General features: G+C 70.8%; 200 protein-coding genes, 7 pseudogenes and 2 riboswitches (1 of these 209 running past the window's edge). Of the genes and pseudogenes, 118 read left to right on the forward strand and 89 right to left on the reverse strand.

Annotated elements, in window-relative coordinates; all coding sequences use genetic code 11:
• Both ACIBAG_RS25640 and ACIBAG_RS25645 read right to left on the reverse strand, forming a co-directional pair.
• On the reverse strand, positions 1-196 hold the beginning of the coding sequence (locus ACIBAG_RS25640) for a hypothetical protein (protein ID WP_399107876.1). 260 nt of this gene lie to the left of the window's left edge; only the first 196 of its 456 coding nucleotides appear in the window; its start codon is at positions 194-196; its stop codon lies off the left edge, out of view.
• 726 nt (positions 197-922) lie between these two features.
• On the reverse strand, positions 923-2,782 hold the full coding sequence (locus tag ACIBAG_RS25645; protein ID WP_399107878.1) for a PA domain-containing protein: 1,860 nt from the start codon (positions 2,780-2,782) through the stop codon (positions 923-925).
• 254 nt (positions 2,783-3,036) lie between these two features.
• On the opposite strand from ACIBAG_RS25645, the gene ACIBAG_RS25650 reads away from it, so the two are divergent.
• On the forward strand, positions 3,037-3,354 hold the full coding sequence (locus ACIBAG_RS25650) for a metal-sensitive transcriptional regulator (protein WP_399107880.1): 318 nt from the start codon (positions 3,037-3,039) through the stop codon (positions 3,352-3,354).
• Positions 3,355-4,106: 752 nt separating this feature from the next.
• On the opposite strand, the gene ACIBAG_RS25655 is transcribed toward ACIBAG_RS25650, so the two are convergent.
• From ACIBAG_RS25655 to ACIBAG_RS25670, 4 genes are all read right to left on the reverse strand, one after another.
• Positions 4,107-6,389 carry a heavy metal translocating P-type ATPase gene (locus ACIBAG_RS25655; protein ID WP_399107881.1) on the reverse strand — a complete coding sequence of 761 codons (2,283 nt, stop codon included), beginning with the start codon at positions 6,387-6,389 and terminating at the stop codon, positions 4,107-4,109.
• 111 nt (positions 6,390-6,500) lie between these two features.
• Positions 6,501-6,791 carry a heavy-metal-associated domain-containing protein gene (locus ACIBAG_RS25660; protein ID WP_399107882.1) on the reverse strand — a complete coding sequence of 97 codons (291 nt, stop codon included), beginning with the start codon at positions 6,789-6,791 and terminating at the stop codon, positions 6,501-6,503.
• A gap of 151 nt (positions 6,792-6,942) precedes the next feature.
• A riboswitch (cobalamin riboswitch) is annotated at positions 6,943-7,097 on the forward strand.
• A 413-nt stretch (positions 7,098-7,510) separates the two neighbouring features.
• On the reverse strand, positions 7,511-7,924 hold the full coding sequence (locus ACIBAG_RS25665) for a cupredoxin domain-containing protein (protein ID WP_399107883.1): 414 nt from the start codon (positions 7,922-7,924) through the stop codon (positions 7,511-7,513).
• Positions 7,925-8,157: 233 nt separating this feature from the next.
• A complete protein-coding gene (locus ACIBAG_RS25670; RefSeq protein ID WP_399107884.1) occupies positions 8,158-9,093 on the reverse strand; it encodes a DUF5134 domain-containing protein in 936 nt (311 codons plus the stop codon).
• A gap of 138 nt (positions 9,094-9,231) precedes the next feature.
• Here ACIBAG_RS25670 and ACIBAG_RS25675 point away from each other — a divergent pair.
• Together ACIBAG_RS25675 and ACIBAG_RS25680 are read left to right on the forward strand one after the other, a co-directional pair.
• Positions 9,232-9,418, forward strand: a pseudogene (locus ACIBAG_RS25675) (GNAT family N-acetyltransferase); the annotation flags it as partial.
• A gap of 470 nt (positions 9,419-9,888) precedes the next feature.
• Positions 9,889-10,068 (forward strand): annotated as a pseudogene (locus tag ACIBAG_RS25680) (DUF6233 domain-containing protein); the annotation flags it as partial.
• 281 nt (positions 10,069-10,349) lie between these two features.
• Here ACIBAG_RS25680 and ACIBAG_RS25685 read toward each other — a convergent pair.
• Positions 10,350-11,366, reverse strand: coding sequence for an ATP-dependent DNA ligase (locus ACIBAG_RS25685; RefSeq protein WP_399107886.1), 1,017 nt, complete (start codon positions 11,364-11,366; stop codon positions 10,350-10,352).
• 867 nt (positions 11,367-12,233) lie between these two features.
• On the opposite strand from ACIBAG_RS25685, the gene ACIBAG_RS25690 reads away from it, so the two are divergent.
• Positions 12,234-12,716 (forward strand): hypothetical protein, encoded by a 483-nt coding sequence (locus ACIBAG_RS25690; RefSeq protein ID WP_399107888.1) that lies wholly within the window; start codon positions 12,234-12,236, stop codon positions 12,714-12,716.
• A 76-nt stretch (positions 12,717-12,792) separates the two neighbouring features.
• Positions 12,793-14,418 (forward strand): multicopper oxidase family protein, encoded by a 1,626-nt coding sequence (locus tag ACIBAG_RS25695; RefSeq protein ID WP_399107889.1) that lies wholly within the window; start codon positions 12,793-12,795, stop codon positions 14,416-14,418.
• Positions 14,419-14,772: 354 nt separating this feature from the next.
• Here the strand turns inward: ACIBAG_RS25695 and ACIBAG_RS25700 are convergent, their stop codons facing one another.
• The 3 genes from ACIBAG_RS25700 to ACIBAG_RS25710 all read right to left on the reverse strand — a co-directional run bounded on the left by ACIBAG_RS25700 (position 14,773) and on the right by ACIBAG_RS25710 (position 16,509).
• Complete coding sequence (locus ACIBAG_RS25700) at positions 14,773-15,030, reverse strand: hypothetical protein (RefSeq protein WP_399107891.1); 258 nt, start codon at positions 15,028-15,030, stop codon at positions 14,773-14,775.
• 99 nt (positions 15,031-15,129) lie between these two features.
• On the reverse strand, positions 15,130-15,828 hold the full coding sequence (locus tag ACIBAG_RS25705; protein ID WP_399107893.1) for a hypothetical protein: 699 nt from the start codon (positions 15,826-15,828) through the stop codon (positions 15,130-15,132).
• 270 nt (positions 15,829-16,098) lie between these two features.
• Positions 16,099-16,509, reverse strand: coding sequence for a hypothetical protein (locus ACIBAG_RS25710; RefSeq protein ID WP_399107895.1), 411 nt, complete (start codon positions 16,507-16,509; stop codon positions 16,099-16,101).
• Between the two features lie 164 nt (positions 16,510-16,673).
• Here ACIBAG_RS25710 and ACIBAG_RS25715 point away from each other — a divergent pair, with 164 nt between their 5' ends.
• The 4 genes from ACIBAG_RS25715 (at position 16,674) to ACIBAG_RS25730 (ending at position 18,858) form a co-directional block, all read left to right on the forward strand.
• Positions 16,674-17,300, forward strand: a complete 627-nt coding sequence (locus ACIBAG_RS25715; protein WP_399107897.1) for a methyltransferase domain-containing protein — start codon at positions 16,674-16,676, stop codon at positions 17,298-17,300.
• Positions 17,301-17,327: 27 nt separating this feature from the next.
• Positions 17,328-17,597, forward strand: a complete 270-nt coding sequence (locus ACIBAG_RS25720) for a DUF2218 domain-containing protein (protein ID WP_399107899.1) — start codon at positions 17,328-17,330, stop codon at positions 17,595-17,597.
• Between the two features lie 3 nt (positions 17,598-17,600).
• Complete coding sequence (locus ACIBAG_RS25725) at positions 17,601-17,975, forward strand: hypothetical protein (protein WP_399107900.1); 375 nt, start codon at positions 17,601-17,603, stop codon at positions 17,973-17,975.
• A 244-nt stretch (positions 17,976-18,219) separates the two neighbouring features.
• On the forward strand, positions 18,220-18,858 hold the full coding sequence (locus tag ACIBAG_RS25730; protein ID WP_399107901.1) for a VOC family protein: 639 nt from the start codon (positions 18,220-18,222) through the stop codon (positions 18,856-18,858).
• A gap of 360 nt (positions 18,859-19,218) precedes the next feature.
• On the opposite strand, the gene ACIBAG_RS25735 is transcribed toward ACIBAG_RS25730, so the two are convergent.
• The 8 genes from ACIBAG_RS25735 to ACIBAG_RS25770 form a co-directional block, all read right to left on the reverse strand.
• The gene (locus ACIBAG_RS25735) at positions 19,219-19,983 is read right to left on the reverse strand and encodes a class I SAM-dependent methyltransferase (RefSeq protein ID WP_399107902.1); all 765 of its coding nucleotides are present in this window, start codon (positions 19,981-19,983) and stop codon (positions 19,219-19,221) included.
• A gap of 303 nt (positions 19,984-20,286) precedes the next feature.
• Positions 20,287-21,171 (reverse strand): anchored repeat-type ABC transporter permease subunit, encoded by an 885-nt coding sequence (locus ACIBAG_RS25740; RefSeq protein WP_399107904.1) that lies wholly within the window; start codon positions 21,169-21,171, stop codon positions 20,287-20,289.
• Positions 21,168-21,911: an anchored repeat-type ABC transporter ATP-binding subunit gene (locus ACIBAG_RS25745; protein ID WP_399107905.1), complete on the reverse strand. Its 744-nt coding sequence runs from the start codon at positions 21,909-21,911 to the stop codon at positions 21,168-21,170. The genes ACIBAG_RS25740 and ACIBAG_RS25745 overlap by 4 nt, the downstream gene beginning before the upstream one ends.
• Positions 21,904-23,433 carry a TIGR03773 family transporter-associated surface protein gene (locus tag ACIBAG_RS25750; protein WP_399107907.1) on the reverse strand — a complete coding sequence of 510 codons (1,530 nt, stop codon included), beginning with the start codon at positions 23,431-23,433 and terminating at the stop codon, positions 21,904-21,906. Before ACIBAG_RS25750 ends, ACIBAG_RS25745 begins: the two co-directional genes overlap by 8 nt.
• Before the next feature lie 8 nt (positions 23,434-23,441).
• A complete protein-coding gene (locus ACIBAG_RS25755; RefSeq protein ID WP_399107909.1) occupies positions 23,442-24,974 on the reverse strand; it encodes an anchored repeat ABC transporter, substrate-binding protein in 1,533 nt (510 codons plus the stop codon).
• Positions 24,975-25,060: 86 nt separating this feature from the next.
• Positions 25,061-26,731, reverse strand: a complete 1,671-nt coding sequence (locus ACIBAG_RS25760) for a choice-of-anchor M domain-containing protein (RefSeq protein ID WP_399108310.1) — start codon at positions 26,729-26,731, stop codon at positions 25,061-25,063.
• A complete protein-coding gene (locus ACIBAG_RS25765; protein WP_399107911.1) occupies positions 26,731-27,399 on the reverse strand; it encodes a choice-of-anchor M domain-containing protein in 669 nt (222 codons plus the stop codon). The genes ACIBAG_RS25760 and ACIBAG_RS25765 overlap by 1 nt, the downstream gene beginning before the upstream one ends.
• Before the next feature lie 281 nt (positions 27,400-27,680).
• A complete protein-coding gene (locus ACIBAG_RS25770; RefSeq protein ID WP_399107913.1) occupies positions 27,681-28,436 on the reverse strand; it encodes a metal ABC transporter permease in 756 nt (251 codons plus the stop codon).
• A gap of 316 nt (positions 28,437-28,752) precedes the next feature.
• Between ACIBAG_RS25770 and ACIBAG_RS25775 the strand changes: the two genes are divergently transcribed.
• The 6 genes and pseudogenes from ACIBAG_RS25775 to ACIBAG_RS25800 all read left to right on the forward strand — a co-directional run.
• Positions 28,753-29,163 carry a Fur family transcriptional regulator gene (locus ACIBAG_RS25775; protein WP_399107915.1) on the forward strand — a complete coding sequence of 137 codons (411 nt, stop codon included), beginning with the start codon at positions 28,753-28,755 and terminating at the stop codon, positions 29,161-29,163.
• Positions 29,164-29,177: 14 nt separating this feature from the next.
• Positions 29,178-29,468 (forward strand): hypothetical protein, encoded by a 291-nt coding sequence (locus tag ACIBAG_RS25780; RefSeq protein WP_399107917.1) that lies wholly within the window; start codon positions 29,178-29,180, stop codon positions 29,466-29,468.
• Positions 29,465-30,481 carry a CobW family GTP-binding protein gene (locus ACIBAG_RS25785; RefSeq protein ID WP_399107918.1) on the forward strand — a complete coding sequence of 339 codons (1,017 nt, stop codon included), beginning with the start codon at positions 29,465-29,467 and terminating at the stop codon, positions 30,479-30,481. The genes ACIBAG_RS25780 and ACIBAG_RS25785 overlap by 4 nt, the downstream gene beginning before the upstream one ends.
• Positions 30,478-31,512 carry a WD40 repeat domain-containing protein gene (locus ACIBAG_RS25790; protein ID WP_399107920.1) on the forward strand — a complete coding sequence of 345 codons (1,035 nt, stop codon included), beginning with the start codon at positions 30,478-30,480 and terminating at the stop codon, positions 31,510-31,512. Before ACIBAG_RS25785 ends, ACIBAG_RS25790 begins: the two co-directional genes overlap by 4 nt.
• A gap of 8 nt (positions 31,513-31,520) precedes the next feature.
• A complete protein-coding gene (locus ACIBAG_RS25795) occupies positions 31,521-31,925 on the forward strand; it encodes a (2Fe-2S) ferredoxin domain-containing protein (protein ID WP_399107922.1) in 405 nt (134 codons plus the stop codon).
• Positions 31,926-31,989: 64 nt separating this feature from the next.
• A pseudogene (locus ACIBAG_RS25800) lies at positions 31,990-32,241 on the forward strand (ArsR/SmtB family transcription factor); the annotation flags it as partial.
• Positions 32,242-32,540: 299 nt separating this feature from the next.
• Here the strand turns inward: ACIBAG_RS25800 and ACIBAG_RS25805 are convergent.
• A complete protein-coding gene (locus ACIBAG_RS25805; RefSeq protein WP_399107924.1) occupies positions 32,541-33,998 on the reverse strand; it encodes an MFS transporter in 1,458 nt (485 codons plus the stop codon).
• A 164-nt stretch (positions 33,999-34,162) separates the two neighbouring features.
• On the opposite strand from ACIBAG_RS25805, the gene ACIBAG_RS25810 reads away from it, so the two are divergent.
• Complete coding sequence (locus tag ACIBAG_RS25810) at positions 34,163-34,966, forward strand: AraC family transcriptional regulator (RefSeq protein WP_399107925.1); 804 nt, start codon at positions 34,163-34,165, stop codon at positions 34,964-34,966.
• Positions 34,967-35,016: 50 nt separating this feature from the next.
• Here ACIBAG_RS25810 and ACIBAG_RS25815 read toward each other — a convergent pair whose 3' ends face one another.
• The 4 genes from ACIBAG_RS25815 to ACIBAG_RS25830 form a co-directional block, all read right to left on the reverse strand.
• Positions 35,017-35,886, reverse strand: a complete 870-nt coding sequence (locus ACIBAG_RS25815) for a F510_1955 family glycosylhydrolase (protein ID WP_399107927.1) — start codon at positions 35,884-35,886, stop codon at positions 35,017-35,019.
• 37 nt (positions 35,887-35,923) lie between these two features.
• On the reverse strand, positions 35,924-36,949 hold the full coding sequence (locus ACIBAG_RS25820) for an NlpC/P60 family protein (protein ID WP_399107928.1): 1,026 nt from the start codon (positions 36,947-36,949) through the stop codon (positions 35,924-35,926).
• Positions 36,950-37,162: 213 nt separating this feature from the next.
• Positions 37,163-38,074: a M56 family metallopeptidase gene (locus ACIBAG_RS25825; RefSeq protein WP_399107930.1), complete on the reverse strand. Its 912-nt coding sequence runs from the start codon at positions 38,072-38,074 to the stop codon at positions 37,163-37,165.
• Positions 38,071-38,445 carry a BlaI/MecI/CopY family transcriptional regulator gene (locus tag ACIBAG_RS25830; protein WP_399107932.1) on the reverse strand — a complete coding sequence of 125 codons (375 nt, stop codon included), beginning with the start codon at positions 38,443-38,445 and terminating at the stop codon, positions 38,071-38,073. The genes ACIBAG_RS25825 and ACIBAG_RS25830 overlap by 4 nt, the downstream gene beginning before the upstream one ends.
• A 354-nt stretch (positions 38,446-38,799) precedes the next feature.
• Here ACIBAG_RS25830 and ACIBAG_RS25835 point away from each other — a divergent pair, with 354 nt between their 5' ends.
• A complete protein-coding gene (locus tag ACIBAG_RS25835) occupies positions 38,800-39,216 on the forward strand; it encodes a DUF6153 family protein (protein ID WP_399107934.1) in 417 nt (138 codons plus the stop codon).
• 82 nt (positions 39,217-39,298) lie between these two features.
• Positions 39,299-39,937, forward strand: coding sequence for a DUF305 domain-containing protein (locus ACIBAG_RS25840; RefSeq protein ID WP_399107936.1), 639 nt, complete (start codon positions 39,299-39,301; stop codon positions 39,935-39,937).
• 113 nt (positions 39,938-40,050) lie between these two features.
• Here the strand turns inward: ACIBAG_RS25840 and ACIBAG_RS25845 are convergent, their stop codons facing one another.
• The 3 genes from ACIBAG_RS25845 to ACIBAG_RS25855 form a co-directional block, all read right to left on the reverse strand.
• Positions 40,051-40,515 (reverse strand): DUF3105 domain-containing protein, encoded by a 465-nt coding sequence (locus ACIBAG_RS25845; protein WP_399107937.1) that lies wholly within the window; start codon positions 40,513-40,515, stop codon positions 40,051-40,053.
• 588 nt (positions 40,516-41,103) lie between these two features.
• Complete coding sequence (locus ACIBAG_RS25850) at positions 41,104-43,038, reverse strand: copper resistance CopC/CopD family protein (protein ID WP_399107939.1); 1,935 nt, start codon at positions 43,036-43,038, stop codon at positions 41,104-41,106.
• Positions 43,039-43,105: 67 nt separating this feature from the next.
• Complete coding sequence (locus tag ACIBAG_RS25855; protein ID WP_399107941.1) at positions 43,106-43,315, reverse strand: hypothetical protein; 210 nt, start codon at positions 43,313-43,315, stop codon at positions 43,106-43,108.
• A gap of 639 nt (positions 43,316-43,954) precedes the next feature.
• On the opposite strand from ACIBAG_RS25855, the gene ACIBAG_RS25860 reads away from it, so the two are divergent.
• The 8 genes from ACIBAG_RS25860 (at position 43,955) to ACIBAG_RS25895 (ending at position 55,073) form a co-directional block, all read left to right on the forward strand.
• A complete protein-coding gene (locus ACIBAG_RS25860; protein ID WP_399108312.1) occupies positions 43,955-45,631 on the forward strand; it encodes a VanW family protein in 1,677 nt (558 codons plus the stop codon).
• 1,475 nt (positions 45,632-47,106) lie between these two features.
• Positions 47,107-48,312, forward strand: a complete 1,206-nt coding sequence (locus ACIBAG_RS25865; RefSeq protein WP_399107943.1) for a PLP-dependent cysteine synthase family protein — start codon at positions 47,107-47,109, stop codon at positions 48,310-48,312.
• Positions 48,309-49,610, forward strand: a complete 1,302-nt coding sequence (locus tag ACIBAG_RS25870) for an MDR family MFS transporter (protein WP_399107944.1) — start codon at positions 48,309-48,311, stop codon at positions 49,608-49,610. Before ACIBAG_RS25865 ends, ACIBAG_RS25870 begins: the two co-directional genes overlap by 4 nt.
• Positions 49,611-49,757: 147 nt before the next feature.
• A complete protein-coding gene (gene serA / locus ACIBAG_RS25875; RefSeq protein ID WP_399107945.1) occupies positions 49,758-51,347 on the forward strand; it encodes a phosphoglycerate dehydrogenase in 1,590 nt (529 codons plus the stop codon).
• Between the two features lie 352 nt (positions 51,348-51,699).
• On the forward strand, positions 51,700-52,089 hold the full coding sequence (locus ACIBAG_RS25880) for a hypothetical protein (RefSeq protein ID WP_399107947.1): 390 nt from the start codon (positions 51,700-51,702) through the stop codon (positions 52,087-52,089).
• A gap of 86 nt (positions 52,090-52,175) precedes the next feature.
• Positions 52,176-52,901: a hypothetical protein gene (locus tag ACIBAG_RS25885; protein ID WP_399107948.1), complete on the forward strand. Its 726-nt coding sequence runs from the start codon at positions 52,176-52,178 to the stop codon at positions 52,899-52,901.
• Between the two features lie 344 nt (positions 52,902-53,245).
• Positions 53,246-54,022, forward strand: coding sequence for a GNAT family N-acetyltransferase (locus tag ACIBAG_RS25890; protein ID WP_399107950.1), 777 nt, complete (start codon positions 53,246-53,248; stop codon positions 54,020-54,022).
• Positions 54,023-54,467: 445 nt separating this feature from the next.
• On the forward strand, positions 54,468-55,073 hold the full coding sequence (locus ACIBAG_RS25895; RefSeq protein WP_399107952.1) for a M15 family metallopeptidase: 606 nt from the start codon (positions 54,468-54,470) through the stop codon (positions 55,071-55,073).
• A 183-nt stretch (positions 55,074-55,256) separates the two neighbouring features.
• On the opposite strand, the gene ACIBAG_RS25900 is transcribed toward ACIBAG_RS25895, so the two are convergent.
• The 3 genes from ACIBAG_RS25900 to ACIBAG_RS25910 all read right to left on the reverse strand — a co-directional run bounded on the left by ACIBAG_RS25900 (position 55,257) and on the right by ACIBAG_RS25910 (position 56,821).
• Positions 55,257-55,601, reverse strand: a complete 345-nt coding sequence (locus ACIBAG_RS25900; protein WP_399107954.1) for a hypothetical protein — start codon at positions 55,599-55,601, stop codon at positions 55,257-55,259.
• Positions 55,602-55,819: 218 nt separating this feature from the next.
• Positions 55,820-56,587 carry a CbtA family protein gene (locus ACIBAG_RS25905; RefSeq protein ID WP_399107956.1) on the reverse strand — a complete coding sequence of 256 codons (768 nt, stop codon included), beginning with the start codon at positions 56,585-56,587 and terminating at the stop codon, positions 55,820-55,822.
• Between the two features lie 15 nt (positions 56,588-56,602).
• Positions 56,603-56,821 (reverse strand): CbtB-domain containing protein, encoded by a 219-nt coding sequence (locus tag ACIBAG_RS25910; protein ID WP_033309275.1) that lies wholly within the window; start codon positions 56,819-56,821, stop codon positions 56,603-56,605.
• 61 nt (positions 56,822-56,882) lie between these two features.
• A riboswitch (cobalamin riboswitch) is annotated at positions 56,883-56,974 on the reverse strand.
• A gap of 148 nt (positions 56,975-57,122) precedes the next feature.
• Between ACIBAG_RS25910 and ACIBAG_RS25915 the strand changes: the two genes are divergently transcribed.
• Positions 57,123-57,725: a histidine phosphatase family protein gene (locus tag ACIBAG_RS25915; RefSeq protein ID WP_399107958.1), complete on the forward strand. Its 603-nt coding sequence runs from the start codon at positions 57,123-57,125 to the stop codon at positions 57,723-57,725.
• Positions 57,726-57,949: 224 nt separating this feature from the next.
• Here the strand turns inward: ACIBAG_RS25915 and ACIBAG_RS25920 are convergent, their stop codons facing one another.
• From ACIBAG_RS25920 to ACIBAG_RS25930, 3 genes are all read right to left on the reverse strand, one after another.
• Positions 57,950-58,840, reverse strand: coding sequence for a hypothetical protein (locus ACIBAG_RS25920; protein WP_399107960.1), 891 nt, complete (start codon positions 58,838-58,840; stop codon positions 57,950-57,952).
• A 13-nt stretch (positions 58,841-58,853) separates the two neighbouring features.
• Positions 58,854-59,279 (reverse strand): hypothetical protein, encoded by a 426-nt coding sequence (locus tag ACIBAG_RS25925; protein WP_399107962.1) that lies wholly within the window; start codon positions 59,277-59,279, stop codon positions 58,854-58,856.
• Positions 59,280-59,451: 172 nt separating this feature from the next.
• Positions 59,452-60,612 carry a magnesium and cobalt transport protein CorA gene (locus tag ACIBAG_RS25930; protein WP_399107963.1) on the reverse strand — a complete coding sequence of 387 codons (1,161 nt, stop codon included), beginning with the start codon at positions 60,610-60,612 and terminating at the stop codon, positions 59,452-59,454.
• Positions 60,613-60,758: 146 nt separating this feature from the next.
• On the opposite strand from ACIBAG_RS25930, the gene ACIBAG_RS25935 reads away from it, so the two are divergent.
• Positions 60,759-61,880, forward strand: a complete 1,122-nt coding sequence (locus ACIBAG_RS25935; RefSeq protein ID WP_399107964.1) for a winged helix DNA-binding domain-containing protein — start codon at positions 60,759-60,761, stop codon at positions 61,878-61,880.
• A 16-nt stretch (positions 61,881-61,896) separates the two neighbouring features.
• Here the strand turns inward: ACIBAG_RS25935 and ACIBAG_RS25940 are convergent, their stop codons facing one another.
• From ACIBAG_RS25940 to ACIBAG_RS25955, 4 genes are all read right to left on the reverse strand, one after another.
• The gene (locus ACIBAG_RS25940) at positions 61,897-62,544 is read right to left on the reverse strand and encodes a LysE family translocator (RefSeq protein ID WP_399107966.1); all 648 of its coding nucleotides are present in this window, start codon (positions 62,542-62,544) and stop codon (positions 61,897-61,899) included.
• Positions 62,545-62,896: 352 nt separating this feature from the next.
• The gene (locus ACIBAG_RS25945) at positions 62,897-63,685 is read right to left on the reverse strand and encodes a S1 family peptidase (protein WP_399107968.1); all 789 of its coding nucleotides are present in this window, start codon (positions 63,683-63,685) and stop codon (positions 62,897-62,899) included.
• Positions 63,686-63,998: 313 nt separating this feature from the next.
• Entirely contained in the window at positions 63,999-66,929 is a 2,931-nt protein-coding gene (locus ACIBAG_RS25950; RefSeq protein WP_399107969.1) for an AAA family ATPase, read from the reverse strand.
• Positions 66,930-67,310: 381 nt separating this feature from the next.
• A complete protein-coding gene (locus ACIBAG_RS25955; RefSeq protein ID WP_399107971.1) occupies positions 67,311-68,141 on the reverse strand; it encodes a response regulator transcription factor in 831 nt (276 codons plus the stop codon).
• A gap of 125 nt (positions 68,142-68,266) precedes the next feature.
• Between ACIBAG_RS25955 and ACIBAG_RS25960 the strand changes: the two genes are divergently transcribed.
• Together ACIBAG_RS25960 and ACIBAG_RS25965 are read left to right on the forward strand one after the other, a co-directional pair.
• On the forward strand, positions 68,267-69,937 hold the full coding sequence (locus ACIBAG_RS25960) for an AMP-binding protein (RefSeq protein WP_399107973.1): 1,671 nt from the start codon (positions 68,267-68,269) through the stop codon (positions 69,935-69,937).
• Positions 69,934-71,520, forward strand: coding sequence for an AMP-binding protein (locus tag ACIBAG_RS25965; RefSeq protein WP_399107975.1), 1,587 nt, complete (start codon positions 69,934-69,936; stop codon positions 71,518-71,520). The genes ACIBAG_RS25960 and ACIBAG_RS25965 overlap by 4 nt, the downstream gene beginning before the upstream one ends.
• On the opposite strand, the gene ACIBAG_RS25970 is transcribed toward ACIBAG_RS25965, so the two are convergent.
• Positions 71,517-72,032, reverse strand: coding sequence for a GNAT family N-acetyltransferase (locus ACIBAG_RS25970; RefSeq protein WP_399108313.1), 516 nt, complete (start codon positions 72,030-72,032; stop codon positions 71,517-71,519). The genes ACIBAG_RS25965 and ACIBAG_RS25970 overlap by 4 nt on opposite strands.
• Positions 72,033-72,079: 47 nt before the next feature.
• Positions 72,080-72,760, reverse strand: coding sequence for a hypothetical protein (locus ACIBAG_RS25975; RefSeq protein ID WP_399107977.1), 681 nt, complete (start codon positions 72,758-72,760; stop codon positions 72,080-72,082).
• Positions 72,761-72,991: 231 nt separating this feature from the next.
• Here ACIBAG_RS25975 and gcl point away from each other — a divergent pair, with 231 nt between their 5' ends.
• Entirely contained in the window at positions 72,992-74,776 is a 1,785-nt protein-coding gene (gcl, locus tag ACIBAG_RS25980) for a glyoxylate carboligase (RefSeq protein WP_399107978.1), read from the forward strand.
• 676 nt (positions 74,777-75,452) lie between these two features.
• Here the strand turns inward: gcl and ACIBAG_RS25985 are convergent.
• The 3 genes from ACIBAG_RS25985 to ACIBAG_RS25995 all read right to left on the reverse strand — a co-directional run bounded on the left by ACIBAG_RS25985 (position 75,453) and on the right by ACIBAG_RS25995 (position 78,869).
• The gene (locus ACIBAG_RS25985; protein WP_399107980.1) at positions 75,453-76,910 is read right to left on the reverse strand and encodes a catalase; all 1,458 of its coding nucleotides are present in this window, start codon (positions 76,908-76,910) and stop codon (positions 75,453-75,455) included.
• A gap of 193 nt (positions 76,911-77,103) precedes the next feature.
• Positions 77,104-78,021: a 2-hydroxy-3-oxopropionate reductase gene (locus ACIBAG_RS25990; RefSeq protein ID WP_399107981.1), complete on the reverse strand. Its 918-nt coding sequence runs from the start codon at positions 78,019-78,021 to the stop codon at positions 77,104-77,106.
• A gap of 26 nt (positions 78,022-78,047) precedes the next feature.
• Complete coding sequence (locus ACIBAG_RS25995; RefSeq protein ID WP_399107982.1) at positions 78,048-78,869, reverse strand: TIM barrel protein; 822 nt, start codon at positions 78,867-78,869, stop codon at positions 78,048-78,050.
• Between the two features lie 353 nt (positions 78,870-79,222).
• Between ACIBAG_RS25995 and ACIBAG_RS26000 the strand changes: the two genes are divergently transcribed.
• The 7 genes from ACIBAG_RS26000 to ACIBAG_RS26030 all read left to right on the forward strand — a co-directional run bounded on the left by ACIBAG_RS26000 (position 79,223) and on the right by ACIBAG_RS26030 (position 84,988).
• Entirely contained in the window at positions 79,223-79,474 is a 252-nt protein-coding gene (locus ACIBAG_RS26000) for a hypothetical protein (protein ID WP_031475442.1), read from the forward strand.
• Complete coding sequence (locus tag ACIBAG_RS26005; protein ID WP_031475444.1) at positions 79,471-79,839, forward strand: helix-turn-helix domain-containing protein; 369 nt, start codon at positions 79,471-79,473, stop codon at positions 79,837-79,839. Before ACIBAG_RS26000 ends, ACIBAG_RS26005 begins: the two co-directional genes overlap by 4 nt.
• Before the next feature lie 149 nt (positions 79,840-79,988).
• Positions 79,989-80,501, forward strand: a complete 513-nt coding sequence (uraD, locus tag ACIBAG_RS26010) for a 2-oxo-4-hydroxy-4-carboxy-5-ureidoimidazoline decarboxylase (protein WP_399107983.1) — start codon at positions 79,989-79,991, stop codon at positions 80,499-80,501.
• Between the two features lie 4 nt (positions 80,502-80,505).
• Positions 80,506-80,898 (forward strand): hydroxyisourate hydrolase, encoded by a 393-nt coding sequence (gene uraH / locus ACIBAG_RS26015; protein ID WP_399107984.1) that lies wholly within the window; start codon positions 80,506-80,508, stop codon positions 80,896-80,898.
• Positions 80,899-80,905: 7 nt separating this feature from the next.
• Positions 80,906-81,829, forward strand: a complete 924-nt coding sequence (pucL, locus tag ACIBAG_RS26020) for a factor-independent urate hydroxylase (RefSeq protein WP_399107986.1) — start codon at positions 80,906-80,908, stop codon at positions 81,827-81,829.
• A gap of 115 nt (positions 81,830-81,944) precedes the next feature.
• The gene (locus tag ACIBAG_RS26025) at positions 81,945-83,324 is read left to right on the forward strand and encodes an 8-oxoguanine deaminase (RefSeq protein WP_399107987.1); all 1,380 of its coding nucleotides are present in this window, start codon (positions 81,945-81,947) and stop codon (positions 83,322-83,324) included.
• Positions 83,325-83,614: 290 nt separating this feature from the next.
• On the forward strand, positions 83,615-84,988 hold the full coding sequence (locus ACIBAG_RS26030) for a nucleobase:cation symporter-2 family protein (RefSeq protein ID WP_399107988.1): 1,374 nt from the start codon (positions 83,615-83,617) through the stop codon (positions 84,986-84,988).
• A gap of 111 nt (positions 84,989-85,099) precedes the next feature.
• Here the strand turns inward: ACIBAG_RS26030 and ACIBAG_RS26035 are convergent, their stop codons facing one another.
• The 4 genes from ACIBAG_RS26035 to ACIBAG_RS26050 all read right to left on the reverse strand — a co-directional run bounded on the left by ACIBAG_RS26035 (position 85,100) and on the right by ACIBAG_RS26050 (position 87,424).
• Complete coding sequence (locus tag ACIBAG_RS26035) at positions 85,100-85,549, reverse strand: spore-associated protein (RefSeq protein WP_399107989.1); 450 nt, start codon at positions 85,547-85,549, stop codon at positions 85,100-85,102.
• Positions 85,550-85,643: 94 nt separating this feature from the next.
• On the reverse strand, positions 85,644-86,066 hold the full coding sequence (locus ACIBAG_RS26040) for an acyl-CoA thioesterase (RefSeq protein WP_399107991.1): 423 nt from the start codon (positions 86,064-86,066) through the stop codon (positions 85,644-85,646).
• Between the two features lie 51 nt (positions 86,067-86,117).
• Positions 86,118-86,750: a hypothetical protein gene (locus ACIBAG_RS26045; RefSeq protein ID WP_399107992.1), complete on the reverse strand. Its 633-nt coding sequence runs from the start codon at positions 86,748-86,750 to the stop codon at positions 86,118-86,120.
• Between the two features lie 74 nt (positions 86,751-86,824).
• Positions 86,825-87,424, reverse strand: a complete 600-nt coding sequence (locus ACIBAG_RS26050; protein WP_399107994.1) for a histidine phosphatase family protein — start codon at positions 87,422-87,424, stop codon at positions 86,825-86,827.
• 223 nt (positions 87,425-87,647) lie between these two features.
• Between ACIBAG_RS26050 and ACIBAG_RS26055 the strand changes: the two genes are divergently transcribed.
• Positions 87,648-92,276: a type I polyketide synthase gene (locus tag ACIBAG_RS26055; protein ID WP_399107996.1), complete on the forward strand. Its 4,629-nt coding sequence runs from the start codon at positions 87,648-87,650 to the stop codon at positions 92,274-92,276.
• 68 nt (positions 92,277-92,344) lie between these two features.
• Here the strand turns inward: ACIBAG_RS26055 and ACIBAG_RS26060 are convergent, their stop codons facing one another.
• Positions 92,345-93,553 (reverse strand): pyridoxal phosphate-dependent aminotransferase, encoded by a 1,209-nt coding sequence (locus ACIBAG_RS26060; RefSeq protein WP_399107997.1) that lies wholly within the window; start codon positions 93,551-93,553, stop codon positions 92,345-92,347.
• An 87-nt stretch (positions 93,554-93,640) separates the two neighbouring features.
• On the opposite strand from ACIBAG_RS26060, the gene ACIBAG_RS26065 reads away from it, so the two are divergent.
• Positions 93,641-94,267 (forward strand): winged helix-turn-helix transcriptional regulator, encoded by a 627-nt coding sequence (locus ACIBAG_RS26065; RefSeq protein ID WP_399107999.1) that lies wholly within the window; start codon positions 93,641-93,643, stop codon positions 94,265-94,267.
• Between the two features lie 52 nt (positions 94,268-94,319).
• Here ACIBAG_RS26065 and ACIBAG_RS26070 read toward each other — a convergent pair whose 3' ends face one another.
• From ACIBAG_RS26070 to ACIBAG_RS26080, 3 genes are read right to left on the reverse strand one after another with little or no spacing between them, the layout of a single operon-like run.
• Complete coding sequence (locus tag ACIBAG_RS26070) at positions 94,320-95,123, reverse strand: hypothetical protein (protein ID WP_399108000.1); 804 nt, start codon at positions 95,121-95,123, stop codon at positions 94,320-94,322.
• Complete coding sequence (locus ACIBAG_RS26075; RefSeq protein WP_399108001.1) at positions 95,123-96,391, reverse strand: VWA domain-containing protein; 1,269 nt, start codon at positions 96,389-96,391, stop codon at positions 95,123-95,125. The genes ACIBAG_RS26070 and ACIBAG_RS26075 overlap by 1 nt, the downstream gene beginning before the upstream one ends.
• A 43-nt stretch (positions 96,392-96,434) precedes the next feature.
• On the reverse strand, positions 96,435-97,940 hold the full coding sequence (locus ACIBAG_RS26080) for an IucA/IucC family protein (protein ID WP_399108003.1): 1,506 nt from the start codon (positions 97,938-97,940) through the stop codon (positions 96,435-96,437).
• Between the two features lie 103 nt (positions 97,941-98,043).
• Here ACIBAG_RS26080 and ACIBAG_RS26085 point away from each other — a divergent pair, with 103 nt between their 5' ends.
• On the forward strand, positions 98,044-99,567 hold the full coding sequence (locus ACIBAG_RS26085; protein WP_399108004.1) for an IucA/IucC family protein: 1,524 nt from the start codon (positions 98,044-98,046) through the stop codon (positions 99,565-99,567).
• 122 nt (positions 99,568-99,689) lie between these two features.
• Positions 99,690-99,962 carry a hypothetical protein gene (locus tag ACIBAG_RS26090; RefSeq protein WP_399108005.1) on the forward strand — a complete coding sequence of 91 codons (273 nt, stop codon included), beginning with the start codon at positions 99,690-99,692 and terminating at the stop codon, positions 99,960-99,962.
• 51 nt (positions 99,963-100,013) lie between these two features.
• Here the strand turns inward: ACIBAG_RS26090 and ACIBAG_RS26095 are convergent, their stop codons facing one another.
• On the reverse strand, positions 100,014-100,322 hold the full coding sequence (locus ACIBAG_RS26095; RefSeq protein ID WP_399108006.1) for a DUF2180 family protein: 309 nt from the start codon (positions 100,320-100,322) through the stop codon (positions 100,014-100,016).
• Between the two features lie 93 nt (positions 100,323-100,415).
• Between ACIBAG_RS26095 and ACIBAG_RS26100 the strand changes: the two genes are divergently transcribed.
• Together ACIBAG_RS26100 and ACIBAG_RS26105 are read left to right on the forward strand one after the other, a co-directional pair.
• Positions 100,416-101,330 carry a HipA family kinase gene (locus ACIBAG_RS26100; protein WP_399108008.1) on the forward strand — a complete coding sequence of 305 codons (915 nt, stop codon included), beginning with the start codon at positions 100,416-100,418 and terminating at the stop codon, positions 101,328-101,330.
• Entirely contained in the window at positions 101,327-101,608 is a 282-nt protein-coding gene (locus tag ACIBAG_RS26105; protein ID WP_399108009.1) for a SelT/SelW/SelH family protein, read from the forward strand. Before ACIBAG_RS26100 ends, ACIBAG_RS26105 begins: the two co-directional genes overlap by 4 nt.
• 1 nt (position 101,609) lies before the next feature.
• On the opposite strand, the gene aceB is transcribed toward ACIBAG_RS26105, so the two are convergent.
• Complete coding sequence (gene aceB, locus ACIBAG_RS26110) at positions 101,610-103,232, reverse strand: malate synthase A (protein WP_399108010.1); 1,623 nt, start codon at positions 103,230-103,232, stop codon at positions 101,610-101,612.
• Between the two features lie 209 nt (positions 103,233-103,441).
• Positions 103,442-104,044 (reverse strand): NTP transferase domain-containing protein, encoded by a 603-nt coding sequence (locus ACIBAG_RS26115; protein WP_399108012.1) that lies wholly within the window; start codon positions 104,042-104,044, stop codon positions 103,442-103,444.
• A 213-nt stretch (positions 104,045-104,257) separates the two neighbouring features.
• On the opposite strand from ACIBAG_RS26115, the gene ACIBAG_RS26120 reads away from it, so the two are divergent.
• On the forward strand, positions 104,258-104,545 hold the full coding sequence (locus ACIBAG_RS26120; protein WP_399108014.1) for a DUF5955 family protein: 288 nt from the start codon (positions 104,258-104,260) through the stop codon (positions 104,543-104,545).
• A 31-nt stretch (positions 104,546-104,576) separates the two neighbouring features.
• Here ACIBAG_RS26120 and ACIBAG_RS26125 read toward each other — a convergent pair whose 3' ends face one another.
• On the reverse strand, positions 104,577-105,374 hold the full coding sequence (locus ACIBAG_RS26125; RefSeq protein ID WP_399108015.1) for an IclR family transcriptional regulator: 798 nt from the start codon (positions 105,372-105,374) through the stop codon (positions 104,577-104,579).
• Positions 105,375-105,624: 250 nt separating this feature from the next.
• Here ACIBAG_RS26125 and allB point away from each other — a divergent pair, with 250 nt between their 5' ends.
• Positions 105,625-106,965, forward strand: a complete 1,341-nt coding sequence (gene allB, locus ACIBAG_RS26130) for an allantoinase AllB (RefSeq protein WP_399108017.1) — start codon at positions 105,625-105,627, stop codon at positions 106,963-106,965.
• Positions 106,966-107,002: 37 nt separating this feature from the next.
• Entirely contained in the window at positions 107,003-108,133 is a 1,131-nt protein-coding gene (gene alc, locus ACIBAG_RS26135; protein ID WP_399108018.1) for an allantoicase, read from the forward strand.
• Between the two features lie 155 nt (positions 108,134-108,288).
• On the opposite strand, the pseudogene ACIBAG_RS26140 reads toward alc, so the two are convergent.
• Positions 108,289-108,834: pseudogene (locus ACIBAG_RS26140) on the reverse strand (SDR family NAD(P)-dependent oxidoreductase); the annotation flags it as partial.
• Positions 108,835-109,161: 327 nt separating this feature from the next.
• On the opposite strand from ACIBAG_RS26140, the pseudogene ACIBAG_RS26145 reads away from it, so the two are divergent.
• From ACIBAG_RS26145 to ACIBAG_RS26155, 3 genes and pseudogenes are all read left to right on the forward strand, one after another.
• Positions 109,162-109,234: pseudogene (locus ACIBAG_RS26145) on the forward strand (exodeoxyribonuclease VII small subunit); the annotation flags it as partial.
• Positions 109,235-109,405: 171 nt separating this feature from the next.
• Positions 109,406-110,032 carry a dihydrofolate reductase family protein gene (locus ACIBAG_RS26150; protein ID WP_399108020.1) on the forward strand — a complete coding sequence of 209 codons (627 nt, stop codon included), beginning with the start codon at positions 109,406-109,408 and terminating at the stop codon, positions 110,030-110,032.
• A 154-nt stretch (positions 110,033-110,186) separates the two neighbouring features.
• On the forward strand, positions 110,187-110,573 hold the full coding sequence (locus ACIBAG_RS26155; RefSeq protein WP_399108022.1) for a ribonuclease domain-containing protein: 387 nt from the start codon (positions 110,187-110,189) through the stop codon (positions 110,571-110,573).
• Positions 110,574-110,633: 60 nt separating this feature from the next.
• On the opposite strand, the gene ACIBAG_RS26160 is transcribed toward ACIBAG_RS26155, so the two are convergent.
• On the reverse strand, positions 110,634-110,834 hold the full coding sequence (locus ACIBAG_RS26160; RefSeq protein WP_399108023.1) for a hypothetical protein: 201 nt from the start codon (positions 110,832-110,834) through the stop codon (positions 110,634-110,636).
• Positions 110,835-111,012: 178 nt separating this feature from the next.
• Here ACIBAG_RS26160 and ACIBAG_RS26165 point away from each other — a divergent pair, with 178 nt between their 5' ends.
• From ACIBAG_RS26165 to ACIBAG_RS26175, 3 genes are all read left to right on the forward strand, one after another.
• Entirely contained in the window at positions 111,013-112,254 is a 1,242-nt protein-coding gene (locus tag ACIBAG_RS26165; RefSeq protein ID WP_399108025.1) for a sensor histidine kinase, read from the forward strand.
• A 335-nt stretch (positions 112,255-112,589) separates the two neighbouring features.
• Positions 112,590-113,270: a response regulator gene (locus ACIBAG_RS26170; protein WP_399108027.1), complete on the forward strand. Its 681-nt coding sequence runs from the start codon at positions 112,590-112,592 to the stop codon at positions 113,268-113,270.
• Positions 113,271-113,314: 44 nt separating this feature from the next.
• Entirely contained in the window at positions 113,315-114,496 is a 1,182-nt protein-coding gene (locus ACIBAG_RS26175) for a cytochrome P450 (RefSeq protein ID WP_399108029.1), read from the forward strand.
• A gap of 34 nt (positions 114,497-114,530) precedes the next feature.
• Here ACIBAG_RS26175 and ACIBAG_RS26180 read toward each other — a convergent pair whose 3' ends face one another.
• Positions 114,531-115,553, reverse strand: coding sequence for a Gfo/Idh/MocA family oxidoreductase (locus ACIBAG_RS26180; protein ID WP_399108031.1), 1,023 nt, complete (start codon positions 115,551-115,553; stop codon positions 114,531-114,533).
• A gap of 129 nt (positions 115,554-115,682) precedes the next feature.
• On the opposite strand from ACIBAG_RS26180, the gene ACIBAG_RS26185 reads away from it, so the two are divergent.
• From ACIBAG_RS26185 to ACIBAG_RS26205, 5 genes are all read left to right on the forward strand, one after another.
• Positions 115,683-116,420, forward strand: coding sequence for a GntR family transcriptional regulator (locus tag ACIBAG_RS26185; RefSeq protein WP_399108315.1), 738 nt, complete (start codon positions 115,683-115,685; stop codon positions 116,418-116,420).
• 214 nt (positions 116,421-116,634) lie between these two features.
• Positions 116,635-117,801 (forward strand): ROK family glucokinase, encoded by a 1,167-nt coding sequence (locus ACIBAG_RS26190; RefSeq protein ID WP_399108032.1) that lies wholly within the window; start codon positions 116,635-116,637, stop codon positions 117,799-117,801.
• A complete protein-coding gene (locus ACIBAG_RS26195) occupies positions 117,798-118,379 on the forward strand; it encodes a sugar kinase (RefSeq protein WP_399108317.1) in 582 nt (193 codons plus the stop codon). Before ACIBAG_RS26190 ends, ACIBAG_RS26195 begins: the two co-directional genes overlap by 4 nt.
• Before the next feature lie 198 nt (positions 118,380-118,577).
• Positions 118,578-121,418 carry an SNF2-related protein gene (locus tag ACIBAG_RS26200; RefSeq protein WP_399108034.1) on the forward strand — a complete coding sequence of 947 codons (2,841 nt, stop codon included), beginning with the start codon at positions 118,578-118,580 and terminating at the stop codon, positions 121,416-121,418.
• 1,960 nt (positions 121,419-123,378) lie between these two features.
• Positions 123,379-124,647, forward strand: a complete 1,269-nt coding sequence (locus tag ACIBAG_RS26205; protein WP_399108036.1) for an SWIM zinc finger family protein — start codon at positions 123,379-123,381, stop codon at positions 124,645-124,647.
• A 351-nt stretch (positions 124,648-124,998) separates the two neighbouring features.
• On the opposite strand, the gene ACIBAG_RS26210 is transcribed toward ACIBAG_RS26205, so the two are convergent.
• Complete coding sequence (locus ACIBAG_RS26210; RefSeq protein WP_399108038.1) at positions 124,999-125,751, reverse strand: alpha/beta fold hydrolase; 753 nt, start codon at positions 125,749-125,751, stop codon at positions 124,999-125,001.
• A 164-nt stretch (positions 125,752-125,915) separates the two neighbouring features.
• On the opposite strand from ACIBAG_RS26210, the gene ACIBAG_RS26215 reads away from it, so the two are divergent.
• From ACIBAG_RS26215 to ACIBAG_RS26225, 3 genes are all read left to right on the forward strand, one after another.
• Positions 125,916-126,383, forward strand: coding sequence for a hypothetical protein (locus tag ACIBAG_RS26215; RefSeq protein WP_399108039.1), 468 nt, complete (start codon positions 125,916-125,918; stop codon positions 126,381-126,383).
• A gap of 90 nt (positions 126,384-126,473) precedes the next feature.
• Positions 126,474-127,223 carry an N-acyl homoserine lactonase family protein gene (locus tag ACIBAG_RS26220; protein ID WP_399108041.1) on the forward strand — a complete coding sequence of 250 codons (750 nt, stop codon included), beginning with the start codon at positions 126,474-126,476 and terminating at the stop codon, positions 127,221-127,223.
• Positions 127,224-127,414: 191 nt separating this feature from the next.
• Entirely contained in the window at positions 127,415-127,582 is a 168-nt protein-coding gene (locus ACIBAG_RS26225; protein WP_399108043.1) for a hypothetical protein, read from the forward strand.
• A 426-nt stretch (positions 127,583-128,008) separates the two neighbouring features.
• On the opposite strand, the gene ACIBAG_RS26230 is transcribed toward ACIBAG_RS26225, so the two are convergent.
• Both ACIBAG_RS26230 and ACIBAG_RS26235 read right to left on the reverse strand, forming a co-directional pair.
• Positions 128,009-129,517 (reverse strand): DUF4246 domain-containing protein, encoded by a 1,509-nt coding sequence (locus ACIBAG_RS26230; protein WP_399108045.1) that lies wholly within the window; start codon positions 129,515-129,517, stop codon positions 128,009-128,011.
• A 448-nt stretch (positions 129,518-129,965) separates the two neighbouring features.
• Complete coding sequence (locus ACIBAG_RS26235) at positions 129,966-130,241, reverse strand: hypothetical protein (RefSeq protein WP_399108046.1); 276 nt, start codon at positions 130,239-130,241, stop codon at positions 129,966-129,968.
• Positions 130,242-130,352: 111 nt separating this feature from the next.
• Between ACIBAG_RS26235 and ACIBAG_RS26240 the strand changes: the two are divergent.
• A pseudogene (locus ACIBAG_RS26240) lies at positions 130,353-130,547 on the forward strand (DUF5131 family protein); the annotation flags it as partial.
• A gap of 119 nt (positions 130,548-130,666) precedes the next feature.
• Positions 130,667-131,023 (forward strand): DUF3500 domain-containing protein, encoded by a 357-nt coding sequence (locus ACIBAG_RS26245; protein WP_399108047.1) that lies wholly within the window; start codon positions 130,667-130,669, stop codon positions 131,021-131,023.
• 35 nt (positions 131,024-131,058) lie between these two features.
• Here ACIBAG_RS26245 and ACIBAG_RS26250 read toward each other — a convergent pair whose 3' ends face one another.
• Positions 131,059-131,370: an ArsR/SmtB family transcription factor gene (locus tag ACIBAG_RS26250; RefSeq protein WP_399108318.1), complete on the reverse strand. Its 312-nt coding sequence runs from the start codon at positions 131,368-131,370 to the stop codon at positions 131,059-131,061.
• Between the two features lie 101 nt (positions 131,371-131,471).
• On the opposite strand from ACIBAG_RS26250, the gene ACIBAG_RS26255 reads away from it, so the two are divergent.
• A complete protein-coding gene (locus ACIBAG_RS26255) occupies positions 131,472-131,849 on the forward strand; it encodes a hypothetical protein (RefSeq protein ID WP_399108048.1) in 378 nt (125 codons plus the stop codon).
• 33 nt (positions 131,850-131,882) lie between these two features.
• Here the strand turns inward: ACIBAG_RS26255 and ACIBAG_RS26260 are convergent, their stop codons facing one another.
• Positions 131,883-134,075, reverse strand: a complete 2,193-nt coding sequence (locus ACIBAG_RS26260) for a heavy metal translocating P-type ATPase (RefSeq protein WP_399108050.1) — start codon at positions 134,073-134,075, stop codon at positions 131,883-131,885.
• A gap of 13 nt (positions 134,076-134,088) precedes the next feature.
• On the reverse strand, positions 134,089-134,403 hold the full coding sequence (locus ACIBAG_RS26265; protein ID WP_399108051.1) for a DUF1490 family protein: 315 nt from the start codon (positions 134,401-134,403) through the stop codon (positions 134,089-134,091).
• 259 nt (positions 134,404-134,662) lie between these two features.
• Between ACIBAG_RS26265 and ACIBAG_RS26270 the strand changes: the two genes are divergently transcribed.
• From ACIBAG_RS26270 to ACIBAG_RS26280, 3 genes are read left to right on the forward strand one after another with little or no spacing between them, the layout of a single operon-like run.
• Positions 134,663-135,604, forward strand: coding sequence for a metal ABC transporter solute-binding protein, Zn/Mn family (locus ACIBAG_RS26270; protein WP_399108052.1), 942 nt, complete (start codon positions 134,663-134,665; stop codon positions 135,602-135,604).
• Positions 135,605-135,624: 20 nt separating this feature from the next.
• Positions 135,625-136,488 carry a metal ABC transporter ATP-binding protein gene (locus tag ACIBAG_RS26275; protein WP_399108053.1) on the forward strand — a complete coding sequence of 288 codons (864 nt, stop codon included), beginning with the start codon at positions 135,625-135,627 and terminating at the stop codon, positions 136,486-136,488.
• Positions 136,485-137,369: a metal ABC transporter permease gene (locus tag ACIBAG_RS26280; RefSeq protein ID WP_399108055.1), complete on the forward strand. Its 885-nt coding sequence runs from the start codon at positions 136,485-136,487 to the stop codon at positions 137,367-137,369. The genes ACIBAG_RS26275 and ACIBAG_RS26280 overlap by 4 nt, the downstream gene beginning before the upstream one ends.
• Before the next feature lie 152 nt (positions 137,370-137,521).
• Here ACIBAG_RS26280 and ACIBAG_RS26285 read toward each other — a convergent pair whose 3' ends face one another.
• The 3 genes from ACIBAG_RS26285 to ACIBAG_RS26295 form a co-directional block, all read right to left on the reverse strand.
• Entirely contained in the window at positions 137,522-137,791 is a 270-nt protein-coding gene (locus ACIBAG_RS26285) for a transcriptional repressor (RefSeq protein WP_399108057.1), read from the reverse strand.
• A 201-nt stretch (positions 137,792-137,992) separates the two neighbouring features.
• Complete coding sequence (locus ACIBAG_RS26290; protein ID WP_399108058.1) at positions 137,993-138,844, reverse strand: class I SAM-dependent methyltransferase; 852 nt, start codon at positions 138,842-138,844, stop codon at positions 137,993-137,995.
• A 163-nt stretch (positions 138,845-139,007) separates the two neighbouring features.
• Positions 139,008-140,210 (reverse strand): hypothetical protein, encoded by a 1,203-nt coding sequence (locus ACIBAG_RS26295; protein ID WP_399108060.1) that lies wholly within the window; start codon positions 140,208-140,210, stop codon positions 139,008-139,010.
• 89 nt (positions 140,211-140,299) lie between these two features.
• On the opposite strand from ACIBAG_RS26295, the gene ACIBAG_RS26300 reads away from it, so the two are divergent.
• The 11 genes and pseudogenes from ACIBAG_RS26300 to ACIBAG_RS26350 all read left to right on the forward strand — a co-directional run bounded on the left by ACIBAG_RS26300 (position 140,300) and on the right by ACIBAG_RS26350 (position 152,965).
• Complete coding sequence (locus ACIBAG_RS26300) at positions 140,300-141,274, forward strand: ABC transporter substrate-binding protein (RefSeq protein WP_399108061.1); 975 nt, start codon at positions 140,300-140,302, stop codon at positions 141,272-141,274.
• Between the two features lie 104 nt (positions 141,275-141,378).
• Positions 141,379-142,467 (forward strand): FecCD family ABC transporter permease, encoded by a 1,089-nt coding sequence (locus ACIBAG_RS26305; RefSeq protein ID WP_399108320.1) that lies wholly within the window; start codon positions 141,379-141,381, stop codon positions 142,465-142,467.
• Positions 142,464-143,474, forward strand: coding sequence for a FecCD family ABC transporter permease (locus ACIBAG_RS26310; RefSeq protein ID WP_399108063.1), 1,011 nt, complete (start codon positions 142,464-142,466; stop codon positions 143,472-143,474). Before ACIBAG_RS26305 ends, ACIBAG_RS26310 begins: the two co-directional genes overlap by 4 nt.
• A gap of 20 nt (positions 143,475-143,494) precedes the next feature.
• Positions 143,495-144,314 (forward strand): annotated as a pseudogene (locus ACIBAG_RS26315) (ABC transporter ATP-binding protein).
• Positions 144,315-144,372: 58 nt separating this feature from the next.
• Complete coding sequence (amiA, locus tag ACIBAG_RS26320; RefSeq protein WP_268256018.1) at positions 144,373-144,486, forward strand: streptamidine family RiPP; 114 nt, start codon at positions 144,373-144,375, stop codon at positions 144,484-144,486.
• 96 nt (positions 144,487-144,582) lie between these two features.
• Positions 144,583-145,425, forward strand: coding sequence for a hypothetical protein (locus tag ACIBAG_RS26325; RefSeq protein ID WP_399108065.1), 843 nt, complete (start codon positions 144,583-144,585; stop codon positions 145,423-145,425).
• Positions 145,422-146,903, forward strand: coding sequence for a CocE/NonD family hydrolase (locus tag ACIBAG_RS26330; RefSeq protein WP_399108067.1), 1,482 nt, complete (start codon positions 145,422-145,424; stop codon positions 146,901-146,903). Before ACIBAG_RS26325 ends, ACIBAG_RS26330 begins: the two co-directional genes overlap by 4 nt.
• Positions 146,900-148,279, forward strand: a complete 1,380-nt coding sequence (locus ACIBAG_RS26335; RefSeq protein ID WP_399108068.1) for a YcaO-like family protein — start codon at positions 146,900-146,902, stop codon at positions 148,277-148,279. The genes ACIBAG_RS26330 and ACIBAG_RS26335 overlap by 4 nt, the downstream gene beginning before the upstream one ends.
• Before the next feature lie 26 nt (positions 148,280-148,305).
• On the forward strand, positions 148,306-149,481 hold the full coding sequence (locus tag ACIBAG_RS26340) for a SagB/ThcOx family dehydrogenase (protein WP_399108070.1): 1,176 nt from the start codon (positions 148,306-148,308) through the stop codon (positions 149,479-149,481).
• Entirely contained in the window at positions 149,478-151,217 is a 1,740-nt protein-coding gene (locus ACIBAG_RS26345; RefSeq protein WP_399108072.1) for an ABC transporter ATP-binding protein/permease, read from the forward strand. Before ACIBAG_RS26340 ends, ACIBAG_RS26345 begins: the two co-directional genes overlap by 4 nt.
• Complete coding sequence (locus ACIBAG_RS26350; RefSeq protein ID WP_399108074.1) at positions 151,214-152,965, forward strand: ABC transporter ATP-binding protein; 1,752 nt, start codon at positions 151,214-151,216, stop codon at positions 152,963-152,965. Before ACIBAG_RS26345 ends, ACIBAG_RS26350 begins: the two co-directional genes overlap by 4 nt.
• A gap of 208 nt (positions 152,966-153,173) precedes the next feature.
• Here the strand turns inward: ACIBAG_RS26350 and ACIBAG_RS26355 are convergent, their stop codons facing one another.
• Positions 153,174-153,476 (reverse strand): hypothetical protein, encoded by a 303-nt coding sequence (locus tag ACIBAG_RS26355; RefSeq protein WP_399108076.1) that lies wholly within the window; start codon positions 153,474-153,476, stop codon positions 153,174-153,176.
• Positions 153,477-154,117: 641 nt separating this feature from the next.
• Here ACIBAG_RS26355 and pcaC point away from each other — a divergent pair.
• The 3 genes from pcaC (at position 154,118) to ACIBAG_RS26370 (ending at position 156,984) form a co-directional block, all read left to right on the forward strand.
• Positions 154,118-155,416, forward strand: coding sequence for a 4-carboxymuconolactone decarboxylase (pcaC, locus tag ACIBAG_RS26360; RefSeq protein ID WP_399108078.1), 1,299 nt, complete (start codon positions 154,118-154,120; stop codon positions 155,414-155,416).
• A gap of 96 nt (positions 155,417-155,512) precedes the next feature.
• Positions 155,513-156,148, forward strand: a complete 636-nt coding sequence (locus ACIBAG_RS26365) for an MBL fold metallo-hydrolase (RefSeq protein ID WP_399108080.1) — start codon at positions 155,513-155,515, stop codon at positions 156,146-156,148.
• Between the two features lie 56 nt (positions 156,149-156,204).
• The gene (locus tag ACIBAG_RS26370; protein WP_399108082.1) at positions 156,205-156,984 is read left to right on the forward strand and encodes an exodeoxyribonuclease III; all 780 of its coding nucleotides are present in this window, start codon (positions 156,205-156,207) and stop codon (positions 156,982-156,984) included.
• Positions 156,985-157,093: 109 nt separating this feature from the next.
• Here ACIBAG_RS26370 and ACIBAG_RS26375 read toward each other — a convergent pair whose 3' ends face one another.
• Complete coding sequence (locus ACIBAG_RS26375; RefSeq protein WP_399108084.1) at positions 157,094-158,890, reverse strand: SGNH/GDSL hydrolase family protein; 1,797 nt, start codon at positions 158,888-158,890, stop codon at positions 157,094-157,096.
• 187 nt (positions 158,891-159,077) lie between these two features.
• On the opposite strand from ACIBAG_RS26375, the gene ACIBAG_RS26380 reads away from it, so the two are divergent.
• Positions 159,078-159,485, forward strand: coding sequence for a DUF6278 family protein (locus tag ACIBAG_RS26380; RefSeq protein WP_399108086.1), 408 nt, complete (start codon positions 159,078-159,080; stop codon positions 159,483-159,485).
• Between the two features lie 394 nt (positions 159,486-159,879).
• Here ACIBAG_RS26380 and ACIBAG_RS26385 read toward each other — a convergent pair whose 3' ends face one another.
• Both ACIBAG_RS26385 and ACIBAG_RS26390 read right to left on the reverse strand, forming a co-directional pair.
• The gene (locus ACIBAG_RS26385) at positions 159,880-161,448 is read right to left on the reverse strand and encodes a CocE/NonD family hydrolase (RefSeq protein WP_399108088.1); all 1,569 of its coding nucleotides are present in this window, start codon (positions 161,446-161,448) and stop codon (positions 159,880-159,882) included.
• Positions 161,449-161,564: 116 nt separating this feature from the next.
• The gene (locus tag ACIBAG_RS26390; protein WP_399108089.1) at positions 161,565-162,323 is read right to left on the reverse strand and encodes a hypothetical protein; all 759 of its coding nucleotides are present in this window, start codon (positions 162,321-162,323) and stop codon (positions 161,565-161,567) included.
• 133 nt (positions 162,324-162,456) lie between these two features.
• Between ACIBAG_RS26390 and ggt the strand changes: the two genes are divergently transcribed.
• Positions 162,457-164,256, forward strand: a complete 1,800-nt coding sequence (gene ggt, locus ACIBAG_RS26395; protein WP_399108091.1) for a gamma-glutamyltransferase — start codon at positions 162,457-162,459, stop codon at positions 164,254-164,256.
• A gap of 73 nt (positions 164,257-164,329) precedes the next feature.
• Here ggt and ACIBAG_RS26400 read toward each other — a convergent pair whose 3' ends face one another.
• Positions 164,330-166,891 carry an ATP-dependent Clp protease ATP-binding subunit gene (locus ACIBAG_RS26400; RefSeq protein ID WP_399108093.1) on the reverse strand — a complete coding sequence of 854 codons (2,562 nt, stop codon included), beginning with the start codon at positions 166,889-166,891 and terminating at the stop codon, positions 164,330-164,332.
• 354 nt (positions 166,892-167,245) lie between these two features.
• A complete protein-coding gene (gene map, locus ACIBAG_RS26405) occupies positions 167,246-168,013 on the reverse strand; it encodes a type I methionyl aminopeptidase (protein WP_399108095.1) in 768 nt (255 codons plus the stop codon).
• Between the two features lie 64 nt (positions 168,014-168,077).
• Between map and ACIBAG_RS26410 the strand changes: the two genes are divergently transcribed.
• The 9 genes from ACIBAG_RS26410 (at position 168,078) to ACIBAG_RS26450 (ending at position 179,395) form a co-directional block, all read left to right on the forward strand.
• Positions 168,078-168,338 carry a helix-turn-helix domain-containing protein gene (locus ACIBAG_RS26410; protein WP_399108097.1) on the forward strand — a complete coding sequence of 87 codons (261 nt, stop codon included), beginning with the start codon at positions 168,078-168,080 and terminating at the stop codon, positions 168,336-168,338.
• 132 nt (positions 168,339-168,470) lie between these two features.
• Positions 168,471-170,228, forward strand: coding sequence for a hypothetical protein (locus ACIBAG_RS26415; protein WP_399108098.1), 1,758 nt, complete (start codon positions 168,471-168,473; stop codon positions 170,226-170,228).
• Positions 170,229-170,475: 247 nt separating this feature from the next.
• Positions 170,476-171,318 (forward strand): nitrilase-related carbon-nitrogen hydrolase, encoded by an 843-nt coding sequence (locus tag ACIBAG_RS26420; protein WP_399108099.1) that lies wholly within the window; start codon positions 170,476-170,478, stop codon positions 171,316-171,318.
• Positions 171,315-172,598, forward strand: a complete 1,284-nt coding sequence (locus ACIBAG_RS26425; RefSeq protein ID WP_399108100.1) for an aspartate aminotransferase family protein — start codon at positions 171,315-171,317, stop codon at positions 172,596-172,598. The genes ACIBAG_RS26420 and ACIBAG_RS26425 overlap by 4 nt, the downstream gene beginning before the upstream one ends.
• A gap of 31 nt (positions 172,599-172,629) precedes the next feature.
• Positions 172,630-174,222: a PucR family transcriptional regulator gene (locus tag ACIBAG_RS26430; RefSeq protein ID WP_399108102.1), complete on the forward strand. Its 1,593-nt coding sequence runs from the start codon at positions 172,630-172,632 to the stop codon at positions 174,220-174,222.
• A gap of 155 nt (positions 174,223-174,377) precedes the next feature.
• Complete coding sequence (locus tag ACIBAG_RS26435) at positions 174,378-175,220, forward strand: nitrilase-related carbon-nitrogen hydrolase (RefSeq protein ID WP_031475622.1); 843 nt, start codon at positions 174,378-174,380, stop codon at positions 175,218-175,220.
• 49 nt (positions 175,221-175,269) lie between these two features.
• Complete coding sequence (gene hydA / locus ACIBAG_RS26440) at positions 175,270-176,673, forward strand: dihydropyrimidinase (protein ID WP_399108104.1); 1,404 nt, start codon at positions 175,270-175,272, stop codon at positions 176,671-176,673.
• A gap of 11 nt (positions 176,674-176,684) precedes the next feature.
• Positions 176,685-177,707, forward strand: a complete 1,023-nt coding sequence (locus ACIBAG_RS26445; protein WP_399108105.1) for a TIGR03842 family LLM class F420-dependent oxidoreductase — start codon at positions 176,685-176,687, stop codon at positions 177,705-177,707.
• A gap of 140 nt (positions 177,708-177,847) precedes the next feature.
• Positions 177,848-179,395: an NCS1 family nucleobase:cation symporter-1 gene (locus ACIBAG_RS26450; protein WP_399108107.1), complete on the forward strand. Its 1,548-nt coding sequence runs from the start codon at positions 177,848-177,850 to the stop codon at positions 179,393-179,395.
• A gap of 44 nt (positions 179,396-179,439) precedes the next feature.
• Here the strand turns inward: ACIBAG_RS26450 and ACIBAG_RS26455 are convergent, their stop codons facing one another.
• Both ACIBAG_RS26455 and ACIBAG_RS26460 read right to left on the reverse strand, forming a co-directional pair.
• Positions 179,440-180,108 carry a hypothetical protein gene (locus ACIBAG_RS26455; RefSeq protein WP_399108109.1) on the reverse strand — a complete coding sequence of 223 codons (669 nt, stop codon included), beginning with the start codon at positions 180,106-180,108 and terminating at the stop codon, positions 179,440-179,442.
• Between the two features lie 149 nt (positions 180,109-180,257).
• Positions 180,258-181,265 (reverse strand): carboxymuconolactone decarboxylase family protein, encoded by a 1,008-nt coding sequence (locus ACIBAG_RS26460; RefSeq protein ID WP_399108110.1) that lies wholly within the window; start codon positions 181,263-181,265, stop codon positions 180,258-180,260.
• A 167-nt stretch (positions 181,266-181,432) separates the two neighbouring features.
• On the opposite strand from ACIBAG_RS26460, the gene ACIBAG_RS26465 reads away from it, so the two are divergent.
• A complete protein-coding gene (locus ACIBAG_RS26465; protein WP_399108112.1) occupies positions 181,433-182,566 on the forward strand; it encodes a sensor histidine kinase in 1,134 nt (377 codons plus the stop codon).
• A gap of 28 nt (positions 182,567-182,594) precedes the next feature.
• Positions 182,595-183,266 (forward strand): response regulator, encoded by a 672-nt coding sequence (locus ACIBAG_RS26470; RefSeq protein WP_399108113.1) that lies wholly within the window; start codon positions 182,595-182,597, stop codon positions 183,264-183,266.
• Between the two features lie 162 nt (positions 183,267-183,428).
• On the opposite strand, the gene ACIBAG_RS26475 is transcribed toward ACIBAG_RS26470, so the two are convergent.
• Complete coding sequence (locus ACIBAG_RS26475; RefSeq protein ID WP_399108115.1) at positions 183,429-183,863, reverse strand: VOC family protein; 435 nt, start codon at positions 183,861-183,863, stop codon at positions 183,429-183,431.
• A 184-nt stretch (positions 183,864-184,047) separates the two neighbouring features.
• Here ACIBAG_RS26475 and ACIBAG_RS26480 point away from each other — a divergent pair, with 184 nt between their 5' ends.
• From ACIBAG_RS26480 to ACIBAG_RS26550, 15 genes are all read left to right on the forward strand, one after another.
• Entirely contained in the window at positions 184,048-185,877 is a 1,830-nt protein-coding gene (locus ACIBAG_RS26480; RefSeq protein ID WP_399108117.1) for a gamma-glutamyltransferase family protein, read from the forward strand.
• A 107-nt stretch (positions 185,878-185,984) separates the two neighbouring features.
• The gene (locus tag ACIBAG_RS26485) at positions 185,985-186,845 is read left to right on the forward strand and encodes an inositol monophosphatase family protein (RefSeq protein ID WP_399108118.1); all 861 of its coding nucleotides are present in this window, start codon (positions 185,985-185,987) and stop codon (positions 186,843-186,845) included.
• Between the two features lie 227 nt (positions 186,846-187,072).
• Positions 187,073-188,485, forward strand: coding sequence for a phytoene desaturase family protein (locus ACIBAG_RS26490; RefSeq protein WP_399108120.1), 1,413 nt, complete (start codon positions 187,073-187,075; stop codon positions 188,483-188,485).
• Positions 188,486-188,617: 132 nt separating this feature from the next.
• Positions 188,618-189,682 (forward strand): SCO3242 family prenyltransferase, encoded by a 1,065-nt coding sequence (locus tag ACIBAG_RS26495; protein WP_399108121.1) that lies wholly within the window; start codon positions 188,618-188,620, stop codon positions 189,680-189,682.
• 32 nt (positions 189,683-189,714) lie between these two features.
• Complete coding sequence (locus tag ACIBAG_RS26500; RefSeq protein WP_399108122.1) at positions 189,715-190,578, forward strand: sugar phosphate isomerase/epimerase family protein; 864 nt, start codon at positions 189,715-189,717, stop codon at positions 190,576-190,578.
• A gap of 89 nt (positions 190,579-190,667) precedes the next feature.
• Positions 190,668-191,354, forward strand: coding sequence for an EboA domain-containing protein (locus ACIBAG_RS26505; RefSeq protein ID WP_399108124.1), 687 nt, complete (start codon positions 190,668-190,670; stop codon positions 191,352-191,354).
• A gap of 2 nt (positions 191,355-191,356) precedes the next feature.
• A complete protein-coding gene (locus tag ACIBAG_RS26510) occupies positions 191,357-192,211 on the forward strand; it encodes a TatD family hydrolase (protein WP_399108125.1) in 855 nt (284 codons plus the stop codon).
• Between the two features lie 7 nt (positions 192,212-192,218).
• Positions 192,219-193,376 (forward strand): metabolite traffic protein EboE, encoded by a 1,158-nt coding sequence (eboE, locus tag ACIBAG_RS26515; RefSeq protein WP_399108126.1) that lies wholly within the window; start codon positions 192,219-192,221, stop codon positions 193,374-193,376.
• A complete protein-coding gene (locus tag ACIBAG_RS26520) occupies positions 193,373-194,761 on the forward strand; it encodes an alkaline phosphatase family protein (protein WP_399108127.1) in 1,389 nt (462 codons plus the stop codon). The genes eboE and ACIBAG_RS26520 overlap by 4 nt, the downstream gene beginning before the upstream one ends.
• Positions 194,758-195,942 carry a cytochrome P450 gene (locus ACIBAG_RS26525; protein ID WP_399108128.1) on the forward strand — a complete coding sequence of 395 codons (1,185 nt, stop codon included), beginning with the start codon at positions 194,758-194,760 and terminating at the stop codon, positions 195,940-195,942. Before ACIBAG_RS26520 ends, ACIBAG_RS26525 begins: the two co-directional genes overlap by 4 nt.
• A 40-nt stretch (positions 195,943-195,982) precedes the next feature.
• A complete protein-coding gene (locus ACIBAG_RS26530) occupies positions 195,983-196,492 on the forward strand; it encodes an O-acetyl-ADP-ribose deacetylase (protein ID WP_399108129.1) in 510 nt (169 codons plus the stop codon).
• 207 nt (positions 196,493-196,699) lie between these two features.
• Positions 196,700-198,700, forward strand: coding sequence for a caspase family protein (locus tag ACIBAG_RS26535; RefSeq protein ID WP_399108130.1), 2,001 nt, complete (start codon positions 196,700-196,702; stop codon positions 198,698-198,700).
• A gap of 303 nt (positions 198,701-199,003) precedes the next feature.
• Complete coding sequence (locus tag ACIBAG_RS26540; protein WP_399108131.1) at positions 199,004-202,798, forward strand: CHAT domain-containing protein; 3,795 nt, start codon at positions 199,004-199,006, stop codon at positions 202,796-202,798.
• 252 nt (positions 202,799-203,050) lie between these two features.
• Entirely contained in the window at positions 203,051-204,661 is a 1,611-nt protein-coding gene (locus tag ACIBAG_RS26545; protein WP_399108133.1) for a flavin monoamine oxidase family protein, read from the forward strand.
• Positions 204,658-205,299 (forward strand): Rid family hydrolase, encoded by a 642-nt coding sequence (locus tag ACIBAG_RS26550; protein ID WP_399108135.1) that lies wholly within the window; start codon positions 204,658-204,660, stop codon positions 205,297-205,299. Before ACIBAG_RS26545 ends, ACIBAG_RS26550 begins: the two co-directional genes overlap by 4 nt.
• A gap of 83 nt (positions 205,300-205,382) precedes the next feature.
• Here the strand turns inward: ACIBAG_RS26550 and ACIBAG_RS26555 are convergent, their stop codons facing one another.
• Both ACIBAG_RS26555 and ACIBAG_RS26560 read right to left on the reverse strand, forming a co-directional pair.
• The gene (locus ACIBAG_RS26555) at positions 205,383-205,766 is read right to left on the reverse strand and encodes a VOC family protein (RefSeq protein WP_399108136.1); all 384 of its coding nucleotides are present in this window, start codon (positions 205,764-205,766) and stop codon (positions 205,383-205,385) included.
• 42 nt (positions 205,767-205,808) lie between these two features.
• Positions 205,809-206,039 carry a twin-arginine translocase TatA/TatE family subunit gene (locus ACIBAG_RS26560; protein WP_399108322.1) on the reverse strand — a complete coding sequence of 77 codons (231 nt, stop codon included), beginning with the start codon at positions 206,037-206,039 and terminating at the stop codon, positions 205,809-205,811.
• Positions 206,040-206,164: 125 nt separating this feature from the next.
• Between ACIBAG_RS26560 and ACIBAG_RS26565 the strand changes: the two genes are divergently transcribed.
• The 4 genes from ACIBAG_RS26565 to ACIBAG_RS26580 all read left to right on the forward strand — a co-directional run bounded on the left by ACIBAG_RS26565 (position 206,165) and on the right by ACIBAG_RS26580 (position 209,772).
• On the forward strand, positions 206,165-207,343 hold the full coding sequence (locus tag ACIBAG_RS26565) for an acyltransferase family protein (RefSeq protein ID WP_399108137.1): 1,179 nt from the start codon (positions 206,165-206,167) through the stop codon (positions 207,341-207,343).
• A 45-nt stretch (positions 207,344-207,388) separates the two neighbouring features.
• A complete protein-coding gene (locus ACIBAG_RS26570; protein WP_399108138.1) occupies positions 207,389-208,951 on the forward strand; it encodes an FAD-dependent monooxygenase in 1,563 nt (520 codons plus the stop codon).
• Positions 208,952-208,966: 15 nt separating this feature from the next.
• Entirely contained in the window at positions 208,967-209,410 is a 444-nt protein-coding gene (locus ACIBAG_RS26575) for a hypothetical protein (protein WP_399108140.1), read from the forward strand.
• 128 nt (positions 209,411-209,538) lie between these two features.
• Positions 209,539-209,772 carry a hypothetical protein gene (locus ACIBAG_RS26580; RefSeq protein WP_399108141.1) on the forward strand — a complete coding sequence of 78 codons (234 nt, stop codon included), beginning with the start codon at positions 209,539-209,541 and terminating at the stop codon, positions 209,770-209,772.
• Positions 209,773-209,835: 63 nt separating this feature from the next.
• Here the strand turns inward: ACIBAG_RS26580 and ACIBAG_RS26585 are convergent, their stop codons facing one another.
• Positions 209,836-210,198, reverse strand: coding sequence for a metalloregulator ArsR/SmtB family transcription factor (locus tag ACIBAG_RS26585; RefSeq protein WP_217212654.1), 363 nt, complete (start codon positions 210,196-210,198; stop codon positions 209,836-209,838).
• A 180-nt stretch (positions 210,199-210,378) separates the two neighbouring features.
• On the opposite strand from ACIBAG_RS26585, the gene ACIBAG_RS26590 reads away from it, so the two are divergent.
• The 3 genes from ACIBAG_RS26590 (at position 210,379) to ACIBAG_RS26600 (ending at position 212,836) form a co-directional block, all read left to right on the forward strand.
• Positions 210,379-211,848, forward strand: a complete 1,470-nt coding sequence (locus tag ACIBAG_RS26590) for an AlkA N-terminal domain-containing protein (protein ID WP_399108324.1) — start codon at positions 210,379-210,381, stop codon at positions 211,846-211,848.
• Positions 211,849-211,857: 9 nt separating this feature from the next.
• Positions 211,858-212,340 carry a methylated-DNA--[protein]-cysteine S-methyltransferase gene (locus tag ACIBAG_RS26595; RefSeq protein WP_399108143.1) on the forward strand — a complete coding sequence of 161 codons (483 nt, stop codon included), beginning with the start codon at positions 211,858-211,860 and terminating at the stop codon, positions 212,338-212,340.
• A gap of 208 nt (positions 212,341-212,548) precedes the next feature.
• Positions 212,549-212,836, forward strand: coding sequence for a hypothetical protein (locus ACIBAG_RS26600; protein ID WP_399108145.1), 288 nt, complete (start codon positions 212,549-212,551; stop codon positions 212,834-212,836).
• A gap of 110 nt (positions 212,837-212,946) precedes the next feature.
• Here the strand turns inward: ACIBAG_RS26600 and ACIBAG_RS26605 are convergent, their stop codons facing one another.
• Positions 212,947-213,672, reverse strand: coding sequence for an SIR2 family NAD-dependent protein deacylase (locus ACIBAG_RS26605; protein WP_399108147.1), 726 nt, complete (start codon positions 213,670-213,672; stop codon positions 212,947-212,949).
• 24 nt (positions 213,673-213,696) lie between these two features.
• On the opposite strand from ACIBAG_RS26605, the gene ACIBAG_RS26610 reads away from it, so the two are divergent.
• Positions 213,697-213,858 (forward strand): DUF2191 domain-containing protein, encoded by a 162-nt coding sequence (locus tag ACIBAG_RS26610; protein WP_399108149.1) that lies wholly within the window; start codon positions 213,697-213,699, stop codon positions 213,856-213,858.
• 12 nt (positions 213,859-213,870) lie between these two features.
• Here the strand turns inward: ACIBAG_RS26610 and ACIBAG_RS26615 are convergent, their stop codons facing one another.
• A complete protein-coding gene (locus tag ACIBAG_RS26615) occupies positions 213,871-214,365 on the reverse strand; it encodes an NUDIX domain-containing protein (RefSeq protein WP_399108151.1) in 495 nt (164 codons plus the stop codon).
• Positions 214,366-214,743: 378 nt separating this feature from the next.
• Entirely contained in the window at positions 214,744-215,817 is a 1,074-nt protein-coding gene (locus ACIBAG_RS26620) for an ADP-ribosylglycohydrolase family protein (RefSeq protein WP_399108153.1), read from the reverse strand.
• Between the two features lie 226 nt (positions 215,818-216,043).
• Between ACIBAG_RS26620 and ACIBAG_RS26625 the strand changes: the two genes are divergently transcribed.
• Positions 216,044-217,180 carry a glycerate kinase gene (locus tag ACIBAG_RS26625; RefSeq protein ID WP_399108154.1) on the forward strand — a complete coding sequence of 379 codons (1,137 nt, stop codon included), beginning with the start codon at positions 216,044-216,046 and terminating at the stop codon, positions 217,178-217,180.
• A 94-nt stretch (positions 217,181-217,274) separates the two neighbouring features.
• Here ACIBAG_RS26625 and pssA read toward each other — a convergent pair whose 3' ends face one another.
• From pssA to ACIBAG_RS26670, 9 genes are all read right to left on the reverse strand, one after another.
• Positions 217,275-218,093 carry a CDP-diacylglycerol--serine O-phosphatidyltransferase gene (gene pssA / locus ACIBAG_RS26630; protein WP_399108326.1) on the reverse strand — a complete coding sequence of 273 codons (819 nt, stop codon included), beginning with the start codon at positions 218,091-218,093 and terminating at the stop codon, positions 217,275-217,277.
• A gap of 22 nt (positions 218,094-218,115) precedes the next feature.
• Complete coding sequence (locus ACIBAG_RS26635; RefSeq protein WP_003996602.1) at positions 218,116-218,775, reverse strand: phosphatidylserine decarboxylase; 660 nt, start codon at positions 218,773-218,775, stop codon at positions 218,116-218,118.
• Between the two features lie 170 nt (positions 218,776-218,945).
• On the reverse strand, positions 218,946-220,151 hold the full coding sequence (locus ACIBAG_RS26640) for an acyl-CoA dehydrogenase family protein (protein WP_031475707.1): 1,206 nt from the start codon (positions 220,149-220,151) through the stop codon (positions 218,946-218,948).
• Between the two features lie 2 nt (positions 220,152-220,153).
• Positions 220,154-220,666 (reverse strand): MaoC family dehydratase, encoded by a 513-nt coding sequence (locus ACIBAG_RS26645; protein WP_019757884.1) that lies wholly within the window; start codon positions 220,664-220,666, stop codon positions 220,154-220,156.
• Between the two features lie 5 nt (positions 220,667-220,671).
• Positions 220,672-221,646 carry an HpcH/HpaI aldolase/citrate lyase family protein gene (locus ACIBAG_RS26650; RefSeq protein WP_399108157.1) on the reverse strand — a complete coding sequence of 325 codons (975 nt, stop codon included), beginning with the start codon at positions 221,644-221,646 and terminating at the stop codon, positions 220,672-220,674.
• Positions 221,643-223,691: a protein meaA gene (locus ACIBAG_RS26655; protein WP_399108158.1), complete on the reverse strand. Its 2,049-nt coding sequence runs from the start codon at positions 223,689-223,691 to the stop codon at positions 221,643-221,645. The genes ACIBAG_RS26650 and ACIBAG_RS26655 overlap by 4 nt, the downstream gene beginning before the upstream one ends.
• Positions 223,692-223,709: 18 nt before the next feature.
• Complete coding sequence (gene ccrA / locus ACIBAG_RS26660; protein WP_399108159.1) at positions 223,710-225,053, reverse strand: crotonyl-CoA carboxylase/reductase; 1,344 nt, start codon at positions 225,051-225,053, stop codon at positions 223,710-223,712.
• Positions 225,054-225,507: 454 nt separating this feature from the next.
• Positions 225,508-225,726 carry a hypothetical protein gene (locus ACIBAG_RS26665; protein WP_399108161.1) on the reverse strand — a complete coding sequence of 73 codons (219 nt, stop codon included), beginning with the start codon at positions 225,724-225,726 and terminating at the stop codon, positions 225,508-225,510.
• Positions 225,727-225,865: 139 nt separating this feature from the next.
• Positions 225,866-226,678 carry a TetR family transcriptional regulator gene (locus ACIBAG_RS26670; RefSeq protein WP_399108162.1) on the reverse strand — a complete coding sequence of 271 codons (813 nt, stop codon included), beginning with the start codon at positions 226,676-226,678 and terminating at the stop codon, positions 225,866-225,868.
• Between the last annotated feature and the right edge of the window lie 128 nt (positions 226,679-226,806).

Here is a 226,806-nt window from a genome sequence, read left to right on the forward strand (position 1 = left end):
TACCCACGTACGTGGCCACCAGGAGCCCCTCGAGCACGGAGCTGACCAACCATACCGGGTAGTTCCACCAGAGCACCGGAGTCATTCGCGTGTAGAAGGGGGTCGGTAGGACGCCCGTCGGGACGCCGATGACGAGCGCGGCGATGACAGTGACCGCGGCTGCCGCGACCCATCTGCGGGCGGGCCAGGTGCGCATGAGGTTGCTCCTCGGAATCAGGCCGCCGACCGGAGAGCCCGGCGAACGGGGGGCGCCTACGGGCGGTCTCCGGTCGGCGCCTGGCGGCCATGCTAAATCACTAATCGACTTAGTAGCAATGAGCGGATTGGTGAAGGGATCAATGGCGGGGCCGAGATTCGACGACGCGCTGGCCGTGGGCAGGGCGATCGTGTGTCGCTGGTGGAGTGGGTGTTGATCCGTTCATGCGGCAGCAGGCCGGCGCACCACCGCTCCTCATCCTCGAGCGCCGCCCGTCTGTCCCTGGCCTGGAAGCAGGGGTCTCTGCTCTGCCCGCGCGACGACTGGCGCACCCGGCAGTGCTGCTTGTGCATGCGCCGCAGTGGATCGCCGAGTGGCTTGATCTCGACATGGAGGGCCAGGAAGGTTGCGGCGGTCGACCATCCAATGTCTTCCATATACCCCCAGGGGGTATCATTTACTTCATGCGTATAGGAGAGCTTTCGCTGACTCCAGCGAGCCGCGTCTGTCGATCGGCGTGTGGGATGGGGTCTGCCGAATTCATCCTGATGAAGAAGATGTTGGGTCTGTGGTTGAGGCTGCGCATCGTCGTCTCCGGGGACTGTCCCGCATCGGTGCGGTAGGCGTCCGGGGCAAAGTCGTACGGAAGTCCCGGTGCGGGGCGGGGTCCGCGCGCCGCCTGGTGTACGGACCCCGCCGCGCTCAGATCACCTCAGCCAGGTCATCTCAGTGCCCCGTGTACTGGAAGATGTAGAGCCCGAAGTCACGGTCGGACGCCGCGACGTACTCCTTCCCGAAGGAGTTGAAGGTCTCGACGCCCCAGAAGTTGTTGCCGCCTTCGTCTATGAAGCGGCCGACCTCCACGAGCTTGTCGTTCTTGATCTTCGTGACCCGGAATCCGCCCGCGTAGTAGGAGAAGTAAGCCAGGTCGGGCCGGATGCCCGAGGTCGCCACCTCGTGGACGCTCAGGTCACCGAAGCCGGACGCGTACGCGGGGTCCTGGCCCTCCGGGATGGCGTAGGTGTCCAGCTCGGTCATCTTCCCGCCCTTGTTGCGGTAGAGATGGACATAGCCCCAGCCGTCGAAGTACGACGAGAAGGTGAGCCGGTCGCCCTTCGTGCCGATGTCCACCGGCAGGGTGGCGGGGCCGGTGCCGGCGAGGCAGTCGGCGTCGCTGTACGCCTGGTCGAAGACGGCGAAGCCCTGCCCGCGCGGTGCGACGCCGAAGGTCGGGAGGGTGCCCTCGACGGTCATGCCGCTCTGCGTGTCGCAGGCATCCGAGCCGGTGCGGTTGAAGACGAGGATGGCGTCGTAGCCGCCCGCCGCCTCGACGCCTGCGACTTTTTCGGTGAAGGTGCACACGCCTCGCTCCACAACGGCGATGTCCACAGCAGCCGGGTCGCCCGCGGGGACGGCTGGGCTGCTGTTGCAGCCCAGGCCGACGTACACCGTGTCGCCGGTGATGCTCTTGCCCGTCTCCAGCGGGATGCCCTGGCCGGCCGTGACGGCTGTGCCGTCGTCCAGGTTGCGTGCCGACAGCGCGTACGGGCCGAAGTCCTCGTCGGCGCCGATCACATACCGGTTGCCGAGAGTGAACTCCGCCTGGTGGCCGTTGCCTTCCGGTGCCACGTCGCGCCCCGCCGCGGTGCCTTCCGGGTCGGGGTTGGTGAAGTCCGTGTCGCCGATGTACTTGAGGTTCTTGGGGTCGGTCGCGTCGAGCGCCACGTAACCCGCGTCCCAGTAGGAGGCCAGCAGGACCTGGCGGCCGCGGATGTTCTTGACGACCATGTCGTGCAGGAAGACCTCGGTGAGGTTCTCCGGAGCCGCCTGCAGGATCTGCGGGAAGGTTTCGTCGAGGTCGTACTCGGCTATGAGCTGCGGCTTGGTCGGGTCGGTGATGTCCATGATGTCGACATCGGTGCCCTCTTCGTTGTCGACGATCACGGCGTACGCCTTGCTGCCCGCGTCCCAAGCGAACACGCTGTGGATCTGGCGGGCGGTCTCCGTCGTCTCGCCCTCGAGGGTGAAGTCGCCGACGCCCTCGGCGAGCGTCTTCGGCTTGGTGGGGTCGGTGACGTCGTAGATGTTCATGCCGCCGGAGCCGGTCTCGCCGCAGATCTCGTTGTTGCTGACGAGTACGTCGCCGTTGAAGGACGGCGTGGACAGGTGCACCGTCTGGATGCCCTCGCCGGGAGCGCTCCCGGCCGGGGCGGGGATGAAGCCGACCTCCTTGGGCTTGCTGGGCTTGCGGATGTCGACCACGTACACGCCGGTGTTGTCGCAGCCGACGCCGCCCCAGGAGGCGAGGTAGGCGTAGCCCTTGTAGACGCCGACATCGGCGATCTTTCCCTCGACGACGTTGCTCAGCTTGAGTTTGCTGACCAGGCGGACGTTCTTCTGGGTGGCCGGCAGGTGTCCTTCGCTGCCGCCGTGCTGGTCGTGGTCATGTGTGGCCGCAGCGTTGTCGATGGCGCCGTCGGTCGCTGAAACGCCGTCATGTGCCTGTGAGGAACCGGCGAGAGCTGTCGTGGCGAAGAGTGCCGCCGCGAGCACGCCCACGCCGGTCCGTCTGTGGGCCTTGCGCATGCTTGACCTCCCACTCGTGCGGCCGGGATTACCGGCCCATAACGAGGTGATGCCGGTCACCAACTGACCGGCATCCGGAAGGTACTTAGTACATGGCTCAACCGAAAGGTCTTTAACCAGATCGTATTTTGCATGGCTCGGCGGAAGCATCCGTGGTCACGGCGTGGCTGCCGATGGGTAGTCGGGGCCTGGACCCCCGGTGCGGGCGAGCGTCCCCTTCCCTCCAGTGCTCGGAGATAATACCTTTGGGGGGTATGGAACGGCTGGAGCAAGCCGAGGTCGAGCAGGCGCCGCCGGGTTACCACGACGACAAGGATGCCGTCCTCAAGCGACTCCGGCGTATCGAGGGGCAGGTTCGTGGCCTGCAGCGCCTGGTGCAGGAGGGTCAGTACTGCATCGACGTGCTTACGCAGGTCGCGGCGACCACGAAGAGTCTCCAGTCCGTGGCCATGCAACTGCTGGAGAAGCATCTGGACCACTGCGTGCGGGAAGCCATGGCGGCCGGGGGAGAAGTGGCCCAGGAGAAGGTCACCGAGGCGTCGCAGGCCATCGAGCGGCTGCTGCGTACGTGAGCTTGGCCGGCGCAAAGGCTGGTGCGGATCGTTGAGCGCGCCGACTTCATTTGGGCTGATGGGGAATCCTGCGTCGCCTGTTCTGTTCCTCATCAGTCGGATGCGAAGGGGCCGGACCGGGGCAGTCGACAGCCGTTGCTGGAACGACGGGATGCAGGGCATCCATTAAGAAGGTTAGTATCACGGCGCGGTGAAATGGGCGGGACAACCCGCCCCCATCGAGCCGCGCTGCTGCGTTCGTCGCTCCGTGCTGGTCTCGGCGATCCGCAGCAGCGCGGCCTGCCCCGGAGAGCGGGTGCCCGGAGTGGGACGTCGACCGGCCAGGTCAGGCAGCCGGAGTTCCGATCTTGAGTAACCCCATGAGCCGCGCGTACGGGCAGGGGAGGTGTGGACACGTCCTCCGAGGCGCCTGCCCGTACGCGCACCCTTCGGCGCGTTGGCAAGAGAGACGCCCAGTGTCCCCCGGCACCCGCATACCGTTGGCCCCGGTCCTCGTGGGTAGAGCGGACCGTGATCCGATCTCACCCGTCGCTCGGGTGGGTGGCTTCGCGCGTGCCATCGCCGCGTTGGAGACCGTCGTCCTCGAACCACCGGCTACACGCCGATACTGGAACGCCCGGACGCCTTGAACGCTGCGGTGGGGGGCTTCCTCGACACACTCGGCGATCGAGTGGACGGGGCTCAGAGCGAACCAACAGCGCGGCGCCCGGCTGGAGGAGCCGGGCGCCGCGGCCAACGGTGTGCGTGTGCGGTTACTTGAAGGACCGAAGCCGCAGGCTGTTGGTCACCACGAAGACCGACGAGAACGCCATCGCGGCGCCCGCGATCATCGGGTTGAGCATGCCGAGGGCGGCAAGGGGGAGGGCGGCGACGTTGTAGCCGAAGGCCCAGAAGAGGTTGCCCTTGATGGTGGCCAGCGTCTTGCGGGACAGGCGTATCGCGTCGGCCGCAACCCGCAGGTCGCCGCGTACGAGGGTCAGGTCGCCCGCCTCGATCGCCGCGTCCGTGCCGGTGCCCATGGCCAGGCCCAGGTCGGCGGTGGCGAGGGCAGCTGCGTCGTTGACGCCGTCGCCGACCATGGCGACCGTACGGCCCTCGCTCTGCAGTCGCTTGACGACGTCCACCTTGTCCTCGGGCAGGACTTCGGCGATCACCTCGTCGATGCCGACGGAGCGGGCGACGGACTCGGCGACCAGCTGGTTGTCGCCGGTCAGCAGTACGGGCTTCAGGCCCAGTCGGCGTAGCTCGGCCACCGCTTCCGCACTGGTCTCCTTGATGGCGTCGGCGACGGTGAGGACGCCGCGGGCCTCGCCGTCCCAGGCCACGGCGACCGCCGTTTGTCCCTCGGCCTCCGCTGCTGCCTTGGCCCCGGCCAGCTCCCTGGGGAGCTCGATGACCCACTCCTTCAGGAGCGTCTCGCGGCCCACAACCACCGCGTGCCCGTCCACGACGCCCTGGACTCCCAGACCGGCGACGTTCTCGAAGTTCTCCGGCACCGGCAGGCTGCCGACCCGCTCGGTGGCCCCGGCCGCGACTGCCTGGGCGATCGGGTGCTCGGAAGCGTGCTCCAACGCGCCCGCCAGTCGCAGCAGTTCGTCCTTGTCCACGCCATGGGCGGGGAGGACGTCCTGCAGCTGCATCCGTCCCGTGGTGACCGTGCCGGTCTTGTCCAGGACGATCGTGTCGACGCGGCGGGTGGACTCCAGGACCTCGGGGCCCTTGATGAGAATGCCGAGCTGGGCACCGCGACCCGTGCCGACCATCAGCGCAGTCGGCGTGGCCAGACCCAGTGCGCACGGGCAGGCGATGATCAGTACGGCGATGGCAGCCGTGAACGCGGCCACGGTGTCGACCGTGGCTCCGAGCCACACTCCGAAGGTGGCGACCGCAATGAAGATGACCACCGGCACGAAGATCCCTGAGATCCGGTCGGCGAGCCGCTGCACCTCGGCCTTGCCGTTCTGCGCGTCCTCGACGAGCTTCGCCATCCGTGCGAGCTGGGTGTCCGCACCGATCCGGGTGGCCTCGACAACCAGCCGGCCCCCGGCGTTCACGGTCGCGCCGGTCACGGCGTCGCCGACCGTCACGTCCACCGGCACGGACTCGCCGGTCAGCATGGAGGCGTCCACGGCCGACGAGCCCTCGACGACAGTGCCGTCGGTGGCGACCTTCTCTCCGGGGCGTACGACGAACCGGTCACCGACAGCCAACTGCGCGACGGGAATGCGTACTTCCTTGCCGCCCCGCAGCACCGACACATCCTTCGCGCCCAGTTCCATGAGCGCCCGCAGTGCCGCCCCCGCCCTGCGCTTGGACTTCGCCTCCAGATAGCGCCCGGCGAGGATGAATGCGGTCACACCGGCCGCGGCCTCCAGATAGATGGATGACGAGCCGTCCCCGCGGGAGATGGTGAACTCGAAGCCGTGCCGCATGCCCGGCATGCCCGCGTGGCCGAAGAACAACGCCCACACCGACCAGCCGAGTGCGGCGAGCGTGCCGATGGACACCAGGGTGTCCATCGTGGCGGCGCCGTGGCGGGCGTTCGTCCAGGCGGCCTTGTGGAAGGGGAACGCGCCCCAGACGACGACCGGTGCGGCCAGGGTCAGCGACAGCCACTGCCAGTTGTCGAACTGCAGGGCCGGCACCATCGCCATCAGGACGACGGGCACGGTGAGCACCAGTGACACGTACAGCCGCTGCCGCAGTGACAGCAGCTCACCGTCCGCTGCCGGAGCGGCCTCGCCTTCGCTTTCGTCGGCGCCGGCGGACGCGGGCGGGGGCGGCTCCTCGGCGGTGTACCCGGTTTTCTCGACGGTGGCGATCAGGTCGGCGACCTCGATGCCGTCCGTGTACGAGACCTTCGCCTTCTCAGTGGCGAAGTTGACGGTCGCCGTGACGCCGTCCATGCGGTTGAGCTTCTTCTCGATGCGGGCCGCGCACGAGGCGCAGGTCATCCCGCCGATGGAGAGCTCGACCTCGGAGGTGGGCACGGGCGTTGTGCCAGGGATTGCCTTCTCGGGAGCCGTGCTGGTCATGTGCGTATCTCCAGGGGGAGGCCGGGACGCACAGCGTCCGTATCAGCGGAGCGATGCGTCCCGGCGCGGGAGGAATTCGCTTGTCCGAGGCCATGGGCCCCGACTGAGCTGTCAGGCGCGGCCGACGAGCTCGTAGCCCGCCTCGTCGACGGCGGCGCGGACGGCCTCCTCGTCGAGCGGGGCGGCGGAGGTGACGGTCACCTCGCCGGTCTTGGCGACGGCCTGGATCGCGGTGACACCGTCCAACGCGGAGATCTCCTTCGAGACCGCGCCCTCGCAGTGGCCGCAGGTCATGCCGGTCACCTTGTAGACGGTGGTGACGCCGACGCTCTGGACGTCGACGGTCGCGTCCGTGCTGCAGGAGCCGCAGCAAGAGCCGGAGTTCGTCGTCTCGGTGGTCATGGCTTCTTCCTCGGAGGTTCGGGTGCGTGGGTCATTTCCGGGAGGGGCGCCGCTTCCCTGCCTCTCCCGACTGATGGGAACACTATACCCCCTAGGGGTATTCCGCCTGCCTGTGATCCTGCCCACGCGATCTGTTTGAAGCAAACCCGAATCGCTAACTCGCTTAGTAGGCCGTCGCGACCTGCGACAACTACTTCACATCGAGGCGACGGTGAGCAGGAACCCGGTGAGAGTCCAGGGCGGTCTCGCCACTGGGACCGGGTGCGTCCTGGGAGTCAGACACTGACCCGTCGTCCTCTTGAACGGCGGGGCGTGTGCACCCCGCGAGTTGGTTCCATGAGTGCTTTGGCGGCTCCCTGGGCACGACCGGCTGTCGGCCTGGTCGTCCACCCGCTGCCGGACGGGCTGATCGCTGTTGCGGCGGTGATCGTCGCCCTGGTCGCGCTGGGCGTCGGTCTTCCTGGACCAGGGCGCGCTGCTGTCACCCGGTCCTGGGCAAGATCGCGGCATCCGTCAACTACGTCCACGAGTTCGCCCACGACGGCCGGCACCTCTTTGCCGGCCGCTGCCACTGAGAGGGGCACTCGTGACGTCACTTCTGTCCCTGCTCGGGCGCGCGGCGCCCTCCCAGGCGGAGCCGCGGTCTGGCCGGCGCCCGCCAGTGTCAGCCGACCGCCGCCCTTCATCGGGCAGGGGCGCCGAGCGAGGGCCTGTGCGGCTCAGCGGACGACCAGGGTGCCCGTCATGTTCGGGTGGAAGGTGCAGACGAAGGCGTACTCGCCGGCCTCGGACGGGGCCGTGAACGTTCCGGACTTCCCGCCGTCGATGCTCCCGGTGTCGAAGGCATCGCCTTCCGTGGCCGTGACGGTGTGTGCTTCGGAGTCCTTGTTCACCACCGTGATCTTCTCGCCCGGCCGCACCTGCGGATTCGCCGGGCTGAACTCGAAGCCCTCCATCGTGATGACGGCGGCGCCTGTTGCGGTGGGCGATGGACTCGTGGGGGAGGCGGTGGGACGGGGCGAAGTCGGGGCGGGTTCGTCGTCCCCGTCGGCACACGCGGTCGCGAGCAGCAGGGCGACGGCTGCTCCGAGCGCCCATGGAAAGGCACCTCTGCGGGGGAATGCAGGCGACATCGGACCGGACCCTTCGGACGGGCGCCCGCGGGCGGCCTGCCCGGAGCGGGGAGTCCGAGCCCGCCGGTGCACGTGGATCGCTTGCGTCCATTCTCACCGCCGTAGGCACTGAATGCGAGCAGGGTACGCAGGTCCGGCGATATACCGAACCCAGTCCGTCGTGATGCGGAAACCGGTCGTGACGTGCTGCGATCCGGGACCCCGTGTGCCGGTCACCGATGCCCCTGCGTTACTCACGCCGCCATCATCAGCAGCATCGCGGACATAGTCCCGCCCATGCCGATGTGGGCCGCCAGCGCCGCGTCCGGGGCGGCTCCGAGTTTGCGGCGCCGTCCGTGCCCCGGCCGCTGCGTGCTCCTGGCCTTGTCCCACACGGAGATCGTCAGCGACGCCAGGAAGACGAAGATCGTGTCCGGCATGGCCAGCAGCCAGCGACCCGGACTGATCCGCGAGTCGGCACCCCTTCCGCGCCTGCCGGTGCCGCGGACCCTCGCCCACACGGACGCGCCGATGGAAAGCAGGAAGTACACAGCGAGCGCGGCGATCACGAACCGCCACACAGAGCCAGACCCTGCTGAGGAGCCAGTCTCGGCAGCGGCGTTGGCCATATCCGCCATGTCCATCCCGTGCGCCCCGTGCGTAGTCCCTGCCCCGTGCGTAGTCCCCGCGCCGTGCGTAGTCCCCGCCCCGTGCATGGAGTCCATCCCGTGCATCGACTCCATGTCGCCTGTCTGATGCGTGTGCGTCGAACTCGCTGTGTTCTCCATGCCCGGCATGTGCGCCATGGAGTGCCCACCACCCAGGGCGAGTACCGGTCCGGACGAGGTACTCGTCATGGCGAGCGTCATGATCACCATGCCCGCGCTGCCGATGATGAGGTGCACCCAGTGACGTCCCTGCTTCCACCCGCCCTGGCGCGCCTGCTTCACCGCCATCGCCACAGCCCCGAGTCCGAGTACGCCGAATGCCGCCGCCCACCACATGCCGTAGCCCGAGTACCAGCCGACCGTCGCCGGCAGTGCCATGGCGGCCATGCACACGCCCATCAGCAGGTCGCCGCCCGCTGCGAACCGTGCTTCACCGCTGGTGGTCACCAACCGGACCACGCTGACGGCGGCCACGAGGATCGAGACCAGCGCGATGGCCCAACTGAGCACCAGAATTCCCATCTTGACCTTCCCGATCGTCCGAGCTCGGCGGGCCTGCGTCGGCCATGCCGTCTCGCCGTACGGAGCGCCCCAGGGCGCCGGTAGGCGTCAACTGCTATTGCCCTTAGTACGTTTCGGGAGCGGAGGTTGTTCAGGTGGCTCATGAGCTCAACGGAGAGCGCCGAAATCTGGACCTCCCGTCCGGCATCTTCCCTGGGAGCACCGCGAGCCTCGCCCTTCACCAACGGGCCGGAATCCGCGTGATCGCCTCCTGCAAACGCATTGGCCGCCACCACGGCCGCTGCGCGACGTCGTCCTCGTCGAACGTCTGTCACAGCCCGCTTGACTACCCCAGGGGATGAAATCGAACACATGATTGAATCTAGTCATGCGACCGCTTCCCGACGACCTCGCCCAAGCCGTTGAGGCGTGGCACACCACCTACAGCCAGCTTGCCGAGCAACCACGCACCGCGCTGCGGCAGCGACTTATCCGGCTATCGGCCACGGTGATGTCCCCTCCGCACTGGCAGGACGGCGGACAGAGGGCGTCCTGGTCGGCCTTGCATGCCGCTGGGCGTCGGGGAAGGAGTTCACGATGAGCGGCGTCGCCGCGTAGGGGATGGTGCGCCCCATGCCCTTGCTGCCGCCTGACTCGCCCCGCCTCCGGGCGATCCTGGCCCACCTCGACCGACAGATCGAGGACAGCGAGACGGTCACCCTCTACCTGCGTCTTCAGCGAGATGCCGTTCGAGATGCCCTGGGCAACTACCCAGTTTCACGCCTCCGTCCATGAAGAAGGGGCTACGTCGTCCAGCAGAAACGGACACCAACCGGGCCGGAACCCGCTCTGATCCACGTGGCCGACTGCACCATGATCGAGGGCACGCCGCATTCGATCCGGGCCGATGAAGCGCGTGCTGCCCTCACCGACCCGAACATCACGGCCTGCCAGTTCTGTCGGCCGGACACCGAGCTCGGCATCGACTTTGCATAGGGAGCCAGCCGCGTACGACCTGCTCATAGGGGGCGCCGGACGTACATTCGGACACATGGACGGGATGCCGCAACGCATCGATCCGAGCACAGACCGAGCAGTCGCTGCGCTCCTCCTGGGGTGCACCCCGACGGAGGTCGGCTACTGCCCGCGATGCCAGGGGCTCACCCGCCGCTACGGGCCGCAGGCACAGGTGCTCTGCCCCGCCTGCAGGGCGGCCGACGTCTCCCCTGCCAAGGGTTCTTCTCCCGCCTTATACCGACGGCGCACCTACCGACGGCTCACCCGGAGGCCGGCAAGGCCCCTTCGCCGAAGGCCGCGACGTCGCTGGGCGCCATGTCCTCGCGTAGTCGGACGAACCGTACGGGGTGCCGCCACGCTCCCCTGTCCTGCGCGGTGTCCACGTCGATCTCGGCTACCAGTTGGGGCTCGACGAGGACGACGTCGAGCGGCATACGCGACCCCCAGGATGTCGTGAACCGCACGTCCTCCCAGGGATGTCCCGGAACCGCTGCTGTCAGCTGCGCCGCCAGTTGCCGCGCCAGGTCGGGATGCAGCCGGGCGCTGCGGGCGACCAGCCGCAGCGTCCCATCCTGGTCGTAGCGGCCGAGCAGGAGCGTGTGTGGCCGGCGCAGTGTGCCGGTGATGCCGCCGATGATCCCCTCGGTTGTGTCACGGCGACGGATCTTGTACCAGCCGCGCACGCCCGGAAGATACATTTGTCCCCTTCCTTTGATCACCAGCCCTTCCACGCCCGGCACGCCGGTCCACGAGGTCAGCCATTCCTGTGCTGCCGGCACGTCGCTCGTCTCCGGGCACAGGGTCCATGGCGCGCCCAGATCCTGGTGGGCGAACAGCTCTTCCAGCTGTGTGCGCCGGTCGGCGTAGGGCTTACGGAGCAGCTCCTGGCCCTCCGCCTGGAGCACGTCGAAGACGATGAAGTGCGCGGGCAGCTCCTCGGCCAGCTGGACAGCGGTGCGCCCGCTGGAGGCAGTCCGCCGTTGGAGCGCCTCGAACGACAACTGCTCGCCGGTCCACACGACCAGCTCACCATCGAGTACCAGGCCGTCAGGCAGGTGCTCGGCAGCACGGACAAGCTCAGGGAAGCGGGACTCGATCAGGCTCCCGCGCCGCGACTGCACGACCACGACTCCCGGTGCGGGACACGGCGTGTACAGCAAGGCGCGATATCCGTCGAACTTCGGCTGAAAGACCAGGCCGCCGGGCAGGGCTCCGGGCGCGGGCAGCCGGTCGCGTGCCTGCGCCAACATCGGTTCCACCGGCGGTCGCAGCACCATACGTCCGGTCTATGGCCCTGTCGCTGAACCCGCGACTTGAGCGAACGGTCAAGGCTATCCACAGGTCTGCGCACAGTACTGATGAGAGCCCGGCGCAGGGTGCCCGAGTCCGACTGGTACCGGAATCACCGCCAGGCGCGCGGCCGTGACGACCAGGGCTGCCGCTCGCGTGATGGCCCACGGATGCGGGTCGAACCGCCGGATCAGCACGAGCGCCTTCCCGGCGCCCTGGGGTGACAAAAGGGCGACAGGGGCGGTCGCAGAACGGATTAGGCCGCGTGCCAAACTCCTTCCGCGGCTACTAATATAGTTCGTAGCCTCGCTGTCCCTCCGGCGCCGGCGATAACTGTGCGACCAATCGCCGCCGTCGGGCCGCCCGGGGGTCCGAGGACGGTCGGCTGATTGCTGGCTAATGCGCTCGGCGAACGCCGTTCATCTGCTCGCCTTTGCTGCCGCCTGCGTGGAGTGGCGTCCGGCGGTACCACAGACTCTGGTCGCGCCCTGACGCGGCCGGAAAAGGAGCGCGGCCGTGGACGCTGCAACAGGAAGCAGCACGCAAGTGCTGGCATCGCCCCGCGGCCGCGCCTCCGGAAGACCCCTCACGGCCTGGGTGGCGGTCCCGGAGCTGCCGACGGCGGCGCACGGCCGCCTCGTCGCGGGTGCGGTGCGGGCGGAGTGCGCCCGGAGCCGCGACTGGGTCTGGGCCCCATGCTCGGCCTGGTGGCGTTCGTCTCTTCGCCTTCAACTGCAACCGAGTCGGCGTCCTCATCCGCGCCCGGCACTCTTACGGAGGGTTGCCGTCCAACCGAAGATCTCATTGGACTACCAACGCGGAAAGGTACCCCCAGGGGGTAGGATGCGACCTCGGTGACCCGCAAGCGCGACCAGGTGGAGATCATGGCGATACGGGCAGCTCACAGCGGCGGCAAGGCCGTCCGCTGGACGTACGGGGTGTTCCTCGCCCTGTGCGTCGCGCTGGCCGTGCTCGTCCACCACCAGACGGTCGCGACGGGCGCCTCTCGCTTGATGAGCGCTTCGTCCATGCCCGCAATGGATGATGGCACGCCGATGCACGGCGCCGCTCATGCCGGCCACGTCATGCCGGATGAGGCGACGCCAACCGCCTGGGAACCGTCCTCCTCGCACAGCATTGACACCGGTGGTTGCGCTGCCCCCGGCATGCAGCACTGCACCACAGCGAGCATCAGCTCCGTCCAACTCGCCGCTCCTGGCGAAAACGAGTTCTCACTGCTCACGGACCTTCCCGAGGTCGTATCGGCGCCCGTACCCGCCGGTACGGTCGGTCGCGCCCCGCCCGACCTCTCTGTCCTCTCCCAACTGCGCATATAGGCCGCGCCGGACGGCGCGCGATGTGCCGTCCCTCCGCGACCACATCGGCAGTTACGAGAACAGAGGACACAACCCCATGAACAGCATCAACCGCCGCTCCGTCCTGCTCGCCGGGCTGGGAGTCGCCGGCGCGGGCGCGCTCGCCGCCTGCAGCAGCGGAAGCGGCTCCGGTGGCGGCAACGCCCTGGTCAACCCGTCCGGCTCGGTGGTCGCCGCCACGGAGAAGAAGCGCAAGGGCACCGGACGGCAGCAGAAGCTCACCCTGACCGCGGCACCCGCCGTGATCGATCTCGGTGGCGGCATCATGCCCAAGACCTGGGCATTCGACGGCCGTACCCCGGGCAAGGAGATCCGGCTCTCGGTCGGCGACACCCTGGTCGCAGAGCTGTCCAACCAGCTCCCGAACAAGACCACCACGTCGATCCACTGGCACGGCCTCGCGCTGCGCAACGACATGGACGGCGTGCCGCCCACCACACAGACCGCTGTCCGAGCCGGTTCCAGCTTCACCTACCAGTTCATCGCCGACGCCCCGGGCACGTACTTCTTCCACCCGCACGTCGGCGTCCAGCTCGACCGCGGCCTGTACGCCCCGTTGATCGTCGACGACCCCAAGGAGACCCTCGCCTACGACGACGAGTGGGTCGTCCTCCTCGACGACTGGGTCGACGGCGTCACCGGTACCCCTGACGAGGTCTTCGCCGAACTCAGGCAGGGCATGGGCGGCATGGAGGGCCACGACATGGGGGAGAGCAGCAGCCCCAGCTCCAGTGGCATGGAAGGCCACGACATGGGGGACATGGGCGGGATGGACATGGGGGACTCCCCGTCCGCCTCGGCCTCCTCGTCCGCCGGCATGTCGATGAAATTCATGCTCATGGGCGCCGAAAGCCCACTGCTCGGCGGGGACGCCGGCGACGTGAAGTACCCGCACCATCTGATCAACGGCCGGGTGGCCACCGACCCGGACATCTACACCGGCAAGCCCGGCAAGAAAGTCCGGCTGCGCATCATCAACGCGGGAGGGGACACCGCCTACCGGGTCGCTCTCGGCGGCCACAAGCTGACCATCACCCACACCGACGGCTTCCCGGTCCAGCACCAGGAAGTCGACGCCCTGCTGGTGGGCATGGGCGAGCGCTACGACGTTCTCGTCACCCTCGGCGACGGCGTCTTCCCTCTCGTCACTCTGGCCGAGGGCAAGAACGCCAACGGACTGGCGCTCGTGCGCACGGGCTCCGGGAGCGCGCCGAAGCCGACCGTCCGTCCGAAGGAACTCGACGGCATGATCATGTCGGCCTCCCAGCTCCGCGCCGCCGACGATGTGCGGCTCAAGTCCGCCAAGACCGACGTGACGCACCAGATCAAGCTGACCGGCGGCATGGACAAGTACAACTGGGCCATCAACGGCAGGCCGTTCGACATGAAGGGCCCCGAGGCGAACCCGATCCTCATCGAGGAGGGCCAGCGCGTACGGCTCGACTTCTTCAACGACACCGACATGTGGCACCCGATGCACCTGCACGGCCACACATACCAGATCGGTGACTCCGGGCCACGCAAGGACACTGCGATCGTGCTGCCCAAGAAGAAGCTGTCCGTGTTCTTTGACGCCGACAACCCGGGTCAGTGGATGCTGCACTGCCACAACGCGTACCACGGCGAGGCCGGGATGATGGCGAACGTGGCCTACAAGGCCTGATGTTCAATGCGCCGTTCGGGCGGGCTCATTGGAGGGTCGATGGGCTCGTCCGGAGCGGCGCGTGGCCGGCGCCTCACTTCTCCGGCTTGCGTGCGACGCCGATGACGCAGGTGAGCTGGGTGTCGTACGACGTTTGACGATGAAGCCGAAGTCCCGTGCACGCTCGATGCCCGGCCCTCACGTACCTCGATGGCTGTGGACGGCTCGGTCGCCGCATAGGTCTACCGCGCGGCGCCGCTGAGCAGACTCTCGGCGGAGCCGATCGACCAGAGTTGTCTGTGCGGGTTGCACTGCGGAGACAGGCGACTCCACTGAGGTGATCAGTAAATCAAGCACAGCTGATGTCAGCTCTGGTCACGATGAGATTTCACCATCATGGAGGTGCTGTTCGGGAGTCGGATCCGCCTCTGTGTCTCGCCTGCGCTGCCGCCTCTCCCGCCATGCCAGCTCAATCGTCAGGAACACGACCAGGGCAATGACCAGCACCGCCGCAATCAGGCCGGCGGCGGAGGCCCATGAAGTGAACTGGCTCTGATCTTCCTTGATGTCCGACGCGACACGGATGGCGTCGGCGAAGGAGCTCGGGGCGTAGGCGTCGCTGTGTCCGGTCATTTCCCCCTCCGATGCACCCTGCGCATGGGTGCGACGCCTACGTTACCCGATCAAATCTAAGCGACTTAGTAGATGACTGGCTCCGGACGTCAAGCCTGTCTAGTGGCTGTGGCCGTCGTCCGAGTGGCCGGACTCCGCACCGGTGGCTGGGGCCGTTTCCGGCGCCGTTGATTCGGGTGCGGACGCGGGGGACTCCTTCTCGGCTCCGTGTTCGTCCGGTTCCTCTTCCATGCCCGTGCCATGGCTGTGCCCGCTCTCGCCGGAGGCTTCACCCAGTCCGTCCGCGATCGTGCGCAGGCCGAAGAAGCTGACGCTCGCGGTGAGGAGGACGGCCAGCCCCAGCGGGCTGAAGAGGCGGCGCCAGGAGGATTCCGCGTCCTTGAGTACGAATGCGATGAACGAGACCGTTATCCCCACGGGGACGAGCGCGGCGCCCCGTGCGGGGAAGTCCTCGAAGTGCTGCAGGCCACCGCTGAGCATGCCGATGCCGAACGAGAGCAGCAACGACGCGACGATGACGAGGACGGCGCGCGGCAGCCCGGGCCGCTCGGCGGCGAGCAGGAACTCGTTGACCAGCGTGGCGACCATGAAGACCAGGACGCCGATGATGGCGATCTTCGTGTACCGGGCCGGATCCAGCGGGTGGTGCACCACGGCGCCGCTGATGAGTCCCGCTCCTACGAAGTACAGCACGTATCCGATGTAGCGCCCCGCGAGCGGAACAGGCTTGCGGGCGCGGCGGCGTCCGCGCCCGCGGCGGGCGGCGGCTCGGCCGCCGCCAGGGGGCGGCTGGGGCATGGAGCGTGTGGGGTGTGCGGGGCGCTCGGTGACGAGGGGCAAGGCAGGGCCTTTCGGCGACTCGGGGTTTCGGGAAGGGGAAGAAGGCAGTGAAAGTGGAGCCATCGGTGCGGTGCGGGCGCTCAGCTGCCGTTGAAGGTGTGAGGCATCACTGCCTGGCGGTGCGGGTCGTCGTGCGAATCCCGTCAGGGAATTGACCGTGGAGGCAGGGGTGCGCGCAGGCGCAGGTGGGCAGGCAGCGCCTGCCCGACGGGGATGGCTCCCGTCCGCCTAGATGCGCAACACGGATGTCGTGCCGGGAGGCCTGAGGGGCGGAGCGGTGGCGATGGTCTGCTGGCCGGAGTGCGGCGACGCGTGACAGTGGTCGACCGCCGGCGATGTTCCGGGAAGCGGGACGGCGAGCGCGTCGTCCGGCTGGCCGGGTGCACAGTTGTTGTGGCCGACGGCCTCGGACTCGCCGTCCTCGCGCTGGTGTTGATCGTGATCGGCGGAGGGTTCCGCCCCATGTACGGGAAGCGATGCGGTGACGCCAGCTTCCAGGTGTCCGGCGGAACTCTCGCCGTTCAGTCCGTGCGCCAACAGGAGACCGAACAGCAGCGTCGCGAGCCACACAAGACGGGTCAGCTGCGGAGCCCGCGTACGGGCTCGCGGCAGGGCTGTGGCCGTCCGGTCCGTGAGCACGGCGTGATCATAGCGAGTCCGAACGAGGCTGCACCGTCGACTCCAATGATCCTTTTTAGCGACAGGCTGAATCGACAGAGACGTAGTGTCTCGATAAAGCTGGTCAATGGCATGAGGTCCGGAAGGCGATCGGGAACCTCCGACGCATCGGGAAGGACACCGGTATGGCCGGATCCCGTTACCCCCACCACGTCCACCCCGGCTCCGGGGCGCCGCCGGAGCCCGACGACCTCTACGCCGAGCCGCCGCCCTGGGGCATCGGCCGACCGCAGCCGGCATTCCTCGCTCTCGCCGAGGCGGGTGTCATCCGGGCCAGGTGCTGGACGTCGGCTGCGGGACCGGCGAGCACGTACTCATGTGTGCCGGGCTCGGCTTGGACGCCACGGGCGTCGACCTCGCCTCCCGGGCCCTGCGCTGCCGAGGAGAAAGCCCGCGAGCGGGGTCGCACGGCGCGGTTCCTGCACGGGGACGCCCGGAAGCTGTCCGAGCTGCGGGAAACCTTCGGCACCGTGCTCGACTGCGGCCTCTTCCACATCGTCGACGCCGACGACCGCGCCGCCTATGTCGACAACCTGAGGGCCGCGATCCGCCCGGGTGGCCGGTACTTCATGCTGGGCTTAAGCGACCGGCAGCCCGGCGATTGGGGGTGCGTGCACAAGCTCACGCGTGCGGAGATCGAGGCATCGCTCACCAACGGATGGCGCATCGACTCCATCGACCCCAGCACGATCGACATCACCACGGACCCGGACGGCATCCGGGCATGGCTCGTCGCCCTGACCAGGATCTGAAGCTGTAACGGGCCGGAAAGGAACGCAATGCTGACCGCGGAAGCCCGCGTCGAGACCGAACGCGCCGGCCGCTACCTCGACCAACTCTGCCGACACGCCCAGCAGATGGGACGTCACCCTCGCTGTCGGCAGGACCCTCATGACGGCGCGGACGCGCACAGGCCCCCAGCGGTACATGACGTCGAATGGTCCGACACCGATGCGACCGTCCGCCTGAGCCTGGGCCGGTGGACCTTGTGGGCCACGCAGGACGCGCTGGTGATGCGTATCGAGGCCGACACCGAGGAGGATCTGTGACGGATGCAGGATCTCATCGCCGCACGCGTCGAGAAGATCGGCAGGCGCGACCGCCTGACGGTGGACTGGCAGCAGCTCGAAGACCCCAGCGCTCTCACTGCCACAGTCGACCCGATGCGTCTCCCGGCGGCTGCGGATGCCCCGCAGCCGAAAGGACACGGTCACGCGGGTGGAGCGTCCCGCCGATGGACGGTGAGAGCGGCCATCGGAGTCGTGGCAGTGCCGGCCGTCGCGCACCTGGTGCTGGGCGGCTCTGTGCTGGCTGCCTCGCAGTGGCTGGGTTGGGGCGTCGGTGCCGTCGTCGTGGCGGTCGTCCTCGTGAAACTCATCGGGATGGGCGGCTTCATCGTCCACCACCGGCGCAGGTGTACCCCGTGACGCGGACCCGTGCCGTCACCTGTTCGCACGCGATGGAAGAGATGCGCCCATGAGAGTCGTGGCGTTCCCGGGCGAGGAAGGTCGCGAGTCTGGCCGCATCGGTGCGGCTCTACTAGGAGACTCGTGGCAGCGGCCTCCTCATGCTCAACCTCCTGTCGGCGACCTTTATTGAAAACGAATTTCACCACGGTTAATGTGAGGGTCGGTCACGGTGCGGATGGATTCCTATGGAGGGTGAGATCCGATGGAGATCGACCACGTCGTGCTGGCTGCCCGCTCCAGAGCGGACGCCGAGGAGGTACTCAGCCGCGCCGGTCTGGGTGTCGCCCGCGGCCGGCCCATTCCAGGGCTGGGGCTGTCCAACCTCGTCGTGCCGCTGCGACATGGTCAGGTGCTGGAGATCCACTATCCGAACGGTGAGACTCCCGCGACCGGCGCCCCGCCGCTGCTGGAGTTCGACAACGAGGCACTCGCCGCGCATCCCTCGGCGCCGCTGATCCCGATGGCGTGGCTGGTGGTGGTCGAGGACGAGCAAAGGCTGCGCGAGCTCGCCGCCGCGAACGAGATGTCCGTCATCGAGGCTCCCGCGGAGGGCCCGGGCTATCCGCCCTACACGCTGGCCGGCTTCGGCCAGAACTTCGAACGGCGCTTCCTGCCCTGCCTCATCCACTGGCCGCAAGGCCCCGGTGTCCTCAGCGCCGCGCATCGCCGCCAGCCCGTTGGCGTCACGGGCATCGATGTGGCCGGCCCGGCCGACGTCATCGAAGGCTGGTGCGGTGGAAAGCCCAGCGGCCTAAAGACCGTGCCCGGCAACGCGGGTCCCCTACGGGTCGAAGTCGGCTTCGTAGACGGGGCGTCCCTCACATTGGGCCTCTCCGAGTAGGCCGGAGTTCACGTCGACGGACGGACAGGCGGAACGGCGGGTGAGCCGGGCAGCGTCCAGGGACTCCCACGGTCGCTGGCCGGTGGAATTGGCTGCCTCCCACTACTTTGCTGCTGGCTGCGCCAGTGATGACGGCAACACCGGTCGGCAACCTTCGGCGTCGGGCTGAGGAGAGAACCGCGTCAGCCGGACCGGCGCTACGACGCGAGCTGGTCTGACCTGAGCCGCCCCACGAGTGACGCCCGAAGAAGCGGACTGCCGTATGATCGGCAGCCGCCCCTCTTCGAAAGCCCAAGGCAGGACGGGCGATGAGTTCCGCCGAGTTCATGCGCTGCCGGTCCCCGGGGCGGGGAGAGAGGCTCAGCGAGTCTGCGCGCGCCGCCACGCCTGGATGCCTTCGGGCGCGGCCGGGTGACGTTCGAGCCCCACCGCCGTCAGCTCGGCGGCCAGCACCTCGTCGGAGACGACATGGCAGTCAAACTCGGCTGCCTCTTCACGAATGAGGTCGTCGCCGCGCCAGGTCCGGTAGGTCATCACCCATCGGATCAGGTCCTCACCCACGACGTCCGCCCGCGCGACGGTGTCGTAGCGGTGCCGTCCCAGCCTGCCTCCCGGCACCACCGATGGCGGGATGGCGGTTGCCGTCTGAGGGTGCTGGGACTCCATGACCAGGAGGCCGCCTGGACTGAGCGCATCGGCCCACTTGCGCCAGAGCCGAGCCCGCTGCTCGGGTGAGAAGTGCATGATCACGTTGAACAGCACAACAGCGTCCAGGGGGACGTCCACCTCGGCTTCCAGCGCGTCCTCGGGCAACACGGTCACCGTGTCCGCGGCTGCCGGCATGCGGGACAGCCGTGTCACCAGAGCGGCGCGCATGATGCGCGTCGGCTCGACCGCGAAGATCTCGCCCTCCCGCCCTACCAACGCCAGCAGCGTCTCGGTGAACACCCCTGTGCCAGGTCCGATGTCGGCAACTGTGCGGGCACCGGGCACCAGCAGCCTCAGGGCGTCCGAGAGCGAGGCCCGTACCGGCTCGGGGAAAATGACGTCGTAATAGGGCCCGTTGACGGCATAGCCGAGTCCTTGATCGGCGAGGTCGGCCTCACCCGTGGCGGTCTTTGTCATCTCTGGCCTCTCCTTAGCGAGTGGTTCATCTCGGTGCCGTCCCCGGCAGGCATCGTGGCGCGGGCGCGCAAGTACATCGCTGCCCTCCGGAACCGGCGCGCAGGAGCGAGCCAACTGTGGTCTGCCACGCGGTGCAGGTGGACGGGTTGACCGGCGCTACTGGCGACGGACTCCACGGCTTCTGCCGCCCCGTGCGTCCGTCGCAGGGGGAGGGGCAGTAGCGGAGCCACGCGGCACCCGCTGCCCCTGGAGGAAGGCGACGAGCAGCCCTGCCCGCACGGACGAGGGCTGCTCGTCGAGCTGTCACCGTCCGGCAGGCGCGGGCGCAATTGCGGGAACGCTGGGCTCATGGCGCCGGATGCGCTTCGCCAGGAGCCCGTGGCGGGGGGCCAGGCACCAAGTGAGGGCAAACAGGCCGGTGAGGACGACGACCACGGAGCCGCCGGCAGCCAGGTCGTAGGTGTAGGAGACGTACAGACCGGCCACGCTGCCCGTGCAGCCGATGAGCGAGGCCAGCAGGGTCATCGCCCACAGCCGTTCGGTGAGCATCCGGGCGGTGGCTGCGGGGGTGATGAGCAGGGCGAGGACGAGGATGTTGCCGACCGCTTCCAGGGACATCACGATCGTCGTGGTGACGACGACGTAGAGCGCCAGGTCGAGGCGGAACACCGGCAGGCCCGCGGCGCGTGCCGTTTCGCGATCGAGGCTGACGGCGACCAGTTCCTTGCCGATTGCCAGCACGGCGAGGACGAGTACGGCGCCGATGGCGGCGACGGTCCATACGTCCGACGCGCTGACCGCGAGGACCTGGCCGAAGAGGAAGGAGGACAGGTCTGTCGTCCAGCTGTCCCTGGTGGAGACCAGGACGATGCCGAGGCCGAAGGCGAAGGCGAAGAAGACACCGATGACGGTGTCCTCCTTCAGCCGCCGGTTCTGGGAGACGAAGGCGATGAGGACGGCCGTGGTGATGCCGGCCGCGGCGCCGCCGAGAAGGAGGTTGCCCTCGAAGGCGTAGGCGAGTGCGACGCCGGGGAAGGCGGAGTGGGCGACGGCGTCACCGATGAACGCCATGCCGCGCAGTACGACGTACACGCCGACGACGCCGCATACCAGGCCGATGATCGCAGCGACGGTGAAGGCCCTTTGCATGAAGGGGAGTTGCCATGGGTCGGTGAGGAACTCGATCACGCTGCGGCTCCGATCGCGCGGTCGAGGCCGAAGGCGCGCAGCATCTGGTCGGGGTCGGCGAGGATGTCGGGGCCGCCCTCGGCGACGACCGTGCGGTTGATCAGTGCCACCCGGTGGCAGGTGCGGGCGGCGGCCGCCAGGTCGTGGGTGGTCATCAGCAGCGCCTTACCTTCCGTGGCCAGTCGGCCGAACAGCTCGTTCAGCAGGTCCTGGGTGGGGACGTCGACTCCGGTGAACGGTTCGTCGAGGAGCAGGATGCGGGGGCCTGCGGCGAGGGCGCGGGCCACCAGGACCCGCTGCCGCTGGCCGCCGGAGAGCTCGCCGATCGGGCGCCGCCGCAGGTCGGCGAGTCCGGTCAGCTCCAGTGCCTCGTCCACCGCGGCCCGGTCGGCTCGGCCCGGGCGGCGCAGCCAGCCCATCTGGCGGGTGCGGCCGGTGAGGACCGCGCCGGCGATGTCGATGGGGAAGTCCCAGGCGAACTCGTGCCGTTGCGGCACGTAGCCGATGCTCCGCCCGGCGCGCCGTTCGGTCCGGCCCTCGACGGCCACATCTCCACCAGCCAACGGGACGAGCCCGAGGGCGGCGCGCAGAAGGGTCGTCTTGCCGGCGCCGTTCGGGCCGATGAGGCCCACCAGCTCGCCCGCGTCGACTGAGAGGTCGGCCTTCTCCAGGGCGATTCGCCCGCCGAGGACGACGGTCGCGCCGGTGACCCGCAGCAGCGGTTCCGCTCGGTCAGCCATGTGCGGTCCTCCTGCGCCGGGCGGCCAGGAAGGCCACGGCGCCCACGGCGGTGAGCGCGGCGGCGGCCGAGCTCAGGAGTACAGCCTGGCCGGCACCGGTGGAGGCCATCGAACCGTCGGTGTCGTCCCTCGAAGAGCCGCCCGTGGAGCCGGAGTCGGACGCGGAGCCTGCCGTGTCCGAGGAAGAGGAACCGGACGTCCCGGCCTCACCCTTGCCGGAGCCGTCGCCCGGCGTCACCGTCCCGGGGTCGGTGTCGCCGACCACGAACGTCACCGTCTCCGTGTCGGAGACCTTCGTGCCGCTGGCCAGCGTGCCGCTCATCTTGAATGTGAGCCGGTACGTCCCCTGCTTGGTGAACGCCCATCCGCCGTGCGCGTGGGTGTTGGCGGGCACGTCGAAGGAGTCAGGCACCCCGTCCTTGCTGTTGAACAGGACGTTCGCGCCCGACATGGCGTCGTACGTGTAGAGCGCGTAGGTTCCCGGACCGTCGACCTTGGTGAGGGAGAACTCCACGCCCCCCTTGGCCGCGCCCGCCTTGATGTTGTCCGTCGACCAGCCGGGCCACAGCAGCCCCTCCTGCTGCACCTGGTCGAGCAGCCACACCGGGTCGCCGCCCTTGCCGAGGAACGCGAACTCGTCGCCCGCCGGGAGGGTGTTCTTGGCGGCGGGCTTGACGTGCAGGACCACGGAGGAGGGTTCGCGCCAGGTGGGCTTCCCGGAGACCGTGCCGTCCTTGATGTGGATCTGCAGCTTGTTGTCGACGACGCGGGCGGCGAAGTCGACATGGCCCTCGTCGAGGACCTTTCTGTCGGACACGACATCGGTGGCAGCGGTCGTGGCGGCCAGGGCGGTGCGCCGCTCGATCTCGGCCGCCTCCGTCACGGCCTTCCCGGCTGCCGTCGGGATCTGCGCCTTCTCAGCTGCTTCCTCGGTGGGGGTCTCCTCAGCAGCCGGCTCGTTGCCGGGCGCGTCCTCCCCGCCCGCACTGTCCCCGACCACGACCGTGTACACGGTCCCGACGGACAGTTCCCGCCCGTCCGCGGCCGTGGCCTCGGCGGTGAAGATGACCCGGTACGTGCCCTCCTCACTGAACTGCCAGCGTGTGCCGCCCTGCTGACCTACCGGCAGGTCATACGCGTCGGGCCGATCGTCCGCACTGTCGAACAGCAGCGCGTCCTCAGCTCCATCGGCCCTCTCGTCCTCGTCCGAGTACACCTTGAGGTCACCGGGGCCGTCGAGCCCGGTGAGTGCCCACCGCACGGTGTCCCCTGACAGCGCGCCCTCGGGTACGCCGGTGGTGTCCCACCCGGGAGCCGAGGCGTCTGCCACGTCCGCGCTGCCGACCTCGATCACATGGGCGCCGTCGGCCGGATCGAGGGTCAGAACCCAGTCCGTGTAGGCGATCCGGCCGAGTCCGGACCCTGCCGCACGCACCGTGCCGTCGTCCGCGACGGCGACGCCGCCCCCGGCCAGGGTTGCCGCGAGCACCACCGCCACGGCGACTCGCTGAACTCTGTGCATGCCCCTCATCAGGCGCCCCTCCCCAGGCACTTGGCGAGCTCGGTCGCGTTGTGCCGCATCATCGATACGTAGTCGTGGACGTTGTCGTCGAACGAGTCGCCGTAGATCGTGCAGATGCCGACGCCCTCGTCCTCGGCGACCCGGCGCAGGACGTCGGCGCGCGCAGCCAGGTTCGGCTCGAGGAACACGGACGGGACCTTCTTCTCCCTGATGGTGTCGCCGAGCTCCTCGACCTCAGCCGCGCTCGGCTCCTGGTTGGGCACCGGCACGACGAAGCCCGCGATCTCCATGCCGTACGCCTTCGCGAGGTAGCCGAAGGCGTCGTGGGTGGTGATCAGCTTGCGGTTCTGCTCCGGCACGGTGGCGAGCTTCTCGGCGACCTCCTCGTCGAGGGCGCCGAGCGTCTTCAGATAGGCGGCGGCGTTCTTCTCGTACGTCGCCTTCCCGTCCGGGTCCGCCTTGATCAGCTCGGCTTCGATCCGCCGGACGTAGGCCGCCGCGTTGGCGACGTCCGCCCAGGCGTGCGGGTCCATGTCGCCGTGCACGTGCTTGCCGATCACGGCCTGCGGCAGTACCCACAGCTCGTCGCCGGGCTTGCCGAGGAAGCCGTACGGCTCCTCCTTCGGCACCGCCTCCTTCGCCCGGTCGGGAACGTTCAGCACCACCTCGTCCGCCGGGAGACGCTCAGGCTCACCGCTCTTGTCGTCATCGGCGCGGACGTACACCTTCCCGGTCTCGGCGTTGAGCGCGACGTCGGCGTGCCCGCCGTCGAGGACTCTGGCTCGCTCCGGCGTCTCGGTGTCGTCGCCGACGGTGAAGGTGAAGGTGCCGCTGCTGATCTCTTCGGTCTTGCCGTCGAGGGTCTCGGTCTGTCCCTGGACGGTCAGCCGGTACGTTCCGGGCTTGCTGAAGGCCCAGTTGACGTGGGTGTGTGCCTCAGGGGGCAGGGTGAAGGAGTCTGCGTCGTCGAGGCCGTCGGCGGAGTCGATGTAGGCCTTGGGCTTGCCGAGCGTGTCGGTGAGATACACGCGCAGCTCGCCGGGCCCCTCCAACTTCGTCGCAGTCGTACGGACCTGGGAGCCGTCTCCAGCGACCTCGCCCTCGACGGCCCAGCCGAGCCACAGCACGTCGAGCCCGAGGTCCTCCTCCAGCTTGATGACCGTGCCGCCGTACTGCTCCAGCTTCTCGGCGATCTCGATCTTCGGGGCGGACTTACGGGCGTTGGTGTGGATCATCTTCGTGATCCCGGGCTCTTCGAGCAGCAGCCCGTTGCTGAACACGACGTCGGCCTTGGCGACCTTGGCGGCGTCGCCGGGGCTGGGCTCGTAGGAGTGCGGGTCGCCGTGGTGCGGCACGATCGAGGTGACGTCGACGCGGTCGCCGCCGACCTGCTCGACCAGGTCGGCGATGATCCCGGTGGTCGTCGACACCCTCAACTCGGCATCCGATGACCCGGCTTGAAGCCCGCTGCACCCGGACAGTAACGCGCTCGCCGCGATCAGCACGGCGACGGTAGTGGTGGGTTTGGGGTGGCCCCACATGGGGCTCCTCCTTCTCTTCAACACGACAATGCCGCGTACGACGGACCGGGTGGCTGCCATGCGCCGGTCCGTCGTACGCGGAGCTTTCACTGAGCGGTACGGCGACGTCGTACGACGAACACCGCGACGCCGCCCAGCAGCAGGGCGGTCACGGCGATGCCCGCGATCACACCGACCTGCGCGCCGGTGGAGGCCAGGCCGCCGGCCGTCGAGGTTCCACTGCTGCCGCTGGCTCCGGTCGAGGAACTTCCGCCGGTTGTCCCAGAGGAGCTGGAGCCAGGAGCGGTTGCCGAAGCCGAGGCGCTGGGCGAGTCGGCCGGGCTGGCGGTAGCGGTCGGCGTCTGCGAGGCCGACGCCGACGGGGTCGCCGTCGGCGTCGCCGTTGGCTCGTTGCCCTCACCCGGCGTCACGGTCGACGGATCGGTGTCGTCCCCGACCACCCAGGCGATGGTCTCCGTGTCGCTGACCTTCGTTCCGTCGGCGAGGGTCGCGCTGACGGTGAAAGTGGTGCGGTAGACGCCCTCGGCGCCGAAGACCCAGTCGAAGTGGCTGTGCGTGCCCGCACCGAGGGTGTGGGCGTCGGGCAGACCGTCACCGCTGTTGAGCGAGACGACCGGGTCGCCCATCGCGCCGTTGTGGAACATCGCGATGTTTCCGGGGCCCTGTACGGAGTCCAGCCGGAAGGAGACGCGGCCGTCGAGGTCGGCCTTGGCGAACTCCGTGGTGTTCCAGCCCGGCCACACGATGCCGGCGTTCTGCTGCAGAGGCAGCCACCACACCGCGTCGCCCGGGGTGCCGAGGAAGCCGTATCCCTGCGGGATCTTCCGCTTGGCGGCGGGCCGTACGTGCATGACGACCTGGCCCGGCTCGTACCACTTGTGGTTGAGCTCGGTACCCTCCTTGATCTGGAACTCCAGGTCACCGTCTGCCGGACGGGCCGCCAGGTCGACGTGACCTTCGGCGATGACATGCGCCGCCGGGGTAGTGGGCGACGGGCTCGCGGTCGCCGAGCCGGTGGGCGAATCGGTCGGGGAAGCCGTCGGAGTGGAGCCGTCACCGGGCAGGACGTCGGCCGGGTCGACGTCGTCGCCGACGACCACGGCGAGGGTCTCGGTGTCCGAGGAGCCGCCGCTCGATACGGTGAAGGTGAGCCGGTAGACGCCCTCCGCAGTGAACTGCCAGATGGGCAGCAGCCGTTCCTCGTCGCGCGGCAGCGTGAAGGTGCGCTGGACGGAGGCGACACTGCCGAGGTACGGGATCGCCGGAGCGTCCGCGTTGTCCATCTCTCGGGTGTAGGCGGCCATGCCGAAGTCCCCGGGACCTTCGTACCCGGACAGCGTGACCTCGGTGTCGTCTCCCGCCGCGGAGCCGTTCCAGCCCGGCTCCGGCGCGAAGATGTTCTCCGCCTCCCAGCCGTTGAGCTGCCAGGAGTCCATGTTGGTCGTGCCGAGCGCCGTGGCCACCGGGTCGGCGGTGTACTGCAGGGAGGACGCCGGGGCGTGCAGCACGACCTGGGACGGCTCACGCACGACCGCCGCGTCGCCACTGCGGTCGTCGATCTGCAACTCGAGCTTTCCGTCGGCCAGTCGGGGCGTGAGATCGAGCTCGCCCTCGTCGAGGACGACGGCACCACCGGCGGCGCGGGCAGGCCCGCTGCCGCCGGCGGTGGCCAGCCCTGCCGCGCCCAGGAGCACCGCGGTCGCCGCGAGGAGCGCCGCACTTGTGAAGGCGCGTCTGCCGCGCGTCAGGGCCCGCATCACGAGCTGACGACGACGGTGTAGGTCTCGGTGGCGGACTCCTTGAGAGCACCGTTGACCGTGCCGGAGACCTTGAACTTCAGTACGTAGGTTCCGGCCTCTTCGAAGGCCCAGTTGGCGTGGTTGTGGGTGGCGACGCCGAAGCTCCTGGACTTGAAGCTGGTGGTGGCGGTGTTGCTGTCGAACCAGCGGCTTCCACTGCCCGCGTAGATGCTGAAGTCCTCGGTGACCGCGCCGTTGCGAGTGGCGCTGACCAGGGTGTACGTGACGGTGTTGTTGGCGAAGACGCCGGTGGTGAGGTGCTCGGTGGAGATGCCGGGGAAGAGCACCCCGGCGGCGTCGGCCTCGGCCTCGGTGTCGGGCAGCAGCCAGATCTGGCTGCCGGAGCCGAGGAAGCCGTAGCCCGGGTTGGCGACCTTCGCGGCCGCCGGCACCGACAGGGTCACGTCGGCGGGCTCGTACTCGGTGGCGGTCTCCTCGTCGTGGACGTGGAGGTGCAGGGCGGCGCCGTCCCACTCGGCGTCGAGGACGTCGACGTGGCCGCTGCTCAGGGTGGTGGCGGCGAAGGCGGAGGTGTTGAGACCGGCCGTGGCGAGCGCGGCGGCGGCGATGCCGGTGACGGTCAGCAGGCGTCTGCGGGTACGCAAAAGGAACCCCCCATGGGTCATGTTCATGCCCCCTCGGGCACGAGTAAGACGATAATCGTTTTCATAAAGGGTGTGCAATGAGATTGCTGAGATGCTCGGGACATGAACGGCCGAGCGTGACTAGGGGAGCCGGAGCGAAGCCCGACCGGACGCGGGACTGAGGAAGCACACGCGCTGAACGAGGCGTTCACCGGCGGACGAGTGTCAACGCCTCTTACAGTGCGGGCAGCCGTGCTCGTTCAGCGACAATTTCGCTCTTGAGGCGGGACAGCGGACGGCAGGAGCGAAGGTGCGAGCGTTGGTCAGCCGGGCTCGGGAGCGGTTCGTCCGGTTCCCCACTGCCGGGTCCGGTAGGTGCCCACCAGTCGGCAGACGATGTAGATCGTGAAGGAGATGGTGGTGACGTAGGGGCTGATCGGGATGCTGCTGCCCAGGGCCAGCAGGATCCCGCCCTCGATGGAGAGCACCGCGAACACCACGCTCAGCACGGGCAGCAGCACAGGTGAGGCCGTGACCCGGGCAGCGGCGGCCGCCGGGGTGACGAGGAGGGTGAGGACCAGCAGCGCCCCGACGATCTGCACGGACAGCGCGACCGCGAGGCCCAGCACGATCATGAAGGCGAACGAGAGTCCGCGGACCGGCACACCTCGTGCCTCGGCCACGTCCGGGTCGGCGCTGGCGAAGGTGAGCGGTCGCCACATGGCCGCCAGCGCCACGAGTACCACGGCCGACGTGCCGAGCAGCCAGGACATCTGGGGGGTGTCGACGGCGACGATCTGCCCGGTGAGGAGGCCGAACTTGTTCGCCGCCCGGCCCTTGTACAGGGCGAGGAACAGCACGCCGAGACCGAGGCCGAACGGCATGAGTGTGCCGATCACCGAGTTGCGGTCCCGGGCGCGCGCCCCGAGCAGCCCGATCGCCCCGGCTGCGATCAGTGAGCCGACGATCGAGCCGCCCACGATGTTCACGCCGATCAGCAGCGCGGCCGAGGCGCCGGCGAAGGGCAGTTCGCTGATCCCGTGTACCGCGAAGGGCAGGTCCCACCTGCCGAGCGACACCGCCGCACGCCTGCGCGCCGCACCGCTGGAGGAACGGCGCGTGCGCTGACCCGCACGCTGTCGGTCTGGCGAGTCGGATCTGCAGGCCGGGCTGCACCGGCTGGCGTCGAAGCATTCGACCGGGCCTGGCCCTCCATGTCGCGGATGGCCGATGTCTCTCGCTCGACGGTCTGACTTTCTTCCCCTGGAAACTCATCTGTCTCCTTCCGCCAGGTCGGGCCCCTCGCGCACTCAGCTACACATGAGCTATCGTTCATATGGAGATGGATTTCATTTTCATCTCTTCCCTGATTCGTCACTGGGGGTGAACGTTGGTGTGAGCGACCCGATGACCCAACAGCGGCCCACCCGGCAGCGATCGGCCCTTGTGAAAGCACTCGCGAACTGTCGCGACTTCGTCTCCGAGCAGGACCTGTATGCGCGCATGACCGCCGACGGCACACGGATCGGTCTGACCACCGTTTACCGAGGCTTGCGTGACCTGGAGGCCGCGGACGCGGTCGATGTCATCCAAGCCAGCGCCGGTGAACGGCTTTACCGGTGGCGGCCCACCGATGAACACCGCCACTACCTGATCTGCCGCGCCTGCGGCAGCAGTCGGCCGGTGGATTCCGAGGTCGTCGAGGAGTGGGCCGGACGGATCGCCTCCGACTCCGGCTTCGCCGCGGTGGAGCACACCGTCGAACTCACCGGCGTCTGCGCCGGCTGCCAACCCGCCACCGAGTGAGGAGAACTGCCGCCATGCCCCTGGGATTCGGCCCGGGAAACCCCGCCGCACCGAGCCCGCATCTGCGCGAGCTGAAGGAGACCGTACGCACCCTGCTGGACCTCGACGACGACACCACCGTCATGATCCGCCAGCTCGCCTGCACCGAACCGGGCTGCCCGCCCCTGGAGACGGTCGTCGCCGTCCTGCCGATGAACGGCAAGGCCCGCCGCTGGACCCTGCACCAACCCACCGACGAGATCACCGAGGACGACCTCAAGGCCGCCCTGCTCACCACCGCACCCGAAGGAGCCCACTCCGCATGACCGATTCCGCCGCGCCTGTCGACGGCCGCGTCCCCGTCACCGTCCTGACCGGCTTTCTCGGCTCGGGCAAGACAACCCTCCTCAACCGCATCCTCACCGAGCACCACGGACTCCGTATCGCCGTCATCGAGAACGAGTTCGGCGAGATCGGCATCGACGACGCCCTCGTCCTCGACGCCGAGGAAGAGATCTTCGAGATGAACAACGGCTGCATCTGCTGCACCGTCCGAGGAGATCTCATCCGCATCCTCGGTGCCCTGATGCGCCGCCGGGAGAAGTTCGACCACATCCTCATCGAGACCACCGGCCTGGCCGACCCGGCCCCCGTCGCGCAGACCTTCTTCATGGACGACGAGATCGCCGCCCAACTGCGCCTGGACGCCATCATCACCCTCGTCGACGCCGCCCATGTCCTCCAGCACCTCGACGAGGTCAAGCCGGAAGGCGTGGAGAACGAGGCGGTCGAGCAGATCGCCTTCGCCGACCGCATCGTGCTCAATAAGACCGACCTGGTGGACGAGACCACCATCGCCGAGGTCGAGGCCCGGGTGAAGGCCATCAATGCACCCGTGCAGATCCTGCGCGCCCGCAACGCCGAGGTCGACCTGAAGCAGATCCTCGACGTCGGCGCCTTCGACCTCGACCGGGTCCTGAAGGACGACCCGTCCTTCCTCACCGAGACCGAGCACCAGCACGACACCACCGTCACCTCCGTCGGCATCGAACTCGACGGCGAGGTCGACGACGCCCGCCTCAACGCCTGGCTCGGCAACCTGCTGCGTACCAAGGGCGCCGACATCTTCCGCTCCAAGGGCATCCTCGCCATTGCCGGTTCGGGCAGGCAGTACGTCTTCCAGGGCGTGCACATGCTGCTCATGGGCGAAGAGGGCGCCCAGTGGCGAACCGACGAGCCGCGCCGCAACCGGCTGGTCTTCATCGGCCGCAACCTCGACCGCGACGAGTTGGAGCGCGGCTTCGCCGACTGCCTGGCCACGGCGGGAGCGGCCGCGTGAGCATCACCGCACCCGACCAGGCCCTGACCGTCGCCTGGGAGATCACCATCGACGACGCACCCGTCGCGCTCAGCGCCCGCGGCGACCTCGTGGCCGTCGCAGGAGCCGAGGGCACGGTACGAGTCCTCGATGCCGCGATGGGCGCCGAGATGGGCGCACTCGACCTGCCCGGCGGCGCCCTGAAGGCCCAACTCTCCCCCAATGCCCGGCACTTGGCGGTCACCGGCCCCATGGGGTACGCGCTGTGGCGCCGCTCGGACGGCCGCACGGTCGTGCGCGAATCCGGCGCCTGGTCCTCCTCTGCCGCCTGGGCCAACGACGAACGGGCGGCCATCGCCTCCGGGCGCACAGCGGTCGTACTCGACGCGGACGGCGAGGAGTTGTGGCATACGGAGCCCGCTGCGTCCACCGTCACCGACCTCGCCTGGCTGCGCCGGGGGCGGCGGCTGGCCGTTGCGGCATACGGGGCGGTGCGAGGCCACGAGAGGCACACCGCGCAGCCCGTCGTCACCTATCCCTACATCGGCTCGCACCTCGCGCTCGCCGTGGCCCCGACCGAGAAGTGGATCTGCAGCGGCAACCAGGACGCCTCCATCCATATCTGGCGCACCCGGGACGGAAGCGAACTGACCATGTCCGGCTATCCGGAGAAGGTTTCCCGCCTCGCCTTCGACGACACCGGCTTCTGGCTCGCCGCCGACGGCGCCCCCGACTTGACCGTCTGGGACTTCTCCGGCAAGGGCCCCGCCGGCACCGCACCCCGCCAGCTCCGCTGTCACGAGACGATCACCGCGCTCGCCTGGCGGCCCGGCCCTGCCGGACACCTCGCCAGTGGCGGCCACGACGGCACGGTCGCGCTGTGGTACGCCACCGCCGGACAGCCAGCCAACCGGCTACGCCCCGTGCGCACACTGGACGACGTCGACTCCGCGGTCGCCGACCTGGCCTGGGCCGGACCGCACCTGCTGATCACCGCCCACCGCGACGGACGCGTCCGGGCCTACGGCCTGCCCTCGCGGACAGCACTGTGAGCCGGCCGGTGCAGCGGTCGGTTGTTCGTGCTGCCAACCGGCCGTGCACGCTGGTCGTCTGCCGCGGCTGCTGCTGCGGCAACCCTCGCAAGTACCCTGGCACCGACCATGCCTGGCAGCTGGAGCGGCTGCGCGCCGGTGCCACCGCATCGGGCGGCGGCTTCGCGGTGCGTACGTCGGACTGCCTTGGTCCGTGCGACCAGGCCAACGTCATCGTCGTCCAGCCCTCCACCGCCGGACGGCGGGCCGGCGGCCAGGCGACCTGGATCGGCTTCGCCATGGACGACGACTGCACCGATGACCTGCTCGCCTGGGCCACAGCGGGCGGACCCGGGATCGCCGAGCCCCCGCCCACCCTGGCGTTGCAGTTCGTCCAGCCACCGCGCGAGGCGAGGGCTCGTGCACGCCGCTGAACGCGACGGCCGAGACGGCGGCCGTGATGTCATCCCGGCTGCCGTCTCCCCTGGCCCCACGGACATGGTTCGCTCACCATGCGCTCCGCTCGACGAGGTCACCGCCGCCTCCGTGGCCAGCACGCTCCAGGCCCTGGCCACACCGTCCCGGCTGCTGATCCTCACCACGCTGCGCCAGTCCGCTTACTCGGTCACCGAACTCGCCGCTGCCATCGGTATGGAGCAGTCCGCCGTTTCCCACCAACTCCGGCTGTTGCGCACCCTGGGACTGGTCACCGGACAGCGCGAGGGCCGCCGTATCGTCTACCGCCTCTATCTGCTGGTGCACATGCAGGTGGCCGGTCACGTCGCAGATGCCGCAGCCGGGACGAACCTGTCCGGTGGCGACCTCATCGGGATGAGGGTCCAGTTGCTGGCCGACGCCGCCGCTGCGCTGCTGGTACTGCTCGTGGCGGTCGCGCTGTCGGTGTACAAGCCGAAGGGTCTGACCCGTTACGGGTGGCGCAAGCAGCAGGAACCGCGAGTCCAGCAGCGGCCCGCAGCGCGAGGCGACCAAGCAGCAGGTCTGACAGTCTCCTGATACGGGGACAGGTGAAACGTGCCTTGCGCGAGCCACTACCCCTGCTCTGCTGGAGATCGGCGAGCGTCGACCACCTGGTCCGTGTGCTGATTCTTCCGGATCAGGGTGGCGACGATGCCGGAGCCCAGCGCCAAGAGGACGGCTGCGACGGTGAGCGCGAGCGAGAAGCCTTCCGTCGCGGCGCGTTCCGGAGTGGCCGAGGCGGCCAGGTCGTCGCTGCGGTGTGCCGCCAGGGTGACCAGCGCCGCCAACCCCACGGCGCCACCGACTTGTTGTACTGAACTCACGACCGCCGAGCCCAGGCCGGCGTTCTCCTCGGTGGTACCCGTCAGTGCGGCGACCGCGAGGGCGGGCAGGCTCAGTCCGCATCCAAGGCTCGTCACCAGCATGCCGGGCAGCACTCCGGACGCGTAGCCGTCGCCGGCTGCCACGCCGGACAGCAGGAGCAGTCCGGCCGCGCTGATCAGAAACCCCGTGATGAGGGTCGGGCGCAGCCCGACCCTGAGCACCGCGCGGGGGGAGAGCCACATGCCGGCGAGGATGCCGCCGCCGTAGGGAAGGTATGCGATGCCGGCGGTGAGCGGGCCGTAGTCCAGAACGGTCTGCAGATGCAGCATCAACAGGAACGCCATCGCATAGAAGGCGGCTGAGAACAGCAAGGTCGCACCGTTGGCGACGGCTCGGATCCGTGCGGACAGGAACGCCAACGGAACGAGGGGCTCGGCGGTACGTGCCTCGACCGCGAGGAAGGAGACCGCCAGGACGACGGCGAGGAGCAGTGGCACAACGGAGGCCGCATGACCCCAGCCCGACTCCCCGGTCTGGAGCAGACCGTAGACCAGCGAGACGAGAGCCCCTGTGCCCAGCACGGCACCGGGTACGTCCATGCGTGCCTGGCGTCGGGCCCGGCTCTCGGCGGCCAGGCGCGGCAGCAGCGCGAGGGCCACAACGGCCACCGGCAGGTTGATGAGGAAGATCCAGCGCCACGACGCGAGGCCGGTCAGCGCACCGGAGATCACCAATCCCAGCGTGCCGCCCAGACCCGCGATGCCGCCCCAGACGCCGAGCGCCTTGGCGCGCTCCTCGGTGCCCGGGAACAGGAGCGTGATCAGGGCCAGCGCGGCGGGGCTCGCCATGGCGGCGCCCGCACCCTGGACGAACCGTCCGGCCACGAGCTGCCAGGGTTCCTGTGCGAGGCCGCAGACCAGGCTCGCCGCACCGAACACCGCGACGCCGGCCAGGAACACCCGTCGACGGCCCAGCAGATCGGCCGCACGGCCGAACAGCAGCAGCAGTCCGCCGAAGGCGAGGAAGTAGGCGTTGACGACCCAGGCCAGACCCGCGGTGCTGAAGCCGAGATCGCCCTGGATGCTGGGGAGCGCGACGCTCACGACGGTGTCGTCCAGGACGAGCATGAACTGCACGAAGCACAGCACGATCAGGGTGGGGAGACGGCGATTGGTGTCTGAGGCGGAGGCGGGAGCGGAGGTCATACCGGGTATCCGGTGGTGGGCCTGTCCGGCAGGTGTGTACGGCGATGGCGGCGCCCCGGGCGCGGATGTGTGATCGGCATGAAGCGAGGCTATGCACCGGCCTCGTTGGCCGCGATGCGCTACGGGGCCATGGCGTATCGCGTTGAGGACATACGCTGGGTCGCATGGATGAGGCTGTCGCGTGCGCGGCCCCAACTGGCGTGGGGGCGATCGTCGTTGGGAGCTTTCCGCTGTCGTCGGGGGAGTGGTTCGATCCGCACAGCCATCCACAGCACCAGCTGGCCTGGACTCGGCGTGGGGTGCTCGGCGTCGCCGTCGACGACATGTACTGGGTACTGCCGCCCACACGGGCGCTGTGGTTGCCCGCGGGGGTCGTCCACCGGACCGGTGCGACCCGCGATGCGGTGATGTGCAGCCTCTATCTCGAACCGGACCGCTGCGGCCTGGACTGGGCCGAGCCAACGCCGGTCGGCGTCGACGGCCTGCTGGCCCACCTGATTACCTACCTCGCCCGTCACGACCTCGCCGACGACGCGCGTCTGCGGGCCGAGGCGGTCGTGCTGGACCTGCTGCGCCCGCTGCCCGCCATGCCCATCGACGTGCCCTATCCCGCTGACGAGCGGCTGCGCACCGTGGCCGACACGCTGCTCGCCGACCCCGCGGACCCGCGCAGCCTCGAGTCCCACGCACGGGCCGTCGGAGTGAGCCGACGCACCCTGACACGGCTGTTCGTCCACGACACCGGCATGAACTTCGATCGGTGGCGCACTCATGTGCGGCTGCGTGCAGCCCTGTCTCTCCTCGCCGACGGTCAGCCCGTGTCCCGCGTCGCACACTCCGTGGGGTACGCGACAGCGAGCGCCTTCCTGGCGGCGTTCCGGCGAACGGTCGGTACCTCCCCGAGGCGCTACCTCAACGGCGACGCCATGTTCGGGGCGTCCGAGCAGAGCCCCGACTCTGACGCATGACCGTCAAAGGACGATCAGCAAAAGGGAGATCAGCGACCTGCCACTGATGGTCAGGAAACAAGCGGCGCCAGCTCCGAGAAGGTCTTGCCGCCGTCGCGTGACTCGTACACGCCGGACATCGTCGCCGCCAGGATGTGGTCGGCGTTGACAGCGGTCAGCGCCTGGGGCTGGCCCCCGGGCACGGTGGTGAGTTCCTTCCAAGTCTTGCCGCCGTCCGCGCTGCTGCTCAGTTTCCCGGACATGTCGATGCCGAAGAGGGACTTCTCCGCGGGCCAGGACACAAACGCCTGGACGTTCCCGGATCCCTTGCCGAATGTACGGCCGCCGTCGGTGCTGGTGACGACCCCCTCCGCCGTGGTGGCCAGCAGCTTGTCCCCGGTCGGGCTCACCGCGACATCGAGGGCCTCCAGCGTCGCGCGGTCGTCCCAGCTCTTCAGGTCGCTGCTGATCCGGATCCGGCCGGCTTCGTACCCGTAGACGGTGCCCTTCGCCGAGTCCAGGGAGTGGAAGTCGGCCTCCCCGGACAGCGATCGGGTGGTCCAGGTGCGGCCGGCGTCCTTGGTCTCGATCAGGCCGACGTTGCCCGGACGGTCGCTTCCGGGAGCGCCGTGTCCGCTGGCGATGAAGGTGTTCTCGCCGGTCACGGTGAAGCCCATGAAGTCGTCCCTGCTGTCGCCGACGAGCTTCGGCTTCTGTCCCTCGGCGACCGTATAGAGGCCCTGGTGAGTCGCGACGTATACACGGCCGTCGGCCGGGTCGACACCCAGACCGTGGACGTGGGAGAGGGCCTCCGATGATGCCGACGCGGCGGACGACTCGCCCGTGTCCGACGACCCGCCCCCGCAGGCGGCGAGGAGCAGGGAGGCGATCGATGCCCCCGCGACGGCGAGCAGAGTACGGGCGGCCGGGCGTGCGGTCACTGAAGATCCTCGGATGGGGTGGTGCGGGTCTTGGTGTTCAGGGCCTGCTGGCGGCGAAGAACGGCATGGAGTCCAGCGGGACGATCTCGATGTTCTTGCCCGTGCGCGGCGCGTGGATGGCCTTGCCGTTCCCGACGTACATGCCGTTGTGCTGGTTGTCGTTGTACCAGTAGATGATGTCGCCCGGCTGCAGATCGGACCTGGCCACCTTGCGGCCGGCGTCGTACTGCTGCTTGACGGTACGCGGCAGCGAGACACCCGCCGCGCGCCATGAGGCGCCGGTCAGGCCCGAGCAGTCGTAGGAATCGGGTCCGGTGGAGCCCCACTCGTAGGGCTTGCCGAGCTGCGCGTACGCGAAGTCCAGCGCGACCTTGGCGCGCCCGCTCGCCGGGCCGTTGTAGGTGGCGGCGGAGTCGCTGACACCCGCGGCGGCGTCCTCGCGCTCCTGGTCGGCCTCCATCTTGGCGCGCTGGGCGGCGGTCAGGCTGTTGAGGAGCTTGCGGGCCTCGGCGAGCTTGCCCTGGACCTCGTCCTTCTTCTCCTTGGCCTTCGCTCGCGTCTCCTCCAGGTCCTGCAACTGCTCCTGGACGATCGCGCGTTCCTGCGCGAGTTCACGCTGCATGCTCTGCATCGCCCGCAGGGCGTCGGCCTGTCGGCTGCTCGTGCGGTCGAGCATCTCGGCCTGGTGGAGATAGTCGTCCGGGTCGCCGGAGAGGAAGAGCTCCACGCTCGGATCGATGCCACCGCTGCGGTACTGCGCCGCCGCCAACGGGCCTATCTTCTCGCGCAGTTCGTTGATCTCCTGCTGCTTACGGGCCAGGCGCTCCCGCGCGCGTTCGGCTTCGCGCTGCAGCTCCTTCTGCTTCTCCCGGATGCCGTTGTACTCCTCGGTGGGAGCCTCGGCTTCCTCGTAGAGCAGCTCGACTTGCTTGCGCACCTCGTCCATCGTGGGCTTGGGCGCCGCCTGGCTCTGCGTCGGCAGGAGACTGACCGCGCCGGCCGCCACGCCGAGGGTGGCTATTCGGGCGCGGCTGGGCGGCTTCGGCCTACGGTGCGTTCCCATCGTGGGCTGACTCCTCTGCGTCTGTGGTCCGAGCGACGGGTCCTGGCCGTCGGGCCGACGCCAGTCAGCTTCGGTGCTGTCCCCGGGGGACCCGACGCTGGGCGCAGGCCTTGCCCGCGCCCAGCGTCGCATTCATCGAGCCCGTTAGAACTTAGTAGCTTCGTATTACGCGCCGCAAGTGAGGCTGGGTCACACCAGTCTCACCAGTAGCGATCAGCCGAGTCCGGGAGGGCAGGCGACCAGCAGTGGCAGCAGCGGCACAGCCATGGCGGCCGTAGCCACGGAGCCCCAGAGGGCGGGATGCGCAGTCTTGCGCGGGCCGAGGACGCGCTTCAGGCGGATCAGTGCTGACTGGCCGCCCGCAGCAAGTGCGCCCTTGGGGGTGCGGGCGGTTGCCATCTCGTACATCGCGGTGGCCAGCGCCTCGTGGGAGTGGCTGCGCAGCGCGCGGTCGTCCGCGATCATCTCCAGCAGCAGTGCCGTCTGCTCCCGGGCGTGGCGGGCCAGCGGCAGCCATCGGAACACCGAGTAGAAGGCCTCCACGGCCGCCAGGACCAGGTGGTGGCGGCCCGTGATGTGGGCCTGCTCGTGCTCCAGCACGGCGCCGAGCTGCTCGGGCGTCAGCCGGCGCACCGCCGCGTCGCTGATGACGATGCGGGGGTCACGGCCCGGCAGGCAGTAGGCGCCGGGGGTGTCGTACGGCAGGACCGTGGCGCACAGGCGGGCGGAGTGTCGGCCCACCAGGTCGACGGCTTCCCGGTGTTGAGTCCGCGCGCGGCGGGCTCGTACGACGTGGAAGGCGAAACTCGCGACGAGGGCGAACCCGATGGCGCCGGGAACGCCGACGGCCAGACGGGCCGCGATGGCGGGATCGGGCCTACCCACGCCTACGTCCAGTCCGCAGGTATGCAGCAGGCCGACCAGGCCCGCGTGCAGGTGCTCGGCCGGCATGGCCAGGCTGGCCGCGGAGAGGGCGGCTCCGAACGAGAACGAGACCGCCAGGGCGTGCCACACCGCCGCGGCGAGGGCGGGGGCCCGGTGCGGCCAAGAGGCGCGCAGGAGCAGGTACGGGGCTGCGAAGCCCACCGCTGCCGTGTAGCCGACAAGGGCGGGCGCGGCGTTCACGGGGTCGCCTTCGGCTGTCGGCTCACGTTCCGCAGCGCCTTGCGCAGGGCGGCCTGCTCCTCCTCCGACATGTTCTCGACGAAGGCGACCAGCGCGGCCGGACGGTCCTTGCTCTCTCCCAAGCCGTCTTCCATGAGTGCGGCGGCGTACTCTTCACGGCTGCGCACCGGCGAGTAGAGCCAGGCCCGGCCCTGCTTGCCGCGCAGCAGCCAGCCCTTGGTGTACAGGATGTTGGTGACGGTCATCACGGTGGTGTACGCGATCGGGCGGGTCTTGTTGATGTCGTCGACTATCTCGCGCACCGTCGCCGGACGCTTCCACGTCCAGAGACGATCCATGATTTCCGCTTCAAGATCCCCGAGCCGCCGCATGGCCCTGACTTCCCTTCGCCACCGAATACGCAAGGCCATAGTAGAGGGCTGTTCGGGCCGGCTTACGGGGCCAAGTGCGGGAAGGGACGTCACAATCGCCCGGTGAGTTCGCAGCCTGCTTCGCCGGGTGGTGGATGTCACGGTGGCATGGACCGTGGGGACGTCGACTTGCACGTCAACGACGGTTTCGAGCCCCGAGACCTGCTGTTTCACGACGCTCTCGCGGTCGTCAGCGGGTCGTCCACAGATCCTATCCTCAGAGCTTGCCATACCCTGGGCGGGTATCCGTGTCCGTGCCTACTCCGGTGACCTCCGCCATGCAAGCAGCTGATGATCCATGCGTACGATGACGCCGTGACCCGCCTCGGACAGCTCACGCGACCGCACTTGATGGTGCGGTCTTTCGGGCTGCTCGTGTGCACTCTGCTGCTGGGCCTGATCGGCATGCACGGTCTCGGACCAGTGCCCGAGGCCTCCGCTGCTTCGTCCGGGCACGACCGGATGGCGGTGGCCGCGCACACGGACGCCGCGGCGACGATGCCGAGCGAATGCGATCACGGTGAAGGCGGCTGTACGGGCCACGCGGACCATGCGGACCCGACGTGCGCCTCGGCCTCAGTTGCCGGGGCTCCCGCAGTGGTCCCGGCCCTGGTGCCCGATGTGGTGACCTGCGTCGACTCGGCGCAGGCGCGTCTGTCTCCGGCCGGCGGCGGTCCCGTCGGTGGCAGGGCGCCGCCCTCGCTCGCCGAACTTCAGCTCCTGCGGATCTAGAGCGGCCCGCGCGTCGCCGCTTGCCCATGCGGCGCCGTGTGTCGGTATGCCCTACCCAAGATCCGAATCCAGGAGCACTGCCTTGACTGCACACCGCAAGCTCATCCGCCGTACCGCACTCGCCGTCACCGCCGGTGCGGCCGCTCTCGTGCTGGCCGCCTGTGGGGGCGGTGGGCATGACATGGGGTCGATGAACTCCGACTCCAGCGCCTCCGCGACCGCCTCGGCCAAGGCCGGCGACCACAACGACCAGGACGTCTCCTTCGCCAAGGAGATGATCCAGCACCACCGTCAGGCCATCGAGATGGCCGACCTGGCCGCCGACCGCGCCTCCGCGCAGGAGGTCAAGGACCTCGCCACGAAGATCAAGGGCGCTCAGGACCCGGAGATCAAGACGATGTCCGGCTGGCTCACCTCGTGGGGCGAGGAGGTCCCCGCGGACATGTCGGGCATGGAGGGCCACGACATGGGCGACATGTCATCCGACATGCCCGGCATGATGAGCAGCGAGGACATGGACAAGCTGGAGAAGGCCTCCGGCGCCGAGTTCGACAAGATGTTCCTCGAGATGATGGTCAAGCACCACGAGGGCGCCGTCGAGATGGCCAACACGCAGAAGGCCGAGGGTAAGTACGGTGCCGCCGTGAAGCTCGCGGACGCCGTGATCACGGCCCAGACCGCCGAGATCGAGCAGATGAACAAGATGCTCGACAAGAGCTGACACAGTGAGAGAAACGGTGTGGCCGACGGTGCAGTGATGCCGTCTGCCGCACCGTTTTTCGTGTCTTCTGGGCTGCGGCGCAGGGATCCTCGCAGCCGTCCCTCGCTAGGCGGTCAGGCCCCCCGAGCAGGTGGCCCCCAGCTCCGGAGTCTGGGCGCCCTGCAGTACGTAACCCAGACCGCGCCGTGCTCCAGTGAGTGCACGGCGTTCTCATTGGCTATGGGCTTGTTGTAGACGGTGCCGTCGCAGGTCATCCACGCCTTGTTGTGGTCGCCGCCGACGGGCGGATTCATTGGGTATTCGACGGCCGTCTGGACGTGGTTGCGGCCGAGCTTCTTCGCGTCCCAGGTCTTCTCGCCCCGTACTGGCTTCTTCGCTGCGGCGGCCTGCTGCTCCTCCTTCTCGTTGGCGCTGTTGATGGCGTACCCGCCCCAGCCCAGCAGTCCGCCGACAATGAGCGCGCTGAGCGTCATGGTGATGATGCGGTTGCGGCGGTCGCGGGCGCGTTGGGCCTTGCGCATCTCCTCGATCTTGGCCCTCCGCGCCTCGGCGGCCGCCTTCTTGCTGGTCTTGCTCATGACTGTGTGTTCCTCGTCCCCGCCTTGTGGCGGTGGTGCAGGGGTGGATGGACGAACGTTGCTCGCCGTACGCGTGAGCACACGGCGCAGACGTCCGGCTACGTCCGTTGCACCTGGAGGACGCGGAGATCGGGAGCGCGGTCGGTCGGCGCTGTGAGGACGGGGAATGAGAAGGCATGCGGTTGCCGGGGGAGATCCGGCGTGCGGGGCAGGGCCGGTGGCACTGGCTGGGCTTGGGTGGCGAGCACCGCTCGTACGCCGTCGACGGTCGGCCCGCAGCACACGTCACCGGAAGGGCAGTCGGCCGGGTGGGCGACTGCCGACTCGTGGTGATCAGCCGCGCTGTCCGCGGGCATCGCCGCGGCGGACACGGTCGTCATAGAGGCAGTGCCGGCATCGCTGTTGCCGGGCGCCAGGCAAGCCAGGCACACCACCAGCGCGGCGAGCAGAACAGTCAGTCAGGGCAGAGCAGAACCTCGCAGCCCGCGTCGCCAGCCACGCCGCGCGAGTCGTCTGCTGTCTCGGCCTCTCCATTACTGGTGATATTCGGCGGTCGCTGTGGGACAGCTGCTGGCACTGCCCGGGCACTCAGTGGTCATGGCTGTCGTCCTCCGCCCCGGGATAGACGAAGGTGCGGGTGACGAGGTGATTGGGGGCGGTGAGCGTCTCGTGGAGGATCCGGCCGTCCGCGTCGAGGGTGAGGTCGAGCTGGGTGTGCTCGGCCGGGTAGGCCAGGGCCAGCCGACGGTGACCGTTCTCGTCGGGGAGGCGGGTGATCACTGGCGCTGTGCCGCTGCCGTACGGCTCCGAGGCGAGGAACTCCTTCCCCGTGATCGGAAGCTTCCTGAGGTCGCCGAGGCCCCGAGCGGTGTTGCTGGTGACCAGCTCGTGCAGGGTGAAGCCGGGGACCTTCTCCATGGCGGCGACCGTCTCGCGCAGAAGGCCCGCGTCCGCTCGGGGCGGCCAGGTGACGGAAAGCCCCGCGCGGCCGCCGGCCCATTCCTCGCCCGCCGAGGCGGTGAGGGTGAGGCGGCTGGTGCCCTTCTGCCAGGTCATCGGGGTGTAGAAGCAGCCGGTGCCGCAGCCGCGGAGCTTCAGGGCCCGCCGGCTGCCGCCCGGGTCGGCGAGCGTTGCCTTCAGTCCGTACGACTGCTGCTCGCTCCCGCTGATCTGCGGCGAGGTCAGGTCGATGACGAGCCGACCGGCCGCGGCCCGGGCACTGATGCCGATCTCCCCGGCGCGCGTTCCCGTGGGTACGACCGGGCCGTCCAGTGGTGGTGCGAAGGGGAGAGGCCGGTTGGCGTCGGCGGGGACGGACAGCACGGTGAGCGTGGCGGAGAACGCGAGGACGACGGCGAGCGCGCCGGTCTCGACGCGGGCCGGGCGGTGCGGTGATCCAGTCCTCGTGCGGCGTAGGCGGCGGCGGGCGGTGAGGGCGAGGCCCGCGACGGCGACGACCAGGGCGATCTTGGCGAGCAGGACCCGTCCGTACGTCGTGGTGGTGAGGTCGTCGAGCGGGACCAGGAGCAGTGCAGAGACCAGCCCAGTCATGACTACGGCGGCGAACAGCCAAGCAGCGAGGCGGGCGTAGGAAAGCAGGAGGGAACGTCCGGGGGTGCCTTCGCCGCGCCACGCGGCTGCGGTGCGCAGGACGTGCAGCAGTGTCCCGGTCCACAGGACGGCCGCCGCAAGGTGGACGAAGGTCAGCAGCGGGCCCGCGACCGACTGCTCGGCCTGCGGGTGAGCGCGCAGCGCCTCGGTGACCAGGACGGCGGTGAGGGGGAGGGCCGCCCAGTTCCGGCGCCGGAGCAGCACGGCCACCGTGGCGAGGCCGAAGCCCGCGACCTCGATCAGGGACAGGACGCCGGGCTGTGTGCCGGCGAGGGAGGCGAGGGAGTCGTCCCCGAGTTGCAGGGCGGCCAGGGCGAGCGCTGCGGCGGTGCCTGCGAGCGCGCCGGGCAGGGCCCAGGAGCGTGGTCGCCGGGCAGGGGCGTTGGGGATGCGGTCCCTGAGGCGTCGGCCCGCCACCTCGCCGAGCATGATCGCGAGGGCCGCGAAGAGCAGCCAGCGCAAGGCGGTCGTGGGAGCGGCGTCCTTCGCGGCCGTTGTCTGGCCGGAACCGAGGGCGATCGTGCGGGGACCGACGGCGAAGCGGTAGCTGCCGGTCATCACGTCGCCGTCGCGAGCGGTGACCTGCCAGTCGACGGTGTGCACGCCCTCGCCCAGAGCCGTGCGGACAGGGACGGTGACCGATTGGTTGCCGCGGCTGAGCGCGGGTGTGCCGAGGGCGGCCGAGGGCTCGAGGCGTACGGAGCTTCCGCTCAGGCTGACCGGCTGGTCGAAGACCAGGACCAGTGACCTCGGCGAGTCGGCCACCGTGGCGTCCGCGGCCGGGCTGGTGAACAGCAGGGTGGCGTGCGCGGATGCGGGGGCGGCGGTGCCCACCAGGAGCGCCAGGACGAGCGAGAGCAATGAGCCGACCGCGAGCAGGGAGCGATGGGCCCTTGGTTCGGAGGAGGTCACGTGTCGAGGATCCCGGATCCCTAGCTGAGTGCCGGCGGCAGGGTGGCTTGCCAGGTCACAGTGCTCGTCATGCCGGGCTGTCGTGCGGTGTGGTGTCTCGCGACGCCTGCTCGCCGGGGTGCAGAGCCTCGATTTCCTTGCGGAGTCGGATCAGCTCCTGGCGGTCCGCAGCAGGGGCGGTCTGTGCGCCGTGCCTGGGGCGCATCATGAACCACATCATGGCGCCCATGACCAGTGGGCAAGCCAACAGTGGGAGGGCATAGAGCAGTTCATTCATCGCGGTCCCCTTCTGACGTCGATGAGAACGGGCTGACGGGACGTTGGCCGAGTGGGGCACCGGTCGGCTGCCGCTTCTTCACGGAAACAAAATCCGCAGACAATCTTACCGAGGTATAACTAAGCCACTTAGTTCAATAGGAGTGAAGGTCTGTGTCGATCAGTCGAGGAGCCGGACCGGCCGCGAGTCTGGAGGTAAACGCCGTACCGGGTACTAGCCGAAGAAGGGGCAGGACCTGCCGTGCCCATGACTCGGGTCGTCGGCAGGACCGCCTGACTCTCGCCGTTGGCGCTTGCGACCGTGACTGCAGGCCCGCTGTACGCGGTTCTGTGCGGCGCCTCCCACTCCGCGGGCGGCGAGGCCGAAACGGTCGTAGCCGGTGAGTCGCATCGCGTACCGCTGTGGCTGCTCAGGTCGCCTAAGCGGCCCACCGGTGACGGAGCCCACGGAATCACCGCAGAAGTCTTCTTATCGCCACCCGGCATGCGGCCCGCTGCGCGAGCCCTGCCTGCGCCACGCGCCAGTCACTCACAAGGAGAACCAGTGCTGAGTTCATCGCGCCTCGGTCCGCCCGCCGAGACTGCCCCACCCGCCGACACCAGCCCAACTGGTCGCCGCCGAATAGGACGTGTCGCGCTCATGGCGGGGGCGGCCGTCGGTATCGGTTTCGGCGGGCTCTACCTGGTGGGCCTGCTGGCATCCAGTGAGGATGTCCCCGACGGGACCCGGGTGAGCGGCGTGGACATCGGAGGGCTGAGCCACTCGCAGGCGCGCGAGAAGCTGGACGCCGGCCTGGGCAGGGCCTGGTCCGAGCCGATCAAGGTACGCCTCGGCGACAGTACCGAGACCATCCACGTGTCCGGCATCTCGCTGGACAGCGAAGAGACCGTGGCTCGCGCTGCGCAGGCAGGGTCCGACCCGTTCACCGTGATCGGCCGCCTCTTCACGAGCGGTGACCGCGAGGTCGAACCGGTGATCCGCGTGGATGAGGAGAAAGCGCGCGCGTCACTGGCCGAGAAGGCGAAGACGTACGACCGTAAGGCGCGGGAGGGGGAGATCACGTTCCATGCGGGCAAGGCGGTGCCGGTACGGCCGGTCACCGGGCGGGCTCTGGACGTGGACGACGCGGTAAAGGCGTTGGCGTCGGCGGTACCAGGTCAGGGGGATGAGCCGGTACGGCTGCCAGCCCGTACGTCCGAGCCCAAGGTCGGCGCCGAGGAGGTGAACCGCGCGATGAAGGAGTTCGCCACCCCCGCCATGTCGGCACCGGTCACGCTGACCCTGAGCGGTCGGAAGATCGAGATCAGCCCGGCGACCCTCGGCGAGCACCTCACCATGAAGCCGGACAGAGACAATCGGCTGACACCCGTACTCGACGGCAAGGGCCTCCTGGCTGATCCGACGGTGTCCAGCCCGCTCGCACTGGCCACCGACAAGGCCGTGAACGCCAAGCTGCGCCTCGACGGCGGACGAGTGGTGGTGACCTCGGACGGCAAGGCCGGGCAGGAGGTCACGGCCAGGGCGCTCCAGAAAGCCGTACTGCCGCTGCTGACCGAGACCGGGACAGCCCGCACCGGGGCCGTGACCACCGAGGAGGTACAACCCAAGCTGACCCGGGACAACGTCGCCCGCCTGGGTATCAAGGAGGAGATGTCGACCTTCACGGGCAACTTCGAGCCCGAGCCCTACCGCGTCACGAACATCGGCCGCGCCGCGGAACTGATCAACGGGTCGGTCGTGCTGCCGGACGAGACCTGGAGCTTCAACCGCACCGTGGGCGAGCGGACCGAGGCCAACGGCTTCGTCGAGGGCATCATCATCAACAACGACCAGTTCGAGAAGGCCGCCGGAGGCGGCGTCTCGGCGGTCGCCACCACCACCTTCAACGCCATCTTCTTCGCCGGAGTCAAGCCGGTTGAGTACGGCGCGCACTCCTTCTACATCGAGCGCTACCCGGAGGGCCGGGAGGCGACGGTGGCCTGGGGCAGCCTCGACCTGAAGTTCAAGAACGACTCGGGCAACGCCATCTACATCGACGCGCGTGCCACCGACACCTCCATCACGGTCACCTTCCTCGGCACCAAGAAGTACGACGAGATCGAATCGGTCAAGGGTCCGCGCGCGAACGTAAGGAAGCCGGCAACCCGCGAGGGAGCATCCGGAGAGAAGTGCGTGCCGCAGACCCCGCTCGAAGGCTTCGACGTCAAGGTCGACCGGGTCTTCAAGAACGACGGCAAGGAGGTCGAGCGGGAGACCTTCAAGACGCGGTACGTGCCCCGAGACAAGGTCATCTGCGGCGGAGAGACCGCCGGGTGACAAGCGCCAGACCGTGGGGGCGGACCTCCGGGCCGTCCCCACGCGCCTGTCTGGCGTCACGTCCCACAGCCCGGGACCCACCCTCGCAGGCTGAGTCGGGGGAGGCTGGACGGCCCAACTAGGGGGCTGTTTCTGTTTCGTTCATGATTCACGTTCCCCATAATCTGCACACATCTTGTTAACTCGTGATTCCAAAGTGACGTCATTGTTGGGTCTTGAGGCGCGCTAGGATCACGGCGTGGTTACGAACTGGTCTCCCCGCAGAGCGCGGCAGGCACGCCCATGGGCCGGCCTGCTGCATCTCTTTGGGCTGGCCGCGCTGCTGTTCGGCCTTGTATACGCCCACAGTGTGAGCACCGAGGGTGTCGCAGGCCATATCAACGCCACTGCAGCAAGCACCTCGGAGGGCGTCGTCGGCCTTCAGGCCACGACCGCGGCCGCCGATGCTGAGCAGGCACTCGAAATCGTGCCGCTCGACTCGCACGACCACGACCAAGCTCCCTCGCACCCTGCGCAGGAGTGCACACCGGGGCAGCCACAGCAGGGAGTCGCCTTCGGCGCCCCCTGTCCCTCTCCGTTGAGTGAGGAACACCTGCACTCCGGGACGGACGTCCGCAGCACTTCCCTGGAAAGGGTGGGCGCGACTGTCTCGTCACCGACGGAGTCCAGATCATCAACCGTCCTGCAGGTCTAGATTCGGCACGCCTCCCACCGGCCAATTCCGCGTAGCGAAACGAGCGGACCGCTACTGTCCGTTGCTTGCGACTTTGGCTGGATTGTGGCGCCCGACTTCCCGTACGGCCCCTTAGAGGCTGAACGGTCCGGACGACGGCGCTTGCCCACCGCTCGCCGACCTCTTGCTGTTCTCCCTTGTCCCACAGTGCCGGGAGACGGCTGCCGCACGGAGGACCTGTGCCGAACGACCGCTCCCTCGCGCATCCGGCCCACCCTGCTCGGCCATCGCCGCGCCGGTTTCTGGCCTGGGTGCTGGGTGCCTTACTGCTGACGGGGCTCTTTCACTGCCCTGCCCTTCCGCATGACGGAGACCATGGTCATCTTCCGTCGCTGGTGCTGGCCAGTGACAGAGCGCCGGAAGCCGAAGCTGCACTTCAGAACGAGTCCGGGCATTCGCACGGCGGTGCCGCCTGCACTTCCCCCGGCCTGATCTCCCAGGTTCAGGGTGGGCCGGATTCGCCGACCCGCGCGGGAGCGCTGCTCCCTGCCACCGCAGTACCGGCAGTTGCGGCCGTAGGGCTCTTCGCGCTTGAGCCCCGGCGCCGTAGACATCAAATAGCCACGCCCGGCCGCTCCACGCTCACGATCGTCTGTCGGTGGCGGATTTAGACCTCTCGGTCGCAGCCGTACACAACGGCTGCCGCATGCTGCCCGCGAAGGCGGGGACTGCCCCCTGCCCTGCTCGGGCCGCATGCGAGATGAGCGAACACGTGACGCACATCATCGAACGAGAGCGGACAATGCATTCTCCGACCACTGACATGACACCCCCCACCCGCTCTGCCCTGTCCGGGCTGGTCGGCAACACCCCGCTGCTGCGGGTATCGGAGCCTCTCGCCCCGGAGGGGCGAGGTTTCTGGGCCAAGCTGGAGGGCTTCAATCCCGGCGGTATCAAGGACCGTCCGGGCCTGCACATGGTCGAACGGGCCCGTGCCCGCGGTGAGCTGCGCCCGGGCGCACGGATCATCGAGTCGACCAGCGGCACGCTCGGCCTGGGGCTCGCCCTGGCCGGCATGGTCTATGGCCACCCCGTCACCCTGGTCACCGACCCGGGCCTGGAAATGTCCATGTCCAAGCTGCTGATGGCATACGGCGCCCAGGTCAACGTCGTCTCCGAGCCGCACCCCACTGGGGGCTGGCAGCAGGCGCGCCGTGACCGGGTGGCCAGGCTGATGGAGCAGCACCCCGGTTCCTGGTGCCCGGACCAGTACAACAACCCGGACAACACGACCGCCTACACCCCGCTGGCCCTCGAACTCGCCACGGAGCTGGGCCACATCGACGTACTGGTGTGCAGTGTGGGCACCGGCGGTCACTCCGCCGGAGTCTCCCGGGTACTGCAGCAGCTCTACCCGGATCTGAAGCTGGTCGGCGTGGACACCATCGGGTCGACGATCTTCGGCCAGCCCGCACGGCCCCGGCTGATGCGGGGTCTGGGCTCCAGCATCTATCCGCGCAATGTCGCGTACGACAACTTCAGCGAGGTGCACTGGGTCTCCCCGGCCGAGTCGGTGTGGACCTGCCGCCAACTCGCCGCCTCCCACTACGCCACCGGTGGCTGGAGCGTCGGCGCGGTGGCGCTGGTCGCCGGCTGGCTGGCCCGGACCCTGCCCACCGATGCCCGGATCGCGGCGATCTTCCCCGACGGTCCGCAGCGCTACCTGGGCACCGTCTACGACGACGACTACTGCGTCGCCCATGGCCTGCTCGATTCCCCGCCCGCGCTGGAGCCGGAGGTGATCGGCCGCCTGGACGAGAAGGAGGTCACCCGCTGGACGCGGTGCGAGAACGTCGTGGACCCGCTGACGCTCGCCGCCTCCGAGCCACAGCAGTACGACACGGTCGGTCTGCTCGACGCGACCGACACAGGAGCCGAGGCGTCGGTGAGCAGCGACACCACCGAGCAGCGTGACGACCTCGACGAGGCCGAGGAGGGCAACCGGTGAAGGGCACCCTCGCACAGGTGCGTTCCTACGAGCGCAGCGTCCAGTTGTTGATGGTGAATCAGTTCACCATCAACCTCGGCTTCTACATGCTGATGCCGTACCTGGCGGCGTATCTGGCAGGGCCCGTGGGCCTGGCCGGCTGGCTCGTCGGGCTCATCCTCGGCGTGCGGAACTTCAGCCAGCAGGGGATGTTCCTGCTCGGTGGAACGCTCGCCGACCGGCTCGGCTACAAGCCCATGATCATCGCCGGGCTGGTGCTGCGCACCGTCGGCTTCGCCACCCTCGGACTGGTGCAGTCCGTGCCCGCCCTGCTGGCCGCCTCCGCGGCGACGGGGCTGGCCGGGGCGCTGTTCAACCCGGCGGTGCGGGCGTATGTGGCGGCGGACGCCGGTGAGCGCCGCGTCGAGGCGTTCGCGCTGTTCAACGTCTTCTACCAGGCCGGCATCCTGCTCGGGCCCCTGGTGGGCATGGTGCTGACCGGCGTCGACTTCCGTCTGACCTGCCTGGTCGCGGCCGGTGTCTTCGCCGTGCTGGGCGTCGTGCAGATGCGGGCCCTGCCCGCGCGCCGGGGCGACGACGCCAAGGACGTCAACAGCCAGGGCGAGAGCGTGCTGGCGCAGTGGCGGGGCATCCTCGCCAACCGGCCGTTCCTGCTCTTCTCCGTGGCCATGATCGGCTCGTACGTGATGTCCTTCCAGGTCTATCTGGCCCTGCCGCTGGAGGTCAGGCGGCTGGGCGGAGAAGGCACGTTCGGCACGGGCGCGGTGGCGGTGCTGTTCGCCGTCTCCGGGCTGAGCACCATCGTCGGCCAGACGAAGGTGACCGCGTGGTGCAAGGCCCGTATGGAACCGGGCCGAGCGCTGACCTGGGGGCTGCTGACCATGGGCCTGGCGTTCGTGCCGCTGCTGGTCGCCACCGCGATCCCGGTACCGGACGGCGGGCTGGGGCTGTGGCTGCTCGCGGCCGTGCCGCCGGCGCTGTCCGCGCTGCTTCTCGCGATCGGCACGATGATCGCGTACCCCTTCGAGATGGACACCATCGTCCGCCTCTCCGGTGACCGGCTCGTCGCCACCCACTACGGCCTGTACAACACCATCTGCGGCATCGGCATCACCCTCGGCAACCTGCTGACCGGGGCCGCGCTCGACGCCGCACGGGCCGCCGGAATGTCAGCCCTGCCCTGGCTGGCGCTGTTCGCACTCGGCCTCGCGTGCGCCGCCGCTCTCTACGGGCTGCACCGCACCGGCCGCCTCGCACCACCGGCACGCGACGCGAAGCCGGAACTCGCCACCGCATAACCCAATTGGCCCAGCGCTGGAGGGGACGGATTCTCATCCGTCCCCTCCAGCCGGCCACCCCTGCCCGCACGTGTGCCCGCCGGCGCGCAAGAACCCCTTCGCCTCCTTGCCGGCGCCTCCGGAAGACTCTAAGGACTGAAAACCACTGTGAGCCCTAAGCCCGTCGTCCTCATCGCCGAACAGCTGTCACCCGCCACCGTCGAAGCCCTGGGCCCAGACTTCGACATCCGCCACTGCAACGGCGCCGACCGCCCCGAACTGCTCACCGCCATCGCCGGCGCCGACGCGATCCTGATCCGCTCGGCCACCAAGGTCGACGCGGAAGCCATCGCCGCCGCCAAGCGCCTCAAGGTTGTCGCCCGCGCCGGCGTGGGCCTCGACAACGTGGACGTCCCGGCGGCCACCCAGGCCGGCGTGATGGTGGTCAACGCCCCCACCTCGAACGTCGTCACGGCCGCCGAACTTGCCTGCGGCTTGATCATCGCCACCGCCCGCAACATCCCGCAGGCCGACGCCACCCTGAAGAACGGCGAATGGAAGCGCAGCAAGTACACGGGCGTGGAGCTGAGCGGGAAGACCCTCGGCGTCGTCGGCCTCGGCCGCATCGGCGTCCTGGTCGCCCAGCGCATGTCGGCCTTCGGCATGAAGATCGTCGCCTACGACCCGTACGTCCAGCCCGCGCGCGCCGCGCAGCTCGGCGCGAAACTGCTCTCCCTCGACGAGCTGCTGGAAGTCTCGGACTTCATCACCGTCCACCTCCCCAGGACCCCTGAGACACTCGGCCTCATCGGCGACGAGGCGCTGCACAAGGTCAAGCCGACCGTGCGCATCATCAACGCCGCGCGCGGCGGCATCGTCGACGAGGAAGCCTTGGCGGCGGCGCTCAAGGAGGGCCGCGTCACCGGCGCCGGCCTCGACGTGTACGCGACCGAGCCCTGCACCGACTCCCCGCTGTTCCAGTTCGACCAGGTCGTCTGCACCCCGCATCTCGGTGCCTCCACCGACGAGGCCCAGGAGAAGGCGGGCATCGCCGTCGCCCAGTCCGTCCGCCTCGCGCTCGCCGGCGAACTGGTCCCGGACGCGGTCAACGTCCAAAGCGGCGTCATCGCCGAGGACATCCGCCCGAGCCTGCCGCTCGCCGAGAACCTCGGCCGGATCTTCACCGCGCTCGCCGGTGAGGTCGCGGTCGGCCTCGATATCGAGGTGTACGGCGAGATCACCCAGCACGACGTGAAGGTACTGGAGCTGTCCGCCCTCAAAGGCGTCTTCGAGGACGTCGTCGAAGAGACCGTCTCCTACGTCAATGCCCCGCTCTTGGCGCAGCAGCGTGGCGTCGAGGTACAGCTCACCACCAGCTCGACCTCCCCGGAGCACCGCAGCATGGTGACTGTCCGCGGCACGCTCGCCGACGGCGAGGAGATCGCAGTCTCCGGCACACTGGCAGGCCTCAAGCACATCCAGAAGATCGTGTCAGTGGGCAGGCACGGAATCGAACTCCCCATCGCCGACCACCTGATCTTCCTGCGCCATGCCGACCGCCCCGGCGTCATCGGCACCGTCGGATGCATCCTGGGCGAAGCCGGCATCAACATCGCCGGCATGCAAGTGTCGCGCTCCGTACCGGGCGGTGAGGCGCTCATCGTGCTGAGCGTCGACAGCAACATCCCGCATGACGTCCTCGGCGAAATCGCCCAGGAGATCGGCGCCACCTTCGCCCGCGCGGTCAGCCTCGACTGAACGACAGCGCCCGCTGAACGCCGTATTGCATCGTTCAGCGGGCCTGGGCACTGTTGCCGGGTCTCCTGCGCATGTCCCGACTGAGGGCACACCGTGAAGCCACCCCCGAGCCGGCTGCCGACAAGCGGGGACGGTGCTCGGAGTGCCAGAACCGCTGGTGGCGGGAGAACGAGCCGCGCCTGACGACGGAGCTGTCGGCCGCCGCGCGACCGCATCCCCACCTGTGTGATGTTCCTCCTATTACGGGGTGGGGGACTCCTCCGGCTTGCAATTTCGCCACCAAGCCCGCCTATGGTCCTGAAGCGTGATTTCAGGCCAGGTCCGTCGCGGCCACCGCAGGGGAGCGTTGCTGATGGCAACGCTCTTCGCGGTGGTGCTTGCCGTATTCGCGATGCACGCCCTGACCACACATCACCATGCCCACAGCTGCCACGCCGCCGCGTTGCCGCTCACTGACGCCGGGGACAAGTCTCAGCACGCTCACGCTGCCGTCGCCCCCGGTGAAACCACCAAGACACCGGACGGCCCGGACGGCGAACCCCCCTGCGACGACGGCGGCGCCGGAGACAGCTGCCTGGCGCTGCTGGGCATTGTTGCCGCCCTGCTCGCGTTCGCCCTCAGGCGCGGGGTCACCAACCGCGTCCTCTACGTGCTCCGCCGACGGGCACGACCCGCGCACCGCTGGATCAGCCGCACCGGCGATCCACCGTGCCTACACCGACTTTCGATCCTGCGCTGCTGAGAGCTGCACCAGCGTGACGCCGCACCACTGGTGTCGGCGCGCTTCTGCCTGCTCTCACACACCAAGATCTGAAGGGCCTTACCCGCGTGACCACCGTTCTCCAGCCCGAGCGCCGCCAGACTCCCCCCTCGAGACATCGCCGCCCCACCTTCGACAAGAAGTCGCTCCCGGCTCGCTACAGCGGCCAGATGCTCTACTTCATGGGCGCCGCCCTGATCGCCGGTGCCGTCGTCCACTACCCGATCGATCCGTCGCTGTACACGATCATCTGCGTCGTCGGCGCCTTCGTGTTCCTCCTCGGCACCATCGTCAACGAGTTCGTGCTGGCCGACGAGCGTCCGGCGCTGGGCCAGGCAGTCTCGCTGGTGGCGTTCTCCCTGCTGCTGTCCTTCGGCGTCGGCCTGGTCGGTGGCGGCATCCAGCACTTCGAGCAGTTCCCCGAGCGCAGTGCCTGGATGACCCCCATCGGCCTGCTCATGTCGTACGTCGCGTTCGTCGCCAAGGACTCCAAGGGCCGCTGGCGGCACCTCGTCAGCCCGTTCGCGGCCGGCGTCGTCGTCCTCTCGGCCCTCACCTGGCTGGGCATGACCGCCCTCGCCGGCACCATCAGCTCTGATGGCCACAGCCACGATCACGGCACTACGACCCAGACGCCCGCGGAGTCGGACCAGGCTCCCGCGGAGCAGGACCAGGCTCCCGCAGAGCAGGACCAGGCTCCCGCTGAGCAGGACCAAGCTCCCGCCGAGCAGGACCGCCCGGCCGAGGCGCCCGCCGAGCCGGCAGAGGATGGCCATACATCCCATAGCCACTGATACGGAAATCCTCGTCCTGTATCCGTAGCCGCTGGTCAGGCAGCTCCTTCTGTTTGGAGAGTCACCTGGTAGCCGAGCTGGTCGAACTAGCTCACCAGGTGTCGGGTCTGCCTGGCCCGGCCGGTGCGTTCGAAGAAGTACCTGCCGCATAGAACACCGGCTTCCAGTACCTCGCCGCGTTGGAGAACGCGCTCGGCGCGGAGTGAAGGAGCCCTGCCCCTCGCGCGGCCGCCGGCTGCAAAAGCCCGCCCGCGAGGGGCGCTGCTTGCGTCGGCAGGGCGGGTCGTCCCAGTGCTGTACCACTGAACTACTAAGTTGCTACGAAGTATAGTAACTTCTCTCGCGTGGAAGCCGATACGCGTTCAGCCGCCTACCCGAGCCCTGCCCTCACCTCCCCCCGCCCGTCCCCCGAAGGGCCTCCGATCGAGGCGACCAGCGCCGACCGCATGCCGGAGGACAGCGGCTTCCGGATCCGGTTTATGGACCCGGAGGATGTGCCGTTCGTGGTGGCCGAGTACCTGAGGTACTTTCCGGACGGCTTCTTCGCCCGCCTTGGGCCGAGGTTCCTGGCCGCGTACACCCGGACCTACCTCACAGGCCCGGACGCGCGTGCGTACGTCGTGGAGATGGGCCGGCAGCCGGCGGGCTTCCTCATCGGTGGGATCGACCCGGCGGCGCACCGCCGCCATGTGCTGCGCGACCACGGGGGCGGACTGCTGCTGCGGGCGCTGGGCAGCCTGTGTCTGCGGCCCCGACTCGCATGGCAATTCGTGTGTACCCGGCTGGTGCGCTACGGCCGCAGGCTGATACCCAACCGGACGGCCCGGCAAGCTCCCGCCGCCGGTCCCGTTGGTGTCACCGCCGTCCTGGACTATGTCGTCGTGGCCGAGCACGCCCGCTGCCGTGGCATAGGGGCTCGGTTGATCGCGCGGTTCGTGAAGGACGCCACCGATGCGGGCTGCGCGCGCGTCACTCTCGTCACCGCCGCCGACGGCGGAGCGGGACCGTACTACGAGCGACATGGCTGGCTCCGTCACGAAGAGATGAGCACGCCGGAGGGCCGCCGCCTCCTCACGTACGACTTCCCGCTGAACGAAGGCCCGACCTCGGAGCACAACTGAGGCGCCAACATCGTCCGCCCAGTCCAGGGCCGACCGATCCACCTCGCACTGGGAACACGGCCGTATTCGACACGGCCCCGTCGGAAGCATCTCCAGGAGATCCTGCTTGACCAGCCACGTACCGGAGAGGGAGCACACGCGCACCGTGGCCCGCCCTCACCACCCGCACATGGGACAGGCGTCATCTACCCGCATGCGGCGCCGCAAGCTGATTCTCGGAGCAGTAACGCTGCTTTCCACGACGGTGCTTGTGATCAGCGGGTGCTCGTCCTCGTCGGCGTCCGAGGACGCGTCGTCCACGCCGCCAAGTGCCGGTAGCTCCGAGGCGAACACGGCGCGGCCCTCCTCGACGCCCAGCCCGACCCCAACGCCACCCACGAGCCCTTCACCCACACCGTCCCTGGACGCCGTCGTCACAAAGATCACGGACGCCCAGTGGTCCCGCATGCTGACGGCGGGACTGTGGCGCAAGGGCTGTCCCGACGTCCGGGACCAGTTGCGCCGCGTGGAGACGAACTTCGTGGGCTTCGACGGCGAGGTGCACCGCGGTGTCCTGGTGGTCAACGCCGATGTCGTGCCCAGCGTCGTCCGCATCTTCACGAAGCTGTTCGAGGAACGCTTTCCCATCCGCCGTATGGAGCCGATGGAGGTCTACGACGGGGACCTCAATGCGAGCCTGCGTGCCGACAACACCTCCGCTTTCAACTGTCGCCGTCCCGACCAGATCAACGCCCCGTTGAGGGAGTCCCCGCACGCCAACGGACGCGCGATCGACATCAACCCGCTCGAGAACCCTTGGAAGGACCTGCGGACCAAGCGGTGGTCGCCGAGCGGCGAGTACGCCCTGCGCACCGAGGGGGAGGGCAAGATCCTCGAAGGCGGCCTGGCCTGGCGGGCGTTCATCGCGGAGGGGTGGGTCTGGCAGGACATCAAGGTGCCCGACTACATGCACTTCGACACCGGATACCCGTCCAAGCCCTTCAAGGGACCCATCGCGAGTCCGTCCACTGCCAGTCCACCGAATTCGGCGCAGTCGACCCCGGCCGGGTGAGCGGGGGAGACTGGCCGGCGGCGCTGGAGCCGGTTGTCCGGCCAAGACGCTGATGACATCCGCCACGTCATGACCAGGGGCCCGGACGCGCCTGCCGGGTCCAGCCGTGCTCCTCAGCGCCTGAGGCGGCATGGGCGGTATTGCTGCACTAGTCCTTCGCCGACGTCTCCTGTGCGTGGTCCCTCAACTGGCGCCATGTGGCGGCGGCTTCGGCGACGTACCGCTGTGCGGGGCGGGTCGATGGGTACGGAGCACCGCCTGGAGTCTGCGGCGTAGGGAGTTGGGTTCGCCGACGGCGCTCTGGCCGGAGCCCGGCTGGTGGCACTCCGGGGCCTCGGCCAGGACTTTCTCGATGTCGTCCAGAGCTGCCCTGGCTTGCTGCAACTCCCGTTTCATGGCGTGCAGGTGGGCGGCCTGTCCACCGAGTTTCCGCCGAGCGGCGGCCAGGCGTTCGTACTCGCCGGGGGCCAGCACGACCACCTGCTGGCCGTCCGAGGCCATCGTGCGCGGCTGTGGGCGACTGCTCATGGTGGTCGTCCTCTCGGCTCGTCGGGATGGCCCACCTGATGTGGTCCGTCGGGGCCGTGCCTGGATGCTGCCGGCTGAATCTGACCGCTGCCCGGTGCCGCTCTCGCGGACCGCCGAGCTCTGCTCCGGCGTTCCTCTCGATCCCCAGCGGGGTCACCATGGGACATGCGGACGGGCCCGCGGGGGAAACCCCCGACGGGCCCGTCAGTCCGGCATTCTCAGTGGGGTGCGGGGGCTGCTTGCGATGGCGCAGTCTGCTGGGTGGGCGTGCTGGCGGTACGAGGTTCCAGTACCCGCTCGGCGAAGTGGCCGAAGATCAGGCCGAAGGATGCCCACAGAAGAAGCTGCATACCTGCCGCGGCGACGCGGAAGTCCCAGACCACATTGGCCGGGAAGCCCCCGGGCATCTCGTTGACCGCGGGGAGGAAGGCCAGCGCGAGGCCAACCGCCACCACGAAGGCCACGGAGGCGACGACGGTCGCGTTCCAGTTGCCCAGGCGTGGGGCCAGCCGCTGGCCCAGGACCACGGCCGCGATGCCGATCAGCACACTGAGCGCGATCATCAGCCAGTACAGGGCGGTGCGCTGGTTGAGGGTGTCGGGGTTGCTGACCGCCGGGGGACTCGCCGGGTACTTGAGGAACGGCACCAGGAACACGGTGACGAAGCCGCCCAGGGCGACCAAGCCCGCGGTGGCCCGCGGACCGAAGCGGCCTATGCGGCCCAGTGCGAAGCAGAAGGCCAGGGCGGCGATTCCGGACAACGCGGTGGTGAAGAAGAGCACGCCGGTGGCCAGGCCGGCGGTCTCCTGCAGGGTTCGGCTGACCAGTTCCGGGCCGTGTTCGGTCTCGTGGGCTGCTTCGAAGACGAGTGCAGACCTCAGCGGCGATTCACCCACGAGGTAGGCGAAGGCGAAGACCAGCACCCCGGCGGCGAAACCGGTGAGCATGCCGCGTACCAGGAGGGTTCTGACGGTGGCGGAGTTCATGTGCGCGGCCTCGTCTCAGTGGCAGGGGAAGCCGAGCAGGTGGCGTCCGTCGTGCACCCACTCGTGCACGCCCTCGCCGGAGAAGACAGCCGCCGTGCCGCCTTCGGCGCCGACGAAGTACAGCAGGATCAGCATCAGGATGCCGAAGAACGCCGCCCAGGGCAGGATCGCCCGGACGGGGAGGGTGAGGGGTGCGTCGGGGGCAACGGCCGGCGGGGCTGCGGACTGTGCCATGGCAGGACCTCCTGGGGGAACTCGCGTCCCATGTCGTTGGAGCTCGAAGCGACGGCTGCGGGTCTGACTTGCCCGGCGATCAGCGCCCCTGGCGGGGGCGGCTCCTGCTGGGCTTACAGTGGCGCGACCGTGCCGGATTCTCACCGGACTTCCGTCATGCCGTCGTCAATGTCGTGGTGAAGGTAGCGCGGGGCGGCATTCCCGCCAAGAGCGCGCGGGTGGCACCGGCGTGCGCCGGATCCGCTCCCGTACGCCCAAGTTCCGGTGTCTGCAAGCCCGTTCAACGGCAGGAGGAGGGTGCATGACAAGCCGGGTGATGTTGATCTCACCAGCGGTCAGCGCGGCGCTACGGGAAGCGCGCTTCGACGATGGTTGCTCCCTGGACGCCGCTGGGGTGCGGTGGGCGCAGTCCGCTGCCGGAACACTGCCGACGGCCGACCGGGTGTTCGCCTCCCCGTCTGTGCGCTGCCGGGAGACGGCCGCCGGGCTCGGGCTGGATGCGGTGCCGCTGCCCGACGTCGCCGGGTGGGCGGTGGGCCGGTGGCGGGGCAGGACCTTGGAAGAGGTGACCGCCGCCGAGCCGGAGGCGGTCGCGGCCTGGCTGGCGGACCCGGGATGCGCGCCGCACGGCGGGGAGTCGCTGCTGGAGCTGTGCGACAGGGTCGGAGGATGGCTGGATGCGGTGGCCGGTGAGGCGGTGCGGGTGATCGCCGTTGCGGAGCCGGAGGCCGTCCGCGCGGCGGCGGTGCGGGCGTTGGGGGTGACGGCGGAGGCGTTCTGGCGGATCGACGTACCGCCGCTGTCCGCTTTGGAGTTCAGCGGGCGTGCCGGTCGGTGGAATGTGCGGGCAGGACGGCCGCTGGGGGACGCCTCATCTGCGCCGCGGTCAGTCGACGGTCACTGACCAGGCGCCGCGTGAGAGGGTCAGGGTGCCGTCTGGGTCGATGCGCACCTTCGCCCCGTACACCGGCAACCAGCCCTCACGGTTGAGCCGGTTGCGGACGCGTTCCAGCTCGTCCCACAGGCAGCCGGGGGCCGCCCTGATGAACGGTGGGCGAGTCGAGGAACCCGGGCGCGGTGGCGCGGGCCCAGGAGCCGTCAGGGTGCAGCAGCCACACCGTCCGCGCGTCACCGTCGGTCTCCTGGCAGTAGTCGATGCCCGGGGTGGTGAGTTCGAGCATGGACCACACGTCCCACGCGTCCGGCGGGTAGAGCAGCGGGTAGCGGCTTGTCGTCACTGTCTCGCCGTCCGCGCCTTGGACCCTTGTCCTTGAGGGCGTCTGTGGGCCGGTCGTAGTCGGCGCCGGTCCGGGTGGGCATGAACCCCGCCGGGTCCGGCTCGACGCGGCCGACCGCCCCGCCGTCCTCGGTCTTGTTCGCCGTCACGATCAGCCCTGTCCCCTTGAGCGTCGTCACCAGGCGCCCGCCGGGCCGTAGAGCGGTCAGCCAGGAGGCTGGTACTGGGCGCACGAACACCGTGGACACGATCCGGTCGTACTCGCCGGGGAGGGGCCCGGCGATGTCGCAGACGGCCATGTTCGGGCGCATTCCGAGCCCGTACAGCCGTTGACCGGCGAGCAGTACGAGGTGCGCGTCCACGTCCACGCTCGTCACCCGCTCGGCGCCGAGCCGTCGGCAGGCGAGCGCGGTCCCGTACCCGGTGCCGGTGGTCACCAACACGTCCGTGTCGTCGGTGAGCATGGCGTGCCGGTACATCGTCACCATCAGGCCCGGCAGGGTTGACGATGAGGTGGGCTGTCCTTGCGCCGTGGTGCCGGGGTCGGCCTGGTCGGCGTGTAGCGACCCGACCCGGGTTACGAGCGTCCGGTTGCTGTAGGCCGCCCGCATCCACCCTTCGGGGTCGGACGGGCCGTCGCGCAGTTCCCACGCCTGATCGCCGCGCGCCCACCATCGGGGTACCAGCTCGTGCCGTGGAGTCTCGGCGAGTGGCTCGTACCAGCGTGACTCAGGCCGGACCACGTCCGCCGCCAGGGCCCGCACGTGGGTCTGCCAGTCCATCGGGGTGTGCCTCCTAATAGGCGGGCTCGCAGGCTTCGGTCTCGGCCGGGGAACAGTCGGAGCCGTCCTGGTCAGGGTTGCAGGCCGTCATGATGTCCGGGGAGGGCTGGCAGGAGTCCTCATTGGGGGTGCAGGTGTCCGGCACGCAGGCGCCGCTGCGGCGGCGGGGGATCGCAGCCAGAAGCGCGGCCCAAGTCTCCCCGGTGAACACGTCGGCGAGTCGGGTGGTGTGGATGCCCACTTCATGCCCGAGGCTGGCGGTAAGGGACGTGCCGCCATCGATGCCCTGCTGGGCTGCCCTTCCGAGGCCGCTGTGGCCGCATAGAAGAGACGATTCCTCGAAGCCCGCGAGAAGGAGGGACGCAGCATCGCTGCGCCCCTCCTTGGCATTCTGCCGCCTGGCAAGCCGATTGCTCTGAGTGACGATCGGTACTTCCATTGGCTGGGGCTGCGTGAAGACTGATCGAGGCTGGGGCTGCCGGCGGGGGAGGAAGCGGCGAAGCGGAACGCTTTTGATTCTCCCCAGATTCTCCCCAGCGCTCTCGGAGGCGTTCGAGACGTCCATGATCGGGGTCTCCGACCTATGGAGTGGGCCCTCACCTGGTGGTTACTCAGAGCCAATCTCGCCGCTTGAAGATGACGTACAAACTGGTACAAACAAGCCCCATCAGGGCGATCGCGAAGGGGTATCCGAGCACCCAGTGCAACTCCGGCATGTGCTGGAAGTTCATCCCGTAGATCGTCCCGACCAGCGTCGGAGCAAACAGAATCGCCGCCCACGACGAGATCTTCTTGATCTCCTCGTTCTGCTCGAACCCCGCCTCCGCCAGCGCCCGCATCTCCGCATTCTGCTGCTGTGTGACCAGCGTCGCGTTCACCGTGAGGATCTCGGTGAGGGCCTGGCGGAAGCCGTCGACGCGCTCGCTGGTGTGGGTGACGTGGTCCGCCACGTCGCGGAGATAGCGCTGGAGTTCCTCGTCCGTGCCGTACTTGGAGAAGCCCGCCATCAGGCCGTGCAGCATGCCGACCAGCGGGCGGGTGGCGCGCTGGAACTCGACCATTTCCCGGGAGAGTTCGTAGATGCGGCGGGAGACCTCGGGGTCGCCGCGGAAGACCTCGGTCTCGATCTCGTCGATGTCGTTCTGGACGCCCGCGACCACCGGTTCGTAGCCGTCGACCACCGCGTCCAGTATCGCGTAGAGCACCGCCTCCGGGCCGAGCTTGAGCAGCTCCGGCGTCTCCTCCATGCGTCGGCGCACCGCCGACAGGTCGGGGGCCGCGCCATGGCGGACCGTGATCACGAAGTCGGGGCCGACGAACACGTGCAGTTCGCCGAAGTCGACCTCCTCGGGCGCGTCCAGATAGCGGGCCGCGCGCAGGACCACGAAGAGAGTGTCGCCGTAGCGCTCCAGCTTGGGCCGCTGGTGTGCCTCCATCGCGTCCTCGACCGCGAGGGGGTGCAGGTCGAACTCGGCGGCCAGGGACAGGAGCTCCGCCTCCGTGGGACGGGCCAGGCCGATCCACGCCATGCCGGAGGGCTGGTCCCGCAGTTCCCGGTAGGTGTCGGCGAGGGTGGCCGGGGAGGACACCCGCACACCGTCCCGGTACAGCACCGCCTGCACGACGCTCGCCACCTCGGAGGCGTCGGGAGCCGATGAGCGAGAGCGAGGTGTCGGCGGATCCGGCTCCGGTGGCTGCGGCGGGGTGACGGCTCGGCGCCAGACGGATTTCATCGGGTTCTTCGAGGCGGGGCGTGCGCGTCGCTCGGACATCGCGGCTGCCTCCCGGTCGGGACGACGAGTGCGTGATCTCGGAGCAGGATATACGGGGCGAATGGCATGGGTGGGGCGAGCCCTTCCATGGATTCCGTGAGAGTTGCGGACGGGAGGTGTCCGCAACTCTCGCTAGCGTGCCCGGTATGACGAAGCGCAGCACCAAGAAGACGACGGCCGCGGCAGTCCCCGTGCTCGGCACGCGCGCCCTCAACCGCGCCACCCTCGACCGGCAGCTGCTGCTGCGCCGTTCCCCGCTGTCCGCCCTCGCGGCCGTGGAGCATCTGGTCGGTCTCCAGGCCCAGGAGGTCAAGCCGCCCTACTACGCGCTCGCCGCCCGCCTCGACGGCTTCACGCCCGAGGAGCTGTCGGGGCTGCTGGCCGACCGTGCCACCGTGCGCATCGTCACCATGCGGTCGACGATCCATCTGCACTCCGCCGACGACAGTCTCACCCTGCGCCCGCTGGTGCAGCCCGCCCGGGACCGCGAGATCAACTACTTCCGCAAGGGTCTCGTCGGCGTCGACCTGGACCGGCTCGCCGTACTCGCCCGCGAACTCGTCGAGGCCGAGCCCCGCACCATGAAGCAGCTCCGCGAGGCCCTCGGCGGCGAGTGGCCGGACGCCGACCCGCAGTCCCTGGCCGTCGCCGCCCGCTGCAAGCTGCCCCTCGTCCAGGTCACCCCGCGCGGCATGTGGGGCCGCGGCGCCCAGGTCGCGCTCACCACCGCCGAGCACTGGCTGGGCCGGCCCACCGAGCCGGCCGCTTCCGCGCAGGCCACGGTGCTGCGCTATCTGGGTGCCTTCGGGCCCGCCTCGGTGAAGGACATGCAGACCTGGTCCGGCCTGACCCGGATGCGCGACGCGTTCGAGCGGCTCCGCCCCGAGCTCGTCACCTTCCGGGACGAGAACGGCGTCGAACTCTTCGACCTCCCGGACGCCCCGCGCCCGGACCCGGACACCCCGGCCCCGCCCCGCTTCCTCCCCGAGTTCGACAACCTCCTCCTCTCCCACGCCGACCGCACCCGGGTGATCCCGCCCGCGAACCGCGGCCGCACCTGGCAGGCGAACACGGTCTACTGCCCGCTCCTCGTCGACGGTTTCCTCGCCGGCGTGTGGCGGATCCTCGACGAGGCCTTGGTCATCGAGGAGTTCACCGAGCTCACCAAGGCCCAGCGCGGGGAGGTGGCGCAGGAGGCGGAGCGGATGCTGAGCGTGATGCACCCGGAGGCGTCGTACGACATCCGCTTCGGGACCGTCATCCCGTAGGCGATCAACCCGGTCGTCAGTCCGCCCGACCCGTCACCGCGACCGTCACCCCGAGCCCGATCATCGTGCACCCGCCCGCTCCGCCTATCAGCGACAACCGGCGGTCGGAGCAGGCGAACCAGGTGCGGGCAGCCGACGCGGTCAGGCCCCACAGGGTGTCCGTGACCAGGCCGATGGTGATCGGGACCAGGCCCAACACGAGCATCTGCAGCGGGACATGGCCCGCCGAGTGGTCCACGAACTGGGGGAGTACCGCGGCGAAGAACACCACACCCTTGGGGTTGGTGACACCGACGAGGGCGCCGTCGAGGACCGTCCGCAGATCAGCGCGTCCCGGTCCCTGCGACTGGGCCCGTATCGCCGAGGCCTTCAGTTCCTTGCGGTGCCGGAACGCCTGCACGCCCAGGTAGACCAGATAGGCCGCGCCGGCCAGCTTCACCGCCAGATAGATCGCCACCGACCGCTCCACCAGGGAGCCGATGCCCACCGCGACCGCCACCACCAGCAGATACGAGCCGAAGACATTGCCGACGGCGGTCGCCACGGCCGAGCGGCGGCCGTGCGCCAGAGCGCGGCCGATGACGAACAGCACGCTCGGCCCGGGAATCACGATCACCAGTACCGACATCGCCGCGAAGGCGAGCAGACGATCCGCGGACACCATGCCCATCACCCCCATCCGGCAGCCATTCAAACAGGCGCCACTGACAACGGCCATGGACGTGCGACGTCGGCGGCGGCCGGAGGCACGGACCGGAGGCGTTGATGAGGCATGGACGAGGCATGGATAGGGGGGGGGGGGGGGGGGGGGGGGGGGGGGGGGGGGGGGCGGGGCGGCGCGGCGGGGGGGGGGGCGGGGGGGGGGGGGGGGGGGGGGGGGGGGGGGGGGGCCCCCCGGGCCCGCCCCCCCCCCCCCCCCCCCCCCCCCCCCCCCCCCCCCCCCCCCCCCCCCCCCCCCCCCCCCCTGGTCTTGCACCTGAGGTGTGCTCAGGAGACCTTCTGGGCGCCGATCCCGGCTACGACTCGACCTGTTCGGTCACCTCGTCCGAGAAGGTGGTCAGCCGGGTGTAGACACCCGGGAAACCGGCCTGGGCGCAGCCCTCGCCCCAGGAAGTTATCCCTGCCAGGACGCCCCCGATGAGCAGGGGACCGCCGCTGTCGCCCTGGCAGGTGTCAACGCCGCCGGAGGTGTATCCGGCGCAGACCATGTCGGACGCGATGAAGTCCGAACCGTAGGAGCTCGCGCAGCTGGAGTTGGAGACGATCGGCACGGTCGCCGTACGCAGCTGGTTGGAGGAGCTGCCGCCCGAGGAGGTGGTGCCCCAGCCGACGATGCGGGCGGTGGTGCCGGCCGCGTACACACCGGTGTCCGAGGAGTCGACGTACGAGGCCGTGGTGTACGGCATCGAGGTCGAGAGGGTCAGCACGGCCACGTCGTTGCCGTCGGTGGCGTCCGTGTAGTCGGGGTGGATCCAGATGTCGCTGACCCGGCTGACCGTGCCGTTCGTGCCGTTGCGGTAGGTGCGGCCACCGACGACCCGGACGCTGCCGGTGGTCTCGCCGACCATACAGTGGGCGGCGGTGACGACCTTGGTCGCGGAGACGAGGGTGCCACCGCAGAACTGGCTCTGCGAGGCGTCCGTGATCTGCATCATGAACGGGTACGCGGTCGTCGTGGTCGTCGTGCCGCCCACGATGCGCGTGGACGCGGCCTCAGCGGTGGGGGCGCTGAGCAGTGCGGCCGCGGCGGCGGCAGCCGTCGCCGTGACGACGGCGGTCTTTCTGGCACGGGTGAGCCCGAACATGAGTCTCCTCATTGGGGGGTTGCCGGTGGGGGGTCGCGCGGGTGGGGGGTTGTGCACGGGGGTCGCGGGACCGACCCCCGTGTGCCCGGGCGAGCGGCACATCCACAAGGTAGGTCCCGAAAGTTCCCCTTCCCAATGAGGGAACCCCCTAAGGGAGTTGGGCAGGGAAAACCCTCGGTCGTGCCGGATAAACCCGCGCGGACCGACAAAGACGGGTGAACTTGCGTCGCACGGCGCCCTGAACGCCCATCGCCAGACGTCACGAACGCACGCCGTCCGGCCTCACGAACGCACGCCGACCGGCCCCGCGAACTCAGCTCGTCCGACGTCCCGCCGCGAGTCTGACGATGTCGACCCGCGATCGGATCCCCAGCTTGCGATAGACCCGGGTAAGTGTCGCTTCGACCGTTTTGACGCTGATGAACAGACGCGCGGCAATTTCCCGATTGGTCGCGCCCTCCATGACGAGCGCCGCGACCTGACGCTCCATCGAGGCGAGACCCTCCAGGGCGTCGAGGCCGGCAAGGCCCTCCGGCGCGGCCACGGGGGTGTGGGCCGCCTCCGCGGGGCGTGCCTCGGCCGCCGCCTCGACCTGCCGCAGCCAGGGAAGCGCCCGGCAGCGGCGGAACAGCCGGGCCGCCTCGTCGTACGATGTCGGGCCCGGAGCGGCGGTGCGCAGCTGAGCCAGGGCGAAGGCGGCCCGGGCCTCCTCCAGGCCGTAGCCAAGCTTGCCGAGCCGGTCCTGTGCCGACGTCAACTGGGCCGCGGCGGCGTCCTGTTCGCCCCGGGCCGCGCGGATCAGCGCCTCGGCCCGATCGAGTACCGCGAGCACGCTGTCGCGGTCCAGCCGCTGCGCCTGCTCGCGCGTGACGTCGACGACGTCCTGCGCCTCCGCGAACTCGCCACTGCGCACCAGGGCCTCGGCGAGGTCGCCGTGCCAGCGGCCGCGCGCCGGGTCGGTGATGCCGAGCCCCTGCTCCACCTCGCGCACCCGGCGCAGCGATCGCACCGCCGCCTCAGCGTCCCCCGCCACCAACTGGGCGTGGCCGAGGGCGGCCAGGGCGCGGGAGACGTACATCTGGTCGCCGTCCTCCTCGGCGTGCTCCACCGCTTCCCGCGCGAGCGCGATGGCCCGGTCCACCTCTCCGCCCGCGGCCTCCGCGAGCGAGGTCAGCACCGCGGAGGCCACCTCGCCGATCCCGGTGTCACGGGCCAGCCGCAGGCTCTCGCGGGCCAGGTCGAGGGCGCGCCCGCAGTGCCCGGAGTGCAGCTCGGTCTCGGCGACCCCGCGCAGGAAGTGCACCTCGCTCTCGACCCAGCCGTGCCGGCGCACCTCGCGCAGCAGTGCGGTGACGGCCGCGCGCGCCTCGGGCAACTGGTCGCTCATGATCAGCCAGCGGAAGCGGGAGTAGCCGGCCCCGTTGTGATGGCAGGCCACCCTCGGGTCCTGGGGCTCCTCCAGCGCCCGCCGGATGGTCGCGGGGGCGTCCGGGTGGCCCATGAGGGTCTCGATCTGGGCCTGGAAGGCGAGCGCCATCAGCTCGGTGTACCGGTCGCCGGCCCGCGCGGCGAGCTCCGCCGAGTACGCGGCCTCTTCCCGGGCCTCGTCGAAGTCGCCCTTCACCAGCAGGGCGCGCCACGTCAGTTGGTAGTGGACGAGAGCGAGCAACTGCGGGTCGTCGCCCGCGTCGGCCAGCGCCTGCGGGAAGATCGCGTCGACCTCGTTCATGGCATGGCCCGCCGTGTCGATCACGGCGATCCAGGCCCGCACCCGTTCCGCGGGTACGGCCGTGCGGGCGAGCACCTCGCGGGCGATGTCCCGGGCGAGGTCCAGCTCGCCGGCGGTGATCGCGTCCTCGACGGCCTGCAGTCGCAGGGCTTCCGGACTGGGGCCGGTCCTTCGGATCGCCCCGGCGTCGCGGGACCCGGCGGGACTGTCCGCGGCGGCGTCGTCGGCCGCCGGCTCCGCCAGGCTCTCGGCTTCGCTCGGGCGCGCACCGTCCGCCGGGGTGTGCCGGGCGGCCAGCAGGCAGAGCTGTGCGGCGACCGACGGCGCTCCCCGGTCCCGGGCCAGGGCGGCCGCCTCGGCCAGGCTGGCGGCGACATCCGGGTCGGTGCCGGTGGTCGCGAGGGCCAGGTGCCGGGCGCGCTCGATGGGGTCGGAGGCAGCCGTGGACAGCGCGGCATGCGCGGCCCGGCGCTCCTGCGCGGGCGCCTCCGCGTACAGCGCGGCGGAGATCATCGGGTGTGCGAACCGTACGGCGGGCCCCTCGGGCTCGGTCGCCAGCAGCCCGAGCCCCGCGGCCTGGGCGGTCTCGGCCTCGGCGTCGGCCCGCCCGGCCGCGTGCAGCAGGGCCAGGGTGGGGCGGGCGCCGGCACTGGCGACGAGCAGGGTGCGGCGGGCCTCCTCCGACAGCATCTCCAGGCGGTTCAGCACCAGAGCACGCAGCGACGTCGGCACCGGCAGGGGCTCGCCGGGGCGCGGTGGGGTGGGGTTCTCGGCGAGGGCGCGGCCGAGTTCCAGGGCGAACAGGGCGTTGCCGCCGCTGGTGCGGTGGATGTCCCGGACCGTGGAGCGGGGCAGGCCGGTGAACCCGCGATGGTCGAGGAGGGTGGACATCTGGGCGCGGGAGAGCGGGCCCAGCCGCACGGCGAGGGTGTCCGGCGGGCACGCGCGTAGCTGGCGGTCGTACTCCTGGCCCTCGGTCCGGACCGCGCACAGCATCCGCACCGGGGTGTCGCCGAGGCGGCGGGCGGCGAAGCCGAGGAGTTCGGCACTGGCCGGGTCGAGCCACTGGAGGTCGTCGGCGACGACGAGGACGGGCCCGGTGTCGGCGAGGGCGCGCAGGGCGGACAGCACGGCCAGGCGCAGGGCGAGGCCGTCGCGCTGGAGGGTGGACTCGCCGCGACCGGTGAGCGCCGACTCCAGGGCGGTGAGCTGGGCGGTCGGGAGCCGGTCGGACACCTCGTCCAGGACCAGACCGAGGAGGTCGGCCAGGGCGAGGAAGGGGAGATGGGATTCGGACTCCGTGGGCGAGCAGCGCAACACGGTGCGGGCCGCCTCGCCGTATTCGGTGGCCAATGCCCGCAGGACGGTCGACTTCCCAATTCCGGCAGGTCCGTGAAGCAGCACGCTGCCGCCCCGCCCGAGCTGCTCACGCGCCGCGCCGAACAGCTCCTCCCTGCCGATGACCTGGTCGGGGCGGCATCTCGCAGGCTCCTTGAAGTCCCGTCGCACGGTCACCGCTCCCCTCCGTGTGTCGTGTTCGGGCCAATATTAGGCAACGGATCTTTGAAATTCGGACCGAAGGCGTGGTGAGGCAAATAACAGCCGTGGAGCATGGGGAAATTCAAAGCACGGATGAATGAATGACCGGTTGTCCGGACGGGCCGGCGACCGCCGCACCCAGGTGGCGCAGGACCGCGGGCTCTCGTGAAGCAGGACCGCGGGCTCTTGTGAAGCAGAACCGCGGCCTCTCGTGGAGCAGAACCGCGCATCCTCACAGCACAGGACCGCGCACCCTCGCGGACAGAGAACCGCGTGCCCTCGCGGGGCACCCCCCAGGCCCTCGCGGGGCACCCCGCCCATGCCCTCGCAGGCCAAGCCCCCCGTGCCCGCGCAGGACTACGGCAGTAACCCCGCCCGGCGTGCCGCGACCACCGTCTCCCCGCGCGTGTGGGTGCCCAGCTTGCGCATGGCCGAGCGCAGATAGCCCTTGACCGTCTCCGCCCGCAGCCCCAGCCGCTCGGCGGTGACCGCGTTCGTCGCGCCGGCGGCCACACACGCCAGCACGTCCAGTTCACGGGGCGCCAGTCGCACACCGTCGCACCGGGGCCCCTCCGTCAGCAGGCCGCAGGCGGCCTGGAGCTCCGCGCGCAGGGCCGGGTCGCCGATCCGCGGGGCCAGGGCCCGTAGCGCGGCGTGCGCCTCACGGACCTGCTCCCACGCCGCGTCCCGGTCGGACGGCACGTCCTGCGGACGCGCCGCCTCCAGCAGTCCCCGCACCTCCTCCCGCACCACCAGCGCCTGCTCCACGTCCCGCGCCGCGTCCACGGCGGCGGTCAGCGTGCGGTCACCCAGCGGCTGGACCGTGCGCAGGGCGCCGTACAGCACCCCGCGCACCCGGCGCCGTACGACGACCGGGACCGCCACGACCGAGCACAGCCCCTCCATGGCGACGGCGGCGTCGTACTCATGGGTGATCTGCCGTGAGGCCGAGTAGTCCGTGACCGCGCACGGGCGGGCGAGGGCGACGGCCTTGCCGCCGAGGCCGTTGCCGGCGGTCACCGTCAGGCGGCGCAGGGAGTCGGTGGCCGTGCCGTTCAGTTCGCTGATGCGCATCCGCCGGTACCCGGCCTCGACCAGGCCGCCGAACGCGACCGGCAGGCCGGTCGAGCGGCGCAGGCGCGCCAGCGCGCTTCTTATCTCCACCGATGCGGCCGCGTCCACTGCCACGTGCTCGCCCCCTTTCACCGCTGCTTTCCGGAGCGCACACCCCCGTTCGGGGGTAGTGAGACCCACGTCACGGATTACACGATGGCAGGGAGCCGCCCGGCAAGGTCCGGTACCTAGGAGGACAGATGACGACGGGGACGGAGCTGTTCCGCAGTGCGCGGGACTTCCTGCTCGACCACCGAGAGGACTACGCGAAGGCATACGAGGGCTTCACCTGGCCCCGGCCGAACCGTTTCAACTGGGCGCTCGACTGGTTCGACGTCATCGCCGCGGGGAACGACCGCCCCGCCCTGCACATCGTCGAGGAGGACGGCAGCGAGGTCCGGCTGTCCTTCGCCGAGATGGCCGAGCGCTCCGACCGTGTCGCGGGCTGGCTGCGGGCGCGCGGCGTCCGGGCCGAGGACCGCGTCCTCGTCATGCTCGGCAACCAGGCCGAGCTGTGGGAGACCGCCCTCGCCGCGATGAAGCTGCGTGCCGTCGTCATCCCGGCCACCCCGTTGCTCGGCCCGGCCGACCTGCGCGACCGGGTGGAGCGCGGACGTGTCCGGCATGTGCTCGTGCGGGCCGAGGACACCGGAAAGTTCGACGAGGTGCCCGGGCGCTACACGCGCATCAGCGTCGGCGGGGCGCGCGAGGGCTGGCAGGCGTACGAGGACGCGTACGCCGCCTCCGCCGAGTTCACGCCCGACGGGCCGACCGCCGCCGACGACCCCCTGATGCTCTACTTCACCTCCGGCACCACCGCCCGCCCCAAGCTGGTCGAGCACACCCACACCTCGTACCCGATCGGGCACCTGGCCACCATGTACTGGATCGGCCTCAAGCCCGGCGACGTGCATCTGAACATCTCCTCGCCCGGCTGGGCCAAGCACGCCTGGTCCAACCTCTTCGCGCCGTGGAACGCGGAGGCGACGGTCTTCATCCACAACTACACGCGCTTCGACGCGGCCCGGCTGATGGCCGAGATGGACCGCGCGGGCGTCACCACGTTCTGCGCCCCGCCCACCGTCTGGCGCATGCTCATCCAGGCCGACCTGAGCGCGCTGCGCACCCCGCCCCGCGAGGCCGTCGCCGCCGGTGAGCCGCTCAATCCCGAGGTCATCGAGCGGGTGCGCGAGGCCTGGGGCGTGACCATCCGGGACGGCTTCGGGCAGACCGAGACCGCCGTCCAGGTCTCCAACAGCCCCGGCCAGCCCCTGAAGACCGGCTCCATGGGCCGCCCCAGCCCCGGCTTCCGCGTCGAACTCCTCGACCCGGTCTCCGGCGCGCCGGGGGCCGCGGAGGGCGAGATCGCCCTCGACCTGTCCGCCCGCCCGGTCGGCGTGATGACCGGCTACCACGGCGACGCCGACCGTACGGCGGAGGCGATGGCCGGCGGTTACTACCGGACGGGGGACATCGGTTCGCGGGACGCCGACGGCTACATCACGTATGTGGGGCGAGCGGACGACGTCTTCAAGGCGTCCGACTACAAGATCAGCCCCTTCGAGCTGGAGAGCGCCCTGCTGGAGCACGAGGCGGTGGCCGAGGCGGCCGTCGTGCCCGCGCCGGACGAGCTGCGGCTCGCGGTGCCGAAGGCGTACGTCGTCCTCGCGGCGGGCTGGGAGCCCGGCCCCGACACGGCCAAGGTGCTCTTCGAGCACTCGCGGGAGGTCCTGGCGCCGTACAAGCGGGTGCGCCGTCTGGAGTTCGCGCCGCTGCCCAAGACCGTCTCCGGCAAGATCCGCCGCATCGAGCTGCGCGAGGCCACGGCGGCGGGCTCGGACGACGAGTACCGCGAGGAGGACTTCCGGTGAGCTCCTACGCCCATGGGACCGGCGGCACGCCGCTGCTCGGGGACACGATCGGCGCCAACCTGGACCGCACGGTCGCCGCCTGGCCGGACCGGGAGGCGCTCGTGGACGTACCGTCCGGACGGCGCTGGACCTACGCCCGGTTCGCCGCCGACGTCGACGAGCTGGCGTACGCGCTGCTCGCGAGCGGGGTCGCCAAGGGCGACCGGGTGGGCATCTGGGCGGTCAACTGCCCCGAATGGGTCCTCGTCCAGTACGCCACCGCCCGCATCGGCGCGATCATGGTGAACATCAACCCGGCCTACCGCACCCACGAGGTCGAGTACGTCCTCAACCAGGCCGGGATCTCGCTGCTGTTCGCCTCCCTCAGCCACAAGACGAGCGACTACCGGGCGATGGTCGAGCAAGTGCGGGGAAAATGCCCGCAGTTGCGGGAGGCCGTGTTCATCGGCGACCCGAGCTGGGACGCGCTGATCGCGCGGGGGACGCCGGTGCCGTACGAGGCCCTGTCCTGCGACGACCCGATCAACATCCAGTACACGTCGGGCACGACGGGCTTCCCCAAGGGGGCCACCCTCTCCCACCACAACATCCTCAACAACGGCTACTTCGTGGGCGAGATGATCGCCTACAGCGAGCAGGACCGGATCTGCATCCCCGTGCCCTTCTACCACTGCTTCGGCATGGTGATGGGCAACCTGGCCGCCACGTCCCACGGCGCCTGCATGGTCATCCCGGCCCCCTCCTTCGACCCGAAGGCCACGCTGGAGGCCGTCCAGCAGGAGCGGTGCACCTCGCTGTACGGCGTTCCGACGATGTTCATCGCGGAGCTGAACCACCCCGACTTCGCGTCCTACGACCTGTCCTCCCTGCGCACCGGCATCATGGCGGGCTCGCCCTGCCCGGTGGAGGTGATGAAGCGGGTGGTCGCCGAGATGCACATGGCGGAGGTCTCCATCTGCTACGGCATGACCGAGACCTCGCCGGTCTCGCTCCAGACCCGGCGCGACGACGACCTGGAACACCGCACCGGCACGGTCGGCCGGGTCCTGCCGCACATCGAGGTGAAGATCGTCGACCCGGCGACCGGAGTGACCCGGCCGCGCGGCACGGCGGGCGAGCTGTGCACGCGCGGCTACAGCGTGATGCTCGGCTACTGGAACGAACCCGAGAAGACCGCCGAGGCCGTCGACGCCGGCCGCTGGATGCACACCGGGGACCTCGCGACGATGCGGGAGGACGGCTACGTGGAGATCGTCGGCCGCATCAAGGACATGATCATCCGGGGCGGCGAGAACATCTACCCGCGCGAGATCGAGGAGTTCCTCTACGCCCATCCCAAGATCGCGGACGTCCAGGTGGTCGGGGTCCCGCACGAGCGGTACGGCGAGGAGGTGCTGGCGTGCGTCATCCCGCGCGGTCCGGGTGACGCGCTGACCCTGGAGGAGCTGCGCGCCTTCTGCGACGGGCGACTGGCGCACTACAAGATCCCGAGCCGCCTGCGCATCCTCGACTCGTTCCCGATGACGGTGTCCGGGAAGGTGCGGAAGGTCGAGCTGCGGGAGCGGTACGCGACGGGCGGCTAGTCGCGGCGCATACAGACCCGGGGCCACTCGTCGAGGCCGAGTTCCGCCTCGTGGGCGCGGATCCTGCGGAGCCCGGGGGTGAGTTCGGTGTCGTCCAGGGCGCGGAAGCCGAGGCGTGTGTAGTACGGCGCGTTCCACGGGACCTCGGTGAAGGTGGTCAGGGTGAGACCGGTCAGGCCCTCGTCGCGTGCGCGGTCGGCGGCGTACGCGAGGAGGGCCCGGCCGATGCGGCGGTGCGCGAAGTCCGGGTGCACCGAGACCTGCTCGATGTGCAGGGCGCCGTCGACGGGTTCGCAGAGCAGATAGCCCGTCGGGTCGTCGCCGTCGCCGTCGCCGTCGGCGCAGGCGACCCAGGCGCGGCCCGTCCGGCGGAAGCGTTCCAGGGTGTCCAGGGCGGGCGGCTCGTCGTCCGCGATCGCCGCCATGCCGAGGGCGCGGAACGGGGTGCCCGCGGCGCGCTCGATGTCCTGAAGGGCCGGGAGCTCGGCGGGCGTGGCGGGTCGGATGCGCATGCGCATGCGCCGAGTGTCCGTCGGCGGGGGCGCCGGGCGCGAGCGGATTACCGGGCGCCCGTCGCGTCCAGCTCGTCGGCGAGGCTGTTGACCGGCTGCGGGGTGCCCGTGAGGTCGAGGACGAAGAGGGGGACGCCCAGGGTGTCGGCCCGGCTGCGGGCGTCGGGGGCGTAGCCGGCGAGGGAGAAGTAGACGCAGGCCGCGGACTCGGTCATGGCCGTCAGCCACAGGCACTCCACGTCCCGCAGCGAGGCCGGCCGTACGGTCGGGTCGACCTGGGCGAGCAGCCCGTGGGCGGCGATGCCGATGCCGGTCGGCGGCCGCTGGTCGGCGCGGCGGATGTCCCGGTAGCCGAGCCAGCGCAGATAGACGGCGGCCGCCGTGACCGCGTCGCGCGCGGTACGGATCGTGACGGGCTGGAAGGGGCGGCGGGCGGAGGCGGCGTTCCGGCGCGGCGCGCCCGTGGCCCCCTGCGCCACCGGGACGCGCAGCATGGTCCCGCAGGAGCAGCCCAGCTCCGGGCGGGGCCATTCCCCCTCCTGACCGCACGCCGTACAGCGCACGCTGACCCATTCGTCGTCCCAGGCGCGATGGATGACCGCCGAAGCGATCCCGTGCGGGTCGAGCGGTGGTGAGACGGGCTCCCCGCACTCGCAGGGATAGGCGGGCGCCTCGTAGAGATGCTCGCGCCGGCAGACCGGGCAGCGCACCGACACGCTCTCGGACATGGCCACTCCAGGACGACCTCGCGGCGGGACAGCGCCCCCATCGTCCTCCAGGACGCGCCTGGTTGTCCGCCCCTTGACGGTCTTCAGCCACCCACCTACATTGCTTCCAGATAGTAGAAAATAGTTTCCGCGATACGGAATAACCCGGATCGCGGATCGACATCGTCACGGAATTGCTCACCGCGGGGCGCGACGGGAGTGCGAATCCGACAGCCGAAGCAGGAGTACTCAATGGCTCGTATGACCGCTGCCCGAGCGGCAGTCGAGATCCTCAAGCGCGAGGGCGTCAACAACGCGTTCGGTGTGCCGGGCGCGGCGATCAACCCCTTCTACGCGGCGCTCAAGGCCTCGGGCGGCATCCAGCACACCCTCGCCCGCCATGTGGAGGGCGCCTCGCACATGGCCGAGGGCTACACCCGCACGCACCCCGGCAACATCGGCGTCTGCATCGGCACGTCCGGCCCGGCCGGCACCGACATGATCACCGGCCTGTACTCCGCGATCGGCGACTCCATCCCGATCCTGTGCATCACGGGCCAGGCGCCGACCGCCGTCATCCACAAGGAGGACTTCCAGGCCGTCGACATCGCCTCGATCGCCAAGCCGGTCACCAAGATAGCGGTGACCGTCCTGGAGGCCGCGCAGGTCCCCGGCGTCTTCCAGCAGGCGTTCCACCTGATGCGCTCCGGCCGTCCCGGCCCGGTCCTCATCGACCTGCCGATCGACGTCCAGCTCACCGAGATCGAGTTCGACCCGGAGACGTACGAGCCGCTCCCGGTCTACAAGCCCGCCGCGTCCCGCGCCCAGATCGAGAAGGCGATCGGGATGCTGAACGCCTCCGAGCGGCCGCTGATCGTCGCGGGCGGTGGTGTCATCAACGCCGACGCCGCCGAACTCCTCGTCGAGTTCGCCGAGCTGACCGGCACACCGGTCGTGCCGACCCTGATGGGCTGGGGCCTGCTCCCCGACGACCACGAGCTGAACGCCGGCATGGTCGGCCTGCAGACCTCGCACCGCTACGGCAACGCGACCTTCCTCGAGTCCGACTTCGTCCTCGGCATCGGCAACCGCTGGGCCAACCGCCACACCGGCAAGCTCGACGTCTACACGGCGGGCCGGAAGTTCGTCCACGTCGACGTCGAGCCGACCCAGATCGGCAAGATCTTCGCTCCGGACTACGGCATCGCGTCCGACGCGAAGGCCGCCCTGGAGCTGTTCGTCGAGGTGGCCCGGGAGTTGAAGGCGGCCGGCAAGCTGCCCGACCGCAGCGCATGGGCCGCGTCCGCGCAGGAGCGGAAGGCGACCCTCCAGCGCCGTACGCACTTCGACGACATCCCGATCAAGCCGCAGCGCGTCTACGAGGAGATGAACAAGGCCTTCGGCCCGGAGACCCGGTACGTCTCCACGATCGGCCTCTCGCAGATCGCCGGTGCCCAGATGCTGCACGTCTTCAAGCCGCGGCACTGGATCAACTGCGGCCAGGCGGGCCCGCTCGGCTGGACCATCCCGGCCGCGCTGGGTGTCGCGAAGGCCGACCCGGAGGCACAGGTCGTCGCCCTGTCCGGGGACTACGACTTCCAGTTCATGATCGAGGAGCTGGCGGTCGGCGCCCAGCACCGGATCCCGTACGTCCATGTCCTGGTGAACAACTCCTACCTGGGCCTGATCCGCCAGGCGCAGCGGGCGTTCGACATCGACTTCCAGGTCAAGCTGGAGTTCGAGAACATCAACTCGCCCGAGCTGGGCGTCTACGGCGTCGACCACGTCAAGGTCGCCGAGGGCCTCGGCTGCAAGGCGATCCGGGTGACGGACCCGAGCGAGCTGGGCGCGGCCTTCGAGCAGGCCAAGAAGCTCGCCGCCGAGTTCCAGGTGCCGGTCGTGGTCGAGGCGATCCTTGAGCGGGTCACCAACATCTCCATGTCGACGACCAACGACATCAGCAATGTCGTCGAGTTCGAGGAGATCGCGACGGAGCCGGGACATGCGCCGACGTCGATCAAGACCCTGAAGGTCTGACCGGACGCCGAAGGTCTGACGCTTCCCACGAACGAGGGGCGGCCCAACCGAAAGGTTGGGCCGCCCCTTTCGCGTCCCCCGTGGCGAGGCCCGCCGCCCCCGTGCCGGCGGGCCTCGTGTGACGACAATGTGCCCATGGCAGGGGTCGGTTGAAGCCCCTTGACCGAGGTTCAGAGCTTGATTTGAGGATTGCGTACACGTCCTACGTCCCCAGGAGTACGCGCGTGGTGATGCCCGGCGTCGCGTCGCCTTCCGTGACCCGCCGGGGCGGCCCAGGGGAGTGGGGAGCCGTATGCCGGCAACAGACGCCGAAGAGCGCCGGGTACGGGACCGTCCGTACCCGGCGCTCTTCGGCCGGTGAGGTATTCGGTTGTGGCCGTCCGACGGTGCGAGGCTGGGCGCGACAGGACATTCGCGCCGCCGGACGGGGTCTGGGGGCTGTCCGGCCATTGCCGGAAGCTCGGGACCGCGGCGGCAGCGACGGAACCGGGGCTCCTTCCCTCTGGTCGAAGAAGGAGACCGGACCTTCACCACCGCACTGGCTCGCACGCCGCCGCGGTCCTCACGTTGCCCGCGCCCGTACCGAGTGACCACCCCTCATCCGGGTCGCTCGGTCCAAGCGCGGGCGATGCGTCCGGCCTGACCTCCCGTCAGGTACCGGACGCGGCCTCGGGGCTCAGTCCTCGCGCAGGGCGCGGACCGCCTCCTCCACGCGCTTGCCGTACTCCGGGTCGGCGGCGTGGAAGTGGGCCAGGTTCTTCTCGATCACGTCGTCGCGGGAGACCTGGGACAGGCTGCCGGCGATGTTCGCGACCAGGCGGGACTTCTCCTCGGCGGACATCAGGCGGTACAGCTCGCCGGCCTGGAAGAAGTCGTCGTCCTTGGTGTGGAGCGGGGCCTCGTGGGTGCCCGTGTGGCCGGTCACGGCCAGCGGGGCCGACAGGGGGCGGCCGGTCTCCACCGGGCCGTCGTAGGAGTTCGGCTCGTAGTTCTTGGCGTACCGGCCCTGGGAGTTGGTCGCCATGAAGCCGTCGCGGCCGTAGTTCTGCGCGGTCGTCGCCTTGGGGGCGTTCACCGGGAGCTGGGTGTGGTTGACGCCCAGGCGGTAGCGGTGGGCGTCCGCGTAGGCGAACAGACGGCCCTGGAGCATCTTGTCGGGGGACGGGCCGATGCCCGGCACGAAGTTGTTCGGGGAGAACGCCGCCTGCTCGACCTCGGCGAAGACGTTGTCCGGGTTGCGGTCGAGGACAAGTCGGCCCACGCGCTGCAGCGGGTAGTCCTTGTGCGGCCAGACCTTGGTGAGGTCGAAGGGGTTGAAGCGGTAGTCGGCCGCCTCGGCCGCCGGCATGATCTGGACGTAGACCGTCCAGGACGGGTGCACACCCCGCTCGATGGCCTGCAGCAGGTCCGTCTGGTGGGAGTTGGGGTCCTTTCCGGCGAGCTCGGCGCCCTGCTCGGCGGACAGGCAGCGGATTCCCTGGTTGGTCTTGAAGTGGTACTTGACGAAGAAGGCCTCGCCGTCGGCGTTCGTCCACTGGTAGGTGTGCGAGCCGTAGCCGTTCATGTGGCGGTACGACGCCGGGATGCCGCGGTCGCCCATCAGCCACGTCACCTGGTGCGTGGCCTCGGGGGCGTGCGCCCAGAAGTCCCAGACGTTGTCGGGCTCCTGGCGGCCGGTGAACGGGTCGCGCTTCTGGGAGTGGATGAAGTCGGGGAACTTGATCGGGTCCTTGATGAAGAACACCGGCGTGTTGTTCCCGACGAGGTCGTAATTGCCCTCCGCCGTATAGAACTTGACGGCGAAGCCGCGCGGGTCGCGGACCGCGTCCGCGCCGCCGAGGCTGTCGGCCACGGTCGAGAAGCGCAGGAAAACCTCGGTCCGCTTGCCCACCTCGCTCAGGAAGTCGGCGTGGGTGAAGCCGGTGACGTCATCGGTCACCTCGAAGTGGCCGTACGCGCCGGAACCCCGGGCGTGCACCACGCGCTCCGGGATGCGCTCGCGGTTGAAGCGCGCCAGCTTCTCCAGCAGGTGCTGGTCCTGGAGCAGGAGCGGGCCGCCGACGCCGGCGGAGGCGGAGTTCTGGTTGTCGGCGACCGGGGCGCCGGACTCGGTGGTGAGCACGCGCTTCGACATCGTGGACCTTCCGTGCGGGTGTCAGCGGAAAACTGTTTCCGCTTTGTGGAGCCTAGAAGTGGGGCGAGGGGACGTCAACAGTTTGTTGAAGTTGGATCAACGGTTTGTTGAAGGTGATTCCGGGCCGCGGCGCCGCCTGGGCGCGACAGGACAGGTGTCAGCGGCGCCGCGGCCCGGAAGTCTCGGAGGGTCGTCAGACCTGGGCGCCGGAGAGGCGCTCGACCGCACGCAGCAGCGCGGAGTGGTCCAGGCCGCCGTCGCCCTGCGCGCGCAGGGAGGCGACCAGCTGGGCGACCACGGCACCGACCGGAAGAGCGGCGCCGACGTTGCGGGCGGCGTCCGTGACGATGCCCATGTCCTTGTGGTGCAGGTCGATGCGGAAGCCGGGCTTGAAGTCGCGGTTGAGGAAGTTGTCCTTCTTCCGGGTCAGCACGGTGGAGCCTGCGAGGCCGCCGTTCAGGACGTCCAGCGCGGCCTGCAGGTCCACGCCCGACTTCTCCAGGAAGACCACGGCCTCGGCGCACGCCTGGATGTTCACGGCGACGATGAGCTGGTTGGCCGCCTTCACGGTCTGACCCGAGCCGTGCGGACCGCACAGCACGATGGTCTTGCCGAGCGCCTCGAAGATCGGCTTGGCCTGGTCGAAGTCGGCCTGGTCACCGCCGACCATGATCGACAGCACGGCCTCGATGGCGCCGGCCTCACCGCCGGACACGGGGGCGTCCAGGACGCGGATGCCCTTGTCCTTGGCGGCCTTCGCCAGGTCGACCGAGGTCTGCGGGGTGATCGAGGACATGTCGATCAGCAGGGCGCCGGACTTCGCGTTCTCCAGGATGCCGTCGGGGCCGTAGGAGATGGCCTCGACGTGGGGGGAGGCCGGGACCATCGTGATGACGACGTCGGCGTCCTTCACGGCCTCGGCGATCGAACCGGCCGCGGTGCCGCCCGCGGCGGCGAGGCGGTCCAGCTTGTCCTGCTCCAGGGTGAAGCCGGTGACCTGGTAACCCGCCTTGATCAGGTTCTCGGACATGGGGGAGCCCATGATGCCGAGGCCGATCCACGCAATCGCCGGGCGGGTCGGGCGGGAAGAGTTGGCAAGGTTGTCGCTCATGATGGGGGTGCCTTTCGGTAAGGGGGTCAGCGGGGCAGCCAGTCGAAGGCCTCGGCGCTCGGGCGGTCGCCCGGCTTGTACTCGAGGCCGACCCAGCCGTCGTAGCCCGCCTTCTTCAGCTGGTCGAGGAGGTCTTCGAGGGGCAGCGAGCCCGTGCCCGGCGCGCCACGGCCCGGGTTGTCGGCGATCTGGACGTGGCCGGTCTTCGCGGCGTACTCCTCGATCACCGCCGGCAGGTCCTCGCCGTTCATGGACAGGTGGTAGAGGTCCATGAGGAAGCGGGCGTTGCCCAGTCCCGTCGCCTCGTTGACCTTGTCGACGATCCCGACCGCGGCCGGGGCCGACACTAGCGGGTACAGCGGCGACTCGGGCTTGTTCAGGGCCTCGATCAGCAGGATCGCGCCGATCCGGTCGGCCGCCCGGGCGGCGAGGACCAGGTTCTCCAGCGCCAGAGCGTCCTGCTCGGCCGGGTCCACGCCCTCGACGCGGTTGCCGTACAGGGCGTTGAGCGCCGTGCAGCCGAGCGACTGGGCGAAGTCGGCGGCCACGTCGATGTTGGCGCGGAACCTCTCCGACTCCTCGCCCGGGACGGAAAGGGCGCCGCGGTCGGGGCCGGGCAGCTGACCGGCGTAGAAGTTCAGGCCGGTGAGCTGGACGCCGGCGTCCTCGATCGCCTTCTTGAGGGCGTCGAGCTCGGACTGCTCCGGGGTGGGGGAGTCGACCCAGGGCCACCACAGCTCGACCGCGGTGAAGCCGGCCGCGGCGGCGGCCGCGGGGCGCTCCAGGAGCGGGAGTTCCGTGAAGAGGATCGACAGGTTGACGTTGAAGCGCTGCTCTGCGAATCCCATGGGGGCCGGCGCTCCCTTCCGTTGTCGAGATTCCGTATTGCGGAAGTTGGTTTCTGCTTAATGGAAGATTGCCGTCGCGTGTCGGGGCTTGTCAAGAGGGGCCGTGCCGGTCACGGCGCTGCGTGCTGAGGAGGAAGCCTGTGGGTGAGCGACCGTTCTGGCCGGCCCCGGCGGGCCGGGCCCGCGTCGGATACAGTCGCTGCTGGGCGGACGACCCGGCTCCGCCGCCGTGAAAAGTGATCGGCCTGCGGTGCATCGTGGCCTGGTGCCGTCGATCGTGCCTCCCGTTGTGTCCCGATGCGCTCTTGGTGCGTCATCCGGGCTGTGCAGGTCAGAGGGGTATTGGGGGCAGCATGCGATTGCGAGTGGAGTTCACTACCGAACCCTTCGACCTCGACGAGGCACCCGCGCACGCGCTGGTCGCCCGTGAGGTCATCGAGGCGGCCGAGCTCGACGCCGTGGACGTCGGCCCGTTCGGCAACACGGCGGAGGGCGGTGCCGACGCCGTGCTCACCGCCCTGGACGCCCTGCTGCGCAAGACCCTGGAGGCCGGCGCCACCCGGATCTCCCTGCAGGTCAACGTGGTCGGGGAGGGCGAGCAGTGACCGGCACCGGCGAGGAGCCCTTCATCGCGGCCGTGAAGCCGCTGGTCGACGCCATGGGCGGCGAGATCATCCCGCCGGACGAGGCCGGCCCCGAGGACGTCGTGCTCTCCTGGGAGGGCGCCGACGTCGTCGCCGTACGCCTGCCCCAGCTCGCCGACTCCCTCGATCACATCCTGGCCGCCATGGAGCGCCGCAAGGGCAAGCCGCTGGCGGACCTGGACCGCAAGGCCAAGCAGGAGGTCGTGCGGATACTCGAGGCGCGCGGCGCCTTCTCCGTGCGGCACGGCGTGGAGACCGTGGCGAGCGCGCTCGGGGTGAGCCGCTTCACGGTCTACAACTACCTCAACCGGGACAAGAACGCCTGAGGGAACCGGCCCCTGGACGCCGGGGCGACCTGCTCGGTTTCGTTACCGCGAATTTTCAACAAAGTGTTGACGTCTCGTCGTCGTAGGGCGTTAGCTATCGGCACGCCCGTTCAGTACGAAGGCCGCCCTTCGCGGCCACGGAGGCTCCCGTGACGTCGTATTCCACGCCCCCGGGCCTGGCCCGGTTCAACGCCCTGGAGGAGCACGCGGCCCACGCCGCTCTCCATGAGGCGTGCGCCTCCACGGCGTGGGTGAAGCGGCTGCTCGCCGCCCGCCCCTATGCCACCGCCGACGACCTCTACGCCGCCAGTGACGCCGCCATGGCCGAGCTGACCGCCGAGGACCTGGCCGAGGCCATGGCCGGGCACCCGCCGATCGGCCGCCCCAAGCCGGGCGACCCGACCTCGGCCCGGGAGCAGCGCGGCATGGCCGGCGCCTCCGAGGAGCTCAAGGCGGAGATGCTCGAACTCAACCTGGCCTACCAGGACCGGTTCGGCCATGTCTTCCTGATCTGCGCCACCGGCCGGACCGGCGAGCAGATGCGCGACGCGGTCAAGGAACGGATCGGCAACTCGCCGGAGCAGGAGCGGGAGATCGTCCGCACCGAGCTGGGCAAGATCAACCGTATCCGGCTCGCCCGCATCGTCGAAGAGGAAGCCTGACCTCATGAGCACCAGCACCACCGCCTCCGTGTCCACGCACATCCTGGACACCAGCGTCGGCCGCCCCGCCGAGGGCGTCGCCGTACAGCTCGCGGCCCGTAGCGGCCGGGACGCTGAATGGCGGGCGCTCGGCGGTTCCGCGACCGACGCGGACGGGCGGTGCAAGGACCTCCCGGCGCTGCCGGAGGGGACCACCCACGTACGGCTCGACTTCGCGGTGGAGCCGTACTTCGAGAAGAAGCAAGCCGATGCGCAGCAGGACGCCCCCGCGAATCGGGACAGCGGTGCCGTGTTCTTCCCCGAGGTGGCGATCACCTTCGCCGTGAAGCCCGGGGAGCACTACCACGTACCGCTGCTGCTCAACCCGTTCGGCTACTCCGTATACCGAGGGAGCTAGCAGACACATGCCCACGATCCTGGGACAGAACCAGTACGGCAAGGCCGAGAACCGAGTCGTAAAGATCACGCGGGACGGCGCCACCCACCACATCAAGGACCTGAACGTCTCGGTCGCCCTCTCCGGCGACATGGACGAGGTCCACTACTCCGGCTCCAACGCCAACGTCCTGCCGACCGACACCACCAAGAACACGGTGTACGCGTTCGCCAAGGAGTACGGCATCGAGTCCGCCGAGCAGTTCGGCATCCACCTGGCCCGGCACTTCGTGACCAGCCAGGAGCCGATCAAGATCGCCCGGATCCGCATCGAGGAGTACGCCTGGGAGCGGATCGAGGCCTCCGACGCCAACTCGCAGTTCATCGGCTCCGACGAGGTCAAGCACTCCTTCGTCCGCAAGGGTCAGGAGACCCGCCTCACCCAGATCACGTACGACGGTGAGAAGTGGGAGGTCGTATCCGGCCTCAAGGACCTCGTCGTGATGAACTCGACCAACTCCGAGTTCTGGGGCTACGTCAAGGACAGGTACACGACGCTGAAGGAGGCGTACGACCGCATCCTGGCCACCCAGGTCTCCGGCCGCTGGCGCTTCAACTGGACCGACGACGAGCAGCGGATGCCCAACTGGGAGAAGTCCTACGAGCAGACCAAGAAGCACATGCTCCAGGCCTTCGCCGAGACCTACTCGCTGTCTCTGCAGCAGACGCTGTACCAGATGGGCGCGCGCATCATCAACAACCGCAGTGAGATCGACGAGGTGCGCTTCTCCCTCCCGAACAAGCACCACTTCCTGGTGGACCTGGAGCCGTTCGGGCTGAAGAACGACAACGAGGTGTACTTCGCCGCCGACCGCCCCTACGGCCTGATCGAGGCCACCATCCTTCGGGACGGCTGCGAGGCGAGGATCCCGGTGGACCTCACCAACCTGTAAGTCGGTAACTCCATCTCGGCACCCGCGGCCGGTGAGGCCCCGCCTGACCGGCCGCGGTACTCAAATCTCCCAGGGTCCTGCCGTGCCCTCTCCACATCAGCGCAAAGGACGAATCATGGCAGCAGCCCAGCGCGTCGTCATCGAGAGCTGTTCGATCGCGACGGTGGACGCGCACGACACCGAGTACGCCACGGGCCACATCGTCATCGCGGACAACCGCATCGAGTCGCTCGGCACGGGCAGGGCCCCCGAGGGCCTGGAGAACGTCGTCCGCCGCATCGACGCCACCGGGCACCTGGTGACCCCCGGCCTGATCAACACGCACCACCACTTCTACCAGTGGATCACCCGCGGCCTGGCCACGGACCACAACCTCTTCAACTGGCTCGTCGCCCTCTACCCGACCTGGGCGCGCATCGACGAGCAGATGGTGCGCTCCGCCGCGCAGGGCTCACTGGCGATGATGGCCCGCGGTGGTGTCACCACCGCCATGGACCACCACTACGTGTACCCGAAGGGCTCCGGCGACCTGTCCGGCGCGATCATCGGCGCCGCCCGCGACATGGGTGTCCGCTTCACCCTCGCCCGTGGCTCCATGGACCGCAGCGAGAAGGACGGCGGGCTGCCGCCGGACTTCGCCGTCGAGATCCTCGAAGGCGCCCTGGCCGCGACGGAGGAGACCGTCGAGCGGTACCACGACGCCTCCTTCGACGCGATGACCCAGGTCGCCGTCGCCCCCTGCTCCCCCTTCTCCATCTCCACCGAACTCCTCAAGCAGGGCGCCGAGCTCGCCCGCCGCCTCGGCGTGCGCATGCACACCCATGGCTCGGAGACCGTGGAGGAGGAGAAGTTCTGCCACGAGCTGTTCGGCATGGGACCGACCGACTACTTCGAGTCCACCGGCTGGCTCGGCGAGGACGTGTGGATGGCGCACTGCGTCCACATGAACGACTCCGACATCGCCGCCTTCGCCCGTACGAAGACGGGTGTCGCCCACTGTCCTTCGTCCAACGCCCGTCTGGCCGCCGGTATCGCCCGCGTTCCCGACATGCTGGCGGCCGGCGTCCCCGTCGGCCTCGGCGTCGACGGGACGGCATCCAACGAGTCCGGCGAACTGCACACCGAACTGCGCAACGCCCTCCTCATCAACCGCCTCGGCGCCCACCGCGAGGCCGCCCTGAACGCCCGGCAGGCGCTGCGTCTCGGCACGTTCGGCGGTGCCCAGGTCCTCGGCCGGGCGAGCGAGATCGGCTCCCTCGAGCCGGGCAAGCTGGCCGACCTGGTGCTGTGGAAGCTGGACACCCTCGCCCACGCCTCCATCGCCGACCCGGTGACCGCGCTGGTCTTCGGTGCCGCGGCGCCGGTCACGGCGTCGTTCGTGAACGGCCGCCAGATCGTCGAGGACGGGCGACTGCTCACGGCCGACGAGGACGCGATCGCCCGCTCGACGCGGGAGGAAGCACAGCGGCTCGCGCGGATCTCGACGCAAGCCTGATCACCGTACTGAATCGCCTTGCCCAGTACGGCACTTGATCTCCGGCCGGGAGGGACGGCTCCCGGCCGGCAGCCGTGGACCCGAGCGGGGTCCATGGCGGCCGTCTCCGGGGCGTGTGCCCGATGCGCGCGCCCCGGATCGGTCTCCGTTTCCCCCAGAACGGGCCCGTCCCCGGTCCCTCCCCCAAGCTCTCGGCTTCGCTCGAGCAGGGAGGTACCCCATGACCGCCAGCACCACCTCCTTGAACCCCGCGTCAGAGTCGACGTGTAGCCGCCCGGAGGAGAGCCGCAGTGTCCGCTCAGCCCGCTTCGACCCACCCCGTCGACGAGAAACTCCCCGTCCTGAAAATGGCGACCACCGGCCTGCAGCACGTGGCCGCCATGTACGCCGGAGTCGTCGCCCCACCCCTGATAGTCGGCGCGGCCATAGGCCTGACCGCCACCGACCTGACCTTCCTCACCGGCGCCTGCCTGTTCACCGCGGGCCTCGCCACCTTCCTCCAGACCCTCGGCTTCTGGAAGATCGGCGCCCGGCTGCCGTTCGTCAACGGCGTCACCTTCGCCGGCGTCGCCCCGATGACCGCCGTCGTCGCCTCCACCGAGGACAAGTCCGACGCGCTGCCGATCATCTTCGGCGCGGTCATCGTGGCCGGCCTGCTGGGATTCCTGGCCGCCCCCTTCTTCAGCAAGGCGGTGCGCTTCTTCCCGCCGGTGGTCACGGGTACGGTCATCACCCTCATCGGCATCTCGCTGTTGCCCGTCGCCTTCGGCTGGGCGCAAGGTCCCAATCCGGCCGCGGACGACTACGGTTCGGCCACGAACCTGGGACTGGCGGCCGGAACCCTGCTGATCGTGCTGCTGCTGCGCCGCTTCACGCGCGGCTTCGTCAAGCAGATCGCCGTCCTGCTCGGCCTGGTCGTCGGCACGCTGATCGCCATCCCGTTCGGTGTCACCGACTTCGGCCCGGTGGCCGACGCGGACGTCATCGGCTTCCCGACCCCGTTCCACTTCGGCGCCCCGCAGTTCCAGCTCGCCGCGATCATCTCGCTGTGCGTGGTGATGGTGGTGTCGATGACCGAGTCGACCGCCGACATGCTGGCACTGGGTGAGATCGTCGAGCGCCCGGCCGACGAGAAGACCATCGCGGCGGGCCTGCGCGCCGACACCCTCGGCTCGGCGATCAGCCCCCTCTTCAACGGCTTCATGTGCAGTGCCTTCGCGCAGAACATCGGCCTGGTGGCGATGACGAAGATCCGCAGCCGGTACGTCGTCGCCGTGGGCGGCGGGTTCCTGGTGCTGATGGGCCTGTGCCCGATGGCCGCGTCGCTCATCGCGGTCGTACCGCGCCCGGTGCTCGGCGGCGCGGGCGTGGTCCTCTTCGGTTCGGTGGCCGCCAGCGGCATCCAGACGCTCGTCCGGGCCGGCCTGGAGAAGGACAACAACGTCCTGATCGTCGCCGTCTCGCTGGCCGTCGGCATCGTCCCGATCACGGCGCCGGAGTTCTACCACGCCTTCCCGGAGACGGCGCGGATCGTGCTGGACTCGGGCATCTCGACGGGCTGTGTGGCGGCGGTGGCGCTGAACCTCGTCTTCAACCACCTGGGCAAGGGGCGGGAGGCCGACGAGGTCACGGCCCCGATGGAGCCGGTGACCACCACGCCGTGAGGCCGGCGATCAGCCGCGCGGCAAAGCACGTTCGCCCTGGCCGGACTCCGCGAGTCCTGCCAGGGCGAACGCGTGTCGCTGTGCCGGGTCAGCGGATGCGGCTGTGCCGGGTCAGCGGGTGTAGGTGACCCGGTGCTCCTTCAGGGACCCGCAGTTGGAGCCCGTGACCTGCACGTACACGTTGTTGATCTGGCCGCCCCAGTCCACGCAGTGCCCCTTGCCGTACACGTAGGTCGGCCCGGCGTACGACGTGTAGCGCCCGTAGTCCTCGTCGTACTCCTCGGTGTCCGGGATGTACAGCCACGCGGCCATGTCCATGGCCGTGCCCGGGTTGTTGCGGATGGTCGCCACGCAGTTCCGGCCGTTGGCGGCGTTGTACGTCAGGTAGACGGTGCCCAGTGAGCCGACGGGCGCGGAGTTGACGGTCTTGTAGCCGCTGCCGCAGACCTTCTGCGCAGTGGTGTTGGGCGCCGCGGAGGCGGGTGCCGTCAGGGCGGCCGTGGTCCCCACCGTCAGAGCCGCTAACGCGGCGGCGGGCAGCACAGATCGGGTGAATCGCATATTTCCCCCTGGTAACCATTGGAGGTGGTTGCTCCTGCATGGTGTGACCCGCGGGGCATGCGAATGGTTGTGCTCACCCGTGCCGTGCCCGTGACTAGAACCCGAACAGGCTCGGGTCCGTGGCCAGTTCCTTGAAGTAGTCCTGCGGGTTGGCCACCATCCTGCGCTCCTTGAGGTCCATCAGGCCGCCCACCGCCGTGAGTTCGGCCGCCACCGTGCCGTCCGCCTTGCGCATGGTCTGGTGGATGCGGAAGATCTTGCCGCCCGACCACTCGAAGGCGCAGGTCACGTCGACCTCGTCACCGGCGAGGAGCTCCCGTTTGTAGCGGATGGTCGTCTCCAGCGCGACCGGACCGACCCCCTTGCCTATGAGCCCGGTCTGGGTGATGCCCGCGGCGCGGAGCAGCGACCATCGCGCGTGCTCCGCATAGTTGATGTAAACGCTCTGGTTGACGTGCCCCTGTACATCCGTCTCGTAGCCGCGCACGGTGATCCGGACGGAGAACGGCTCGCTCACTGTTTCCCCTTCTCATGCTCGATGCCCTGTGCACCGATCCTGGCATGCCGGTCATGCCCGGCGCGGGGACGCCAGCAGATAGCGCGCTCTGGTGCGGGGCTCGGTGTGCTCGCCGACCTGCCAGCCCGCCTCCTCCAGTGTGGCCGCGCAGGCTCGCAGACGCGCGCCGTCCGGCTCGTACACGGCCACGGCCTCCGGCTGCGGGGTGGCCCGCACCCGGTACCCCTCCTCGGAGTCCCGCTCGGCCGGCGCGTGCCCGGCGGCCTCCAGGGCCAGCGCGGCGGCCCGCACCAGATGCGTACGCTCCCAGGCGCACGGCCGGTCCACGGCCCCGTCCGGGTTGGTCATCCGGCGCAGCTCCAGCAGCCCCTGCCAGGCGCTGTGCACCTCCCGGACGCGGGCCGGTCCCGTCCTCGGCGCGTCCTCCTCGCCGCCGATCCGCGCGGCGAACACCCTGCCGGCCGCTGCAGCCGTGGGCTCCGCGGGCGCCGCCGGCTCCGCCTCCTCCCGTATCCGATGCCCCGCCGGCGTCAGAAAGTGATCGTGCGGCGGCCGCGGGTGCCGGAAGGCCAGCCCCCGCTTCACCAGCGCCGCGAGCTGCGCCTCCGTACCTCTGATCCGCCCGGTCACGGGATCGGCGGCGTCGATGACACGCCGCTGGGCCGCGGTCGGTGGTTTCGTCACGGCGTGCTCCTCCCCAGGCGTTCGGCCGGGCCGCCGCACCCTTCGCGCAGGCACGGCCCCATCTGCCCGGAAGGCTACGACCCGGGTCTGACATTCCACCCGGCGACCACCGGCCGCCCGTGCTCCGTGCCCAGCCGGCACACCGTCCCCGTGCCCAGCTGGAACAGCGCCCCCCGCGCGGCCGGCAGCCCGAGCCGCCGGGCCGTGAGGACCCGCAGGAAGTGCCCGTGCGCCACCAGCACCACGCACCCCTCGTTGTTGGCGAACGCCGCGTCCACCTTGGCCAGCATCCGGTCCGCGCGCTCCCCGACCTGCTGCGGGCTCTCCCCGGGATGGTCGGGCGGCCCGGGCGCGACCCCGTCCGTGAACAGGAACCACCCCGGCCGCTCGCGCTGGATCTCGACGGTCGTGATCCCCTCGTACCCGCCGTAGTCCCACTCGCGCAGATCCGTGTCGACCCGCACGTCGTGCAGCCCGATCAGCTCGGCGGTCTCCCGGGCCCGCTGCGCCGGGCTGACGAAGGCGGCCCCGATCCGGTGCGACCGGATCAACGGCACCAGCCGCCGCGCCTCCTCCCGCCCGCGCTCGGTGAGAGGCACGTCCGTCCACCCCGTGTGCCGCCCGGACCGCGACCACTCGGTCTCACCGTGCCGGACGAGAAACAGATCAGCCACGCGCGCACCCTTCCCGCTCGCCTTCCCGGCACCGTGCCACAGGGTGCGACGGCCCGCAGGACGGGCTGGTCCGGACGGCTGTTCCCACGGGCGGACGGCGCATCTAGCGGATGCCTCGGCGCTCGTCAAGTGACGAACAGCCGGGGCTGGAGCGCCTCCCCGGTCGCGGGGGAGCGTGGCAGTCGAACGCCCGCCCCGGCCACCCGAACCAAGCAGGTCTCCCATGAATGACATCGCCATCGTCGGACTCGGCTGTCGCTTCCCCGGCGCCCGGGACAGCCAGGCGTACTGGAAGCTCCTCCACAGCGCGGAGCGCCAGTTCGCCCCGGTGCCCGCGGACCGCTGGAACCACGCCACGTTCCACGCCCCCGCCGACCGGTCCGACGGCGACAGCGCCTACACCGACCGGGTCGCCTTCCTGGACGAAGTGGACCGCTTCGCCGCCCTGCACTACGGCATGCCGCCCCGCCGCGTCGAGGCCATGGACCCGCAGCACCGGCTGATGCTCGACGTGACCCGCGAGGCACTCGACGACGCGGGGATGGGCCGGGGCGGCTTCGACCGGGAGAACACCGGCGTCTTCTTCGGTCTGTCGGTGTCCGACTACAAGGAGCTCATGACGGCCCGCCTGCGGGCGATCGCCCTCGCCGACGGGTCGCTCGGCGGCACGGCCGACCCCGGCCTCCTGCGGGCCCTGCGGGACCATGCCACCGAGCAGCTCAGTCCCCTCCAGGCCTTCGCCCTGCCGGGGAGCCTGCTCAACATGGCGCCGGCCGCCGTGAGCCGGCACTTCGACCTCGGCGGCCCCAGCTTCGCCGTCGACGCCGCCTGCTCCAGCTCCCTGATCGCCCTCGACCAGGCGGTGCTCCAGCTGCGCCGGGGGACCTGTGCGATGGCCGTGGTCGGCGGTGTCTACCTCAGCCTCACCCCGGACAGCCTCGTGGGCTTCTCCCGCCTGGGCGCCCTGTCGGCCAGCGGGGTGTGCCGGCCCTTCGACGAGCGGGCCGACGGCTTCGTCCTCGGTGAAGGCGCCGGCGCCGTCGTCGTACGGCCGCTGCGGGACGCGCTCGCCGCCGGTGACCGGGTCTACGCCGTCATCAAGGGCATCGGCTCGGCGAACGACGGTGCCGCCCCCGGACCCCTGGTGCCCACCGCCGAAGGCCAGCTGCGGGCCATGCGCCGCGCCTTCGCCGACGCGGGCCTGCCGCCCTCCGCCGTGGGCTTCATCGAGGCCCACGGCACGGCCACCTCCGTCGGCGACCGAGTGGAGGTGGAAGCGCTGCGCCGGCTGCGGACCGAGCACGCGGACGGGGACCTGGGCCCGTGCCACCTTTCCTCCGCCAAGGCCCTCATCGGGCACGCGCTGTCCGCGGCGGGCATCGCCGGGTTGATCAAGACAGCCCTGGTCGTGCATCACCGTACGGTCGTTCCGCAGCCCGACTTCGCCCCCCGTCCGGATCTCGGGCTGGACGCCGCCGGCCTGCGCATCGCCGACACCCCCCGGCCGTGGCCGGACGGCGACGCCCCGCGGTGTGCGGCCGTGAGTTCGTTCGGCTTCGGCGGTACCAACGTCCACGTGGTCCTCCAGGAGGCGCCGGCCCCGGCCGCAGCAGGAGTGCCGGTCCGCCCCGCCTCCGTGGCCGAGCCCCACCTCGCCCTGATCTCGGCGGGCGGGCGGGAGTCGCTCCTGGAGCACACCGGGGCGTTGCTCGACGCCCTGGAGCACACGCCGACGCCGTCGATGGCGGAGCTGGCCCACACCCTGGGCGGGCGCGAGCCGCTGCCGAGCCGCCTCGCGATCGTGGCCGCCGACGCGGATCAGTTCACCGAGCGGCTGCGGCGCGCCCGTCGGCAGCTGGCCGACGGCGCCCGGGGCGATCTCGGCGACGGTGCCTTCGCCGCCGACGCTCCGCTGCCGCCCGCCGAGCGGCGGATCGCCTTCGTCTTCCCCGGCCAGGGCAGCCAGCGGCCGGGCCTGATGCGCGACCTCCACCAGCGGTTCCCCGAGTTCCGGCAGGCCGTCGGCAGCCTGGGCGAGGTGGCCCGGCAGGTCGCCGGCGTGGACGTCGCCGGTCTGCTGTACGGCGGGACGGACGACGCGGCCGACGCGCGGCTGGAGCTCAGGCGACGGCTGGCCGGGACGGAGGTGTGCCAGCCCCTGCTGGGCACCGTGCAGATCGCCGCCACCCGGCTGCTGGCCGCGTGCGGCGTCGTCCCCGGCCTCGTACTGGGCCACAGCGTCGGGGAGTTCGCGGCGGCCGCGGCCGCCGGCTTCCTCAGCGACACCGAGACCGTACGGCTGCTGGCCCACCGCGGCGCGGTGCTGCGGGAGGCGGAGGCCGAGCCGCACGGCGGGATGCTCGCCGTGCAGGCCGACGAGGAGACCTGCCGTGAGCTCGTACGGGGCATCGACGACGTATGGCTCGCGTGCTTCAACCAGCCGCGGCAGATCGTGGTCAGCGGCGCTGAGGAGGGGCTCGGCGCGCTGCGAAGCGCCTGCTCGAAGGCCGGCGTCGTGACGTCCGCGCTCGATGTGTCGCACGCCTTTCACTCCCCGCGGCTGGCGCGGGCCGACGACGCCATGCGCGCGGACCTCGAACGGCGTCCCCTCACCCCTCCCCGCCTGCCGTTCGTCTCGGCGGTCAGCGGGACGGTGTGCGAGGAGCCCGAGCGGCTGCGTGAGCTGTGGGCACGTCATGCGTCCGCGCCGGTCCGTTTCGGTGACGCGGTGCGCAGCGCCTACGACGCGGGTGCCCGCGTCTTCCTCCAGGTGGCGGGCGGCGGTTCGCTGCTCACCTCCGTCCGCCGCAACCTCGCCGAGCGGGGCGACGTCCACGTGGTCCGCGCCGACGGCACGGCGCCGGACGACACGTACGGGTTCCTGCGGGCCCTCGCCCGGCTCGCGGTCCTGGGCGTCCCGGTCGACCCCCGGGCCCTGGTGCGCGAGCGGGAGCGCCGGCTGCTGGACCTGCCGGTGGCCCGGCTGGAGGCGCGGCCCTACTGGGTGCCGCGACCCGCGCGTGACGGGGCTCGCCGCGCCGCGCCCGTTGCGACACCGGCCGCCGACCCGGCCGACGAGCACCCGGCGAACAGGGAGAACCAGGTGACGAAGGAGAACCCGATGTACGAACTGCTCGACCTCATCCAGCAGCAGGTGTCGGCCCTCAGGCGACTCAGCGACACGCTGCCCGCCGTGGACACCCCTCGCCCCGAAGCCGCGGACGCGGTCCCGGCCGACGTCGCTCCCGCAAGCTCCTCCCGGCCGTGCGCACCGCCCGGTGCCGGATCCCCTGCCGAGGCCGAGGAGGCGGTGTTCGCCGAGGCCGAGGAGGCGGTGTTCGAACAGGTGGCCCGCATCAGCGCTTTCCCCGTGGAACACCTGCGCAGCGACCACATGCTGGTCGAGGATCTCGGATTCGACTCGCTGATGCTGACCGACCTGTTCGCGTCGCTCCGACGCCGGTGGCCGTTCCTGAGGATCGACGAGAACAGTGCCCGGGCGACCGTCGGAGGCATCACGGCGATGATCACGGCCACTGCCGGGACGGCGGAACCGGCCGCCACACCGCCCACCGCTCCGCCTGTCGCCCCGCTCCCCACCGCGCCCACCGCCGCGTGCCCCGCACATCCCGAGGTGCAGACGCGTATCGAGAGCTTCCCGGAGGTCACCGCACACCGCGAGCGGTTGGCCACACTGGGCCGACTCCGGTTGCCCAACCCCTACTTCCTCGTCCACGAGGGAGGGATGACGGACCGGACGGTCGTCGACGGCCGTGAACTCGTCTCCTTCTCCGGCTACAACTACCTGGGGCTGGCGACGCACCCCCGGGTGAGCGAGGCGGTCGGGGAAGCCGTCGAACGGTACGGCACGTCGGCGTCCGCCAGCCGGCTGCTGTCCGGGAGCCGTCCGCTCCATGTGCGGCTCGAGGAGGAACTCGCCCGCACACTCGGCACGGAGGACGCGATCACCATGGTGAGCGGACACGCCACCAACGTCACCGTGATCGGGCATCTCGTCGGGCCGGGCGATCTGATCGTCCACGACGCGCTCGCCCACGACAGCGTCCTGCAGGGCTGCCGGCTCTCCGGCGCCACCCGGCGTCCCTTCCCGCACAACGACGCGGGCGCCCTGGACGCCCTGCTCACCCGGGTGCGCCACCAGTACCGGCGGGTGCTCGTCGTGGTCGAGGGCGTGTACAGCATGGACGGCGACATCGCGGTCCTTCCGGACCTCATCGAGGTCAAGCGCCGGCACGGTGCGCTGCTGATGGTGGACGAGGCACACAGCATCGGGGTGCTGGGAGCCACCGGGCGCGGCGTGGGCGAGTACTTCGACGTCGAGCGGCAGGACGTCGACCTGTGGATGGGCACCCTGTCCAAGGCGCTGGCCGGGTGCGGCGGTTATGTCGCCGCGAACCGCGCCGTCGTCGAGTACCTCCGGTACACCGCGCCGGGCTTCGTCTACAGCGCGGGCATGACCCCCGCGAACACGGCCGCCTCGCTGGCCGCGCTGCGGCTGATGCGGGCCGAGCCCGAGCGGCTCGCGCGGCTGCGGGAGAACTCCGCGCTGTTCGTGCGCCTGGCCCGCGAGGCGGGGATCGACACCGGGCACAGCCACGACACACCGATCGTTCCGTGCGTCGTCGGGGATTCGGCGCGCACGCTGTGGCTGGCCCGTGAGCTCTTCCGGCGGGGCGTCAGCGTCAACCCGATCCTGCACCCGGCGGTCCCCGAGGAGCTGTCCCGGCTGCGGTTCTTCGTGACGTGCGACCACACGCCCGACCAGATCCGGTTCACGGTGGCGGCGTTGGCGGAGCAGTTGCGGGACGCCGGGGTCGCGGCCGCCGCGTGACCCCGGTCCCGGACATCATGCGGGCGCGGCCCTGGTCACCCGACGGTGACGGGCCGCGCCGCGCCGCGCTATTGGCGGTACCCGCTCAGGAACCGCCCGATCCGCCCGATGGCCGCCTCCAGGTCCTCGGCGTACGGCAGGGTCAGGATCCGGAAGTGGTCGGGGGTCGGCCAGTTGAAGCCCGTGCCCTGGACCACCTGGATCTTCTCCCGCAGCAGCAGGTCCAGGACGAACTTCTCGTCGTCGTGGATCCTGTGGACCTTGGGGTCGAGACGAGGGAAGGCGTACAGCGCGCCCTTCGGCTTCACGCACGAGACGCCGGGGATCTCGTTGAGCTTCTCCCAGGCCACGGTGCGCTGTTCGTGCAGGCGGCCCCCGGGGTTGGTCAGCTCCCGGATCGACTGGCGGCCACCGAGCGCGGCCTGGATGGCGTACTGCGCGGGCGCGTTGGCGCACAGCCGCATGGAGGCCAGCATGGTCAGGCCCTCCAGGTAGTCCCTGGCGTGCTGCTTCGGTCCGGTGACGACCAGCCAGCCGGAGCGGAAGCCCGCCACGCGGTACGTCTTCGACAGGCCGCAGAAGGTGAGGACCACCAGGTCGGGGGCGAGGGCGGCGGCCGAGTGGTGCACGGCGTCGTCGTAGAGGATCTGGTCGTAGATCTCGTCGGCGAACACCATGAGGCCGTGGCGGCGGGCGAGGTCGAGGATGCCTTCGACGATCTCCTTGGGGTAGACCGCGCCCGTGGGGTTGTTGGGGTTGATGATGACCACGGCCTTGGTGCGGTCCGTGATCTTCGAGGCCATGTCGTCCAGGTCCGGGTACCACTCGGCCTGCTCGTCGCAGAGGTAGTGCACCGCCTTGCCGCCGGCCAGGGTCGTCACCGCCGTCCAGAGCGGGAAGTCCGGGGCGGGGATGAGGATCTCGTCGCCGTCCTCGACCAGTGCCTGTACGGCCATGGAGACCAGCTCGGACACGCCGTTGCCGAGGAAGACGTCGTCGACGCCGACCTCCAGGCCGAGCGTCTGGTAGCGCTGGGCCACGGCACGGCGGGCGGAGAGGACGCCGCGCGAGTCGGTGTAGCCGTGCGCCTGGGGCAGCATCCGGATCATGTCCTGGAGGATCTCCTCCGGCGCCTCGAAGCCGAAGAGCGCGGGGTTGCCGGTGTTCAGGCGCAGCACGCTGTGGCCCGCCTTCTCCAGCGCGTCGGCGTGCTCGATGACCGGGCCGCGGATCTCGTAGCAGACCTCGCTGAGCTTGTTCGACTGCCGGAACTCCATGCGCGCTCGCCCCTCCGGTTTCGTGTGTTGCTTGGTTTTACCAAGTTCGGGCTTGGAAAGTCCAACAACTTGTCTAGACTGCGTCGCATGTCACCTCGCCGAAGCTACGACCAGTACTGTTCCGCCGCCCGTGCGCTCGACGTCGTCGGCGACCGCTGGACCCTGCTGATCGTCCGGGAGCTGCTGGCCGGCCCGCGGCGCTACACCGACCTGCACGCCGACCTGCCGGGCGTCAGCACCGACGTACTCGCCTCGCGGCTGAAGGACATGGAGCGGGACGGCATCAGCACGCGGCGCCGGCTGCCGCCGCCCGGAGCGGCGTACGTGTACGAACTCACCGGTCGGGGGCGGGAGTTGCTGCCCGTGCTGCAGGCGCTGGGGGAGTGGGGGCAGGCCGAGCTCGGTGAGCGGCGGCCGACCGACGCGGTGCGCGCGCACTGGTTCGCACTGCCTCTGCTGCGGGCGTTGGAGGGGGTCGGCGTCGTCGAAGTGCGCCTGGAGGAGGGGGAGTTCCACTTGTACGTCGGGGCCGAGGACGGGCCGGTCTACGGGGACGGTCCCGCTCCGGGTGAGCCCGATGCGCGGCTGGTGCTGGACTCCGGGACCTGCGAGGCGGTCGCGCGGGGGGAGTCGAGCGTGGCCGACGCGGTACGGAACGGTCGTATCGAGGTGAGCGGGGACGGGACCCTGGCCAAGGCGCTGCTCGACACCTGAGCGGCGAAAGGCCCGCCGTAAGGTTGAGTACGGCGGGCCATTTGATGAACCGTCAGGCGCTCGGCGGCACCCGAGACGGCCGGCCCGCACCACGTGTCAGCGCGTATCCGCCGACGCCCGCGAGCGCGGCCAGCGCGCCGCCGATCGCCGTCCACACCCATCGGTCGGACCACCACCCGGACGCCCAGCCGCCGCTGGGCTCGAGGCTCGCCAGCAGTTGGTCCTTGGTGTACTCGTCCTCGCCGCTCTGGGATATGGCGCCGGCCCCCGGCACCAGCGGATGTGCCAGCGAGCCGTCGACCGCCGCCGCCCCGCCGATGTCCTCGGAATCGACCCGGACCTCGGCGTCGACCGGCAGTCCGAGGTCGGAGGTGGGCGGGTCCAGGACCGTCAGCCGGATGTAGTACGTCCCCGGCAGCGGGTCCTCGGCCCACGGCTCCGACCACGCCCGCACGGTGCGCAGCACGCAGGTCAGGTCCACGGAGGCGGCGTCCGCTCCGGCGGTGCGCGTCTGGGCGCCGTACTGGCAGGCCTGGCGGCGCCGCAGTCCGTCGTACACGTCGATCTGCCAGGTCTGGGCCGCGTGCGTGTCCGGCAGCTTCACCGTCGCCTTCACGGTCGGGCGCTGTCCGGCGTCCGCGGGGAACGACCAGTACAGATAGTCGCCCGTGGAGGCGCCCGCGATGGCCGTCTGCCCCTGCTCGATCTCGGTCGCCGTACGGAAGGAGGTGCCCGCCTCGGTCGGCGCGCCGCCGTCCTCCGTCGCGCTCGGCGACGGCGAGGAGTCGGCGACCGCCGGAGCGGCCGCGAGGCCGAGCATCAGCGCGGCCGCGCTCAACACACGTGTGATCCGCATCAGTTGGTCCTCCAGACCGCGACCCGCCAGCGTGACACCCAGCCCCACACGAGACCGGCGAGGAAGCCGGTGAGGATCAGCGCGCCCAGCAGCCACCAGCCGCGCCCGAGGCCGAAGGAGGCCACGTCGCTCGACCCGCTGGGCCCGCCCACGACGTCGATGGTCAGTTCGAGCGGCAGACCGGGCGTCGTCTGCACACCACCGGCCGGTGCGAAGGAGTGGGTGACCTGGAGGCACACGCTCTCGGGCGGCAGTGCGCCGTCACCGCTCTCCAGCTTCTCCCTCGGGTAGCGCAGCCCGGTCGAGACCACATCGGTACGGCCGTTGCCCGCCGCCTCGCCGCGCACGATCTCCCGCCCCTTCTCGGTCACCGCCCGCAGCAGCAGCCCGTACGAGGGGTTCACGGCGCGGTCCGCCGAGACGCTCACCGAGGCGCGCAGCTCATAGCCGTCCGGGACGTCCACGCGGTACCAGCGCTGCTGCCCGAACTCCTCCCGGTCGGTGTACAGGCCGGATTCGAGCTTGGGCGCCTTCGCGCACCGGTCCGCGCCCGTCGTCGCGACCGGCGTCACCACCGGATCGGCCGCCCGGTCCACCAACTGGTTGACTTTGTCGGCGAGTTCCTCGGTGTGCTCGACCGAGGTGAACGTGCCGCCGGTCGCCTCGGCGATGCAGCTCAGCTGCTGCCGCATCTTGGTGTTGGGGACCAGGCCGAGCGTGTCGATGGTCAGGCCGATGCCCTTCGCGGCGATCTCCCGTGCCACCTCGCACGGGTCGAGCGGGGCGCAGGTGTCCTCGCCGTCGCTGATCAGCACGATGCGCTTGGAGCCCTCGCCGCCCTCCAGGTCGTCGGCGGCCTTCAGCAGCGCGGGGCCGATCGGCGTCCAGCCGGTGGGCGTCAGGGTCGCGACCGCCGTCTTGGCCTCGGTGCGGTCCAGCGGGCCGACCGGGTAGAGCTGCGCGGTGTCCTTGCAGCCCGTCCTGCGGTCGTCGCCCGGGTAGTCGGCGCCCAGCGTGCGGATGCCGAGCTGGACCTCCTCGGGCGTCGCGTCCAGCACCTCGTTGAAGGCCTGCTTCGCCGCGGCCATCCGCGACTGGCCGTCGATGTCCCGCGCCCGCATCGAGCCGCTCACGTCGAGGACGAGATCGACCTTGGGCGCGGTCGCGCTGGTCTCGTCGGCAACCGCCCCGGCCGGGAACGCCATCCCGGCCGCGAGCGCGGCGAGCAGGGCGCAGGCCCCGGTCGCCAGCCGTGTTCTTGTGATCATCGGCGGATCTTATTGATCAGAGGTGTCCCGCTCCAAAACAGGTTCAGAACACCTCGGTGAGCAGCGGATTGGGCAACTGGGCCCACTGATCCCCGGGTGACCCCGGCGACAGCCGCATCAGCGTCAGCGCCTTCGTGGGCAGCGCCTCCTCGCGCAGCGCGGCCAGATCTCCGGTGCCCGGCAGATCCCGTACGGCCGTCTCCAGCGCCCCGCGCAACGCCGCGCCCGAGCCCGCCGTACCCGCGAGCGCCCCCGCCGCCAGCGAACCGAACAGCTTGCGGCGCAGGGCCGGCACGTCGTCCGTGACGATCCGGCCGGTCAGCTCCGGCACCGGGATGCCGTGCCGGGCCAGCCGCGCCGGGCTGACCCGGATGTCCGCGAGGTCGCGGTAGACCAGCCGCACCGGGGAGCCGTCGGCCGACAGCACCACGAGCAGGTTCTGACCGTGCGCCTCCAGCGCCACGCCCAGCTCCAGCAGCCGCAGCCCCACGCTGAGCGCGAGACGCGCGAACTCGCCCAACCACGCGGGTGATTCCGGCAGTTCCGTGGTGGCCAGCGCGGCCACCGGTACCACCCGCTCACCCGGAGCCGCGTACACCTGCGGCGACTCGCGCACCACCGCCGCCAGATCCGGCGAGCCCGCGGTGGCGGCCCCCAGGGTGCGGGTGACGTGCAGCAGCCCGTCCATGCGGGCCGCGAGGGTCTCCGCGAAGGCCGACAGCGTGGCCGAGAGGCCGATGGAGTACACCGAGATGTCCCGCACCGACGACGTCAGCCGGGCGCTCAGCGCGGTCTTGACGTGCGGCCCTGCGGGGAGGGCGAGCGTACGCAGGGACATCAGCGGATGCGCCGCGATCCCGTCGTCGTGCGGGCGCTTGAGCACATGCTCGGCCTGCCACGGATGCACGGGGATCAGCAGCCGCTCCCCGTCCCGCATCCCCTGCGGCCACTCGCCCGTCACCAGGCACTCCTCCGCCCGCACCGGCACCCGCCCCAGCGTCACCACCGGCCGGTGCTCCGGCCCGTACGCCAGCTGCTCGGCCACCGAGAAACCGGGCCGGGAACGGCAGTTGGGATGGAACGGATGCCCGTCCACCACCCGCTGCTCCCACTCCCAGTCGTGCCGGGGCCACTCCTTCGAGTGGGCGTCCTGCCCCGCCCGTGACAACGCCAACGAGGCGACACTGTGGCCGAGTTCGGCGGCGAAGGACGTACCGTGCGGCACGCAGAGGTCGGTCAGCAGGCGGGCCGGATCGTCGTACGACGTCTCGTCCAGGCGTACGGCGGTGACGTACGCGGCGGTGGCGAACGGGTCGGCGTGCGGGCCGTGCAGCCGGCGGCCGTCGGAAAGGCGCAGGGTGAGGCCGTCCCGGCGCCGCTCACGGAGGGTCACCCAGGGCAACGGCTCGTACGCGAGCGCGCGCCAGAGCCGGGTCAGCACGGCGGCCCGTGCCCCGGGGAGCTCGGCCGCGTACCGCGAGGCGAGTTCGGGGCGTGCGTCGGCCAGTTCGGCGGCGACCTCGGCCTCGGCGCTGGGGGGACGGTGCACGGGTGGGCTCCTCGGGTACGAGTAGGGCGTCGGGTCAGGTGCCGACGACAGACATACTGATCGTCTTCCCGCCTGAACGGACCGTAGAGAACGAGTGGATCGCGTGCACCTCAACCCTCCACCCGCCGCCGACGTCGCGGAACGCGCCGACGCCCACGCGGTCGCGCCCCTGCTCAACTGCCTGCTGCGCGAGGTGGCCGAACCGCACGTCGGCTCCGGCGAGGCGGACCCCACGGAGCCGGACGGTGCGCGGCGCGTGTACCGGCTGCCCGGCTCGGACCGGCTGCTGCGGGTCCTCGGCGAGCGGCGGCCCGCCGAGCCCGAGGTGCGGGCGGCCGACGGGTGGCGGCGCGTCGGGCACACCGAGCTCGTCAAGCTCGTCGCGGAGGAACTGCGCCGCCACACCGGTGTGTCCAACCACGAACTGCCCGCCGAGATGGTCGACAGCCGGGACGCGGTGGCCGCGCTGCTCACGGCACGCGCGCGTGCGACGCCGCCGGACGACCCGTACCTGCGCTCCGAGCAGTCCCTCCTCACCGGCCACCCCTACCACCCCGCCCCCAAGGCACGCGGCGGCGGCCCGGTCGCGGCCTGGCTGCCGTACGCCCCGGAGGCACACGCCCGCTTCCCGCTGACGCTGCTCGCGCTGCGCGAGGACGCGGTCGTCGAGGAGGGCGACACCTCGGCCCTCGACGCCCTCGGCGAGGCCCCGCCCGGCTACCGGCTGCTGCCCGCACACCCCTGGCAGCTCGACCTGGTCGGCCGGGACCTCACGGAGGCCTTCGCGGACGGCAGGCTGCTGCGTCTCGGCACGACCGCCTTCGACGTCTGGCCGACGGCCGCGATCCGCACGCTCTACGCTCCCGAGCGCGACCTCTTCCTCAAGTTCAGCCTCGATGTGCGCATCACCAACGACATCCGCCGACTGTGGCGCCACGACCTGCTGAAGGTCCGCCGCACCGACACCGCGGCGGCCACCGCCTTCGCCGCGCTGGACGGCCCCGCCGCCTGGCTCGGCGACCGCGGCTACCGCACCGCCGCCTTCGCCTTCGAGGAACTCGCGGTCCTGGTCCGCGACGGGCTGCGGGACCATGTGCTGCCGGGCGCGACACCGCTGCTCGCCGCCGGGCTGGTCGAGGGCTTCGCGGGCAGTCCGCTCGACGGCGCCGAGGACCCGGCGGCGTGGTGGGAGGCCTATCTCGCCCAGGTCGTCCCGCCCGCGCTCGCCGCCTTCGCCGACCACGGCGTCGTACTCGAAGCACACCTGCAGAACACGCTGGTCGCCGTCGACACCGACGGCATGCCCGTACAGGCCCTGTTCCGGGACGCCGAGGGCGTGAAGCTGCCGGCGGACGTGGAGCGGGCGGCCGGCTGGGAGCGGCTGGTGTACTGCCTGGTCGTCAACCATCTCGTGGAGGTCGCCGGAGCGCTGGCCGAACGCCGTCCGGGCCTGGACCCCTGGCCGGCCGTACGCCGCGAACTCGCCCGCCACGACCTGCCCGAGATCGCCGGCCTGCTCACCGCGCCCACCCTCCCCGGCAAGACGAACCTGCTCCTGCGCTGGACCAACGCCGACGGCGCCGCCGCCCGCTACCGGCCGCTGCCGAACCCGCTGGCCGGTACGTGATCCGCTGAGCACCGAGTGGGGACGGGCGATACCGGCGAAGGCGAGGAAGGGGCCGGTTCCGACGGCTACGTTGAGGAGCGGCAGGCGAGTTGGGCCGCGAGGCGGACCTGGAGGGGCGAGGAATGGAACGGTTGCGGGGGATCGGCGTCGTGGGGGTCGCCGGGGTGGCGGTGCTGCTGCTCGCGGGATGCGGCAACGCCCCTACGGACTACAGCGAGATCGTCACGTTCACCGACAAGCACGGCCGTGTCTGCACGGCCGCGGTCGTCGTCGACCAGGAGCAGAACGAGGGCGAGGACTACGAGATCTCCAGCCTCGACTGCGACTACCCCCCGGAGGGCCGAACGCCGGGACCCAGCGGCTACTCTCCGCTGCCGGAGCGGAAAGCGGACTGACCGGCGCCGGTGGACGGCGCGGGGCCGCCCGACATGGGCCGGGCGGGCCCGTCAGTGCGACTCCTCCGCCGCACGGCACACCGGGCAGGTCAACCGGCGGGCCGGCTGATCATGTATCACCTTGCCCGGCTGGGCGGGCTCACGAACCTGGATCGTCTCGCTGTGCACGTGGTCGGCGCATACGCCGGCTCCGCACAGTCGGCAGACGGCCACTGCTTGCGAGGCGCGCCCCTGCTGGACGCATTCATAGCAATTCATCTGGGACCCCTCAGCCGAAAGAGCCGCCGGCGCAGGCCGACTCGCTTGCCGGGGACTTCGGAGTGCCCCCGCAGCGGCGCCGCAAACGTGGCTCCCTCGCATCTCTGCGACACTGTTGGGGTGGGCGCGTCCATAGGGACCGTGGCGCGGGACCGGTCATGGATTGCAAGGTCGAAGACGGGTGTGGCCTGAGAAATGCTGAGAGAGGTCACCGCTGCCCGCTACATCGCACCCCTGAGGTCCGGCGGCTCCGTACCCGGCGTGGTCGAGGCGGACGACCTGGGCACCTACGTCGTGAAGTTCACCGGCTCCGCGCAGGGCCGCAAGGCGCTGGTCGCCGAGGTGATCGTGGGCGAGCTGGCCCGCGCGCTGGGGCTGCGCTTCCCCGAGCTGGTCCTGGTCCACTTCGACCCCGCGATCGCGGGGCACGAGCCGCACCAGGAGGTGCGGGACCTGCACGCGTCCAGCGGGGGCGTCAACCTCGGCATGGACTACCTGCCGGGCGCGCGGGACTTCACCCCGGAGGTCGCGAAGACCTTCCGTGTCGACCCGCTGGAGGCCGGCCGGATCGTCTGGCTGGACGCCCTGACCGCGAACGTCGACCGCACGGTCCACAGCTCGAACCTGATGATCTGGCCGACGTTCGGCACGGCACCCGCGCACCTGTGGCTGATCGACCACGGTGCGGCCCTGGTCTTCCACCACCGCTGGGACGGCTCGGACCCCGAGAAGGCGTACGACCTGCGCCACCACGCCCTCGGCCACTACGCCCCGGACGTGCGCGCCGCCGACGCGGAGCTGGCGCCCAGGGTGACCGAGGAACTCCTGCGCGCGATCGCGGCGGAGGTACCGGACGCCTGGCTGACCGCCGAGGCGGGTCTCACGACGCCCGACGCGGTCCGTGAGGCGTACGTCGGATACCTCCACGCGCGCGTGCGGGCCTCCGCGGCCTGGCTCCCCACCGACTTCCCCACCAGGGAGGAACTCGCCGCCGAGGAGGCCCTGCGGGCGGCGAAGTCACAGGAAGGCAGGCCGAAGTGGCTGAAGCGGGTCCCCGACCTGCACGGCAAGCCGGCCGCGGAACAGGATTGGTCGGTGCACCTCGGATGAGTGGCCGTGTCGAGATCGAATACTGCACACAGTGCCGCTGGCTGCCCCGCGCCGCCTGGCTGGCGCAGGAACTGCTCACCACCTTCGAGGCGGAGCTGTCCGAGCTGGCGCTGAAGCCCGGCAAGGGCGGGGTGTTCGTCGTGCGTGTCGACGGCGAGGTGGTCTGGGACCGCCGGGAGCAGGGCTTTCCCGAGCCGACGGCCGTGAAGCAGGCCGTACGCGACCGAGTGGCCCCGGGGAAGCCCCTGGGCCACTCGGACAAGCCTTCGCAGGAGTAGATCAGCCCTTCAGCTGCTCGTACGCCGGCAGGGTCAGGAAGTCGGCGTAGTTCTCGTCGAGAGAGACCTCAAGGAGCAGGTCGTGGGCCTGCTGCCAGTGGCCGGCCGCGAAGGCCTCCTCGCCGATCTCGGCGCGGATGTTCGCCAGCTCCTCGGCGGCGACCTTGCGGGCCAGCTCCGGGGTGGCCTTCTCGCCGTTCTCGAACTCGACGCCCGCGTTGATCCACTGCCAGATCTGCGAGCGGGAGATCTCGGCGGTGGCCGCGTCCTCCATGAGGTTGAAGATGGCCACCGCGCCCAGGCCGCGCAGCCACGCCTCGATGTAGCGGATGCCGACCTGGACGGCGTTGACCAGGCCCGGGTAGGTCGGCTTGGCGTCCAGCGAGTCGATCGCGATCAGGTCGGCCGCCTCGACGTGGACGTCCTCGCGCAGGCGGTCCTTCTGGTTCGGCCGGTCGCCGAGGACCTTGTCGAAGGACTCCATGGCGATCGGGACCAGGTCGGGGTGGGCCACCCAGGAGCCGTCGAAGCCGTCGCCGGCCTCGCGGTCCTTGTCGGCGCGGACCTTCTCGAAGGCCACCTTGTTGACCTCGGCGTCCCGGCGGGACGGGATGAACGCCGCCATGCCGCCGATCGCGTGCGCGCCGCGCTTGTGGCAGGTGCGGACGAGGAGTTCGGTGTAGGCGCGCATGAACGGGGCGGTCATCGTCACCGCGTTGCGGTCCGGCAGGACGAACTTGGCGCCGCCGTCGCGGAAGTTCTTGACGATGGAGAACAGGTAGTCCCAGCGGCCGGCGTTCAACCCGGAGGCGTGGTCGCGGAGTTCGTAGAGGATCTCCTCCATCTCGTACGCCGCCGTGATCGTCTCGATCAGGACGGTCGCACGGACGGTGCCCTGCGGGATGCCGACGTAGTCCTGCGCGAAGACGAACACGTCGTTCCAGAGGCGGGCCTCCAGGTGCGATTCCGTCTTCGGGAGGTAGAAGTACGGGCCCTTGCCGAGGTCGAGCAGGCGCTGGGCGTTGTGGAAGAAGTACAGACCGAAGTCGACGAAGGCGCCGGGGACCTGCTCGCCGTCGATCTGCAGGTGACGCTCGTTGAGGTGCCAGCCGCGGGGGCGCATGACGACAGTGGCGAGTTCGTCGTTCGGGCGCAGGGTGTACGACTTGCCGGACTTCGGGTCGGTGAAGTCGATGTTCCGGGTGTAGGCGTCGATCAGGTTGAGCTGGCCGAGGACGACGTTCTCCCAGGTGGGCGCCGAGGCGTCCTCGAAGTCCGCGAGCCAGATCCTCGCCCCCGAGTTGAGGGCGTTGATGGTCATCTTGCGGTCGGTGGGGCCGGTGATCTCGACCCGGCGGTCCTGCAGCGCGGGCGGGCACGGGCCCACCCTCCAGGAGTCGTCCGCGCGGATCGCGGCGGTCTCCGGGAGGAAGTCGAGGGTGGAGGTGCGGGCGATCTCGGCGCGGCGCTCCGCACGGCGGGCGAGGAGTTCGTCACGCCGGGGCGTGAACCGGCGGTGCAGCTCGGCCACGAAGGCGAGGGCCGCCTCCGTGAGGACCTCCTCCTGCCGGGGCAGGGGCTCGGCGTCGACGATGGCCAGCGGGGACGGCGCTGGTGCGGACATGAGCGTCACTTCCTTCAGCGAGCTACAAGCGACTCGCGTACGAGCGTTGGCACCGGGTGCCAGTCTTCCCGGGTACGGCGAGGAACGCCCGGGGAGCAGTCGGGCGCTTCTGAACAGTGGATACTAGTTTCCTCATGGTGGAAGTTCAATGGTTTGTTGACGTCGAGATTCTCTGAGTCGAGGGAAGGTGGCTCTGGGTGCCACCACCCTTACTCAAGGTGGGCGAGATCGGCCTCCGTGTCGATGTCGTACGGCCGTGCCACGTCCCCGCACTCGACGAGCCGAAGCGCTTCCTCGTGCGCCTTCAGATAGGTGCGCGCCCCCCGGTCGCCGGTCGCGGTCGCGGCGATGCCCGCCCAGTGGGCGGCACCCAAGAGCACGGGATGCCCGCGTACCCCGTCGTAGGCGGCCGAGACGAGCGACGTCTCACCCTCGTACGCGGCGAGCACCCGGGCCACCGCCGCCGGCCCGATGCCGGGCTGGTCGACGAGCGCGACGAGCGCCGCCCGCGCGCCCGTGCCGGCGAGCGAGCCGAGCCCGGCGCGCAGGGAGGAGCCCATTCCGTCGGCCCAGCCCGGGTTCTCCACCAGTAGGCAGTCACCGAGCTCGGCCTGCTCCCGTACGGCGTCGGCCCGCGCCCCCAGCACCACGTGCACACGGGCGCAGCCGGCCGCGCGCAGCACCCCGACGGCGTGCTCGACGAGCGGCCGGCCACGGTGCCGGAGCAGTGCCTTGGGCCGTCCGCCGAGTCGCCGTCCACCGCCTGCGGCGAGGAGCAGACCGGTGACCGGGGGCGCGTCCTTCTCAGTCATGCGTCCTGCATACCTGACAGGTGCGCGAGCGCCCGACTTCCAACGACTGAATTTCCGCTCACGCGGTGGCGCATCGGCAACGCGTGGCGTTTACTGACCCGCGTCCCCGGCGCCCGACCAATGCCAGGGGGGCTCGACGGGGGAGCGGGACTACTGGCGCACAACGGCGTGCGAGGGGGGAGTGCTGTGTTGCGGAGCTTGGGGCAGAGGCCGGTGACGGGCAGCGACGAGGACCCGAGGGTGGCGGAACTGCGGACGGCTGTGTCCCGTCTGCGCCGCGAACTCGCCGCACACCCCGCCGAGTTCCCGGACCGGGTGATCGCCGAGGACGAACTCGCCGCGCTGGCCGCGATGACGATCGACGGGGTCCCGGAGATGCCGCGGCTGCGGAGGTCGCTGCTGTTGCTCGCGGGGGCGATCGGGTCCGTGAGCGCGCTGTCCCGGGGCTTGTCCGATGTTCGCAACGCCGTGGATCTGTTCGGGGAGTCGCCGCACCGCTGAACCCGGTCCGCGCTCGGAACTGGGGGGAGGGCTACGCCGTCGGCGTCGGAGTCGCCAGCGCCTGCGACAGCTCCGCCGCCACCTGCTGCAGCACCGGCACGATCTTCTCCGTCGCCGCCTCCGTGACCCGGCCGGCCGGGCCGGAGATCGAGATGGCGGCGGCGGTGGGGGAGTTCGGAACCGAGACCGCGAGGCAGCGGACGCCGACCTCCTGCTCGTTGTCGTCGATCGCGTAGCCGCTGTTGCGCACCTCCGCCAGCGCCGCCAGGAAGCCGTCCGCCGTGGTGATCGTCTTCTCCGTCGCGGCCGGCATGCCGGTGCGGGACAGCAGGGCGCGCACCTCGTCGTCCGGGGTGTTCGCGAGCAGTGCCTTGCCGACGCCCGTGGAGTGCGGCAGCACGCGCCGGCCGACCTCGGTGAACATGCGCATCGAGTGCTTGGACGGCACCTGGGCGACGTACACGATCTCGTCCCCGTCGAGCAGTGCCATGTTCGCCGTCTCGCCGGTCTCCTCGACGAGCCTGGCGAGGTACGGCCGGGCCCAGGTGCCGAGGAGCCGGGAGGCGGACTCGCCCAGGCGGATCAGGCGCGGGCCGAGGGCGTAGCGGCGGTTGGGCTGCTGGCGGACGTAGCCGCAGGCGACGAGTGTCCGCATGAGGCGGTGGATGGTGGGCAGCGGCAGCCCGCTGCTCGCGGAGAGCTCGCTCAGACCGACCTCGCCGCCCGCGTCCGCCATCCGCTCCAGCAGATCGAAGGCGCGCTCGAGGGACTGGACCCCGCCGCCATTGGACTTGGCGGAGTCGGTGGTGCTGGCGCTGGACGTCGGCACGGCGCGTTCCTTTCGGGACTGGCGGGAAGGGCAGAAGCCTACCCGGCAGTCGGTTGACTCCCCGGTTGTACGTAGCTACGTTCTGCCTGCCGGAATTCTAATTCCGCTTTGTGGAAACGTCCAGAGAGTGGGCTCTGGGTGCACTGTGGAGAAGTGTGCCCTTGACGGCGCGGGAACGGGAGTGAAGACTCCTTCAACAGAAAGTTGAATTCCGTTACGCGGAAGTAAACGGCGGCAGAGAGGGGTCCGGGTGTCCGACGCTGAACTGGTGCTGCGCTCGACGCGCGTCATCACACCCGAGGGGACGCGGGCCGCCTCGGTCGCGGTCGCCGGCGGAAAGATCACGGCCGTACTCCCGTACGACGCCGACGTCCCGTCCGGCGCCCGGCTGGAGGACCTCGGCGACGACGTCCTGCTGCCCGGCCTGGTCGACACGCACGTACACGTCAACGACCCCGGGCGCACCGAGTGGGAGGGCTTCTGGACCGCCACGCGCGCGGCGGCGGCCGGCGGCATCACCACCCTCGTCGACATGCCGCTCAACTCCCTCCCGCCGACGACGACGGTCGACCACCTCCGTACGAAGCAGGAGGTCGCCGCAGACAAGGCGCACATCGACGTCGGCTTCTGGGGCGGCGCCCTGCCCGACAACGTCAAGGACCTGCGCCCGCTGCACGAGTCCGGCGTCTTCGGCTTCAAGGCCTTCCTCTCGCCGTCCGGCGTGGACGAGTTTCCGCACCTGGACCAGGACCGGCTCGCCCAGTCCCTGGCCGAGATCGCCTCCTTCGGCGGCCTGCTGATCGTGCACGCCGAGGACCCGCACCACCTCGACGCCGCCCCTCAGCAGGGCGGCCCCAAGTACGCCGACTTCCTCGCCTCACGCCCGCGCGACGCGGAGGACACCGCGATCGCCCAGCTGATCGCCCAGGCGAGGCGCCTCGACGCGCGCGTGCACGTACTCCACCTCTCGTCGAGCGACGCGCTGCCGCTGATCGCCGAGGCGAGGGCGGAGGGTGTGCGCATCACGGTCGAGACCTGCCCGCACTACCTGACCCTGACCGCCGAGGAAGTCCCGGACGGCGCCAGCGAGTTCAAGTGCTGCCCGCCGATCCGCGAGTCCGCCAACCAGGACCTGCTCTGGCAGGCACTGGCCGACGGCACGATCGACTGCGTGGTGACCGACCACTCGCCCTCCACGGCCGACCTGAAGACCGACGACTTCGCGACCGCCTGGGGCGGTATCTCAGGGCTCCAGCTGAGTCTGTCGGCCGTGTGGACGGAGGCCCGCAAGCGCGGGTACGGCCTGGAGGACGTGGTCCGCTGGATGTCCTCGCGGACAGCGGAACTGGTCGGGCTCGACGACCGCAAGGGCGCCATCGAGGCGGGCCGCGACGCCGACTTCGCCGTCCTCGCGCCCGACGAGACGTTCACGGTCGACCCGGCCGCCCTCCAGCACCGCAACCGTGTGACGGCGTACGCGGGCAAGACCCTGTACGGCGTCGTGAAGGCCACCTGGCTGCGCGGCGAACGCATCGTCGCGGACGGCGAGTTCACCGAGCCGAAGGGGCAACTCCTCACCCGGACCTCCTGAATCCCACCCACCGACTCGAAAGGCAGACCTGATCACCGTGACGGCCCAGCACCAATCCGGTTTGGCCAGTTTCACCGGCGACGCGAACCCCTACGGAGGCGGCGACCCGTACGCGGACTACCGCACCGCCGACTTCCCCTTCACCCAGTACGCCAACCTCGCCGACCGCAGGCTGGGCGCCGGAGTCATCGCCGCCAACGACGAGTTCTTCGCCCAGCGCGAGAACCTGCTGGTGCCCGAGCGGGCCGAGTTCGACCCCGAGCACTTCGGGCACAAGGGCAAGGTCATGGACGGCTGGGAGACCCGGCGGCGGCGTGGCGCCTCCGCCGAGCACCCCTGGCCGACGGCCGAGGACCACGACTGGGCGCTGGTCCGGCTCGGGGCGCCCGGCGTGATCCGCGGAATCGTCGTCGACACGGCCCACTTCCGCGGCAACTACCCGCAGGCGGTGTCCGTCGAGGGCGCCTGCGTGCCGGGCTCTCCGTCGCCTCAGGAACTGCTGGCGGACGACGTGAAGTGGACGACGCTGGTGCCGCGCACACCGGTCGGCGGCCACGCGGCGAATGGTTTCTCCATCGACGTCGAGCAGCGCTTCACCCACCTCCGGGTCAACCAGCACCCCGACGGCGGCATCGCGCGCCTGCGCGTGTACGGAGAGGTGGCACCCGACCCCGAGTGGCTGTCGGTTCTCGGCACCTTCGACGTGGTCGCCCTGGAGAACGGCGGGCAGGTCGAGGACGCCTCCAACCTCTTCTACTCGCCCGCCACGAACACCATCCAGCCGGGTCGCTCCCGCAAGATGGACGACGGCTGGGAGACGCGCCGACGCCGCGACCAGGGCAACGACTGGATCCGCTACCGGCTGGCGGCGCAGTCCCAGATCCGGGCGATCGAGATCGACACGGCGTACCTGAAGGGCAACAGCGCCGGCTGGGCGTCGGTGTCGGTGAAGGACGGAGAGGACGGCGACTGGCAGGAGATCCTCCCGCGCACCCGCCTCCAGCCCGACACCAACCACCGTTTCGTCCTGCCGACCCCCGCCGTCGGCACGCACGCGCGCGTGGACATCTTCCCGGACGGCGGCATCTCCCGGCTGCGGCTGCACGGCTCGCTCACGGAGCAGGGAGCGGCGGGCCTGGCGGCCCGGCACCAGGAGCTGGGCGGCTGAGACAGGAGGCGCGCTCCTCAGACGCCGGTTCGGATCTTTGAGCCCGTCCGGCGTTTGAGGACGTGGCCATTTCGGGGCCGAAGCGGGGGTCTGGGGGCGGCAGCCCCCAGGAACGGTCACCGACATGCACCGGCACCATAACCCCGCTCAACCGCCGGAGGCTCCGCGCGGGCCAGGGCCTTCGTCAGGCCGATGAGGGCCGACTCGCTGGTGGCGTCGAGCGTTCCGCCGGGGCCCGGCACGCGCTGGGTCGTGCCGGTGCCGACGGTGATGATCCTGCCCCCGGCGGTCATGCGGGCGGCGGCCGCCCGGGAGGCCGGGAAGACGCCCCGGACGTTCACCGCGAGGACCCGGTCCACGTCCGCGAGCGATAGGGCTCGCCGACGGGCCCAGGACGCCCACGCCGGCGTTGTTGACCAGCACGTCCGGGCCCCCGAGCGCCTCGGCCGTACGCCCGACCGCGCCGGCCGCCTCGTCCGCGTCCGCGGCGTCCGCCCGCAGGGCCACGGTCCGCCGCCCCGGCGCCTGAACGGCCCGTACGACCTCCTCGGCCGCCTCCCGCCGTTCACATAGGTCGGGGCGACGTCCGCGCCCTCTCGCGCGAGCCGCAGCACTGTCGCCGCGCCGATGCCCCGGCTGCCGCCGGTGACCGGGGCCGCCTTGCCGCGCAGGGTTCCGGTCACGTGAGTGGTTGTCGTCATGGGCCCATCCCAGCTCGCCTGGGCGTTGTCCGGCGTCTGACAGGTCGGTGATCAGCCCGCCCTGGGCGGAGCGGTTCAGGGAGGCGAAGGTGGCGAACCGGACGGACCGGCGGCCGTGCCGCTCGGTCGCCGAGGCCGGGAACGCCGCGGTCGTGGCCAGCGCCGCCCCGGCGAGTGAGACCAGCGCGGTACGGCGGGAGAGGGATCCGGTGGAGCGGGAGTGGGATCCGGTGGGGTGGGAGTGGGGCCCACACTCCGCAGTCGTGGCGGGGCTGGGTGTACTCCTCCGCCGGTTCCAGCCGGTCCAGGGCGTGCCCGACCAGGGTCTCCCTCGCCCTCTGGGAGCGGGGCGAGGAACTGGCCAGGGTCTGCCGGCGCGGGCTGGACGGGACGCTCGCGGGCGCCGAGGTGCCGGCGGCGAACGGACACCGAGGTCCCGGGGCGGCCGGACCGTGCACGGCGACGCGGCCAGGGCCCGGCGGGGCGGCGCGCGGCCCACCGATGAGTTGCGGGTGCCGACGGGGTCTGAGGTGATGACAACAGACCGCACACCCGGAAAGAGGCACTCCTCATGGGCAAGCTCGTCTCCACCCTCTTCGTCACGCTCGACGGCGTCTACCAGGCACCCGGCGGCCGGGAGGAGGACACCCGCGGCGGCTTCGAGCACGGCGGCTGGGTCTTTCCGTACGCCGACGAGGACTTCGGCCAGTTCATCAACGAGGTCTTCGCGCGTCCGGGAGCCTTCCTCCTCGGGCGCCGTACGTACGACATCTTCGCGTCGTACTGGCCGAAGGTGACCGACCCCGCCGACCCGGTCGCGTCCCAGCTCAACGCCCTCCCGAAGTACGTCGCCTCCTCGACGCTGACGGACCCCGAGTGGGCCGGCACCACGGTGATCAGCGGCGACCTGGTCAAGGAGGTCACCGCCCTCAAGGAGCGCACCGACGGCGAGCTCCAGGTCCACGGCAGCGGTGCCCTCGTCAGGTCGCTGCTGGCCCACGACCTCGTCGACACCCTCCATCTGCTGACGTTCCCGGTCGTGCTCGGCACGGGCCACCGACTGTTCGCGGAGGGCGCCGTGCCCACCAAGTTCTCGCTCATCGGTGGCCGCACCACGAGCAAGGGCGTCGCCATCCACTCGTACGACCTGGCGGGACGCCCCGACTACGGCACGTTCGGGCTCCCCGAGGACGAGTGACGCCCGTCCGCCGGCGTTCTCGCACGCCTCCTCATGGAGATCGGGTGAGAACGCCGGGGCGCACGTTAACTTCCCGAAAACTCATCGGACTTGCCGGGAAAATCTCCGCCGTTGTCATTGACATGCCACTGTCTACGCGCGTCATCATGAAGCCATGAGATTCCCCCCACGAATCACCCGCATCGGCGCCGCGGCAGCCGTCCTGTCCGCCCTCCTCGTCGGAGGCACCGTCACCGCGACCCCGGCGGCCGCCGCGGTCGGCAGCATCTGCTACGGCGACCTGCCCTCACAGGCCCACGACACGCTGCAGCTGATCGAGCAGGGCGGCCCCTACCCGTACGAGCAGGACGGCACCGTCTTCCGGAACCGGGAAGGCATCCTGCCCAGCCAGCCGTCCGGGTACTACCACGAGTACACGGTCATCACGCCTGGCTCCTCCACGCGCGGAGCTCGCCGGATCGTCACCGGTGAGGAGAACCGGGAGGACTACTACACGGCCGACCACTACGCGTCGTTCGACCTGATCAACTACGGCTGCTGAGCCCTCGAGGTCACCTCGCCGCCGACGAGCGGCGCCATCGGCCGGAAGTCCGGTCCGCGCTCAGCCGGACTTCCGGCTCTCGGCGGCGGCGAACAGCGCGAACGCCAGCACGAGCAGTGCGACGCTCGCGTAGATCTCGAAGCCGTCGAAGAAGCCGAGCCGTTGGACAAGGCCCCAGTCCCAGTCGGTGAACTCGTTCACCAGTCCCACGATGCCCTGTATCAGGGCCATGACTCCGAGGAACTCCAGCAGCTGCTTCATGCCATGACTCTCGCCCCGCGGACCCCCCACGCAAATCGGCCGCGGGGCGAGCCATGTGCGACGGAAGTCCACGTTCCGGCCGGCGCGCCGCGACCAAGGTCGCCGATCCCGCGACTTTGGTTGTCGATCAGGCGCGCGGGGACGCGTCGGGGCCTGGCGCTGCGTAGATTTGTCGACCGTGAGTCGTGACAACCAGGTGTCCGCACCGCAGGCGTTCGCGGGGCGGCGCTGGCTGCTGCCCTCCGCCCTGATCAAGGAGTTCGACCCCGACCCCTCCGGGCGGCGGCCCCGCCGCACCGCACGCGACTGGGTGGTCGACTTCTCCTGCTTCCTGCTCGCGGTGTTCGTCGGTCTGCTGGCCGCGGACACGATCAAGGACGAGAACCTTCCCGACGGCTACGCCGCCTTCGATCAACTCCTCGGCGCGCTCTCCTGCGCCGCGGTGTGGCTGCGGCGCCGCTGGCCGGTCGGCTTCGCCGTCGCGATGGTCCCGGTCTCCCTCGCGTCGAGCACCGCGGGCGGCGTGAGCCTGGTCGCCCTGTTCACGCTCGCCGTGCACCGGCCCTTCCGGTACGTGGCCTGGGTGGGCGGGGCGTACGCCCTGCTGAACCCCCTGTACTTCCTGTTGCGCCCGGAGCCCGACCTGTCGTACGTCTGGGCGGTCGTCCTCGTGTCGCTGCTGACCGTCACGGTGGTCGGCTGGGGCATGTTCGTCCGTTCCAAACGGCAGCTCATGCTGAGCCTGCGCGACCGCGCCCGGCGCGCCGAGACGGAGGCCCGGCTGCGTGCCGAGCAGGCGCAGCGGCTCGCCCGTGAGGCCATCGCCCGGGAGATGCACGACGTCCTCGCCCACCGGCTGACCCTGCTCAGCGTGCACGCGGGCGCGCTGGAGTTCCGGCCCGACGCCCCCCGCGAGGAGATCGTGCGGGCGGCCGGCGTCATCCGGGAGAGCGCCCACGAGGCCCTCCAGGACCTGCGGGAGATCATCGGCGTGCTGCGGGCGGGCGAACCCGACGACGCCGGCCGTCCGCAGCCGACCCTCGCGGCGCTGGAGGCGCTGGTCACCGAGTCCCGCGAGGCCGGCATGAAGGTCACCCTCGACCAGCGCGTCACCGACCCCGCCGCCGTGCCCGCGTCCGTCGGCCGCACCGCCTACCGCATCGCCCAGGAGGGCCTGACCAATGCCCGCAAGCACGCCCCCGGCACCGAGGTCACGGTGACGGTGACCGGCGCGCCGGGCGAGGGCCTGTCCGTGGCGGTCCGCAATCCCGCGCCCGAGGGCGAGGTGCCGCATGTGCCCGGCTCCGGACAGGGCCTGATCGGACTGACGGAACGGGCCACACTGACGGGCGGCCGGCTGGAGCATGGGCCGACCGCGGACGGGGGCTTCGAGGTGCGGGCCTGGTTGCCGTGGGGGTGACGCCGGTGGTCCGGCGGCGCGGCACCCGATGGGCGCCTGGGCGGGGGGCCGTTGGCCCGCCCTTTGCGGTACCGGGGGTTCTGGATCCATACGCGCGTGCGTGCGTCTCATGAGCCACGCGCGTGTCGCGTCTCAGGGGCTGCGCGCGCCTGGGTCTCCGGGACCGACCGCACGTGCGTCTCGGGAGCCACGCGCGCGTGCGTCTCCCGATCCATCCGCCCTGGCCGGCGGCGCGCGTGCGGCACGGGATCACCGGGATCACCTCGTGTGCCCGAAGGCCGCACTCCACCCCGTCCGGCACCTCCACGCCGAACAACCGTGATTACGTAAGGCACATGACTGCGATCAGACTCCTCCTCGTCGACGACGACCCGTTGGTCAGAGCCGGACTGTCCTTCATGCTGGGCGGCGCCGGCGACATCGAGATCGTCGGAGAAGCGGCCGACGGCGCCGAGGTCGAGGCGCTGGTCGACCGCACCCGCCCCGACGTGGTCCTGATGGACATCCGGATGCCCTCCGTCGACGGGCTCACGGCCACCGAGCGGCTGCGCGGCAGGCAGGACGCCCCGCAGGTCGTGCTGCTGACCACCTTCCACGCCGACGAGCAGGTGCTGCGTGCCTTGCGCGCCGGAGCCGCCGGGTTCGTGCTCAAGGACACCCCGCCCGCCGAGATCGTCGACGCCGTGCGCCGTGTCGCGGCCGGTGACCCGGTCCTGTCGCCCACCGTGACACGCCAGTTGATGGACCACGCGGCCGGCACCGCGGCCGACACCCGCCGCACGCGCGCGCGTGAGCGGCTCGCCGTGCTCAACGACCGCGAGCGCGAGGTCGCCGTCGCGGTGGGCCGGGGTCTGTCCAACGCCGATGTCGCCGCGGAGCTGTTCATGAGCGTCGCCACCGTCAAGACCCATGTCTCCCGCGTCCTCGCCAAGCTCGACCTCAACAACCGGGTGCAGATCGCCCTGTTGGCGTACGACGCAGGACTTCTGGAGGAAGTGGAGGACGACGGGCACTAGAGGGGTTTCCCGCGCGTTGTCGGAGTGGTGGGAAGGGGAGGGGCATGACTGACGTGATCGACCTGGGGGAGTTCGGGGGAGAGGGGTTCCGCGAGAACCCACATCCTGTGTACGCGCGTCTGCGTGACCGGGGCCCCGTGCACCGGGTCCGGCTGCCCGACTGGCAGTCCGAGGTCTGGCTGGTCGTCGGGCACGAGGAGGCACGCGCGGCACTGGCCGATCAGCGGCTGTCCAAGGACGGTGCCAAGATCGGCCTGAAGTCGCTCGAAGAGGAGCTGATCGGGAAGAACCTGCTGGGCACCGATCCGCCCCAGCACACCCGACTGCGCGGGCTCATCTCACGCGCCTTCACGATGCGCCGCGTGGAGGCACTGCGCCCGAGGATCCACCGGATCACCGACGACCTGCTCGACGCGATGCTGCCGCGGGGCCGCGCCGACCTCGTGGAGTCGTTCGCCCACCCGCTGCCGCTCACCGTCATCAGCGAACTGCTCGGCGTGCCCGAGATGGACCGCGTGGAGTTCCGCGAGATGTCGACGGAGGCGATAGCGCCCACCACCCCGGGCAGTGAACTCGAGGCCTTCACCCGCCTCGGGGCGTACTTCACCGATCTGATCGAGGACAAGAGGTGCGCCGGCCCGAGCGGTGACCTGCTGAGCGACCTGATCCGCACCACGGCCGAGGACGGCGACCGGCTCTCCCCGGACGAACTGCGGGGCATGGCCTTCATCCTGCTGATCGCCGGCCACGAGACGACGGTCAACCTCATCACCAGCGGCGTCCACGCCCTGCTCACCCACCCCGGTCAACTAGCCGCCCTGCGCGCCGACATGACTCTCCTGGACGGCGCGGTGGAGGAGATGCTGCGCTACGAGGGCCCGGTGGAGACGGCGACGTTCCGGTATGCCGCCGAGCCCCTGGAGATCGCCGGCACCCCCATCGAGAAGGGCGAAGCGGTGATGGTCGGTCTCACCGCGGCCAATCGTGACGGTAGCCGCTATGCCGCTCCCGACACCTTCGACATCCGGCGCGACTCCCGAGGCCACGTCGCGTTCGGCCACGGCATCCACTTCTGCCTGGGCGCACCCCTGGCCCGCCTGGAGGCCCGCACGGCGATACGTTCCCTGTTGGAGCGCGCCCCGGACCTGGCCCTGGACGGCCCGCCGGGGGAGTGGCTGCCGGGGATGCTGGTACGGGGGATGCGGAGTCTGCCGGTGCGCTGGTAGCCGAGCGGGTGCGCCGAGGCCCTGCGCGCAGCCTTCACAGTGCCGCGGTCGCAGACCCGCCAGGGATCTCCGCGAGTGCGACCGGTCTTCGCTCGCGCCTCGACAGCTCGCACGCCTCCGAGATCCGCAGCGCCTGCAGGGCCTCCCGCCCGTCGCAGGGGTTGGCCCGCTCCCCGCGGACCACCTCCACGAACGCGTTCAGCTCCGCCTCGTACGCCGGCCCGAACCGCTCCAGGAACCCCGACCACGGCTTGTCCGCCGCGGGCGGCCCGGTCGGCTCGGTGGACGCGATCGGCGTACGGTCGTCCAGCCCGACCACGATCTGGTCCAACTCCCCGGCCAGTTCCATGCGAACGTCGTACCCGGCGCCGTTCAGCCGCGTCGCCGTGGCCGTGGCGAGCGTGCCGCCGTCCAGCGTGAGCACCGCCGCCGCCGTGTCGACGTCGCCGGCCTCACGGAACATCGCGGGGCCGGCGTCCGACCCGGCCGCGTACACGTCGACGACCTCGCGCCCGGTCACCCAGCGCAGCACGTCGAAGTCGTGGATCAGCGTGTCCCGGTAGAGCCCACCGGACAGCGGCAGCCACGAGACGGGCGGCGGCGCCTGGTCGCTGCTCAGCGCCCGCACCGTGTGCAGGCGCCCGAGCCGCCCCGAACGCACCGCCTCGCGTGCGCCCACGTACCCCGCGTCGAAGCGGCGCTGGAAGCCCATCTGCAGAATCGTCCCGGCCGTCTCCACCTCGCCGATCGCCTGCAGCGTGCCCGGCAGATCGAGCGCTATGGGCTTCTCACAGAACACCGGAAGCCCCGACCGTGCTGCCCGACCGATCAGTTCGGCGTGGGCCGACGTCGCTGTGGTGATCACCACAGCGTCCACGCCCCACCGGAAGATCTCGTCCACGCCGGGCGCCGCCGTCTCGCCCAACCGGTACGCCAGGGCCTGGGCCCGCGCGCCGTCCGCGTCCGTGAGGATCAGGGAGCCGACGTCGCGGTGGCGGCTGAGCGTGTTGGCGTGAATCGTGCCGATCCGGCCCGTACCGATGACCCCGATGCGCATGGAAACAAAGTGCGGGTTCAGTGCGTACGCTGTCAACGCGTATGTCAGGACAATCGAACTACACTACTTCCCGTCAACAACGCGTAGAGCTACGCTCGGCCCGTGCCGAAACCAGAAGTGGACCCGACCGTGGAACTCGAGCTCAGTGTGGACCGGAGCAGTCCGGTGCCGTTGTACTTCCAGCTGTCACAACAGCTCGAGGCCGCGATCGAGCACGGAGCGCTCACCCCCGGCAGCCTGCTGGGCAACGAGATCGAACTCGCCGCACGCCTCGGCCTGTCCCGGCCGACCGTCCGCCAGGCCATCCAGTCGCTCGTCGACAAGGGCCTCCTGGTGCGCCGTCGAGGCGTCGGGACGCAGGTCGTGCACAGCCAGGTCAAGCGACCGCTGGAGCTCAGCAGCCTCTACGACGACCTGGAGTCGGCCGGCCAGCGCCCGGCGACCAAGGTGATCGTCAACACCGTCGTCCCCGCGTCCGCCGAGGTCGCGGCCGCGCTCGGGGTGGCCGAGGACAGCGACGTGCACCGGATCGAGCGGCTGCGCCTCGCGCACGGTGAGCCGATGGCGTACCTGTGCAACTACCTGCCGCCCGCCCTGATCGACCTGGACACCGCACAGCTGGAGGCCACCGGTCTCTACCGTCTGATGCGCGCCGCCGGGATCACCCTGCACAGCGCCCGCCAGACCATCGGCGCCCGCGCGGCCACCGCCGCCGAGGCCGAACGCCTCGCGGAGGAGGAGGGCGCCCCGCTGCTCACCATGCAGCGCGTGACGTTCGACGACACGGGCCGAGCGGTGGAGTACGGCACGCACACGTACCGGCCGACGCGGTATTCGTTCGAGTTCCAGTTGCTCGTCCGGTCCTGACGGGGGGCATCGGACCGGCGGGTACGTAGCAATGTCAGGACAAAAGAACGTCCCTTGCGTGCAACGCCGCTCAAGGGGCGCGGGGCTGTACCGATGCGCGGCTCCGCCGCGTGGGCGCGACAAGCCACATGCAACCCGCAGCCGGCGTACGTCATGAGCCACCCCTGTTCCCCGGTTCGGCACCCAGCGTGAGCGTGCGGCACAATCGGGCCTGATGAGCACCTACCGCGACCTCGCGTTCCCCGCCCGGACGGGCAGCGCCCCCATCGGCTCCCGCCGCGCACCAGCGCTCCGCACGGTGGGCACCCGGGAGCGCCGCTCTCACCTGACCGCACCCCGCGTGCCCACCGTCGGCATCGACATCGGCGGCACCAAGGTGATGGCGGGTGTCGTGGACGCCGACGGCAACATCCTGGAGAAGCTCCGCACGGAGACCCCGGACAAGTCCAAGAGCCCGAAGGTCGTCGAGGACACGATCGTCGAACTGGTCCTGGACCTGTCCGACCGCCACGACGTGCACGCCGTCGGCATCGGAGCGGCCGGCTGGGTCGACGCCGACCGCAACCGCGTGCTGTTCGCGCCGCACCTGTCCTGGCGCAACGAGCCTCTGCGCGACCGCCTGGCCGGCCGGCTCGCCGTGCCCGTCCTGGTCGACAACGACGCCAACTCCGCCGCCTGGGCCGAGTGGCGCTTCGGCGCCGGCCGTGGCGAGGATCACCTCGTCATGATCACGCTGGGCACCGGCATCGGCGGCGCGATCCTGGAGGACGGGCAGGTCAAGCGCGGCAAGTACGGCGTCGCGGGTGAGTTCGGGCACATGCAGGTGGTCCCCGGCGGCCACCGCTGCCCGTGCGGCAACCGCGGCTGCTGGGAGCAGTACAGCTCCGGCAACGCGTTGGTGCGGGAGGCAAAGGAACTGGCCGCTGCGGACTCTCCGGTGGCGTACGGGATCATCGAGCACGTCAAGGGCCAGATCGGGGACATCACCGGCCCGATGATCACCGAGCTCGCCCGCGACGGCGACGCCATGTGCATCGAGCTGCTGCAGGACATCGGCCAGTGGCTCGGCGTCGGCATCGCCAACCTCGCGGCCGCCCTGGACCCGTCCTGCTTCGTCATCGGCGGTGGCGTGTCCGCCGCCGACGACCTGCTGATCGGCCCCGCACGGGACGCCTTCAGACGCCATCTCACCGGCCGCGGCTACCGCCCCGAGGCCCGTATCACCCGGGCCCAGCTCGGCCCCGAGGCCGGCATGGTCGGCGCCGCCGACCTGGCCCGTCTGGTCGCCCGCCGCTTCCGCCGCGCCAACCGGCGCCGGGTCGAGCGCTACGAGCGCTACGCGCGGTTCGCGGAGGCCCGCCGCTCGGAGGGATCGGCCTGACCGTGACCGTACCCCGCCAGGGCGACTCCCCGGACGAGCCGCAGCAGCCCACCGAGGACCGTCGCCACATGATCCGCCGCAGGGCGCTCACCCTGCTCATCATCGTGCTGCTCATCGGCGTGCCCGCCGGCTATCTGGTGATCTCCGCCAACCAGAGCCGCGAAAGCGGCAAGGACAAGGAGGAGAAGTACTCCGCGACCGGCCTCACCCCGCACTGGCCGTCGAGGGTGCAGCGCCGCCTCTACCAGGTGACGATCCCGCTTCCGTCGTACAACGTCGGGTACTACGAGACGAACAACTGGCGGACCAGCAGGCTCTACGTCCAGTTCTCGACCAGCGACGAGAACCTGGACGCCTACCTGGCGACCATGGGCCTCACCAAGAACGACCTCAAGCGGGACGACATCGCCATCGGCGCCCGCGACCAGAAGATCACCGGCTGGGACTTCAAGGGCCCCGGCCCTTGGTACGGCATCGTCCACAAGCAGAAGGACCCGGCTCCCACTCACGACATCGTCGTGAGCATGGCCGACCCGGCCAATCCGTTCGTGTACGTCGTCTCGCGCACGGTGCCGTGACGCGGCGCGTGTCGTAGCGCGGCGGGTGCCGTGATGCGGCGGCTGTGCAGCGCCGCGGTGCCCTGATGCGGCCGGTGTGTGGCGTGTCGGGGCCGGGACGGGCCGGGATCGCGATCCGGCGCCGGGGCCGATTGTCAGACCCCGCCCGTAGAGTCGAAGACGGTTGATCCGACTCACGGGCGGGAGGTGGCAGGACGTATGAGCGACAAGGCCGTGCACAGCGGCGGCACAGCGGTGGCGGAGCGCGCGGGGGAGGCCGTCCCCGTCCGGCTCGCCGCCGTCTTCCTGCCCGCGCCCCTGCCGCGCGAGGGGCGGATGGCCTTCTGGGACCCCGAGGGCGGCCCGCTGCCAGGCGTGGACACCGAACTCACCGTCGTACGCCGTCATGGCGCCGGAGCCCGCCGCAGGACCACCCCCGCGCTGTCGTTGCCGCTCGGCGAGGCGCTGCCCCTGCTCGTGCGGGCCCGCCGCGACCCGGCCGCACACCCCGCCACCGCCTGCTGGGGCGCGGCCGCGCTGCACGCCCTGCGGCTCACCGCGCGCGGCCGGCTGCTGCCCGGCCTCACCCCCTCCGGCCACGACGCCTGGCGCGCCGGCCCGCTCGACCCGGACGACATCGCACACCTGCGAGCGGTCGCCGCGGCCCTGCCGTACGAAGGCCATGCGGTCCCCCTCACCGGCCCGGGCCCGTTGCGGCTGCCCGAGCCGGAGGCGCTGATGCGCTCCTTCCTGGACGCGGTCGCGGACACCCTGCCCCGCACCCCCGCCGCCCCGCACGTCTCGGGAAGGCCGTTCGCCGCGCGCGCGGCCCAGCGTCTGCCCGACGCGCACGAATGGGCGGCCGAGGTCGCCGCGGGCATGGACGCGGGCGTGCGGATCTCCCTCCGACTGGACCTGTCGGCCTACGACCTCTTCGACGACGGCGGTGCCGGCGTACGCAGCGCGGGCGCGGCGATCGTCCAGGTGCACAGCCTCGCCGACCCCACCCTGGTGGTCGACGCGGCCGCCCTGTGGTCCGGCGAGGCGGACGCGGCGTTCGGGCCACGCGCGCGTGTGGACGCGGCGCTGGCGGTCCGGCGCGCGGCCCGGGTGTGGGCGCCACTCGACCGGCTTTCCGAGCAGGACGCGCCCGACGTACTGGCCCTGTCCGACGAGGAGTTGGGCGACCTGCTGGGGGTGGCCGCGACCCGGCTCGCGGCGGCCGGGGTGGCGGTGCACTGGCCCCGGGACCTGGCGCAGGACCTGAGCGCGGCCGCGGTCGTACGGCCCGCGCCCGGCTCGGCCACCGACGGCACCGGCTTCTTCGAGAGCGAGGAACTGCTCCAGTTCCGCTGGCAGTTGGCCATCGGCGGCGACCCGCTCACCGAGGCCGAGATGGACGCGCTCGCTGAGGCGCACCGCCCGGTCGTCCGGCTGCGGGACCGCTGGGTACTCGTCGACCCGGGCCTCGTCCGCAAGGCCCGCAAGCGCGAACTGGGCCTGCTCGACCCGGTCGACGCCCTCTCCGTCGCCCTCACCGGCAGCGCGGAGGTCGAAGGGGAGACCGTCGAGGCGGTGCCCGTCGGCACGCTGGCCGCCCTGCGTGATCGCCTGACGGCAGGGGTACGACCGGCCGAACCGCCACCGGGACTACGGGCGACCCTGCGGGACTACCAACTCCGGGGCCTGGCCTGGCTGGACCTCATGACGTCCTTGGGGCTCGGCGGCTGCCTCGCCGACGACATGGGACTGGGCAAGACGATCACGGTCATCGCCCTGCATCTGAAGCGCGCCCGTACGGCTCCGACCCTGGTGGTCTGCCCGGCCTCGCTGCTCGGCAACTGGCAGCGGGAGATCACCCGTTTCGCGCCCGGCGTCCCCGTCCGCCGCTTCCACGGCCCCGACCGCACCCTGGAGGACCTCGACGGCGGCTTCGTCCTCACGACGTACGGCACGATGCGATCGACGGCGCCGACCCTGGCACAGCACACCTGGGGCATGGTCGTCGCCGACGAGGCACAGCACGTCAAGAACCCGTACTCGGCGACCGCGAAGGCCCTGCGCACGATCCCGACACCCGCGCGCGTGGCACTGACCGGCACACCGGTCGAGAACAACCTCTCCGAACTCTGGGCCCTGCTCGACTGGACGACCCCCGGCCTGCTCGGCCCCCTGAAGTCCTTCCGCGCCCGGCACGCGCGCGCCGTGGAGAACGGCGAGGACGAGGAGGCGGTGGCCCGGCTCGCCCGGCTGGTCCGTCCCTTCCTCCTGCGGCGCAAGAAGTCCGACCCCGGCATCGTGCCCGAGCTGCCGCCCAAGACGGAGACGGACCACCCGGTTCCCCTCACCCGTGAACAGGCGGCGCTCTACGAGGCGGTGGTGCGTGAGTCGATGCTCGCGATCGAGACGGCGGAGGGGATCGGGCGCAGGGGCCTGGTCCTGAAGCTCCTCATGTCCCTCAAGCAGATCTGCGACCACCCCGCGCTGTACCTGAAGGAGGAGCCGGCGGCGCCCACCGAGCGACTGGCCGCCCGCTCCGGCAAGTTGACGCTGCTGGACGAACTGCTGGACACGGTGCTGTCCGAGGACGGCTCGGCGTTGGTCTTCACGCAGTACGTGGGGATGGCCCGGATGATCGCCTCTCACCTCGCCGCCCGGGCGGTCCCGGTCGACCTGCTCCACGGCGGCACGCCGGTCCCGGAGCGGGAACGGATGGTGGACCGATTCCAGAGCGGCGCGACGCCGGTCCTCGTCCTGTCCCTGAAAGCGGCGGGCACCGGCCTGAACCTGACCCGCGCGGGCCATGTCGTCCACTTCGACCGCTGGTGGAACCCGGCCGTGGAGGAACAGGCCACCGACCGCGCCTACCGCATCGGCCAGACCCAGCCCGTCCAGGTGCACCGCCTCATCACCGAGGGCACGGTCGAGGACCGCATCGCGGAGATGCTGGAATCCAAGCGCGCCCTGGCCGACGCGATCCTCGGCACCGGCGAGTCCGCCCTCACCGAACTGACGGACCGTGAACTGTCCGACCTCGTGTCGTTGCGGAGGGAGTCATGAGCGGGGTTGAGGAGTGGGGGAGGTCTGCGGGCGGGGACGCGGGGGTGCTCCGTGGCGGTGAGACGGGGATGGCGTCCGGCGGGGACGCCGCGACCGGGGCAGGTGGGGGCGCAGGGATGGGGGCCGGGGAGGCCGGGACCGTGGCTGAGGGCGCGGGGGTGGCGGCTGGCGGCGACGTGGAGAAGGTGGCCGGGGAGGAGCGGGGGACGGCGGCTGAGGGCGTGGGGAGGGCGTCCGGCGGGGACGCGGCGATGGGGGCCGGGGAGGAGCGGGGGGCGGCGGCTGAGGGCGTGGCGAGGGCGGCTGGAGGGGACGCGGCGATGGGGGCCGGCGAGGAGTGGGAGACGGCGGCCCTGGAGGCGCAGACGGTGACCGGGCAGGTCGGGACCGGGGCCGAGGAGGCGGGGGCGGCGGCCGAGGAGGCGGGGATGGCGGCTCACGAGCTGCCCGCGGACTCCAATGCGACGGCTGACGAGCCGAGCCGATCGGGCAACCCCGAGCCCCGACCGGCCGATGCTGCACGCCGGGCGCTGCGGGCTGCGCGGGAGCGGCGGGAGGGGGAGCCGGGGAGGACCGCCGGGCGTGGGTCGGGGGCGAGGAGAGCGGGCGAGCGTGGGGCGCGGTCTCGGGGAGCGGGCGAGCTCGGGTCGCGGTCTCGGGGAGCGGCGGAGCACGGGTCGGGTTCCGCTGAGGTGGGTGTGCGTGGGGCGATGTCTGCGCGGGAGACGGAGCATGGGCCGGTGTCTCCACGGGAGGTGGGGCGTGGGCCGGTGTCTTCCGAGGCGGCGGGGCGTGGGCCGGTGTCTCCCGGGGAGGTGGAGCAAGGGCCGGTGTCTTCGGAGGCGGCGGGGCGTGGGCCGGTGTCTCCCGGGGAGGTGGAGCAAGGGCCGGTGTCTTCGGAGGCGGCGACGCAGGGTTCGGCGCAGGTTGTGTCCGGGGGGCGGGGGTTCGCGTCGGCGGGGTCGCACGGGCCGAGTTCGGCGTCGGCTGTGTCGGATGGGCCGAGTTCGGCGTCGGCTGTGTCGGATGGGCCGAGTTCGGCGTCGGCTGTGGCCCGTGCGGCGCTGCGGCGTGCGGCAACCCAAGCCGCAAGTGCCGGTTCCGGTGCCGGTGCCGGTTCTGGTGCCGAAGCGGACGCGGGTGCGGGGACTGGCGCCGAAGCCGACGCGCGTGCGGTAAGTGGTGCCGATGCGGATGTGGATGCCCACCGGGCCGATGCCGTCGAGGGAGCCCCGACGGACGTTTCCGACACCGTGTCCCGCCGGCAGCATGCACGTCCCGCGGACGCCGCCCGTGAAGCCCTGCGCGCTGCCCTGGAGGAGAAGCGGCGGGCCCAGGCGGACGCGGCTGACAGGGGAGCCGAGAACACGCGACGGTCGCGCCGAACCGCACCGACCGGTTCCGGGGGCCGACGAGGCGCAGGTACTGGTGCTGAGGGCCGGCGAGGCGTGGGCACCGGTGGTGAGGCCCGACGCGGCGCGGGCACCGATGCCGAGGGCAGGCGTGCCCGGGATGTGCGGAGCTTGCTCGCCGGTGCCTTCCGGATGCCGCCGCTGGATTCGCCCTCCGGCGCCGACCCGAGGACGACCCCCGAACCGACCGCACAGCGGCAGAACCAGCCGACGAGCCCCGCCTCACTCCCACCTTCACCTCCGGCTTCCCCCGCACCTTCCCCGGAGTCCACGGCGCCCCTGCCGTCCACCGATCCGGGCTCACTCGAGGGAGAAGAATCCACGCGTCCCCGGCGTCCACCGTCAGCGGGTCCTCGCCAGGCCCGGCCGATCCCACCGCGCCCACACCCCGCCATCACCCCCACCCGCACGCCCGCGCCCACGGCGTTTCCTCACCGGCCCCCGCCGACGTCGTAGCCCCCACCTCACCCCCCACCCCCACCCCCACCCCCATCCCTGACCCCGCCCCCGAGCGCGCCTCTCCCGCCACACCCCAGGTCCCGCGCTCCATGGCGGCCCCCGGCCGCGACGGTGAACTCCGGCGTACCTTCCCCGCCTTCGCGCCCCGTCCCTCCGGCGACGACGACCGCTTCGCCGAGACCTGGTGGGGCAACGCCTGGGTGACCGCTCTGGAGGAGGGTGCCCTCGATCCCAAGCGGCTGGCCCGCGGGCGCGGTTACGCGCAGCAGGGCCATGTCGACGCCATCACGGTGACGCCGGGGCTGGTGCTGGCGTATGTGCGGGGCAGCCGGCCGCGGCCGTACCGTGTGCAGGTACGGCTACGGACGCTCGACGACGCCGACTGGGCTCGGTTCCTGGACACCGCGGCCGACCGGCCGGGACACATCGCCGCGTTGCTCGACAAGGAGATGCCCGAGTCCCTCGCCGAGTGCGGCGTACCGCTGCTGCCGGGCCCCGGCGACCTCGACCCTCACTGCAGTTGCCCCGACCGCGGCCATCCCTGCAAGCACGCCGCCGCCCTCTGCTACCAGACCGCACGCCTGCTGGACGCCGACCCCTTCGTCCTGCTCCTGCTGCGCGGCCGCGGCGAACGCCAACTGCTCGACGCCCTGTCCCGCCGTAACGCGGCCCGTGCGGCCCGTGCGGCCCAGGAGCGTGAACCGGCGCCTCTCCCGGGCGTGCGAGCCACCGACGTCCTCGCGCCGGACCGCCGGCTCCCGCCCCTGCCGACGCCGTTGCCCGTCCCCGCGCACCCGGAGCAGCCCCCGGTCTATCCGGCGGCACCCGGCGGCCCGGACCCCTTCGCGCTGGACCAGCTGGCGACCGACGCCGCCGCCCGCGCCCACGCCCTGCTGAGCACCGGCCGCGACCCGGTCGCCGAGCTGACCCTGTGGCAGGACGCGGTCCGGCTCGCCGCCGCGCGCCCCGGTTCCGGCCTCACCGCCGCCACCCGCGCCCTGTACTCCTCGCTCGCCTCCGCCGCCGACCGCACCCCGGCCGAGCTGGCCCGCGCGGTCGCCGCGTGGCGCCAGGGCGGCCTGGAGGGGCTCGCCGTGCTCGAAGAGCCCTGGGACCCGCCCGCGGGCCGCTTCGACCGGGCCCGCCCCCTCCTCCTCGCCGCCGACCTCCCCGCGTTCCGTCCGTGGCGCAACCGCCTCACCCACCCCCGCGGCCATCTCCAACTCCGACTGGGCCGCGACGGCCTCTGGTACCCGTACGAGTCGGAACCCGGCCACGACGACTGGTGGCCCCACGGCACCCCCGACCTCGACCCGGTCGGAGCCCTGACGGGCCTGGGCGCCTCACCGGAAGCCTGAGCGCCCCCTGCCTTCCAGTACCGCTTCGACGGCCCGGAAGACGCCCCGGCCCGGGGAGTGTGGGGATGAGAGCAGCACCCGGGACGGGAACTCTCCACGACGGAGCAGCCCGTAGCCCTTCGCCCGCGAGAATCCCAACGCCTCGGAGGCGTCCTCAACGCTCCCTGTTCGGTCCCGGGCGCTCTGTTGCTCATCGGTCGGGCGAGGCGAGGAGCCCGGTCACGAGCCGGTGCGCGTAGGCGGCGTCGAGCCCGCCCGGGCCGTGACGGTAAACACTGTCCAGGCGTTCGCCGTTCGGTGTTCATTCCCTCTTCGAGGGGTCGGCGGGAGAGGTTCAAGGCCAGGCGGGAGTCAGCCTCGGCCATCCACGGAGGCCCAGAACTCGCTCAGTGCCTTCGCGCCCTGCACGGGGTCCTGGACCATCCAGAAGTGACCGGCATCCAGGACCCGCACCTTCGCGCCCAGATCGCGGGCGACCTCGCGAGCCACCTCCTCGTCGTCGAACGGGTCATCGGACGGGACGAGGACGAGGCCCGGCGCTTCGGTCCTGGTGAGATCGCTGCCCCAGTCCGCGAAGGGATTGGGCAGCGCGGAGCGGTACAGCCCGAGGATGGACTGTCCCATCGTCTCGTCGAAGGCCTCGTGCAGCGCCAGGGCGTGACGCTCCGGCACACCGAGGGACCGGAGTTGCCCCGCCGTGCTGCCCGGCTCGTCCACCGACGCGGCCCGTGCACGCTCGTTGAACGCCTCGCCGTCGCGCGGCGTCTGCCAGATCTGCGCTACGGGGTGCCAGACATAGTCGGCGTGCATGATGCTCGAGCAGTCGGTGACCCAGCTGCGCAGGGGCACGTCGTACGCCGTGACGACCCGGTAGGTGAGCAGGGCACCCCAGTCGTGGCCCACCAGGTCGACAAGGCCGGGGACTTCGCGCAGCGCCTCGGTCAGCCAGCGCGCGTATTCCTCCTTGCTCCCCCCGAATCCCTCCGGTACCGGGGCACCGAAACCGGGAAGCCGAAGGGCCACGCTGTCGGTTTCGAGTCGCTCACGCACGTCCTGCCAGATGTCGGCTGTCTCGGGAACCCCGTGGACGAATACGACGGTCATGTGGATTTCCTCCTCCTGGTGCAGAAGTCCACAGGCTCCCCGTGACGACTGCTCAGTCGACAGACCGGATCGCTGCTCGTTGTGCCTGTGCACGACCTTCGACTGCTCATCCTGCGGCTTCGGGCGTTTCGCCTGTGAGCACGGCCTCGGCCAACCGTCGGGCGATGTCAGCCGGTGAGGCCGGCCGCCCGCGAACCCCGCTGCACCGGCACACCGTCCGGGACCGCCTGAGCCAACTCAGCGGCTTCTTCCGCCGCCTGGACGAATGGGACGCCGTCGACCGTCCGCCCCCGCCAACTGGTCTTCGACAGCTACTTCCCATCGCAGAAGAGCCGCTGCCCCGCTTCCTCGACGACGCGGCGGCCGCCAAGCTGCCGGCCGCCGCCCGCCAGGGCCTCGATCCGTTCGCCCGGCCGGCCATCGAGATCCTCGCCCGCATCGAGTCAGCCGTCCGCAAGGGCGCCGAGCGGGCCGTGACTCGTGCTATAGGCCCGGATCGCCGACCGGATCGTCGCCGACGAGTACTTCGCCGTCTCGGAGAAGGTCGAGCTCTCTACGACGCCCCGCGTCAGCTACCGGCCGACGCCGAAGGCTCGGCCAGGATTCCGCCACCGGCTGATCCCGGCACGTGAACGGCAGGCCGCGGCCGCTGATGTCGGTGTCATGGTTCTGCTCTCGGCAGACTGGCCGACCCGGACATCAGAATCTGCCAGGGTGACCGCATGGGGAAGAACATGACGGTGCGTCGGCTCGATCTGGGGTACTTCATCCGGCCCGCGTCGGAGACCGGCGGCCCGCAGCCGCGGGTCGAACCCGTGCTCGCCTACCTGGTCCAACACGAGCAGGGCCTGATTCTCTTCGACACCGGCATCGGCAATGCGGACCCCGAGACCGAAGCCCACTACCGGCCCCGACGTCGGGACCTGCGGGAAGCCCTGGCCACGGCCGGAGTTGCGCTTGACGACATCTCCCTCGTCGCGAACTGCCATCTTCACTTCGACCACTGCGGCGGGAACCCTCTCCTGGGCGGCAAGCCCGTCCTGGTCCAGGACGTCGAGCTGGCCACTGCCCGCAACGGCGACTACACCTTCGACGGACTGATCGATTTCCCCGCCGCGTCCTATGAGGAACTAGTCGGTGAGGCCGAGGTCTGGCCGGGCGTCTGGATCGTTCCGACACCAGGGCACACCCAAGGGCATCAGTCGCTGGTCCTCCAACAACACGAGGGCACGGTGGTCCTCGCCGGCCAGGCGCACGACTTCGCTTCCCATTACGCGTCCGACCAGCTGGCCCGCCAAGCGGCACTTCACGGCGTGGAACAGCCTCTTCCCGCCTACCAGCACTGGCTGGAGCGACTCGCCGACTTCGACCCACGACGCGTTCTCTTCGCCCACGACTGCTCGGTCTGGGAACCGCCACAGAGCACTTTCCAAGGCCAGGTGCACTCGGGCTCGCCGCTGTGGAGCACCTGAAGCAGGGACGTGGTGACACCCCCGCACACTGCGGCCGATGCGAAGCACGTGGCACGGGAACCTCCCTTGGCCGAAGGAGGTCGTAGCCCGTCGCCCTCGAAGGAGCCGTGCGGCAGCCTCAATGCCTCGCTGCCGACGTCGTGTATCGCCCATGTATGGCCGCTCCCTAGCGTGGCGCCGATGGAGGCGCCATGTGGGGAATGATCAGCGGTCAGCTGCGCAGGCAGTCCGTGCGGACGTTGACGTTGCTGGTCGGTGTGCTGGTGGCCACGGCCGGGTTCACTCTGCTGACCGGGTCCGTGGAGACCTCACGGCTGACGGTGAAGGCGCCCGCCGACGCCAACTTCCGTGCCGCGTAGGACATTCTGGTGCGGCCAGCCGGTGCGCGGACCGGGCGCGAGGAGTCCGTCGGGCAGGTGCGCCCCAACTTTCTGTCCGGGCAGTTCGGTGGGATAACTCCCGGTCAGTGGCGCGAGATCGCCGGCCTGCGAGGGTTGGAGATCGCCGCTCCCATGGCGTGCTCGGCTATGTGCGGGCCGGGACGCACGCCCACGGCTCGGGCATGACGTGCTGGCGCCGCTTGCGGGGAAAGGGAGAGCCGACTGCGGTTACGACCATGACGTCCACCGCGACCAGGTCCGCGAGCGCGGCATCGTCCGTGCCTTCGCACAGCTGAAAATCTGGCAACCGATGCGGCGGGCGAGACACTCCACCCCGCCGCATCGGCACCATCGTCCAGACTCTCCAAACCTTCCTGACCTGCGCCTATCAGGGACAGAAGAGATTCAGTGCTCGCAGAGGGAGAATTCTCGTTCGTAGAGCTGCTCGTTGTGTTCGTTGACGAAGAACTTGCGTTCCTCCATAAGTCGTTCGCGGTAGTTCTTGGCCTGTTCAAGCGTCATGGTCGAGGTGTCGGACCATGGTTGTTGTGGTGGCACATCGGATGTCGAGACGATCTTTTCCGAAGGGTCGACCAGGAAGAACGCGAGAATTTTGCGATATCCCGGGCGGGTGGGGTCCATGAGGCGGAATGCGTCGACGCGGTGTTGCAAGATGTTCGGGAACGCCAGGCAGCGGCCCGCTGGGGTCGATGCCGATCCCAGCATCTGGTTCAGTGCGTCTTCGTCCTCCAGGCCGTAGACGTCACGCAGACCGTTGTCGTCGTTCTGTTCGTAGTTCGGGTCGTCGAGTGCCGCCCGGAAGCTCAGCCGGCTTTCGGTGATGTTCTCGCTGTCCCAGTAGTAGATGCCGGTCGAGACGATCCGCTCGTTCAACATTCCCTCGACATGCCAGGAACCGCCGGCGTACTCGGGCTTGTCCGGGGTGAGATGAATGGTGGCGAGTTTGACGATGACCTGGAGACGGCGGCCGCGCAGGTCGACTCGGGCGGATTCGTCGGGCAACTCGGGCGGGGTGAAGGCCGGGGCGTCCGGGATGACCGGGCGGCGGTTTTCCCACCAGTCGTCCTGGGCCTCTCCCCATGCGCGGACGGCTTCGGCGTAGGCCTCATCATCGCTGTAGGAGGACTTGTCCGGAAACTCCGGTTTCGAGTCGTACCACCCGTAAGGGTTGGCCTCGATCCGCAGCGGCCGCGGATGGCGAAGATCGGTGAGCACGTTCTCCAGCAGCGGGCGAAAGCGGGCGAACAAGTCCGGCAGGACAGAGGCCAGTTCGCGATGAGTCTCGGGGTGGACATTGTTGACGTACGACCGGAAGACGACGTCACCGTCGTCACTGACGTCGAGGTCCGTGGGCAACCACTGGAACTTCTCCGAGAACTCGTATGTCGAGTAGCGGTCCGTCGGGTTGTGCCAAGCTCGCTCGGGCGCGCCGCTCACCTCTCGCACCAGGCAGAACAGTGAGGGGTGAACCAGATCCAGTACCTGGCCATCGGATCCGGGATGCCAGTCCTGTTCTGCCTCGGGGACCTGTTCCAGAACCCGAACCGCCTCGCGCAGCCGGGACCTGAGCTCGTCGTCGACCAGTGTGTCCGACTGCCACACCCCATCGACAGCGGACACTTCGACGCCGGTTCGTGCGTCCCGCAGCGCGGCGTAATGCACGAGTTCGGCAAGCACGTAACGAACCTGCGCTTCGGTAAGGCCCTGGGCGACCGCTTCTTGGGTCCACCTGGCGACGATGTCGGCATCGTTCATCTTGTCGAACCATCCCGGCTTCGCCCGAATGTGTGAGCTGCACTGCATCATCTGAAGTTCCCGCAGCGTTCGGGGGGTCGCGAACGATATGGAACGGGCAGCATGAAAGGGCAGCGGGAAAGCAGACAGGCCAGTCAATTCTCTTGGTCCTCCCGGTCGGTGTGCGGCGGCGGGAAGGATACTTCAGCGGACTGACACAGAAGGTTGCCTTGAGCTCGTGCTCCCTGCCGCCGCAGGGACCCTGTGCCTTTGGGCAAGGGAACGGGGCTGCGGTGAGCCCGGGTGCCGGGCAGCGTGGCGGTGTGGCTGATCTGATGTGGGATGACGTGAACTGCTTCTTCGCCCCGGGCCTGAGTTCGCGGAGAGGGGCTGGCAGCACCAGTACGGCGAAGGCGAGGAGGAGCTTCAGGTGCCTCGCGCGGAGGCCGTGCTGCCCCGTTCGGCGGATGTTGAGTGCCCGAACCTGCAGGTCTGGCCGACTGCTGATGTGCCGGCGATCTTCCGCTTCTGTGCGGACGATGAGAAGTCCCTGCTCATCGAGCAGGGATTCCGTTTGCCGCAACGCACTTAGGCCGCCTCTTTCGGATCACGCCTCGACAGCGTCGTCGTCCGACCGTACCCAGGCCAGCTGTGCGTCGCTCAGCGGAGGGTCGAACCCTTCTGGGAACATCAGCATGAGCGGATGCGGCCACATGTTCTCCGGCCCGTGCTCTTGGCAGTGCAGGGCGATGAGATGCGGCCCTTCCCCGCAGGACTCGTGCCGGTATTGGCGGTCATGCGCCTGGCAGAAGTACACATACCTTGAGCAGCCGTCCTCATCGCTCGGCTCGTAGAAGCCGGTATCACAGACGATCTGGGTCACCGGTTCCTGCCGATTGAACCGGGGGATGGGCCGCGGATCACGCCACAGCAAGCGTGGAGGAAGCACGCGCCCATCTTGCACCGCGGCCGAGCCATTCGGGTCACCGGGTGGTTGGTCCGGTCATGTCGTCGCGAAGCGAGCGCGTGGGCTCAGTGGACCGAGGTCACCTGGAATCCCACGACGGGCCGCGACCGGATCTCGCCTGGTTGTGACAACTGCTGTGCGTTGGAGCTGGCCATGCGGCTGAAGGCGATGGGTCAGGCGAAATACCAGCGGGATGGTGATCCGCGGACCAGCGGCCCTGGGTGCACCTGCGAGACCTGTGGCGGGGACGGTTCTCAGACCCCACCCTGGACAAACTCGTAGACGACATCGACCGTCAGGCGGAAGCGAGCAGCGGTTACACCGCTGCCGACCACGCGCGCGTGGCCATCACCATCCCTCCCAAGGGCATCAGCGCACGGGACCTGGACGAGGACCAACGCCAGCTGCTGAGGCGACTGCTCACCCGCTACACCGGCCGGGCCCCGCAGGACCTCGCCGCGGCATACGACGCCCACTATGCCCGTGACTCCGTTCTCGACGAGGTCCACGTCGGCTGGGCAGGCGGCCCCGAGAAGGGGAAATCGCACTACTACCGGGTCCAAGGCCCCAGCATCCTCATCGAGTACAACAACACCCAGCGAAACGGCAACCACGCCCACTCGGTGTGGCGCGACCCGCGCTCGGACTTCGGCCTCAGCGAGCTGGCCGCACACCGGGAGCGCGCTCTCCCGCGCTGAGGCGGATGGCGCTGTCGTGCCGTGGCGGCGCCGGACTACTCCTGTGCGTGCCGGATGGCGTCCAGGACGATGTGGGCGATGTGCTCGTCGGTGAGGTGGTAATGGATCTCGCGGGCCTGGCGGCGGGTCGTCACGATGCGGGAGTTGCGCAGGACCCGCAGGTGCTGCGAGACCAGTGGCTGGCTCACCCCCAGGGCGGCGACGAGTTCGTGGACGTACTTTCCCCCCTCTGACAGCTCGCGCACGATGCCGAGGCGGACCGGGGAGGCCAGCGCCTTCAGCAGGTCGCTGGCGGCCTCCAGGGCGCGTAGCGGTTCGTCTGCCGGGGTTGTCGAGGGGGGAGTCATTGCCACATGCGCATATTAGCAAGTGGCAATGATTTCCGGTCCGATTCGTGTCGGCGCTCGCGTCCCTCCTCACCACCTGACCGCACGGAAGGAGCCTGTGCATGAGTGACACCGCACGAGGCCGCCTGGACCGGCCCTTCGCCCACGTCGTCTGCGTCACCTGCGATGCCGCCGACGAGGAGGAGATGGACGGATTGCGGCGAGGCGTACGGAGCTGCCGCCAGGGGATCACGGTCTCCACCGGCTGTCTGGCACGGCTCCTGCACTGCCGCCGACGGCGCGGTGTCCATGCTGCCGTGCAGCCGTGCGCGGCGGATCGCAGGCCCACGGGAGCCGTCGTACGCCTGGGCCCGATCGTCACCGAGGCCGAGGCCGAGGTTGTCGGGGCGTGGTTGCGGGCCGGAATGCCGGACGACGGCACGCTGCCCGACACCCTGCGCGCGGCGCCTGCTCCGCAGCAGGTTGCCCACCTCAACTGAGGGACACGCACGGGGCTGGGAGAGCCCTTGTGGTCAGCGCACGCGCCGTTCCTCCAGCGGTGCGGCGCGCAGGCGTGCGGCGGTGTCGCTCGGCAGGTGGGGGGTGTGGCCCACGAGGCGGGCGGAGTTGGCGACGACGGCGATGCTGCTGGTGTTGTGCAGCAGGGCGGCCAGGACGGGGTTGATGGAGCCGCCGGCGCCGGCGATGAGGCCGGCGAGGTTGACGCCGATGGAGAGTGTGTAGTTCTGCCGTACGACGCGCAGGGTGTGGCGGCTGAGCTCGACGACGGCGGCGACCTGGCGCAGGTCGTTTCCGGCCAGGGCGATGTCGGCGGTCTCGAGGGCGACGTGGGAGGAGTGGGCGCCCATGACGATGCCGACGTCGGCGAGCGCGAGGGCGGGTGCGTCGTTGGTGCCGTCGCCGACCATGGCGACGCTGTGGCCCGCTGCCTGGAGGTCGCGGATGAGCTGGAGTTTGGCCTCGGGCAGGGCGTGGGCGTGGACTTCGGTGATGCCGAGGGTGTCGGCCACGGCCTGGGCGGTCTCGGGGGCGTCGCCGGTGAGCAGCACGATGCGGGTGACGCCGAGGTCGGTGAGTTGGCGGACGACGGTGTCGGCTCCGCCGCGTACGGCGTCGGACAGGCCGAGCATGCCGATGAGCTTGTCGTCGTGGGCGAGGCAGATGACGGTCTCGCCGCCGGCGCGCAGTCGGCTCGTCCACTCCTGGGCCACGTCGGTGAGTTCGAGGCCGTGGCGGCGCAGGAGGGCGGGGCTGCCCACGAGCAGGCGGCTGCCGTCGAGTTCGGCGCGTACGCCCATGCCGAGGACGACTTCGCAGGCTTGGTGGATGGGGATGTGCAGGTGTTGTTCCTCGGTGCGCCGGACGATGGCTTCGGCGAGCGGGTGCCGTGCGTGCAGCTCACCGGAAGCGGCCAGGCTCAGCACTTCATCCGCGGTGACCGTTTCGTCGAGCGTGACGACGCTGGTGACCAGGGGGCGGCCGAGGGTGAGGGTGCCGGTCTTGTCGAAGACGACGGCGGTGACGCGGCCGATGCCTTCCAGGTGGGTGCCGCCCTTGATGAGGGTGCCGCGGCGGGCGCCGTTGCCGATGGCGGCACTGATCGCCGTGGGGGTGGCCAGGCCCGCGGCGCAGGGGCAGGCGATCAGCAGCATGGTCATGGCTCGTCGGGCGTCCCGGGTGAGGACGTATGTGATGCCGGCGAGGGCGAAGGAGACGGGGACGAAGCGGCGGGTGAAGGCGGCGGCGACGGTCTGGATCGGGGCCCGGTCGGCCTGTGCCTCCTCGACCCGGGTGATGATCCGCCCGACGACCGTGTCCTGCCCGACCGAGGTGGCTCGTACGGTCAGGGAGCCGTTGGATACGAGTGTGCCCGCATAGACCTCGGTGCCGGGCTGCACGTACACCGGCAGCGCCTCACCGGTGATCGCCGCCTGGTCGACCAGTGCCTCGCCGGACTCGGCGGTGCCGTCGACGGGGATGCGGTGGTGTTCGTAGACCGCGACCACGTCCCCGGTCCTGATCTCCGCCAGGTCGACCTCGACCTCCACGCCGTCGCGGACCAGCCAGACCCGCTCCTCCCCGATGGAGAGCAGTTCCTCGATGGCGCGCCGGGTCCGGCGCAGGGTGATGGCCTGCAGGAACTCACCGATGTTGAGCAGCCACAGCACCATCAGCGCGACCACGTTCTCGCGCAGCACGAGCGAGATAACGGTCGCTGTTGTCACCAGCAGGTCGGTGCCGGCGTGGCGTCTGCCGCCGAGGGTGCGTGCGGCGCCGCGGAAGAACGGCAGCCCGGTGAAGACGGTGACCGCGCCCAGGAATCCGGCCGAGCCCCCCGGGGTCCAGGGAGGTCGGCCGAGCAGCCGCCGCAGTCCCACCAGGGCGAGCACCGCACCGCCGACCACGAGCCGCGCGACCTCTCCCGTGGAGGAGTCGGGCACGGACCGGCTGGCCCTGGCGCGCACCTCAGGCGGTGGAGCCTCGGCGAGGGCGGCGACCAGTCGGTCGAGGTCGACCAGGTCGGGCTGCACCCAGACGATCACCGCGCCGGTGCGGGGGAAGATGCGCAGCGCCCGGAAGCCCGGCAGATCCGTGAACCGCTCATCGACGATCCCGGCACAGCCCGGCCGCGCCCGCAGCCAGGGCACTGTCAGCCGTACGCGCCCCGCGGCAGCCGACCGCACCACCACGCCGGAGCCGGACATGGCGACCGCCCTTTCAGTGCTCGTGGTCGTGGTCGTGCCCCTCGACACCGACCGCCGAGGGCGGCGGCGCATCCTCACCCATCTGCTCCCTGGCCTCCGCCAGCAGGTCTCCTGCCCTCAGGCGGGCTTCCTCGGCGGCTTCTCCCAGCCGTCGCCCCGTCGTGATGCCGCCGGCGATGCCGCTGACCAGAAGCCGGCGGGCCGCGGGCTTCGCTTTGGGTGCGGCCTTGGCGACTCCCCGTAGGACCAGTACGCCGGCGGTTCCGGACAGGGCGTAGTGCGTGATGCGGCCCACGACCGCACCCGCAAGAGCGGCGGGATGCATCATGGTCTCCTTCCGCGGAACGGATTCCTCCGTCTTCGACGCGGTAAGTCCATTCTCGCCCCGCGGCGGACATCGCGCACCAGTCGTTCTGAACCACGCCTGTGGCCGCGCAGGCCGAGGCGGCCCGCGTTAAGTTCTTGGTAAGGATTTCCATATCGGATGGCCGAATGACGGTCTTGACATCCGTTTCCATCTAGCGTGTGCCGAAGCCGGGACGGGCTGAGCTCGGCGGACAACTCACCTTGCTACGGAGGGATCCTCCATGCGTGCGTCCTCGTCCCGGCGTCTGGCGCCGCTGATAACCGGCGCTTCCCTGGTTCTCCTGGCCGGCTGCGGCAGCTCCTCCGACTCCGCAGGCGGCACCGACGCCTCGCAGAGCCCCGTCTCCTCGTCCGCCGTCCCGGTGGTGGCCTCGACGAACGTCTACGGCGACCTCGTCGAGCAGATAGGCGGCGGGAAGGTGAAGGTCACGTCGATCATCAGTGACCCCGACCAGGACCCGCACTCCTACGAGGCCAACACCCAGAACCAGTTGGCGCTCTCCAAGGCGAAGGTCGTCGTCGAAAACGGTGGCGGTTACGACGACTTCATCGACCGGATGCTGCAGAGCAGCGACAACTCCTCAGCCGAGGTGATCAACGCGGTCAAAGTCTCAGGGAAGACCGCCCCCGTAGGCGGGGAGCTCAACGAGCACGTCTGGTACGACTTCCCCACCGTCGGCAAGGTGGCGGACAGCATCGCCGCCGCCCTGGGCAAGGCCGACCCGGACGACGCTGCCACCTTCACCAAGAACGCGGAAGACTTCAAGGCGAAGCTGAAGCCGCTGGAGACGAAGGAAGCCCGGATCAAGACCGACCACGGCGGCGAAGAGGTGGCCATCACCGAGCCTGTGCCGCTGTACATGGTCGAGGCGAGCGGACTGAAGAACGCCACGCCCGAGGCATTCAGCGAAGCCATCGAAGAAGGCGACGACGTCTCCCCGCGGACCCTGCAGGAAACGCTGGAACTGTTCACCGGCAACAAGGTCGAGGCGCTGGTCTACAACGAGCAGACCTCCGGCCCCCAGACCGAGAAGGTCGAGCAGGCCGCCAAGGCCGCCGGGATCCCGGTCGTCCCCGTCACCGAGACGCTCCCCGAGGACAAGGACTACGTCGCCTGGATGACCGCCAACGTCGACGCGCTCGCGAGCGCGCTGGCCAAGTGAGGCAGCCCACCGTGGCCTCCTTGCCCCGCGCCCGCCAGAGCACGAGCGAGCACCCGGACCGTGGCGCGGACGCCGCGGTGATCAGCCTGCGCGGCGCGGCCCTGTCCTACGGTGACCGCGTGCTGTGGCAGGACCTCGATCTCGATGTGCGGCCCGGCGAGTTCCTGGCCGTGCTCGGCCCCAACGGATCGGGTAAGACCAGCCTTGTACGCGCCCTGCTGGGGCAGCGGCAGCTGTCCGCCGGCACGTTGACGGTGCTGGGGCGCCCGCCCCGCAAGGGCAGTCGGCACATCGGCTATGTCCCGCAGCAGGCGACGCTGTCCGCGCACGCGATGCTGCGTGCCCGGGACCTGGTCCGCTTCGGCATCGACGGCCACGGGTTCGGACCCCGGCTGCGCACGGGCGCCGTACGCCACCGCGTGGACGAAGTCCTCGAAGCCGTCGGGGCCGCCGCCTACGCGGACGTGCCCGTCGGTCTGCTCTCCGGCGGCGAACGGCAGCGCGTCCGCATCGGGCAGGCGCTCGCGACCGACCCGCGAATCCTGCTGTGCGACGAACCACTGCTCTCCCTCGACCTGCACCACCAGCGCGCCGTGACGGAACTGGTGGACGCCCGCCGTCGCTCGCACAACACAGCCGTGGTCTTCGTGACCCACGAGATCAACCCCGTGCTGGGACTCGTGGACCGCGTGCTCTACCTCGCCCGCGGCGGCTTCCGGGTCGGCACACCCGACGAGGTGCTGACCTCCGAAGCGCTCTCGCAGCTGTACGGCACGCAGGTCGACGTCGTCCGCGTCCAGGGCCGGATCACGGTAGTGGGCGTGCCCGACGAGGTGGCCGAACCGCCGCATCACCCCGAACTTCCGCATGAGGTACGGCCATGACGATCGCCGACGGGATCTGGCAGCAGATCTTCAACTTCGACAACTACGGCGAACTGCTCGCCCTGGTCCGCAACTCCCTCATCGCCGGCGCCGCGCTCGGTCTGATCGGCGGTCTGGTGGGGGTCTTCGTCCTCATGCGGGACCTGCCCTTCGCGGTACACGGGGTCAGCGAACTGTCCTTCGCCGGGGCCTCGGCCGCGCTGCTGATGGGCGTGAACATCGTGGGCGGCTCGATCGTCGGCTCACTGATCGCGGCTGGGGCGATCGGGCTGCTCGGGGCGCGCGCCCGGGACCGCAACTCGGTGATCGGCACACTCATGCCGTTCGGCCTCGGTCTCGGCGTGCTGTTCCTCGCCCTGTACAAGGGCCGGGCGGCGAACAAGTTCGGGCTCCTCACCGGGCAGATCGTCGCCGTCGACACCCCCCAGATGTCCTGGCTGCTCGGCACGTCGGCCGTGGTACTCGTGGCGCTGGCGGCCATGTGGCGACCGCTCACCTTCGCCAGCGCCGACCCGGACGTGGCCGAGGCACGAGGTGTGCCGGTCCGCGGACTCTCGTTCGCCTTCATGATCGTGCTGGGCCTCGCGGTCGCGCTGTCCGTGCAGATCGTCGGGGCGCTGCTGGTCCTCACCCTCCTCGTCACCCCGGCGGCCGCCGCTGCCCGGGTCACGGCCTCACCTGTGCTGCTGCCCGTGCTGAGCGTGGTGTTCGCGGTGCTCTCCATCGAGGGCGGGATCCTGCTGGCCCTGGGCAGCAGCATCCCGATCAGCCCCTACGTCACCACCATCTCCTTCACGATCTACATCGTCTGCCGACTGGTGGGCACCTACCGGACGCGACAGTGGGCAGTCGCCGCACGTCCCGCGCCCGAGCCCGGCTGACCCACCAGCCGCGAGCCAGGCTCACCCACCAGCCGGCGCCTCTGGTCCGGGCGGCTCGCAGCCGGCCTGTGAGGCCGGTGCCGCGATCATGCTTGCCGGGAACGGCGTGCAGAACGCCGGGTGTTCCACGACACCAGGGGTGAATGTCGTCTTCAGGCCCGGCCACATCGAGGCGGGTGATGCCGACGGGCCGACGTCGATGCGGGGCGCGTCCGGTAAAGCCGTTCGCCGGCGTCGTCGCGTACGACGTCCGCGCCTCCCGACGCTTCCAGGTCGTGCAGGGCGCGGTAGACCGTGGTCAGGCCGATGCGGACGCTGTCCGCGGCGAGCAGGGCGCGCAGTTCCTGGGCGGACACGAAGTCCTGATGACCGACGAGCGCACCCATGACAGCGATTCGTTGCGGGGTGGTCCGGCCGCTCACGGCCGATCACCTCCGCTGACTGCAAGGCGATGTTCGTCGGGGCGGGGTCAGCGACGATTCCCGCGCCGGGGTTTTCGTCGCCGGCCTTGTCACCTCGGATCTGGTCGGCACGCTGCCGCCGCCGCTGGGGGGGGCGCGGGCCACGAGGGCTGCACGCTGCACCGTCCGCGTCGGCCTGAAGGGCACGGCCGTGGCCGGCCGTCACCTCAGCGGCGGTCGGCCGGTCCGTGGCAGCCGGATGAGGTTGAGGCGGTATTCCTCGACTTGGGGCAGCCGTTGGGCGGCGAGGCCGGAGAGCATCTCCCGGTACGCGGCCGGGAGCTTGTCGTGCATCCCGGACGTCAGGCTGGTGAGCGTGTGGGAGGCGAGGAGGCGGGATCCCGGGCGGCGGTCGGCGAGTTGGGCCGGGTCCGCGCAGGCCCACCGCATGCGGGCGTCCACCTTGCTGAGCGCGTCGTGCTGGTTCTGGGTGTCGATGAAGCCGGGGCCGGCGGTGTCAAGGGCCAGCAGAGAGCCGGGGAACCGGTCGGCGAGCAGGTCGATGACGTGCCGTACGTCTCCCTCCTCGAGGAAGGGCAGAACGGCTTCGGCGGCGAAGAAGTACGGGCCGTCCGACTGGGCGACCACCGCTTCGGTCCACGTCTCGTCCGTGACCGACGCGGCGAGCATCGTCCGGCGCCCGCTGTCGGTGACAAACCGCCTGCGCAGCTCGATGACGTCGGGCAGGTCGAGGTCGAACCAGCGGGCCTGCCCGTTGTCGACGCGCTCGTAGCGGGTGTTGAGGCCGGTGCCGATCTCCACCACGGTGCCGGTGGGCTGGGCGGCGAGGAAGTCCGCCACCCACCGGTCGAACAGGCTTGTACGCAGGACAGTGCCGATCAGGCTGGGCAGATCGTCGAAGCGGGTGAAGTCGTAGTCGATCGACGCGACGATCTCCTCGGCCCGAGGGTCGCGCAGGGCCGCGTCCTGCTTGCGGGTCTCCACTGCCCGGCCGTACAGGGGGATGAGAAGCGTTTCCTGGACGGTGCCCAGACGTGCTGCGTGCGCTGCCACGGCTACCTCCCTCGCCTGCGGGGGCTTCGACGCTATATGAAAATGGGTTCCAATATGGGAGGTTGCTCAGGTCGGTCGAGCCGCTCGGTCCCCGCCGCCCGCCAGTGGCATGCAGGACGTGCGCAGGCCGACGGGCCACTGGCAGGGCCTGGGGGATCTGCTGTCACCGTCCCACGGGGTCGCCTTCGGCGCCGTCGGTCTGTGTGCGCAGCATCGCCTGGCCGCCGTGGTCCAAGGGTGTGTCCAGCTTCAATCGGGCTGCTTCGCTGCCTGTTCGGGCGTCGAAGACGTGGACTTCGCCGTGGCCGCCGCGGGTGACGGCGACCCAGTCGGAGCCCGGTGAGGCGGCCACCGCGCGGCGTTGGACGCCCTCCCAGGGGGTGCCGCCACGGCGGGGCGCCCCGTCCATGGCGGGGAGGGCGGCGCGGTGGGCGGTTTCGCCGTCGGCGTCCAGCAGGATCAGTTCGTCGCCGTCCGGGTGGATGCGGGTGAACGCGGTGTGGTCCTTGGTGAGGGCCAGCCGGAAGACCAGTCCCGGGCCGAGCTCCGTCAGGGTCGTACGGTCGGTGTCGAGGTCGTGACACCACGCCTGGTTCGTCCACTCCGCCCATCGCAGCGGGTCCGCCGGGCCGCCGCGCAGGGTCGACCACAGTGCGGGGCGCCGCGTGTCGAGTCGCAGATACCAGCCCCGGGCGGGCGACTTCCAGGGGATCAGGGGGCGCGGAGCGAGCGTGTCGCCCTCGCGGCTCACCTGGTGCACTCCCTCGCCGGTGGCCGCGAAGATGCGGGCGGTGTACGGGTCGTGGGCGTCGCCGTGTCCGTCGTCCGGCAGGGTCAGGTGGGCGGTGGGTGTGACCGTGGGGCAGCCGGGCGGTGCCCCGAGCAGGTCGGTGAAACGGTGTACGGCCAAGGCGCCGGGCTCCCTGTGCCGGAGGACGACCAGCGGATCGCCGTTGCCCAGGACCGTCACACCTGGTTCGCCGATGCGCGTGCGCACCCGGGCCACGTCCCCCGTGGTCCGGTCGACGACCGTCAGCAGGTCCGACCACGGCTCGGCGTTCTCGCCGAGGCCCGTCGTGACGGCCAGCCACCGGCCGGAGGGGTCGCAGGCGAGGTGCTCGGCCGGCACGGCCACCGGGATCGCCGCCTCGACCGGTTCGTCGCCGAACGGATCGAGCACGAGCAGCTCGCCCCTGCGGTCGTCGACGCAGGCGACCCGTCCGCCCGCCAGCGCCAGGAACCCCGCGTGCTCGGAGAGATGACGGCCGGTGAGGCGGCCGGTTTCGGTTCCGTCCGGCACGGTCAGTACGTGGACGCATCCCTCCACGTGGTCGGACACGAGCAGCACAGCAGGTGCGGCGGTCATCGAAGCCTCCATGAAAAAGGGTCTACTGAAAATGATTATCATGTATCTTCGGTGCGTTCCGGGACCCCTGAGAAGAAGCGAGGGCATCGATGCTGCGCTCACCGTCGAGATTGGTCCGAGGCTGGATCACCGCAGCGATCGTGGGCTCGGCCCTGGTCGGTTGCGGCACGTCCGCCGAACCGGCGAGCGAGGAGACCACGGCCGCCAGGAAGACCGATGTCACCGTCGAACCCATCAAGGCGGCACGGGCGTTGACCGACACGAACGGTGTCAAGGTCTCCCTGAAGAAGGAGCCCGAACGCATCGTCTGCCTGTTCGCGCTCTGCGACGACATCCTGACCGAACTGGGCATCGTCCCCGCGGCCACGAACAGCGCGCTCCTCGCCCACCCCGACTTCCTGGGGGAGAAGAAGGCCAAGGAGGTCGATGTCATCCCCGGCGGGTTCATCGCGCCCGAGGTGGAGGCGATCCTCTCCCGCAAGCCCGACCTCGTGATCGGCCTGGAGGACACCCACGGCAAGCTCGCCCCGGCGCTGAAGGACGCCACCACGTTCTGGCCCATGCAGCCCGGGACGTGGGAGGACAGCGTGGGCTACCTGCGCGACGTGGCCGCGCTCACCGGCCGCACGGCCGAGGGTGAGAAGGCCGAGAAGGCCTTCCGCACCAAGCTCGCAGAGGCCGAGAAGACCAGGAGCGACAAGACCGCGCTCATCATCTACGGCAATGACGAGAACTTCGGCGTCGCCACCCCGGAGACCGACGTGGGCGCCAGCCTGTTCCCGAAGCTGGCGGACTACCCGTGGAAGTCGCGTGGCGTGGAGGGAAGTTACAGCCTGGAGGAGATCCTCGCGGCGGACGTCGACGTGCTGTTCGTCGAGACGATGAGCTTCGGCGAGGCGGACGGCAAGCTGTCGGAGAAGCTGGCGAAGAACCCCCTGTGGGGCAAGATCCCGGCGGTGAAGAACGGCGACGTCCACGAGGTCGACTCCGAGGTGTGGGCCAAGGGACGCGGTACTCGTTCGCTGGGCGTCGTCCTCGATGAGGCCACGGCCGCGCTGCGGTGAGCGCGCCCACCGCGACACACACCGCGGCGGGTGACACGGCGGCGAGCGCAAGGCGGTCCGTGCGTGGCGCGGGAGTATGGCAACTGCCCGCCGTGGTCGCGTTGTTGCTCGCCGCGTCGGCCTGCGCGCTGACTTTGGGCACCCCGTACGTCCCGCTGCACCGGCTGCCCGGTGCGCTGCTGGACTCGGACAGCACGCTCACCGGCATCGTCGTCACCGAACTGCGCGTGCCCCGCCTGGTGCTGGCTCTGGTCGCCGGCGCCTGTCTGGGTGCGGCGGGGCTCGTGCTCCAGGAGGCGCTGCGCAACCCGCTGGCGGTACCGGAGATGCTCGGTGTGTCGTCCGGGGCCGCGCTCGGGGTGGCTGCCCCGCTGGTTCTGTCCGTGTCCCTCCCCGCCGCTGTCCAGCCCCTGTCGGCCATCGGTGGGGCCGCGCTCGGCGGCGGGCTCACGCTGCTCGCCGCGGGGCTGGGGCGCAGCCCGTCCGCCGTGCTGCTGACCGGCGCCGCGGTCGCCGCCGCGCTGCAGGCCGCGCTGCTCGTGCTGATGGTCATGGCCGACCAACTCGACCTGCAGCTGATCTACCGCTACCTGCTCGGTTCGCTCTCCGCCCGTACATGGGACGACGTCACCGGGCTGTGGCCGTGGCTGCTCGTCGCGGTTCCCGCGCTTGTGCTGTGCGCGCCGGTGCTCTCGGTGCTGCGGCTGGGGGACGAGGATGCCGAGGCGCTGGGCGTGCGCGCACAGCGGGCACGGTTCGCCGCGCTGGCCATCGCCGTCGTGCTGATAGCGCCCGTGACGGCCGTGTGCGGGCCGGTTGCGTGGGTCGGATTCCTCGCTCCGCACCTGGCGCGATGGTTCAACCCCCGTGCGGATGCGGTGCGTTGGCTGCCCTGGTCCGCCGCGTGGGGCGCCGTCGTCGTGGCCGTCGCCGACGTCCCGGCCCGGCTTGCGCTGGCACCTGTGGAGATGCCGGTCGGCGCGTGGACCGCCCTGCTCGGCGTGCCCGCCGGGGTTGCTCTGCTCCGGTCGGGCAATCGCAGGCCGGCGGTCCGGCGCCGAGCGGCGGGCGCCGATGTCGGCCGAGCGGCCGGTTCCGGCGCCGGCGGAGCGGCGGGTGCCGATGCCGTGAGCCCGGCGCCGCAGGGTGCGCAAGCCGCGCCCTCTGCCCCTTCGGGGAAGGAGGTCCGGTGAACCGGCAGCGTTTTACGGTGCTGGCCGCACTCGCCGTCGTATGCGCCGGTGTGGAACTGGTGGCCGGACGCGGCATGTCCCCGGCCGTGGTCTGGGACGTCCTGGGCGGGGGCGGCGATACGACGGAGCGGCACATCCTGCTCCAGCTCCGGCTGCCCCGGCTGCTGGTGGCCCTCGGCGCGGGGGCGTGCCTCGGCCTGGCGGGTCTGGTACTGCAGTCGGCGCTGCGCAACCCCCTCGCCGGCCCCGAGGTGACGGGGGTGACGCCGGGCGCCGTGCTCGGAGCCGTCGCCGCGACGAGCCTCGGACTCGCGGGGTGGGAATCGCCCCTCGCCGTGGTCGTCGCCGCGTGTGTGGGCGGCTGCGCCGGAGCGGCGCTGCTGTGGTTGCTCGCCGGGCGGGGCCGGAGCGACCCCGCGCAGACCGCCGTCCACGGGGTGCTGGTGTCGGCGGTGCTCGGCGGGCTCACGGCCATGGTGCTGCTCGTCGATCCTGGCGAACTCGGCAGTGTGGTGCAGTGGCTCGTCGGCACCACGGAGGGCCGTGTGTGGCAGCACTGGCACCTGCTGTGGCCCTGGGCGCTGGCCTGGGGTGCCGCCGCCTGGCTGCTGGCCGGGCCGCTGACCCTGCTGCGCTGCGGGGACGAGACCGCCCTCGCAGCCGGGCTCTCCGTGAGGCGTGCCCGGCCCTTCGCCCTGCTGTGCGCGGTGGCGCTGACGGCGGGTGCGGTGGCGGCCGTGGGGGCGCTGGGGTTCGTCGGGCTGCTCGTGCCGCACCTCGCCGTGGCCGTCTTCGGCGCCGACCTGCGTCTGACCCTGCCCGGCGCCGCCCTGGTGGGCGCGGCCGTGGTGTGCGGGGCGGACGCGACAGCGCAGCTGTCCTCGCGGCTGCTGGCGGCCGCGCTGGACTCCGGGCGGCTCACGCTGCCGGTCGGGGCCCTCACCGCCTGCCTCGGGGCCGCGCTGCTGCTGATCGTCGTACGCCGCGCGCCGAGCCGTACGTTCTGATGTCGACTTAAGGACAGAGCATGACCGAGTCCGTGGGGATCCGCGTCGAGGGGGTCCACTTCGGCTACCCCGGGCAACCCGTGTTGCGGGGCGTCGACATGACCGTCGAACCCGGCGAGCTCACCGCCCTCATCGGCCTCAACGGCTGTGGGAAATCAACCCTGTTGCGGCTGGCCGCCGGGCTGCTGCCGCCGGACGGGGGGCGCGTGCTGCTCGGCGGGGACGACCTCGCCCGGCTCTCGCGCCGCGCCACGGCCCGACGGGTCGCGCTGCTGCACCAGTCGGCTCCGGCCGTACCCGGCATGACGGTGCGGCAGCTCGTCCGGCAGGGGCGGTACGCGGCGCGCGGCCCGCTCGGCATGCTGCGCGAGGGCGACGACCCCGTCGTACGCCGCGCACTGCGTGACGTCGGTGTGGAGCAGTGGGCCGAACGTGACGTCGACGCGCTGTCCGGGGGCGAGCGGCAGCGGGTCCGGCTCGCGATGGCGCTCGCCCAGGACACCCGCGTCCTGCTGCTCGACGAGCCGACCACGTACCTGGACCTGCACCACCAGCTCGACGTGCTGCAGACCGTCGCGCGGCTGCGCGAGGAACGCGGCCTCACCATCGTGATGGTGCTGCACGACCTGGCGCACGCCGCCCGGTTCGCCGAGCGGATCGTCGCACTGCGCGACGGCCGTGTGGTGGCCGACGGGACGCCGAAGGAGGTCGTCACGCCCGGGCTGCTGGCGGACGTTCTCCGGGTGGCCGGTCGGGTCGGCCGGGATCCCGAGGGGGGCTGGCCCGTGTGTTACCCAGATCACCCTCTCCCCTATAGAATATGAAAATCATATTCATTAAGGTTCCCTGTGTGGCGCTCACCAGAACGCCGTATCTCCCCGACGAAAAAGGAGAGTTCATGGACACCGAGAAGGTCTTCGCGCCGATCGCCGACCCCGGTCAGCTGGCTCACGCCTCGGCCACCCACTCCAACGCGCTCGTCGAGAACCCCTTCGAGGACACCGAGGAGTAAGCGAGGGTCCAGCACTCTCGACCGTGGGCCCGTCCGTCACCTTGCGGCCGGGCCCACGCCCTTCCAAGGCCCCTTCCCCCCCGTAGGAGGACTGACGTGTCCCGCAGTCGGCTCGCACCCGGTGTCGAGGTTGTCGCTGTAACCGGGCGGGGTCTCGCCGTCCGCACGGCCGAGGGGGAGTTCCTCAGCGTCAGGACGGGCGACGCGTACGAGGACGCCCTGCTGTCCCGCCTCTCCGGTACGGCCGCAGGCGAGCCGGACGGCGAACTCGACCGCATCGTCCGGGCCTTCGAGGACGCCGGTTACCTGGCGGACGGCCCGCAGCGCCCACGATGGCCCGAAGACCGCAGGCACATCCGGCTGCTGGGCGACCCGGTTCTGACCGAACCACTGGCCGCGCTCCTGCGCGCACAGGGCGCAGAGCCACGAACGGCTGTGCACAGCAGCACGTCACCCTCACCTGACGACCTGTCTGCCGGAGATCCCGCCGCAGTCGTGTGGTGCCTCGACGGGCCCGTGCCCGAAGGGCTCTGGGACGCCGCCGACCGGCTGCCCGAGCGCGGCATCGCCTGGCTGCGCTGCCACCGGGAAGGCTGGCAGGCGTACGTCGAGCCCCTCGCAGCCACTCCCGGGGACGTCACCTCGGCACACGTCCGGGCCCGCCGCCTCGCCGCCACACCCGCGCACCGTGAGCTGGCCGCCTACTGGAGCGGGCCGCGCACGTCCGGTGTGCCCGTTCAGCTCACCGCCCCCGCCGCGGGGCTGCTGGCCGTCCTGCTCGCCGACGACCTCAGTCGGTGGATCACCGGCTCGCCCGACACGGGCGGCCTGCCCGCCCGGCGCCGGCTCCGGCGCGTCGACCTGCGCACGCTGACGGTCACCGAGCACCCCGTTCTGCCCGTCCCCGAGGTCGCCCCGATACCGAAGAACGCCGGATGACGCCGTTCACCGTGGCCGTCGAAGGGCTCGCCACCGACGTCCAGCTGCCGCCCGGCGACGGTTCCTTCCCGGCCGTCCTCATCCGCACGCCCTACGACCGAAGACGGCACCGCGCCGAACTGCGCGGCTGGGCCCGCCGCGGGTTCGCCGCACTGGCCCAGGACGTACGAGGCCGGCACGCCTCACACGGGGAGTGGCACCCGTACGAGAACGAAGCCGCCGATGGAGCGGCGACCGCCCGCTGGATCCGCCGACAGCCCTGGAGCGACGGGCGGTTGGTGGCCACCGGGGCCTCCTACGCCGCTCACTGCGCCCTCGCCCTCGCGCTCGACGCGCCCCCGGAGGCCCGGCCCGACGCAGTCATCGCCGCCGTGCCCGCGCTGGGCACCGCCGAGACGGCCCGCGAACCCTCGGGCGTGGAACGGCTGCTGGCCCGCGCCGGGTGGTGGGCGGCCCACGGCGACCGGCCGGACTCCGACGAGAACGCCCTGGACAAGGCCCTCGCCGCGGACCCCGGCCTGCTCACCCAGCTGCCGCTCACCGGCCTCCCCGACCGGCTCGGCCGGAGCCTGCCCTCCTGGCCGGGCCTGTGGCAGCACCGCGCACGCGGCCGGCTCCTCGCGGCAGCGGAGCACGCCGGGATGCCCCTGCTCGCGGTGGGCGGCCACCACGACCACTTCACCGAGGACACCGTGGCGCTGTGGCGCCGCTGGGGCGGTCCGTCGGCGCGGCTGCTCCTTGGCCCCTGGGGGCACGGCCTGGTCGCCGAACCCGGACCCGACGCCCATCCGGCGCACCGGGCCGGCCTCGGCGAGCTCTACGTGCGCTGGGCCCGCCGCGCCCTCGCCGGGGACCTCGGCCACGGGCACCGTGGCGCGGTCGGCCTGGGCGGCAGCCCCCTGTGGGTGCCCGCCGACACGGAGGGAGAGCCGCGCACGCAGCCCGTGCGGCTGCTGCACGGCTCCTCCTTCACGGCCGATCCGGAACGCCCCGTGTCGTCCGCGGACCTGGCCGTCCCCACGGACGGTCCCCCCGACCGCTGTGTGCTGGTCACTGCGCCACTGCCGCGTCCGCTGGACGTGGTCGGGCCCGCGCAGGTGCGGCTGCGGGCCGGCGCCCGCACGCCGTCGGCCGACTGGGCCGTCCGGCTCGTCGCGCTCACCCCCGAGGGAGTGGCTCAACGGCTCGCCGTCGGGGTGGTCCGACGCGAGGAACCAGCAGGAAGGGAGGCGGAGTTCACCGTAGAGCTCGGCCGGCTCGCGCGGCGACTGGCCGCGGGCACCCGGCTCCGCCTGGAGATCGCCGGACACCACTTCCCGGCCCATGCCCGCAACCCCCACACCGGCGTCGATCCCGTCACGGCCACCCGTTTGCTCCCCTCCCGGCGCGAGGTCGACGCCGGGAGCGTGGCGCTGCGGCTACCCGTGCTCCGTTCCCGTCCCACCACCACCGATCCCGCAGAGGAGATCCCGCGATGACGCCGCTGCCGCTGGAAGCACTCGTCGACCCCGTCTGCGGCATCGTCCGCACGGTCAAGCCCGTCGAGCACCCCGTGGGCGCACCGCCCCGCTACACCGCGCTCACCGCCGAGATCGCCGACGCCCGCCGGCTCGGCCTGTGGCCCGCCGACCGGGTGTCGCTCGGCACCACCTTCGGCGACCCCGAGGCCGCGCGCACAGCCGCGATAGCGGAGGGAATCGAGCGGTACTGCGGCAACCGGGTGCCGCCGCCCGGCCACCCCGAGGCCCCCCTGCGTGCCACGGCCACCGAACTGGCCGAGAAGGGGCTGCGGCTGTACGGTCCGGGCGAACTGCCGGCCTACGCCGACTGGCAGTACGCCCGGGAGAAGTTCCCCTACCGCCCCCTCACCGCCGACACGCCCTCCCTGTGGACGCGCGGTACCGAACGGCTGGCGGAGGGCCGGACCGCCGAGGTGTGGGCGCCCGTCGCGCTGACTCACCTCAACTGGCGCCAGGGCGACCTGCGTTCGCTGCCGCGCACGCACCACCTCAACTACGCGGGGATCGCCACCGGGCAGGGCTTCGACGACGCCGTCGAACGCGGACTGCTGGAGATCGTCGAACGCGACGCGCTCGAACTGTGGTGGCACCTCGACGGCCCCACCCGCGGCATCGACCCTGCCACCGTGCCCGGCCTCACCGACGACCTCGCCGGATCCGCGCTCGACGTCCATCTCGTCGAGATGCCCTCGGAGTTCGCCCCCTGCATGGCCGCGCTCGTCCACGACCCCCGGCTCGGCCTGTACGCCGCCGGGTTCGCCTGCAAGTACGACCCCGTCGAGGCTGCCCGCAAGGCGGCCCTCGAAGCCGTGCACACCTGGGTCTTCACCCAGGGCCTCACCGGCCCCGACGGCTGGGTCTTCCAGGCTGTCGATGCCGGGCTGCTGGCCCGCGGGCTGTACCTGGACCACCGTGCCGACGGTCGCTATCTCGACGCGTGCGGTGAACACTTCGAGCACGTACGGGACCTGGGCGCGCACGTCCAGGTGTGGCTGGACGAGCGGATGGCGTCTCAGGCCCGGCGGTTCACCGAGCCCGCGCACGGGACCGTCTCCATCGACGCGGTCGAGCCCGGAAGCCGGGACCGGCTGGAACGCGCCCTCCACGAGCGCGGGCACCGGATCATGACCTTCGACCTCACCACCGAGGACGTGGCCGAGACGCCGCTGCGCGTCGCCCGGGTCCTCGTCTCCGGGCTCCTGCCCAACGCCCCCGCCGCCTTCGGCTACTTCGGCTGCCCGCGCCTCGCCGAGGCCGCCGTCGCCCGTGGCTGGCGTACGACCGCGCCGAGCGCACCGGAGGACTTCACGCTGGCTCCTCCGCCCCACATGTGAGGGCCGGCCTCGTGAAGCACGCGCCTGTGGCACACACCGTGGACTCGAAGGAGCACGGCCCGGTGGACCTCGTCAGCGCCCTCGCCCGCGCCCGCTCCCCCGAGGATCCCGGCTCCGATACGCCCCGCGGGTCCATGGTCCGTGCCTGGCCGGGGCCGCCGTGCCCCATCCCGGAGGCCGCTCCCGGGGAGCTCGACCTGCGGGCCCTGCTCCGCTTCTCCCTGGCGGCCTCCGACGGCTCCGGACGGCTGCGGCCAGCCCCTTCCGCCGGTGCGCTGCACCCGGTGGACGCCGAGCTCGTCGTGGGCCCCGGCTGCCCGCTGCCGCCCGGGCGCTACGGCTACGACCCGCTGGGCCACCGTGTGCACCGCTTCGGCCGACAACCCGATGGGACCGTTCCGGGGATGACCGTGGAACTCTTCGTCACCCCACAGCGCACGGTCTCCCACTACGGCCACCGCGCCTGGCCGCTGATATTGCTGGACACCGGACACGTCGCCGCGGCGCTGTGGCTGGCGGGGCCTGCGCTGGGCCTGCGCGAGCCGGTGCTACGGCTGGACGGTCCCGCCGACGGCCCTGTCGCCGCAGTGCACTTCGCCCTGCCCGAGGGGACGCGTCCGCTGGAAGGGACACGGCCGACCGAGGCGCCCCACCTTCCCGAGGAGACGGGTCAGGCCGCGCCCGCACCCACGCCCCACGAGCTGCTGACCCGCCGCAGCGCACCACCACCGCTGCGCGGCACCCCGCCCCGTGACGTTCTGCGGGCGCTGCTCGCCACCGCCGTCCAGGCGAGCGCCGGTGAGGTCGCCTGGTGCGCGGCGGTCGGCGAACCACAGCCAGGGCTGGTCGAGTTGGCCCCGGACGGCATCCTGCGGCCGCTCGCGGCGGGAGAGGCCCGGCCCACGCTCGCGGTATGGGCCGCACGTCAGTCGTGGATCGCGGAGGCGGGCGCCGTCCTGATCGCCCACGGCTGCCCGTCGGACGCCGACGCCCCTCGGGTCCGCCGGGCCCACCTGCGAGCAGGGTTCGCCGTCCACCTCGCCCACATGGACGCCGTACGACATGGGCTGGCCGCCCGCCCCGTCGGCTCCTGGCAGCAGGCGGACCTGGGCGCCGCGCTCGGCGCCCCACCGGGCCGGGACTGGATCGTCCACGGCCTCGCCCTCGGCACCACCCACCCCGACGAGGAGAAGACCTCGTGATCGTCCACCCCGAGCTGCGCCGCGCCGCACGGCACGCACAGCGGTCCCTGCTCGCGGCCACCCTCCTGCAGGCGGCCGTCACCCTCACCCACCTCGCGCAGGCCGTTCTGCTGGCCGTCGCCCTCGCCGACGTCGCCCGAGGCCGCACGGACCGGCTCCCGCTGCTCCTCGGCGCGGTGCTCGGTGTCGTCGTCGCACGCGCCGGGCTCGGCCACCGGCAGCGGCATACCGCCACCCGCGCCGGGGCCACGGTCAGGGTGGCTCTGCGGGACGAACTCCTCGCCCACCTCGGACGGCTGGGCCCCGCGCACCTGACCACCGCGCGGGCAGGCGCCGTCCGCACCACCCTCGTCGACGGCGTGGAGGGCGTCGACGCCTACGTCTCCCGCTACCTGCCCCAGCTCCTGATCACCCTCACCGTGCCGCCCCTGCTGCTCGCCGCCCTGGCCGCCGTCGAACCGGCCGCCCTCCTCGGTCTCGTCCCGGCCCTGCTGCTCGCCCTGTTCGGGCCGCGCGCCTGGGACCGGCTGCTGGCCGAGCGCGGCAAGGAGCACTGGGACACGTACGAAGGGCTGGGCGCCGACTACCTGGAAGCCCTCCAGGGCATGCCCGCGCTGCGGGCCGCCGGCGCCGTCGGGCGCACCCGGGAGCGGCTGGAGAAGCGGTCCGCGGCGCTGCACCGGGCAACCGTCGCCAAACTGCGCGTGTCCCTCGTCGACACCGGCATCACGGACCTGGCCATCCAGGGTGGCACCGCGGCCGCCGCGTTGCTGGCCTGCTGGTCGGCCGTCACCGGATCCACCGCGGCGACCGGCACCTACCTGGTGCTGTTGCTGGCCTCCGAGTGCTTCCGGCCGGTCCGCGACCTGTCCCGCGAGTGGCACGCCGGGTACCTGGGCGTGTCGGCCGCGGACGGGATCGCGGCGCTGCGTACCGCCGAGCCCACCGTCCCCGACACGGGAAGCGCACCGACGCACCGGACAGGTCCGCCCGAACTGCGTTTCGAGGACGTGGAGTTCACGTACAGCGGCGCCGAGACGCCCGCGCTCGGGGGCGTCACCTTCACCGCGGAGGCGGGACGTACGACCGCGATCGTCGGTCCTTCCGGCGCCGGTAAGTCCACGCTCCTCGCCCTGCTCCTGCGCCACCACGACCCGCAAGGCGGCCGGATCACCCTCGACGGCCGCGACGTGACCGAGTACGCCCTCGACTCGCTGCGGCAGGGCATCGCCGTCGTCTCCCAGGAGACGTACCTCTTCCATGCCACCATCGCCGACAACCTGCGGCTGGCCAGGCCGGACGCAACGGACGACGAACTGACGCGCGCGGCACGCACCGCCGGCATCCACGACGAGATCACCGCCCTCCCCGACGGCTACGCCACCGTCCTCGGCGAACGGGGCGCCACCCTGTCGGGCGGCCAGCGACAGCGGCTCGCCCTGGCCCGGGCTCTGCTGGCCGACGCCCCGGTGCTCGTCCTCGACGAGGCCACCAGCGCGGTCGACGAACGCCGCGAGGCGGACATCGTCCGGGAACTGCTGGACGCCGCAGGCGGCCGGACCGTCCTGGTGGTCGCTCACCGGCTCGCCGCCGTGCGGCACGCCGACCGCATCGTCGTCCTCGACGGCGGACGGGTGGACGCCGTCGGCGAGCACGCCGCCCTTGTCGAAGCCGGGGGCGTCTACGCGGAGCTCGTCAAGGCGGGCCACACCTACGAAGGAGGGCTCGCCGCATGAGCAGCACCACAGACAGCACTCCCGCCGACCTGCCCGCGCGCGGCTCACTGCGCGCCCTGCTTCCCGCCCTGGCCGGGCACCGCGCCATGATGGCCCGCACCTGCGCCGCCGCGCTCATCGAGCAGGGCTCACTCGTCACATTGCTGACGCTGGCCGCGCACACCGTCGGAACCGCCGTCATCGAGGACCGCGCCCCCACGGCCGGCACGGTCGCCGCGCTCCTCGTCCTCGTCGTCGTACGCGCCCTGATGACCTGGCGCGAGATGGACCTCTCGCACGACCTGGCCTACCGGGTGCTGGCCGAACTGCGCGTGCGTGTCTTCGACGGGCTCGCCCGCAGCGCGCCCGCCCGTGTCGCCGGCCGGCGCAGCGGAGACCTCGCCGCCACCGCCATGGCCGACGTCGAGGCACTGGAGTTCTTCTACGCGCACACGACCGCCCAACTCCTCGCGTCCGGGGTGGTGTTCACCGGCGGTGCCGCTGTTCTGGCCACGCTTGAGCCGTGGCTGCCGGCGGTGGTGCTGCCGGTCGCCGGGCTCCTCGCCGTGGCGCCCTTCGCCGACGCGCGCGGGCGTGCGGCGCGCGGTGCACGCACCCGGGCGGCGGCTGCGAAGCTGTCGGCCGACACCGTGGAGACCGTCGGCGGGCTGCGTGAGCTGCTCGCCTTCGGCGGGCTGGCCGAGCGGCGGGCCCGGCTCGCCGAGCAGGGCCGGCGAGTGGGGGAGGCCCAGCGCGCCGAGGCCACCTGGGAGGCGATGGCCGCCGCGGTTCGCGACTTCCTCATCGTGCTCGCCGTGCTCGGCGTGGTGGCCGCCGCGGCGCAGTCCGTGACCTCCGGGCGGCTGCACGGCGCCTGGGCTCCGGCGGCGATGGCGCTGGCCCTGTCGGTGCTCGGCCCCGTCGCCGAGTCGGCCAGGGCGCTGAGCCAGGCAGTGGGACTGCGCGCTGCAGCCGCCCGGGTCGGCGCGGCCTTGAAAGCCCCCGCCCTCGCCCCGCCGCCCGCCTCACCCCGCCCGCTTCCTACCGGTCCACTGGGTGTCCGCCTGCATCAGGTGCGCTTCGACTACGGCGGTCAACCCGTGCTGGACGGAGTCGAGTTGACAGTACGCGCAGGACAGACGCTCGCCTTGGTCGGTGCCTCCGGGGCCGGCAAGTCGACCTGCGCCCACCTGCTGGCCCGCTTCTGGGACCCGTCCGAGGGAACCGTCCACCTGATACCCGGCGACGCCGATCCCGTCGACCTGCGTGACCTGAGCGATGCCGAACTCCGGCGGGCCGTCGCTGTGGTGGGCCAGGGCACCCCGCTTTTCCACGGCACCCTCGCCGACAACCTGCGGCTCACCGCACCCGAGGCGGACGAAGACCTCCTCGCCGAGACGGCCCGGCTGTGCGGCGTAGAGCGGATCGCCCCCCTGGACACCCTCGTCGGCGAACGCGGCTCCACCCTCTCCGGCGGCCAGCGCGCCCGGATCGCGCTCGCCCGCGCGCTGCTCGCCCAGCCGAGAGTCCTCGTCCTCGACGAGACCACCGCCCACCTGGACAACGCCGGCGACGCCCAACTCGCCACCGCACTGGGCAAGGGAGACCGCACCACGATCGTCATCGCCCACCGCCCCGCCACCATCCGCCGCGCCGACCGCATCGCCGTCCTCGAAGCGGGCCGCATCACGGAGGAAGGCACCTGGGAGGAACTGACCACCCGTCCCGGCAGCGCACTGGGCCGCGTCCTGGCCGTCACCCCGTCCTGACTGTCCTGAACTCCGGCCCCTCGATGGCGGAGCTTCCCGTGACCGACCGGAGAACGGGCCGCGAACAGCGACGGCCGCCCATGGGGGATGGACGGCCGTCGCGGTGGCGCCGACCTGTTCGTGCGGTGGCTGTTCCTGAGCGTGGGGGATGGCGTCCCGCACGATGTGCGCCACGGCCAGGGCGCGCAGCAGCTCGCGGTCGGGATCGTCAGTGGTCGTCCCAGTGTCCCTGGTGGGCGGCGTGGCGGTGTCCGTCGTGCACATAGTCGGTGTGGTCGCCGTGCGGCACGGCCACGTGGCCGCAGCCCTCGCCGTGCTGGTGGTCGTGGTCCTCGTGGACGGCGTGGCCGGCGTTGGCGCACTCGTCGACGTGGTCCTCGTGCGTCCGGTGGAGGTGGCCGTCGTGGGCGTAGTCGGTGTGGTCGCCGTGGGGAATGGCGACGTGGCCGCAGCCGTCGCCGTGGACGTGGGTGTGGTCGGAGTGGGTGCGGTGTTCGGTGGCCGTGGTCATGGGGGCTCCTTGCTTGTGCTGGCGACTGCCCGCGCCTTCCCGGCGGGCAGCCCATGGCGACATTAATACATGGCAATCCATGCATGTGTTTCGCGGCCGGTTGGCCGTTGGTCGCCGTGTCGATCCTCCGTGATGGAAGGTCATGGGTGGACCAACTGGTGGCAATGGCTTGGGGAAACTGGGCTCTCGGCAGGCGGGCGCCGTGACGCCTGCTTGGCGGGAGGGCCGGTGCCGGTTCACGACCGTGTCGCCCGCGTGAACCGTGAGCCGGCCGGCGCCGACGGGCGCCAGCGGGCCTCTTCGAGTCTGAGCCGGGTGCGGAAAGCCGTCGAATGAGGTTCGAGTGCCTCCGGCGGCAGACCGGGGGGCGGATGGTCGCGGAACTTCAGCAGTACACGCTCCTCGAGACGGTCCAACGTCCCGCGCCGGTCATCTCGCTCGTTGAGAAGATGCGGGATGGCAGGGTCGTCGTCCCTTTCAGGGCTGCGGGCTGCAGCGCCGCATCAAGGAGGGCAGGACCCGGCGTGCGATCGACCGATGTCTCAAACGCTACGTCGCCCCGGAGGTCTTTCACCCGATCCGGCCCGTATCCTCACAGCCCCCGTCATAGGGCCGTTGTGAGATGTGAGAGCGTGCAGGACGTGAGTGAGAGCGTGACGAACACCCTGCAATACCGCTTTGACGGGCCAGAAGAGGCTCCCGTCCTGATCCTGGGTCCCTCTCTGGGCACCACCTGGCACATGTGGGACCGGCAGGTCCCGGAGCTGGCCCAGCAGTGGCGTGTCTTCCGGTTCGACCTGCCGGGACACGGCGGCGCGCCCGCGTACCCGGCGGGCTCGGTCGGGGATCTCGCAGAGCGGCTGCTGGCCACCCTCGACGGCCTAGGCGTGCAGCGCTTCGGCTTCGCCGGCTGCGCCTTCGGCGGCGCCCTCGGCATCGAACTCGCCCTGCGCCACCCGGAGCGCGTCGCCTCGCTCGCCCTGATCGCCGCCTCGCCCCGCTTCGGCACGGCCGACGAGTTCCGGCAGCGGGGTGTGATCGTGCGCACGAACGGCCTCGACCCCATCGCCCGCACCTCGCCGGACCGCTGGTTCACCTCCGGCTTCGCCGCCGCCCAGCCCGCGATCACCGAGTGGGCGGTGCAGATGGTGCGCACCACCGACCCCGGCTGCTACATCGCCGCCTGCGAGGCACTCGCCGCCTTCGACGTGCGGTCACAGCTCTCCGGCGTCACCGTGCCCACCCTCGTCCTCGTCGGCTCGGACGACCAGGTCACCGGCCCCGCCGAGGCCCGCACGCTGGTCGCCGGGATACCGGACGCCCGTCTCGCCGTCGTCCCCGGCGCCTCCCACCTCGTCCCGGTCGAGCAGCCCGCCGCCGTCACCGACCTGCTGGTCCGGCACTTCTCCACCGCCTGGCAGCCGGCCTACGACTCGACCACCGGCCAGATGGCCATCGTCGCCGCCCCCGCCAAGCCGGTCCTGGCCGCGGCGCCTCCCCAGCCGGCGCCCGTCGCCGAGATAGCCCCGGCCGCCGTACCGTCGCAGCCGGCGGGACGACCGGACCCGTACGACGCGGGGATCAAGGTCCGTCGCGAGGTGCTCGGCGACGCGCACGTCGACCGCGCGCTGGCGCAGGCGGACGAGTTCTCCGGGGACTTCCAGGAGTTCATCACCCGGTACGCGTGGGGCGAGATCTGGGACAGACCCGGCCTGGACCGGCGCTCGCGCAGCTGCGTCACCCTCACCGCCCTGGTCGCGGGCGGCCACATGGACGAACTCGCCTTCCACATCAGAGCCGCCCTGCGCAACGGCCTCACGCCGGGCGAGATCAAGGAAGTGCTGCTGCAGGCGGCCGTGTACTGCGGCGTACCGGCGGCGAACAGCGCCTTCAAGGTGGCGCAGCAGGTCATACGCGAGGAGACCACCCCGCAGGAGTGAGCGTCCGCGGCGGCGGGCATCCGCGGATGTGAGCAGCCACGGCCGCGAGCACCCGCGGTGTGAGCATCCGCCACCTGCGCGCGCCAGGATGGACCCATGAAGCTCACGAAGAAGTCGCACGCCTGCGTCCGGCTGGAGAAGGACGGCCGGACGCTCGTCCTCGACCCCGGGGGATTCAGCGAGGAGGACGCCGCGCTCGGCGCGGACGCGATCCTCGTCACACACGAGCACCCCGATCACTTCGACGAACTCCGCCTGCGCGCGGCCATGGAGGCCAACCCGGCCGCCGAGATCTGGACCCTGAAGTCGGTCGCGGAGAAGATCGCGTCGGCCTTCCCGGGCCGCGTGCACACCGTCGGCCACGGCGACACCTTCACCGCGGCCGGCTTCGACGTCCAGGTCCACGGCGAACTGCACGCCGTGATCCACCCGGACATCCCGCGCATCACCAACGTCGGCTATCTCGTCGACGGCGGCCGTGTCTTCCACCCGGGCGACGCCCTCACCGTGCCCGACCACCCGGTGGAGACGCTGATGCTGCCGGTCATGGCCCCCTGGAACAAGATCTCGGAGGTCATCGACTACGTCCGCGAGGTCAAGCCGCAGCGCGCCTACGACATCCACGACGCCCTGCTCACCGACCTGGCCCGCCCGATCTACGACCGCCAGATCGGCGGCCTGGGCGGCGCGGAGCATCTGCGCCTGACGCCGGGGGACTCGGCGCAGGTGTGAGCGGTCCCACGCCGGGCGGGGCCGGGTTGTCAGTCCTGCCCGGTAGGTTGTCAGGCATGCGCATCGCGACCTGGAACGTGAACTCGATCACCGCCCGCCTGCCGAGGCTCCTGGCCTGGCTGGAGAGCAGCGGCACCGACGTGCTGTGCCTCCAGGAGGCCAAGGTCGCCGAGGACCAGTTCCCGGTCGACCCGCTGCGCGACCTCGGCTACGAGGCGGCGGTCAACGCCACCGGCCGGTGGAACGGCGTGGCGGTGCTCTCCCGCGTCGGCCTCAAGGACGTCGTCAAGGGTGTGCCCGGCGATCCCGGGTACGACGGCGTGGTGGAGCCCCGCGCCATCTCCGCGACCTGCGGCCCGGTGCGCGTCTGGTCGGTCTACGTGCCCAACGGCCGTGAGGTGGACCACCCCCACTACGCCTACAAGCTCCAGTGGTTCGAGGCCCTCAAGGCGGCCGTCGCGGGCGACGCGGGCGGCAGCCGCCCGTTCGCGGTGATGGGCGACTACAACGTGGCTCCGACGGACGACGACGTCTACGACCGCTCCGCCTTCGAGGGCTCCACCCACGTCACCCCCGCCGAGCGCGCCGCCCTCGCCTCCCTGCGCGAGTCCGGCCTGTCCGACGTGGTTCCGCGCCCCCTCAAGTACGAGCACCCGTTCACCTACTGGGACTACCGCCAGCTCTGCTTCCCCAAGAACCGCGGCATGCGCATCGACCTGGTCTACGGCAACGAGGCCTTCTCCAAGGCGGTCACCGACGCCTACGTGGACCGGGAGGAGCGCAAGGGCAAGGGCGCGTCGGACCATGCGCCGGTGGTCGTGGATCTGGACGTGTAGGACAGCGCCCTGCAGCCTGCCCGGCGCTTGAGGGCAAGGCCCCTCAAGGGCCGAAGCGGGGGCTGGGGGCGGCAGCCCCCAGCCGGGGCCGGCCACCACCCCCGCAATGTCACGGCACCAACGCCCGCAGATCCACCGCCGAAGCCAGCGCAGCCAGCCCCGCGTCGCCCGGGTGCAGATGGTCCCCGCTGTCGTACGCGGGAAGCATCCGGGACGGCCGCGCCGGATCCCGAACCACGGCATCGAAGTCGAGCACGCCGTCGAACACCCCCGCCGTCCGGATCCAGGCGTTGATCTCGGCCCGCTCGGCGTCGACGGCCGCCGTGCAACGCGCCTCCCCCTCGCAGGGCAGGAGCGTCGCCGCCAGCATCCGCAGCCCCCGCGCGTGTCCCCGGTCGGCGATTTCCCGCAGCCCCGCGATGACCTGCTCGGCCGTGGTCTGCGCCCGCACGTCGTTGATGCCCTCGAACACCACCGCCGTACGCGCGGACGTCTGGGCCAGGACATCCCGGTCGAACCGGTACAGGGCGCTGACGCCGGCCGTGTCCGTCGACACCCCGTCACCGGGATAGCGGTCGCTGACCACACGGTTGCCGGAGATTCCCTGGTTGAGCACCCCGTAGTGCGGGACCTCGGCCTGGTTCAGCAGCCGGGTGGCCAGCACATTGGGCCACCGTCGGTTGGCGTCCACCGTGGACTTGTCGCCGTCCGTGATCGAGTCGCCCAGCAGCACCACGGATCCGGGCCCACCGCCCACGTCGACGCCGGTCAGCAGCGGCCAGCTGGTCAGGACCGTGCCGTACGGCGTCGCCGAGCCGTCCGCCGTGTGGTCGCCCGGCCCGCTCACATACGACCGCTGCTGTGCGAGCCGGTGCACCGGGGCCGCCGGCACTGTCCCCGGCAGATGGAAGCTGACCAGCAGATTGGTGTCCGCGGGCACGTCGAAGTCGAGCGGATCGCTGTACGCCTGCGCCCCCGCCGGAATCACGACGCCCGCCGCGCCCCCGAAGGTCACCGGGGCCGGCGTGCCCCGTGCCGCCGCGCCCGTCTGCTGCACCGCCACGGTGGCGCTCCCGATCCGCACCGGAGCCGACGCGAAGGTGTTGTCGAACCGCAGCCGCACCCGTGGCCCGCCCGCCGAGGCGTGCACGACCAGCCGCAACGTCCGGTCGGTCCACGGCCCCACGGTCGGGTGGCCGCCCGTCGCGGCCGTCCAACTCCCCGTCCAGCCCGGAGCGGGGGAGCGTACGGCGAGCGCGAACACATGCAGCCCGGTCGCGTGCGGCAGCCGTACCGAGGCGACCTGGCGTCCCGGCGAGAGCGGCACGGTCACGACGTACAGGCGCGCCCGCTCGGCGAGTTGACCGGCGGGGGTGTTGATGTGCGGCAGGGCGACCGCCTTGGTGGCGAGCGGGCCGGTGCGCCAGTCGGGGGCGGTCAGGCGGTAGGCGGACCAGGTGCCGTCCATGTACCGCACCGTCCCCGTTCCGCCGGCGTCGGTGCCGTCCGTGCTCGCCACCAGGAACGCGAGCGCGTCGCCGCGGCCGCGCACCCGCACCTCCTGGCCCTCGGCCCGGACGTTGTCCGGCTCGCCCGGCTGCCGCTTCGGCCAGGTCAGCCGGGCGCCCTGGACGGTGAGCGCGCGCCCGGGTGTCCAGCCCGCCGCCGCGAGATCCCGCGCCGACAGGGAGGCGCCCGACCCGTCGAAGTTCCCCTCCGAGGGCCGGGCGTCGTCACTGACGGCCATGTTGTCGAAGAGCCGCTCCAGCGGGAGCGGCGTGGCTCTGCGCTCGGGGGCCGCCTGTGCGGAGACCCCCGGCACCAGGGCCGCGAAGAGAGCGAGGACGACCGTGGACCCCCACACACATCGGCGCAACTCCGACTCCTCCCGTTCACGACCGCTCACGACTACGTATGACTGCTCATGACAAGTTCGGACGAGACCCTCTGTCGGGACGCAAGACGCACCGAGAAGTTAGAGAGGCACCCGTGACCCGTCAACGAGCCATGCCCGAAGTCGGCGTGAACTCGACCGGAATCGACGGCCCGCGCGCCTGTGGTGCGTTCGGCAGTACGAATGACACGCTTGACGTATGAAGATCCCTTTTCTGGGCCACCGGCCCGAGAAGCGCGGGGCGGTCGATCCCGAGGGCATCGCCGAACTGCTCTCCGAGTGTGAACTCCTGCGTTCCCACGCGTCCCGGGCGGGGATCCGACTCGACGACACCGCGGCCTCGTTGGAGGCGCTCGACCAGCTGGTGCCGCGCTGGCGGGACGACGAGGAGGTCCTGCCCTGGCTGGGCAATGACGCCGGGCTGTATCTCGGCACCGTGATCGTGCGTACCGTGCCCGGGGCCGCCTGGGAGATCTGGCCGGACGGCCAGCCGGTCGTCCGGCTCGCCTCCGGCCGTGAGTTCGATGTCGTGGCCTCGGGGCGGGAGTGGGCCGCGAACGGGGTGCCGGAGCTGTCGCAGCTGTACGCGGAAGTCGCGGAGGCGTGAGGCGCTGACGCGTGCGCCGTTGCTGCGTGCGCCGTTGGTGCGTGCGCCGGGATGAGGGGCGCACTGCGAGGTAAGGGCGCCGTAAATACGGCTTATGTCCGAAAAGTGCGTGTCGCGTATCAAGTGGATGTTGACCCGGATAGTTTGCGGCGACCGCTACAAGGCCGAACGCGACTGGGGGCTGGGCATGGCCGGCGCCATCATCGACCGCATCGGAATCCTCCCCGCGCCGGACCTCGACTACGATGTTCCGTCCGTCCCCAAGGCCGTGGCGTTCGCCTCGGCCGCGACCAGGGACGCTGCTGCCGGGTGGGGATCCCCCCACGGCCCCTGGGTCCAGGGGCGGCAGGGGGCAGCAGTCATAGAGCCATACCCGTCCGGCGCCGGCCGGAGATCACTGCTCGCGCAGTGGAATCGACACGTATGACGGGTCGTTCGCCGGCGAGGAGAAGGTCAGCCGCGCGCCGGACGGGTTGTGCTCGATGTAGAGCGGGTCGACGGTGTCGACGACCAGGGCGAGCCGGTGCCCCGCCGGGACGTCGTACGCCGTGGAGTACAGCTCCAGGTCGACGGTGAACGGCTTTCCGGGCGTACGTCCGTGGAAGGTGTACGGCGCGTTGCTCACCAGCTTGCCGAGGCCGAGCGGGCCCACGTCGTAGAGGTAGGCGACGAGGGTGCCGCTCTCCTTGGTCGGGGTGACGGTGGTGTGCAACTTGGCCGTGCCCCGCACGCGTTGGGCCGTGGCGTACTTCTCCGACTGCCAAACGCCCGCCCAGAGCCGGGGAATCAGCGGAATCGAGGCCACCGGGGGCAGTTGGGCCACCTGGTCGAGGATGCTGGACAGGAAGACGACCCCGCCGTCCGCGCCCGAGTTGACGTTGGTGCGGATGGTGGTCGTGCCCGCGAGGGCGATCTTCCTGTTCGTCGCGCCGACCGACTTCCAGTCCGGGTAGCCCTCGTAGCCGCCCGTGGAGCGGGTCTTGAGCCGGACGGGGAGCTCGCGGTTGATGCCGTTGTCCGCGCCCTTGAGGTAGTGGTCGAACCAGCGGTGGGTGTCCGTCCAGACGTCGTTGGGCAGGCCGAACAGCCCGGTCATCTCGGCGGTGGCGTGGTCGCCGGGGCGGAACTCCAGCCGCTTGGGGCCGGTCAGCTTCTCGTAGAAGTCCGCGTACTGGTTGGGCGGGAAGATCGTGTCGCCCCACGCGTTGGCCAGCATGACCGCGGCGCCGTTCTTGTTGAGTTGGTTCACATAGGTGGCGACCGAGCGTTTCTGCCCCCACTTGATCATGTCCTGTTCCTTGGACAGGTCAGAGGCGTAGAAGTCGTCGAAGATCTGCCGGAGTTCGGCGCTCTGACGGCCCGTGACGAGCCCTGCGCCGTCCAGCAGCGCGGCCGCCTGGACGTGCTGGGTGCGGCCGGAGTAGATCGAGTCGATGAGGTCGGCCCAGCCGCTGAGGGCGGCGACCGCCCGGACGCGCTTGTCGTGCGCGGCGGTCAGCAGGCTGATGCCGGCGCCGTACGAGACGCCCGCCATGCCGATGTGCGCCGAGTCCGCAGGGGTGTTGGCGAGCGCCCAGTCGATGACCCTGGACGCGTCGGCTATGTCGGGCGGGCCGGCCACTTCTATCTCGCCGCCGGACTGCCAGAACCCGCGCACGTTGTAACTGACCACGACATAGCCCGAGTTCGCGAGCTTCTGGGCCTGTGCGAAGTACTCGACCTGGGGCAGGCCCCAGCTCGTGGGCAGCACGAGCAGCGGGTAGCGGCGGGTGCCGTCGGCGCCGGCCGGCGTGATGACGTTCGCCTTGAGGGTGGTGCCGCCGTCGCCGGTGATGTCGACGAAGCGGACGTCGTTCGGGGCGGCCTGTGCGGCGGGGGCGGCCCCGAGGGCGCTGCCTGCGATCAGGGTCGCGGAGACGGCGCCCACGGCGGTGGTACGCAGGGCCTTGCCAGGGTGTCCCACGGGTCACTCCCTACTCGTGTCAGTACAAAGTGACCGAACGGTAACCGGGGCCCCTTACCGCAAGTAACCCGTGGGTAAGTTACGTGGCAGTAACGATTACTGGAATGTAACGGACCTCAGGAGGCGCGGTGAGAATTACGCGGAGCCGCAGGTGTCGGCAGAGGTGCCTGCGCCGCCCGGGTCACGTCCGCCACCAGCTCCACCACGTCCGGGCCGTACGCCTGTGAGTTGACCACCTTCAGGAGCAGCACGAAGGAGTTGTTGCCGTGCTTGCGGGACAGCCGCTCGTGGTTGCGGGCGAGGTAGCGGGTGGCGGCCTGGTTGGTGATGGAGGTCTGGCCGCAGAACAGGAAGACGGGGCGGGTGCCCTGGCTCTCGCCGACGGTCAGCCGGGCGAGCAGCGCGTACTCCTCCTTGCCGACCTCCACCCGGTAGCGCTCGGAGCCGACCTGGAAGGCGCCCCGGTCGGGGCCGGGTTCGGCGTCGACGTTCACCCGCACCCCGGGCAGCAGGGAGGCCAGGTGGGCGATCATGCGGCGGTTCGACGCCGGGCCGCCCACGCAGAACTCGGTGCGTTCGCCGAAGCCCTGGCGGGCCGCGTCGTGCGGGACGATCTGGGCGTGGGCGTTGCAGTCCTTGATCAGGGCGGCGAGTTCGAGCAGTGCGAACACGTCGTACCGCATCACCGTCAGCTCGGGCCCGCCGGCCCCGCGGTTGACCACCAGCAGGGACTCCGCGTTGTCGGGCAGCCCGAAGAACGCCTGCTTGCGGCGGAGCTTGCGCTTCCACAGGTAGGTGCGGGCAAGCCAGCCGAGCGCGGCACTGATGCCGGCCGCGACCACGCCCAGGACGATGTTGCGCACGTCGTCATTCATGGGCGCGCATGGTAGCGGGCGAACGCAAACCGTTGTTCGAGACAGGTCCGGCTCTGTTCGTGGGCTCGTGCGCTCCTGACGAGGGCATGCCGATCGAATAGGCTGCGCGAACGGTCCCTGACTGGAGGTGCGGATGCGTCGCCCTGTCGCGCGGAAACTGTCGGTCCTGGCGGTCTCGGTCGCCGTGGTGTCGGTGGGAGCGGCGGCGCCCCCCGCCGCGCAGGGCAGCCCCGCCGAGAAGGTACCCGTGGCCGTCGGCTACGGCGGTGCGGTCGCCAGCGTCGACCCGGACGCCACTGCCGCGGGCATCGAGGTCCTGCGCAAGGGCGGCAACGCGGTCGACGCCGCCGTGGCCACGGCCGCCGCCCTCGGCGTCACCGAGCCCTACTCCGCCGGCATCGGCGGAGGCGGCTACTTCGTCTACTACGACGCCAAGTCCCGCACGGTGCGGACCATCGACGGCCGTGAGACCGCGCCGCTGACCGCCGACGACCAGCTCTTCGTGGAGAACGGCTCGGCGATCCCGTTCGCCGAGGCCGTCAGCAGCGGCCTCAGCGTCGGAACCCCGGGCACGCCCGCCACCTGGCAGAAGGCGCTGGACAAGTGGGGGAGCCGAGAACTCGGCACCCTGCTGAAGCCCGCGGAGCGGCTCGCCCGGGACGGTTTCACCGTCGACGAGACCTTCCGCTCACAGACCGCCGCGAACGAGACCCGGTTCCGCTACTTCCCGGACACCGCGAAGCTGTTCCTGCCGAGCGGCGCGCTCCCCGCCGTCGGCTCCACCTTCAAGAACCCCGATCTCGCGCGTACCTACGCCGAGTTGGCCCAGAAGGGCGTCGGGGCGCTCTACCGCGGTGACATCGCCGAGGACATCGTCGACACGGTCAACAACCCGCCCGTGGACCCGGCTTCCGGCTGGAAGGCCCGCCCCGGCGACCTCTCCGCCAAGGACCTGTCCGCCTACCGCACCAAGCTCCAGGCGCCCTCCAGGACCTCGTACCGCGGTCTCGGTGTCTACTCCATGGCGCCCTCCTCCTCCGGCGGCACGACGGTCGGTGAGGCCCTCAACATCCTGGAGAACACGGACCTGTCGAAGGCGAGCGAGGTCCAGTACCTGCACCGCTACATCGAGGCCAGCCGCATCGCGTTCGCGGACCGCGGGCGCTGGGTCGGCGACCCCGCCTTCGAGGACGTACCGACGAAGGAACTGCTGTCGCAGCGGTACGCCGACTCGCGGGAGTGCCTCATCAAGGACGACGCGGTGCTGACGAGCCCCGTCGCGCCGGGCGACCCGCGCAACCCCGCGGCCTGCGACGCGAGCGGCACGGCGGCGCCGACCACCTACGAGGGCGACAGCACCACCCACCTCACGGCGGCCGACAAGTGGGGCAACGTCGTCTCCTACACGCTCACCATCGAGCAGACCGGCGGCAGCGGCATCACCGTCCCGGGCCGTGGCTTCATCCTCAACAACGAGCTGACGGACTTCTCCTTCACGCCGGCCAGCCCGGCCGTCCACGACCCGAACCTGCCGGGGCCGGGCAAGCGCCCGCGCTCCTCGATGTCCCCGACGATCGTGCTCGACCAGCACGGCAAGCCCGTCGTGGCGCTCGGCTCACCCGGTGGCGCCACCATCATCACCACCGTGCTGCAGACCCTGACCGGGTTCCTCGACCGCGGTCTGCCGCTGGTCGACGCGATCGCCGCGCCGCGCGCCAGCCAGCGCAACCAGACCACCACCGAGCTCGAACCGGGCCTGTGGAACAGCCCGTTGAAGGACCGCCTGGCCGCGATCGGGCACGGCTTCCGGCAGAACGCCGAGATCGGCGCGGCGACCGGTGTACAGCGGCTGCCGAACGGGAAGTGGCTGGCCGCCGCCGAGAAGGTACGGCGCGGCGGCGGCTCGGCGATGGTGGTGCGGCCCGCGTCCTAGGTCGTGTCCGCAAAGTCCCGTCGTCCGCCCGGAGGGCGGGGCAGGCGGGACTTTGCGGACACGGCCTAGCACGTCAGAGCTCAGGGGCGGGCGGCAGATCCTCCGTACGGAAGGCGAGCCGCCCGTCCTCCACGTCCACCGTCACCCGGCCGCCCTCGCCGATCCGGCCGTCCAGCAGGAGCCGGGAGAGCTGGTTGTCGACCTCCTTCTGGATGGTGCGGCGCAGCGGGCGGGCACCGTACTCGGGCTGGTAGCCGCGCTCGGAGAGCCAGTCGACGGCCGCGCCGGTGAAGTCGACCGCGACGCCCTGGGCGTGCAGCAGCCGGCGCGTCTTGTCCAGCAGCAGGTTGGTGATCCGTTCCAGCTGGTCGTGGGTGAGGGTGCGGAAGACCACGATCTCGTCGATGCGGTTGAGGAACTCGGGCCGGAAGTGTTCGCGCAGCGGCCGCAGGATCCGCTCGCGCCGCGCCTCCTCGTCGGCCTCCGCGTCACCGGCTGCCGCGCCGAACCCGATCCCGGCGCCGCCCCGGCTGATCGCCTCCGAACCCAGGTTGCTGGTCATCACGATGACCGTGTTGGTGAAGTCGACGGTGCGGCCCTGGGAGTCGGTCAGCCGGCCGTCGTCCAGGACCTGCAGCAGGATGTTGAAGACGTCCGGGTGGGCCTTTTCGACCTCGTCCAGCAGGAGCAGCGAGTAGGGGTGCCGGCGCACGACCTCGGTGAGCTGGCCGGCCTCCTCGTGGCCGACATAGCCGGGCGGGGCGCCGACCAGGCGGCTGACGGTGTGCCGTTCCTGGTACTCGCTCATGTCCAGGCGGACCATGCGCTCCTCGCTGCCGAACAGCGCCTCGGCGAGTGCCCGGGCCAGTTCGGTCTTGCCGACGCCGGTCGGGCCGAGGAAGAGGAAGCTGCCGATGGGCCGGTCGGGGCTGGCGAGTCCGGCCCGGGAGCGCAGCACCGCGTCGGAGACCACGCGCACCGCCTCGTCCTGGCCGACGACCCGCTCGTGCAGGTGCTCCTCCAGGCCGAGCAGCTTGTCCTTCTCCTCCTCGGTGAGGCTGCTCACCGGGATGCCGGTCTGCCGGGAGACGACCTCCGCGATGGCCTCGGTGGTGACCTCCAGGTGCATGCCCTCGTCGATCTCCTCGTCGCCGGAGGAGTCCGCGATGCGCTGCTTCAGCTCGACGATGCGGTCGCGCAGCTGCGTCGCCTGCTCGTAACTCTCGTCGGCGACCGCCTGGTCCTTGTCCCGGGTCAGCTGCTCGACCTCGCGCTCCATGGTCCGCACGTCGGTGCCCTTGGTCCGCGCGCGCAGCCGTACCCGCGCGCCCGCCTGGTCGATCAGGTCGATGGCCTTGTCGGGCAGGCGGCGGTCGGTGAGATATCGGTCGGACAGCTCGACGGCGGCCACGAGCGCCTCGTCGGTGTAGCGGACCTGGTGGTGCGCCTCGTAGCGGTCGCGCAGGCCGCGCAGGATCTCGATCGCGTCGGCGGGGGTCGGCTCGGGGACGAGGATCGGCTGGAAGCGGCGGGAGAGCGCCGCGTCCTTCTCGATCCTGCGGTACTCCTCCAGGGTGGTCGCGCCGACGATGTGCAGCTCGCCGCGCGCGAGGGCCGGCTTGAGGATGTTCCCGGCGTCCATGGAGCCGCCCTCGCCGCCGCCTCCGGCGCCCACGACGGTGTGCAACTCGTCGATGAAGACGATCAGTTGGTCGGAGTGCGAGCGGATCTCGCCCACGATGTTGTTGAGCCGTTCCTCGAAGTCGCCCCGGTAGCGGGTGCCCGCGACCACGCCCGTCAGATCCAGGGCGACAACCCTGCGGCCGCTCAGCACGTCGGGCACGTCGACGTCGGCGATCCGCTGGGCCAGGCCCTCCACGATCGCGGTCTTGCCGACGCCAGCGTCACCGATCAGCACCGGGTTGTTCTTGCCGCGCCGGGAGAGCACCTCGATGGTCTGCTCGATCTCCTCGTCCCGGCCGATCACCGGGTCGATACGGCCCCGGCGGGCGAGGTCGGTGAGGTCGCGGCCGTACTTGTCGAGCGTGGGTGTCCCGGTGTCGACGCGGGGCCGCTGGTCGACGCCAGGCCGCGTCGGGGCGGTGTCCGGAGCCTCGGGCGGCATGCCGGACGGGGCGAAGCGGGCCGCGTTGAGGATGTGCCCGGCGGCCGAGTCGGGGTTCGCGGCGAGGGCGCTGAGCACATGCTCCGGGCCGATGTATCCGGCGCCCCGCGCGCGGGCCAGGTCGTGCGCGTCCAGCAGGGCGCGCTTGGCGGCCGGGGTGAGGGAGAGCGACGTCGGCGGCGGGGCCTCGCCGGGCGGGTGCTGGACGGGGCCGGAGCGCTCGTCGATCTCCGTCGCCAGCGAGTCGGGATCCGCGCCGGCCCGGCTGAGCAGACTTCGGGTCGGCTCGGCGGACAGCGCGGCGCGCAGCAGGTGCTGGGTGTCCAGATCGCGGCTGCCGTGCTCGGCGGCGTACTGGGCGGCGCCCCGCACCAGCTCCCGGGCCGGCTGACTGAGCAGACGGCCGATGTCGATCTGCCGGGGGCCGGGGCGCGGTCCTCCGAAGAAGCGGGCGAGGAACTCTCCGAAGGGGTCGTAGTCCTCCGGACCACCACTGAAGCCGCTGGTCATGGCGTTCCCATCCGGCGTCCCTGCGCGGGCAGGGTCGCCCTCGCTGATCGACGTGCCGGAGTCGGGTAACCCGGGCGGAAGCCGGTTACACCTGGCCGCGTTCGTAGAACACCTTCGCACGAACAGTGGCCGGGGGCACGCGGAGCGCTCCGCGGGAAGCGCCGTGATGCGGGGCTGCCGCGAGGTGCCGTCGCCCGTCTGCGGGTTCGTCGTGGCTGTTCGCGCCCTCGAACTCCCGGCTTCGCTCGAGCAGGGGGCGGGCCCCCATCGCGGCGCAGCCGCATGTCGATACAGCCCCGCGCCCCTCAGGGCAGTGCCGGACCCAGCGTGTGCCCGTTCCCGAGCCTGTAGTGATCAGCGGGCCGTCAGGATCCTCGGGCCCGCCTCCGTGATCGCCACCGTGTGCTCCACGTGAGCCGCGCGGGAGCCGTCGTCGGTGCGCAGGGTCCAGCCGTCCGGGTCCGCGTGGTAGCCGTCCTTGCCGCTCGCGAGGAGCATCGGCTCGATGGCGAGGACCATGCCGTGCCGCAGCGGCATGCCCCGGCCCGGGCGTCCCTCGTTGGGCACCGACGGGTCCTCGTGCATCTTGCGGCCGATTCCGTGCCCGCCGAAGCCGTCCGGGATGCCGTACCCGGCCGACCGGCACACCGAGCCGATCGCGTGTGCGATGTCGCCGACGCGGTTGCCGACCACGGCCGCCCCGATGCCCGCCGCAAGGGCCCGCTCGGCGGTCTCGATCAGGCGTACGTCGGCGGGGCGCGCCCGGCCGACCGTGAAGCTGATCGCCGAGTCGCCCGCCCAGCCGCCCAGTTCGGCGCCGCAGTCGATGGAGACGAGGTCGCCGTCGCGCAGGCGGTAGCCGGTCGGGATGCCGTGCACGATCGCGTCGTTGACCGAGGCGCAGATGACGGCGGGGAAGGGGGTGGGCGCGAAGGAGGGGCGGTAGCCGAGGAACGGGGACGTCGCCCCGGCCCCGCGCAGCACCTCGCGCGCCACCTCGTCCAGCTCCAGCAGGGAAACGCCCACCTCGGCGGCCTTCCGCACGGCCGTGAGGGCCTGGCCCACCACCTGTCCGGCCTCGTACATCGCATCGATCGACTGGTCCGTCTTCAACTCCACCATGCCAATTACTATACCGGTATTTGAATAGGGTGGGGCGAGTGGGGGCGGTATTAGAATGGGCGTCATGGTGCGCACCCCTCTCACCCCCGAAGAGCGCGAACGCGGCGAGCGGCTCGGCCGGTTCCTCCGCGAGGCCCGCGGCGGCCGCAGCATGACCGAGGTCGCGGCGAGCGCCGGCATCTCCGCCGAGACGCTCCGCAAGATCGAGACGGGGCGCGCCCCGACTCCCGCCTTCTTCACGGTGGCGGCCCTGGCGCAGGCACTCGGTCTGTCCATGGACGAGCTGGCCGGGCGCTGCGCACCGGTCGTCGAGGTCGCCGCCTGACGGGTTCGCACGTCACGTTCCGGCAGCTCCGGCGTACTCTGCGTTCAGTCTGAAAACTTCCCGTAGCGCGTTCGTAACACGGCTGGTGTTGCCTAGCGGACCGGAGTGCTCCGGTCTGGCGGGAGTTGGGCGATGTCAGTGGAACAACTCCCGGATCGGGTACGGGAGTTCGTGGACTACCTGGACGGCCTTCTGGCGCGCCTGGATCAGGGCGGCGGCTGGTGCGGGGTGTTCTGGCAGCGTGACCCCGAAGGCATGCAGGCCTGCCTCGACGGACGTGAGGTGCCGCCCTGGGACGTGGTGGACTCCCTCCTGCACGACCTCGCGTCCCAGTACGGTCCCGGCGGCGCCGGCCCCGAGACGGAACGCGCCCGCGCGCTGCACGCCGCCGCCCTCGCCGCCCACGACGCCCGGCCCGGCGGCCGTGACGACCTCGGCGACCGGCTCGACGTCATGCTCCGCGAACAGCGCTACGCCGCCGAACGGCAGGCGGAACTGGGCCGGTTGCTCGCCTCCGCCACCAGCCGCGAGGAGGCCGACGCCATCCGCCTCGACCTCGCCTGGGCCCGCGACGACCACGAGCGGGCCAGTGCCCGGTGCGCGGAACTGCGGGCCCGGATGGCCGACTTGGACCGCCGGGCGGCCGGCGGCCGGGCCGAGGCGATTCGGCGGGACCGGGTGGGCGAGGGGGCCGTGTTCCGGGTTGACGACCGCTTCGAGGGTGAGGGGGTCAGGGGGCACCGCGCCGGGGGGGCCGGGTCCGAAGGCGCCAGGTCCGAAGGCGCCGGGTCGGAGGGCGTCAGGTCCGAGGGCGTCGGTTACGCGGGCGCCGGGTCCGGGGCGGACGGTACGCCGCCGAACCGGGCCGGCTCCTACGGCGACGGAGTCCGCGGCATGCCGCATCAGCGCGACGCGCAGTCGCCGGCCCGGGCGGCCGACTGGTTCGAAGGGCGAGAGGCGGCTCCTCGGCAGCATCCGCAGGGACTGGACGGCCCCACCGGGCATCCCCTGCAGTACACGTCCCGAACCGCCCCGGCCGAAACCCCGGTCCCGTCCGACTGGCCGGAAGCCCAGCCCGCACCAGCCCGCACTCCATCCGGCGACCAGGCCCAGGCCCCCTCGGCCGACTCCGCCCCCGCCCCCAAGCAGCGCAAACGCCGCCGAGGCAGTGCCCGCTTCGCCGGGATGGTCGAGGAGGAGGCCGCCCCCGTCGTCGTACCGCCGACCGCCGAACCCGTACTCCCCAGCCTCCCCGCCCAGACCGGCTCCACACGCCGTACCCTCCGAGGTGCCCGGTTCGCCGGTGCCGCCGACGAGGTGGCCGCGAGCCCGGAGCGCACGCAGGCCGAGCCCCTGGACGTGGCGGACCGGCGGGAGGTCTCACGGACCGTGGAGACGATCGTGCGGCTGCGCGCCGAGGGTCGTAGCGGCGAGGCCCATGCCCTGCTCGTGGAGGCCGCCTACTGGCCCGCCGTCCGCTTTCCGGCGCTCGCGGCCGAGATGGAGCGGGCCGGACTCGGCGCCGACTGGGCGACCCTCCTGTGGGAGGCCGCCTCACTGCCGGCCGAGCGGCTCGTCGCCGCCGCCGACGCGCTCACCGCGGCGGGGCGGGCCGGCGACGGGGAGCAGATCCTGCGGCAGGGCGTGGCCCGGCCCGCGAACGAGATCGGGCAGGCCGTCGTCGGACTGGTGGCCGAGGGGCGGCACCGCGAGGTCCGCGCGCTGCTCGACGCGTACGTCCGTGTCCGCACTCCGGAGGAGGCCGCCCGCAGCGCCGCGCCGGAGCCGCGCACGCTCGTACCGCTCCTGCTGGAGGCAGCCCAGGGCGTCTCGGACGAGCGCCACTGGGACCTCGTCCACGCCCTGCGGGTGGCGGGCTTCGCGGCCTGACACTCCCGCGCCGCGCCCGCGACTCCCACGCCGCACCCGCGACTCCTGCGCCGCATTCGCGACGTGAAACCCCTGCCGCACCCGTCCCACCGGCCCCATCCATCCCCCACAGGAGTGTGAAACGTGATCGACTCAGCGGGTTAACGACGATGGTCTTGGCAAGGCTGTTCCAGGGGCTTACTTTCAAGCCTCTACGGCCCCCCTCTACGGGCGTAGAGGCTCTGACGTCCCGTCGAAGGAGCAGCTCATGGCCAACGTCGTACGTGCCGCTCTGGTCCAGGCCACCTGGACCGGCGACACCGAGTCCATGGTGGCGAAACACGAGGAGCACGCCCGCGAGGCGGCCCGGCAGGGCGCGAAGATCATCGGGTTCCAGGAAGTCTTCAACGCTCCCTACTTCTGTCAGGTCCAGGAGCCGGAGCACTACCGGTGGGCCGAGCCGGTTCCCGACGGGCCGACCGTGCGTCGTATGCAGGAGCTCGCCCGCGAGACCGGCATGGTGATCGTCGTGCCGGTCTTCGAGGTCGAGCAGTCCGGCTTCTACTACAACACCGCGGCCGTGATCGACGCCGACGGCGCCTTCCTCGGCAAGTACCGCAAGCACCACATCCCGCAGGTCAAGGGCTTCTGGGAGAAGTACTACTTCAAGCCCGGCAATGTGGGGTGGCCGGTCTTCGACACCGCCGTCGGGAAGGTGGGTGTCTACATCTGCTATGACCGCCACTTCCCGGAGGGCTGGCGGCAACTGGGCCTGAACGGAGCCCAGTTGGTGTACAACCCGTCGGCCACCCACCGCGGACTCTCCTCCTACCTCTGGCGCCTCGAACAGCCGGCAGCGGCCGTCGCCAACGAGTACTTCGTCGCCGCGATCAACCGGGTCGGTGTCGAGGAGTACGGCGACAACGACTTCTACGGGACGTCGTACTTCGTGGACCCGCGCGGACAGTTCGTGGGGGAGACCGCCAGCGACAAGGAGGAGGAACTGATCGTCCGCGACCTCGACTTCGACCTCATCGAAGAAGTGCGGCAGCAGTGGGCCTTCTACCGCGACCGCCGCCCCGACGCCTACGAAGGACTGGTGCAGCCGTGACCAAGGACCTGCTGGGCCGCCACCGCGCCGTCATGCCGGACTGGCTCGCCCTCTACTACGAGGACCCGCTGGAGATCACCCACGGTGAGGGCCGCCATGTGTGGGACGCCGAGGGCAACCGCTACCTCGACTTCTTCGGCGGCATCCTCACGACGATGACCGCCCACGCGCTGCCCGAGGTGACCAAGGCGGTGAGCGAGCAGGCCGGGCGGATCATCCACTCCTCCACGCTGTACCTCAACCGGCCCATGGTGGAACTCGCCGAGCGCATCGCCCAGTTGAGCGGCATCCCGGACGCTCGCGTCTTCTTCACCACCTCCGGCACCGAGGCCAACGACACCGCGTTGCTGCTCGCCACGACGTACCGGCAGAGCAACACGATCCTCGCGATGCGCAACAGCTACCACGGCCGCTCCTTCAGCGCGGTCGGCATCACCGGCAACCGCGGGTGGTCGCCGACCTCGCTGTCGCCGCTGCAGACGCTGTACGTCCACGGAGGCGTCCGCACCCGTGGGCCGTACGCCCACCTCAGCGACGGCGACTTCATCGCCGCCTGCGTCGACGACCTGAAGGACCTCCTCGGCCACACCCGCCCGCCCGCGGCCCTGATCGCCGAGCCCATCCAGGGCGTGGGCGGCTTCACCTCCGGCCCGGACGGGCTGTACGCCGCCTTCCGGGACGTCCTCGCCGAGCGTGGCATCCTGTGGATCGCCGACGAGGTGCAGACCGGCTGGGGCCGCACGGGCGACCACTTCTGGGGCTGGCAGGCGCACGGGCAGTCCGGGCCGCCGGACATGCTGACCTTCGCCAAGGGCATCGGCAACGGCATGTCCATCGGCGGGGTCGTGGCCCGCGCGGAGATCATGAACTGCCTGGACGCCAACAGCATCTCGACCTTCGGCGGCACCCAGATCACCATGGCGGCAGGCCTCGCCAACCTCAACTACCTGCTGGAGCACGACCTCCAGGGCAACGCCCGGCGGGTCGGCGGGCTCCTGGTCGAGCGGCTGCGGGCCGTCGCCGCGCAGGTGCCGCACGTGCGCGAGGTGCGCGGCCGGGGCCTGATGCTCGGCATCGAGATCACCAGGCCCGGCACGGACGACGCCGACGTGGCCGCCGCCTCGGCGGTGCTGGAAGCGGCCCGCGAGGGCGGCCTGCTCATCGGCAAGGGCGGCGGCCACAACACCAGTTCCCTGCGGATCGCCCCGCCGCTGTCCCTCACCGTCGCGGAGGCGGAAGAAGGCGCCGCGATCCTGGAGAGCGCTCTGAGAAGCATCTAGCAGCACCCACCCGAGCAAGGGAAGCACTGGCATGACCACCACCTTGGAGCCCTTGGAGCCGGCGGAACCCCTGGAACCCGCTCTGTCGGTCCGGCAGGTCCTCACCCTGGAGCGGGTGCTCGCCGGGGAGCCCGAGGTGGTGGCCGGCGCCGGTCAGCTCGACCGGCCCGTGCGCTGGGTGCACGTCGCCGAGGCGCCGGACGTCGGGGTGATGCTCAGCGGCGGCGAGATGGTGCTCACCACGGGCGTGCTGCTGGCCGGGGACGAGGACAAGCAGGCCGAGTACATCCGCTCACTGCACCGGGCGGAGGCCGCCGCGGTGGTCCTCGGTCTCGGCCGGGCGTTCCCCGCGCCGCCGGAGGTGATGCGCAGGGTGGCGGAACGGTGCGGGCTGCCCATGGTCGTCCTGCACCGGCCCTTCCCGTTCGCCGAACTGACCGAGGAGGTCCAGTCCCGGCTGGTGCGGCGGAAGTTCGCCGCCGTCAGCCTCTCGGAGGCCGTGCGCACCGCGCTCACCGGCCTCATCACCGCGGGCGCCCCGCTGCAGCGCCTGCTCGACGAGGTCGCCGCGCACAGCGCCTGCCCCGTCGTCGTCACCAACCTCGCCCACCGCGTCCTCGCCACGGCGGGGGAGCGGCCGGCGGTGGACGACGTGTTGCGCGACTGGGAGCGCATCGCCCGCCAGGCCGGCGGCAGCGAGGGCGACGGCTGGATCCGCGCCGAGCTCGGCGGCCGCGGGGAGCGGTGGGGCCGGATCGTGCTGTGCGGGTACCGGGGCGACACCGCCACGGGGCGGCTGCTCGCCGACCGCGCGGCCGAGGCCCTCGTCCTGCACCGCATGCTCGGCGGCAACTCCGCGCACACCTGGGAGGAGCAGTCCGCGCAGAGCCTGCTCACCGACCTCGTCAGCGGCGTCGTACCGGCCAGGCAACTGCTGCCGCGCGCGCGTGCCGCCGGACTGCCGGTCAACCGGCGCACCTTCGTGCCGCTGGTCGTGCGGGACGGCGAACCGGCCCAACTGGAGCGCGTGCTGCGGATGCTGGGGCTGCCCGGGATCGTCGCCGAGCTCACCGACGGTGCCACCGCGGTGCTGCTGAGCCTCGCCCGGGACCAGGACGACGCCGCGCTCGCCGCGAACTTCGCCGCCCGGGTGCGCTCGGAGTCGGGGGCGGCGCGGACCGTCGTGGCCGCCGCCGACGCGCGTACCGCCTGGGACGACGTACCCGCCGGACTGCGCGAGGCCCAGCACGTCGCCGATGCCGTCGCCGACTCCTCGGCCGCCCTCGACCTCCCGGCCGTCGTCCGCCTGAGGGACGTCCATCTGCGCGGCCTGGTCCGGCTCCTGCGCGACGACCCGCAGGTTCAGTCGTTCGCGGAGCGTGAGCTGGACGGGCTGCTGTGCGGGCCGGACGACGAGGCGGGCGCCCTGCTCGCCGTGCTGCGGACGTATCTCGCCACCGGCCGCAACAAGTCCCGCACCGCCCAGCTCCACCACGTCTCGCGGCCCGCGCTCTACCGTCGGCTGGAGGCGATACAGGCGCGCCTCGGCGTCGACCTCGACGACTTCGAGCAGGCCGCGTCCGTGCACATCGCGCTCCTCGCACACGACGCGCAACAAGGGTGAAACATGCGGCGACCTGGGAAAACGGCGGTGAAACATGGGCCCACGACAGGGTGACACCGTGGCACGCCGCGCGCCCGCAGACGTGACACAGTGCACCTCAAACCGGATCGCCGGACTTCCTACTCTCGCTGCACACCGAGCGACCGGAGGTCCCGATGAGCAGAGTGATCCGTGCCGCGATCTTCCAGACCGCCTGGACCGGCGACAAGGAATCGATGATCCAGGTGCACGAGCAGGCCGCCCGCGACGCCGCCGCGCAGGGCGCCCAGGTCATGTGCTTCCAGGAGTTGTTCTACGGGCCGTACTTCTGCCAGGTGCAGGACAAGGCGTTCTACGAGTACGCCGAGCAGATCCCCGAAGGCCCGATCGTCAGGCGCTTCCAGGCACTGGCCAAGGAGCTGGGCCTGGTCCTCGTGCTGCCGATGTACGAGGAGGAGCAGCCCGGCGTCCTCTACAACACGGCCGCGGTGATCGACGCGGACGGCTCGTACCTCGGCAAGTACCGCAAGCACCACATCCCCCAAGTGCCGGGATTCTGGGAGAAGTTCTACTTCCGCCCGGGGAACGCGGGCTGGCCCGTCTTCGACACGGCCGTCGGCAGGATCGGCGTCTACATCTGCTACGACCGCCACTTCCCGGAGGGCTGGCGGGCGCTGGGCCTCGCGGGTGCCGAGATCGTCTTCAACCCGTCGGCGACCTCGCGCGGACTCTCCTCCTACCTCTGGCAGTTGGAGCAGCCGGCCGCCGCCGTCGCCAACGAGTACTTCGTCGGCGCGATCAACCGGGTCGGCGTCGAGGAGCTCGGCGACAACGACTTCTACGGGACCTCGTACTTCGTGGACCCGGAGGCCCAGTTCGTGGGCGAGGTGGCGAGCGACAAGGAGACCGAACTGGTCGTCCGCGACCTGGACATGGCCAAGCTGCGCGAGATCCGCGACCGCTGGCAGTTCTACCGCGACCGCCGCCCCGACGCCTACTCCCCGCTGACCGCGCCGTAACCAAACCGACCTCGCACTCTTCGACCACAACCCAGCGGAGCGTGACCGCATGAGCAGCCGTACCGTCATCCGCGGTGGTCTCGTCATCACCGCGTCCGACGAGATGCACGCCGACGTCCTGATCGAGGACGGCCGTATCGCCGCCCTCGCCGCGAGTGGCACCCCGGCCGCCGAGGCCTGGACCGCCGAGCGGACCATCGACGCCACCGGGAAGTACGTCATCCCGGGCGGCGTCGACGCCCACACCCACATGGAGCTGCCGTTCGGCGGCACCCACGCCTCCGACACCTTCGAGACCGGCACCCGGGCCGCCGCCTGGGGCGGTACGACCACGATCATCGACTTCGCCGTACAGGGCGTGGGCCACTCGCTGCGCGAGGGCCTCGACGCCTGGCACGCCAAGGCCGAGGGCAACTGCGCGATCGACTACGGCTTCCACATGATCGTCTCCGATGTGAACCAGGAGACGCTCAAGGAGATGGATCTCCTCGTGGAAGAAGGTGTGACCAGCTTCAAGCAGTTCATGGCCTACCCGGGCGTCTTCTACTCCGACGACGGCCAGATCCTGCGCGCCATGCAGCGCTCCGCCGAGAACGGCGGCCTGATCATGATGCACGCCGAGAACGGCATCGCGATCGACGTGCTGGTCGAGCAGGCGCTGGCGCGCGGGGAGACGGATCCGAGGTACCACGGGGAGGTCCGCAAGGCGCTGCTGGAGGCCGAGGCCACCCACCGCGCCATCAGGCTCGCGCAGGTCGCGGGGGCCCCGCTGTACGTCGTGCACGTCTCGGCGATGGAGGCAGTCGCCGAGCTGGCCAAGGCGCGCGACGAGGGGCTGAACGTCTTCGGCGAGACCTGCCCGCAGTATCTGTTCCTGTCCACCGACAACCTCGCCGAGCCGGACTTCGAGGGCGCCAAGTACGTGTGCTCGACGCCGCTGAGGCCCAAGGCGCACCAGGCCCAGCTGTGGAAGGGGCTCAGGACGAACGACCTCCAGGTCGTCTCCACCGACCACTGCCCGTTCTGCTTCGTCGGCCAGAAGGAACTGGGGCGAGGGGACTTCTCGAAGATCCCCAACGGTCTGCCCGGCGTGGAGAACCGGATGGACCTGCTCCACCAGGCCGTCGTCGACGGCCACATCTCGCGCCGCCGCTGGATCGAGATCGCCTGCGCGACCCCGGCCCGGATGTTCGGCATGTACCCGAAGAAGGGCACGATCGCGCCGGGCGCCGACGCCGACGTCGTGATCTACGACCCGCACGCCGAGCAGGTCATGTCCGCCGTCACCCACCACATGAACGTCGACTACTCGGCGTACGAGGGCAAGCAGACGACCGGCCGGGTCGAGACGGTCCTCTCGCGCGGCGAACTCGTCATCACCGAGCGGGAGTACACCGGGCGCGCCGGGCACGGCGTCTACACCCCCCGCTCCACCTGTCAGTACCTCAACTAGGAGCGGAGTACATGGACTTCGGACTCGTCCTGCAGACCGATCCGCCCGCCTCGCGGGTCGTCAGCCTGATGAAACGCGCCGAGCGCGGCGGGTTCACCTACGGCTGGACGTTCGACTCCGCCGTGCTGTGGCAGGAGCCGTTCGTCATCTACAGCCAGATCCTGGCCAACACACAGAAGCTCAAGGTCGGCCCCATGGTGACCAACCCGGGCACCCGCACCTGGGAGGTCACCGCCTCCACCTTCGCCACCCTCAACGACATGTTCGGCAACCGCACGGTCTGCGGCATCGGCCGCGGCGACTCGGCCATGCGCGTCGCCGGCCGCAAGCCCAACACCCTGGCCCGGATCAGCGAGGCCATGAAGGTCATCCGGGCGCTCGGCAGCGGCCAGGAGGCCGACCTCGGCGGCGGCACCGTCGTCAGGTTCCCGTGGATCAAGCCCGGCGCCGAACTCCCCGTGTGGATGGCGGCGTACGGCCCGAAAGCCCTGAAGATGACCGGCGAGGAGGCCGACGGGTTCATCCTGCAGCTCGCCGACCTCTATCTGACCGAGTACATGGTCAAGGCGGTCAAGGACGCGGCGGTGGCGGCCGGCCGTGACCCGTCCGAGGTGAAGATCTGCGTCGCCGCCCCCGCGTACGTCACCGAGGACGACTCACCCGAGAAGCTCGCCCACGCGCGTGAGCAGTGCCGGTGGTTCGGCGGGATGGTCGGCAACCATGTCGCGGACCTGGTCAGCAAGTACGGCGAGCACTCCGCCGCCGTCCCCGACGAACTCACCGACTACATCAAGGCCCGCGAGGGGTACGACTACTCCCACCACGGACGCGCCGACAACCCCGACACCGCGTTCGTGCCCGACGAGATCGTCGACCGGTTCTGCGTCATCGGACCGGTCGAGAAGCACATCGAGAAGCTGAACGCGCTGCGTGAGCTGGGCGTCGACCAGTTCGCCGTCTACGACATGCACGACGCGCAGGAAGCCGTCATCGACGCATACGGCTCGCAGATCATCCCGGCGGTCAACGCCTAGTCGCTGCCCACGAGTTCGCCTGCCCCGCACCACACCCGACCCCCCACACCTTGTCCCCTCTCCCCGCCGTCCCGGGGAGAGGCCCAAGGCCCCCGCACGGCCTCTCTCCGTCCCGTCCCGCTCTGTCGATTGGCCTGCTCATGACCGAAACAGTCCCCCCGGGGTCGCCGATATCCCAGTCCGCCGACGCCGGCGGACGCATCGAACTCGCCCCCGAGGCATTCCCCGCCGACAGCCCCTTCGCCAACGAGGACCTGCGTCCCGTCCCGGTCGCCGAGCGCAAGTGGACGACGTACAACTTCGCGGCGCTGTGGATCTCCATGGCCCACTGCATCCCCAGCTGGACCCTGGCCTCCGGCCTGGTCGCCCTCGGCATGGACTGGAAGCAGGCCGTCTTCACCATCGCCCTGGCCAACGTCATCGTGCTGCTGCCGATGCTGGCCACCGGGCACGCCGGGCCCAAGTACGGCATCCCGTTCCCGGTGCTGGCGCGCGCCTCGTTCGGGCTGCGCGGCGCCAACATCCCGGCGATGATCCGGGCGGCCGTGGCCTGCGGCTGGTTCGGCATCCAGACCTGGATCGGCGGCAGCGGCATCTTCGCCCTCGGCTCCAAGCTCACCGGCGGCGGATGGGAGAACGCCGGCAAGATCGCGGGCAACCCCTGGCCGCTGTGGCTCTGCTTCATCCTCTTCTGGGCGCTGCAGATCGCCATCATCTACCGCGGCATGGACTTCCTGCGGCACTTCGAGAACTGGGCCGCGCCCTTCGTGATCGTCGGCGCCTTCGTGCTGCTGATCTGGATCGCGGTCAAGGCGGACGGCTTCGGCGCGCTGCTCGACCAGCCCTCGAAGCTGGGCTGGGGCCCCGATTTCTGGCCGGTCTTCTTCCCGTCCCTGATGGGCATGATCGGCTTCTGGGCGACTCTCTCGCTCAACATCCCCGACTTCACCCGCTTCGGCGCCAGCCAGAAGGCGCAGACCTGGGGCCAGTCCCTGGGCCTGCCCACCACGATGACGCTGTTCGCCGTCCTCGCCGTCCTCGTCACCTCCGGCTCCGAGGTGGTCTACGGCGAGGCGATCTGGGACCCGGTCACCCTGGCCGCCAAGACCGACAGTGTCTTCGGTCTCCTCTTCGCGCTCATCGTCGTGCTGGTCGCCACGATCTCCGTGAACATCGCGGCCAACGTGGTCTCCCCGGCGTACGACCTCGCGAACCTGGCGCCGAAGCTCATCAACTTCCGCACGGGCGCGCTGATCACCGGCGTCGTCGGCGTCCTGATCTTCCCGTGGAAACTGATCTCCACCCCGGAGTTCTACATCTTCACCTGGCTCGGCGTGGTCGGCGGTCTGCTCGGCACGGTCGCGGGCATCCTGATCGCCGACTACTGGATCGTCCGCCGCACGGTCCTGCACCTCGCGGACCTGTACACGCCCGGCGGGCGCTACTGGTACTCGTCCGGCTGGAACTGGCGGGCGATCGTCGCCTTCCTGGTGGGCGGCGTCCTCGCGGTCGGCGGCTCGTACTCGGGTGTCGGCGCCGACGGCGCCAAGACCGGACCTTTCCCGACCGACGGACTGATCCCGTTCCTCAAGCCCCTCGCCGACTACGGCTGGGCGGTCGGACTGGGCGCCTCGCTCGTGCTGTACGTGGTGCTCATGGGCGGCCGCAAGGAACGCGCCGAAGCCTGATTCCACGGCGGCGGACAGCGTGGGAGGACGGCCGGGGAGGGCGATCAGCCCTTCTGGCCGTCCTCCAGGGCGGCGACCGCCTCCTTGGCGGCCTTGATCGCGCCCTTGTTGATCTCGTCCGTGCTCGGCGCCTTCTTCGACTCGAAGTCACTGCCGCTGTACGTGACGGAGACCAGCGCGTTGGACGTGCGGACGAGCACCACGCCCTCACGGGTCTGCTGCTTGTCCTCGGTGGTGAGGTTCACGACGGAGTAGCCGGCGTCACCGAGACCCGGCACGTCACCACCGCCGCTCCTGTCCGCGACGCGCTCCTGGTAGGACTCCCGCGCCGCGTCGTCCGACTCCGTGATCTCGAAGGACACGTCCAGCCAGCGGTAGTCGTAGCCCTTGAGCGCGTTCCACGAGCAGGTGCGGCGCAGCTTGGAGTCGGTCGACGGTATCTCCTTGCCGGCCGTCTTGGCGCCCGGCACCAGTGACTTGATCGTCTTCGCGCCCAGACTCTCGCACGGCGCGGGAGCGGTGGCGTACGTCTTCGACACCGCCGCCGTCGCGGGGGCCGAGGGCGACTCTCCCTCGCTCTTCTGCGTCGCCCTGTCGTCGGCGGCCGGCGTCGCGGCCAGCGGGCCGGACGACAGTGCCCAGCCCGCCGCGGCGAGCACGACGACGGGCGACAGACGCGCGGTGAGGGCGAGCGGCAAGGGAAGAGAACGCACGGCGCACTTTTCGTGGGGGACGGTGCGGAGGAGTCCGCACTGCGGACGGGACGCCAGTGTCACATGACTCCCTGTGGGGCGGAAGTACGAACTCGCTCCGTGCTGACGCCGTTACGGGAGGACCGCAATTACGTGGGGTCCTGGGCGAGTTACATAGCCTGATGGCTGATTTGACCGGAAAGTGCGCTTTCGATGCGGTCGACGGCGACGAACGCCCCATACGCGACCAGGTGCACCAGACAGTGGTCGGTGTGCTCCGGCCGGCGCCAGGCCGCCACGTCCTCGTCCGTGACGCGGTACGGCGCGAGGGCGGCCAGCAGGGCGAGGCGCGCGCCGGGACGCTCCCGTCGGTCCGGGAAGCCGCTCAGGTCGAGCGGCGGATGGGACCCGTCCCAGTCTTGGATGGCGTCCTCCACCAGGTCCTGGTCGTCGGGGTCGAGGAGACCGGCGCCCGCGAGGGCGGCCCTCAGCAGTGCCGCGTACGCGAGGCCGACGGCGGTTCCGCCCGCCCATGCGGGGGCCTCGCCGGGGTCGGCGTGGTCGAGGAGCGCGAGGGCGGTGCCGGGGCGGGCCGGGCGGCGTACGGTCCCGGCGAGGGTGCGGCCCGCGACGCTGCGGACCGCACGGAACCGCTGGGCGCCCGCCGGCAGCAGGTTCTCGGTGAGCAGGGCCGACGCGATCCGGTTGATGAAGTGGAAGGTGAGCGCGGTGCCGAGATAGGCGGGAGCGTGCGCGGGCGGGAAGGGGTACGGCGTCAGGGCGGCGCCGGGCACGCGCGTGCGCCGGCCCCAGTCGAGTACGCGCGCGTGCTCCTCGTTTCGCGGTGCCTCTCCCCGCGCCAGCCGCTCGGCCAGCGCGTGGTCGCCGGTGGCGTGCAGCAGCACGGTGTGCGCGTCCACGCAGAACGGGCACCTGTTGGCGAGCGACACCCCGAGGGCCACCAGCTCCTTGCCGGTGCGGCTGCCGGCCCCGGCGATGAGCGACTCGCGCATCAACGCCCAGGCGGGGGCGAGGAGTTCGGGCGCGGAGGACAGGACAGCGAAGGTGGACGGCGCCGAGATGCCGAAGTCGAGGGCGATCTGCGCGTACACGTCGGCGACGGTGCCGGTGGCCGACTTCGGCGGGAGGGGTTCGGTGTAACGGAAGGGTGTGGGCATGGACAGCAGCGTGCGTCGGCGGCGCGGTCCGGGGCGTCGTACGGCCGAAGGGAGTTGGGGCTGCGACGGCGGGGCCGGCCGGTGCCGGGCACTACTGCGTGGGGAGTAGTCGGCAGGCCGTCCACAGGGGTGACGTCACTGTCGGTGCGGCGGTCTACTGTGCGGGCATGAGCGGGAGCCGGATCACACGCGAACGGTTTGCCGACGCGTCCGTCGCGGTCGCGGTCGGCGTGATCGCCGTGCTCGTCGCCCGGGCGGGCGACCGTGCGGGACCGCTCGACCTCGCGCTGATCGCGGCCGGTTCCCTGGCCCTGGCCGCGCACCGCACGGCTCCGCGCGTGGTGCTCGCGGTCACCACCGGCTGCCTGCTCGCCGCGGCCCTCCACGCGGGGCCCTCGGCCATCCTGGTCCTGCCCGTGGTGGGGGCGGTGCACACGGCGGCACGGTCCGGGTACCGGGGCACGGCCGCCGCGGCCGCCGCGGTCTTCCTGGGCGGCTATGTGGCGGCGGGCTCGGCGAGCGCGGCCGCCGCCCGGGAGGCACTGCTCCTCGCAGGCTGGTTCCTCTGCGCGGTCGTGACAGGGCTGGCCGACAGCAACTGGCAGGCGTATCTGCGGCAGACCGAGCAGCGCGCCCTGGAGGCCGAACGCACCAGGGAGGAGGCGGCGTTGCGCCGGGCCGGTGAGGAACGCCTGCGCATAGCCCGCGAGTTGCACGACTCGCTCACCCACAGCATCTCCATCGTCAAGCTCCAGGCGGGCGTCGCCGTGCACCTGGCCCGCAAGCGCGGCGAGGAGGTACCGCCCGCGCTGCTCGCCATCCAGGAGGCGAGCGGCGAGGCGATGCGCGAGCTGCGCGCCACCCTGGAGGTGCTGCGCACGGACGAGCCGACCGGCACGCCCGCGCTGCTCGTGGAGCGGGCGCGGGCGGCCGGACTCGTGGCAGAGCTGACGGTCACGGGGGAGGAGCGGCCCCTGGCGGCGACCGTCGACCGGGCGGCGTACCGCATCGTCCAGGAGGCCCTGACGAACGCGGCGCGGCACGCGGGACCGGCGAAGGTGGCCGTGCGACTGGCCTACGGCGAGGGCGACTTGACCATCCACGTCGAGGACGACGGCGCCGCCGACCCGGCCGGCCCGCCCGCCCCCGGCATCGGCCTCACCGGCATGCGCGAACGCGTCACCGCCCTCGGCGGCACACTGGACGCCGGCCCGCGCGCGGAGGGCGGCTTCGCGGTGCGGGCGTGGCTGCCGTTGCAGCAGCAGGGCGATGACGAAGGCCGGGCCGGCCGGTTTGGGTGAGGCGGTATGGGAACGGGGTGACGGCGGGATGACGGACGACGTGATCAGGGTGGTGCTCGTCGACGACCAGGCGCTGATGCGGGCGGGCTTCCGGGCCCTGCTGGAAGCCGAGGACGGCATCGACGTGGTCGGCGAGGCGGCGGACGGGGAGCTGGGCCTGGAGCTGATCCGGGCCGAGGTACCCGACATCGCGCTGATCGACGTACAGATGCCGGTGATGACGGGCATCGAGGCGACCCGCCGTATCGCCGCGGATCCGGCGCTGGCGCCTGTGCGCGTGGTCATCCTGACGAACTACGGCCACGACGAGTACGTCTTCGAAGCCCTCCGCGCCGGCGCGAGCGGCTTCCTGCTGAAGGACACCGAACCGGCCGACCTGCTCCAGGCGATCGAGGTGGTGGCAGGCGGGGAGGCGCTGCTGTCCCCGTCGGTGACCCGCACGCTGATCGGCGAGTTCGTGTCCAGGCCACCGGACCGGGCCACCGCTCCCGGCCTGGAGGGCCTGACGCGCCGCGAACGCGAGGTGACGGCACTGGCGGCGCGCGGCCTGACCAACGAGGAGATCGCCGAGCACATGGTGATCAGCCCGTTCACGGCGAAGACCCACGTCAGCAGGGCGATGACGAAACTGGGGGCGCGGGACCGGGCCCAGCTCGTCGTGTTCGCCTATGAGTCGGGGCTGGTGGCTCCGCGCAGCTAGCGAAGCGGTCCACGAGGTTGGGGGGCGACATCGAGTCACTGCGGCTGTGCCCGGGGGCCAGGCTGGGGAACTGCTGGGGCGGCTCGGGGAGTTCGGCGAGTCCTACGTCGGCCGCTGAGTGTTCGCCGGCCGGTGCGCTCCTCGGCGACTCGGTGGGGAGGCTCAGTCGAGACAGAACTCGTTGCCCTCGACGTCCTGCATCACGATGCAGGACTCGTTGACGCCATCGGCGCGCAGTATGCGGACCTGCACCGCACCGAGCGCGACCAGTCGCGCGGACTCGGCCTCAAGCGTGGCCAGGCGCTCCTCACCCACGAGTCCGGTGCCGGCCCGCACACAAAGATGCACCCGGTTCTTGACGACCTTGCCTTCGGGAACGCGCTGGAAGAAGAGTCGAGGCCCGACACCTGAGGGATCCGTGCAGGCGAACCATGCACCCTGATCCTCGGCGGGCAGGGAGCGGTTGAAATCGTCCCAAGTGGCGAACCCCTTCGGTGGCGGCGGTACGACGTACCCCAACACCTCGCACCAGAAACGAGCGACGCGCTCGGGTTCCGCGCAGTCGAAGGTGACCTGGAACTGCTTGATCGATGGCATCGGCGCACCATAGCAGGGGGCTCCGTCGCTCAATTCCCCTGTTCAATTCCCTGCCGGGACCCGCGTGTTGCGGGAGGAGAGCCCCCGCATGGGGCGAGGCAGTGGCGGGACAGCCCTTGGGGAGCGCCTCGGTAGTCTGCTGCCCGAGGGGGCCGGCCGACGCACGCGAACACCGAGGTGAGGAATGCAGTTCACCACCCGACCCACGCTTCAGGGAACCTTCGGCATGGTGTCGTCCACGCACTGGCTCGCCTCGCAGTCCGCGATGGCCGTGCTGGAGGACGGCGGCAACGCGTACGACGCGGCCGTGGCCGGCGCCTTCGTGCTGCACGTCGTCGAGCCGCACCTCAACGGCCCCGCCGGCGAGGTGCCGATCCTGCTCGCGCCCGCGGGCGGCGAGGTGCGGGTGCTGTGCGGGCAGGGCGTCGCGCCGGCCGGGGCGACGGTCGCGCACTACCGGGGACTCGGCCTGGACCTCGTGCCCGGTACCGGTCCGCTGGCCGCCGCCGTCCCCGGCGCCTTCGACGCCTGGATGCTGCTCCTGCGCGACCACGGCACCAGAACCCCTGCCGACGTGCTCAAGTACGCCATCGGGTACGCCGAACACGGGCACGCGCCAGTCGAGCGCGTCGTCGAGACCGTCGAGACCGTGCGGGAGCTGTTCGAGACGGAGTGGACCTCCTCGGCCGAGGTGTTTCTGCCCGGCGGCAGGGCGCCCCGGCCCGGCGAGCTGTTCCGCAACCCCGCCCTCGCCGCCACCTGGAAGCGGCTGCTCGACGAGATCGCCGGGGCCGGTGACCGGGTCGCGCAGATCGAGGCGGCGCGGGAGGTGTGGCGCGGGGGGTTCATCGCCGAGGCGCTCGTACGGCAGGCCCGGCGGCCCACCATGGACACCAGCGGCGAGCGGCACTCCGGCACGCTCACGGCCGCCGACCTCGCCGGCTGGTCCGCGACCTACGAGGCGCCGGCGACGTACGACTGGAACGGCTGGACCGTGTGCAAGGCCGGCCCGTGGAGCCAGGGCCCGGTCCTCCTCCAGCAGCTCGCGCTGCTCCCGCCCGAACTGCCCCGTCACGGGTCCGCCGAGTACGTCCATCTGCTGATCGAGGGCTGCAAGCTGGCCATGGCCGACCGTGAGGCCTGGTACGGCGACGCGGCCGAGGTGCCCCTCGCCGAGCTGCTGTCGGAGCCGTACAACGCCGCCCGACGGGAGCTGATCGGCGAGAAGGCCTCCCACGAGCTGCGGCCCGGCAGCCCCGGCGGCCGTACCCCGCGGCTGTGCGCGCACGCGCGCGTGGTGGCCTCCGACGAACCCGGCTTCGACGTGCTGGGCGTCGGCGAGCCGACCGTCGCCAAGCGCCCGACCTCCCCGGTACCGGGCGAGCCGGACATCGCCGCGGACGGCACCACCCGCGGCGACACCTGTCACCTCGACGTCGTCGACCGCTGGGGCAACATGATCGCGGCCACCCCCAGCGGCGGCTGGCTGCAGTCCAACCCCGTCGTGCCCGAGCTGGGCTTCCCGCTCGGGACCCGGCTCCAGATGACCTGGCTGGAGGAGGGCCTGCCGAACTCGCTCACCCCGGGGCGGCGGCCGCGCACCACCCTCACCCCGTCCATCGCCCTGCGCGACGGGGTGCCCGTCATGGCCTTCGGCACTCCCGGCGGGGACCAGCAGGACCAGTGGCAGCTGCACTTCTTCCTGGCCGTGGCGCTGCGCGCCCAGGTCCGCGGCGGCCTGGACCTCCAGGGCGCGATCGACGCCCCGAACTGGCACAACGACGGCTTCCCCGGCTCCTTCTACCCGCGCGGGATGCGGCCGGGCAGCGTGACCGTGGAGTCCCGTGCGGACGCCGCGGTGGTGGAGGAGCTGCGGCGGCGTGGTCATCTGGTGACCGTCGGTGACGCCTGGTCCGAGGGGCGGCTGTGCGCGGTCGCCCGGGACCCGCGCAGTGGTGTGCTGTCGGCGGCGGCCAACCCCCGGGGGATGCAGGGGTACGCCGTAGGGCGCTGAGGAGGCGCCTGTGACCTGCCGATACGTGCCCCGCGAGTTCACGCCGATGCCGTCCGGCGTCCACTTCGCGGGCGGGGATTGTCAGTGGGGCGTGTTCTTATTGAGACATGATCGACGAAGACTACGAAACCATCGACGAGTTTCTCGCACAGCACGCGGCCGACGTGGAGGAAGCGGTCCGCAAGGCGGCCGCGGCCGAGATCATGCCGCGCTTCCGGCAGCTCGCCGCGCACGAGGTCGACCAGAAGAGCGGACCGCACGACCTGGTCACCGACGCCGACCGGCTCGCCGAACAGCACCTCACCGAGGCGCTCGGCGCCCTCCTGCCCGGCTCGGTCGTGGTGGGTGAGGAGGCGGTGCACGCCAACCCGGTGACCTACGAGGCGCTGCAGGGTGACGCCCCCGTCTGGATCGTCGACCCCGTGGACGGCACCCGCCAGTTCGTGCACGGCGAGGACGGCTTCTGCACCCTGGTCGCGCTCGCGCGGCGCGGCATGCTGCTCGCCTCCTGGACATACGCCCCCGCACGCGACCAACTGGCCACGGCGGTACGGGGCCAGGGCGCCTTCCTCAACGGCGAGCGGCTGCGCTCGGGTGCGCCGGACCCCGGCCGGGACCTCGAAGTCGCCACGTCCCACCCGGACTACACGACCGACGAGCAGAAGCGGGCGCTGCTGGGGCTGTGGACCGACGGCGTCGCGCCGCGTGCCTGTGGCTCGGCCGGCCTGGAGTATCTGGCCGTCGCCCGGGGCGAGTTGGACGCGACCGCGTTCAGCTGGGAGGCTGCCTGGGACCATGCGGCGGGCATTCTCCTCGTCGAGGAGGCAGGCGGCGCGCACTTGACCCACATGTGCGAGCCATTTCTCATTACCGGTGGTAACGCTCTGCCGTTCACGGCGGCCCGGGATGCGGCTACTGCTCGGAAGGTTGCGGAACTGCTGTCACGAGGGGTGCGACGACCGACCTAGATCGTGTCCGCAAAGTCCCGTCGTCCGCCCGGAGGCAGGCGGGACTTCGCGGACACGGCCTAGGGGCGCGGGGAACCGCGCGATCGGCCCGCACGCTCCCGCAGCCGCGATACAACGGACCCAACCGAGCCAGTAGGCGATGCCGCCCGCGCCCGGCGATGTCGTGACCCGGCATATCCTGACCTTGAATGGCCGTCGGCTGACGAAGGAGTCCGAAGGTGCCGTCGATGCTCGATGCGGTCGTGGTGGGTGCGGGGCCGAACGGACTGACCGCTGCCGTGGAGCTGGCCCGCCGCGGCTTCTCCGTGGCCGTGTTCGAGGCACGCGACACCGTGGGCGGGGGAGCCCGCACCGAAGAGCTGACCCTCCCCGGCTTCCGCCACGACCCGTGCTCCGCCGCACACCCCCTCGGCATCAACTCACCCGCGTTCCGGGCGATGCCGCTCGACCGCTACGGCCTCGAGTGGCTGCACGCCGAACTGCCGATGGCGCACCCCTTCACCGACGGCGGCGCCGCCGTGCTGTCCCGGTCCGTCGCCGAGACCGCCGCCTCCTTCGGCCCGCGCGACGCGGGCACGTACCGCAGGCTGGTCGAGCCGTTTCTGCCCAGGTGGGACACGCTGGCCCGGGACTTCATGTCGCTGCCCCTCACCGCGCTCCCGCGCGACCCGGTCGCCCTCGCCCGCTTCGGCCTCGTCGGCCTGCCCCCGGCGACCTGGCTGATGCGCCGCTTCCGCGACGAGCGGGCCAGGACCCTGTTCTCCGGCCTGGTCGCCCACGTCATCGCCCCGCTCGGCGGCTTCGCGACCGGCGCCATCGGCCTGGTCTTCGCCCTCGCCGCCCATGCCCGCGGCTGGCCCGTCGCCCGCGGCGGCTCCCAGTCCATCTCCGACGCCCTCACCGCGTATCTCAAGGATCTCGGCGGCGCCGTCCACACCGACTACGAGGTCAAGCGGCTCGACGACCTGCCGCCCGCGCGCGCGTACGTCTTCGACACCTCACCCACCGCCCTGGCCAGGATCGCCGGCTTCGGCCGGTACTACGAGGGGTATCGCTACGGTGCCGCCGCCTTCAAGATCGACTACGCGCTGGACGGCCCGGTGCCCTGGACCGCGCCGGAGGCTCGGCGGGCCGGCACCGTCCAGGTCGGCGGGAGCAGCGCGGAGATCGGCGCCGCGCTCAGGGCCGCGGCAAGGGAGGGCCGGGCACCCGACAAGCCGTTCATGATCACGGTGCAGCCCAGTGTCGTCGACCCCACCAGGGCGCCCGAGGGCAAGCACGTCTTCTGGGCGTACGGCCATGTGCCGAACGGCTGGACCGGAGACCTCACGGACGCCCTGGAGCGTCAACTGGAGCGATTCGCCCCGGGGTTCCGCGACCGAGTCCTCGCCCGCGCGACGGCGGGCCCGGCCGAACTCGCCGCGCGCAACGCCAACTACGTCGGCGGCGACATCGCCTCCGGTGCGGCCTCCGGCCTCCAACTCCTGCTGCGCCCCAAGCTGTCCCTCTTCCCGTACCGCACCCCGCACCCGGCGGTCTACATCTGCTCGTCGGCGACACCACCCGGACCGGGCGTACACGGCATGTCCGGTCACAACGCGGCCAAGGCAATGTGGCGGCGGCTGCGGCAGGAGCTGTGAGGCGGGTCAAACGACCCACGTTTACCGGCAGTTGAGGCCTCGGGGTAAGAGAATTGTGTGTCTTCTTTGTCACTTCTCTAACCGGGGGGTAAGTACCTGAATGCTCAACGGCCTGGGAGTAGGGTGCGGCCCATGAAAGATCGGAAAGCGGTTGCCCGCTTCGGATCCCGGTCTGCTGTGCGCCTCGCCGACCTCGCCCAGCTCGTCAGGGCGCCGGCCGCGCTGAGTGTCCCCGGTGACGTGATCGCGGGAGCGGCCGCCGCCGGACGCCCGCTGGGTGTCCGTACCCTCGGAGTGATCGGTTCCTCCGTGTGCCTCTACTGGGCCGGCATGGCCCTCAACGACTACGCCGACGCGACCGTCGACGCCGTCGAGCGTCCCGAACGGCCGGTACCTTCCGGGCGCGTTCCGCGCCGCGCCGCTCTGGCTGTGGCCGGTGGGCTCACGGCGGCGGGGCTGGGGCTCGCCGCTGCCGCGGGTGGGCGCCGCAGTCTGCTGGGAGCGGTTCCGCTGGCGGGCCTGGTCTGGGCGTATGACCTGGGGCTCAAGAACACGCCGGCGGGGGCGGTCGCCATGGCGGGGGCCCGCACGCTGGATGTGTTGGCCGGCGCGTTGGTTCCGGGCCCCGGTGCCGTGTCGGTCGGCGAGGCCTTGCGTCGTGCCGCAGTACCCGCCGCCCTGACGGGCGTCCACACCGGCACCTTGATGGCTCTCAGCCGGCACGAGATTGCCGGTGCGCCGGCTCGCGTTCCGGCCACGACTCTTGCGGTGTCGGCCACGACGGCCCTGGCTACGGCCATTCCGGTCAAACGAGTCGCCGTGGGAAGTGCCGGGACATGTCGTCGGGCGTCTGCTGCGCCGTCGTGGCTTGTCGCGCCCCGCGGCGGAGCCGCAGACCGACACAGCCCCGCGCCCCTTGAGGGCGTTGCCGCCACTGCCCCTTCCAGCAAACTCCGCACCGCCGTCACCGCCACCGCCGCCCTCGCCTACCTCGGTACCTACGGCACCGCCCAGGCCCGCGCCGTACAGGAGCCCTCCGGGGAGAACGTACGGCGGGCCGTCGGGGCCGGGATTCTCGGGCTGATGCCCCTTCAGGCGGCGCTGACCGCGCGCGGCGGTGCCCCGGCCGTCGCCGCGGCGCTGGCCATCGTCCACCCCCTCGCGCGACGGCTGGCCCGGCGCATATCCCCCACCTGAGACCCACCACCTCCGTGTGAGGAACCGGCACCATGAGACCTCCCCCCACCCCCCTGAAGTTCGGCTACGGCACCAACGGCTTCACCCACCACCGGCTGACCGACGTCCTTGCCGTCCTCGCCGATCTCGGCTACGACGGCGTCGCCCTCACGCTCGACCACAACCACCTCGACCCCTACGCCGACGACCTGCCCCGGCGGGTCACCGCCCTCGCCCGGCAACTCGGGCGGCACGGCCTCGACGTCACGGTGGAGACGGGCTCCCCCTACTTCCTCGACCCGTGGGTCAAGCACCTGCCGACGCTGATGTCGGACGGCTCCGAACTCAGGATCGACCTGCTGCGCCGCGCTCTGCGCATCGCGGCCGACCTCGGCTCGCCCACCGTCCATCTGTGCAGCGGCCCGGCGCCGGAGGGGCTGTCGGAGGGGGACGTGTGGAAGCGGCTCGCGAACGGGGTGGCGACCGTGCTGGAGACGGCGGAGAGGTACGGCGTGGCGCTGGCCTTCGAACCGGAGCCGTACATGTTCGTCGACACCGTCGAGCGCTGCCTGCACCTGGCCCGACTGGTCGACGGGCACGAACTGTTCGGGATCACCCTGGACATCGGTCACGCGCACTGCGTGGAGGAACGCCCGGTGCTGGACTGCGTGCGGCAGGCGGCACCGCTCCTGCGCAACGTGCAGATCGAGGACATGCGGCGCGGCGTCCACCAGCACCTCGAATTCGGCGCCGGCGACATCGACTTCCCGCCCGTGCTGACCGCCCTGCGCGAACTCGGGAACAGCGGACTGGTCTCCGTGGAGATCCAGGGCGGCTCGCTCGACGCGCCCGACGTCGCCCGCCGCTCGATCGAGTTCCTGCGGGCGGCCGTACAGACCGCCGTGGCCGCCGTATAGACCGCCGCGGCCACACCAGCACCGTCCCACCCCGCTCCTCGCCCAAACGCTCCCCTCTCTCCGGAAGTTGTTCCCCCATGGCAGCTGTCATGACCTCGTCCCACTCGGCTCCGGCAGATCCTCGCCCCGCCCTGGCCGCCGTACTGGACCCCACCGCCCGCACCTGGCTGGACGTGAGCGCCGCCAAGGTGGCGGCCGACCCCGCCGCCGTCCGGCGTCTCTTCCCCGCCGTCCGCAGGCGCTGCGGACACGGCCGTCTCACCGACTACTGGACCGTCGACGAGGCCGCCCGCGCCGTACTGCTGACCGCCCTGCCCCTGCGCGGCCTCGCCCTCGCCGACGAGGTCACCCGCCTCCACCGCCACGGTGACCCGGCCGAGCAGCGCGCCGTCCTGCGCGCCCTGCCGCTGCTCGACGTCGGCGACCTCGCCCTGCCCCTCGTACGGGAGACCCTGCGCGGGAACGACACCACCCTCGTCGAAGCCGCCCTCGGGCCGTACGCCGCCGCGCACCTTCCGGACGCCGAGTACCGTCAGGCCGTACTGAAGTGCGTCTTCTGCGAGATCCCGCTCGACCGCGTCACCGGCCTCGACACCCGGGCCGACCGCGAACTGGCCCGTATGCTCGCCGACTTCGCCCACGAGCGGATCGTCGCGGGGCGGGCCATACCCCCGGACATCCGGCCCGTCGTCCTCGCCTTCCCGGACGTCATCGGTCCCGAACTCAAGCACGCACTCACGGACGTACCCACGGACGTACTCAAGGAAGAGGGCTGACCGTGCGCATCTTCGACCCCCATATCCACATGACCTCCCGCACCACCGACGACTACGAGGCGATGTACGCCGCCGGAGTGCGCGCCGTCGTCGAGCCCGCCTTCTGGCTGGGCCAGCCCCGCACCTCGCCCGAGAGCTTCTACGACTACTTCGACGGGCTGCTCGGCTGGGAGCCGTACCGCGCCGCTCAGTTCGGCATCCAGCACTTCTGCACGATCGCGCTCAACCCGAAGGAGGCGAACGACCCGCGGTGCGTCCCGGTCCTCGACGAACTGGACCGCTATCTCGCCAAGGACCGGGTCGTCGCCGTCGGCGAGATCGGCTACGACTCGATGACCCCTCAGGAGGACGAGGCGCTCGCCCGTCAGCTCCAGCTCGCCGTCGAGCACGAGCTGCCCGCCCTGGTGCACACCCCGCACCGCGACAAGGCGGCCGGTACCAGGCGCACCCTGGACGTCGTACGGGAGTCGGGCATCGCCCCCGAACTCGTCGTCCTCGACCATCTCAACGAGCTCACCGTCGGCATGGTCCTGGACAGCGGCTGCTGGGCCGGGTTCTCGATCTACCCGAAGACCAAGATGAGCGAGGACCGGATGGTCGAGATCCTCAAGGAGCACGGGACGGAGCGGGTGCTGGTCAACTCGGCCGCCGACTGGGGGCGTTCGGATCCGCTCAAGACGCGGAAGACCGCCGATGCCATGCTCGCCGCCGGGTTCGACGAGGACGACGTCGACAAGGTGCTGTGGCGCAACCCCGTCGCCTTCTACGGACAGAGCGGACGGCTGGAGCTGGACGCGCCCAAGCCGGACGAGGAGGCCACCTTCCAGGGCAACTCCATACGCCGCGGGGGAGCGTGAGCGTCCCATGCGATTTCAGCACCCCGACGGCACCACCGTCCACCTCGGCTACTGCAGCAACGTCCACCAGGCAGAGGACCTCCAGGGCGTCATCGCCCAACTCGCCGAGTACGCCGAGCCGGTGCGTGAACGCCTCGGCGCCGACCGGCTCGGCATCGGGCTGTGGCTGGCGCGTCCCGTGGTCACCGAACTCGCCGACGACGAAGCGGCGTTGGAGCGCCTGAAGGGCGAGCTGCGGGCGCGCGGACTCGAGACCGTCACCCTCAACGCCTTCCCGTACGCCGGATTCCACCGCGAGGTCGTCAAGAAGGACGTGTACCTGCCCGACTGGGCCGACGAGGCCCGGCTGAAGTACACCCTGGACTGCGCCCGCGTCCTCGCCGCCCTCCTCCCCGACGACATCGGCCGAGGCAGCGTCTCCACCCTGCCACTCGCGTGGCGCACCCCCTGGACGCCCGCCTGCGCCGAGGAGGCCCGGCACGCCCTGGAGCGGCTGACCACCGGGCTCGCGGCACTGGAAGCGTGGACGGGCCGCCGTATCCGCGTCGGCTTCGAGCCGGAACCCGGGTGCGTCGTCGAGACCACCACCCAGGCGGTACGGGAACTGGGCGGAATGGACCCCGACCGGCTCGGCGTGTGCCTCGACGCCTGCCATCTCGCCGTCCAGTTCGAGGAGCCCGCCGAGGCGCTGCGCCGGCTCGCGGAGGCCGGGATGCCCGTGGTCAAACTCCAGGCGTCCTGCGCGGTGGAGGCCGAGCACCCGGCCGACCCGGCCGCCCGCGCGGCACTGCGACGGCTCGCCGAACCCCGGTTCCTGCACCAGACCCGTACGACGGCGGACGGCGACGTCATCGGCGTCGACGACCTGCCGGACGCCCTCGACGGCGGCCTTCCCGACGCCGACGGCCCCTGGCGGGTCCACTTCCACGCCCCGCTGCACACCGACCCCGAACCCCCGCTGCGCACCACCGCCGGCCGGCTCGACCAGGTCCTCGCCGGGCTGCTGGGCGGGGCCACAGCCGACTGCGACCACATCGAGGTCGAGACCTACACCTGGTCAGTCCTGCCCGAACCGCCCGCCGACCTGCCCGGCGGCATCGCCGCCGAACTCGCCTGGGCCCGCGACCGGTTGACCGGCCTCGGCCTCAAGGAGGACCCCTCATGAACCGCGTGGTCGTACTCGACATCGTCGGCCTGACGCCGAAGCTCCTGAAGCACATGCCCGCCGTGGCCGCCCTCGGCGAACGCGGCTTCCAGGCCCGGCTCGACACCGTGCTCCCGGCGGTGACCTGCACCGTCCAGTCCACCCTCCTCACCGGCGAACCGCCCTCCACCCACGGCGCCGTCGCCAACGGCTGGTACTTCCGCGACCTCGGCGAGGTCATGCTCTGGCGCCAGCACAACGCGCTGGTCGGCGGCGAGAAGATCTGGGAGACGGCCCGGCGGACGAACCCCGACTACAAGGTCGCCAACGTCTGCTGGTGGTACGCCATGGGCGCCGACGTCGACTGGACCGTCACCCCGCGCCCGGTCTACTACTCCGACGGCCGCAAGGAACCCGACTGCTACACCTGGCCACCGTCCCTGCACGACGAACTCACCGACCGCCTCGGCCCGTTCCCCCTGTTCACCTACTGGGGCCCGAACGCGGGCATACCCTCCACCCAGTGGATCCTGGCCGCCGCCCGCCAGATCTTCGACGACAAGCGCCCGGACCTCACGCTCGTCTACATCCCGCAGATGGACTACGAGCCCCAGCGCTCCGGCCCGGACTCGGCGGAGACCATCCGCGCCGCCCGCCAACTCGACGACGCGCTGCGCCCGTTGCTCGACCACTTCCGGCGTGCGGGCGCGACGGTCGTCGCGCTCAGCGAGTACGGCATCACGCCCGCCTCCCGCCCCGTCGACATCAACCGCGCCCTGCGCCGGGCAGGACTGCTGGAGGTGTACACGCAGGACGGCATGGAGTACCTCGACCCCTGGACGTCGCGCGCCTTCGCGGTCGCCGACCACCAGATCGCCCACGTCTACGTCCGCGACCCGGCCGACACCGAGAAGGTGGCGAAGACCGTCGCCGAACTCGACGGCGTCGAACGGGTGCTGGACGCGGAGGGCAAGGCGGCGCACGGCCTGGACCACGAGCGCTCCGGCGAACTCGTCGCCATCGCCGACCCCGACGCCTGGTTCACGTACTACTACTGGCTCGACGACGAGCGCGCCCCCGACTTCGCCCGCCAGGTCGAGATCCACCGCAAGCCCGGCTACGACCCCGCCGAGCTCCTCTACGACGAGACCGTCCCGGCGGTGAAGCTGCGCGCCGTCGGGCAGGTGGCCCGCAAGAAGCTCGGCTTCCGCTACCGCCTCAAGACGGTCCCGCTCGACCCGTCCGGCGTCCGCGGCAGCCACGGCCGCCTGCCCGCCGACCCCGACCACGGCCCCGTACTGCTGTGCTCGGAGCCGGACCGGGCGAGGGAGGCGTACGCGGCAACCGAGGTCAAGTCCCTGCTGCTGGGCCTCGCCGGCCTGCACACCGAAGGAACAGAGAAATGACGACCCACCCCCCACTCCCCACCACCCGCCCCCTGCTCGACCCGGCCCCCGAATACGCCAAGTGGCAGTCCGAGGAGCCGATCCGCCGGGTCACGATCTGGGGCGACAACAGCCCCTGGCTGATCACCCGGTACGAGGACGCCCGCACGGTCCTCGCCGATCCGCGCTTCAGCGCCGACGCCAACCACCCCGCCTTCCCCCACACCCGCCCGGGAGCCCCGCCACAGGCCCCCGGCCTCTTCCACCAGATGGACCCGCCGGACCACACCCGGCTGCGCCGCATGCTGATCCCCGACTTCACCTTCCGGCGTATCGAGCAGTTGGAGGGCGCCGTCCAGCGGATCTGCGACGACCTGCTCGACGCGATGACGGACGGCGGCGCCACGGAGGCGGACCTGGTCGCGTCGTACGCACTGCCGCTGCCCACCCTGGCCATCTGCGAACTGCTCGGCGTCCCCTACGAGGACCACGGCTTCTTCCGTGAGAAGTCCAACGCCCTCACGAGTGTGGCCGGCGACCCGGCCGAGGCGATGGCCGCGCGCATGGCGCTCTACGGCTATCTGCGCGCCCTCATCGAACGGCGCACGCACGACCCCGCCGACGACCTCATCTCCCGCCTGGCCACGGACCGCGTGGCGACCGGCGAGGCCACCCTCGACGAGGCCACGGGCATGGTCTCGCTGCTCCTGCTGGCCGGTCACGAGACGACGGCGAACATGTTCCCGCTGGCCGTGATCGCCCTGCTGCACAACCCGGCCCAACTGGCGGCACTGCGCGCCGACGACTCCCTGTGGCCGGGGGCGGTGGAGGAACTCCTGCGCCATCTGACGGTCATCCACTCCGGGATACGACGGCTCGCCACGGAGGACGTCGAGGTGTCCGGGGTCCGTATCGGTGCGGGGGAGGGCGTGGTGGTGGCGCTGCAGGCCGCCAACCGTGACCCGGCCGTGTACTCCACCCCCGACGCCCTCGACGTCCACCGCGACGCCTCCGGCCACCTGGCCTTCGGGCACGGCCTGCACCAGTGCCTCGGCCAGTCGCTGGCCCGCACCGAACTCCGCCTCGGCCTGGCCACCCTGTTCCGCAGGCTTCCGGCCCTGCGGATGACGGCCCCCGCGGAGTCGCTGGCGACCTCCGCCAGCACGGTCCACGGGGTGCGCTCGCTGCCGGTCGCCTGGTAATCACCGGCCAGTGGTGGCCAGGGCTGCTATAGAGGCAGTCATGACCACCATCAGGCTCGTCCAGGGCGACATCACGCGCGAGAGCGCCGACGCGATCGTCAACGCCGCGAACTCCTCCCTCCTCGGCGGGGGAGGAGTCGACGGCGCGATCCACCGCCGTGGCGGCCCCGCCATCCTCTCCGAGTGCCGCGACCTGCGCGCCTCCCGGTACGGCAAGGGGCTGCCGACGGGGCAGGCGGTCGCCACGACGGCCGGGGAACTGGACGCACGGTGGGTGATCCACACGGTGGGGCCGGTCTGGTCGGCCACCGAGGACCGCTCCGACCTGCTGGCCTCCTGCCACCGGGAGGCACTGCGCGTGGCCGACGAACTGGGTGCGCGGACGGTCGCGTTCCCGGCGATCTCGACCGGTGTGTACCGGTGGCCGTTGGAGGACGCGGCCCGTATCGCGGTGGAGACGGTGCGGAGCGCGCGGACGGAGGTCGAAGAGGTGCGGTTCGTGCTCTTCGACGAGCGGGCGTACGAGGCGTTCGCCCGGCAACTGGGCTGACCGGGACCACGGTCGGGCCCACGGGGCTTCCAGGCGGGCGATCGAGGTGCCGTCGACGCACAGTCGCTCAGTTCATGGCGGCGCGCGCCGTAGATGTGCGTCCGTGCGCCCCCAGCGGCCGGGAACGGATGGTGGCGCCGACTCGTGGCAATGAGTGGCACACATCGGTCCATGACCGCGAAACCGCCACGGACAGGAGCCGCCTCGATGCCCAAGGTCCACGCCCTGCTGGTCGGTATCGACACCTACCGGCTGCCGCACCTGAACCTGCGCGGCTGCGTGAACGACGTCGAACTGGCCGAGCGGGTGTTGCGCGACCGGATCGCGTCTGCGGACCTGGTCATCGAGAAGCGCTGCGACGAGCAGGCCACCCGCGCCGGCATCATCGAGGCGTTCCGCAGCCACCTCGGCAGTGTGGGCGCAGACGACATCGCGCTGTTCTGGTACAGCGGTCACGGCTCGACGGGGCCGCTGCCGGAAGAGATCTGGTACGCCGAAAGCGCCGGCATGTGCCAGACGATGGTGTGCCACGACAGCCGCGCCGGCGTCCCGGACCTGTACGACAAGGAGCTCGCCGTCCTGGCCCACGAGGTGGTCCGTACCGGCGCCACCCTGGTGACGATCATGGATGCGTGCCATTCCCGCAGCGCGATGCGTGACGGCCTGCCGGCCGGCCTGACCCCGCGGTCTGCGCCCGGTTTGGAGGCTCCGCCCGAACTCCGTGACCTGCTGCCCGAGTTGGTTGCCGACGCTACGGACCCATCCGGTCCGGTTCCCGGCGCGCAGTTGCCCGGCCATGTGGCGTTCTCCGCGTGCGACGAGTGGGAGTCGGCCAACGAGCGTCCGTTCCCCGACGGTTGGCACGGCGTGTTCACCGAGGCACTCGGCCACGCCCTGGCCCGACTCGGCCCCGACGCCACCTACCGCCAAGTGCTCGGTTACGCCCGTTGCCGGGTCGAGGGCAGGCTCCTGCGGCAGATACCGAACCTGGAAGCGATCGGGGATCTCGCCGATCGGGAGGTCTTCGGCGGGGCCCTGCGGCCGCGCGCCGCCCGGGTCACCATGCGGTATCTGCGGGACCGGTGGGAGGTGGACGCGGGTGCCGTGCACGGCGTCGTCACCGGCTCGCGGTTCGGGGTGCACCGCACCGCGCCGCTCCGGGAGGTGCACGTCGCCGACGTGTACGCCCAGCGCAGCGTCGTCGACCCGGTCGACTGGGCACCCGACGAACAACAGCAGTACGACATGGTCCTGACCGACGTGCCGCTCCCCCCTGTCGCGGTGTCGATCCAGGCGGACCCCGACGTCGTCCTTCGCCTGACCGGGACCGTCCGGACCGCCGGTCCCGGCGGCGGCCCGTCACCGCACATCCGCATCGTCCCGACCACCGACGAGTCCGCGTTCCGGCTCGCGATACGGGTACGCCAAGCCGACGCCGGCCGCACGATCCAGGTCACCGGCCTCGACGACAAGCCACTGGCGTCCCCGGTCCCCGTCGACGACCGCGGCATCCAGCAGACCGTCCGCGACCTGGACCACATCGCCCGCTGGCTGCAGGTACGCAACCTGGAAAGCGCGTCCCCGGCGCTAGAGGAGGCGATCCGGCTCGAGCTGGTCCCGGCGCTGCCGGGTGGGCAGCGTCCGCCCCGCGACGGCGTGCCCGCACCGGTGAAAGACCTCGACTTCGCCTACACCTGGACCGGCGCGACATGGGAACCGCCGACGGTCTTCGTCCGGCTGCGCAACACCACGGACCGGAAGCTGTTCTGTGTCCTTCTCGACCTGACCGACCGGCACCGCATGCATGCGGACTTGTTCCCCGGGGCGTATGTGGCGGGACGCTGGACGGCGGAGGCCGGCAACGGTGCGGCCGTCACGCTGGCCCTGCCCCCCGACCGGCCGGTCGAGCCGGGCGCCTCCGTCACCGACTGGCTGGTGCTCCTGGTCGCGGAGGAGCCGTTCAGCTCGGCCCCCTTCGAGTTGCCCCGGCTCCGGGAGATGCCCCGGTCGTCCACCCGAGGCGCGCGGCGCGGCGTCACCGGGATCCTGGACCGGCTCGGCCTGCTCGCGGTGGAGCGCGATCTCGAGCCGGCGCCCCAAGTCGCGTTGGACTGGGCGGTCAAGACCGTCGAGGTCACCACGCGGGTACCGGGGGGCGGCCCCGAAGATCCCGGCCGGAGCCCGCGTACGCAGCCGGCGCGTGGGTAGCGTGGTGGGTCGGGTGCCGAGCGGCGAGCGCATCGGGCGGTGGCGGTGGTCCGGTCGCCGATTCGCTGACGCAGAGTGCCGTGGCGTTCGTGGTCCTCATCGTCCAAGCGGCTGCCGGGGTCGACCCGTTGGTGACGCTCTCCTGGGCGTCGGCTCGGCGCTGCCCCGCCGCCGCAACCGGCCCGGGATCTTCTCCGCCCTCGGCCATGGCGCGCTCACGCGGCGTGGGTGGCACCCAGTGACCCGACCGCCGGCGTCACGGACATCGGCGCGGCAGTTCCTCAGCGACAGACGGGAGATCACGTGGACCACGAACCTTTCGAGCGGTGTGCGTGGGCGTTCGTGCGACGCGACTACCCCACCGCCGCCACGATCGCGGGGCGCATCCTGCAATCCGGCGTCAGCCTGGGGATGGCGCAGATCTTCCTCATCAGCATGCGCCGGATGGGGATGTCGCCCGACGACGCCCTCGAGCGGACGCTGTACGAGAGCGTAGGCGGCCCATGGGAGTCCGCCCTCCTCGACGTCACGCTGGGCCGGCGGGAGCCGGCGTCGGTCATCGCCGAAGCGGACGACGTCCTTCGGCGGTGCCAGGCGCTGTGCTACTCCGGGACGTACCTGATCACCACCGGCGACCTGGACGCCGGACGCAGGCACCTGCGCGAGTGCATCGACCTGCGCGTCGAGTGCATGGAGACCCAGATCGCGTTGATGGACACCGACCTGCTCGACCGGTGGAGCCAAGCGGTGCCGGAGGTCGACGAGGAGGTCAACCGCCTCCGGGGCACCTACCACGCGCTCCGGTCCGACGGACACCACGAGCAGTCGATCCACATCGCACACCTCGTGCTCGCACTCGTCGTCGGCCGGTACGGCGAGTTCCATCCCGAGACGGGCCACAGCCTGAACGACCTGGCCATGGCCTACGCCGCGACCGGCGACTGGCAGCGGGCCGAGCCGCTCCTGGCCCACGCTCTTCAGCTGGCGCTGCTGTTCGACGGGGCGTCGAGCGAGTTCTACGCGGTCGTTCTCGACAACCTCGCCCAGGCGAAACACGCTCAGGGTCACCTCGACGTCGCCGAGGAGGCGCACCGCCTGGCGCTGGAATCCTTCGCCCGGGCGGTCGGAACCGACCACCCGTCGTACGCGACGTCTCTCGGCAATCTGGCCCTGGTGTGCGCCAAGCTCGGCAAGCACACCGAGGCCGAGCGGCTCTACCGCGAAGCCGTCGATCTCAGGCGCCGCCTCTTCGGCACCGACGACTTGCGGTACATCGGCATGGTCGACGGCCTCACTCAGGTCCACCTCGACATGGGAAAGCTCAGTGCGGCCGAAGCACAGGTGACGGAGATCGTCGACATCGCCGGCCGCTTGAAGGGCATCACCTCGCCGGAGTACGCCTCGCGCCTCAAGCAACTGGGCGACCTGTACCACCAGATGGGCCGGTACTCCGACAGCGCCGACCGGTACCACGAGGCCTTCAGCATCGATCACGCGAACCTGGGCCTAGACCACCCCACCACCGTCGACACGGGGGCCAGGATGGCGCTCTCCCAGAAGCTCGCAGGCCAATTCGGGGAAGCGGTGCTCGGTTACCGGTACGTCATGGCCCACCAGTCGGGCGCTGACCTCGCGGTTACCACGCACAACCTCGCCGTGCTCCATCTCGACGCCGGGGACGGGTACGCCGCCCGCCGCTACGCGGAGGAGGCGATCGAACTGCACCGCTCGGCCGGCCTCGAGGAATCCGTCGACCACGCGATGCTGCTCGTCGGCAAAGCCGCGGTCGACTCCGCCGAGGGCCGGCATGACGACGCGGAGAGCACCCTCCGCCAGGCGATGGACCTCATCGAACGGCATGCCGGTCGCGAGAACGAGTACTACGCGAACGCCTGCAGCGGGCTGGCAAGGTGTCGCATCGCGCAGCAACGCTACGACGAGGCCGACGAACTTCTGCGGACCAGCCTCCGGCTGATGGAGGAGGCGGTGGGCGACGACGCTCCGGCCGTCGCGGTCACCGTCGGCCAGCGCGGAACGGTTCAGCTCGCGAAGGGCCGGTGGGCCGACGCCGAGCAACTGTTCCGACGCGCGGTCGAGCTGCTGGGCCGGGACACCGACGCGGAACGGAAGCCGCCGTACATCGAGCTGTTGCGGGAGCTCGGTCGGGCTCTCGTCGGGATGGGACGTGAACGCGAGGCGATCGACGTAGTTCTGACGGCCGAGCGGTACCAGGACCGTCTCATCCAGGAGAAGTCCACGGTGGCGGGAGTCTCCTCCCTCTCCGTCGATCAGCCGGTCGCGCTGCTGAACATCCTCGGCCGGCCCCGCTTCCAGGAACCCGGGCTGGTGTCACAGCTGTTGGAGGTCGTCTGGCGACGCAAGGGAATCGTGGCCGAGGCCGACTTCGTCCGCAGGCGCGAGGAGATCCACAGCCGAGAGCACGACGGCGGTGACGTGCAGAGCAAGTTCGCCGAGGTCCAGCAGGCCATCGAAACCGGCGAGATCCCACCCGTGGCCGATCTTGAGGACATGTTGCATGACATTCTCGACACCTACGCGCGAAACCTCCGGTACGGGATGTATCCGGACGTCGAGGCGGCCCATCGAGACCTGCACGCCCACATCATGGAGGGGTGGCCCGAGCAGGGGGACCTGAGCCGGGAGGAGTGGCTGGAACGGCTTTCCGAGTACGCCGGGAAGGCGGGGTCCCTGATGGGAAACCGAGACCGCCTCGAGTCCGAGCTCCGGACCCTCTTCGGTGGTGAGGGATGGCTGGGCGAGGTTCTGCCGCGGGTCACCCTGGAGGCCGTCCGGTCGCGGCTTCCCGAGGGGTCGGCGCTCGTCGAGTTCCTGTGCGTTCCGACGCTCGACGAGTCGGCCGTCCTGGCCGAGGGCGGGTCGCGGTGGGGACCCGACCGGTACTACGCGTTCGTCGTCACACCCGATCGCGATGACGACGTCCGCCTGCTCGACCTGGGTACGGCCGACAGCGTCGACGCGAACATCGCCCTGCTGCGCCGCGACATCACCCGCGGCGGCCGGGCGCGCGACATCGACCCTGTCGCTCCGGACGACGTCGCGCGGGCGTCCGGCCAGGCCGCCGTCGAACTGCGCAAGGCCCTTCTGGACCCACTGCGGATCGACGACCGGACGCGGTTGTTCCTCGCTCCCGACGCCCAGCTGTACACGCTGCCCTTCGAGATCCTGCCCCTCGACGACGGCCGCCTCGTCATCGATGCCCATGAGATCGCCTACCTGACGACCGGCCGCGAGCTGATCCCCGCCCACCGAACCGCCCCCGAGCCGGCCAACCCCCCGGTCGTCATCGCCGACCCCGACTACGACCTCGCCCTCGACACGACCACCGACCCGGCTCCCCCGGAAGGTGACCCGGACGCGCGACGTGCCGCCGGCCTCCGCTTCTCCCGGCTGCCGGGAACGCGCGACGAGGGGCGGCACATCGCCGACCTGCTCGGTGTCAAGGCGTGGCTCGGCGCCGACGCCGTCGAGGGGCCGCTCAAGCAGCAACGGTCGCCTGTCATTCTCCACATCGCCTCACACGGCTACTTCCTCGACGACGACCGGCCGACGGACAGCCACAGCCGGCAGGCCGACCGGCGCGCGTTCAGCGCCTTCCCCGCTCCCTTGCTCAACTCCGGGCTCGCCCTCGCCGGTGCCAACACCTGGCTGCGCCGCGGCCGGCTGCCCGACCCGGCGGAAGACGGGCTGCTGACCGCTGCCGACTTCGCCACCATGGACCTGTCCGGCACCGAACTCGTCGTGCTCTCGGCCTGCGACACAGGGCGCGGCCTGGTCGCCGTCGGGCAGGGCGTGTACGGGCTCCGCCGGTCGGTGGGAATCGCCGGTGCGCGGACCCTGGTGATGAGCCTGTGGCAGGTCCCTGACCGGGAGACGCAGGAGCTGATGGAAGATTTCTACGGCCGCATCAAACGTGGCGAACCGCGCGGTTCCGCCTTCCGCGCGGCCCAGTTGGCGATGCGCGCCCGCAGGCCCGATCCGTACTACTGGGGCGCGTTCATCTGCCAGGGCGACCCCGGGCCGATGTCCGCGGGCTTCCTCAACGACGTCGATCGGTAGGACGTCGCCGTGCGGCTGTCCCCCCGGTGGTCGCGGCGGCCGTCCTTGCCTCTCCTCGCCTTCTTCTTCCTGGTTCTGCAGCACAGCGCTCGGACCGGTTACGTCAGTGGCATGGCGCTGTAACAGTCCTGACGGAGGCTCATGAAGCACCTCCGGTCTCCTCAGTGACTCGCACCCCCCACGTGACCGGGTTGACCGAACGACCGCTCCCCGGTCGGCGCGCGCCCCCGGGGTGCGGGTGAGGAGGAATTGATGGCTGCAGAGCAATTCCCGGCATCCCGCCGTGACTTCCTGAGATCCGTCGGTGCGGCGGGTGGCGCCGGAGTGCTGTACTCGGCGATGGGTGCACTCGGCCTGGCCCCGGTGCCGGACGTACGGGCGGACGAGTACCGGGCGCCCCGGCGAAGCGACTTCGCCCTCACCGGACGCGGCGGCAAGAAGGTGCTCGTGCTCGGCGGCGGCATAGCCGGCCTGGCGACGGCGTACGAGCTGGGAAAGGCCGGTTACGACTGCCGGATCCTGGAGGCGAAGGACCGCCCCGGGGGCCGCAACTGGACGGTCCGCGGCGGCACGACGCTGACCGACCTCGACGGGCGTACGCAGACGGCGTCGTTCACCAAGGGCCAGTACATGAACGCGGGCCCGGCCCGGCTGCCGCAGTCCCATGTCACGCTCGAGTACTGCCGCGAACTCGGCGTAGAGCTCCAGGTGTTCACCAACCAGAACGCCAACGCGTACATCTACCACGAGAACAGCGCCGCCCTCGCGGGCAAGCCCATGCGCTGGCGCACGGCGAAGGCCGACGTCTACGGCTACGTCTCCGAACTGCTCGCCAAGGCCACCGACCAGGGCGCCCTCGACGCACGTCTCACCGCGCAGGACAAGGAACGGCTGATCGCGTTCCTGCAGAGCTTCGGCGCGATCAAGGGCAAAGCCGACGGCTACGTCTACACCGGCACCGACCGGCGAGGCTACTCCGTCGAGCCGGGCGCGGCCTTCGAGGACGGCACGGTCCTCGCACCGGTGCCGTCGCTGTCGGACGTCATCGCCAGCGGCGTGGGGCAGCGCTTCGCCTTCGAACTCGGCTACGACCAGGCCATGTTGATGTTCCAGCCGGTGGGCGGCATGGACGCGATCCCGTACGCCCTGGCCGAGGCGATCGGCCGGGGCCGTATCGCCTACGGCGCCAAGGCCCTGGAGGTCAAGGACCTGCCGGACGGCGCCGAGGTCACGTACGAGGACGCCGGCGGCCGTACCCGCACCCAGCGCGCCGACTTCGTCGTCGCGGCCATGCCGCCGATGGTCATGGCCCGCCTCAAGCACAACCTCGGGGCCGGCATCACCGCGGCGCTGAAGTACGCCGTCCCGACCCCCGTCGGCAAGATCGGGCTCGAGTACCGCAGTCGCTGGTGGGAGACGGACGAGCACATCTACGGCGGCATCACGCCGACCGACACGGACCTGGCCACCATCTGGTACCCCTCGTACGGCTACCAGGGCCGCCGCGGCACACTCATCGGCTACTACAACTTCGGTGCGAACGCCGTCGCGTACAGCGACCTGCCGCACGCCCAGCGCCTCGCGCGGGCGGTGAGCCGGGGCGTGAAGATCCACGGCGACAAGTACCGCACGGAACTCGATCACTCCTTCAGCGTGGCCTGGCACCGCACGCCTCATATCGAGGCCGGCTGGGTGGGCTGGCCCTCGCAGACCGGTCCCGAGTACCGGCTGCTCAACCAGCCCGCCGGGCACGTCTACTTCGCCGGCGACTGGCTCAGCCATGTCATCGCCTGGCAGCACGGCGCGTTCACCTCGGCCCGCAAGGTCGTGACCGACATCCACGAAAGGGTGATGGCCGCATGAAGCGACGTACGAAAGTGGTGATCGGTACGGCCCTGACCGCCTCGCTCCTCACCGGCGGCACCGCGCTCGCCGAGGGCAGGGGCTGGTGGCCCGGCCCCGGAGAGGTCCGCGTGATGCTGCCCGAGGGCCAGTCCAACCCGGCGATCGCCTCCGGCGTGGCGACCGGCGGTGGGGTGGCGGTCTACCAGAGCAGCGGCCTCGGCCCGACCGCGCTCAACCCGTCCGCGCCGGCCGGCTCACCCGAGCTCTACACCGACCCGGCCCTCACTCAGGGCGCCACGGGCGTCACGGTCACCGAGGCCCAGGCACTCGTCGTCCTGCGCAACATCAAGACCAACCTCGAGACGGCGGGTCTGACCCTGGCCGACGTCATCACCATGAAGTGCTACCTGATGAAACCGCCCGGCGCCGAGACCGCCGACTACGCGGGATGGAACCGCGCGTACCGCCAGTACTTCGCCAACATCGACCTCACCTCGAAGGAGGTCGTCCCGGTCCCGATGGGCACCTCCGCCCCCAAGGCACCGCTGGTCGCGAACAAGGCCCGCCCCGCGCGCGCCACGATGGAGGTCGCGTCGCTGGCCGTCAAGGGCTGGATCGTGGAGGTCGAGGTCACCGCCGCGTACAAGAAGCGCTGACGGGCGCGGATCCGCGGCGCAACCGCAGCGAGGGCCGGGTCCGTGACCGGGCCCGGCCCCGAGGCGGAGGTGAACCGGTGAGCTTAGGAACTCATCGCGGCTCGGTCGGACTCACTGCGCAGCACGCAGAACTCGTTGCCTTCGGGATCGGCGAGGACGGCCCAGCCGGAGCCGTCGGGATTCCGGTGATCGGCGACAAAGGTGGCACCCAGGCCCAGCAGGCGTTCCACCTCCTGCTCGCGCGAGGTCTCGGGGCGCAGGCACAGATGGATCCGGTTCTTGTTCTCCTTGGGCTCGGGCACCTGGTTGAAGTGCAGCACCGGGCCCTCCGCCAGCAGCACCTGGGTCTCAGACTCGCCCGGTTTGTCCTCCGGATGCAGTGGACGGCCGGTCACCCGGCTCCAGAACAAGGCCAGTTCATAGGCATCCGCACAGTCGATCGCCACGTTCTGCAATATCGAAACCATGCGCGCGAGCCTGCCCGACTTGCACTTCGGATGCCACCGAGTTCATGGCCGAGGCTGCTGCGTCCCCTGCGGCTTCGGCCCGTCCGGCGTGACGGTCTCGCCCTGGATCACCCGGGGCACGGCCGGATCGTCCTCGTCCTTCATCGCCCTGGCCTCGGCCTTCAGGATGCGTGTCGACTTGCCCGCCGAGCGGGCGAGTTCGGGGAGCTTCTTCGCGCAGAGGACGGCTATGACGACAAGGAGGATGATCGCGAGTTCGCTCAGTCCGAACACGAGGGTCACGTCCCTTCCGGGTGTGCAGGGTGATGAGCCGGCTGCCGGCGCAGGTAGAGCAGCATGTCACGGTTGAGCAGGCCGAGGTTTTACGGGGGCGGAGGTCTGTGGCTAGGGTGCTGGCAATGTTCCGCGCTGACGCCACACCGGTACCTGTCGCCACCGCCGTAACGGAACGACGGCGGCAGCCGCTGCCGTCCGCAGGGGCGGGAGCCAGACGCGTCGAGGCGCGGGACCCCCACCTCGACAACGCCAAGTACCTGGCGATCCTGCTGGTGGCGACGGGACACGCGTGGGAGCCGTTGCGCGAGGGCAGCCGGGCCGTCACCGCCCTGTACACGCTCGTCTACGCCTTCCACATGCCGGTCTTCAGCACGCTGTCCGGCTACTTCTCGCGCGGCTTCGACGGTCGCCCGGAGCGGGTCGGGCGCCTGGTGACGCAGCTCGTTGTCCCGTATGTCATCTTCGAGGTGGCATACACCTGTTTAACCCGGTGGACCTCGCAGGATCCGGACCGGCCGCTCAGCCTGCTGGATCCGCTCTATCTGACGTGGTACCTGGCGGCGCTGTTCGTCTGGCGGCTGACCTCCCCGGTCTGGAGACTCCTGCGGTGGCCGATGCCCCTCGCCCTGGGTCTCGCCATGGCGGCGACCGTCTCGCCGTCCATCGGCGACGACCTCGACCTCCAGCGCGTGCTGCAGTTCCTGCCGTACTTCGTGCTGGGCCTCTCCCTGAAGCCGGAGCACTTCGAGCTGGTGCGCCGCCGCGAGGTGCGCCTCCTCGCCGTGCCGGTCCTCGGCTGCGCGCTCGCCGTGGCGTACTGGGCGGTCCCGCGGATGAACTACGCCTGGTTCTTCCACAGCGACAGCGCACCGCAACTCGGCGTCCCGGCCTGGTGCGGGCCCGTGATGACCCTGGCCACCTTCGGCTGCTCCGTCGTGCTCGTGGCCTGCTTCCTCGCCTGGGTGCCGGGGCGCCGGACGTGGTTCACCGCGCTGGGCGCGGGCACGCTGGGCGGCTATCTGCTGCACGGCTTCGTCGCCCAGCTCGCCGAGTTCCGGGGCTGGTACGACGGCGCCTGGATCCGGCAGCCGGCCGGCGAGGTCACCGTCACGCTGGTGGCGGCGGCGGTCATGACCGCGCTGTGCGCCCCGCCCGTACAGCGGGTCTTCCGCAGGGTGACGGCGCCACGGTCGGCGTACGCCTTGCTGGTGCGGCAGCCGCTGCCGTCCGCAGCAGAACGAACGCCGACAGTGAGAGCACAACGAACGCCCGACGGTGAGAGCAGTAACCCCCGACGCTGAGACCCGCCCGAACGCCGGACGCGCCGATGTGCCTACCGTGGACCCATGACCGCACCGCTGGACGTACTCGTGGTCGGCGCGGGACCGACGGGGCTCGCGCTCGCCGCGCAACTGCGCGCCCACGGCACCGGGTTCCGGATCGTCGACCGCTCCCTGGACCGGGTGCGCGAGTCCCGGGCGCTCGGCATCCAGCCCCGCACTCTGGAGGCGCTGGCCGGCTTCGGCGTGACCGACCTGCTGGTGGCCCGCGGCAACCCCGCGATGCGGCTGAGCCTGCATCTGACCCGGCGCACGGTGTCGATACCGCTCTTCGACATCGGGCTGCCCGACACCCCGTACCCCTTCCTGCTGTTCCTCGCTCAGTCCGAGACGGAGCACGTCCTCGGCGAGCACCTGGCCGCGCGGGACGTGCCGATCGAACGCGGCACCGAGCTGATCGGGCTGGAGCAGCGGGGCCCGCACGTCGTCTGCCGGCTGCGCGCCCGTGACGGCACGGAGGAGACCGTGGCGGCGCGCTACGTCGTCGGCTGCGACGGGGCCCACAGCACCGTGCGCGCCCAGGCGGGCATCGACTTCGAGGGCTACGCCTATCCGCAGACGTATCTCCTCGCCGACCTCGACGTCGACGGGCTGGAGCCGGGCGCCGTGCACTCCTACATGAGCGGGGGCGGGATGCTGTTCTTCTTCCCGCTCGGAACACCGGCACCGTGGCGGATGCTCGCCATGCGACCGTCCGACGCCCCGGACGGCAAGGTGACGCTGCCGCTGCTGCAGGGCATCGCCGACCGGTACGGCGAGCGGGGCCTGGTGCTGCGGGGCCCGGTCTGGATGACCGACTTCCGGCTCCACAACCGCGGTGCCGCCCGCTACCGGTCCGGGTCCTGCTTCCTGGCCGGCGACGCGGCCCACATCCACAGCCCGGCCGGGGCGCAGGGCATGAACACCGGCATCCAGGACGCCCTCAACCTGGGCTGGAAGCTCGCCCTCGTGTGCCGGGGCGCGGCACCGCCGGAGCTGCTGGAGACGTACGGGGCGGAACGGGCACCGGTCGGCCGCGACGTACGGCGCTTCACCGACCGCGCCTTCGTCATCGGCACCAGTCCACATCCCGTCCTCCGCTTCGCGCGCTCGGAACTCGTCCCGCGCCTCGCCCCGCCGGCGATGCGGGCGACGGCACTGCGCGCCTGGGTCTTCCGCACCGCCTCCGAACTCGGCATCCACTACCGCCGCAGCCCCGTCTCGGTGACCGGCCCGCGCCCGCCCCGCCGCGGCCCCCGAGCCGGCGACCGGCTGCCCGACCGGCCCGCGGGCCTCCACGCCCGTACCGCCGCCCCCGGCTGCTGGCATCTGCTCCTGACCGGACCGCCGCACCTCTGGCCGGACCAGCGGATCGCCCCGATCCTGGCCGGCCGGGAGGACCTGATCACCGTGCACCTGCTCGGCGACGGGGGCCCCTGGCCGGGCGTCGTCCAGGGACTCGTACGGCCCGACGGCCACCTCGGCTACGTAGCGCGCGGCGGCGAGCCGGCGGGGCTGCGGGCCTACGTCGACCGCTGGCTGCCCATCGGGCCCGATCGGCCGGCGGGGGTGAACGGCTCGGGGCGTTGATCCGTACCACTCTTCGTGCAGTCACAGCGAGGAAACATCGGCCGCGCCGCGACGGCCGGAAGTCTGGTTCTCCTGCTCCTGTCGTCCACCGCGTGCGCCGGGGGTGAGGACAAGGAGGCCGCGGCGAAGGGCCGTCCGGCGAACGTCGCCGCCACCGTCGCGGGCGTCGTCGCGCCGGCGAAGGTCGAGGTCATCGCCGACCTGACGGGCTGCAAGGTCAAGATCCGGACCGAGGCGGACGAACTGCGCGAGGGTGTCTGCCACACGGAGAAGGGCGACTACCTCATCACCACGTTCCCCGCCGAGAAGTACAAGCTGACCTGGCTGGACGCGGCCTCGGTCTACGGCGGCAAGTACCTGGTGGGCACCCGCTGGGTGGTCAGCGCGAAACCGCAGCTGCTGGAGCAACTCCGCCCTCGGCTGGGCGGAACCGTCCAGCAGCTGCGGGGAACGTCCTAGGCCGTGTCCGCAAAGTCCCGCCTGCCCCGCGACGCGACCTAGGCCAGGGCCTGGCTGACAATTCCCGACGACCCGCCCTGCGCCATGACCACGAAAGTGTCGGTGTGGTCGGCGACGAGCCGCAGGTCATGGCTGACCAGGGCCAGGGACAAGCCAGGAGCGGCTTCCGCATCACGCTCGTCGGCCACTGGCTGATCGGCCTCCCCGCGGCCTGGCTCTTCGGCCGGCTCGCGGGATGGGACACGGTCGGTGTCCGGCTCGGCCTGCTCACCGGCCTCGCCGCCACGGCCGTACTGCTGCTGCGGCGGTACAACAAGGCACTGTCGCTGCGGGGTGGCGCCGAGCAGCCGGTGGTGGTCTGAGGGCGGGGGCCGAGGGTGGTGGTCTGAGGGCCGGGGGCGGAGGGTGGCGGCGCGTGCCGATGGTCACTCGGCCGCGTCGCTGATACCCAGCCGCAGATGCTCCACGTGGTACACGGCCTGGTCGAGCAGCTCGGCGACATGGTGGTCGTGCAGCGCGTACACGACCGAACGGCCGCGCCGCTCACCGACCACCAGACCGAGATTGCGCAGCAGCCGCAGCTGATGCGAGCAGGCGGACTGTTCCATGCCCACCTCGGCCGCCAACTCCGTGGCCGGCAGCGGCCCTTCGCGCAGTCGCGCCAGGATCAGCAGGCGGGAGGGGGTGGAGAGGGCCTGGAGGGTGGTGGCCACCTTGGCGACATTGGCCGCGTCCAGGCGTACGCGCTCGGGGGCGTCCTGCGCGGTGGTGACGGCTCCATGACCCATGACCGGTATCTTACCCGGCACCCTGTCGAACCCATGAGCGATTCTTCATGTGCCGGGTGTCGAGGAGGCGGCTCACCCGCGTGCAGCGATCCGGCACCTCCCAGCACAGCCGAGGTTGATGTCGGATTCTCGCCAGCCCCGTCGCTCACCGTGGCCGATGCTGGACACATGCAGAAGGGGATGCACACCGACACGGAGCGCTGCGTGCGCGCCGTCCAGTCCAAGGACGCCCGCTTCGACGGATGGTTCTTCACGGCGGTCGTCACGACCGGGATCTACTGCCGGCCCAGCTGCCCGGTGGTCCCGCCCAAGCCGGAGAACATGCGCTTCTTTCCGAGCGCGGCCGCCTGCCAACAGGCCGGGTTCCGGGCCTGCAAGCGCTGCCGCCCCGACACCAGCCCCGGCTCCCCGGAGTGGAACCAGCGCGCCGACCTCGTGGCCCGCGCGATGCGCCTGATCGCCGACGGGGTCGTGGACCGCGAGGGCGTACCGGGCCTCGCCGCCCGGCTCGGCTACAGCACCCGGCAGGTCGAACGCCAGCTCCTCGCCGAACTCGGCGCGGGCCCGCTCGCCCTGGCCCGCGCCCAGCGCGCCCAGGCGGCCCGCCTGCTCATCGAGACGACGCCCCTGCCGATGGCGGACATCGCCTTCGCGGCCGGCTTCGCCTCCATCCGCACCTTCAACGACACCGTGCGCGAGGTCTTCGCGCTCTCCCCGACCGACCTGCGCGCCCGCGCACCCCGCAGCGCCCCGGGCAACACCGCCGGCGCCCTGACCCTGCGCCTGCCGTTCCGTGCCCCCCTCAACCCGGACAACCTCTTCGGCCACCTCGCGGCGACCGCCGTCCCGGGAGTCGAGGAGTGGCGGGACGGCGCGTACCGGCGCACGCTCAGACTGCCGTACGGCCACGGCATCGTGTCGCTGTCACCCCAGCCCGACCACATCGCCTGCCGCCTCACCCTCAGCGACCTGCGCGATCTGACCGTCGCGATCAGCCGGTGCCGCAGGATGCTCGACCTCGACGCCGATCCGGTGGCGATCGACGACCAGTTGCGCACGGATCCGCTGCTGGCACCCCTGGTCGACAAGGCGCCCGGGCGCCGGGTCCCGCGTACGGTCGACGAGGCCGAGTTCGCTGTACGGGCCGTCCTCGGCCAGCAGGTCTCCACGGCGGCCGCCCGCACCCACGCGGCCCGCCTGGTCACCGCCCACGGCGAGCCGGTCGACGACCCCGAGGGCGGCCTCACCCACCTCTTCCCGGCGCCCGCGGCGCTGGCCTCGGTGGACCCGGAGTCCCTGGCGATGCCCCGCACCCGCCGCACGACCTTCACCACCCTGGTACGCGGGCTCGCCGACGGCGAGGTGCGCCTGGGCCCGGACAGCGACTGGCCGCAGACCCGGGCCAGGCTCCTGGAGTTGCCGGGCTTCGGGCCCTGGACGGTCGACGTCATCGCGATGCGCGCCCTCGGCGACCCCGACGCCTTCCTCCCCACCGACCTAGGAATCCGCCGGGCCGCCCAGGAACTGGGCCTGCCGTCCACTCCGGCGGCCCTCACGGCCCGGGCGGCGGCCTGGCGCCCCTGGCGGGCGTACGCCGTCCAGTACCTGTGGGCGACGGACAGCCACCCGATCAACTTCCTCCCCGTGTAAGGAAAGCCAGTGAAACAGCACACCGTGATCGACAGCCCCTACGGCCCGCTCACCCTCGTCGCCGAGGACGGCGTCCTGTGCGGCCTCTACATGACCGACCAGCGCCACCGCCCACCCGAGGAGACCTTCGGCACCCGTGACGAGTCCCTCTTCGAGGAGGCCGAGGAGCAGCTGGCGGCCTACTTCGCGGGCGAGTTGAAGGAGTTCACCCTCGAACTGCGCCTGAACGGCACCGAGTTCCAGTGCCGGGTCTGGGAGCAGCTGCGCCGGATCCCCTACGGCGAGACCCGCTCGTACGGCGACCTCGCCGACGCCCTCGGCAACCCCGGCGCCTCCCGCGCGGTCGGCCTCGCCAACGGCAAGAACCCGATCGGCATCATCGTCCCCTGCCACCGGGTCGTCGGCGCGAACGGCGGCCTGACCGGATACGGCGGTGGCCTGGACCGCAAACAGCGGCTACTGGACTTCGAGAGCGCGGCGGCGCTGTTCTAGACCGCGTTCGTCCGGACGGCCCTGCTCCGTCACGTGCCATGCGGAACTCGTTCCGCCGCCCATCGAATTGCTCGCTTCGGTGGCTCGCCGCCAAGGGACGGGGCAGCAGACATTCGGCCGTACGAATGGTTGGTTCGGTGAACGGTTTTTCACAAGAATCGCCAGGGAACTGTGGCGGCGACCTGTTGTACCAGACAAGGCGGAAGTCATGCGTGCACGTAGAGCCCTGGCCATCGCGATCACCACCCCTGTCCTGCTCGCCGCCATCGGAACGACCGGTGCGTCCGCGGCAACTCCGCAAAAGTCAGCCGCTGATGACCCGATCGCCAGGACCGAGCCCACCAATGTCGGCATGCGCGGCCAAGCCGGCGCATCAGAAGAGGACGAAATGAGGCCGGAAGAAGGCCTCGTCTACAGATTCGCAAGCCAACTCGTGGGCCGCTTCGCCCCGGGCAAGACCAGCTACTCGGACGCCGGATCCAAAGAAAGGTTCTGAGAACACGGTCTGAGAACGGTCGGAGAGCACAGTCTCAGAACACGGTCTGAGAGCACGCTCCGAGAGCACAATGAGGTCCCGGCAAGCCCGCATACTCGCCGGGACCTTCTCTAGTCGCCCAGCCCGCGCAGCAGTTTCGGCAGCGCGGTGCCGATCGGTTCGCGGATCACCTCGTCGGCGCGGTCGTCGTACGGCGTCGGCTCGGCGTTGACGATGATCAGCCGTGCCCCGTGTTCGGCGGCGACACCCGCGAGACCCGCGGCGGGCTGGACCTGCAGACTCGTGCCGACCGCGATGAACACCTGGCACGCCTTGGTGATCGCGACCGCCTCACCGAGGACCACCGGATCGAGCCGTTCGCCGAACATCACCGTCGCCGATTTCAGGATCCCGCCGCACTCCAGGCAGGGCGGATCCTCCTCACCGGCCTCGACCCGCGCGAGGGCGTCCTCCATCGGCCCGCGCGCATGGCACTTCGTGCAGAGCACACTCCGCGCGCTGCCGTGCAGTTCGAGCACCTTGCGGGAAGGCATCCCGGCGAGCTGGTGCAGCCCGTCCACGTTCTGCGTGATCACCCGCACCGGCACTCCGGACCGCTCCAGCTCGGCCACCGCGATGTGCGCGGCGTTCGGTTCGGCCTGCAGGGTCCGGTTCTTCCGCCGCATCTGCCAGGAACGCCGCCGGATCTCCGGATCGCCCATGTAGTACTCGTACGTCACAAGCTTCTCGGCCTCCGGATCCCGCCGCCACAGGCCGTTCGGCCCGCGGTAGTCGGGGATGCCGGAGTCGGTGGAGATACCGGCGCCGCTCAGGAGGGCGACGAGGGGCTTGGTCATGGTGCCGAGGGTAGGACGGGCGCCTTGACCGCGGCGAACGGATATCCGACCGACGGAGCAGTGCACGCCGTGGAACGCTTCGTCCGCGACTGCATCGAACGCGGCCACCGGACCGAGGCGCGGGTCGCCGAACGCGACGAGGCACTGCGCGAGCCGGACGCGAAGCCCCGGGACGCCGAGGGCTGACCCTGTCCCCGGTCAGCTCACGCGGTGACCGTTCTCCAGCTCCACCGTCCCCGCCCCGTCCGCCAGCACCGCCAGCCCGGCCAGGACGCGGCGGCCCAGGGCGTCGGGCAGGTACTCCGGGACGTCCCGCGGCTCCACGAGCCGCCAGGACAGCAGCTCCTCCTCCTGCAACCGGATCGCCTTCAAGTCGTCCTCGCCGAGCACCCCGCCGTCGTACAGGTACGCCACCAGCGGCGGGCGTCCCGCCCCGTGCACCCAGTCCACCGCGAGCAGCCGGCCCGGCTCCCGGTCCAGGCCGATCTCCTCGGCCGTCTCGCGGCGCGCGCCCTGGCGCGGCGTCTCGCCGTCGTCGGACTCGATCGTGCCGCCCGGCAGCGCCCAGCCCTCACGGTAGTTGGGCTCCACGAGCAGCACCCGCCCCTCGGCGTCACGGAAGAGGGCGGCCGCACCGGCGAGAACGCGGGGGAGAGAGGCGATGTACGCGGCGAAGTCTGGCGTCGTCGTCATTGGGGAAGGGTAACCAGCCCCCACGAGCACACCTCGGGGCGTCCGCCCCGCTCGGAGAAGCACAAGCCCGGCTCGGAGAAGCGGAGACCGGGCTCGGGGCGGCGCGTGCCCGGCTGGGTGACCGTTGCCCTGCTCGGGACGGCGCGCGGGCCGCGGAGCGGCCGATGTTCCACCTGGAGGAGGCCGAGGTTCCCCCTCGGGAAGGCGCATGAGCGCTCAAAAGCCGACGCCCACGCCCTCCTCCGCGCAGCGCACGCGTCCACGAAGCGCCGGCGGGGGCCGGCCGTGCACCACCCGATCGCCGCGCCATACGCCCCCTGCGCGGCCCCGCCGGCCAGGGCACGGCCGCGCGCCCCGGCCACCACCCAGCCCCCCCCGCTAGACCTCCGCCTCCGCCAGCCGCACAGTCCGCTCCGCCAGGTCGCTGATCCGCGCCCCGTCGAAACCGAACACCGCACTGCGCACGGTGTCGTCCAGTGGCGCCGTCCACTGGTCCGGGATCGCCGCCGCCCCGGTCAGCACTCCCGCCACCGAACCGGCGGTCGCCCCGTTGGAGTCGGTGTCCAGACCGCCGCGCACGGTGAGCGTGATGGTGCGGGTGAAGTCGCCGTCGCCGTACAGCAGCCCGGCCGTGAGCACGGCGGCGTTCGGGATGGTGTGGATCCAGCCGAGCCCCACGGTCTCCTCGGTGACCGTGGTGAGGGTGTCCTCCCAGGTCATCCGGGTGTCGTGGAGCGAGACGACGCGGCGTACGGTGCGCGCGAGACGGCTGCTCGCCGGGATGACCGCGAGCGCCCGGTCGATCGCCTGGCGGATCGTGGGCGCCGTGAAAGCCGCCGAGATCAGCGCCGCCGCCCACATCGCGCCGTACACCCCGTTGCCGGTGTGCGACAGCACCGCGTCCCGGCGGGCGAGCGACGCCGCGCGGCTCGGGGCGCCCGGGCAGGTCCAGCCGTAGATGTCGGCGCGGATGAGGGCGCCGATCCACTCCTGGTACGGGTTGTCGTACGTCGCGGTGAGCGGCGGCTTCAGACCGTTCGCGAGGTTGCGGTACGCCGCCCGCTCCGCCGTGAAGGTCTGCAGATACGGCAGCCGCAGCAGCCACAGGTCTCCCACCTGCTCGGTGCTGAAGCCGAAGCCGTGGGTCTCCAGCAGGTCCAGGCCGAGGATGGCGTAGTCGACGTCGTCGTCGCGGCAGCTGCCGTGGATCCGGCCGCGTACGCACTGCCGCCACTCGGGGCGCAGCTCGAAGCCGTCGTCCTCGGCGATCGGCTCGGGGAGATAGTCGGTCAGGGGCAGGGCCTCGGCCTGCCGCAGATATCGGTCGATACGGTCCCGCGTCCACAGGTCGCCCTGCTCGACCGGCTTGCCGAGCATGTTGCCCGCGATCCGGCCGAGCCAGCCCCCGAGGATGCGGTCGGCGAGCTCTGGCTCAGTGCCCACAGGGGTCATAGGACCGGTTTACCCAATTCCGGACCCGTCCGCTCTGTTTCGGGACCCCGGCACAGGGAGTTCGCAGCACGCTCCCATGCCCTTCCCGCGTGGTTCCCACGCGGTTCTCAAGGTCCGGTCAGCGCATGACGGCGGGGGTGTACTCCGGTTAAGGTCGCAGCGGCGCGACTGGCCCGACGTGCGCGGGCCCGGAGAGCAAGGGGAAGACAAGGTGGCGGACGCTGCAGTGAACAGTGCCCACAGGGTGCTCATCGCCGCGGACAAGTTCAAGGGCTCGCTCACGGCCGTGCAGGTCGCCGAGCGGGTGACGGCCGGTCTGCGCCGGGTCGTGCCCGGCCTCGCGGTCGAGGCCATGCCCGTGGCCGACGGCGGCGACGGCACGGTGGACGCGGCGGTCGCGGCCGGCTTCGAGCGGCGCGAGGTACGGGTCGCCGGGCCCCTCGGTGACGAGGTGACGGCGGCGTTCGCGCTGCGCGGCGACACGGCGGTCGTGGAGATGGCGGAGGCGAGCGGCCTGCAGCGGCTGCCCGCGGGCGTCTTCGCACCGCTCACGGCATCCACGTACGGCTCCGGGGAGCTCCTGCGGGCCGCGCTGGACGCAGGTGCCCGCACGATCGTCTTCGGCGTCGGGGGCAGCGCCACCACCGACGGCGGCGCCGGGATGCTGACCGCGCTGGGCGCGCGCTTCCTGGACGCGGACGGGGAGCCGGTGGCGCCGGGCGGCGGAAGCCTGGGCGATCTGGCCACCGCCGACCTGTCGGGCCTCGACCCGCGCCTCGACTCCGTCGAACTGGTGCTCGCCAGCGACGTCGACAACCCGCTGACCGGTCCGAAGGGCGCCCCGGCGGTGTACGGCCCGCAGAAGGGCGCCTCGCCGGACGACGTGGAGACGCTGGACGTGGCGCTCGCGCACTACGCGAAGGTGCTGGCGGGGTCGGTCGGCCCCGAGGCGGCCGAGCACGCCGCCGCGCCCGGCGCCGGCGCCGCGGGCGGCATCGGATACGGCGCACTCCTCCTCGGCGCGCGCTTCCGCCCCGGCATCGAGGTCATGCTGGACGTCCTGGGCTTCGCGCCCGCGCTGGAGCGGGCGACGCTGGTCATCACCGGCGAGGGCTCCCTGGACGAGCAGACCTTGCACGGCAAGGCACCGGCGGGTGTCGCGGCCGCCGCCCGTGCGGCGGACAAGGAGGTCGTCGCGGTCTGCGGCCGCCTCGCGCTGGCGCCGGAGGCGCTGGGCCGGGCCGGCATCCGGCGGGCGTACCCGCTGACGGAGGTCGAGCCGGACGTCGCGAAGTGCATCGCGGACGCGGGGCCGATCCTGGAGCGGGTGGCGGAGCGGATCGCTCGGGACTTCCTGGCCTGAGGCCGGGTTCTTCCCGCCCCCGCCGCCCCGGACCGACAACGCCGAAGGGGCCCCGAGCCGATCAGCTCGGGGCCCCTTCACCGTCGTGGAACCGCTACGGCAGCTGCGCCGCCCGCGCCTCGCGCCGGTTGTCGCGGAAGTTGTTCACCCGGCGGGCCGTGGCGAACAGCGGGATCACCGCGCCCATCACCAGCTGCAGCGCGCAGCCCGTCTGGAGCAGCAGCTGGCCGCTGGGGGCGCCGAAGGCCCAGGCGGCCAGGAGACCCATCGCCAGGACGATCCAGGAGAGCATCGCCACTGCGAGGCGGCCCCGCGGCTTCGGGTACTCGACCCGGCTCACCATCAGCCACGCCGTGCCCACGATCGCCAGCAGCGTCGCCACGAAGGGCAGCTCGAGCAGCACGATCGCGACGACCGTCAGCGCTCCGAACGGCGACGGCATCCCCTGGAACATGCCGTTCGGCGGCGTCACACAGGAGAATCTCGCGAGCCGGAGCACCACCGCCAGCAGCACGACGATCGCCCCGACCGCCGCCACCCGCTGGTGTGCGTCGTTGGCGACCATGCCGTAGACCAGGACGAAGTACGCCGGCGCCAGGCCGAAGCTGATCAGGTCGGAGAGGTTGTCCAGCTCCGCGCCCATGGGGGAGGAGCGCAGCTTGCGCGCCACCAGGCCGTCGAACAGGTCGAAGACCGCCGCGCACAGCATCAGGATGACCGCCGTGGCCGCGCTGTGGCGGGCCATGCCGGTTTCCTCGCTGCCGGTGATGTGCGGGATCAGGATGCCGGTGGTGGTGAAGTACACCGCCATGAAGCCGCACGTGGCGTTGCCGAGGGTGAGGGTGTCCGCTATCGACAGGCGAAGAGAAAGAGGCATCTCCTCCTCTTCGTCGACCTCGTCGGCCTCGGGCACCCAGCCCGGCTGTGCCTCAGGATCAATCACGGTCAATGCGAGTCACCCCAGCCACGGTCTTCTGCCCGACCTCGACCGCGACCTCCACGCCCTCGGGCAGGTAGATGTCGACACGCGAGCCGAAGCGGATCAGACCGATGCGGTCGCCCTGCTCGACCTTCGTGCCCTGCGGGATGTAGGGGACGATACGGCGGGCCACCGCGCCGGCGATCTGGATCATCTCGATGTCGCCGAGCTCGGTGTCGAAGTGCCAGACGACGCGCTCGTTGTTCTCGCTCTCCTTGTTGAACGCCGGGACGAACCCGCCCGGGATGTGCTCCACGGAGGTGACCGTGCCGGAGAGCGGCGCACGGTTGACGTGGACGTTCAGCGGGCTCATGAAGATCGCGACGCGGGTGCGGCCGTCCTTCCACGGCATGATGCTCTGCACCACACCGTCGGCGGGCGAGATGACCCGGCCCTGGGCGATCTCGCGCTCGGGGTCGCGGAAGAACCACAGCATGCCCGCCGCGAGAGCGGTGGCGGGCACGGCGACGGCCTTGGCGACGCCGGAGCGGCGTGCGCGCAGCAGGCTGACGGCTGCGGTGGCGACGGTCGGGAGAAGCCACGGCGATGCTCCGCGCGCGAGGCGTACGCCGCCGACCTGGCTGTCGCGTGGTGCAGAGGTTTGGCTGTGGGGCATGGATGACCTTCGTAGCGGATGATGCCGCGCGGTATCAGGGGACGGCGGCTTTCCCGGGATCGTACCGGTCGCGGGCCACAACTGGGCAAGCCAGGAAGCCGAGTCGGCCGCCGAAGAGTGTTGACGGGGTGTGATCTTCTTCTCCAAGAAAACACCCCGTATCCGGACAATCAGCCCTGGAATCGATACTCTTCGAGCAGCCTGCGACCGATGATCATTTTTTGGATCTCGGCAGTACCTTCACCGATCAGCAGCATCGGAGCCTCACGGTAGAGGCGCTCGATCTCGTACTCCTTGGAGAAGCCGTAGCCGCCGTGGATCCGGAAGGCGTCCTCCACGACCTCCTTGCAGTACTCGGAGGCGAGGTACTTCGCCATCCCTGCCTCGAGGTCGTTACGTTCCCCGGAGTCCTTTTTGCGTGCCGCGTTCACCATCATGGCATGCGCCGCCTCGACCTTGGTAGCCATCTCGGCCAGCTTGAACTGGATGGCCTGGTGCTGGGCGATCGGCTTGCCGAAGGTGTGACGCTGCTGGGCGTACTGGACACCGAGTTCGAACGCACGCTGAGCGACGCCACAGCCACGTGCCGCCACATTGACGCGGCCGACCTCCACGCCGTCCATCATCTGGTAAAAACCTCGGCCGGTGACGCCGCCGAGCACCCGATTGGCCGGAATTCGCAGGCCGTCCATGATGAGCTCGGTCGTGTCGACGCCCTTGTAGCCCATCTTGTCGATCTTGCCGGGGATGGTGAGGCCGGGGCGGACCTCTCCGAAGCCGGGCTCCTTCTCGACGAGGAAGGTCGTCATCGACTTGTGGGGCGCGGTGCCCTCGGGGTGTCCTTCGTCACTTCTGACGAGGACGGCGACCAGAGACGACGTTCCGCCGTTCGTCAGCCACATCTTCTGGCCGTTCAGGACGTACTCCTCGCCGTCCTTCACCGCCTTCGACGTGATGGCCGACACATCGGAGCCCAGGCCCGGCTCGGACATCGAGAAGGCGCCGCGGATGTCGCCGGCCGCCATGCGCGGCAGGAAGTGGTCCTTCTGCTCCTGCGTGCCGTGCTGCTTGAGCATGTACGCCACGATGAAGTGCGTGTTGATGATGCCGGAGACCGACATCCAGCCGCGCGCGATCTCCTCGACGCACAGGGCGTACGTCAGGAGGGACTCGCCCAGACCGCCGTACTCCTCGGGGATCATCAGGCCGAACAGGCCCAGCTCCTTGAGGCCGTCGACGATCTGCTGCGGGTACTCGTCGCGGTGCTCCAGCTCGGTCGCGACCGGGATGATCTCCTTGTCCACGAAGTCGCGGACGGTGGACAAGATCTCCTGCTGGATGTCCGTCAGACCGGCGGTCTGGGCGAGTCGCGCCATGGCTACTTCTCCTGCTGCTTCAGCTCGGGGCGGCCGGGCTGCTCGCCGCCGCGCTCCTTGATGTACGTCTCGGTGGGCACCATCACCTTGCGGCGGAACACGCAGACCAGCGTGCCGTCCTGCTTGTAGCCCTTGGTCTCGACGTAGACGATGCCGCGGTCGTTCTTCGACTTCGACGGCCACTTGTCGAGCACGGTCGTCTCGCCGTAGATCGTGTCGCCGTGGAAGGTCGGCGCCACGTGCTTGAGCGACTCGATCTCCAGGTTGGCGATCGCCTTGCCGGAGATGTCCGGCACGCTCATGCCGAGCAGCAGCGAGTAGATGTAGTTGCCGACGACGACGTTCTTGCCGAAGTCCGTCGTCTTCTCCGCATAGTTGGTGTCCATGTGGAGCGGGTGGTGGTTCATGGTGAGGAGACAGAACAGGTGGTCGTCGTACTCGGTGACCGTCTTGCCCGGCCAGTGCTTGTACGTCGCCCCGACCTCGAACTCCTCGTAGGTACGTCCGAACTGCATGCGCGTCACGCCTCCGGGATCTCGAACTTGCTGGTGCGCTGCATGCCGGCGGCGCGTCCCTTGCCCGCGATGACCAGCGCCATCTTGCGGCTGGCCTCGTCGATCATCTCGTCGCCGAGCATCGCGGAGCCCTTCTTGCCGCCCGCCTCGGACGTGTAGTAGTCGTACGCGTCCAGGATCAGCTCGGCGTGGTCGTAGTCCTCCTGGGAGGGTGAGAAGATCTCGTTGGACGCCTCGACCTGGCCCGGGTGCAGCACCCACTTGCCGTCGAAGCCGAGCGCGGCGGCGCGCTGGGCGACCTCGCGGTAGCCGTCGATGTTGCGGATCTGCAGGTAGGGGCCGTCGATCGCCTGGAGGTTGTTGGCGCGGGCGGCCATCAGGATCTTCATCAGGATGTAGTGGTAGGCGTCCGCCGGGTAGCCGGGCGGCTGCTCGCCCACGACCAGCGACTTCATGTTGATCGACGCCATGAAGTCGGCGGGGCCGAAGATGATCGTCTCGACGCGCTGGGAGGCCTGCGCGATCTCGTTGACGTTGTTCAGGCCCTGGGCGTTCTCGATCTGCGCCTCGATGCCGATCTTGCCGACCTCGAAGCCCATCGTCTTCTCGATCTGCGTCAGCAGGAGGTCGAGGGCGACGATCTGCTGGGCCGTCTGCACCTTCGGCAGCATGATGCAGTCGAGGTTCTGGCCGGCGCCCTCGACGACGGTGACGACGTCGCGGTACGTCCACTCGGTCGTCCAGTCGTTGACGCGCACGACCCTCGTCTTGCCCGTCCAGTCGCCCTCGTTGAGGAACTTGACGATGGTGTGCCGCGCCTCGGGCTTGGCGAGCGGGGCGCAGGCGTCCTCCAGGTCGAGGAAGACCTGGTCGGCGGGGAGGCCCTGGGCCTTCTCCAGGAAGCGGGGGTTGCTTCCCGGCACGGCGAGGCAGGAGCGCCGCGGGCGAAGGCGGTTGACCTGCGGGGCGGGCGTGGTCATGCGGGGACCTCCAGGGGGTCGAGCTTGTTCGCTTTCCGGATCTCGTCGACGATGCGGCCGATGATTCCGGTGATGTCGAAGTCCTTCGGGGTGAAGACGGCGGCCACTCCGGCGGCCCTGAGCTGCTCGGCGTCACCATTCGGGATGATGCCACCGGCGATCACCGGTATATCTGTGGCACCGGCCACACGGAGCCGCTCCAGCACGTCCGGCACCAGCTGCGCGTGCGAGCCGGAGAGGATCGACAGGCCGACCGCGTGCACGTCCTCCGCGAGGGCCGCGTCCACGATCTGTTCCGGCGTCAGCCTGATGCCCTGGTAGACCACCTCGAAGCCGGCGTCACGCGCCCGCACGGCGATCTGCTCGGCGCCGTTGGAGTGCCCGTCCAGGCCGGGCTTGCCGACCAGGAAGCGCAGCTTGCCCACGCCCAGGTCCTTGGCGGTCAGGTCGACCTTGCGGCGGACCTGGGACAGGGCCGAGCCCTCCTCCACGGCGACGGCCACCGGAGCCGACGAGACCCCGGTCGGCGCCCGGAACTCGCCGAACACCTCGCGCAGGGCCCCGGCCCACTCGCCGGTCGTGACCCCGGCGCGGGCGCACTCCAGGGTGGCCTCCATGAGGTTGTCGGTGCCCTTCGCGGCCTCCTTCAGCCGCTCCAGCGCCTTGCACGGGCGCGGGTGGTTGAAGGGCGGCTGGTAGCGGGTGTCACGCCAGTGCTGCAGCGAGGCGATGACGCGGGCCTCGACGGCCGGGTCGACCGTCTGGATCGCCGTGTCCAGGTCGGCGGTCAGCGGGTTCGGCTCGGTCGTCTCGAAGATGTTGACGCCGACGATCTTCTCCTGACCGGACTCGATCCGGGCCCGGCGCTCGGCGTGCGAGGAGACGAGCTGCGACTTGAGGTAGCCGGACTCGACGGCGGCCATCGCGCCGCCCATCTCCTGGATCCGCTCGATCTCGGCGAGCGACTCCTCGACCAGCTTGGTCACCTTCCCCTCGATGACATGCGAGCCCTCGAAGATGTCCTCGTACTCCAGCAGGTCGCTCTCGTGCGCGAGGACCTGCTGGATGCGCAGCGACCACTGCTGGTCCCAGGGCCGGGGCAGGCCCAGCGCCTCGTTCCAGGCCGGCAACTGCACGGCACGCGCGCGTGCGTCCTTCGAGAGGGTCACGGCCAGCATCTCGAGGACGATCCGCTGGACGTTGTTCTCCGGCTGCGCCTCGGTCAGGCCGAGGGAGTTGACCTGGACGCCGTACCGGAAGCGGCGCTGCTTGGGGTTCTCGATGCCGTACCGCTCGCGCGTGACCTGGTCCCAGATCCGCCCGAACGCCCGCATCTTGCACATCTCCTCGATGAACCGGACGCCCGCGTTCACAAAGAAGGAGATGCGGGCCACGACGTCCCCGAACTTCTCCTCGGGAACCTGCCCTGAGTCGCGTACGGCATCGAGAACCGCGATCGCGGTGGACATCGCGTACGCGATCTCCTGGACCGGCGTGGCGCCCGCCTCCTGCAGGTGGTAGCTGCAGATGTTGATCGGGTTCCACTTCGGGATGTGGGAGACCGTGTACGCGATCATGTCCGTCGTCAGCCGGAGTGAGGGCCCCGGCGGGAAGACATGGGTCCCCCGCGACAGGTACTCCTTGACGATGTCGTTCTGGGTCGTGCCCTGGAGCTTGGTGATGTCCGCGCCCTGCTCCTCGGCGACGACCTGGTAGAGCGCCAGCAGCCACATGGCGGTGGCGTTGATCGTCATCGAGGTGTTCATCTGCTCCAGGGGGATGTCCTGGAACAGCCGGCGCATGTCACCGAGGTGCGCGACCGGCACGCCGACCCGGCCGACCTCGCCGCGGGCGAGGATGTGGTCGGAGTCGTAGCCGGTCTGCGTCGGCAGGTCGAACGCGACCGACAGGCCGGTCTGGCCCTTGGCGAGGTTGCGCCGGTACAGCTCGTTGGACGCCTCGGCCGTGGAGTGACCGGCATAGGTCCGCATGAGCCACGGCCGGTCCTTCTCCCGCTTGCCTTCGGCAGGCTGACGCTCAGTCATCTATGACCTCGACTGCTCTCAGATGTTCCGGAAGCGGTTGATGGCGTCGATGTGCTTGGCGCGCAGCTCCTCGTCGCGCACGCCCAGGCCCTCCTCGGGCGCCATGCACAGGACGCCGACCTTGCCCTGGTGGAGGTTGCGGTGCACGTCGAACGCGGCCTGGCCGGTGTCCTCCAGGGAGTACACCTTCGACAGGGTCGGGTGGATCTTGCCCTTCGCGATGAGCCGGTTGGCCTCCCAGGCCTCACGGTAGTTGGCGAAGTGCGAACCGATGATCCGCTTCAGCGACATCCACAGGTAGCGGTTGTCGTACTGGTGCATGTAGCCCGAGGTCGAGGCGCAGGTGGTGATGGTGCCGCCCTTGCGGGTGACGTAGACGGAGGCGCCGAAGGTCTCGCGGCCGGGGTGCTCGAAGACGATGTCGATGTCCTCGCCGCCGGTGAGTTCGCGGATGCGCTTGCCGAAGCGCTTCCACTCCTTGGGGTCCTGGGTGTTCTCGTCCTTCCAGAACTTGTAGCCCTCGGCGTTGCGGTCGATGATCGCCTCGGCGCCCATCGAACGGCAGATGTCCGCCTTCTGCGGCGAGGAGACGACACAGATGGGGTTGGCGCCACCGGCCAGCGCGAACTGGGTGGCGTAACTGCCGAGTCCGCCGCTCGCGCCCCAGATCAGGACGTTGTCGCCCTGCTTCATGCCGGCGCCGTTGCGGGAGACCAGCTGGCGGTACGCGGTCGAGTTCACCAGGCCCGGAGCGGCGGCCTCCTCCCAGCTGAGGTGGCCCGGCTTCGGCATCAGCTGGTTGGACTTGACCAGCGCGATCTCGGCGAGGCCGCCGAAGTTGGTCTCGAAGCCCCAGATGCGCTGCTCGGGGTCGAGCATGGTGTCGTTGTGGCCGTCGCTGGACTCCAGCTCGACGGACAGACAGTGCGCGACGACCTCGTCACCGGGCTTCCAGGAGTTGACGCCCGGGCCGGTGCGCAGGACGACGCCCGCGAGGTCGGAGCCGATGATGTGGTACGGCAGGTCGTGGCGCTTGGCCAGCTCGCTGGTGCGGCCGTAGCGCTCCAGGAACCCGAAGGTGGACAGCGGCTCGAAGATCGAGGTCCAGACCGAGTTGTAATTGACCGAGGAAGCCATGACGGCCACCAGGGCCTCACCCGGGCCGAGCTCCGGCAGCGGAACGTCGTCCAGGTGGATCGACTTGCGCGGGTCCTTGTCGCGGGTCTGAAGGCCCGCGAACATCTCCGTCTCGTCCTTGTGCACGGTGATCGCGCGGTACGACTCGGGGAGCGGCAGAGCGGCGAAGTCGGCCGGCGTCGAGTCCGGCGACTGGATCGCGTCCAGGATGTCCTTCACGGTCACGGTGTTGCCTCCGGCGGTACGCACCCTGAGGGAGGGGTGCTGAGGGTTACGTCGGTGCTGCTGAGGGTTTTGGTGGTTGCCGTCGGTTCGGCTGGTTGTGCTGTTCGGCAGCGCTTTGTGGCGCGGGAGGTTGCCTGTGACGCAGGCGCCGGGCGCGCAGGCCCCGGGGAGGGCTTGCGGGGACAGCCGGCGTACGAAAGGTCTCTGCACGCCGGCCGCCCGGACTCCTTCAACGTATGGCACCGCGTGTCACCTGACAAGGCACTGGGTGCCAGAACTTGCCCTCAGATGAAATCTTTACGTAACAAATGAGCGATGATCGATCAAAGCTACCGGCGAGTAGGTACCAATCGGGCGCAAAGGGGTGCGCCTCCGGGCGGGGCACGTCAAAGGCCCGGCGCGAGGTTCGCGCCGGGCCCGAGGTCGGTCAGGTGTGGGTCTGTGTGCGGGGTGGCTAGGCGCCCAGGCCGAGGAGCGCCACCTGCAGCGGCAGTGCGGGCTCTTCGGGCAGGGCCGGGGGCTCCTCGCCGCGGCCTGTGTGGGTGGGCGGGACGGTGCGCAGGCCCTGGATGCCGTCGGCGGCCCACTTGGCGTCCGTCGAGGGGAGGGACAGGGTCATGCGCCGCCCGTCGGCCAGCGTGGCTTCGAGCTTGGTCGGGTCGTTCGCCTGCATGGCAACTCACTTCCGTCGCGCACCATGAAGATCCAGTCGAATGGGAGGACGGACAGACCCGCGAATTGGTTCCCGTGCGGAGCCACCGAGAGATCCCGGCGACTCCCTGGGCCCGCTCCTCGACCCCCTCCTCGCCCCCCTAGACCCGCTCCTTCAACGCCTGCTCGATCGTCCGCATCACCTCGTCGAGCGGTGCGTCGGTCCTGGCCACCGCCACCAGTACCTCCCCCTCCGAGGCCACGGAGGCCGGCGTCGTACGCGGCGCCGTGTCCCGGCCGGCCCCGATGCCCGTCCCGAACGTCCTCCGTACGATCGCGAAGGCATGGTCGAGCTGGGCCTCCACGTCACCCTGGCCGCCCGCGCGCAGCCAGCGCCGCAGGACGTGGTTGTGCGCGGTGACCACCGCCGAGGCGGCGACCTCGGCCAGCAGCGGGTCGTCGTTGGCGTCGTCGTCGTGGGCGTGCTCGTCGAAGTGGCCGAGGAGATAGCGGGTGAAGAGGCGCTCGTAGCGGGCCACCGACGCGATCTCCGCCTCACGCAGGGTGGGCACCTCGCGCGTGAGCTTGTAGCGGGCGACCGAGATCTCCGGCCGGGCCGCGTACATCCTCATGACTTCCTTGATGCCACGGCACACGGTGTCGAGCGGATGCTCGTGCGCGGGGGCCGCGTTGAGCACCGCCTCCGCGCGGATCAGCGTGTCGTCGTGGTCCGGGAAGATCGCCTCTTCCTTGGAGCGGAAGTGGCGGAAGAACGTGCGGCGGGCGACCCCGGCCGCGGCCGCGATCTCGTCGACGGTGGTCGCCTCGTACCCCTTGGTCGCGAACAGCTCCATCGCCGCGGCCGCCAGTTCACGGCGCATCTTGAGCCGCTGGGCCGCCGCGCGACTGCCTGCGGCACTTTCCGGCGTGTCGGGCGTAGCTGGTGTACGTGAGGACTTGGCGGGCTGGGACATGACCCGAACGTACTGCATGTGCGCAGCTTGATGCGCATGTACGGGGTTTCCCCCGCCCTCGCCGGGCGGGGGTCCTCCGGCCGGGTCGAGCAGTCCGCCCCAGTCCCGGTCGCCTCTGAACCAGTCGC

Source organism: Streptomyces sp. NPDC051243 (genome assembly GCF_044455405.1).
GTDB lineage: Bacteria > Actinomycetota > Actinomycetes > Streptomycetales > Streptomycetaceae > Streptomyces.

Bases quoted from the DNA above. Each gene is read 5' to 3' on its own strand.
- ACIBAG_RS25645 (WP_399107878.1), bottom strand. From the start codon at position 2,782: ATGCGCAAGGCCCACAGACGGACCGGCGTGGGCGTGCTCGCGGCGGCA.
- ACIBAG_RS25650 (WP_399107880.1), top strand. From the start codon at position 3,037: ATGGAACGGCTGGAGCAAGCCGAGGTCGAGCAGGCGCCGCCGGGTTAC.
- ACIBAG_RS25655 (WP_399107881.1), bottom strand. From the start codon at position 6,389: ATGACCAGCACGGCTCCCGAGAAGGCAATCCCTGGCACAACGCCCGTG.
- ACIBAG_RS25660 (WP_399107882.1), bottom strand. From the start codon at position 6,791: ATGACCACCGAGACGACGAACTCCGGCTCTTGCTGCGGCTCCTGCAGC.
- ACIBAG_RS25665 (WP_399107883.1), bottom strand. From the start codon at position 7,924: ATGTCGCCTGCATTCCCCCGCAGAGGTGCCTTTCCATGGGCGCTCGGA.
- ACIBAG_RS25670 (WP_399107884.1), bottom strand. From the start codon at position 9,093: ATGGGAATTCTGGTGCTCAGTTGGGCCATCGCGCTGGTCTCGATCCTC.
- ACIBAG_RS25685 (WP_399107886.1), bottom strand. From the start codon at position 11,366: ATGGTGCTGCGACCGCCGGTGGAACCGATGTTGGCGCAGGCACGCGAC.
- ACIBAG_RS25695 (WP_399107889.1), top strand. From the start codon at position 12,793: ATGAACAGCATCAACCGCCGCTCCGTCCTGCTCGCCGGGCTGGGAGTC.
- ACIBAG_RS25700 (WP_399107891.1), bottom strand. From the start codon at position 15,030: ATGACCGGACACAGCGACGCCTACGCCCCGAGCTCCTTCGCCGACGCC.
- ACIBAG_RS25705 (WP_399107893.1), bottom strand. From the start codon at position 15,828: ATGCCCCAGCCGCCCCCTGGCGGCGGCCGAGCCGCCGCCCGCCGCGGG.
- ACIBAG_RS25715 (WP_399107897.1), top strand. From the start codon at position 16,674: ATGGCCGGATCCCGTTACCCCCACCACGTCCACCCCGGCTCCGGGGCG.
- ACIBAG_RS25720 (WP_399107899.1), top strand. From the start codon at position 17,328: ATGCTGACCGCGGAAGCCCGCGTCGAGACCGAACGCGCCGGCCGCTAC.
- ACIBAG_RS25725 (WP_399107900.1), top strand. From the start codon at position 17,601: ATGCAGGATCTCATCGCCGCACGCGTCGAGAAGATCGGCAGGCGCGAC.
- ACIBAG_RS25730 (WP_399107901.1), top strand. From the start codon at position 18,220: ATGGAGATCGACCACGTCGTGCTGGCTGCCCGCTCCAGAGCGGACGCC.
- ACIBAG_RS25735 (WP_399107902.1), bottom strand. From the start codon at position 19,983: ATGACAAAGACCGCCACGGGTGAGGCCGACCTCGCCGATCAAGGACTC.
- ACIBAG_RS25745 (WP_399107905.1), bottom strand. From the start codon at position 21,911: ATGGCTGACCGAGCGGAACCGCTGCTGCGGGTCACCGGCGCGACCGTC.
- ACIBAG_RS25750 (WP_399107907.1), bottom strand. From the start codon at position 23,433: ATGCACAGAGTTCAGCGAGTCGCCGTGGCGGTGGTGCTCGCGGCAACC.
- ACIBAG_RS25755 (WP_399107909.1), bottom strand. From the start codon at position 24,974: ATGTGGGGCCACCCCAAACCCACCACTACCGTCGCCGTGCTGATCGCG.
- ACIBAG_RS25760 (WP_399108310.1), bottom strand. From the start codon at position 26,731: ATGCGGGCCCTGACGCGCGGCAGACGCGCCTTCACAAGTGCGGCGCTC.
- ACIBAG_RS25765 (WP_399107911.1), bottom strand. From the start codon at position 27,399: ATGACCCATGGGGGGTTCCTTTTGCGTACCCGCAGACGCCTGCTGACC.
- ACIBAG_RS25780 (WP_399107917.1), top strand. From the start codon at position 29,178: ATGCCCCTGGGATTCGGCCCGGGAAACCCCGCCGCACCGAGCCCGCAT.
- ACIBAG_RS25785 (WP_399107918.1), top strand. From the start codon at position 29,465: ATGACCGATTCCGCCGCGCCTGTCGACGGCCGCGTCCCCGTCACCGTC.
- ACIBAG_RS25805 (WP_399107924.1), bottom strand. From the start codon at position 33,998: ATGACCTCCGCTCCCGCCTCCGCCTCAGACACCAATCGCCGTCTCCCC.
- ACIBAG_RS25810 (WP_399107925.1), top strand. From the start codon at position 34,163: ATGGATGAGGCTGTCGCGTGCGCGGCCCCAACTGGCGTGGGGGCGATC.
- ACIBAG_RS25820 (WP_399107928.1), bottom strand. From the start codon at position 36,949: ATGGGAACGCACCGTAGGCCGAAGCCGCCCAGCCGCGCCCGAATAGCC.
- ACIBAG_RS25830 (WP_399107932.1), bottom strand. From the start codon at position 38,445: ATGCGGCGGCTCGGGGATCTTGAAGCGGAAATCATGGATCGTCTCTGG.
- ACIBAG_RS25845 (WP_399107937.1), bottom strand. From the start codon at position 40,515: ATGAGCAAGACCAGCAAGAAGGCGGCCGCCGAGGCGCGGAGGGCCAAG.
- ACIBAG_RS25855 (WP_399107941.1), bottom strand. From the start codon at position 43,315: ATGAATGAACTGCTCTATGCCCTCCCACTGTTGGCTTGCCCACTGGTC.
- ACIBAG_RS25860 (WP_399108312.1), top strand. From the start codon at position 43,955: ATGGCGGGGGCGGCCGTCGGTATCGGTTTCGGCGGGCTCTACCTGGTG.
- ACIBAG_RS25865 (WP_399107943.1), top strand. From the start codon at position 47,107: ATGCATTCTCCGACCACTGACATGACACCCCCCACCCGCTCTGCCCTG.
- ACIBAG_RS25880 (WP_399107947.1), top strand. From the start codon at position 51,700: ATGGCAACGCTCTTCGCGGTGGTGCTTGCCGTATTCGCGATGCACGCC.
- ACIBAG_RS25895 (WP_399107952.1), top strand. From the start codon at position 54,468: ATGCTGACGGCGGGACTGTGGCGCAAGGGCTGTCCCGACGTCCGGGAC.
- ACIBAG_RS25900 (WP_399107954.1), bottom strand. From the start codon at position 55,601: ATGAGCAGTCGCCCACAGCCGCGCACGATGGCCTCGGACGGCCAGCAG.
- ACIBAG_RS25905 (WP_399107956.1), bottom strand. From the start codon at position 56,587: ATGAACTCCGCCACCGTCAGAACCCTCCTGGTACGCGGCATGCTCACC.
- ACIBAG_RS25910 (WP_033309275.1), bottom strand. From the start codon at position 56,821: ATGGCACAGTCCGCAGCCCCGCCGGCCGTTGCCCCCGACGCACCCCTC.
- ACIBAG_RS25915 (WP_399107958.1), top strand. From the start codon at position 57,123: ATGACAAGCCGGGTGATGTTGATCTCACCAGCGGTCAGCGCGGCGCTA.
- ACIBAG_RS25920 (WP_399107960.1), bottom strand. From the start codon at position 58,840: ATGGACTGGCAGACCCACGTGCGGGCCCTGGCGGCGGACGTGGTCCGG.
- ACIBAG_RS25925 (WP_399107962.1), bottom strand. From the start codon at position 59,279: ATGGAAGTACCGATCGTCACTCAGAGCAATCGGCTTGCCAGGCGGCAG.
- ACIBAG_RS25930 (WP_399107963.1), bottom strand. From the start codon at position 60,612: ATGTCCGAGCGACGCGCACGCCCCGCCTCGAAGAACCCGATGAAATCC.
- ACIBAG_RS25935 (WP_399107964.1), top strand. From the start codon at position 60,759: ATGACGAAGCGCAGCACCAAGAAGACGACGGCCGCGGCAGTCCCCGTG.
- ACIBAG_RS25940 (WP_399107966.1), bottom strand. From the start codon at position 62,544: ATGGTGTCCGCGGATCGTCTGCTCGCCTTCGCGGCGATGTCGGTACTG.
- ACIBAG_RS25945 (WP_399107968.1), bottom strand. From the start codon at position 63,685: ATGTTCGGGCTCACCCGTGCCAGAAAGACCGCCGTCGTCACGGCGACG.
- ACIBAG_RS25960 (WP_399107973.1), top strand. From the start codon at position 68,267: ATGACGACGGGGACGGAGCTGTTCCGCAGTGCGCGGGACTTCCTGCTC.
- ACIBAG_RS25970 (WP_399108313.1), bottom strand. From the start codon at position 72,032: ATGCGCATCCGACCCGCCACGCCCGCCGAGCTCCCGGCCCTTCAGGAC.
- ACIBAG_RS25975 (WP_399107977.1), bottom strand. From the start codon at position 72,760: ATGTCCGAGAGCGTGTCGGTGCGCTGCCCGGTCTGCCGGCGCGAGCAT.
- gcl (WP_399107978.1), top strand. From the start codon at position 72,992: ATGGCTCGTATGACCGCTGCCCGAGCGGCAGTCGAGATCCTCAAGCGC.
- ACIBAG_RS25985 (WP_399107980.1), bottom strand. From the start codon at position 76,910: ATGTCGAAGCGCGTGCTCACCACCGAGTCCGGCGCCCCGGTCGCCGAC.
- ACIBAG_RS25990 (WP_399107981.1), bottom strand. From the start codon at position 78,021: ATGAGCGACAACCTTGCCAACTCTTCCCGCCCGACCCGCCCGGCGATT.
- ACIBAG_RS25995 (WP_399107982.1), bottom strand. From the start codon at position 78,869: ATGGGATTCGCAGAGCAGCGCTTCAACGTCAACCTGTCGATCCTCTTC.
- ACIBAG_RS26000 (WP_031475442.1), top strand. From the start codon at position 79,223: ATGCGATTGCGAGTGGAGTTCACTACCGAACCCTTCGACCTCGACGAG.
- uraH (WP_399107984.1), top strand. From the start codon at position 80,506: ATGAGCACCAGCACCACCGCCTCCGTGTCCACGCACATCCTGGACACC.
- pucL (WP_399107986.1), top strand. From the start codon at position 80,906: ATGCCCACGATCCTGGGACAGAACCAGTACGGCAAGGCCGAGAACCGA.
- ACIBAG_RS26025 (WP_399107987.1), top strand. From the start codon at position 81,945: ATGGCAGCAGCCCAGCGCGTCGTCATCGAGAGCTGTTCGATCGCGACG.
- ACIBAG_RS26035 (WP_399107989.1), bottom strand. From the start codon at position 85,549: ATGCGATTCACCCGATCTGTGCTGCCCGCCGCCGCGTTAGCGGCTCTG.
- ACIBAG_RS26055 (WP_399107996.1), top strand. From the start codon at position 87,648: ATGAATGACATCGCCATCGTCGGACTCGGCTGTCGCTTCCCCGGCGCC.
- ACIBAG_RS26060 (WP_399107997.1), bottom strand. From the start codon at position 93,553: ATGGAGTTCCGGCAGTCGAACAAGCTCAGCGAGGTCTGCTACGAGATC.
- ACIBAG_RS26065 (WP_399107999.1), top strand. From the start codon at position 93,641: ATGTCACCTCGCCGAAGCTACGACCAGTACTGTTCCGCCGCCCGTGCG.
- ACIBAG_RS26070 (WP_399108000.1), bottom strand. From the start codon at position 95,123: ATGCGGATCACACGTGTGTTGAGCGCGGCCGCGCTGATGCTCGGCCTC.
- ACIBAG_RS26075 (WP_399108001.1), bottom strand. From the start codon at position 96,391: ATGATCACAAGAACACGGCTGGCGACCGGGGCCTGCGCCCTGCTCGCC.
- ACIBAG_RS26090 (WP_399108005.1), top strand. From the start codon at position 99,690: ATGGAACGGTTGCGGGGGATCGGCGTCGTGGGGGTCGCCGGGGTGGCG.
- ACIBAG_RS26095 (WP_399108006.1), bottom strand. From the start codon at position 100,322: ATGCGAGGGAGCCACGTTTGCGGCGCCGCTGCGGGGGCACTCCGAAGT.
- ACIBAG_RS26100 (WP_399108008.1), top strand. From the start codon at position 100,416: ATGCTGAGAGAGGTCACCGCTGCCCGCTACATCGCACCCCTGAGGTCC.
- ACIBAG_RS26105 (WP_399108009.1), top strand. From the start codon at position 101,327: ATGAGTGGCCGTGTCGAGATCGAATACTGCACACAGTGCCGCTGGCTG.
- aceB (WP_399108010.1), bottom strand. From the start codon at position 103,232: ATGTCCGCACCAGCGCCGTCCCCGCTGGCCATCGTCGACGCCGAGCCC.
- ACIBAG_RS26115 (WP_399108012.1), bottom strand. From the start codon at position 104,044: ATGACTGAGAAGGACGCGCCCCCGGTCACCGGTCTGCTCCTCGCCGCA.
- ACIBAG_RS26150 (WP_399108020.1), top strand. From the start codon at position 109,406: ATGGGCAAGCTCGTCTCCACCCTCTTCGTCACGCTCGACGGCGTCTAC.
- ACIBAG_RS26155 (WP_399108022.1), top strand. From the start codon at position 110,187: ATGAGATTCCCCCCACGAATCACCCGCATCGGCGCCGCGGCAGCCGTC.
- ACIBAG_RS26160 (WP_399108023.1), bottom strand. From the start codon at position 110,834: ATGAAGCAGCTGCTGGAGTTCCTCGGAGTCATGGCCCTGATACAGGGC.
- ACIBAG_RS26170 (WP_399108027.1), top strand. From the start codon at position 112,590: ATGACTGCGATCAGACTCCTCCTCGTCGACGACGACCCGTTGGTCAGA.
- ACIBAG_RS26175 (WP_399108029.1), top strand. From the start codon at position 113,315: ATGACTGACGTGATCGACCTGGGGGAGTTCGGGGGAGAGGGGTTCCGC.
- ACIBAG_RS26180 (WP_399108031.1), bottom strand. From the start codon at position 115,553: ATGCGCATCGGGGTCATCGGTACGGGCCGGATCGGCACGATTCACGCC.
- ACIBAG_RS26190 (WP_399108032.1), top strand. From the start codon at position 116,635: ATGAGCACCTACCGCGACCTCGCGTTCCCCGCCCGGACGGGCAGCGCC.
- ACIBAG_RS26200 (WP_399108034.1), top strand. From the start codon at position 118,578: ATGAGCGACAAGGCCGTGCACAGCGGCGGCACAGCGGTGGCGGAGCGC.
- ACIBAG_RS26205 (WP_399108036.1), top strand. From the start codon at position 123,379: ATGGCGGCCCCCGGCCGCGACGGTGAACTCCGGCGTACCTTCCCCGCC.
- ACIBAG_RS26210 (WP_399108038.1), bottom strand. From the start codon at position 125,751: ATGACCGTCGTATTCGTCCACGGGGTTCCCGAGACAGCCGACATCTGG.
- ACIBAG_RS26215 (WP_399108039.1), top strand. From the start codon at position 125,916: ATGTCAGCCGGTGAGGCCGGCCGCCCGCGAACCCCGCTGCACCGGCAC.
- ACIBAG_RS26220 (WP_399108041.1), top strand. From the start codon at position 126,474: ATGGGGAAGAACATGACGGTGCGTCGGCTCGATCTGGGGTACTTCATC.
- ACIBAG_RS26225 (WP_399108043.1), top strand. From the start codon at position 127,415: ATGTGGGGAATGATCAGCGGTCAGCTGCGCAGGCAGTCCGTGCGGACG.
- ACIBAG_RS26250 (WP_399108318.1), bottom strand. From the start codon at position 131,370: ATGACTCCCCCCTCGACAACCCCGGCAGACGAACCGCTACGCGCCCTG.
- ACIBAG_RS26255 (WP_399108048.1), top strand. From the start codon at position 131,472: ATGAGTGACACCGCACGAGGCCGCCTGGACCGGCCCTTCGCCCACGTC.
- ACIBAG_RS26260 (WP_399108050.1), bottom strand. From the start codon at position 134,075: ATGTCCGGCTCCGGCGTGGTGGTGCGGTCGGCTGCCGCGGGGCGCGTA.
- ACIBAG_RS26265 (WP_399108051.1), bottom strand. From the start codon at position 134,403: ATGATGCATCCCGCCGCTCTTGCGGGTGCGGTCGTGGGCCGCATCACG.
- ACIBAG_RS26270 (WP_399108052.1), top strand. From the start codon at position 134,663: ATGCGTGCGTCCTCGTCCCGGCGTCTGGCGCCGCTGATAACCGGCGCT.
- ACIBAG_RS26280 (WP_399108055.1), top strand. From the start codon at position 136,485: ATGACGATCGCCGACGGGATCTGGCAGCAGATCTTCAACTTCGACAAC.
- ACIBAG_RS26295 (WP_399108060.1), bottom strand. From the start codon at position 140,210: ATGACCGCCGCACCTGCTGTGCTGCTCGTGTCCGACCACGTGGAGGGA.
- ACIBAG_RS26300 (WP_399108061.1), top strand. From the start codon at position 140,300: ATGCTGCGCTCACCGTCGAGATTGGTCCGAGGCTGGATCACCGCAGCG.
- amiA (WP_268256018.1), top strand. From the start codon at position 144,373: ATGGACACCGAGAAGGTCTTCGCGCCGATCGCCGACCCCGGTCAGCTG.
- ACIBAG_RS26330 (WP_399108067.1), top strand. From the start codon at position 145,422: ATGACGCCGTTCACCGTGGCCGTCGAAGGGCTCGCCACCGACGTCCAG.
- ACIBAG_RS26335 (WP_399108068.1), top strand. From the start codon at position 146,900: ATGACGCCGCTGCCGCTGGAAGCACTCGTCGACCCCGTCTGCGGCATC.
- ACIBAG_RS26350 (WP_399108074.1), top strand. From the start codon at position 151,214: ATGAGCAGCACCACAGACAGCACTCCCGCCGACCTGCCCGCGCGCGGC.
- ACIBAG_RS26355 (WP_399108076.1), bottom strand. From the start codon at position 153,476: ATGACCACGGCCACCGAACACCGCACCCACTCCGACCACACCCACGTC.
- ACIBAG_RS26365 (WP_399108080.1), top strand. From the start codon at position 155,513: ATGAAGCTCACGAAGAAGTCGCACGCCTGCGTCCGGCTGGAGAAGGAC.
- ACIBAG_RS26370 (WP_399108082.1), top strand. From the start codon at position 156,205: ATGCGCATCGCGACCTGGAACGTGAACTCGATCACCGCCCGCCTGCCG.
- ACIBAG_RS26380 (WP_399108086.1), top strand. From the start codon at position 159,078: ATGAAGATCCCTTTTCTGGGCCACCGGCCCGAGAAGCGCGGGGCGGTC.
- ACIBAG_RS26390 (WP_399108089.1), bottom strand. From the start codon at position 162,323: ATGAATGACGACGTGCGCAACATCGTCCTGGGCGTGGTCGCGGCCGGC.
- ggt (WP_399108091.1), top strand. From the start codon at position 162,457: ATGCGTCGCCCTGTCGCGCGGAAACTGTCGGTCCTGGCGGTCTCGGTC.
- ACIBAG_RS26400 (WP_399108093.1), bottom strand. From the start codon at position 166,891: ATGACCAGCGGCTTCAGTGGTGGTCCGGAGGACTACGACCCCTTCGGA.
- map (WP_399108095.1), bottom strand. From the start codon at position 168,013: ATGGTGGAGTTGAAGACGGACCAGTCGATCGATGCGATGTACGAGGCC.
- ACIBAG_RS26410 (WP_399108097.1), top strand. From the start codon at position 168,078: ATGGTGCGCACCCCTCTCACCCCCGAAGAGCGCGAACGCGGCGAGCGG.
- ACIBAG_RS26415 (WP_399108098.1), top strand. From the start codon at position 168,471: ATGTCAGTGGAACAACTCCCGGATCGGGTACGGGAGTTCGTGGACTAC.
- ACIBAG_RS26420 (WP_399108099.1), top strand. From the start codon at position 170,476: ATGGCCAACGTCGTACGTGCCGCTCTGGTCCAGGCCACCTGGACCGGC.
- ACIBAG_RS26430 (WP_399108102.1), top strand. From the start codon at position 172,630: ATGACCACCACCTTGGAGCCCTTGGAGCCGGCGGAACCCCTGGAACCC.
- ACIBAG_RS26435 (WP_031475622.1), top strand. From the start codon at position 174,378: ATGAGCAGAGTGATCCGTGCCGCGATCTTCCAGACCGCCTGGACCGGC.
- hydA (WP_399108104.1), top strand. From the start codon at position 175,270: ATGAGCAGCCGTACCGTCATCCGCGGTGGTCTCGTCATCACCGCGTCC.
- ACIBAG_RS26445 (WP_399108105.1), top strand. From the start codon at position 176,685: ATGGACTTCGGACTCGTCCTGCAGACCGATCCGCCCGCCTCGCGGGTC.
- ACIBAG_RS26450 (WP_399108107.1), top strand. From the start codon at position 177,848: ATGACCGAAACAGTCCCCCCGGGGTCGCCGATATCCCAGTCCGCCGAC.
- ACIBAG_RS26460 (WP_399108110.1), bottom strand. From the start codon at position 181,265: ATGCCCACACCCTTCCGTTACACCGAACCCCTCCCGCCGAAGTCGGCC.
- ACIBAG_RS26465 (WP_399108112.1), top strand. From the start codon at position 181,433: ATGAGCGGGAGCCGGATCACACGCGAACGGTTTGCCGACGCGTCCGTC.
- ACIBAG_RS26470 (WP_399108113.1), top strand. From the start codon at position 182,595: ATGACGGACGACGTGATCAGGGTGGTGCTCGTCGACGACCAGGCGCTG.
- ACIBAG_RS26475 (WP_399108115.1), bottom strand. From the start codon at position 183,863: ATGCCATCGATCAAGCAGTTCCAGGTCACCTTCGACTGCGCGGAACCC.
- ACIBAG_RS26480 (WP_399108117.1), top strand. From the start codon at position 184,048: ATGCAGTTCACCACCCGACCCACGCTTCAGGGAACCTTCGGCATGGTG.
- ACIBAG_RS26485 (WP_399108118.1), top strand. From the start codon at position 185,985: ATGATCGACGAAGACTACGAAACCATCGACGAGTTTCTCGCACAGCAC.
- ACIBAG_RS26490 (WP_399108120.1), top strand. From the start codon at position 187,073: ATGCTCGATGCGGTCGTGGTGGGTGCGGGGCCGAACGGACTGACCGCT.
- ACIBAG_RS26495 (WP_399108121.1), top strand. From the start codon at position 188,618: ATGAAAGATCGGAAAGCGGTTGCCCGCTTCGGATCCCGGTCTGCTGTG.
- ACIBAG_RS26500 (WP_399108122.1), top strand. From the start codon at position 189,715: ATGAGACCTCCCCCCACCCCCCTGAAGTTCGGCTACGGCACCAACGGC.
- ACIBAG_RS26505 (WP_399108124.1), top strand. From the start codon at position 190,668: ATGACCTCGTCCCACTCGGCTCCGGCAGATCCTCGCCCCGCCCTGGCC.
- eboE (WP_399108126.1), top strand. From the start codon at position 192,219: ATGCGATTTCAGCACCCCGACGGCACCACCGTCCACCTCGGCTACTGC.
- ACIBAG_RS26520 (WP_399108127.1), top strand. From the start codon at position 193,373: ATGAACCGCGTGGTCGTACTCGACATCGTCGGCCTGACGCCGAAGCTC.
- ACIBAG_RS26525 (WP_399108128.1), top strand. From the start codon at position 194,758: ATGACGACCCACCCCCCACTCCCCACCACCCGCCCCCTGCTCGACCCG.
- ACIBAG_RS26530 (WP_399108129.1), top strand. From the start codon at position 195,983: ATGACCACCATCAGGCTCGTCCAGGGCGACATCACGCGCGAGAGCGCC.
- ACIBAG_RS26535 (WP_399108130.1), top strand. From the start codon at position 196,700: ATGCCCAAGGTCCACGCCCTGCTGGTCGGTATCGACACCTACCGGCTG.
- ACIBAG_RS26545 (WP_399108133.1), top strand. From the start codon at position 203,051: ATGGCTGCAGAGCAATTCCCGGCATCCCGCCGTGACTTCCTGAGATCC.
- ACIBAG_RS26550 (WP_399108135.1), top strand. From the start codon at position 204,658: ATGAAGCGACGTACGAAAGTGGTGATCGGTACGGCCCTGACCGCCTCG.
- ACIBAG_RS26555 (WP_399108136.1), bottom strand. From the start codon at position 205,766: ATGGTTTCGATATTGCAGAACGTGGCGATCGACTGTGCGGATGCCTAT.
- ACIBAG_RS26565 (WP_399108137.1), top strand. From the start codon at position 206,165: ATGTTCCGCGCTGACGCCACACCGGTACCTGTCGCCACCGCCGTAACG.
- ACIBAG_RS26570 (WP_399108138.1), top strand. From the start codon at position 207,389: ATGACCGCACCGCTGGACGTACTCGTGGTCGGCGCGGGACCGACGGGG.
- ACIBAG_RS26580 (WP_399108141.1), top strand. From the start codon at position 209,539: ATGGCTGACCAGGGCCAGGGACAAGCCAGGAGCGGCTTCCGCATCACG.
- ACIBAG_RS26585 (WP_217212654.1), bottom strand. From the start codon at position 210,198: ATGGGTCATGGAGCCGTCACCACCGCGCAGGACGCCCCCGAGCGCGTA.
- ACIBAG_RS26590 (WP_399108324.1), top strand. From the start codon at position 210,379: ATGCACACCGACACGGAGCGCTGCGTGCGCGCCGTCCAGTCCAAGGAC.
- ACIBAG_RS26600 (WP_399108145.1), top strand. From the start codon at position 212,549: ATGCGTGCACGTAGAGCCCTGGCCATCGCGATCACCACCCCTGTCCTG.
- ACIBAG_RS26605 (WP_399108147.1), bottom strand. From the start codon at position 213,672: ATGACCAAGCCCCTCGTCGCCCTCCTGAGCGGCGCCGGTATCTCCACC.
- ACIBAG_RS26615 (WP_399108151.1), bottom strand. From the start codon at position 214,365: ATGACGACGACGCCAGACTTCGCCGCGTACATCGCCTCTCTCCCCCGC.
- ACIBAG_RS26620 (WP_399108153.1), bottom strand. From the start codon at position 215,817: ATGACCCCTGTGGGCACTGAGCCAGAGCTCGCCGACCGCATCCTCGGG.
- ACIBAG_RS26635 (WP_003996602.1), bottom strand. From the start codon at position 218,775: ATGCCCCACAGCCAAACCTCTGCACCACGCGACAGCCAGGTCGGCGGC.
- ACIBAG_RS26640 (WP_031475707.1), bottom strand. From the start codon at position 220,151: ATGGCGCGACTCGCCCAGACCGCCGGTCTGACGGACATCCAGCAGGAG.
- ACIBAG_RS26645 (WP_019757884.1), bottom strand. From the start codon at position 220,666: ATGCAGTTCGGACGTACCTACGAGGAGTTCGAGGTCGGGGCGACGTAC.
- ACIBAG_RS26650 (WP_399108157.1), bottom strand. From the start codon at position 221,646: ATGACCACGCCCGCCCCGCAGGTCAACCGCCTTCGCCCGCGGCGCTCC.
- ACIBAG_RS26655 (WP_399108158.1), bottom strand. From the start codon at position 223,691: ATGACTGAGCGTCAGCCTGCCGAAGGCAAGCGGGAGAAGGACCGGCCG.
- ACIBAG_RS26665 (WP_399108161.1), bottom strand. From the start codon at position 225,726: ATGCAGGCGAACGACCCGACCAAGCTCGAAGCCACGCTGGCCGACGGG.
- ACIBAG_RS26670 (WP_399108162.1), bottom strand. From the start codon at position 226,678: ATGTCCCAGCCCGCCAAGTCCTCACGTACACCAGCTACGCCCGACACG.